We start from the raw sequence: 230,686 nt of genomic DNA, 5'->3' as shown, positions 1-230,686 counted from the left end.
TTGCGCAGGAAGCCACGCTAATGTGTGCGCTTTTCAGGCCTCAGGCGCGGATTCAAACCTTAACAAACAGGGAAATACACCTGTCAAAAGTACAAAGGGTGCCGTTTCGGGACAGGTTCCTTCAACAGGTCGCCACCGAACCAAAAAGGGCGCCCGCGTCAAGCGCAGGCGCCCTATCTTCTGTCCGGCTTTGACAGTCGATTACGACAAGATCGTCGCTTCCGTCTTTTCCGTGACCTCTTCCAGGGTCACGTCCGGTGCCAGTTCAACGACCTTCAGCCCGCCTTCGGCAACGTCGAAGACGCCGAAATTTGTGATCACCCGGTCGACGCACTGCACGCCGGTCAAAGGCAGCGAACACGCTTTCAGAAGCTTAGGATCGCCTGCCTTCGACGTGTGGTCCATGATCACCACGACGCGCTTGACGCCGGCAACGAGATCCATTGCGCCGCCCATGCCCTTGACCATCTTGCCGGGGATCATCCAGTTGGCGAGGTCGCCATTCTCGGCAACTTCCATGGCGCCAAGGATCGACAGGTCGATGTGACCGCCGCGGATCATGCCGAAACTGTCTGCAGAGGAAAAATAGCTCGTCTGCGGCAGTTCGGTGATGGTCTGTTTGCCGGCATTGATCAGGTCCGCATCAACCTCGTCATCGGTCGGGAACGGGCCCATGCCGAGCATGCCGTTTTCGGACTGCAACGTCACATGAACGCCGTCCGGAATGTAGTTGGAAACAAGCGTCGGAATACCGATGCCGAGATTGACGTAAAAACCGTCTTCAAGCTCCTGCGCTGCGCGCTTTGCCATGTCATCACGTGTCCAGGCCATGATGTTTTCTCCCTCAGGCTGCGCGCGTAGTGCGCTTTTCGATGCGTTTTTCGTGGTTGCCGACAATGATCCGGTCAACAAAGATGCCGGCCGTGTGGATGTTGTCCGCGTCCAGCTCACCGACCTCGACCAGTTCTTCCACCTCGACAACACAGACCTTGCCGGCAGTTGCCATCATCGGATTGAAGTTCCGGGCGGTTTTCCGGTAGATGAGGTTGCCTTCCTTGTCGGCCTTCCAGGCCTTGACCAGCGACAGATCGGCCACCAGACCGGTTTCCATGATGTAGGTCTCGCCGTTGAAATCCTTGTGTTCCTTGCCTTCCGCAATCAGGGTGCCGACACCGGTCTTAGTGTAGAAACCCGGAATGCCTGCGCCACCGGCACGGATGCGTTCGGCCAGGGTGCCCTGCGGATTGAACTCCAGCTCCAGCTCACCGTTCAGATACTGCTTTTCGAAAGTGGCGTTTTCGCCAACATAGGACGACACCATCTTCTTGATCTGACGGGTTTGCAGCAGCAGCCCGAGCCCGAAATCATCGACGCCCGCATTGTTGGAAATGGCGGTGATGTTCTGGGCTCCGGAATCCCGGAGCGCCACGATCAGATTTTCCGGAATGCCGCACAGGCCGAACCCTCCGGCCATGACCGTCATGCCGTCAAAGGTCAGGCCCTCGAGGGCCGCCTTCGCGTCCGGATAAATTTTGTTCATGTTTCACTCCCAGTTAAGACCGCAAGATGCGTGTGGCGCACATTCGCCGCTCGGCTCAATGCGGTCAAGTTCTCTTTGCCGCATTGCAGCGAAATACATGAGCGCTTCGTCACTTAATCGATTTATCGGTGAAAACACTGAGCTTCTACCCAGCCAAGGCGGTCGAAGTATCCGATTTCTGCCAAGTTGTTTATGGTTTGTAAATTCTTAAGGCTAAGAATCCGGAAGCAGGCACCCGGTTTTTGCAGCACGAGACCTGCAGGCCAGCCTGTCCAGGACAACATGCCGAAAGAAAACGCCTGCTGTGTACCCGTTTTTGTCGACCCTTATCAAAATTGCGGTGTTTTCTCTGCTTGTCGGGGCGGGTCTGTCCTTTGTCAATATCTCCGCGGAAGACATCCTGGGAACGGTCGGGCTCAGCCCGATCCAGCTCTGGATCTACATGATCGAGTTCCGGGACTGGGCTATTCCCAACATGATCCTCGGCGCCTTTATCGTGGTTCCGGTCTGGCTCGTCATCTATCTCTTCCAGCCACCACGCGCGGGATAAGTGGCTTTTCCTGCCAGGTGCGGATTGCCAATCAACAGGGTGCAAACTGGCGATACGGCACCCAACGCTGCGGCCGTGCAGGTCACGAAAGGCGCCTAGTTGGTTGTCACATGGAGTTGATTTCGGGTTTGGTAGTGATTTGCGCTTAAACCCAGCATTGCTGCGAGAAAGTCGGATATCGCCGCGGCCAGACCGGAAAAAATCGAGTAAACATGAATTATCGCCGCGAAATTGATGGGTTACGGGCAATCGCAGTTCTTCCGGTGGTTTTTTATCATGGCGGTGTCGAACTGTTCTCGGGCGGCTATGCCGGCGTGGACGTGTTTTTTGTCATCTCCGGTTATCTCATCACCGCAATCATCATCTCCGAGCTGAGTCAGGGCCGTTTTTCACTAGCGCGGTTCTACGAACGTCGGGCGCGAAGAATATTGCCCGCCCTGATCGCAATGGTGACCATCAGCACGGTTCTGGCTCTTATCTGGATGCCACCAAGCCAACTGATCACCTATTCCAAGACGGTCGTGTCGATTGCCCTGTTCTCTTCCAACTTCTTTTTCTGGAGGAACAGCGGCTATTTCGATCCTGAGGCAGAGTCCAATCCTCTGATCCATACCTGGAGCCTCGCGGTCGAAGAACAATTCTACATTCTTTTTCCGCTGGCATTGATGCTCTTTTGGAGGTTCGGCCGAAGCCGCGTTTTCTGGCTGATTGCCATAAGCGCCGTGGCAAGCTTGCTTCTAACGGAATATGGCTGGCGCTACCGGGCCTGGGCAAACTTCTATCTCTTGCCGACACGTGCGTGGGAATTGCTTGCCGGTTCGCTGTGCGCCCTGGTACTTCTGCAACGCGACCTCAAACCCAATTCAAGCCTTGCCTTCTCCGGATTGGGGATGATTGTGGTCAGCATCCTCCTGTTTGACAGGTCGACCCCGTTTCCTTCCCTTTGGACCTTGTTGCCGGTCGCGGGCACAGTGTTGATCATCCTGTTCGAAGACGGAGCAACACTCACCGGCAAACTATTGGGGGCCAAACCATTGGTGGCGATTGGCCTCATTAGTTACAGTCTCTATCTCTGGCATCAGCCGATGCTGGCTTTCACGCGCATTCGCTTGCTGGACGCTCCCTCGGAGCTGATGCTATTGGGTGTCGCCCTTCTATCCGTCCCAGTGGCCTATCTTAGCTGGCGGTATGTCGAACAGCCGTTCAGGAAGACCGCCACCGCCTCATTTGGCAAGACCTCAACCAAGACGATTCTGACCGTTTCTTTTGCAGCGCTCTTGCTGGTCTTTGCCACGGGTCTGTTCGGCGTTCTTTCGGAGGGCATGCGTTTCCGTTTCGCTCCCTCACTCGTCGCCATTGACGACAGCCGCCGCGACGTATCCCCCTTGCGTGCGGCGTGTTACGTCGACAACAAGGACAAGAACGTCAAAGTCGGTCGGCTGCCCCGCAACGACTGCACGTTTCCGAACGAAAGCGGTGGCATCGACGCCATTTTGCTGGGGGACAGTTATGCTGACGCTGTCTCCTGGGAATTGATCGAGGAGCTGCGGGAGAGAGATATCGGCGTCACCACTTTGGCTGTCGCAACCTGCGTGCCGTTTGAAGGATATTGGCACCACCGTGCGCGCTGTGACCAATCCAGCAGGGAAATCATAGATTTTGTCCTAAACAGCGATATCAAAACGGTCGTGATAGTTGGCCGTTATTCGCTCTATACGGATGACGGGGTCTTCGACAATACGGTCGGCGGCGTCGAGACGACGCCGATGGGGCCAAAGATCTTTACGAACAGCGTGGCGCATGGTGAAGGTATTGAAGCCAAACTTCTCAACGGGCTGAATATGCTGGGCAATGGCACAAACCGGTTTCTTGAGGCCGGTAAAAATGTTGTTCTCGTGCATCCTATCCCGGAAGCCGGCTGGAATGTCCCGGACCGCTACTTCAAGCAGCTCCTCCACAACCCGCAGGACGATGAACTCAGCATACCCTATGCCGCCTATCTAAACCGCAATGGCAAGATTGTTGAGTTTTTCGAAAAGATGTCTGATCCCAAGCTGTGGCAAGTCAGGCCCCAGGACACGCTCTGTTCTGCCGAGAGCGGGCAGTGTGTGAACGCCGTGGGCAGCGATGTCTTCTATTTTGACGACGATCATTTGTCGGGTGCCGGTGTCCGCCTGATCGCCCGAGATATCTCGGATGCCGTCGACCAATCGCTCACTGCGTCATCGCAGACACCTTCCGGCACAAAGGCAACGGAGCAAACGCTTCATTGAGGGCACCGCCTCGGTTCCCCGCAAGCAGCTTGCAACACAGTGGCGGTGATCGAACATCCAGCAGCGAAGGCCACCCGGCATCAGGCTGGAGCGCCTGCCGCCATTCCCCGGAGACTATTCGCCGTCCCTGTTTCGCCCGACAGCAATCTTCAGCACTTCATGCGCCGTGTGGTGCGCTTCCCTTGCGCGCAAAAACAGTTTGCCTCTTGCGCTCAAAGGCTTCAGCAATCGCCGTGTATCAAGTGGCTCGCCGCCAAATCTCTGTTTGTAATCCTGTTCACCGGTACCGAATGAAAACCATCGAACTCCTTCTTCCGAGGCCCATTCGATGACCTTTGCAAACAGCACCATCCCTGGCGAATAGCTATGCCATTTGTCATCGCCAATTGAGATCAAAACCGGAGTTGCCTGGGTTTCTGATTTCATCAGAACCAAGGCCGCAACAATGTGATGCCCGTGACGCAATGCAAAGGCCCTGTATGGGGAGTTGAGCGTCTCCATTTCCGCCAGGGATCGATAAAATGAGGCTCGTTCTTCGCGCTGAAGACTGTCTTCGCGGCCCAGCTTCCGAAATCGATCGCAACGCTGCCCGGCAAGCACCGAGAACAACGACAAGCGCTCTGTCGGCGTTGTAGCCTCTTCGAAGACCACACCCATTTCAGTCAGTTTGCGATACTTAGATCGCACTTTCTTGTAGATCGCTTTCCGGCGCCAGCTGCCACCCGCTTCATCGTCGAAAAGATCAAGCCTGCGGGTTTGGCTATCCAGCACACACTCGGACTGCGCAAACAGCGGATTGTTCAGCCCACACACTCGGTAGTGCAGCTTTTTCACATCGATCAGATCGATATCGTCGAGTTCTGAGAAATAGGCCTGAATTGCCTTTGGCAACAAGCCGTCCGCAGCATTCCCGGCACTTGCATCCAACACCGGAGCCGTTTGATCGGCAAGTCCGCAATCAGGGACTTCCAGCACGCGCAGTGGCCCGCGACGGTATCTGAGCAACGGCAACAGCATAACCGGTTGTTTGGCTTGATGGGCGTTGCTGAAGCTGATCACCGACAAAACCGTGTTGTGCCCACGGCAATGGGTCGCCTTTAGCGCATGAAGGAAAGCTGGGGTCTGAAATGGCGTTTGCACCGGCTGTTGCAACGTTGCCCACAATTCGTTCAGTTCCGTTAGGGTCGGATTTTCGAGTTCACGCAACAAAAACACAGACGCGGGATCACTTCGCAGAGGCAATCTTTGCTCCGACCCAAGCCACGTCATTGACTGTTTTTCCCCATGCTAATTCCGGCGATGCCACAACCAAAATATGTGCATCTTCGATATTACCATTTATGGCACGGGTTCGTTAAAAAACCGGTAGCAGCAGGTGGAATGTGTGTGATTGCAGGATCTTACCCAGGGTCATCCTTCGGCGCCGAACGCTGCCCTTTCATCCCGTTCACGCTGAACCTGCTGCCGTTTGGTGGCGATGGATGCCGCAATCACGCCAACCGTCACGAGGCCAACCAGGATGGTACAGACAGCGTTGATCTCAGGCGTCACACCCAGCCGCACCTGGGAGTAGATCTTCATGGGCAGCGTTGTCGCACCCGGACCTGTGGTGAAACTGGCAATCACCAGATCGTCGAGCGACAGGGTGAACGCCAGCATCCAGCCCGCGATCACACCCGGCAGGATAATCGGCAATGTGATCAGGAAGAAGGTTTTCACAGGCGGGCAGCCGAGATCCTCTGCCGCTTCCTCGATGGACTTGTCGAAACCGACGAGACGCGACTGCACCACGACGGCGACATAGCAGCTTGCAAAGGTCGTATGCGCCAGCATGACCGTCCAGAAGCCTCTTGCGGTATCCATGGCCACAAACAGGAGCAGCAGAGACAGCCCGAGGATCACCTCGGGCATCACCAGCGGCGCAAAGATCATTCCCGAAAACAGCGAGCGCCCGACAAACCGGCCTGAACGCACCAGGACCAGCGCCGCCATGGTGCCGATGACCGTGGCAAAGGTCGCCGAAGTGAAGGCAACCCGCAACGTCACCCAGGCCGCGTCGAGGAGCTGCTCGTTCTGCAGAAGCGACGCGTACCACTTGGTGGAAAAGCCGCCCCAGACCGTCACCAGCCGGCTCTCGTTGAACGAATAGATCACCAGAAGCACGATCGGCAGGTAAAGAAACGAAAATCCTGCAACAAGCGAGGTGATGTTGAACCATGTCGGGCCGCGCGTCATCCGTTCTTCTCCGACATTTTCTGTTGCTGGTTCTGGAAGAGCACGATCGGGATCACAAGGATCAGGAGCAGGATCACGGCGACCGCCGATGACACCGGCCAATCCCGGTTGTTGAAGAATTCGGACCACAGGGTCTTGCCGATCATCAGCGTGTCGGACCCGCCCAGGAGGTCGGGAATGACGAATTCGCCGACTGCCGGAATAAAGACCAGGAAACAGCCTGCAATCACGCCTGGCAGCGACAATGGCACGGTGATTTTCCAGAAGGCCTTCCAGGGTGGACAGCCGAGATCTTCGGCGGCTTCCAGGAGACTGCCGTCCAGCCGCTCAAGGCTCGCATAGAGCGGCAGCACCAGAAACGGCAGATAGGAATAGACGATGCCGACATAGACGGCGATGTTGGTGTTGAGGATGGTCAACGGCTCGCTTATCAACCCGAGCGACAAAAGCAGCTGGTTCAGGAGGCCTTCATTCTTCAGGATCCCGATCCAGGCATAAACGCGGATCAGGAAACTGGTCCAGAAGGGCAGGATCACCAGCATCAGCAAGGTCGGCCGCCAGGATTGCGGGCTGCGCGCCATGCCATAGGCGATCGGATAGCCGATCAGCAGCGTCAGGATTGTCGAGATGCCGGCAATGACAACCGAGGAGACATAAGACTTCCAGTAGAGAGCGTCTTCGGTCAACCAGAGATAGTTTTCAAACGAGAAGTCCGAAAAACTGTCCCAAAACGCCTGCCAACCCTCGGCCAGATCGAAAGTCGGCGTGTAGGGCGGAATGGCAATTGCGACCTGCGACAGCGAGATCTTGAAGACAATGAGGAACGGCGCAAGAAAGAAGATCAGCAGCCAGAGATAGGGCGCTGCGATCAGCAGCCAGCCGCCAAGACTGCGTTTGGGCGGAGCGACAACATGTTCCTCTGACATCTCGCTTACCCCTTCAAGATGACGCCGGCATCCCGGTCAAAGGACAGCACGACGTTGTCGTCCCAGGTGATCGGATTTTCCACCATGCGCGAGACATTGGCGAAGGTTGATCGCAAGGTGTCATGGTCCCCGTCGCCAATCTTGGTGTGAATGATCGACACGTCTCCCAGATAGGCAATGTCCCAGACGATCCCGCCGGCCTGGTTGGCAAGGCTCTTGTCGCGCTGGCCTTGTGTTATGCGCACCTTTTCCGGCCGGATGGCGTACCAGACCGTGTCGCCGACACCGGCTTCCGTTACCTGATCGCTGTCGATGGAAAAATCGCCGATGACGGCCTCAAGCTGCGTTCCGGCTTCCGATTTTCCGGTGACCGTGGCCTCGATCAGGTTCACGTCGCCAATGAAGTCGGCGACGAATTTCGAGTTGGGCGCTTCATAGATTTCTGCCGGAGTTGCGACCTGCACCAGTTCGCCCTTGTCCATCACCGCGATCCGGTCGGCGACGGTCATTGCCTCCTCCTGGTCGTGGGTAACAATCAGGAAGGTCATTTTCAGGTCTTCCTGCAGCGCCATGAGTTCGAACTGGGTTTCCTCACGCAGCTTGCGGTCCAGCGCGCCAAGAGGTTCGTCAAGAAGCAGGACCTTCGGCCGTTTGGCGAGCGAACGTGCAAGTGCCACGCGCTGGCGCTGGCCGCCGGAAAGCTGATGCGGCTTGCGCTTGGCAAACTGTTCCAGCTTGGTCAGGCGCAACATCTCCGCGACCCGATCCCTGATATCGGCTTCCGGCAGCTTGTCCTGCTTCAGGCCGAAGGCAATGTTCTTCTCCACGCTCATATGCGGGAACAGCGCATAGGACTGGAACATCATGTTGGAGGGGCGCTTGAAGGGCGGGATGCCGGCAAGATCCTGACCATCCAGAAAGATCTGTCCGGAGGTCGGCGTCTCGAAACCGGCCAGCATGCGCATCAAGGTGGTCTTGCCGCAGCCCGATCCTCCGAGCAGCGCAAAAAACTCGCGCTCGTAGATTTTCAGGGAGAGATTTCTGACCGCAACAAAGTCACCGAATTTCTTGGTGACATTGCGGAACTCGATGAAGGGAACCTGGCCGGGATCCTCCCAGGGCGTGAATTCCTTGCGCACCGGACCGATCGATTTCTTCGCCAAAACAATCCCCCACCCCTAAGAGATTTCACTGAAATCAGAAGCGCCGGGTCCATTCCGAACCCGGCGCTTCACATGACTTACTGGCCGCTCTTCACGCCGGTCCAGGTGCGTGTCACCACGCGCTGCACCTTCGGCGGATAAGGGGTGGTGGTGTAGAGATTGCTGACAGTTGCCTCGTCCGGATAGATCGCCGTATCGCCGATCACATCCTCGTTGAGATGCTCCTGAGAGGCCTTGTTGCCGTTGGCGTAGTAGACATAGTTGGAGGCCTTGGCCATGACTTCCGGTCGCATGATGTAGTTCAGGAACTCATGCGCTTCTTCCACATGTGGCGCATCGGCCGGAATAGCCATCTGGTCGAACCACATCTGGGCGCCTTCCTTCGGAATGGCATATTCGACAGTCACGCCGTTGTCGGCTTCCGCTGCGCGGTCCCGCGCCTGCAGCACATCGCCGGACCAGCCGATGGCCACACAGATGTCGCCGTTGGCGAGCGCATTGATGTATTCGGAGGAATGGAATTTCTGGATGCTCGGGCGGATCGTCGCGAGCAGTTCACCCGCTTTCTTGATCTCGGCCGGATCCTTGCTGTCCGGATCAAGACCCAGATATTTGAGCGCAGCCGGGATCATCTCTGCCGGTGCGTCCAGCATGAAAACACCGCACTCCTTCAGCTTCTCGATGTTTTCCGGCTTGAAGATCAGGTCCCAGCTGTCGACAGGCGCGTCTTCGCCAAGGACTTCCTTCACCTTGCCGACATTGTAGCCAATGCCTGTGGTGCCCCACATGTAGTTGATCGAATAGGCGTTGTCCGGGTCGTATTTCTCGACACGCGCTTCGATGTCCTTCCACATGTTGGACAGGTTGGAGAGTTTCGACTTGTCCAGCGGTGCGAAAACACCGGCCTGGATCTGGCGGGCCAGGAAGGTACCTGTCGGCACGACCACGTCATAGCCGGTGCCGCCGGCCAGCAGCTTCGTTTCCAGAACCTCGTTGCTGTCAAAGACGTCATAGACGACCTTGATGCCGGTTTCCTTGGTGAAGTCTTCCAGGATGGATTCGTCGATATAGTCGGACCAGTTATAGACATTCACAACCCGGTCCTGGGCAAGTGCAGCACCGCTCATCAGGCTGAGAACGGCGACACCGGTCAACATGGATTTCAACGTCATTTGAGAACTCCCCTCAGAGTGTGATCGGAAGGCCTTGTTTTCGGCCTAGTCCCTGATTGCTAACGGACATTCGCGCTGTTTTACGTCTTGTCTGTCCCGCAGAGTGGCGATGGCACCAGATTTTGTCCAGCATCGATTTTGGGCGCCGCCACCGTTACAAATAGGTCTGACGTTCAAGCGAAGAAATCTCCCGCCCGAACTCGTTCAGTTCCTCCCGTTTGATCTCCGTCAGAACCTTGTGCATTTCCGGTCCGACGGCCTGTTTCATCAGTTTCGAGGCTTCGAAGGCGTCGATTGCCTCGTCCATCCACGGCGTCAACCGCTTCTTGCGTTTTTCATAAGCGTTGCCCGTGACAGGAGCCGGTGGATCCTTCTTTTGCCGCAAGCCTTCCATCATGCCCGCAAGAATGCCGGTCAGGACCAGATAGGGATTGGCGTCGGCCCCGGCGATGCGGTGCTCGACGCGTGCAGCCTCGGGACTCGATGCCGGCACCCGCAGGGCCACCGACCGGTTGTCATACCCCCAGCAGATCGAGGCCGGTGCATAGGACCCCGGCTGCATTCGGCGGAAGCCGTTGAATGTGGAAATGAACAGCATCAAGGCTTCGGGCATGGTCTTCAAAAGACCGTTGATGGCATGCCCGAGCCGCTCCGGCCCCTTGTCCGGATCGGCAAATAGGTTGCCGCTCTCGTCCTCCATCGAAACATGCACATGCATGCCGTTGCCCGGCCATTCCACAAAGGGCTTGGCCATGAAAGACGCCTTGAGTTCATGCTTGCGCGCTACGCCGGCCACCAGCCGGCGCAGCAACACGACGTCGTCGGCAGCCAGCAGCGGATTGCGGCGGTGATGCAGGTTGAGCTCAAACTGCCCGGGCGCCGCTTCGGACACCGCCGCATCCGCCGGAATATCCTGGGCCTCACAGGCTTTTCTGAGATCGTCGACCACCGGCAACAGCGCTTCCAGGTCCGAGAGTGCATACATGTTCTGGCGCGCTGGCCCCAGATGCGTGGAAAAGAGCGGCTTTGGCTGCTCCGTCCAGTCACCGTCGCTTTCTTCGAACAGATAGAATTCCAGTTCAAAGGCGCAGGTGGCCGTCACGCCGAATTCGTCCTTCAGCCGGGCGACCATATTTTCAAGGACATGGCGCGGATCTGCGAGGAACGGCTCGCCGTCCCGATCATACATGGACAAGAGCACCTGAGCCGTCTTGCGATCTGTCCAGGGCACAAGTTTCAGCGTTTCAGGGATTGGCCAGCAGACCCCATCCTTGTCGCCGGTCTCCAGATGCATGCCGGTGGCCTCGACCTCCCGGCCCCAGACATCAAGCCCGAAAAGAGAATACGGAAAGGCAACGCCGCCTTCAAAGACCTTGGGCAGCGCCTTGCCGGGCAGCCACTTGCCGCGCAGGACGCCGTTGGTGTCCGGCAGGACCACTTCCAGCGTGTCCAGATCCGGATTTTCGGCCATAAAGGCATCAAAGTCGCGTTTCCAGCCGGGCTCGGCCGGATGTTCCAGGATCTGGTGGGGTAATTCGTTCATGTTTTCTTTTGTCTCGCCCCTGCCGCCAGCCGATCCGTCCTGCGCTTTATTACAAACCGGTCGTCAGCTTTCGTTTGCGTCCTTTTCAAAAATGTGATCACTTTCGGGAAACACTGTCAAGCGGGATCGCAAAATTCGCGATCCTGACGCAGAAGGAGGACATCCTTGCCGCTTCGGCGATCCGCCATGCAATCCGGTCCGGCCAAAGCCGAGGCGCCCCCCTCTTCGTCCCGGGGCGCGACCCGTGAACAGGTCGACAGCGCCGTTCGCTCAGGCCTTCTGACGGGACGCTTCATTCCCGGGAAAGCCGTGACCATCAGGGGGCTTGCGGCAGAACTCGGGGTCAGCCCCATGCCGGTGCGCGAGGTGCTGCAGCGGCTGGCTGCTGAAAACGCCCTGGAGGTCAAACCCAACGGGCGCGTCCAGGTGCCCGACATGACCCCAAGCCGGTTCGACGAAGTCCTGAAGGCACGCCAGCTTCTGGAGCCCGAGCTTGCGGAGCTGGCCCTGCCGAAGCTGTCAAAGGCTGATGCAGCAACCCTGAAGGCCATTGACGACGATATTGACGCGCGCCTGATTTCGGGGGACGCGGAAGCCTATATGCGGCTGAACCACGCCTTTCATTTTCATATCTACCGAGCCTCCCGCTCCGAGGTGCTGCTGCCGCTGATCGACAGTCTCTGGCTGCAATTCGCCCCGTTCATGCGCACCGTTTACGGCCGTGTCGGCACAGCCAGCCTTGAAGACCGGCACAAGGAAGCCATCCGCGCAATCGAACAATCCGACGCAGCCGGTCTGCGCGCGGCCATCTCGGCCGACATCAGCGACGGCATGGGCCTGCTGGGGAAGGAAATCCTCTCGGACACATGACCCGGTTGATCCGATGCACAAGAAATGTCATTTTGTGATCACAAAATAGCATGCCAAATTGACGGGGGCCATGGACACGGGTCCGGACCCCAGGCAACACACCAACACTCTGGAGCCTCTCGTGACGTCCGAAACGCCCGACAGCGAAAGCACAAATCCGGTCGACAGCCTGCGCGGCGTGCCAAGCATGGAGGCTGCACGGGACTGGCTCAGCGCCCGCAACATCCAAGACATCGAGTGCATCGTGCCAGACCTTGCAGGTGTTGCCCGCGGCAAGATGATGCCGACGGAAAAATTCTTTTCCGGCCCGGTGATGACCATGCCGGCCTCGATCTTCGCCCAGACGATTTCGGGCGACTATCCGGATGACGACGACTGGTTCCAGCACAACCCCACCGATGGCGATCTCTATTTCAAGGCCGATTACAGCACGCTGACGACGGTTCCCTGGGAGAGCGATCCGACCGCACAGCTCATCCACGATGCGCAGACCAGACAGGGCGATCCGGTCGAGACGGCACCGCGCAACGTCCTGAAGCGTATCCTGAAGCTTTACGAGGACAAGGGCTGGGAGCCGGTGATCGCGCCGGAAATCGAGTTCTACCTGGTGCGCCCCAACACCGACCCGGACTATCCGCTGGAACCGCCCCGTGGCCGGTCCGGCCGTCCGGAAGTCGGCCGGCAGTCCTATTCCATTTCGGCTCTCAACGAGTTCGACGACCTGATCGACGACATCTACGACCTGTCGGAAAAACAGGGGCTGGAGATCGACACGCTGATCCACGAGGAAGGCGCGGCGCAGATGGAAATCAATCTGCGCCACGGCAACCCGCTGGCACTCGCCGACCAGGTTTTCCTGTTCAAGCGCACCATCCGCGAGGCGGCCCTGCGCCATGACATTTACGCAACCTTCATGTCTAAGCCGATGTCGAACCAGCCGGGCTCGGCGATGCATATTCACCAGTCGGTGGTCGACAAGGAGACGGGCCTCAACATCTTTGCCAGCGAAGACGGGGAGGAAACTCCGGATTTCCTGGCCTTTATCGCCGGGCATCAGAAATACCTGCCGAAGGTGACCTCCATCATGGCGCCTTTCGTGAATTCCTACCGGCGCTTCTCCAAGACCTCGACCTCACCGGTGAACGTCCACTGGGGCTATGACAACCGGACGGTGGGACTGCGTGTCCCCTATTCCGACCCGCAGGCGCGGCGGCTGGAAAACCGGATCCCGGGCTCGGATGCCAATCCCTATCTGGCGATCGCGGCCAGCCTGGCCTGCGGTTATCTGGGCATCGTCAACGGCCTGAAGCCGGGCAAGCCGCGCGCCGACGATTGCACGGAGCTGGCAAAATCCCTGCCGCGCGGCCTGCCGGAAGCCGTCTCCCAGCTCGAAAAGTCCGAGGAAATGATCGAGCTCTTCGGCGAAAAGTTCGTCGCCACCTACCGGGCGATCAAATACGAGGAATTCGAAACCTTCATGTCCGTGATCAGCCCCTGGGAGCGGGAATATCTCCTGCTCAATGTCTGACCCGAAATCCGATTATCCTTCTGGAGCGCATGCCATGACGGCCCATTCCAACATCTATCCGACCAAGGCCCTGCAGGAGCTGGACGCCGCCCATCACTGGCACCCTTTTTCGGACATGAAGAGCCTCAATGAAGAGGGCAGCTGGGTGATCACCAGCGCAGACGGCGTCTGGCTGACGGATTCGGACGGCAAGAAAATCATGGACGGCATGGCCGGTCTGTGGTGCGTCCAGGTCGGTCATGGCCGCAAGGAAATCGCGGATGCCGTCTACAAGCAGATGAACGAATTGTCCTATTACAACACGTTCTTCAAGACGACCCATCCGCCGGCGATTGCCCTGTCGGAAAAACTCGCCCAGCTGGCTCCGGCGCACATGAACCGGGTGTTCTACTGTTCGTCCGGCTCGGAAGCCAACGACACGGTGTTCCGCATGGTGCGCACCTATTGGGACAAGGTCGGCAAGCCGGACAAGAAGGTGATCATCGGCCGCTGGAACGGTTATCACGGCTCGACGCTGGCCGGCACCAGCCTGGGCGGCATGAAGGCCATGCACAAACAGGGTGACCTGCCGGTCGCCGGCGTCCACCACATCGACCAACCCTACTGGTTCGGCGAAGGCCAGGACATGAGCCCGGAAGACTTCGGCATCGCCGCGGCGCGCAAGCTGGAACAAGCGATCGATGAAATCGGCGAAGACAAGGTTGCCGCCTTCATCGCCGAGCCGATCCAGGGCGCCGGCGGCGTCATCATCCCGCCGGAGACCTACTGGCCGGAGATCCGGCGTATCCTGGAAGAGCGCGACATCCTGTTTGTCTCCGATGAGGTCATCTGCGGCTTCGGCCGGCTGGGCGAATGGTTCGGCGCAGATTATTACGGCATGAAGCCGGACCTGATGCCGATCGCCAAGGGTCTGACCTCCGGCTATCTGCCGATGGGCGGCGTTCTGGTATCTGATCGGGTTGCCGAGGGCTTGATGCTGGCCGGCGACGATTTCAATCACGGCTACACCTATTCCGGACACCCGGCCTGCGCGGCCGCCGCGCTTGCCAATCTGGAGATCATCGAACGGGAAGGTCTGGTCGACCGGGTCAAAAACGACATCGGCCCCTACCTCAAGGAACGCTGGCTGAAACTGGGCGAACACGAGCTGGTCGGTGAAGCCCGCATGACCGGCCTTGTCGGCGCGCTGGAGCTGGTGCCGGACAAGGCAAATCCGGCAACGCCCTTCAAGGATGTCGGTGTGCCGGGCCTGCTCTGCCGCGACATCTCCTTTGAACATGGCATGGTGATGCGCGCCGTGCGCGACAGCATGATCATCTCGCCGCCGCTGGTGCTGACGCACGAAGAGGCCGACCATCTGGTGGCAACGGCGGAAAAGACGCTCAATGACACTCACCGGGTGCTGAAGCGGGATGGTTGGCTGGGATAGTCTCACGAGCTCTACGAGCGGATCCGCGTCAGGTGAAAGATGCGACCCGCTCGATCAGCCAATAGCTTGATACCCCGCCAATCGTATAGGCCAGCACGACGACCAACGTGCGGCGCGCCTTCACAGCCCGCTGCCCAAACGGCAAGAACAGGAGCGTCAGGACGATCGCTGCAATGGTGACGAAAGCCAATTGTCCCAGTTCCACACCGACATTGAAAGCCAGCAGGGCCAGCGGAATATCGGCCTGCGGCAGCCCGATCTCGCGCAAGGCCCCAGCGAAGCCGAGGCCATGCAGAAGGCCGAAGGCAAAAGTCACCAACCAGGGGGCTCGTTGCGACAGTCTGTTTTCATCTTTCTGGGCCGAGATGATTTCAATTGCCAAGAACACGATGGAAAGGGCGATCACGGCCTCCACCGGAGCTCCAGGCAACGATATCCAGCCAATTGTGGAGGCCACCAAGGTCAGGCTGTGTGCGACTGTAAAGGCCGTCACGGCTCCTACCAGACGCCAAAAATGCGGGATCAGCACAAGAAGGGCAAACAGAAACAGGAGGTGATCCCAGCCTTCCAGAATGTGCTCAAATCCTAGTCCGGAATAAACAGCAAAGACGGTCCGCCAATCCGGATCCCTCGGCAGTGTTACCGTTGTCGTATCCGCATTCAGTCGAAGAAAAATCGGTGTCCTATCCAACGCCGCAAAGCGGACCAGAACGTCCGTTTGCGTTTGTTCAAGACCCGGAATGGCAATCTGCTTGCCAGCAAGACCTCCCTCACACATTGCCACCCAGTCGGCTTCCCAGGACCCGCTTTTTGAGACGACATTGGGGCCGGTGTGTGGAAGACAGGCTTCAGGCAGAAGAAGATCAATCGCCATCGCCCGGCCAGCGACATCCGGAATGCGCCAGTAGACTTGCCAGCGTACCTTGTCGATCTGTTTGAGGGCAGCAAAACCCGGCTGCAACTCGTGAGCGTACGAGGTGCCTGACAGCAAAAGACCCAACAACACCAACAGACGACCGCAGGCATTGGACCAGGTCACTGCGACTGCCCCTCGACAATAATCCGGTATTGGGACGCAAGCGCTTCCTGCTGGTCTTTTTTGGCCTGCTCGTATCTCTGCAACAACCAGTCTTCGCTCACACGTTCCCGGGCCTCTTCAAAAGTGAGTTTTTCCGGCAACCGGTTCTCGGTAACCCGCACCAAATGAAACCCGTAGCCGGACTTGACAGGCCCCTGCCAGTTTCCGGTCTCAAACAACTGGAGTGTTTCAAACAGACCATCCCCAAACAGGCCGTCTACCTTGGCCCGCGCTGAGATGCCCAATTCCGACGGCAGCAAGGTCCGCTTGCCCAATTCATAGAAGGGAACACCTGCCTCAAGCTTTGTCAGAATTTCTGCCGTCACAGTCTCGTCCGGAATCTCACCGAGAAAGACCTGTTCGAAGGCCACGTGCCCGGGCCTGAGATAGGATGCGCGGTTGGCCTCAAAATGCGCCGTTAGATCATCCTCGGAGGGTTTTTGTGCCCTGGCTGCCGAGGCTGCGAGGTAGTCCATTTTCTGGACAAGCCGGCGGCGCAGCACCGTGTCGTCGCGATCGAGGCCCAGTCGCAAGGCTTCGCGCACCAGCACTTCCTCTCGAATGAAATTGTCGACCAGCTTCTGCTGTTCGGCAGTTGTAGGTGCGCGCTGCCAGATGGCTTGAAACTCGGTGTTCAACCGATCCAGCTGCAAGGACGTCACGGCAATTTCAGACGAAGGATCTCCGCCGGGTTCAGGATCACTCGGCACAACCGCGCCGTAATACACAAAGATAAGCGCGCCCAGGACCAGAAAATGGAGAAGCGGCTGGCGCAGGAAACGGGACAATGCAGTCAAAGTTTCTTCCGGTTCTGCTCATGTCAGGCAGGTTTCAAACCCGCCTGACACTAAAGCATGGTCAGGTGCCCGGCGTATACCAGATCGGTGAGGTATAGGCACGCTCCTGCTGGCTTGTCGGTGCACCGTCCGGCATATCGATCCCGTAGCGGAAGGCATCATAGGCGTACCAGGGCGGCGTCGGGATCTCCAGGATACGGGCATAATAGAAGGCACGCTCTGCCGGGTCGAATTCGGGATCGGACCAAACAGTTGCCAATTCCGATGCACCAATGGTGTTGGTCCAGCTGGCGCTTTTCAGATCGACCGTGTTGCCGACAGGCGGCAAATTACCGTCCGCGTCCGGTTGCCTGTCATCCGACCAGGCGACATCGAACACCTTTTCCTGCGTATTGCCGTCCGCATCGACCCAACCCTTGATGATCTGGATCCTGTCCAGATTGGCGCCGATCGGATCGCGAAGGGCATAGACAAGAAACGACGGTGCCCCTGCGGTTTCCGGCTTCGGCATCAGGTCGCCTCCCATCGGCACCCCTTTCCGGTAGCCCAGGATCGCCGGATTGCGGGTGTTGATGTCAGCATCGGTGAAATCCCAGCCACCGAACAGGCGCACGGCAATGCGTGTGCCTGTTGTCGCATAGGTCTCCTTGCGCTGCATGGCATCGAACAGTGATTCACGCGTGTTTTCGCGGGCCCAAACAGCTGTCAGGCCGGACGAAACCATCTGCCAGGCGAACAATTCTCCCTGGTCGGTTTTGACGAAGGGATGGGTCAACCGTTCCGCGGAGGGTTCGTAGCCCGTGTGCTTTCCGAAGAAATTGTCCTCTTCAAACGTCGCCAGACCGGTGTGGCTGTCGGTGGCGCCGGAAAAACCGAACTTGTAGGGATTGGTCCCGAACTTATCTTCAAGCACCATGCCGTTCTTCAGGGCCTCACGCGCATATTCCCCGGCCAGCATGTCATTGGTCTTGGCGACGGTCAGGTCGAGATTGCCCTTGTCCCAATTGTAATAGTCGGCGAACTCGTCATTCGGAGACAGGAAAGGATGCGCCTCGCCGTCACCCTTGATCTGGGTGATTTCGTAAAGCGGTTCCCACTTGCCGCGCAGCTCGACATACTCCTTGTCAATCGCCTTGCCGGTGAACTGTGCGTCGACCGGGAACATGACGCCGTTGGAGAGGTTGCCATTGTGGGCCAGCGCCAGAACTGCACCGTTGGTCTTGTCCTCGTAGGCCTGCATCCACTTGTAGAGTTCCAGCGGATCAGGGCTGCCGAAGGGCGGCGTCATCGTGAAGGGCACGACCTGACCTGCCCGATTGGCTCCATCGCGGAAAATCACATTTCGATGCAGGTTGTTGCCCTTGTCGAGCGAGGTCCATTCAAACCCGATCAGTGCCGTGAACGTTCCCGGGTCGTTGAACGCATCCGCCGTCTTGACGTTGTCCGACCAGATCGAGGCAAACCGCCGGGCACCCGGTTGATACTGTTCAAACAGTTCCGGCTCCACATTGCCCTGGCTGAATTGCGTGATCAGGTCGATTGTGGCGGCAACGGCTTCCTGCCCTCCCGCTCGATAGCCTTCCGACCATTTCCGGCCCTGCTCGTATTTCGTGACGTTCGGGGAGGCATCGAGAATGTCCGTGATGAGGCCCATGCCGTCGGAATGCTCCGTGATGACCATCCAGTCGAGCGGACGATACAGACGAACGGGCTGACCCGAAGAGGCGGTGATCTCTTCGCCACGCGCAAAACGCCATGCGTCTTCCTGAGTGAGCCGGGCCCCGAAACCGCCGGCGTCCATCGACTGTCCCGTGTGCAGGTGTGTGTCGCCCCAGAGCGGGCGCTCAGGGAAGCTGCGACCGGCATAGGGAGAATAGGCCTCACCTGGATAGACATCCTGGAGCTGGTCTTCGTTGAGATCGAATTCGGTTGCAGACGTCAGCGTCGCAGAACAGAAAATCGTGAGGACTGTCAAGGACCGAGCAAGCATCGCCATCTCCCGCATACACAACTTTTCCAAGAGTAAGGCACAGTTTCTGCCGTAGTTACAGTTGTAAAAACTATCTGACCTTGGAAAACGTGAAGGCTCCCTCCTTCACCGCCGACTGTGTGTGTGTGTGTGTCGAGGGTCAGGCGTGAAATTGCAGGTTTTTCTAACTTGTCCTGTCGGATAATCTCGCTAAGGAACGTTCCTTGTTCCGAAACCACACGTGTGCGGCAGGGAACCGGAGGACTACAATGCTTTTTTCCGTTTTGATTTACGCCAGCGAAGATTTCATCGACGCGCTTTCGCCGGAAGAACATTCCGCGCTGCTCAAGAAACACGGCGCCTTTCATGAGCATACCAAGGCAAACCGGAACTTTGCCGCTGCCACCAAGCTGATGTCGACGGGCACCTCCGTGACCGTCAGCAAGGACAGCGAGGACTTTGTCGTGACCGACGGTCCGTTTGCCGAAACCAAGGAGCAGTTCATGGGCTTTTACCTGCTCGACTGCGCCACCCTGGAAGAGGCGATAGAAGCGGTGAAGATCCTGCCGCTCGATCACGGTCGCATTGAAATCCGGCCGGTAGAATTCTTCGAGGGAGCCGACTTCAAGAATGCCGAGCGCATGGTTATCAACGCATCTTAAGGCCGCGCGTCCGCGTGTCCTGGCAGCGCTGAACCGTGTATTCGGCGACATCGATCTGGCCGAGGACGCGTTTCAGGAAGCCTCGCTGAAAGCCCTGAAATCCTGGCAGCCGGACGCAATGCCAAGCGACCCGGTCGCCTGGCTGATCGTTGCCGGACGCAATGCGGGCATCGACGTGATCCGGAAACGAAAGCGGGAGACACTGACGGCCCCAGAGGCGTTTGATCCGCTGACCGACGGCACGCATCCGGAATCCGGCCTGACGGAGGAACTCGACCGGTCCGCCTTTCGTGACGACATCCTGCGGCTCCTGTTCACCTGTTGCCATCCGGTCTTGCGGCGGGACCAGCAGATTGCCCTGTCGCTCAAGATTGTCGCGGGTCTCTCGGTTGACGAGATCGCAAGGGCCTTTCTGGTGCAGGCCAAAACGATGGAGCAGCGCATCACGCGTGCCAAAAAGCGGCTGCAGGCCGCAAAGCTCTCCTACGAGGAGCCGGATGCAGCCGGCCGGGCCGAGCGGCTGTCAGCAGTTGCCAACGCCATCTATCTCGTTTTCAACGAGGGCTATTCCGCCTCGCAGGGACCTGACCTGATCCGGGAAACCCTGTGCGAGGAAGCCATCCGGCTTGCCAGGTTGACAGTTCGCCTGTTCCCGGAGGAACCGGAACTGCGCGGTCTTCTGGCGCTGTGTCTGATCCAGCACTCCAGGCGCAAGGCGCGCCTCGACCAGAAGGGGCTGGCCGTCACGCTGGAAGACCAGGACCGGCAGCTCTGGGACCGCAGACTGATCGCCGAAGGCAACATCTTGCTGGAAGCCGCCCTGCGCCGCGCAGCTCCAGGACCTTTTCAGATCGAGGCGGCGATTGCGGCAACACATGCCCGCGCAGCCACCTATGCCGAGACCGACTGGGGAGAAATCGACCGGCTTTACAGAGCGCTGGAGCATATACGGCCCTCCCCCGTCGTTTCGCTCAACCGCGCCGTGGTGCTTGCAAGGCTGAACGGTCCGGAAGCGGCGCTGGAGCGCCTGGCACCGCTGTCGGCAGCGCTTCAGCGATATGCCGGATACCACTCCGTTGTCGCCTCCCTGCTGATGGATCTCGGACGACCGGAAGAGGCGCGCCAAGCCTATCTCCAGGCTCTGGAGCATGCCGGAACGGATGTCGAGAGGCAGCATGTCCTTCACAGGATGGCAGATCTCGCCCCCCGCTGACCGCCGCTTTTTTCAGACGCAGAAACAGCAGCCAGACAAGTTTCTCAGAAAAAGCCGGTGCGCCCTGTCGGGTCTGCTGCGTTCCATCCGTCCTTTGATTACCTGGGCCGACCCAGGCAACTGATTTTCTGGATAGGACGACATCATGAGCAACCCCATGCAAACCCACGGCGCGTTCAGCTGGATGGAACTTCACAGCGGCGACAGCGGCAAGGCGAAAACGTTTTACACCGACCTGCTGGACTGGGGCACCGAGGAAATGGAAATGCCGGGCATGACTTATTCCGTCATTGCGAATGGCGAGGACAAGATCGGAGGTTTCCCGCAAGAAGTCTCCGACACGCCGCGCTGGCTGCCTTATGTCACCGTCGATGATGTCGATGCCCGTGTCGAGAAGGCAAAAGCGCTTGGTGCGACCATTGCGATGGAACCGTTCAGTGTGCCGTCCGTCGGCCGCATGGCGACGATTGTCGATCCGGTCGGTGGCGTGATCGCCCTGATCACCTACGAGGCGCCTTCGGAGTGACCGGTCCGGGCGGTCAGCGAATGGCCGCCCGCATTGCCTTTGAAGAACGGAGATATTTCATGGACATGATCTCTTCCCTGCCGGTGACGCTGGTGTTTATCGCCATCTTCGCGTTGATACAGATCCCGATGACCATCGCCGTCGGGCTGCTCCGGTTGAAAACCGATATTCAATTCATGGATGGCGGCAACCCCGCCCTGCTGCAGCGCATGCGCGCGCATGGCAATTTCACCGAAACCGTTCCCATGAGCCTTCTAGCCATGGCGGCCGCCGAGCTGGCCGGAGCCCCTGCACTGCTGCTGTGGGCGGTCGGCGGTTCCCTCCTGCTCGGCAGGTTCCTGCACTACGGCACCCTGGTCACATCCGGTTTCGGCATAGGCCGGGCAATCGGGATGGTCCTGACCTTCGCACCGCTGCTGGTCTGCCCCGTCTATGTGCTGGTCTCACTGTTCCGGTAAAGCAAAGCGGCCGGCATTCCATGCCGGCCGGCCTTTTGCCTTCCACCGGTGCTGATCGACGCGATCAGAACCGGTACCAGAGAAATAGGCCGCCATGGCCACTGACCGCTTCGCCGCGATCCTTGACGATCGGGCTGTCTGCCATGCTGCCGAGCAGGGCCGAGGCACCGGCCATGCCGCCGACACCCCAGTTTTCGGTGATGGCGTAGCGGGAAGTCAGGTCGAGTGTGACATCGCGAAATCCGGCATCCGCGTCGTATTTCGCAAGACCGCTGGCATTCGATCCGGCCTGGGTCACCGAATAATAGGCGTCCGCATGGGAGCCATCCACGAAGGTCGTCGACAGGTCGACGCCGAAGGACAGTTGCTCCGTCGCGCTGATTTCATAACCCAGGCTGAAGGTTGCCGTCGTGCCGCTGTCGCCCATGACATCATGAGCGATTTCGATATTGGCCCCAAGCGAGTCCCGCTGCAGCAGCAATCCGGCGTAACCACCACCGACGACACCACCAACCCAGAGTTCGTGGTCGACATCCGGCAGCTTGTCGACAACCTTGTCGTTGACGTCCTTGCGTCCGAACCCGTAGCCGATCAGCGGACCGGCATAGAAACTCTCGAAGGGCAGAACATTGGCAGTGGCCGTCAGGCCGTTGAACTTGACGAAATAGGGCCCCTTTTCAATGGAGCCGATGATCCCCGGCGCAAAACCGTAATCCTTCGACCCCAGATATTCCGGGCCAAAAAACGCACCGGCACCAACCAGTACGCTCCAATCCTTTGTTTCCTGAGCAGAAACTTCCCCTGCGACAAGAACGGCGCTTGCAACGGCAGCGGCACGTACATAACACTTTGACAACATATGACCACTCTCAGCAATGCGACCCCAGCAATGTTGTCAGTGTCTACATTCGTCAGTTGTCACAGTCAATCGAAATGTTGACGGCGTCTATTTGTGGAGGGCTTCAGCCTGAGCACTGTGAAATATCATCATGGCAATCTTAAGGAGGCCCTGATTCAGGCCGGACTCGACATCCTGAACGAAGACGGGCTGGAAAGCCTGTCGCTGCGTGCCTGCGCAGCCCGGGCCGGTGTCTCGCACGGAGCTCCCAAGAACCACTTTGCCAACCTTGCCGTGCTCCAGGCAGCCATCGCCACGGAAGGATTTCGCAAGTTCGCGGCCACGATGCGCGCGCATATGGAACAAGCCCCCGGTGACGCCAGATCCCAGATCATCGCAAGCGCCAAGGGTTATGTCGCCTTTGTGGAAGACAATCCGCATCTGTTCCGGCTGATGTTTTCCATGGAGCGCAAACTCGACCTCTACCCAGACCTGTTGCCGGCCAGCCGCGAAGCCTATGCGGTTCTGCGGGAGGTGGCCTCAGGCCTGTCCCCGGACAATTGCGAGAACCCCGTGCACCAGACCACGGCGGAAACCATGCTCTGGACCTTCATCCACGGCTACGCCAACCTGAAGGCCAACCGTCAGTTCTACACGGCGAATGCCGAGACCGGCAAAGACCCCGCGCTGGAAGACATCTTTCCGAAATTCTTCTACACGGAAAAAGACTGATTGGCGTGACAACGCCAACTCTGCTTCGGAACCGACAGTTTCTTAAATTGTCACTCACGCATTCCAAGAAAGTTGCGTGGTATTACCTAATTCCTTTTGACAGTTGCAACTTTCACCAGCTTTAAAAATACAATCTTAAATCGTTAGCTTCATAATAGCATTCTGGTTTGCTTGTGCAGACTATGTACAGCCTTAACGACGCGGTAGGTGTTACATGATCAGACAGGGGATTGTCTTTCTGACCTTGATCATCGGCGCGCTCATGCAGGGTCATGCCGCAGACGGGATCGATCAAAGAATTCGTGTGTCCAATGCGGATCAGGAAGGCTCACCAAGATTTCTCACTGTTGCGGACATTGAGACCGCCGGCCTGCAGCAGCTGCAGGCGTTTCACCCTTATGAAAAACGAAGCAACGCCTATCACGGGGTCTGGATGGAGGATTTCGTCGAGCGCTTCGGCACTCCGGGCGTTTCCACTGTCATCACCCGGGCCATCGACGATTACGAGATCACTTTCACCAGGGACGAATGGCAATCGATACGCATCCTGCTCGCGACCCGGGTGAACGACCGATATGTAGATTTTGATGAAAAGGGGCCGCTCTTCGTCGTCTTTCCGGACTATGACGAAAAACAGAAAGAGTACCGAGCCAATCTGCCCAAGTGGATCTGGATGATCACTGAAATCTCCATGGAGTGAAACTTGGTATCAAGGTCTGCTGCACTTCTCACCGGCATGCTTCTCGTGGCAATGGCCTTGTCCGGAACCTATCTGTACCGGGCCTTTGAACAGGCCCCAGCCCGTCTCGAACAGTCCAGCGCCACCATGCGCATGACAGATTCGATGCGGCTGACCATGAAGGTTGCTCTCCTGTCCCAGCGCGGTTACCAGAGTTACCTTCTCGCGATCCAGCAGCAAGACACCAACCAGCTGATCCAGGCACAGAACCTCACCAAGGCGTCTCTGGGATTTGTTTTCAGCGACTATATCGACAAGGCTGCGATGGTCGAGCGCGTGTCGCCGCTCATTCGAGACAATCTCGCGCTGATGTCCATCGGCGGCACCTCGCCCTCGGACGAGGTCCTGCGCACGATCAGCGCAAATTCACGAGAAATCGGTCGGCTGTGCGAGCAGATCGAAAGAGAATTCTGGACCTCCTTCCAGTCCGATTTTCTCGAATTCGAGACAAACGAAACCAGACTGCTGCTGCAATATCAGTTGATGATTGCCGCAACTGTTGTTGTTGCCTTTGTCCTGTTTGCCTTTGTTGTTCGTCAGCGGACGCTAAACCGGGAGCTGCAGCGGACGGACGCCGGCCTCAGGGAAAGTGAACAGCTACTGCAAGAAGCCCAGTCGCTTGCAAGGCTCGGCAACTGGGACCTGGATCTGGAAACCGGACTGGCACGCTGGTCCGACGAAGAATATCGCCTGCTCGGGTATCTCCCTGGAGACGTGCCCCCCTCGGCGGAGGCCTTTCTGGCTGCCGTGCACCCGGAGGACAGGCAGAGCGTCACCGACGAAATGCAGCGCGCAATGGATCCCGGGGAGGTTGCTCCCTACCGGATCGTGCACCGGATCACGACCGACGAAGGCGACCGTTACCTGGAACAGCGGGGACAGGTTGAATTCTCGCCCGACTGCAAGCCAATGCGCATGTTCGGCACCACGACCGACATCACGGAGCGGCGGAATCGCCAACTGGAGCTGGAGCACTATCGCGACCAGCTCGAAGACCTGGTTGAGGAACGAACGCGTGACCTGGCGAAGGAAGTCAACGACCGTCGCCACGTCCAGGAGGAATTGCACAAAAGCGAAACTCGGCTGCGCCAGATCCTCGACAGTTCGTCCGCCGGGATCTCGATCTTGCGGATGAACCCGATCAGGCGGATCTACGCCAACCAGCGTTTTCTGGAATTTTTCCACGCAGGCTCCTCCGAACAACTGGACGAATTCGGCTTCGAAAACACCTTCGTTGAGACAAGGGACCGGGAAAATGCCGGCGCCTGCGTTGAACGCGGTGAAGGCTTTCAACGGTTTATCATGGAACGGCGGCGGGTCGATAACAGCACCTGGTGGGGTCTGCATGACGCCATTCCCATCGAATTCGAGGACGCGCCCGCAACAATCGTCTGGCACTACGACATTACAGACCAGAAGCTGGCGGAAAAGGAGCTCGTGCAAACCGAAAAGCTGGCGTCGCTCGGCGGGCTGGTGGCCGGGCTTGCCCACGAAGTCAACACGCCGATCGGCGTCGGTCTGACGGCGGCAACCTTTCTGGAAGAGAAGGTCTCAGACATTTCCAGTCTGGTCAGTCAGCAGAGCCTCACCCGGCGCGGTCTGGATGCGTTTATTGATCAGGCCGGGCAGTCGTCCCGGATCATCGTCGGCAATCTGCATCGCGCATCAGATCTGGTGCGCAGTTTCAAGCAGGTTGCCGTGGATCAGTCCAGCGATGAATTGCGAACCTTCAAGCTGGTTGATTATGTGGAAGAAACACTGCTCAGTCTTCTGCCGCAAACGAAGAAGACGCCACATGAAATCGTGGTCACGGGCAATCGAGACATCGTGCTGACCAGCTTTCCGGGCGCCCTGTCGCAGATCGTCACCAACCTGGTATTGAATTCCCTGACCCATGCCTTTGACGACGGCGAGACCGGTGAGATCCGGATCGACAGTTCTCTTACCGGGCAAAACGCTCACATTCACTACAGCGACAACGGCAAGGGCGTCTCGGCGGATGTGCTCAAGCGTATCTTCGATCCGTTCTTTACGACGAAACGCGGCAGCGGTGGCAGCGGCCTCGGCATGCATATCGTCTACAATCTCGTCACCAGGAAGCTGGGCGGCACGGTCGTTTGTGACAGTGTTCCCGACAAAGGAATTTCGGTCCATATTACAATCCCGTTGAAAGCGGTGCCCTCGCAGGACGTTACATGAGTGACCAGAACGAAAAGATCCTGTTCTCTGACGACCCGGAGCCAAGCCCGAACCAGGGAGCGCCCTGGAAGGTCCTGCTGGTTGACGACGAGCAGGCCATCCACGATGTCACCAGTCTGGCCCTGACCGACTTCACGTTTGACGATCGGCCGCTGGAATTCATCTCGGCCTATTCCGGCGCACAGGCAATGACTGCCATTCAGGAGCATCAAGATACGGCCCTGATCCTGCTGGACGTGGTGATGGAAAGCGAAACGGCGGGCCTGGACGTTGCCCGGTTCATTCGCGAGGATCTCGGCAATACCACCGTGCGCATTGTGCTGCGCACAGGCCAGCCCGGCCAGGCGCCGGAACGGGACGTGATCGCCAGATACGATATCAATGACTACAAGGAAAAGACCGAGCTGACCTCGCGCAAGCTCACGACCCTGCTCTATGCCTCCCTTCGTTCCTATCGCGACATCATCGAGCTGGAAAGAAACAGACGCGGTCTGGAAGCGGTGATCGAAGCTTCTGCACGGATGTTCGAGATGCATACCAAGGAGAACCTCGCCGAACTTGTCCTGCAGGAACTCGACGGGCTGGTTCAAACGCAGTGCACCCGGCCGGGCAGCAACACCAGTGCTTTCGCCGCACAGGGACAGGGACAATCCCTCCAGATCGTCGCCGCCACCGGTTGCTACGAACCTTATGCCGGCAGGGATCTCACAGACATTCAGGACCCTGCCATGATCAAGGATCTCGCAGCCGCGCTGACCTGCAGCCGCAGCGAGATGACCTCAACGGACTATACGGCCGTCATCAAGTGCCGGGATGGCCTGAAGCGGTTCCTGCATCTCAAGGGGCTTTGCAGAGAACCCGGCGAGCTAGATCGATCGCTGCTCTCCCTGTTCGAGCGCAACGTTGCGATTGCATGCGAGAACATGGATCTGGTTCACGAGATCGAACAGACGCAGATCGAGATGGTCGACATACTCGGTGAGACAATCGAGACCCGGTCTCTGGAAACCGGGCACCATGTGCAGCGCGTTGCCGAGATCAGCCAGCTTCTGGCGCTTGAATATGGCCTCGGCGAAGAGGAGGCGGAAGTGATCCGGCTTGCCTCGCCGCTTCATGACATCGGCAAGATCGGCATTCCCGATGCCATTTTGAGCAAGCCGGGCAAGCTGGATGACGCCGAATGGGAGATCATGAAAACCCACGCCCGGCTCGGTTACGATATTCTGAAAACCTCGAGCAGGCGCGTGTTGCAGGCCGGGGCAATCATCGCCCGCGACCATCATGAAAAATGGGATGGCAGTGGTTACCCGGCCGGTCTCGGTGGCGAAGACATCCACCTTTACGGTCGTCTCACCGCCGTTGCAGACGTGTTCGAGGCCCTTGGGGCCGAGCGTTGCTACAAGGACCCCTGGCCGCTCGACAAGATCATCGACTTCATGCGCGAGCAGCGCGGCCGGCATTTCGAGCCCAGGCTGATCGACATTCTTCTTCAGAACATCGACAAGATCACCGCGATCATCGAGACCAACGGCGAAACGTCTTCGGTCTGAACAACAGGTTTATTCCGCAGCGACAGCGATATCGCGCGGTGACCGGCGTGCCCACGGACGGGTCCCGACCGGGATCTCGTCAACAGTACCGACTGGCTGCAGATATTTGGTGACTTCCGGCCATTCGCCCGCCTTCAGGGCCTTCAGAACTTCCGGCTTGGCGATCTCGAAGGACGACACGCCGCAGCGGCGGGCGAGCGGGACCTGATCGAGGATGTATTTTCCGACAGCGCGAATGTCACCTTGATAACCGATCTGTTCGCGCAGGACACGCGCGGCAGAGAACCCGCGGCCATCAGCGAAGCTCGGAAAGTCGACAGCGACCAGGGCCAGGCGTCCCAGATAGAGTTCGACCGGCTCGACATCATCGCCTGCTTCGACGAGCACGGCCGTCTGACCGTCGCGGGCGAGATAGGCTTCCGCATCTCCCAGAAACAGCGAAAGCGGCACCAGCGCATCGCCCGTCACTGCCGTTGCCGTTTCCGCGTCAGCCGTTTCCCAGTTTTCCTCGACGAACTCGCCGTCCTTGTAGATCGTTGCCATCTTTGCGTCCTCAAATGTCGTCATGGACAGCGGTCAGATACCGCTGCCGTCAATTTCCTTGCCATGGGTCGGCCAGTGAATACCGCATTCCGTCTTGTCCTGGCCGCGCCAGCGGCCCGCCCGCGGATCTTCGCCCGGTGCGACCTTGTCCGTGCACGGCATGCAGCCGATCGACGGATAGCCCTGGGCGACGAGCGGATGCGGTGGCAAATCGTGGGCCTTGGCATAGTCCAGGATGTCCGCCGCGGACCAATCCGCCAACGGGTTGACCTTCACGCGCCCCTGATCGATCTCGAACACTTCCAGGTTTGCACGTGACGCGCTCTGGAACCGTTTGCGGCCCGAGATCCAGGCCTCGAAGCCTGTCAGGATGCGCTCGAGCGGCGCCACCTTGCGGATATGACAGCAGGCGTCGGTGTCACTCATCCAGAGCATGCCGGCCGGGTCGTTGGCCTCCAGGTCCTCTTTCGACGGCTTGAAGGTGCGCACATCGCTCAGGCCCAGTTTCTCGACCAGTTCATCCCGGTAGAGCAGGGTCGCCGGGAACATCTTGATCGTGTCCCCGAACAGGACCGGCGTCGACGGATCGATCTGGGCAACCATATGCAGGAGCACGGCGCTGTCCGCGCCGAAACTCGAAACCAGCGCGATATCTCCGGCAAACTGGTGCCGGATCGCCGCTCTCAGGATGTCCTGTGCGGTCGCGTCCTCGAACTGGGCATTAAGAGCGGCGACTTCCGCCTGCAGGCCCAGTTCAGGATCGACGCCCAGGCTGAAGGTTTCATGCAGCGCCATAAAGGGCCTCCTTGAAAGGCGCCTCCCCGATCCGCCGATAGGCTTCCAGGAAGGTTTCCTCTTTGCCGGACCGCAGGCCGAGATAGGTGTCGACCAGCGTTTCGATGGCATCGACCACTTCTTCGGACGAGAAGCCGCGGCCGACGATTTCGCCGATGGATGCGTTTTCGTTGGCCGATCCGCCGAGCGTCACCTGGTAGAATTCCTCGCCCTTCTTCTCCAGGCCAAGAATGCCGATGTGACCGACATGGTGGTGGCCGCAGGCGTTGATGCAGCCGGAGATCTTGATCTTCAGCTCGCCGATTTCCGCCTGACGTTCCGCCGTGCCGAAGCGCTCGGAAATGCGCTGAGCCACCGGGATGGAGCGCGCCGTCGCCAGAGCGCAATAGTCCATGCCCGGGCAGGCAATGATGTCGGTGATGAGGCCGGCATTGCCTTCGGCGATTTCCGCTGCGACCAGCCGGTCGAACAGTGCAGGCAGATCCTCCAGCTTCACATGCGGCAGGATCACGTTCTGCTCGTGGGAAATGCGCAGCTCGTCATGACCGTACTGTTCGGCGAGATCCGCGATCACGTCCATCTGGTGGTCGGACGCATCACCCGGAATGCCGCCGATCGGTTTCATCGACAGGGTCACGGAGGTGTAACCCGGCACACGGTGCGGATTGAGATTATGGGCCACAAACTGTGCGAAAGCCGCATCGCTTTCCTTGCGGGCTTCCACAGCAGTGGAAACGGCAGACCCGACTTCAAGCGGAGGCGGCGCGAAATAGGCCTCAATGCGGCGGACTTCCTCGTCCGGCAGGCGCAACACGCCGAAACGGATCTTTTCGAATTCGGCTTCGATATCCGCCTTCAGCTCTTCCAGGCCGGTTTCGTGAACCAGGATCTTGATGCGGGCCTTGTACTTGTTGTCACGGCGGCCATAGCGGTTATAGACGCGCAGGATCGCTTCCGAATAGGCCAGCAGATCCTCTTCCGGCAGGAAGTCGCGCACCTTGCGGCCGATCATCGGCGTACGGCCGAGACCGCCACCGACAAACACTTCAAAGCCGATCTCGCCAGCCTCATTGCGGGTCAGCTGCAGGCCGATGTCATGGACCTGCACCGCGGCACGGTCATTCGGCGCGCCGGTGATGGCGATCTTGAACTTGCGTGGCAGGAACGAGAATTCCGGATGCAGTGATGACCACTGACGCAGGATTTCCGCATAGGGACGCGGGTCGGCGATCTCGTCGGCGGCAGCGCCGGCGAAGTGATCGGCCGTCACGTTGCGAATGCAGTTGCCCGACGTCTGAATGGCGTGCATTTCGACTTCCGCCAGCTCTTCCAGGATGGCTGGCGTGTCTTCCAGCTTCGGCCAGTTGAACTGAATGTTCTGGCGCGTGGTGAAGTGGCCGTAGCCCTTGTCGTAGGTCCGGGCGATATGGGCCAGCTTCTTCATCTGGCGGCTGTTGAGCGTGCCATAGGGAATGGCGACCCGCAGCATGTAGGCGTGAAGCTGCAGGTAAAGACCGTTCATCAGGCGCAGCGGCTTGAACTCGTCCTCGGACAGTTCACCGGCCAGGCGGCGGCGCACCTGGTCCTTGAACTGCTCGGTGCGCTGATTGACAAAACTGGCGTCAAATTCGTCGTAACGGTACATCTTCACTCTCCTTGCCGGGCGCTGCCATGCACATTTCTGCGTTTTGGGCGCTGCCCTGACCTCTGTCGTCTGTCTTCAGGCGGAAACCGCCTGGGCCTGCTTGCCGAATTGCGGGTGGGTGGTCGGCCCGGCGGCACGGATCTTTTCGCGCAGGCGCACCGGAACAATGACGCCGTCCTCAACCGTGACATCCATCTCGTAGACGCCGACGACTTCCTGGTTCTTTTCCGCGGCAGCACCTTCGGCGAGGCCCTCGGCAACGGCGTCCTTGCCCTCGAAGGTCCTGGCCAGCGTGACCCGCTCGACCCAGGCGCCGCCTTCAGCGAGCCAGACGACGTCGCCGTTCAGGAGGCGGTTGGCGGTAATGACTTTCATGGTGTTCACTCTCACTTCGTCAGGCTGCCGCAACCCGGGCGGCCCTTTGCGGCGCCAGCGGCTCGGCGTGTTCCAGGGCGGCGTGGCCAACGGCCTCGCCAATCACGATCAGGACCGGTCCGTCGATTTCCGCGCGGTTCGACAGGATCGCGAGGTCCGACAGGGTTCCGGCAAATTGGCGTTCATCCGGATGGGCGGCGTTTTCGATCACGGCCACCGGTGTGTCCGGCTTGAGGCCGGCATTGATCATCTTGTCGGCCACGGCAGCTGCAACCGTCCGGCCCATATAGACAGCAACGGTTGCCCCCTTCAGGGCCAGCCCGGCCCAGTCCGGCAGGGTTTCGGACTTGGCGTTGTGGCCGGTCGCAAAGACAAGGTTGGAAGCCACTCCGCGAAGCGTGAGCGGGATCTGCGCCGAAGCGGCCGCGGCGAAGGCTGCTGTCACACCGGGGACGACCTCGAAACCGATCCCGCCTTCGCGGAGGGCCTCCATTTCTTCTGCCGCCCGGCCGAAGATCATCGGATCTCCCGCTTTCAGGCGGACAACCTTCAGGCCCTTGCGACCAAGCTTCACCAGCAACTCGCAGATTTCGGCCTGCGGCACGGAATGCGCGCCCTTGCGCTTGCCGACCGAAATGCGCTCCGCATCCCTGCGGCCCATGGCAATCACACCTGCCGGAACCAGAGCGTCGTGAACAATGACGTCGGCTTCCTGCAGCAGGCGCTGCGCGCGCAGCGTCAAGAGATCTTCCGCACCCGGACCGGCGCCGACCAGCCAGACAAACCCCGGCTCATCCGCCATGGAATTCAAAAGCCGCTGCGCCTCGGCGCGCGCGATATCCGCTTTGCCGGCATAAAGATTGGTGGCAACGGCCCCGGAGAAGAACCGGGCCCAGAAATTGCGGCGCAAGGCACCGTCGCGAATGACCTTCGTGGCCGCATCGCGGAAACTTTCGGCCAGGCGAGCAAGCTCACCGGTGGCACGTGGCAGCATCGCCTCGATGCGTGCACGGATATGACGGGACAGAACCGGGCCGACGCCGGTGGAGGTGATGGCAACCGCGATCGGGGCCCGGTTGACCAGGGCGCCGGTGTAGAAGTCGCACAGCTCCGGCTTGTCGACCGCGTTGACCGGCACGCCAAAAATGCGGGCGGCATCGACAACGGCCTTGTCGAGATCCCAGTCTTCCCGCGCGGAGAAGACAAGCGCCGCACCGTTCAGATGCGCCGGCCGGAATGCCTCGGCAACATGCTCTGCCTCGAAGAGATCAATGGCTTCCTGCAGATCGGCATCGACGGTTTCGCCGATGACGACGATTTCTGCATTGGTTTCGCCCAGGAGACGCACCTTGGCAGCAGCCTCGCCGCCATGACCGACAACAAGCACACGTTGACCGGCAACCTTCATGAAGGCCGGAAACACGTCGAGCCGGTTTTCCGGCCGCTTCAGTGTCTTAGGTGTCTTGTCACGGCGTACAGCCATCTCAAGGGTCTCCAGTCCCAGTTTGATGGGCTTAATGTAATGAGACGCCTTCCGGAGCGCCGGGCACCGGTTTTCAAAGCTCTGACAAGAAGCGGAATAGATTTTTCTCAAAGCCTGATTTGACCGACTCTGGTTCCCGCGCTCGCGCAAATACAGTCAATGGTCGGAACACAGGTTGAGCAGCAGGCCCCGGGACGCAGCCGAGTGGCGACGGTGTCATTGCCAGCGTGTAATCCGGACCGAAACAGGCACTTCCTTTTGCGGCCGGTTTTCTTGATGCCGCAGCGGAATTCGCTTAGCCTTTCCAATTGACTGGCGGGCCAGACATGGTGCGCCGCATAGGCATCAGGGGGGAACGATGCGTCACTTACAACTATTGGCAGCAGCCGGCGCAACCTTGTTTCTGGCTCTGGCAACAGCACAGGCCGCGGTTGTCGAGAATTTCCGTCTTGGCGGCTGGAACGGCAGTGCGTTCACCGATGACCAAAGCGGCCGGTTCTCCACCTGCGTCGCCTCGGCCACCTACAAGAGCGGCATCACGCTCTACGTCCAGGTGGACACCAGCTACAACTGGGCGATCGGCTTTTCCGCCCCGCACTGGAACATGCCGGTCGGCTCCGACATTCCCCTGCAATACCGCATCGACCGGGGCGGTTGGCAAAGCGGTGTCGCCAAGGCGACTTCCAAGGACCTTGCGCGCATGCAGATGCCCGAGGGTGGCTACATCATCACCCGTTTTCGCCGGGGCCGCACGCTCTACGTCTATGACGGTGCCTATAATTACGAATTCCGCCTGACCGGCACCTCCCGGCTGATGGCCCGACTTGCCAAATGCGTCGAACAGAACACAGCCCGCTATGGCGCTGCGCCCGGCATGGCAAATGCCGCGCCGGCACAAGGTGGTCTCGGCCAGACTGCGCCAGCCCAGTCAAACAACGCGGCCAGTACGGTGGGCGATCCGCAGCTTACCGTCGAGGCCACCCAGGCGCTGTTCAACCTGATGGGCAATGCGGGGATTTCCGGCCTGCAGCTGAAGCCGGACGGCCAGCGCGAGGAAGACCTCAAGGGCCTGCATGCGGTTGCCGCCAATGATGCCCGGACACTCGTTGCCCATATTTTTCCCGCCGGCAGCTATTCCTCGGAAGAAGAGCTGATGTCGCTGTCGGTCGCCGACAGCCAGAAGAGCTGCGCCGAAGGCAGTTTTTCCTCCAGCACGGAACGGGTCAATCAGGGTGGCCGCGACCTCTATATCAGCCACGCCAATTGCGAAGCGGGTGACTTTCAGCTGATCGAACGGGTGGCGATCCTGAAGCGGGCTGCGGGCGGCATCTTCGTCTATGGCGTTGCAGATACGTATGTCGGCGAAGGCGGCGGCGCCCCGGTCTCGCCACCGGAACTGACAGACGCGGCCTTTTACAGCGCGGTGGCGGCCGCAGCGCAATAACGCCGTCAAACGCCTCTGATTGTCATCCCCGCGAAAGCGGAGACCCGGGAAACTTCAACGGCCGCCGCAATGCCCTTTTCCACTTCCCCGGCGTCCTGGGTCCCGGATCTCGGCTGTGCTGCGTCCGGGATGACAAACAGAACGCGCCGAGCCTCAGGACGCACGAATAACGCTCGCTCAAACGTCTCTTCGTCATCCCATGGCTCGCCCATGGGATCCATGCCATGGGCGTTCCGTTCGGAGCGGCCTCGTTTGCGGCGACGGGACGGCATGGATTGCAGGGTCGAGCCCTGCAATGACGAAGGTGGAGGAAATGCGCCTCTGTCTCACGGTGTCATCCCCGCAAAAGCGGAGACCCGGGACACTTCAGCGGCCATCGCATTGCCCCCATCTATTTCCCCGGTGTCCTGGGTCCCGGATCTCCGTTGCGCTGCGTCCGGGATGACAAGGAGGAAGAACGGTTAGAAGGACACAAAAAAGCCGGCGAAGTCGCCGGCTTTTCTCAACTGATGTGACGGCACCCTACTTCATCGGCTGCAGCACGGAGACGAAGTTGGCCACGGCCGCGCCGCCCATGTTGAAGATGCCGCCAAGTTCGGCGTTCCTGACCTGGATGTCGCCGGCGGTGCCTGTGAGCTGCATGGCGGTCAGGACATGCATGGAGACACCGGTGGCACCGATCGGGTGACCTTTCGCCTTGAGACCGCCGGACGGGTTGACCGGCAGCTTGCCGCCCATCTCGGTCCAGCCTTCCAGAACGGCACGGGCGCCCTCGCCTTCCTTGGTCAGGCCCATGGCCTCATATTCGATCAGCTCGGCAATGGTGAAACAGTCATGGGTCTCGACAAAGGAGAGGTCATCAATTGCCAGGTTGGCATCACCAAGCGCTTCGCCCCAGGCCCTCGCGCAGCCCTCGAATTTCAGAATGTCGCGCCGGGACATCGGCAGGAAGTCCTGGACATGGGCCATGCCGCGGAAGGCGACCGCCTTTTTCATGCCAAGCGCCGTTGCCGGATCGGTCAGGACCAGGGCCGCAGCGCCATCGGAAACCAGCGAACAGTCGGTGCGTTTCAACGGGCCGGCGACAAACGGGTTCTTTTCGCTTTCCGCGCGGCAGAAGTCGAAGCCGAGATCCTTGCGCATCTGGGCATAGGGATTGCCGACGCCGTTCTTGTGGTTCTTGGCGGCGATCTTCGCCAGTGCGTCGGACTGGTCGCCATATTTCTGGAAATAGGCATCGGCGATCTTGCCGAAGACGCCGGCAAACCCGGCAGGCGTGTCGCCCTCTTCCTTCAGATAGGAGGCCTTCAGCAGGTTCTTGCCGATTTCCGGGCCAGGTGTGGTTGTCATCTGCTCGACGCCGACAACCAGCACGAAACGGGCCTCGCCAGAGGCCACGGCGCGCACGCCCTGATGCACGGCGGCAGAGCCGGTGGCACAGGCATTTTCAACGCGGGTCGCCGGCGTGAACCGCAGGGCCGGATCCGCCTGCAGCACCAGGGACGCTGTAAAATTCTGAAGGGAGAAACCGGCATTGAAATGACCAAGCAGGATCTCGTCGACATCTTCCGGAGCGATGCCGGCATCTTCGATGGCGTCCACCGCCACCTTGACGATCATGCTTTCAACCGTTTCTTCCGCATGTTTTCCGAAGGGCAAATGCGCCCATCCAACCATGGCTGCCGTCATGACACTTCCTCCAGATTATCCTTCACGAATTGGCGGCGCCGGACAGAACGTCCAGGGCTGATTCTCTCCAATTCCAGTCTCTTGAAGCTTTTGCTGAGCCTGACAGTCCCAGCTTCCATGCTGCTTTGCAAGAAGAAATTGACCTTAACGTCATAACTTTATTTTTTTCTCTTTATTTTCAATATTTTAACATCATAAACTCTTTCGCTATTTGGGTGACCAATGGATCGCGTTTTCGCCTTTTCCGGCTTCACAATCCGCAGATTTCACGATCGTTAAGATTTTGTTCACAAACCTGTCACGCACGCCTGTTACAAGAACGGTGTTCCGGACAAAATCGTGTTTCGAGACTTTTCATTTGCTCCACCGGTCCTGCCTCGTGCGGGGCCGGTTTTTGCTTGTGCCGCACCCGATGCACCTGCGCCACGACACCCGGCATTCACTTAACCCTATCCACCATTGTCACGACTTTTTGCAGGCAGGTCTCTTGACCTGAAGAGCCGCCGGATATAGCCATTCAAAGCGCTTTGAAAACCTCAACACCGCCAGAGAAGCGGACGGAGACCGGCAATGTTCGAAGAAGCCGAAACGGGCCTGGAGGCCGATGTGCCTGAAAACCTGATCAAAGACCCGGACTGGTGGAAAGGCGCGGTGATCTATCAGATCTATCCGCGTTCCTTCAACGACACCAACAATGACGGCATCGGCGACCTCAACGGCGTCACCGAACGGATGGATTACATTGCCTCGCTCGGTGTCGACGCCATCTGGCTGTCGCCGTTCTTCACCTCACCCATGGACGATTTCGGCTATGACGTCTCCGACTATGAGGATGTCGACCCGATGTTCGGCTCGCTGGCCGATTTCGATGCCATGCTGGCGGCCGCGCACAAGCGCGGGCTGAAGGTCATCATCGACCTGGTGATTTCCCACACGTCCGACCAGCATGCCTGGTTCACCGAAAGCCGGTCCTCCAAAGACAATGCCAAGGCCGACTGGTTCGTCTGGGCGGATGCCAAGCCGGACGGCACGGTGCCCAACAACTGGCTGTCGATCTTCGGCGGCCCCGCCTGGGAGTGGGACAGCCGCCGCTGCCAGTATTACATGCATAATTTCCTGGCCAGCCAGCCGGACCTCAACTTCCACAACGAAGACGTCCAGGACGCCGTCCTGGGCGCCGCGAAGTTCTGGCTCGACCGGGGTGTCGACGGTTTCCGTCTCGACACGGTGAATTTCTACGTCCACGATCAGGAGCTGAGGGACAACCCGCCGCTCAGCGCGGACGAGGCACCGTCCACCGTCGATCCGACCAATCCTTATGGCTACCAGGACCATGTCTATGACAAGACGCGGCCGGAAAACCTCGTTTTCCTGAAGAAGCTGCGCGGTCTGCTCGACCGGTATCCCGGCACCACGTCTGTCGGCGAGATCGGGCATGACGGGCTCGCGGTCGAGCTCACCAAGGCCTACACGGAAGCGGGTGAGCGCATCCACATGGCCTACAGCTTCGACCTTCTGACGCCGCAGCATTCGGCCGCCTATATCCGCCGGATCGTTGAGGAGATGAATGAAGGCATCGGTTCGGGCTGGGCCAGCTGGGCGCTGTCCAACCATGATGTCCAGCGGGTCGGCAGCCGCTGGGGCGAGGGCCACGACATCCGGAAATTCGCTCCGCTGGAAACAGCGCTTTGCGCTTCACTGCGCGGCACGCCCTGTCTTTATCAGGGCGAGGAACTCGGCCTGCCGCAGGCCGACGTGCCATTCGACCAGCTGCAGGACCCCTACGGCATCCGCTTCTGGCCGGAATACAAGGGCCGCGACGGTTGCCGCACCCCCATGCCATGGGCAAACAACAACAGCCATGGCGGTTTTTCCGACGCCGACCCATGGCTGCCGATGGCCGACACCCATCTGCCGCTGGCGGTGGACATGCAGGAGAAGGACGAGACATCGATCCTGAACCGCAACAGGGCGTTTTATGCGTGGAGGAAAGAGTTTGAACCGCTGAAAAAGGGCGACATGCACTTCCTCGACAGCGCGGGCGAGACACTCGTTTTCACTCGCAGCCACGGGGGCGAAACAATCCTTTGCGCCTTCAATCTGGGCACGGAGCCGGCAAGCATCGAGGTTCCGGATCTCGTCCTGGGAGACCTCAGGGCGCCGGGTTTCACCGGGCTTGTCGAAGGCTCCAAGATCACCCTGCAAGGGCTCGATGCGGCTTTCGCACGCGTGAAATCCTGATTTGACCTTCAAATCCCCGTCCGGCGCGGCTAATACCTGAACGGTATCTGCCGGGCCGGTCCCGTCCGGCGCCCTATCCGACCGGAGTGTCATGACCGAGCGCCTGCCCCTTTCCGCCTTCATCATTGCCAAAGACGAAGCCGACCGGATCCACAAGCCGATCGAAAGCGTCATCGACTGGGTGGACGAGGTGATTGTCATCGACAGCGGATCGAGCGACGACACCGTTGCCGTTGCAGAAAGACTCGGGGCGCGGGTCATCCGGAATGACTGGCCCGGATACGGCCCGCAGAAGCGGTTCGGCGAAGACCAGTGCCGAAACGACTGGCTGCTCAATCTCGATGCCGACGAAGAGGTGACGCCGGATCTCGCCGCTGAAATCCGTGCGAAATTCGCCGACGGCAGCTACAAGAGTGCGGATGGCTGGCGGATCATGATCCGGGACATGTATGCCCATGAAAGCGCACCGGCACCCTGGGCCTATGGCTATCACCAGATACGGCTCTACGACCGGCAAAAGGGCCGCTTTTCGGTTTCGATCGTTCACGACACGGTGCGCCCGGAGCCCGGTGCCAGGATCGACAATCTCTCCGGCATCATGGCGCATCGCTCGATCCGCTCACTCGATTTCCAGGTCGGCAAATACAACCGCTATTCCGGCATGCAGGTCGAGGACATGCGCGCCCGCGGACGCAAGCTGCCAAGGACCCGGCTCCTGACCGAATTCCCGGTCAGCTTCCTCAAGGCCTATTTCGTGCGCAAGTACCGCAAATATGGCTGGTGGGGCCTCATCCTGTCCATGAACTATGCCCATGCCCGCTTTCTGCGGGTGGCCAAGGCCTATGAGGCGGAGCTTCTGGAGAAAGCGGGCAAGGATTGAGACCGCGGATCGTTCAGACCATCCGGCTTGCCGGATTTCAGCCCGCATCCCCCAGCAATTCTTCGACCACCTCGTGCCGCTCGACCCGGATCGGCTGACGCACGCCGGCGGTCTGATGAAAATGCTCCAGGCGGCGGATGGTGGTCGGCGTCAGGAGGTGCCCACGCGCAAGCACCAGTTCGTGGCTGCTTTCGGTCAATGCATCGTCAACCAGAATATCGCCCGGCCGCAGCGAGCGGATGTAACACTGGGCGACATGCTTCCTGCGCGATTCCGGCAAATCGTCCATCAATATCTCCCGGGCCAGTTCAAGCAGCTTCGGGTCGTATTTGCGCCAGTTTATCGTGAGCGCTTCGAATGAGGCAGCGTCCGGTCCGCTTTCCGGGCTGGCATACCAGAGATCGGTCAGCAGCTTGAGCATTCGCGAGACCAACGGGATTTCCTGGCCAGTCGGGCCGTCCTTGGGAAAACCCGATCCGTCATAGCCGCGCCCTGACAGATAAAGATATTCGGAGACCTTCTCCAGCTGGGGAATGTTTTTCAGCAATTCCCGTGACTGCACCGGCGCCCTGTCCAGCACGTCACGCTCCTGCTCCGTCAGGCTGCGCGCAGCCCGATAGCGCGCCAGAATTTGTTTCGGCAGGAGCGCCTCGCCCAGCGGCGACAGCATGACCGCCATTTCCAGTTCCCAGGTCTTTTTCATACCGAGCGCCTTGGCGAGTTTCAGCGCCTGCTTGCGAACGGCGGCCGTGCGGCTGAAGGCTTCGGGATGAAACAGCGCCAGCATGTCGATCAGGAGTTTCACCGACCCGGCCAGTGTGCGCTCGAGAAGGGCCCTGTCCTTGGCCAGTTGCCGGTGATGGGAAAGCGCGGTCTCCATGGCCGACACCAGTTCGGTGGGTTGACACGGCTTTTCCAGGAACATGAAGGCATGACCCTCGTTCAGCGCTTTCTTGATGGCCTCGGCTGATTTTTCGCGCGTGAGCATGATCCGCGCAGCGAGCGGTACAATGGTTTCTGCAGCCCGCAGGAAGGCCGTTCCGCCGCGGCCGGGCAGATTGAAACAGGAAAAGACCACCGATGTGCCCGGATTCTGTTTCAAGAACAGCAGGGCCGGATCGGATTCCGAAAAACAGACCACGTTCTTGTGGCCGCTGAACAGTCGCTGGAACCCTTTCTTCACATTTTCATCGGGATCCGCAACAACGATGAGGTCCGTGGGTGTCTCCATACACGGTTCCTTTCTCCTGAAGAAAAGCCGCCGCGAACAATCAGCAACGCTCAACTCCTGCGAGATCATCTCATGAGACAGATAACAAATACTTGAGGAAACATCTGGGATTTAATTTCGTGCCTTCAGGGAATTCGCCAGTGGTTTTTTCGTGTTTCTGTGACTAAGAAGTCGAAATGAAAGATGTTTTGATCATCGGGGCCGGTCCGGCCGGCTTGTTTGCCGCTGAAAACCTGTCGGCAAAAGGGTTTTCCGTCAGCATCGCCGACCGGATGCCCTCCCCTGCCCGCAAGTTCCTGATGGCCGGCCGGGGTGGCCTCAACCTGACCCATGGCGAAGACCTTCAAACGTTCCTGAAGCGGTACAGGGAAGCGGAGCCTTTTCTCGCCCCCATGATCCGGGCCTTTCCTCCTGAGGCCCTCAGAGACTGGTGTCACGGTCTGGGAGAACAGACCTTTGTCGGCAGCAGTGGACGCGTATTTCCCGTTTCCATGAAGGCCTCGCCCTTGCTCAGGGCCTGGTTGCGCCGCCTTGAAGACAACAAGGTCCAGCTCCTGAGCCGGCACACCTGGAGAGGCTTAGCAGAAGATGGGTCCGCGCTTCTTGAAGATGGCGCGGGCGAGGTCGAGCCGTTTCCGGCCCGGGCTGTGCTCCTTGCCCTTGGTGGTGCCAGCTGGCCGAAACTCGGTTCTGATGCTGCCTGGGTGCCGCTGCTGGAAGCGAAAGACATTGAAGTCCATCGGTTCCAGCCGGCGAATTGCGGTTTTCAGGTTGCCTGGAGCGCCCACCTGAAAGACAGGTTTGCAGGCAAACCGCTCAAGCGCATTGTGCTGTCGCATGCCGGCCGGCGGGTCAGCGGGGAAGCCTTGCTGTCCGCACAGGGGCTTGAAGGCGGCGGCATTTATGCACTGTCAGCTGAGCTGCGCGAAACAATCAACCAGAACGGGAAGGCTGAACTCTCGATCGACCTGCGGCCATCGCTGACCATGGAAGAACTGACGAAGAAGCTGCAAAAACCGCGGAAGAAACAATCCCAGGCAACCTTCCTGAAAAAGACCCTCAAACTGAAACCGGAAGAGCTGACGCTCTTGCGCGAGGCAGGCGAACTGCCTTCAGATCCGGACGATCTTGCCCGCCGGATCAAGGCCGTTGCCATTTGTCTGACAGCCCCTTACGCCATCGGCAGGGCCATATCATCGGCAGGCGGCATCGCGGTCACCGAACTGGATGACCACCTGATGCTGAAAAAACAGCCCGGCCTGTTTGCTGCCGGCGAAATGCTGGATTGGGAAGCGCCGACCGGCGGCTACCTGCTGCAAGCCTGTTTTGCCACGGGACACTGCGCTGCGGCCGGGATTGAAACCTATCTGTCGGAGGGACAGTGACATGACCGTGCTTTACGTGGACGCGGATGCCTGTCCGGTGAAAGACGAGGCAATCCGGGTCGGAGAACGCCACAAGGTGCCGATCAAGTTCGTCTCCAACAGCTGGATGCGCCTGCCGGAAGGCGATCTGATCGAACGGGTGGTCGTGCCGGAAGGTCCGGACGAGGCCGACAACTGGATCGCGGAACGGGCCCGGACCGGCGATGTGGTGGTGACCGCGGATGTGCCGTTGGCGGCGCGCTGCGTCAAGACCGGCGCTCTTGTCATCGGCCCATCCGGCAAGCCCTTCAGCGAAGACGGCATCGGCATGCGTCTCGCCATGCGTGACCTCAAGACCCATCTGCGTGAAATCGGCGAAATCCGGGAAGGTGGCCCGTCTTTCACCAAGCAGGACCGGTCCCGCTTTCTCAATCAGCTGGAGACCACCATGCGGGCGGCAAAACGACTGGCAGGCCAGGCCTGAACAAAAAACTCCCTGCAAGGCGGGGAGGAACACCTTGCAGGGAGTGTGGCCGGATACCCTTTGGGGGTGATTGCGCCCCGGCTCTATAGCTTTGCCCAAGCCCGTCTCTGACGGCTGGACCGCATTTAGCGGCAGAATTTGTACTGGCCGGAATAGGCCAGGAAGTAACCGGTGTTCGGGTTGAAGGACCGGTATTTGCGACTGCAGTAATTGTACCAGGCCGGGCTCCACGGAGCCGGGCGATAAACGACGACCGGAGCCGGTGCCGGGTAATAGGCCGGCGGCGGCGCGACGTAGCGCGGCTGCGACAGGGCGGAGCCCAGGATCGCGCCTGCAGCAAGGCCACCGGCGATGCCGACACCCACCTGCCAGCCTTCAGCGGCGTTGGCGGATTGCGTCTGGGTGGTGAGGGCTGCACCGGCAACAAGAGCCAGTGCGACGGTGGTGGTAGCAACTTTCTTGAACATGACGGTGTCCCTTCTGGTTTGCGAGGCCTGTCCTGTTCGCCTCAGCTCATGACACCAACATAGGAAGGGAGCGCTCCGGTCGCTGTGACCGGAGTCACAGGCATGCGGTTTTGCGGAAATGCGCCCTATTCGGGTTCAAAACCCGCATTTGGCCGGCAGCTTTCAACGGACATATCGCTCCGGCAGGTCGACACCCTTGCCAGATAGGCCTTCAGATATGTGCGGTCCGCCTCATGGTCCTCGCCAAGGGCGTCGACCAGCTCCACTGCCCGCTCAAACCAGACCTGCGCCTTCTCCGGCCTGTCGGCTGCGAACAGTGCATAAGAGACAATCGCGGCGGCATACGCCTTTTGCCGCGCGCCGGCACGCGCGACCTCCCCTTCCGCCTCAGTCTCCAATGCATCCAGTCCGGCAGCGTCTTTCAAGAAAGTGTCGCTCTCATACCAGAGGGCCTGCAGCAGCAGGAAGAAACCCCGGTTGGAGCCCGTGTGATCAAGCTCGGCCGCGACGCGATAGGCCCTTTGCCACGGTGGAACGGCCTGGATGGCCTGGTAGGCATCCGTTTTCATGAAGACCTCGAGCTTTTCCAGCTCGTCTTCCGAAAAATCTACATATAGCGGCAGACCGTTGCCAGGGCAGACCGGGAGACGTGTCACGAACTCGCAGGAGGATACTCCTCGAAAAGACATCGTGCGCCCAAAGGAAGTGCAGGACAGTGTCTCCACGACCTTGAAAACCTCCCCACCTACGGGGCAAGTCATCTCGCGTTCGACCGGAATACCTGCAAATACCGGGGTGGCGAAGATCCAAAGCATCAATCCAAACAGCGACTGCCTGATCATATCAACTCTTCCCTCTTCGCCCCTGCCCACACGACATTTCTATTCAAGCATTGGGCGAAAAGTGGGAAACTGAAGGGCAATTTCCAGACCAGTCATGCCCAAAATCAGCCTTTCCCCGTTTCTGACACAAGTTTCACTTGCCGCGACTCCCAACGGCACCTACATTATCCGCCATCGGTACGCGTTGTGCCGTACGGGACTGACGAAAGACCCGGTGAGACTGACTTCGGTGGCTGCTCCATTAAGCGCTGCTCTGAATTGGCAAGCTTTCCGTTTCTTAGTGACTTCTCGTTTATCCGCGCCCTGCCGGAAACGGGACGGCGCATTCTACCTACGGAAAGGCTTCTCCATGCGCGAGAACGGCACCATCAAATTCTTCAACCACGACCGTGGCTTTGGCTTCATCACGCCGGAAAACGGCTCCAAGGATGTGTTCGTCCACATCACTGCTTTCGAGCAGGCCGGAATCGGTACGCCTGTTGAAGGCGCGAAAATCTCCTTCGTTGCCGAAGACGACCGTCGTGGCCGCGGCAAGCAGGCTGCTCAGCTCGAGCTGCTCTAAGCTTTTGCAGCCGCCGTCGTGAGACGGCAGGCGCAGACAAAATACGGAAACGGGGCCTTTCGGCCCCGTTTTTGTTTTCCAGGTGGTTGCTAGCCAATTGGTTGTCTAAAAAGGACACGCACTTACAATTGAAATGTTTGCGCATCGTTCGATGTCCACCGAGGTTTAGATGAAGCTCGAGACCCTACCGGCAGCTATCCAGATCCTTGCAATGATATTATTCGCTTCGGCTATCGTTGCATTCGTTTTTGCTTTTCTGGGGATTGCTTCGACGATTTTCAAAGCCAAATTTGGGCTCACTTCCAACAATGAAAAAAGACTTTCCCAGGGCGAAAAGTGGGGTCAGCAAAATCGGAAATTGAATCCGTTCCTTCTTTCTCCGCAATTCAAAACTCAAAGAATTTTTGTCTTTGGCGGGTTTTCCGGATTCATCATTTGCTTCGTCTCTTTGTTTGTTATCGTGCTCTCCAATGGAAAATAGTGGCGTTTGATGCCGCGGCAGCGGCAAGGGGCTGCTTAATTAAGTTCATCGTAGCGTCTCAACAACGAACCTCATCCTGAGAGTCTGGCCCGAAAGTGATGGCCGGGGCGAATGCTTCAGTCACATGTGTCATTCCCGCGAAAGCGGGAAACCAGGACTCCGTGAGGTTAGATTTAATTTATAGCGCCGATTCATGAGGTTACTGGGTCCCCGCTTTCGCGGGGAAGACAACCGAGAGGGGGCAAGTTCGTGCCAGGAACGATGAAAGCTGCGTCCTAGATCACTTTCGGGCCAGACAGTGAGGAGGACCGATAGGTCCGTCTCAAAGGATGGGCGTCTTGCTTTAGCGCAAGCAATCCATCCTTCGAGACGCCGCTCGCGCGGCTCCTCAGGATGAGGTCTGTGTTTGTTGCTCAGCGTGCCTTGCCCCTTAGAGCATGCAGTCCAGCAACTCGTTCTCGCCGATGACACCGACAATGGCGCCGTCCTTCTGAACGACGACAGGCTCCGAGCTGGACTTCTTCAGCCGGGCGACCTCGCGGATCGGCGTGTTGGCATCGCAGTTCAGAGCCGACGCCAGAGAGCCCGACAGGCTGCCTGGCGGCACCATGATGTCACGGGCCCGCAGGACGTTCAGCGGGTTCATGTGGCTGACAAAGTCCGCCACATACTCCGTTGCCGGCGTCTTGACGATCTCCTGCGGCGTACCCAGCTGGATCACCCGGCCGCCTTCCATGATGGCGATGCGCGAGCCGATCTTGGCGGCTTCATCGAGATCGTGGCTGACGAAGATGATCGTCCGGTTGAGCTCTTTTTGAAGATCGAGCAACTCATCCTGCAGCTTGTCGCGGATCAGCGGATCAAGCGCAGAAAACGGCTCATCCATCAAGAGGATCGGAGCGTCGGTGGCAAAGGCACGGGCAAGACCCACACGCTGCTGCATGCCGCCGGAAAGCTCGTGGACGTATTTCTCGCCCCAGCCGGTCAGGCCGACCAGCTTCAGCTGGGCTTCCACCTTGGCGGCGCGTTCCTTTACCGGCATGCCCGCCAGTTCAAGACCGAAACCGACATTTTCAGCCACCGTGCGCCAGGGCAAGAGGCCGAATTGCTGGAACACCATGCCGATGCGGTGCCGGCGCAGTTCCCGGAGCTCGTTTTCAGGACAGGTCTCCGGGTTGATGTAGCGGCTGCCGTCATGCACCTGAACTTCGCCGCGGATCACCGGGTTCAGCCCGTTGACCGCCCGCAGCAGGGTCGACTTGCCCGAGCCGGACAGGCCCATCAGCACGATGACCTCGCCCTCATAGATGTCGAAGCTTGCGCCTGCGACGCCCAGGATCTGGCCCGTCTCGGCCTGGATTTCCTGGCGGGTCTTACCCGCATCGATCAGCGGCAGGGCCGTTTGCGGCTTGTCGCCAAAAACGATATCGACATCCTTGAAGGAGACGATGGTTGCGGGATTAGCGTCACTCATCGCTTGCCTCCTTCCTGGGCCCGGAAGAACCGGTCAAGCACGATGGCGATCAGGACGATACAGACGCCAACCTCGAAGCCTTGTGCAATGTTCACGGTGTTCAGGGCTCTGAGCGTCGGCACGCCGAGACCATCGGCGCCAACGAGAGCCGCGATCACCACCATGGACAGCGACAGCATGATGGTCTGGGTCAGACCCGCCATGATCTGCGGCAGCGCATAAGGCAGTTCGATCTTCCAGAGCAGCTGCCGCTTGGTGGCGCCAAAGGCCTGCCCCGCTTCGATCAACGCCGTCGGTGTCGAGGAGACGCCGAGCTGCGTCAGCCGGATCGGTGCCGGAATGGCGAAGATCACGGTTGCGATCAGACCTGGCACCATGCCGAGACCGAACAGGATCAGCGCCGGAATCAGGTACACGAAGGTCGGGATCGTCTGCATCAGATCGAGCACGGGACGGATCGCGGCATAAAAACGCGGGTTGTGCGCGCCAACCACACCAACGGGCACGCCGACGGCCATGCAGACGACCGAAGCGGCAATCACCAGTGCCAGCGTTTCCGTCGTCTCTTCCCAATAGCCCTGATTGATGATCAGAAGCAGCGAGACGGCGACGAACGCGGCAAAGGCGATCGTGCGGTGGACCGCATAGCCGATGGCGACGGCCACAACCACGACGAAAAGCGGATGCGGCGTTTGCAGCAGCCACAGGATCCCGTCGATGAGGGTTTCCAGGAAATATGAAATACCGTCAAACACCCAATAGGCATTGTCGGTGAGCCAATCGACGAGGGACCTTGCCCATGGGCCGATCGGCAGCTTGTTGTCTGTCAGCCAGTCCAACCTGCCGCTCCGGAAGTTTTGTGTTGTTATAAAAAGACGGCGCCGGTGGGAGGTCCGCACCGGCGCCGCTTTGAGCGTCGCTTAGAGGCCGAGGGCGCCCTTGACGGCTGCAAAGCTGTCACCACCATCGAAGGTCTTCACGCCGACCAGCCAGTTTTCGAAGGTCGCCGGGTGCTCCTTCAACCAGGCCGCGGCCGCCTTGTTGGGGTCTTCGCCGTCGATCAGGATCGCGCCCATGATCTCGTTTTCCATCGCGAGCGAGAACTCCAGGTTCTCGAGCAGCTTGCCGACATTCGGGCATTCCGTGGTGTAGCCCGCCCGAACGTTCGTGTAGACGGTGGCACCGCCATAGTTCGGGCCAAAGATGTCGTCACCGCCGTCAAGGTACTTCATTTTGAAGTTGGCGTTCATCGGGTGCGGTTCCCAGCCGAGGAAAACGATGTCGTTCTCGCGGCGGTTGGCGCGTGCAACCTGGGCCAGCATGCCCTGCTCGGAGGATTCAACCACTTCAAAGCCTTCCAGATCGAAAAGGTTCTGGTCGATCATGCCAATGATCAGTCGGTTGCCGTCATTGCCCGGCTCGATGCCGTAGATCTTGCCGTCGAGGTCGTCCTTAAACTTGGCGATATCCTGGAAACTCTTCAGGCCCTTGTCGTAGGTGTATTCCGGAACGGCCAGCGTGTACTTGGCGCCTTCGAGGTTGGCGCGCACGGTTTCGACAGAGCCGTCTTCACGGTAGGCCTTGATGTCGCCTTCCATGGTCGGCATCCAGTTGCCGAGGAAGATGTCGATGTCCTTGTTCTTCAGGGACGCATAGGTCACCGGCACGGACAGGATCTTCACGTCCGGCTCGTAGCCGAGCGCTTCCAGGACAACCGAGGTTGCGGCGGTGGTGGCGGTGATGTCGGTCCAGCCGACGTCGGAGAAGCGGACTGACTTGCAGGCCTCGGGCTCACTGGCCAGTGCGGTGCCGGTCAGCAGAAATCCGAGCGCAATACCTCCAGCGAGTTTCGCTGCTACTTTCATGATATACCTCCTAAGGAAAGTCGAACTTTTTTGCTTTTCTGCAGGGCGGGGTTGCTTCGGTATAACGCCCTCCACATACGCTTCCCACAGCCTGCCCAATGTTGATCCAAACATCCACGGGAAAAATTTGCAAGTTTTCATTGATTGATTGATCAATTAAAAATAAGACCAAGAGACAGATGGAGGTCGAAATGCCCAAGGTCGGAATGGAAGCGGAGCGGCGCCGCAGCCTGATTGACGCAACGGTTGATGCAATTCACGAGCGCGGATACTCGGACGTGACGATGGCGCAGATCGCCAAACGTGCGGGTGTTTCCGGTGGGTTGGTGCATCATTATTTCGGCTCGAAAGATCAATTACTTGCGGCAACCATGCGGCACCTTCTGACCGAGTTGGGCCGCGCCATCCGCGATGGCCTTGCCAAGGCCGAAACACCGCGCGAGCGCATCAGCGCAATCATTGCCGGCAACTTTGCCGTTGACCAGTTTCAGCCTGCCGTCATTGCCGCCTGGCTGGCCTTCTATGTCCAGTCGCGGACCACGGACAGCAACAGCCGGCTGTTGAAAATCTATGCCGCGCGTCTCGCCTCCAACCTGACACACAACCTCAGGGCCTTCATGCCGCAGACCGAAGCCCGGCGCATCGCCGAAGGCACGGCCTCCATGATCGACGGGGTCTGGATTCGCCAGGCGCTGTCCGATGCAAAGACCGACCGGGACGCCGCCATCGCGATGGTCGAGGACTATGTCGAAACCCAGATTGCCGTGCATGCCGCGCGCGGCGCCAACGCCTGACCCGGCCGGAGACCTTCATGACCGACCAGTTCGATTTCATCATCGTCGGCGCCGGATCCGCCGGCTGCGCCCTGGCCTACCGGCTGTCGGAAGATCCGAAGAACCGCGTCCTGCTGCTTGAATTCGGCGGCACGGATGTCGGCCCGCTGATCCAGATGCCGGCTGCTCTCTCCTATCCGATGAACATGCCGCTCTATGACTGGGGCTTCCAGAGCGAACCGGAGCCGCATCTGGGCGGACGCCGCCTGGCGACCCCGCGCGGCAAGGTGATCGGCGGCTCCTCGTCCATCAACGGCATGGTCTATGTGCGCGGCCACGCCTGCGACTTCGACACCTGGGAAGACATGGGCGCGTCCGGCTGGGGCTATCGCCACGTGCTGCCCTATTACAAGCGCCTGGAACACAGCCATGGCGGCCAGAGCGGCTGGCGCGGCACCGACGGCCCGCTCCATGTCCAGCGCGGCACCAAGTGGAACCCGCTGTTTCACGCCTTCCGCGATGCCGGTGCCCAGGCCGGTTACGGCGTGACCGAAGACTATAATGGCGAACGCCAGGAAGGCTTCGGCGACATGGAAATGACGGTCCACCGGGGCCGCCGCTGGTCCGCCGCCAATGCCTATCTGAAACCCGCCCTGAAACGCGGCAATCTCACGCTGATCAAGGGCGCACTTGCCCGCAAGATCCTGATCATGGACAAACGCGCCACAGGCGTGGAATTCGAAACCGGCGGCGAGATCCGCGAAGCCCGGGCCGCGCGGGAGGTCGTCCTCGCGGCGTCCTCGATCAACTCGCCGAAAATCCTGATGAATTCCGGTATCGGTCCGGCCGCCGATCTTTCGGCCCTCGGCATCGATGTCGTGGCCGACCGGCCCGGTGTCGGCGCCAACCTCCAGGACCACCTGGAACTCTATCTGCAGCAGGCCTGCAGCCAGCCGATCACGCTCTACAAACACTGGAACCTTATTTCCAAGGCCCTGATCGGCGCGCAATGGCTGTTCTTCAAGCAGGGTCTCGGTGCATCCAACCAGTTCGAGAGCGCCGCCTTCATCCGCTCCAGGGCGGGCGTCAAATACCCCGATATCCAGTATCACTTCCTGCCCTTTGCCGTGCGCTATGACGGCCAGGCGGCTGCGGAAGGACATGGCTTCCAGGCCCATGTCGGACCAATGCGCTCCAAGTCACGCGGCCATGTCAAACTGACCTCCGCCGACCCGCGCGAAAAACCGTCCATCCTCTTCAACTACATGTCCCACGAAGACGACTGGGAAGATTTCCGCACCTGTATCCGCCTGACCCGCGAGATCTTCAGCCAGGAAGCCTTTGCGGACTATCGCGGCAAGGAAATCCAGCCGGGCGATCAGGTCCAGAGTGACGAGGACCTGAACAACTTCATTCGCGAACACGTGGAAAGCGCCTATCACCCCTGCGGCACCTGCCGGATGGGCGCCAAGGACGACCCGATGGCCGTGGTCGATCCGGAATGCCGCGTGATCGGAGTGGACGGCCTGCGTGTTGCCGACAGCTCGATCTTCCCGCAAATCACCAATGGCAATCTCAATGCCCCGTCGATTATGGTCGGGGAAAAGGCCTCGGACCACATTCTCGGCAAGGATCCGCTGCCGGCTTCCAACCAGGAGCCGTGGATCCATCCGGACTGGGAAACCAGCCAGCGCTAAATTTCACCGGTCTCAGGCCGGCACAAGAGACAATCAAGGACCAGACCCATGCGCGCCCAACCTCAAGCGTCCCACTATGTTGGCGGCTCCTATCTGGAGAGCCTGTCGGGCACTCCGTTCGATTCCCTTTATCCGGCAACCGGTGAAGTGATCGCCAGTCTCAAGTCGGCCGACGATGCCGTGATCGACGCGGCCATCGAGGCCGCAACAGCCGGCCAGAAAATCTGGGCAGCCACAGCACCCGCCGAACGCGGACGGGTGCTGCGCCGGGCTGCCGAGATCCTGCGCGAAAAGAACCACGAACTGTCGGTCCTTGAAACCCTCGACACCGGCAAACCCTTGCAGGAAACCCTGATTGCCGATGCAGCCTCGGGTGCGGACTGCCTTGAGTATTTCGGCGGCCTGGCGGCGACGCTGACCGGCGAACATATCGATCTCGGTGGCTCCTTCGCCTACACCAAACGCGAACCGCTCGGTATCTGCTTCGGCATTGGCGCCTGGAACTATCCGATCCAGATCGCCTGCTGGAAGGCAGCACCGGCCCTGGTCTGCGGCAACGCCATGATCTTCAAACCATCGGAAGTCACCCCGCTGAGCGCCCTGAAACTGGCTGAGGCCCTGACCGAAGCCGGCCTGCCGGACGGGGTCTTCAACGTGATCCAGGGTTTTGGCGATGTCGGCGCCAGGATGGTCGCACATCCGGCAATCAGCAAGATCTCGCTGACCGGCTCCGTGCCAACCGGCGCCAAGGTTGCCGCCCTTGCCGGCGAGCACCTGAAAAAGACCACGCTGGAACTTGGCGGCAAGTCGCCGCTGATCGTCTTTGACGATGCCGACATTGAAAACGCGGTCTCCGCGGCCATCAATGCCAACTTCTATTCCACCGGGCAGATCTGCTCCAACGGCACCCGTGTCTTCGTGCATACGGCGATCAAGGAAGCCTTCCTGGCGCGTCTGGCCGAACGCACCGGCAATGCCATCCTGGGCGACCCGCTGGATGAAACCACCTCCATCGGCCCGCTGGTGTCGCGCCAGCAGTTCGACAAGGTGATGCATTACATGCAGGTCGGCCAGCGCGAGGGTGCCCGGCTTGTCTGCGGCGGCGGCGCTGCGACAGTCGACAGTTTCCCGGACGGCTATTTCGTTCAGCCGACCGTCTTTGCCGATGTCACCGACGACATGACCATCGCCCGCGAGGAAATCTTCGGGCCCGTCCTGAGCGTGCTTGATTTTGACGACGAAAACGACGTCATTGCCCGTGCCAATGACACGGAATTCGGCCTTGCTGCCGGTGTCTTCACCAAGGACATCCAGCGGGCGCACCGGGTGATCGATCAGCTCCAGGCCGGCACCTGCTGGATCAACACCTACAATCTGACGCCGATTGAAATGCCGTTCGGCGGATACAAGAAATCGGGCATCGGCCGCGAAAACGGTCATGCGGCGATTGAGTATTACAGCCAGACAAAGAGCGTTTACGTGGAAATGGGCGGCGTCGAAGCGGCGTTCTAGGGTTTGGAGCGTGTGTGGCAGATCCTTCGAAACGCCGCAGTGCGGCTCCTCGGAGACTGGCCCGAAAGTGATGGCCGGGGCGAATGCTTCAGTCACATTTGTCATTCCCGCGAAAGCGGGAAACCAGGACTCCGTGAGGTTAGATTTAATTTATAGCGCCGATTCATGAGGTTACTGGGTCCCCGCTTTCGCGGGGAAGACAACCGAGAGGGGGTGAGTTCGTGCCAGGAACGATGAAAGCTGCCTCCTAGATCACTTTCGGGCCAGACACTCAGGATGGCGCTGATTGTGTGGCGAGGTTTTCCAACAGCGCCGCTTAAACAGGCGTCATCCTGAGGAGCGTGTTTGCCCGCGTTTCGCAGGATCGGCCACCTGCTTCACGGAAAGTCCTCGCCGCCTTTCTTGCCTTCCTTTCTATTTTCAGATTGAACTTTGGGGCGGCACGCCCGAGATAATAGCGCGTGACAGACATCCGGAGTCCGCATGACCAAGACCGCGCTTGATCCTTCGCCCCGCAGTTATCCCGAGCATGTGCACCTGATCAACCGCTCCAGCCGCGGGCCCGGTTGCGCGCCTACCGAACAGACGCTTGAGGACATCCACGACTGGCTTTTGCACGACGCGACACGCATCGACAACGTCATGCTGATGTTCGAGGAGTTCATGTGGCGCTGCCAGGCGACCGATCTCAGCGTCGACCGCTGCACGCTTCACATCGGCACATTGCATCCGCGCGTCATCGGCTTCTCCTGGTTCTGGACTGCCAGGGACCAGATCTGCGATGAAATCGCGGCCGATGCAGGTGCCGTCAGTGCTGACGCCTTCACGCGCAATCCGCTCTACAATGTCATCACCAACGGCCAGATGATCATTCTGGACCTGGAAACGGAAGAAGGTCGTCAGTCCGCCCCCCTGATGAAGGAACTCGCCGAGCAGGGCTACACCGCCTATGTTGCGCTGCCGCTCAGCGCTTCGGGCGAGACCCACAACGCCATGACATTCGCGACGACGCGGCCAGGCGGGTTTCCGGGCCGGCAAAAGGACCGGATCCGCGACCTGATCGATCTTCTGGCACTGCATGTCGAGCGCCACATCCTGCAGCGCATCGCGCGCAATGTCGCCGACACCTATCTCGGCCCGATCGCTGGCCAGCGTGTCCTGGACGGCGAGATCAAACGAGGGGATGGCGAGGCGATCGACGCGGTCGTCTTCATGTCGGACATGCGCGGCTTCACCCAGCTTGCCGACCGGCTCAGCGGCCCGGAAGTCACCGCCGTTCTAAATGCCTATTTCGACCGGATCTCGGAGGCTGTGCTTGGCCATGGCGGCGACATTCTGAAATTCATGGGGGACGGCATTCTGGCAGTGTTCGACCAGAAGGCGCTTGGGGAAGGTGCTGCTGCCAATGCCGCCGTAAAAGCTGCCAGGAGGGCGCTGGTCACAATCGATGAGCTCAACCAGTCTCCGCCGGAGGATCTGCCCGATCCGGCGCTGTGGCACCCGTTGAAGATCGGCATCGGACTGCACCGGGGCGAGGTGTTTTTCGGCAATGTCGGCGGCGAAGAACGTCTCGATTTCACCGTGATCGGCAGGGCGGTCAACGAAACCAGCCGCGTGGAATCGCTGTGCAAGCCGCTTGGGCAGGAGCTGCTGTTGACGGAGCCGGTGCGCGACGCACTCAGCGGAGATCTCAAGACCAACCTGAACGCCATGGGCGAGCATGCCCTGCGCGGTGTCGGCAAACCGGTCGCCATCTTCTCGGCGTAAGCCCGTGCGCTCTCAATTTGCCATCCCGGCTCGCCGCTTGGCTTCGACCGGGATGGCAATTGCACAAATCTGAATTCTCACTTGGTCAGAATCAGCTTGCCCTGTTTGGTGATGGACAGGCGATAGGTCTCGTCATTGTGGTGGATCTGAATCTGGCGCTGACCGCTGAAAAGCTCCTGCGTGTCGTAGTCCGATTTCAGCTCACGCACCTGTTTGCCTGCAAATGCCTGCCGCGCACGGCTGGCAGACCCGAGGGAAAGGCGTTGTTTCTGGCTGTTCGCTGTCAAAGTCATGGCGCGCAATCGGTCCTTGGCCTTTATCTAGCCCCGCCTTGTCCCGGGGAAATCCGGGCGCTCGCGGCGGAGCGTGATCGATGGAATTTAAAGATGAGTTTCTAACTCAACTTTATACTTGACACTCATACTCAAGTTTTCCTATCAAGGCAATGCCTGATCGAAACGGAACCGGAAATCGCGTCCTCTGGTTTTGGAAAAGACAGGACCTCCGGCAAGCCGGAGGTGTAAAATGCCAGGCCAGCCAACCGCCCTCTCCTCTCCCTCAGCGGCCAGCCAGCCCGGCCTTTTCCGGCAACAGATGCCGGCGACGATCTAACCTGGTTTTCCCAACTTTGCCTTCTGCGAAGCCATGCCCAGCCAAAGGACGGGGCTCGCTTGTCGACGCTGCTTCGGCAAGGATCGCCGGCCTCGATCCGGCAACGGCAACCGAGGTAGCCCCCCTTCAGTTTCGTCACAGAATTTGCGAAGAGCACACAAAAAAGGCGCCGACCTGTCGGTGGCGCCTCTCGCATTCCCGGATCTTGTGACGCTTACGCGTTGGCGGCGATCGGCGCCTCGGCGACATCGATCTTGAGCAGATCCCGCATGCCGAACCGGTCTTCGGACAGATCCGCAATCGACTTGGTGTCGAGCACCTCCATGAAAGCCTCAAGCGCCTCATGGAGAAGGCCGTTGAAGCCACAGGACATGATCAGCGGGCAATCCTTGCGGCCACTGTCGAAACATTCGGCCAGAAGGAAGCTTTCCTCCGCAGCGCGAACCACTTCGCCAACCGTGATCTGTTCCGCCGGGCGGGCCAGCATCACACCGCCGTTGCGGCCACGAATGGTCTTGATCAGATTGGCATCGACCAGGACCTTCATGATCTTGAACAGGTGGGTTTCGGACATGTCGAAGCTGGCCGCGATATCAGCGACTTTACTTGGCTTGTCCGGGTTGACGGCGCAATACATCAGCGCGCGCACGGCATAGTTTGTCTGTTGGGTCAAACGCATGGACTAGATATGCGTGCCACAATGCCAAACGTCAATTCAAAATTTGAGTGTTACAGGCGACTTTTACAAAAAACCGCCTGAATACCTTGCGGCACAGGCCGATTGTTACAGGTTCCGGTAGCTGAAATAGTCGAAGTCGGCGGGCAGCGCCTGACCGGAAACGTCCATCGCATGCATGCCGACAAAGGCGCCGGTGAAATTGGCATGGGCGCCACGCCCCGACTCGTCCGCCAGCAACGTGGCATCGAAGGCGGGGCCGATGCGCTGCCAGTCTTCTCCGTCCATCCGGTACCAGAACCGCAGCGCCATGTCCTCAACGGTGACCTTCATTGCCACGGGTCCGATCTCGGCGAGAGAAACGGGCGCATCCAGCGGGGCCGTCAGGAAAGCCCCCGGATAGTCACCCGGACAGGCGTGGATCGTCAGGACCCGGCCCATGCCTTCTCGCCAGGCAATCGCGAGATAGTAGAACTGATACCGGCCATAATAGGCAATCAGCCCGGCCGTCTGCTGGGCGTTCTCCGGCAGAAAGTCGACCAGGGTTTCCACTTCATAGTTGTAGGCGGTCTGTCGGCGGGCAACGAGTGACTGTTCAAAAAAGCTGCCGATGGACTCCCGGCCGTAGAGCCGAAGATGGCCTGGACGTTCCCTCAAGGAGAACAGGCGCTCGGGATAGGGCGTGCGCAGCCACTGAAAGACCAGTGGCAGCTCGGGCCCGTCAAAGTCGTGCCGGACCGGTTCTTCGGCGAAAGGATGTGACGGCAGATCGGGTCCTGTAACCTCTTCTTCGGGGGCAAGCCCGCCCGCTGCCAGGCGCAGCCAGCCGTCCTCGCCCCATACGCATTTCTGAATGGCGGTTTCCCGGCCCATCTGACACCTGTTCTGACCGAGCCGGGGCCGCCCCATCAGATGTACCAGATAGGTCTCTCCCGACTGGGTCTCGACAATGTCGCCATGCCCGGCCCGCTGAACGGGATTGTCGGGATCGAACCGTGCCGTGACAACATGTTCCTCTGGATGCACTTCATAGGGGCCCTCGATCCGCCGGGAGCGGGCGAGCGTCACTGCATGCGTATAGGCCGTGCCGCCTTCCGCGGTCAGCAGATAATACCAGCCATCGCGCTTATAAAGATGCGGCCCCTCCGTCAGGCCAAGCGGCGTTCCTTCAAAGATGTTGCGGATCGGACCGGTGAGCTTGTTGGCGACCGGATCAAACTCCTGCAGCGCGATGCCGGCAAAGGAATTGTAGCCGACCCGGTGATCCCAGATCATGTTCAGGTGCCATTTGCGGCCATCATCGTCATGATAGAGAGACGGGTCGAACCCGGACGAATTGGTGTAGACCGGGTCGGACCAGGGACCATCAATCTCCGGCGCCGTGACGATGTAGTTGTGCGTGTCCTTGAAAGACCCGTCATAGCGTTTGACATCGGTGTAGACGAGCCAGAACAAGCCGTCGGCATAGGTCAGGCAAGGTGCCCAGATACCGCAGGAATCCGGATTTCCGCGCATGTCGAGCTGTTCCGGACGGTTCAACGGACGCGTCACCAGGCGCCAGTTCTTCAGGTCCTTCGAATGGTGGATCTGCACTCCCGGATACCACTCGAACGTGGAGGTCGCGATGTAATAGTCGTCGCCGACCCGGCAAATGGATGGATCCGGGTTGAACCCCGGCAAAATGGGGTTTCGAATTTTCTGAGGTGCGTTACTCATTTATGATCTCCAAAAATCTTCTCCAAAAGGATTTGTCCGAAATCAGTTCACTTAACGGGTGGTCTGGCTATCGCTCATCTCAGCCAGGTCCGGCAGATTGTCTTTCAGGAACACATCAATGCCGATACGTTCCTGGCCTTCGATGATCGGGGCATTGTCGCACAGGGCTTTCAGAACCCGGACAGCGCTGCGGATCTCATGGCCCGGGTCCTGGGCGATCACCGCATCCAGTACACCCAACCGGAGGGCTTCATGGGTATAAGGCGTCAGCTCATGGCCGACGAAAACGATCTCCCCGGCACGACCCGACGCGCTCAGCGCAGCAATCGTGCCGCGATTGCCAGCGCCGATATTGTATAGCCCAGCCAGGTCGGGATGTTCTTCGAGAAGCTTTTTCACCAGGTCTTCGTTGCGGCTGTTGTCGTCCCGCCCTTCGCGCACCTTCAATAGGGTCAGATGCGGGAAATCAGCCTCCAGGACCTGCCGGAGACCGGTATAACGGTCCGCATGGTCGCGCAGGCCGAGTGACCCGGCGATCAGGCCGATCTTGCCGGGAGACTTCGGCAAGAACCGGCCAAGAAGCCGCCCTGCGGTGCGTCCGGCCGCAAGATTGTCGATGCCGACAAAATGCTGGCGCGACGAAGACGGATGGTCGGAAACCAGTGTCACCACGGGAACGCCCCGGTCCTGCAAACGGTCGATCGCCGCCTGGACTTCCGGGAAGGCCGGCGCAACCACCGCCACACCATCACATTGGGAGCGATCGAGAACTGCCAGGGTCCCGGCCACCCGGTGACCATCGAAGGCATCAATCGGTTCCACATGCACATGCATGCGGTCGCCGCTCAGGGTTTTCGCGTGGGACAGCGCTTCACGGGTCAGATCCTCCATGAAGGCATTCGGTCCGTTGGGAAGCAGAAAATGAAGGCGATAGAGCCGCTTCTTGGCGAGCCCCGCGGCAAAGACGTCGGGCTTGTAGTTCAGGGCCTCGACCGCCTGGTTGACCTTCTCGATCGTGATCTTGCGCACGCCCGGGCGGCCATTCAACACCCGGTCCACCGTTGCCAGGCTGACCCCGGCCGTTGCTGCCACGTCGTGAATGGTTACGCGCTTCATTCCGTTCCTCGTCCTGGCAGTGGCCGACAGGCGGTCCTTCAGCCCGCCCGTCCCAATCACCTCACCTTGAGGAGGACCGAAAGGTCCGTCTCGAAGGATGGTCCGATTTGGGTCAGTATAGCGACGGATGAGGAACGGTCATCAAAAAATGTTGCTACTGCTAAACCAAGCGCACAGAACAAGAAATTCGATCAGACAAACTGTCCGGCCGCATGCCCGGACGACCAGGCCCACTGGAAATTGAACCCGCCGAGATGGCCGGTAACATCAACCACCTCGCCGATGAAATAGAGCCCCGGCACCTTGGTGCTTTCCATGGTCTTGGAGGACAGGTCCTTCGTGTCGACACCGCCAAGCGTGACTTCTGCGGTGCGATAGCCCTCCGTACCGACCGGCACCAGCTGCCAGCGATTGAGCTGCTCCTCAGCCCGGCGCAGCACCTTGTCCGACTGATCGGCCAGACGGCCCTTCAGGGCAAAGGCTCCAGCGAGCTCATCCGCCAACCTGTTGGGCAGAAGCAGCCCAAGGGCCGTTTTGAGATCCTGTTTCGGTGTGTCCTGCCGCGCCTGGCGCAACACCTCGAACACGTCCGCCTCCGGCGTCAGATTGACCGTGATCGGCTTGCCTTCCTGCCAATAGGAGGAAATCTGCAGGATCGACGGACCGGACAGGCCGCGATGGGTGAAGAGAAGGCCTTCGCGAAAGGTCGTTTTGCCGAAGGACACTATTGCGTCCACCGACACGCCGGAAAGACGCCCGCACAGATCCTTGTTGGCATCTGAGAAGGTCAAAGGCACCAGCGCCGCACGCGGGCTGATCACCTTCAGACCGAATTGTTTCGCCAGGTCATATCCAAAACCCGTTGCCCCCATTTTGGGGATCGACGGTCCGCCGGTTGCCACCACCAGCGTTTTTGCACGCAAGGGCCCTTTGGAAGTCGCGACGGAAAAGCGCTCGTCAGGTTTGTCGACTGCCTTGATCTCCGTTTCCAGCTGCAGGCTTCCCCCGGAGGCTTCCAGCTCGTCCAGGAGCATCCTGATGATGTCCTTTGCGCTGTTGTCGCAAAAGAGTTGGCCGAGCGTCTTCTCGTGCCAGGAAATCCGGTGTTTTTCAACAAGGCCCAGGAAATCCTGCTGGGTGTATCGCTTGAGCGCCGAGACACAGAACCGCGGATTTTCAGAGAGGAAATTGGCCGGTGCGCAATGCAAGTTGGTGAAATTGCAACGACCGCCACCGGAAATACGGATCTTGTCTGCGGGACGCTTTGCATGGTCGACGACCAGCACCTTGCGACCGCGTTTTCCCGCTTCGATCGCACACATCAAACCGGCGGCCCCGCCACCAAGCACAAGAACATCCAGATCACGCATGGCGGCTGTATAGCCGGATTTTCTGGAGGGGGTAAGCCCGGAACAGCTCGATGACTGGTCGTTGATCGATCGATTCAGTGGGAATGTTTGCAGCGGCAAGGGATGACCAGGGACATGCAATGGAATAGGGTCACGCGTATGAAAATCGTGATCCTTCCGGGACTGGACGGCACCGGCCTTCTCCTTGAAAACTTTGCAAAAGCCCTTGCTGCCACACACACAACTCAAGTCGTTTCCTATCCGGTCGACCTCGTTGGCTACACAGAGCTTGGCGCCTGGCTGGAGCAGAGCCTGCCGCGTGAAGACTACGTGCTTGTCGCAGAATCCTTCTCCGGCCCCCTGGCCCTGGCGCTTGCGACACGCCCTTCCCAATACTTGAAGGCAGTGGTTTTTGTCGCCACCTTCGCCCGTGCGCCGCGCGCCCTGCCTCTGCCCCTGCTCCGCTCCCTGCAATACTTGCCGTCCGCTTCCCGATTTCTGTCCTGCGCCAGCGAACCTTTTGTCATGGGCCGGGCAGGCGACGCCCTTTTTCGGCAACATTACCGAAAGGCGCTGAAATGCGTCCCCGTCCAAACACTGGTGAAAAGATTGCAGCAGGTGCTTCAGCTCGATGTCCGCGCTCTGCTCAGTCAGGTCAACTTACCCTGCCCTATCTTCGCGCCTCCGAAGACTTGCTTGTCCCAGCCTCGGTCTCCGACGACTTCCGGTTTTGCTGCAAGGATTTCTGGACCGTCAAAGGACCCCATTTCGTGCTGCAGGCGGCCCCGGCAGATTGCGCCAACCTCGTTGCAAGGTTCGTCGACCAACGCCCCACCCGGTAAGCTTCACCTGGCTGCCTCACCAACCTTGCGACTGATTGAACATCCTGATCTGTGCTTCGAAGGTTTCCAGGTCCGTTGGCCAACGCGCGTGATTGACCCTTGAAAAATAGAGACCACACTCCGGTATCTGGAGAACGTCACAGCCGTAGCTCTTTTCAATCGGCAAACAGACCAGGTCGTCAAAACCTTGAAACTCAACCGTCAATGTGCCGGTTCCGTCCGGCCGTTTCAGGTGCCAGACCGCGGAAATGCGATAATCGTCCCCCTCTTCCCGCCGGTCCACGATCCAATGGTTTCGGGCGAACAGGGATTCCAGAATTTCGAGATGCGCAATGGTCATTGGAGAGTTTTGGAAAAGTATTCGAATATGAAGAGACACAAAGGCTGGCAAGATTCGCAGTCTGTTGCCAGCCTTTGTGTCTCCCACATCACATCTGTCATCCCCGCGCAAGCGGGGACCCAGGAAATCTCATCGACAGCGCCTTCTCGTCACAACCCGTTCTGAGGGATCCTGGGTCCCGGATCTTCGCTTCGCTGCGTCCGGGATGACAACCGTGACGGTGGCGCGCCCAAACAAGGAAAACCGGCGACCCTTTCGAGCCGCCGGTTCCTGAAAATCCCTTCTTTTCAGAAGGAGATCACTTCATTTCGGTGACAACCTCGAAACCGTCGGAGCCGACTTCCCAGAGGGCGTAGACACCTGGGACGTCGCCCTTGGCGTCGAAGTTGTGGTCGCCTGCAGCGCCCTTGTAGTCGATGGCGGTGCCGGCTGCGATCAGCTCTTTCGCCTTCTTCCACTCGCCCGGACGGATGGCTTCGCCGTCGCCGTTGGAGACTTCAACCATGGCAGCAGCCACACCGGCCTTGTCGCCGCCGGCCTTTTCGATGGCCAGGGCCAGCAGGAAGGCAGCGTCATAGGAGGTGGTCACGAAGATCGCATCCGGATCGCCGCCGACGCCCTTGAAGGCTTCGTTGAACATGTCGAGGGATTCGGACTTTTCACCCACCGGCGAAGACGATACGAAGGTGCCGAGGTTTTCAGCGCCCAGTTCGTTGATCACGGCGTCGGACTTCATTCCGTCACCGCCAACGAACTTCTCGAAGAAACCGTTTTCCAGCGCCTGGCGCAGGATGGTCAGGCCGGTGCCGTCGCCATAGTCGAAGATGACCAGCGTGTCGGCGCCGCCCTTGGCAAGCTCTGCAAGGTTGGAACGATAGGAGGCCTTGCCTTCTTCATGTGCTGCGAACTGGGTGATTTCGCCACCGAGTTCATCGACATATTCAGCCTTGAAGGCGTTGGCGAGGCCGGTGCCGTAGTCGTTGTTGAGGTAGGCAACAGCAACCTTGCCGTAGCCCTGCTCCTTGAGCGTACGCGCCAGCGCACGGCCCTGGTAGTCATCGGACGGCACGGTGCGGAACACGGTGCCATTGTCTTCCAGGTTGGAGATTTCCGGGGACGTACCGGACGGCGTGATCAGCGTGATGCCAGCCGGGATGGTCACGGAACCGGCGGCGGCCAGAACAGCGCCCGAGCAATGCGGGCCGACGACGCCGACAACGCCTTCGATGTTGACGGCCTTGGTGGCGGCGTCCGTGCCGTTCTGCGGGTTACAGGCGCTGTCGCCGACAACGCCGACCAGCTTGTCGTTGTCGCCAATGCCGCCCTGCTCGTTGACCTGCTGCACGGCCAGCTGGGCCGCGTCGATCATGGCCGGGGCCATGGCTGCGATCGGGCCGGACACACCACCGAGCAGGCCGATCTTGGTGTCAGCATGTGCCGGAGCGGATGCCAGCGCGGTTGCCGTCATCAGGCCGGCTGCGAGCGCGAGAATCTTGGTTTTCATAAAAGTACCTCCTCAATTATCCGGTCTTTGCCGGGTCTTTGGGTTTTCAGGCCCCACACGCTTGACGCGCGCTGTCACCTGAAGGAACGGGCCTAGTGGTCCGCTCCCGGTTTTGTACTCCGCTGGTCCCCTCTGAGAGGCTCCGGAAGGAGCCCTTCCGGCCGGAACCGCAGCACCAGCTGCAGCATCAGGCCGATCAAAAACAAGCGGATGTATTTTGCCTGAACCGCATATTCATGCGGAAGGCGATCAGTTGCAATCTCTGATACGGACCAAATGATCCAAACCACCGCTGCGCCCAGGATCGCGCCCCGGTTGTTGCCCGATCCGCCCAGGATCAACATGATCCAGACCAGGAAGGTCGCGACCATCGGGTCGATGGCTTCCGGTGTGATCGAGCGGTTGAAATGGGCGAACATCGCGCCGGCCAGCCCCATCAGGGCGGCCCCGAACACAAAGGCTTCCAGGCGGCGGAACTCGACGTCCTTGCCCATGGCCTTGGCGGCGTTCTCGTTGTCGCGGATGGCGCGCATCATGCGGCCCCAGGGCGCGTTGAACTGACGCTCGACCAGGAAATAGGCCAGGATCAGCACAGCCACGACGATGGCCAGATAGGCCGCCTGGGACGCCAGATAGGCCAGTTCCTGGCTCAGTGTCGGAAACTCCGTCGCCGGGCGCGGGATGCTGGAAATGCCGCGTGCGCCGTTGGTCAGGGCCGGTTCGGACTTGATCACCAGGCGGATGATTTCCGCAATGCCGATCGTGGCAATGGCCAGATAATCGGAGCGGAAACGCAGACAGATCTTGCCGATGGGCCAGGCAATCAGGGCAGCTGCCACCATCGCGCCCAGCCAGCCGAAGATGAAATGCAGATCGAAGCCGCCGATCCGGGAAGTATCCGCCGCGGTGGTCAGGATCGCCGAGGTGTAGGCGCCCACCGCGAAGAAACCGGCGATCCCGGCGTTGAAGAGACCGGCAAAGCCCCACTGGATGTTCAGCCCCAGCGCCAGCAGCGCATAGATGCCGATGAAGATCGCCATGAAGATCGCGTAATTGAGGAGACCGAGATATTCCATGTCCGCCTCCCCTTAAAGAACCTTGCCCTTGAGCAGCCCGGTCGGGCGCACAAGCAGCATGAACAACAGGATCGCAAAGGCCATCGCGGCCTTGTATTCGCTCGGGATAATCAGAACCGACATTTCCTCGGCAATGCCGACGATCAGCCCGCCGAGAACGGCGCCCTCCACGCGGCCGACACCCCCCAGGATGGCAGCGGCGAACATGGGCAGAAGCATGTGCCAGCCCATCATGGACTTCAGCTCCGTGTTGAGACCGAGGAAGAAGCCGGCCGCGGCACACAGGCCACCGGCGATCACCCAGGTCAGCATGACAACCTTCTTGTTGTCGATGCCGGACAGCAGCGCCAGGTTCGGGTTGTCGGACATGGCCCGCATGGCCTTGCCCCACTTGGACCGGGTCAGGAAGAAGTGCAGCCCGCCGACCAGAAGGATCATGGCAAAGACGGTGTAGAGTTCACGGTCACGGATGCGCAGACCGAAATAGTCTTCCGGCCGCACGATGCCGCGCGTGTAGGTCTGTGTATCGACGCCCCAGACCACCTGGATCACCGACCGCACCATCAGCGCGATGCCAAGTGAGGCCATCACGGTGACGATCTTGGGCCGTTCGCGCAGATGTTCGTAGAAGACCTTGTCGATGCCGACGGCCACACCGGCCGTTGCCAGAATGGCCACCGGCAGCGCGACCAGCGGCGACACGCCGAGGCTGGTGACAACTGCAAGGGCGATGAAGGCGCCCAGGGTCGCCAGATCACCATGGGCCAGATGGGCATAACGCAGGATGGCGAAGATCAGGGTGATACCGACCGCCCCGAGCGCATAGATGGAGCCGAGCACAATGCCCGGAATGACGTAGAAATTCAGAAGCTCAAGCAATTCCATAACCGGTCAGCCTCCCAGGAACATTTCGGCGACTTCACGGTCGGCCAGCAGCTCGGCGCCGGTACCTTCGTGACGGTTCTGACCGGCGGCCAGAACATAACCCCGGTCGGAGAACGCCAAAGCCTGTTTGGCGTGCTGCTCCACCAGGAGAATTGCGACGCCCGTGTCGCGCACGTCCCGGCAGATCTGGAAGATCTGTTCCATGTATTTCGGTGACAGGCCGGCGGTCGGCTCGTCGAGGAGAAGAAGCTTTGGATCAAGCATCAGGGCCCGGCCCATGGCGACCATCTGGCGTTGACCGCCCGACAGGCTGCCGGCCATGGTCTTGCGCCGCTCTTTAAGGTCCGGAAACAGGGTGTAGACCCGGTCATAGGCCGCGCTTAGATCACCCTTTTTCAGGAACCCGCCCATTTCCAGGTTCTCGTGGATCGACATTTCCCGGAAGATGTTGTCGACCTGCGGCACGTAGCAGATACCGCGTTGCACGATCCGGTTCGGCGACCACTTGGTGATGTCGTCACCGTCGAACAGCATCTTGCCGCCGCGGATGGTCAGCATGCCGAAAACGGATTTCATGGCCGTGGATTTGCCGGCCCCGTTCGGGCCGACAATGGCCACGATCTCATCCGGGTCGACATGCATGGAGACATCCTTGAGGATGTCGGCATCGCCATAGCCGCCGGTGATGTTTTCCATCGACAGGAGCGCACTCATGCGGCGTCTCCCGTGGTCTCGCCGAGATAGGCTTCCAGCACCTGCGGATTGGAGCGAACGGTCTGGAAATCGCCCTCGATCAGCACCCGGCCTTCAGCCATACAGACAACCGGCGCACAGAGTTTCTCGATCATTTCCATGTCGTGTTCGATCAGGATGAACGTGTAACCGCGCTCCTTGTTGAGGATCTCGATCTTGCTTTCCAGCTTGCGCAGCAAGGTCCGGTTGACGCCTGCCGCCGGCTCGTCCAGCAACACGAGCTTGGCATTGGTCATCATGGTGCGACCGAGTTCCAGGAGCTTCTTCTGACCACCGGACAGGTTGCCCGCGCGCTCATGCGCCACGTGGGTCAGCTCCAGAAAGTCCAGCGTCTCGTAGGCCTTGGCCTCAACACTCTGCTCGGACGACTTGACCTTGCCCCAGGTGAACCAGTTGGAGAACAGGTTTTCCCCCGGCTGGGACGGCGGCACCATCATCAGGTTCTCAAGAGCCGTCAGCTTGTGGAATTCATGCGGGATCTGGAACGTGCGCACCAGCCCTTTGTGAAACAGCTGATGGCTGGCCAGCGGTGTAACGTCCTCTCCCAGAAAGCGGATCCGGCCGCTTGTCGGTTGCAAGGCACCGGCGATCAGATTGAACAGCGTCGTCTTGCCGGCCCCGTTTGGACCGATCAATCCGGTAATGCTGCCCTCCTCCACACGGAACGTACAGCCATTCACCGCACGGAATCCGCCAAAATCCATTACGAGCTCATCAAGCTCCAGCATTCACGCTCCTCGCCGCCCCCACGGTCAGTCTTTTTGTCTTTGGCTGCGCCCCTCCCGTTTTCAGGATGGCTTCAGCAGGCGTCAACAGCCCGCTCCGGCGCAGCGTTCAGTCCTTCTAACTTCATTGGCAGAGCAATCAACTCATAATCTCCGGCTTCCACCGCAGAAAGGGCAAGATTTTCCCATTTAGGCAGTTTGAGGAAACGTTTGATCTCAGAATATGTCGGTTTTTTGGAAGTTTTGGATCAAGGCATATCCATCTGTTTCGACGAAAAACCATTTGAAGCGATCGGCCCGACATTTCGCGCGCGCCGGACATAACCCTCCAAATTTGCCACGTCAATTGGTCAGCAAACAAACGCAATCGATATCATCCGCATGCTTACGCAAAGGCACGGCAAGCGCTTCTTGCCGCCACACATCCGGCAGCAAACCTTGAATGAGAACGCCGATAAATTGCTCGATCAGTAGACTGACATCTCCGACACTCGCCGCCGCCCGGACAAAATGAGGCCTGCGCACATTGACATTGTCAAGACTTACCCGAGAACCATGCGAACACAGCTAGGTCTCGTTAAGTCTCCTGAGGTTTTTTGCCGATTTTGAATTGATTGAATTTTTGTGGGTCAGTACACTTCGGCCATGTACATTTCGTGTTTGCGCCACATATGCACTCAAAAGCTGGCGTTGCACGCAAAGGCAGCTTAAACTTATCGTGGAGAGCGCCGCCGATACCAATGTCAGATTTTCCAGACAGACTTCACAACCATGAAGAGAATTTTTCTTCTCTGCCACAGTCTATTGCGGACGGGCGGGTTGATCAGGAACTGGTGTTTTCCATATTCGACCGGCTTGATACCGGGGTCTGGATCTTTGACTTCGACCACAAGCGCATCTTGTGGGCCAATCGGAAAGCGCTCGAAATCACTGATTCGGCGACCCTTGAAGAGCTGCAATCGCGCGACATGGGCAAGGATATGTCCCATTCCGTGGAACAGCGGCTGCGGCAATACCAGCAGGATTTCTGCAAACACGACGTAAGTTTTGCCGAGATCTGGACGCTTTATCCGAAAGGCACGGCTCAGGTCCTGCAAGTCGTGATGAGCGGTATCCGGTTGAATGACGGTCGCATGGCACTTCTATGCGAAGGCCGCCCGCATCATGAACAGCAGCCGGAAACCCTGCGCAGCGCCGAAGCCCTGATGCACACGACGGTGATGATTTCGTTGTTTGCAGAGGACGGCACGCCGCTCTACCGAAATACCGCGGCGCGAGCCGCCTGTCCGAAGCTCGAAACCCGGTTCGAGGACCAGTTTGTCGATTCCCACGAGGCCCGGCGACTGTTGGACCAGGTCGTTGAGGATCGCACGGCCAGGCTGGTGGCCAACATCGAGACACCGGCCGGACCGCGCTGGCATGAACTGACCATCCGTGCGTGCCACGATGCCGTCTCGGGTCAGCCGGCCTATCTTGTCAGTGAAATCGACGTCACGGAGCTGCATGAAACCAAGGAACGCGCGCAGTATCTTGCCAGTCACGACACGCTGACAGGTCTCTCCAATCGCACCTATCTGAAAGAGCGCGTCACCCAGGTGCTGCAAACGGCGGCAGACAACAATCAGCGGGCAACGCTTTATCTGGTCGACCTCGACGACTTCAAGATGGTCAACGATTCACTCGGGCACGCGGCGGGGGACGCCTTGCTGCAAATTGTGGCGAGCACGCTCACGGAACAGGCCGGCCCCGACGATATCGTTGCCAGACTTGGGGGCGACGAGTTCCTGATCTGCCATCTGGAAAAGCCCGAACATCACATCCCGGACTGGTTCGGCCAGGCTATCCTGGCAAATTTCGCGACGTCCCAACTCATCGACGGCAAGCCTCGACAAATCGGTCTCAGCATAGGTTATGCGCATTTCCCGGAGGATGGAAAAACCATCGACCAGCTGATGAGGAATGCCGACCTTGCTCTCTATCAGGCCAAGACGGACCCCAAATGCAAGTGCGTGCGCTTCCGCGAACGCATGCGGCTCCTCCGGGACGAACATCATTCCATCAAGAAGGATCTGGAACGGGCTATCCGCGATAATGAATTCGTGCTGCATTTTCAGCCAATCGCCTGCACCAACACGGAACGCGTCGTCGGCGCGGAGGCCCTGATCCGCTGGCACCACCCGACAAAGGGCCTGATCCGCCCGGACGAATTCGTACCGATCGCCGAGGAAACCGGACTGATCAACGACATTGGCGCCTGGGTTGGCAACCAGGTCGGCGCCTTGCAGGCGGACCTGACAAAAACAGGACTTGCCGTCCCTCTGTCCATGAATGTTTCCCCGCGCCAGATGTCTGACACGAACTTCGTGACACGGATGCAGACCCTTGCCGATCAGACCGGTTGCCAGCCGGACATGATTTCGCTGGAAATCACCGAGAGCGTCCTTCTTGGCGACATCCCGAACGCTTTCGAGACGCTGACGGTCCTGAAGGCTGCTGGCTACCGGATCGTCATTGACGATTTTGGCACCGGCTATTCCAACCTGGCCTATCTGCACAACTACCCGATCGACGGCATCAAGATCGACCGGATGTTCATGGAAGACATCGCAACAGGCGGTGCAATCGTGAAACTGATCCTGTCCCTGGCCTCGGCCCTCGGCGCCGACGTGGTCGCAGAGGGGGTGGAAACGGCCGAGCAGCGTACCTGGCTGTCAGAAAACGGCTGCAACCGTTTCCAGGGATTTCTCTATTCCAAACCGGTGCCGGAAGACGACTTTCGCGCCATGCTGCAATCACAGGTGCGGCTGGCCGTCATGTAACCTTGGCGCGGCTCTTGAACTCCGGCCGGTTCCAGCTTTCCGTTTCCAGGATATCACGCAGGATGTCGACGGCGTCGACAACATCCTGGTGCGACAGGTAAAGCGGTGTGAAGCCGAAGCGCATGACGTCGGGTGCCCGGAAGTCGCCAATCACGCCCCGCGCGATCAACGCCTGGACGACCGCATAGCCTTCCTCGAACCGGAACGACACCTGGCTGCCGCGGCTTTCCGGATCCCGCGGGCTGGCCAGTTCCAGTTGCGGACACTTGGCTTCGACCTCTGAAATGAAAAGTTCGCTGAGAGAAACCGACTTGCGGCGGATGTCCGCCATGTCAACGTCTTCAAACACATCCAGCGCAGCATGTAGGCTGGACAGCGCCAGGATGGCCGGGGTGCCGACCGTCATGCGGTTGATCCCGGTTACCGGCCGATAGTCGAGATCGAAGGCAAAGGGGGCTTCGTGCCCCATCCAGCCGGTCAATGGTGAGGTAACCTTCTCCTGGTGCTCGGGCGCCACATAGAGGAAGGCCGGCGCACCGGGTCCTCCATTCAGATACTTGTAACCGCAGCCGACAGCGAAATCCGCCTTCGCGCCAGTGAGGTCCACCGGGATGGCGCCGGCCGAATGCGCCAGATCCCAGATCGCGAGTGCGCCAGCGTCATGGGCAACCCGGGTTAGATCCACCATGTCGTGCACCCGCCCCGTGCGGTAATCGACCTGGGTCAGCATGACCACGGCAACGGTCTCGTCGATGGCAGAGCGCACCTCCAGCGGGTCGACGATTTTCAGTTCATGCCCCTTGTCGAGCAGCTGTTTCAGGCCGGACGCCACATAAAGATCGGTCGGGAAATTGCCGTTGTCAGACAGAATGACCTTGCGCTCGGGACGCAAGGACAGCGCCGCGGACAGAACCTTGAAGACATTCACCGACGTGCTGTCACAGGCCACCACCGTGTCCTTGGGTGCCCCGATCAGCTTGCCGATCCGGTCGCCGGTGCGCCCCGGCAGATCGATCCAGCTATGCGTGTTCCAGGCCCGGATGAGACTGGTGCCCCATTCCTCGGCAACCACATCGGCAATGCGAGCCGGCACATGTTTCGGCAGGACACCAAGCGAGTTCCCGTCCAGATAGACGACCCCTTCGGGGATCTGAAAGGCGTCCTTCTTGGAGGCCAGGACATCGGTCAGGTCTGCCGGGTGCTGGGAAGTCATCGGGTACTCGTTCAGGATAGTTGCAAATGAAAGGAAGCGGCACGCTATCAAAGCGGATTGCTGCAAACAACTGTTTCTGAAGACCTCTGAGACGGGGACCTGTTCGGTTGCCGTGCACTTTGGAACCGCCATGTCGCAAATAACACAAATTTGCCCGTTTGAATGGAGGAGGCCGACACGCTATCTGTTAGCCTCAGAAGCAAGAGCCGGTGAACCGGCGTTCCAGAACCATGCGGTCCCAGAGAAATGTTCATCAGTGTCTTTGACATTTTTAAAATCGGCATAGGCCCGTCCAGCTCCCACACCGTCGGTCCGATGGTGGCCGTCCACAGATACCTTGACCGCCTGCGCGGACTTGCGGGCGCGGAGCAAAGGGCCACCCGCCTGACGGTCACCCTGCACGGATCGCTTGCCTTCACCGGCAAGGGGCACGCCACGGACAAGGCAGTCTGCCTGGGATTGCTCGGGGCCAGACCCGACACGCTTGACCCCGATCAGGTCGAGCCGATGCTGGATGCGCTTGAGCGCTCCAAACGCCTTCAGATCGCCGGTCTTCCGGACCTGCAGTTCTCGCCGGACAAGGACGTCATTTTTGACTACGGCCCGCCGCTGCCGCTGCATGCCAACGGCATGACCTTCCATCTTCTGGATGCTACCGGCGGTGTGATCGACACGTTTGTCTATTACTCCATCGGTGGCGGGTTTGTCGTCAGCGAAGCCGAACTGCGCAAGACCACGAACGAACCGGTCAACGAACTGGCGACACAGGACGTTCCCTTCCCCTTTGCCTCGGCCAAACAGATGCTGGAAATGGGACAGGAGGCGGAGCTTTCCATCGCGGAGATGAAACTCCAGAACGAATGCGCCGACCAACCTAGAGAGGACGTCGAAGCCGGGATCGACAAGCTCTGGGCCGCCATGGACAGCTGCATCAATCGTGGCATTTCCCAGTCCGGCATTCTGCCCGGCGGGCTCAAGGTCAAACGCCGCGCCGCAGAGATTTACCAGAAACTCATCCGGGAAGGCCGCAGCAACCCGCCATTCGAACATAATGTCGTCGACTGGCTCGGCGTTTATGCCATGGCGGTCAACGAGGAAAACGCGGCGGGCGGGCGCGTCGTCACCGCGCCGACAAATGGCGCCGCCGGGGTGATCCCGGCCGTCACGCGCTATTATCTCGACCATTGCCCAGGCGCCGATCAGGCCGGCATCCGCACCTTCCTGCTGACTGCGGCGGCTGTCGGCGGCATCATCAAGGCCAATGCCTCGATTTCCGGTGCCGAGGTGGGCTGTCAGGGCGAAGTCGGCTCTGCGTCGGCGATGGCTGCGGCAGGTCTTTGTGCCGCGCTTGGCGGCACCAACGAGCAGATTGAAAATGCAGCCGAAATTGCCCTGGAACACCATCTCGGCATGACCTGTGACCCGATTGCGGGCCTGGTTCAGGTACCGTGTATCGAGCGTAACGCGCTCGGCGCCGTGAAGGCCGTAACAGCGGCGTCACTAGCGCTGCGCGGCGACGGCTCCCATTTTGTCCCGCTGGACGGCTGCATCGAAACCATGCGCCAGACGGGCATGGACATGATGGAACAATACAAGGAAACCTCCAAGGGCGGCCTTGCGGTCAACATCGTCGAGTGCTGAACCAGAGCGCTTGCAGCAGCGTAGCCCCTCAGTGAATACTGGACCTGCCCGACACCCACACCGGGCAGACGGTTTCCTGGAGATCGCTCATGAGCGTCATGATAACGCCAATCTTCGCCGGCTTGCTTGCGCTGCTTTACGTGGTCCTGACCATACGGGTGATCGCTGCCAGGCGCAGTGAACGGATCGGGCTCGGTGATCAGGGCAACAAAAAGCTGATCCGCCGCATGCGCGCGCATAGCAATTGCGCCGAATACGCGCCTTTTGCGCTTCTGCTCCTGTTGATGCTGGAACTGATGAACGGCGCGCCGCTGCTGCTTTGGGGCCTTGGAACGGTGCTGGTCGCCGGCCGCATTGCCCACGCCTATGGTTTCAGCCAGGAGCCTGAACTGGGCAACCTGCGCGTGATCGGCATGATCCTGACATTTGCCGTGATCGTCATTGCCGCCCTCGCCAATCTGGTACTGGCGGTGAATGGCACGTTTCTGAGCTGACGCCAATCAGATCTGCTGCAGCCGGGTCTTGTGGGCGTGAAAAATGTGGAGGCGGGCGGCGGCTTCGGCCGTTTCGGCATCGCCCTTGGCGATGGCGTCGACAATGGCCGCGTGCTCTTCCACGGCCGTCTCACGCCGTTCGGGCGTGTCCAATGTGGTGCCGGCCATCAGGATCAGCGACAGGCGCAGGTGCTCGATCTGGTCAACGAGATAGCGGTTATGGGATGCCAGGCACAGGCGCCTGTGAAACTCGCGATTGGAGCGGACCAGACTGTCCTTGTCGGCAATGCGCTTGCGGTCCGATGCGACCAGATCCTGCAGGATCTCGATCTCCGGTTTCGAGGCATGTTTTGCGGCCAGTCCCGCAGCAGTGCCTTCCAGCACTTCACGCATGAAATAGACCTCGTTGATCTGACCGTGATCCAGCGTCGGCACGACCATGCCGCGATTGGGTTCGTGTGCCGCCAGCCCCTGGGCTTCCAGGCGTTTCAAGCCCTCGCGGATCGGCGTTCTGGACACGCCGAATTCCTCGGCAAGGTCCGCTTCGCGCAGACGGTCGCCTGGTTTCAGGACACGTTCCTCGATAAGCCCGATCAGCCGTTGGTATATTTCAGATCCGTTCATGCATTCTGGTTAGCTCCATGCAGGCCCATACGCAAGCCGGAGCATCATTGTTCATGGTCTGGCGGCTGCCCTCAGACTTCCACACCCCAGGCTCCCCGACAGATGCCCAGGCGCTGATCGCCAATTTTGACAGGCCTGGAAGGTTCACAACATTCCAAACCTCAAAAAGGGATCAAAAACGACGTCTTCGGTCTATTTCTTTCACGATCTCTAAACAAAAATCGATAGAATCCGACCACTCAGCGGAAAGAAAATCTCTCAGTTTGTTTGCATTGCAGCAAAGTCGACAAGATGTACATTCGCACTATTACTACTCTTCTCTACCTCTGCTGCACTTGTCTCTCGGCACAGGCGGCCTGCATTGCGGTGATCCCGGCCGGTGCAGAGCACATGTTCTGGATGGAAACGATCCGTGGGGCCACCACGGCAGCGCGTGAAGACGGCTATGAAACCTATGTTCGTTCGCCAAACACGGAGCGGAACGAAGAAGGGCAGGTTGTGATCGTCACCTCTGCGCTGGAGCAGGGATGCGAGGGCGTGATGGTGGCCCCGAATTCCATAGATCTGATGGAACGGCTTCCGGATGCGGTTCGGCGTGACGCGCCGATCGTCTATTTTGACCGCGTCATGGGAGGAGCGCCGCCAGCCAGCATCATCAAGACAGACAATTTCAAAGCCGGTGAGATTGCCGGTCGTGCACTCGTCAAGCGGTTGAATGGCAAGGGCCGTGTCGCCTTGCTCCGGATGCATGCAGAAGTCACTTCGACCACGGAACGCGAGACCGGTTTCCTGAACGCCCTGTCAGGAACCGGCGTCGACGTGATCAGGGACCTCTACATCGGCTCGACGGTACAGGAAGCGCGCGAAGCCTCGACCAAGTTCTTTCTTGGTCGGCCCGAAGTCGACGCGCTGTTCACGCCGAACGAGTCGACCACCATTGGCACATTGCTGACGCTCAAACATATGGGTCTAGCCGGCAAGTACCATCACATCGGATTCGATTTCGCACCCCTTTTGATGAACGCGCTGGAAGCCGGCGAAATCTCTGGCCTGGTGATCCAGGATCCCTACCAGATGGGCTATTCCGGAGCGAAGACCCTGATCCGTGTGATCAAAGGCGAACAGGTCCCCAAACTGGTCGACATTCCCGCCTATTACGTCGACCTGGAGAACCTTCGTCAGCCTGAGATCCAGGAGATTGTGGACGTCGATTACGAGTGAAGGTCATTGCCGGTTCGCCCCGGCCACCCAAGGCTGGGGGTGCCTGCCTTCCTTCTCAAGACCTGTTCGATCTCGGCCAACAGCCCCAACCCCAGGAAACCGGCGCAATCAGCCCATTCGGCAAGGGGTGTTTCAGGAATTCCTCGAACCGCTTCAGTGCAGCCGAACGCCCTGCCGTTTCAGTTCTGCCTGCAGCAGACCGATGTCCATCGCCTCAAGATCAATGCCGTGTTTTACCGAAATCGCGGCAGCAACGCCGGCCCCCTGACCGGTCACCGTGCAGCACATCATGTTGCGCGTCGCCGCATGACTGACCTTGTCCCCGCCGGTGGCCCGGCCGGCGACCAGCAGGTGTCTGACACCCCTCGGCAGCATGGTGCGATACGGCAGCTGGAAATACCGGCCCGTCGTCGGCAGGATCAGGATGCCGTAGCCGTCGATGAATTCCGGAAAGATACCGACGCTGTCGTCAAATCGTCCCTGCTCCCTGACATCCTCGCCCGTCATGTCGTAGGCGGCCAGGATCTTGCGGGTGTCGCGGATGCCGATGGTCATGCCGAAATTGCGCAGCTTTGCCGCTTCGCAGCCGGGCTGGTAGCGCTTCAGCGCCTCTACCGCCATCATGGCCTGGCGGCGACCCTCGATCTCGTTGCGGGTCATGGAGGCCGGGTCGGTGCCGTCACATTCCGGCAAATGCACGAGGTTCAGGTAGGTGAGATCGCCGCTGTCATAAACAGCGCCCCAGGTGCCGGAAATCGTCTGCAGCGCCGGCGGGATGATCCCGCTGTCCATCGCCTTTTCAAACGGCTTGCGCAGGAAGGGCGAGAACATCTTGTCTTCCTTGCCGGTGGTCTCCACCGACCATTCGCCGCTCTCCCAGTCCTTGTAGGTTTGCGGATCGGCCTTGACCGCTTCAATGAATTTCTTCTTGTCGACGCCGTTCATGGAGAACATCACGGAAGCGGCCTGCATCTCCTCCACCGGTGTCTTGTGGGTTGCCGCGCCAGCGCGGTAGGCAACATCCGCGTCGCCGGTCGCATCGATCACCTTCCTGGCAAGGATCGCTTCCCGTCCCGCCTTGCTTTCGGTGATGATCCCGCGGATTTCGTTGCCATCCATGATCGGAGCGGCAAAGGCCCGGTGCAGCATCGGGTGAATGCCGGCTTCCTCGACCAGATTGTCGGCCACCAGCTTGAAGCCTTCGGCGTCGATCGCGTCGCTGTCGGACTGGGGTTCGGGTGTTGTTGCCCCGGCTTCGCGAGCACGGTTTTCAAACTCGCGGCCGACGCCTTCCGTGTCGACGGTTTTCTCGTGCCGATACCAGGCAAAGCCTTCCACACCGACGGCGGTGATATTGCCGCCAAAACAGCCGAAGCGTTCCACCAGGGTCACCTTGACCCCGGCACGTGCTGCCCCGAGGGCGGCGGCCAGCCCGCCCGGCCCGGAGCCGACAACAAGAACATCGGTTTCGTGGATCACGTCAATTTCGCGCGCAGGTTCGGTTATCTTTTTCACGCTTCCTCACAGAAGTCTCTTGATGGGATGAGGGTCAGGTCAGACGGAGGGACGGTACAGTCTGCCGCCGGAAACCGGATGGCCGACGCCCGTGGTCTCGGGATACGTGGTCGGCAGACCTGCCAGAAGGCGCGCGCCCAGAAAGGCCATCGCCTGGGCTTCGAGGGCGTCCCCGTCGATCGTGTAGTCGTCGGCGGAGACCACGTCCCCGGAGAGCCTTTCCGACAGCAGCCGCATCAGGACGGGATTGTGGCGACCGCCACCACAGACAAGCCAGAGACGTGGCGTTGCCGGCAGCAAGGCTTCCGATTTGGCGATCGCCTCCACCGTGAAGGCAAGCAGTGTTGCCGCGCCGTCTTCCAGGCCCAGGTCTTCGGCGAAACTGCCCGAAAAACTGTATCGGTCGAGGGACTTCGGACCGGGCGCCGACAGGAAAGGATGCTCAAGAGCTCCAGCCAGCCTGTCCGCGTCCACTTTGCCACGTGCCGACAGCATCCCGCCGGCGTCATAGTCGCCAGCACCGTGGCCACGCACCCAGTCATCCAGGAGCGCGTTGCCCGGGCCGATGTCAAAGGCCAGGATGTCGTCGCCGCTGATGAAGGTCAGGTTCGAGACACCGCCGATATTGAGGAAACAGAGCGGCTCATGCTCTGCTCCGATCAGGGTTTTGGCGAGCGCACGATGATAGGCCGGAACAAGCGGCGCCCCCTCCCCGCCTTCCGCCATGTCGGCCAGGCGGACATCGCCGATGACCTGGAGACCGAGCTCATCTGCCAGCGCCTGCGGGTTGCCAAGCTGCACCGTTTCACCCGCCTTCGGGTCGTGCCAGACCGTCTGTCCGTGAAAGACAATGGCGTCCGGCTGAAGGCCATGTGTCTGCAAAAAGATCCGGATGGCGGCGGCATGATCGGCCGTCACCGCAACCGCAATCTCCGGCCAGGCCTCCCGGCCCGCCCCCTTTTGCGCAGCTGCCGCCAGCACATCCTCTTTGGTCTTGGCGCGATAGCCGGCCGTCTCGGCCGGGCCGAAGCGGGCAACGGTCCGGCCATCGGTGCCGATCTCGGCGAGATCAATACCATCCGCCGAAGTGCCGCTGATCGTGCCGACAATCGACCAGCCGGTCATAGGCTGTCCTGAACGCTTTTCAGACTGGCTTCGGCAATGTCGAACATATCATTGACCTGCGCCTCGCTGATGATCAAAGGCGGACAGAAAGCCATGGCATCCAGCATGTTGCGCGAGATCAGACCCTTGTCCAGGAAGACCGCATTGGTCTTGCCGCCCAGCGCGCCCGGCGTTGCGGCCAACGCCTCGTGGTGCAGTTCTGCCGCGCCGATCAGGCCGATGCCGCGGGTCTCGATCACCAGCGGGTTTGCGGCAAGATCTGCCAGTCGCTTCTGGAAAACCGGCGCAATCTCCCGCACATGCGCGACCAGCTCCCGCTCCTCGATGATCTTTAGATTTTCCAGCGCGACGGCAGAGGCCACCGGATGGCCGCTGCCGGTATAACCGTGCCCGAGCACACCGATCTTGTGACTCTCGTCCGCAATCGCCTGATAGACCTTGTCGTTGATCAGCAGCGCCGAGATCGGCTGGTAGGACGAGGACAATGCCTTGGACAGCGTCATGATGTCCGGCTGCAGCTTGTAGGTTTCCGTGCCGAACATGTTGCCCGTCCGGCCGAAGCCACAGATCACTTCGTCGGCCACAAAAAGGATGTCGTATTTCTTCAGAATGGGCTGGACTGCATCCCAATAGCCCTCGGGCGGCACGACCACACCGCCTGCGCCCATCACGGGTTCGGCGAAGAAGGCGGCTATGGTCTCCGGTCCCTCCGCCAGGATCAGGTCTTCCAGATCCTGCGCACAGCGTCTGGCGAAGTCGGCCTCGTTTTCCCCGTCCCTTTTCTGGGTGCGATAATGCGGACAGGTCGTGTGCAGCACCTGGGGGATCGGCAGATCGAAGGACCGGTGATTGTTCGGCAGCCCCGTCAGGCTGGCCGACGCGAGGGTGACACCATGATAGCCGCGAACGCGGGAAATGATCTTCTTGCGCTCCGGCTGGCCCAGTGCGTTGGAGCGGTACCAGATCAGCTTGATCGCGGTGTCATTGGCCTCGGAGCCCGAATTGGTGAAATAGACCTTCGACATCGGCACGGGCGCCATTTCGATCAGCTTCTCGGCCAGTTCGATCGAGGGTCCGTGGGTCTTGTAGGTGAAGGTGTGGTAGTAGGGCAGCTTCTCCATCTGGCGAGTCGCTGCCTCTACCAGACGCTTTTCACCAAAGCCGACGGCCACGCTCCAGAGGCCCGCCATGCCTTCAATGTAGCGCTTGCCGTTGATGTCCTCGACATAGATGCCTTCACCCTTGTCGATCACCAGCGCACCGGTTTCTTCCTGCTGGCGGGCATTGGCATAGGAATGAAGCTGAAAGGCCGTATCGCGGGCTTCAAGGGAGTTGGGCAAGTGTGCCATCTGGTCTCTCGTTCAAAGGCGGTGGAAACAGGCTTTGCCGCAGTAAGGACTCAGCTGCGGCAATTCCGTTGCGCACACGCTAATCCCGCCTGCGCCAAGGAGCAATTCCGTTCTGGAAATTTCCTGAGACCAATTGGCAGGCTTTGCCCGGTCTATGCAGCGGATCACTTCGGAACGCTGGTTTCGCCCACTGTTGCGTCGTCCTTAAAGGCTTCCGGGCTGAACAAAGGGCTGTTTGAGCATCTTTCCTTTCGACCAGGTCTCTCGGCTTCTCCTGGCAGGCAACAAAACTACCTTTGGGCGAAAAAAGATTGGGATCCGCCTTGTTTAAAACACTATTCCATCCTATTTGCGCTCCATCGATATTGCATGATGAACTTTGTGACTGCGCGGCTTGCCGCGCCCCGAACGATCTTCCCTATCAATCTCGACTTCTTGCACCGTTCCGCATGCCGCGTGACGGGCTACACTCATGATCGATTGAAAGGTAATCGTTATGACCATTGGCACTGTAAAGTTCTTCAATTCCACCAAAGGCTTCGGCTTCATTCAGCCGGAAGACGGTGCAGCTGACGTGTTCGTTCACATCACCGCTGTCGAGCGTGCCGGCATGCCGCCGCTCGTCGAAGGCCAGAAGGTAAGCTTTGAAGTTGTTCAGGACCGCCGCAGCGGCAAGTCCGCTGCAGACAACCTGCAGGCAGTATAAGGTCTCTTCCATGCCCCTGACCACGGATGTACTGGCAGGGACATGACAGACCAGACGAAAGGCTGGGAGAATTCCCGGCCTTTTTTATTGTCCCTTTATGTCTTAGCCAGAAGTGAGCGGCGCCTGCCGGCAAGCCATATTGACCGCCCTACTGGAAAAAGATGTTGAACCGGTCGCGGATGGCCCGGTCTATCTCCGGGTCAACAACGTTTCCGGCCGCTGCCAGGATTTCGTTCTTGCGCGCAATCGCCGTGTCGAGCAGTACCGGTTTTTCCGCTTCCGCCCATTCCTTCGGGCTCATCCGGTTGGCAACACTGGGATAGACGTATTCCGTCTGCATCAGGCCCAGCGTCTGGGCAGAACCAAGATAATGCCCCGGCCCGTCAACGCAGATGTCCTTCATGACATCGATGGACGTTGAATCCTCGGTCACGTCGATGCCCCGAACCAGGCGCATGGCCTGGCCGAGCAGATCGTCCCCCAGAACCAGACTTTCCAGACAGAAGCCGAGCAGGGACGCATGAATGCCGACGGCCTCGTAACACATGTTGAGGCCCGCGAGCCCGGCGAGCGCATTGGTCATGCCCTGCTCCCAGCCGGCCTGCATGTCGGGCAGCTTGGAATCGGAAATGCCGGATGCCGCACCACCGGGCAAGTCGTAGAAGCGGTGCATCTGCGCACAGCCGGCCGTCAGCAACGCCTGTTCCGCCGAACCGCCGGACATGGCACCGGTTCTGAGATCCGACACAAAGGGCCAGGTGCCGAAGATGGCCGGCGCGCCCTTCCTGATCGCATTCACATAGACAAGGCCTGCGAGGCACTCAGCCACCGCCTGCACAATGGCGAGCGCGACCGGCGCCGGCGCCGTCGCTCCGGCCTGTCCGGCGGACAGAAGCAACATCGGCATGCCGCGCCGGACGCAGTCTTCCAGCACCATGCAGCTTTCCGTCGCGAATTTCATCGGCGGCACGACGAAACAGTTGGAGTTGCTGACAAAGGGCCGCTCCAGCCATTTGTCCTCGCCACCGGCAACCATATAGATCAGCTCGAAACAATCCGCGACATGGGAAGGATCGCTGAAAGATGTGCCGACATGTTTACGGGTCCCTGCCAGGCAGCCATAAAGCGTGTTGAGGTCCATCTCCTTGTTGTCGAGCACATCGCGGCAGACCATGGTGCGCTGGTAGAAATGGATATTGTCCAGGTTGTCGACCAGCCGCGCGGCATCATAAAGGTCCTGCGCGGTGGACTCCCGGTAGGCGAGCGTGACCGGGTCGACCACATGCACTGCTGCGCCAGCCGTACCGTAATGCACATTGGAGCCGGTCAGGTGGAGATCGTGTTTCGGATCGCGGGCATGCAGGGTGATGTTGCGGCCGGCAACGGCCAGCATGTCCTCAACCAGGGATCGCGGGAAACGGAGCCGTCCGTCGTCGCCCTGAACCGCGCCGGCCGCCGTCATGATCTCAACGCCTGTTTCCGGAGCTTGCGACAGGCCGATGGTTTCCAGCGCTTCCAGTGCCGCCTGGTGAATGCGCGCAACACCTGCATCGGTCAGCGGTTTGTAATGCCCTCCCGGCATGCCCGGGCGGATCGGCCGGATGTCTTCCGCAAGCGGTGCCATGCGGGCGGCCCGCCGCGCCTCGCGCCCGCCTGCCCGCCGGGACCGGCGGACCTCCAGATTGATAGCTTCTTCCGACATGGCGTCTCTCCCAAGACTTAAAAAGCTGTCTTCGCTTGTGTTTTTCTCGAAGACCCGGTCCGCTTAGAGGCGGACCCGTTCCGATTTCGGGTCGTACATCGGTGCCAGCGAGGCATCGGCTTTCACGCGCTGCCCCGCGACTTCAATCTCATAGTGCGAGGCAAGCAGGCTGGACCCGTCCTCTCCCCGGGACGGCACGTAACCCATGCCGATCGCACCACCCAGGTGATGGCCATAGGCGCCCGAGCTCAGGTAACCGACGATCTTGCCATCCCGGAGGATCGGTTCGTTGTGGTAGACCATGCATTCCGGCTCGCGCAGCCTGAACTGCACCAAGCGCCGTTGCAGGCCCTGATCCTTCTTGCGCAGGACGGCGTCCCGTCCGATGAAGGCGGGTTTTGCCGTCTTCACCGCAAATCCGAGCCCCGCCTCCAGGACATGATCCTCGCAGGTGATGTCATGGCCGAAATGGCGGAAGGCCTTTTCGATGCGGCAACTGTCCATCATGTGCATGCCGCAGAGTTTCAAATCGATATCCGCTCCAGCCTCCCAGAGCGTTTCGAACACATGGGCGGCCATGTCTGTGGAGACGTAAATTTCCCAGCCGAGTTCACCCACATAGGAGACGCGGTGCACCCGGGCGAGGCCCATGCCGATCTCGATCTCCTGGGCCGTTCCAAACGGATTGACCGCATTGGAAAAATCGTTCGGACTGACCGCCTGCAACAATTTCCTGGAATTCGGCCCCATGACGGCAAGCACGCCTTCTGCTGCCGTCACATCGGTCAGAACAACCTGATGGTCGCCGACATGGCGGCGCATCCAGGCCTGGTCCTTCGGCCGGGTGACCGCCGGGGTCACCACCAGATAGGCGGTCTCCGACAGGCGGGTCACCGTCACGTCTGCCTCGATGCCGCCTGCTTCGTTCAGGAACTGGGTGTAGACGATCTTGCCGGCGGCAACGGACAAGTCTGCCCCGCAAATGTGATTTAGATAGGCTTCCGCATCCCGGCCCTCGACCCGGATCTTGCCGAAGGAAGACATGTCGTAAAGGCCGACATTGGTGCGCACCGCCCGGTGTTCGGCCGCCTGGTTGGCAAACCAGTTCTGCGGGCCCCAGCTATACCGGTATTCCCGTTCCTGGCCGTCATCGGCAAACCAGTTGGCGCGCTCCCATCCGCCGATTTCGCCAAAGACGGCGCCGCGGGCCTCCAGATGGGCATGAAACGGTGTGCGCCGGACACCTCGGGCCGTTGCCTTCTGCCGGTAGGGATAGTGATCGGCATATAGTAGGCCGAGCGTTTCCCTGGAGCGTTCGAACAGATAGTGGCTGTTGCCCTGGAAGGGTTGGTTGCGCGCGACGTCGACGTCGCCGAGATCGAATGGCTTTTCGCCGGTGTCCATCCAGGCCGCCAGCGCCATGCCGGCCCCGCCCGCAGACTGAATGCCGATGGAATTGAAACCCGCCGCCACCCAGTAATTGTCGACTTCCAGCGACAGGCCGAGATTGTAGGCATCGTCCGGTGTGAAACTCTCCGGTCCATTGAAGAAGGTATGGATGCCGGCTTCCGCGAGCAGTGGCAGACGGTTGACCGCCCGCTCCAGGATCGGTTCGAAGTGATCGATGTCCTCGGGCAGCTGATCGAAACAGAAATCTTCCGGGATCCCGTCCATGCCCCAAGGCTTGGCATTGGGTTCAAAGGCCCCGAGAAGATACTTGCCGGCATCTTCCTTGTAATAGGCGCATTCATCGGGCACCCGCAGCACCGGCATCTGTGTCAGCTCCGGGATCGGCTCGGTAACGATGTAAAAATGCTCACAGGCGTGAAGCGGGACGTTCACCCCGGCCATCCGGCCAATGTCGCGCGCCCACATGCCGCCGCAGTTGACCACATGATCCGCTTCGATCTCGCCACTCTCGGCTCCCCTCTGCCAGGAGACGGAGCGGGCCCTGCGGCCCTCCACCTTGATGCCCGTGACCTTCACACCTTCCACAACGAGACCGCCTTGCTGGCGGGCGCCCTTGGCAAGGGCGAGCGCGATGTTGGCCGGATCGCCCTGCCCGTCCGTCGGCAGCCAGACGCCGGCCTTGACGCCATCAATGTTCAGATGTGGGTAGCGGTCCTTCACCTCGGCGACGGTCATCTCCTCCACGGGAACCCCGAAAGCTCGCGCCATGGAGGCACTGCGGAAAAGCTCCTCCTTGCGCGCTTCGGTCAGGGCCACCGAAACGGATCCGACTTCCCGGAAGCCGGTGGCAAGGCCCGTTTCCCTTTCCAGGCCGCGATAAAGGTCGGCGGAATATTTGGCAAGCTTGGTCATGTTGGCGCTGGCGCGCAGCTGACCGATCAGGCCCGCCGCGTGCCAGGTCGTGCCACAGGTCAGCTGCTTGCGTTCCAGCAGAACCACATCGGTCCAGCCCAGCTTGGTCAGATGGTAGGCGACAGAGCAGCCGACAACACCGCCGCCGATGATGACAACACGTGCTTTGGTGGGAAGGTCCGACATCAGGGCAGTCTCCAACGGAAACGGGTTTCAAGGTCTCGGCACATCAGCATCATGCCCGGATCCGCTCGTTGTCCGGATCCCAGAGCGGCCTGTCTTCCTGCACCACCGCGTGGCAGCGCTCGCCATAGATCTCGACCTCGATTTCCGTGCCTGGAACCGTCAGGTCTGCGCGCAGCATGCCAAGCGCGATCGACTTGCCGACCCGGTAGCCCCATCCGCCCGAGGTCACCTCGCCGACGACCTTGCCGTCATGCCAGAGCGTCGACATGTAAGGCGCGTCGGCGTCGCCCGCCGCCACGGTCAGGGTGACGAACCGTTTGGTCACGCCGCGCTGTTTCTCCGCCTGCAGCGCCGCCTTGCCCGGAAAATCCTGCGGCTTGTCGAACTTGATGAAACGCTCGAGCCCGCCTTCCAGAAGGCTGTAGTCGGTCGAGAGATCGCCCTTCCAGGTGCGGTAGCCTTTTTCCAGGCGCAGCGAATTCAGGGCCCACATGCCGAAGGGCCTGGCGCCCGCCGCCAGAACGGCCTCGTAAACAGCAGGCATGTCCGCCACCCGGGCATGGATTTCCCAACCGAGCTCGCCGGCGAAACTAACCCGCGCCAGCAGTGCCTCCTTGCCGGCGACCGTTGCCGTCTGGATCGACAGCCAGGGCAAGGCAAGATCGGCGTCTGCAAGATCCTGGAACAACGCACGCGATTTCGGACCGCAGACGATCAGCGTGTCGTAGTCGCGCGTGCGGTCGGTCAGCTCCAGCCCGTCCGGCAGAGCGTGTTTCAGCAGCTCCCAGTCGTGCCATTGGGCCGTTGCGGCGGTGATCAGGGTGAACCGGTCTTCATCATGTCTGAGGATCGACATTTCGGTCAGGATGCGGCCGCGTTCATCCGGGAAGTAGCCGAGGTTCATGCGGCCGACCTTCGGCAGCGCTCCTGCAATCCTGCCGCGCAGCCAGTCCGCGGCACCTGCGCCGGAAAGATCGAACCGCGAGAAACCGGGCAGGTTCAGAACGCCGACACCATCGCGCACGGCTTCGCACTCTTCCCTGATCCGCTGCTCCCAGGGGCCGGACCGGTTCCAGGTATGGGTGCTTTCGTCTGACAGATCGTCTCCCGGCCGGGCGAACCAGTTGGCCCGCTCCCAGCCGTTATAGGCGCCCATCACGCCGCCTTCCGCCTTGACCCTGTCATGGACGGAGGAAAGCTTGCGGTCCGGTGCGGCGGGCCAGCGATGCCAGGGGAAATGCATGGCATATTCGTGGCCGTAGATTTCCTTGGCCTTGGCCACGCAATAGTCGTGATCGGTATAATCGGTGTAGCGGCGCGGATCGCAGGACCACATGTCCCATTCCGGCGCCCCTTCTGTAATCCACTCCGCAAGCACCTTGCCGGCCCCACCGCCCTGGGCGATGCCGAAGGTGAAGACGCAGGCCTCGAAGGCATTTGGCACGCCCGGCATTGGCCCGAGCAGGGGATTGCCGTCCGGCGCATAGGGGATCGGACCATTGATGACCTTGCTGAGACCCGTAGTGCCAAGCACCGGGACACGGGCAAGCGCATCCTCGATGTAGAATTCCAGGCGCTCCAGGTCGTCGGGATAAAGCTGGAAGCTGAAATCCTCGGGCAGCGGATCGTCCGGGCTCACCCAGTGCGCCCGGCAATGGCGCTCATAAGGCCCCAGATTGAAGCCGTTCTGTTCCTGGCGCAGGTAGTAGGACGTGTCGACATCGCGCAGGAGCGGCAGCTTGTGGCCGACTTTCTCGGACCAGTCCCTGACTTCTGCGACCTCTTCAAACAGCAGATACTGATGGCTCATGGTCGCCATCGGCACGGTGCGCCCACCAAAGGGCTTGAACCACTCGCCGACACGCTGCGCGTAATAGCCGGCGGCGTTCACGACGAATTCGCAACTGATATCGCCCTTCTCGGTATGCACGATCCAGGCGCCGTTTTCTCTCGAGACCCCCGTTGCCGGTGTGAAACGCAAGATCCTGGCACCCATCGCCCGGGCGCCCTTGGCCAGCGCCTGGGTGACCTGTGCCGGATCGATGTCGCCGTCGGCCGGATCGTAAAGCGCCCCGGCCAGGTCATGGGTTTCCAGGAAGGGGTACTTGTCCTTGATCTCGTCGACACCGAGAATTTCCAGGTTCATGCCCTGGTAGAGCCCCATGCCCTTGGCGCGCTGAAACTCCTGCATGCGTTCCCTGGAATGGGCAAGACGGATCGATCCGGTGACATGATAATTCATCGGATAGTCGACCTCCGCGCCGAGGCGCGCATAAAGCTCGGTCGAATAACGCTGCATGTTCATGATCGACCAGGACGTGGAGAAGGTCGGAACATTGCCGGCCGCATGCCAGGTCGATCCGGCCGTCAGCTCGTTTTTCTCCAGAAGCACGCAATCGGTCCAGCCGGCCTTTGCCAGGTGATAAAGCGCGGATGTGCCGACCACGCCACCTCCGATGATCACCACGCGTGCCGATGTTGGCATGCTGCTCATATCCGGTGCCTCCCTGCGTTCGAACACAAAGAGTGTTGATCCGGTTCTGCTTGTTTTCAAGTTGTCGGATGCTCCATTATTAATCGAAGAATCCGATTAGAAAGAGACCATGCCCGCATGCTGATCGATCACATCGAGACGTTTCTGGATCTGTGCGAAACGCGGAATTTCAACCGCACCGCGGACAGGCTCGGCCTGACCCAGTCCACCGTCTCGGCACGCATATCCGCGCTTGAGAAAACCCTGGAAGCCAGGCTTTTCAACCGGTCCCGCTCCGGCACGGAGCTGACGACAGAGGGGCTGCGGTTCGAGCCCCATGCCAGAGCGATGCGCCATGGCTGGGCGGAGGCCCGCAACGCCACCCGCTTTGCCGGCACCAGGGTGGTCTCGATCCGGATCGGCATTCAGCACGACCTGATCGACCGGCGTATCAGCGAGCTGATCGCAAATTTCAGGGCCGCGCTCCCCGACACGGCTTTCTTCTTCGAGGCCGATTATTCCAACCAGATGTGTTCCGATCTCATTTCAGGCGCCGCGGATCTGGCGATCCTTTTTTCACCGCGGCAGCATCCGGACCTTCACTATGAGACCATTGGAGAGATCGCCTATCACATGGTCTCGACCGAGACAGACCAGCTGGCGGAGGTGACACCGGAGAGGTACATTCTGGCCAATTTTTCCCCGGCCTTCGCCCATGCCCATGCGGCGCTCCACCCGGGCCTTGCCGAAGCACCGCTCTCCATCGGGCAGAACGCGGCGATTGCCGGCATGCTGCTGTCGCTCGGCGGCACCGCCTATGTGCTTAAACAGGCGGCCGATGAGCTGGTTGCCGAGGGGAAATGCCGGTTCGTGCCGGACGCGCCGCCGATCTCCCAGACCGTCTATGCCGCCATCAACATGCGCAACCGCCACCGCAATGCCTTCCGCCGCCTGATCCGCATCCTGCGCGACAGTTTCTTTCCGGCCCCGGGACGCCGGTGAACCGGGCTCTAGCCCGGACTGAAAAAGGCCGATTGGGGCCTTGTTGTGTTCTGCCCAGGAAATCGCCTGACAGGCGGAGCGGTTTGAAGGGTACCGACCGCATAGGTCGAACATTCCGACGGGTGGTATGGCCGTGATCATGCCGCTTCGTTTGCGGGTAAGATGATGTTATCCACCAAGCGAAAATGACGAAGGGCTTTCTGGCCACCAAGGCCAATAGGAAACGGCGCATCTGTGCGCTTGGCAGTGCCTTGTTCCTGCCGTTATGGCATCAGATCAAATATTGCCTTGAGAACCCTGTTCAGGGTTTGCGTTGAACGGTGGTCACAAGGCCGAAAGAGGCCCTTCATTTGCACCCAAACCGAACTGTCTGCCAGGTTACCTGACCAGAATGCTTCCGGATCCCTGGGGACAATGCCGATTGAGGCCTCCTCGCCCAGGTCGGTCACGATTTCAAGGCCAATTGTGTCCGTGGTGTCTCCTTCCAAACAGAACTCGGCGGAGGCCAATTGCCTCAGCAAGTCTGCAGGCACCACCTTGGCAGCAGATGGACTGTTATCTTGCCCCTCTGTCCATTTGCCAAGCTCTCTAAGCTGCGCCACGGCCCTGATATCGCGGCCAATGTGACTGCATTGTTTTTCTGAACCGCAATAGATGGCGACGTATGCTTCCGCCTCTGAATTGAGTTCAATTTTTTTGCGCTCGGTACGTTCAACAAACAAGAGAAACAGAAAAGCAACAATTGCCAGCATGACTGACACTTTCACAATGAAATTCTTTCGAACACTCATGAAAATCAAACTCTGCGAACAACAAAATACATTGAGAAATCAGACATACCTCATGGAGGACCTTTTGCCAGCACGCCCTCCGCTATCCTTTCGATGTCGGCCCTGCGATAAGATTGTCCCGCAGCATCAAGCTTCATCAGCGTCATGATCGGACCGACAGGGCTGGCATCCAGGCCTAGTTCAGAAGCCCACCCCAAGAGCCTTGCAACCGTTTTATGGAAGAGAATCTGTTGCCTGCTGAGGGGCCTTCTCAATTCTGTAGTCAGCACACTTGAATGAAAACTGGTTGGTTTCTTCGTCAGACACGCGAAACCGCGTGTCTTCGAGCCCCCAACTTGCAATATTCTCTATGTTGATCAGGCAAGCCTCAAGGCCATTCATGTCACCCACCACCAGATCGACAACCCTGTTGAACTGGACCAGGATTCCCGCTTCGGCGCCCTCACATTTGTCTTTCAAACTAATGTTGACCCTGCAGGAAGGACGGTTATCAGCTTCAAAAATCTTCTGAATTTCAAACCTTTGAATATAGTGGGTCCCAACCAGGGAGGACATATCCGCCTGGTCCAGCAACTTGTTCATCATGTCCCTCCCAAAACCTGTATGCACCGGGACCATCGGCTACATATCACCCTGTAGCACCAAGTTTACCCGTGGTCTCTTGCGACCACAAAAAGGTCCTTTCTGCCTCGTCCGGAAACATCCAGAGAGCGCCTCACGACGTTTCTCGGGACTGCCGACCAAGCATCGACCGTAGGCAAACGCCGAAGAACCTTCTTGTGCGTTGTGATTGCCGCAGAGTTTATTAACGAGACTGCGCAGCAAAAACAGTCGCTACCAAACACTGTCAAGAGTTTGGATTACAAAGCATTTTTTGGGGAAATGGCGCACCGGGGAGGATTCGAACCCCCGACCCCCAGATTCGTAGTCTGGTGCTCTATCCAGCTGAGCTACCGGTGCTTTCAGGGCGAAGACCTTGTCACCAGCCATATGGCTTTGAAGGGCGACTGTCTTGCGTCGTTCGGGGTTGTCGTGTGCCCCGGACAGGGCGCTTACCTACTGCGCCCCAGCGGGGAATGCAAGCGCCTTTTTGAACTTTTTTTCAAGGAACTGTCACACAACTCCGAAAGCGGCTGAATTCCTCAAGACTTATCCGTGCACAACCTGCCAGGAGCCGTCTTCGAAAGGCCGTGTCAAGCGGTCCTGTCCGGCACCTCAAGGCAGAAGCAGGTGCCCGGCTTGGTATCGTCCAGGTAGATGGTCCCGCCATGGGCCTTCAACAGCTCGGCGACAATCGCCAGGCCGAGACCGATACCGCCATGTTTGGAGCCGCTGTGAAAGGCCTTGAACAGGGCATTTCTGATATTGCCCGGGATGCCCGGCCCGGTGTCGCTGACCTGCAGCTTGACGCAGGTCCCGTCCCGTTCCGCCACCAGCGTGATCCGGCGCACCAGCGTTTCGTCCTTCTCCGCCTCCAGCGCCTGAAGCGCGTTGCGCACCAGATTGAGCAGCACGCGGAAAATCTGTTCCGGATCGGCGTCGATCTCGATGTCTTCCGGCACCCTGTTGTCGAACCGGACCGTCTCGTGATCGACAAGCCCGAGAACGTCGGCAACATCGTCACCCACCCGGCGCAGCGCCAGCAGACGCCTTTGCGGTGCGCGCTCCTGGGCCTTGCCGTAGGACATGACCGCCTGGGTGTACCCGACGGCGCGGTCGAGTGTGGCCAGGATCTTGGGGGCGAGTCGGCTGACCGTCGGATCCGGAACATGTTCCAGGCGCTCCAGAAACAGCTGCGCGGAGGCAAGCAGGTTGCGCAGATCGTGGTTGATCTTGGACACCGCCAGGCCGAGATCGGCAAGCCTCTGTTTCTGATGAAGGGCCCGCGACAGGGCTTCTTCCATGGCGGCAAGCCGGATCTCGGCATCACCCAATTCGTCCCGACGGCCGGACACGTTCATGATCCGGGAGGCATCTTCCGGGCTTTCGGCAAACCGTTCCATCGACCGTGTCAGCCGTCGCAGGGGGCGGATAAAGAGCGCGCGCAGCGTGATATAGACAAGACTGGCGGTGATCACGGAGATAACCAGCGACAACGCCAGAATGCGGCCTGAAAAGGCCAGCATGTCCTGCTGCAGAAGGGCAACCGGCAGTACCACATCGACCCGCTCGGTGTGCCCCATCTGCCCGGCGCCGACAACGCGCATTGCACCGTCGCCGCGATAGGTCAGGATCTCGAAACTGCTGACAATCGACGTCCAGGGCGAGCCCTCGGCCATGTTGAAGACAAAATCGACTTCCCCCGGAACGTCGCTCATGGCGATCAGGCTGCGCTGAGAGCCCTGGTCCAGCGCAATCGCGAGCGCGCCCGTGGTGCGCAGCAGCTCCTCCTGGAGCCGAGGCGCGATGGTGTTGGTTTCAGCGAGCACCGAAGCCGCCACGCCTGCCGTTGTCAGCCTGTCCATCAGCCATGTGTTGCGAAAATTGGCTATCGACGGCACGTAGATGAACACCTCCGCCAACATGACAAACAGAACGGTCATCAGCAGCAGTTTGCCAGACAGGCCGCCAAACCGGTGTCGGCCGAATCCATCAAACGACTCGGTCGTGCCATTTGCAGTTTCCTGCGGGACTGCCGATCCTTGCGGCGCGCCCTCATGCTTCATGTCGATACTTCCTAAAGTCCTGTTTCCGGCCGCTTTCCGGCGATCCGGCCCGGCAATCGATTATCCAAACTTGCGCAAGAATGCGATCACACGGCGCACCCAAACATTTTTAGGAGCTTCCGCATAGTAAGAAATTGCCGCACGCCGCACCAGCTCTCCCAGTGTCGGATAAGGCGCAATGAAACCTGCAAGGTCTTTCATGGTCATGTTTTTGCTGAGAGCCAGCGAAAGGAGATTGATGATTTCGCCGGCCTGTTCACCGGCAATTTCCGCCCCGAGCAGCCTGCCCCGCGGTCCGGCAACAAGTTTCAGGCGGCCGATTGTCCTGCCTTCCGCCTGCGCCCGGTCGTTGCCGGCATAGTCAGCTGTCAACACCTTGACCTTGTCACCAAGACGGGCGTGTGCCTGCTTTTCGGAAAGACCGACATGCCCGAGTTCCGGCGAGGTATAGGTCACCCAGGGAACGATATCGGCGGTCATCTTGATCGGCAGGCGAAACAGGATCGCTCGAATGACCAGCCCGGCCTGGTAGCCGGCAACATGGGTGAACTGGAGACCGCCGGCCACATCGCCGATGGCGTAGACCTTGCTGTTGCTGGTGCGCAGGCCCTGATCCACCGCGATGCCTTTTCGATCAAAGGCAATGCCAGCCTTTTCCAGACCGAGTCCTGCGACATTGGGTGCGCGGCCTGCGGCAACGAGAAGCTGGTCCGCTGTTATCGAGAGCGCCGAACCATCCTTGCCCTTCCCATGGATCGTGACCTTGCCATCTGCCTCGTCCACCGTTTCAACGGCGGTTTCTTCCAGTATCTCGATGCCTTCTGACCGCAACCGCTCCAGCACGATGGCGGCCATCTCCGGGTCGTCCTTGCCAAGCGCCTTCTGCGCCTCGAACACGGTGACCTTCGCACCGAGTCGGCGATGCGCCTGGGCCATTTCAAGACCGATGGGCCCGCCCCCGATGATCGCCAGATGCTCCGGCAGCCGGCGCAGATCGAACAGCGATTCGTTGGTCAGGAACGGCACCTGATCCAGTCCCGGTATCGGAGGCACCAGCGCCGAGGACCCGGTGGCAATGACAAAACGCCTTGCCCTGATCTCCGTATCGCCGGCCTTGACCGTATCGTGGCCCGTGAATTCGGCGGGGCTGCGCAGAACGGTTACGCCAAGCCCTTCGAAACGCTCCTGGGAATCATGCGGCTCGATGGTGCCGATCACATGGCGGACATGATCATTCGCCCTGGCAAAGTCGATCTCAGGCTCCGGAGCACCAACGCCAAAACCGGCCGCTTTGCGGACATTATCTGCAGCCTTGGCGGCGGCGAGCAGTGCCTTGGACGGGACGCAGCCGTAGTTCAGACAATCACCGCCCATCAGCCCCTTTTCGATCAGCACCACGTCGACACCAAAAGCCGCGGCGGCCGCTGCCACCGAAAGCCCGGCCGAACCGGCACCGATCACACAGATGTCAGGGGTCAGCAGCTTGGCCATAAGGTGCTCCGGAATTGCCTTGAGGGATGGGGTTCAACGCGCGCGCAGTTTCTTCAGCACCACCGGAATGAGACTGGCGATACCAAGCGCGAAGAAAGCGGCCAGGAGCTGCGGCGTGACCAGCGCAGAAACGTCGATCTCGCAGGTCCCGGCGGCGGCGCATCCGGGACTGGCCGCTTCCTGAGCGGTGATCACGCTGTCGAGGCCCGAGCCGATAAAGGCAAAGGCAAAGGTTCCCGGGATGATACCGACAAAAGTGGCCAGCGCATAAGACGGCAGTGGCATGCGGAAGATCGCGGGAGCGATATTGACCAGCCAGAAAGGAAAGACCGGCGTCAGGCGCAGGAACAAGAGATAGTGAAAGGCATTTGCCCTGAAGCCTTCCGCCAGCCGCGACAGGAACGGCCCGGCCCGGCCGGTCAGGACTTCACCAAAGGATGACCGCGCGACCAGAAACACCGCGCAGGCGCCGAGCGTTGCCCCGAACACGGTGCTGATACCGCCAAGCCACCAACCGAACAGGAAGCCACCGGCGATGGTCAGCAGGGACGCGCCGGGAAAGGAGAGCGCAACGGCACAGGTATAGAGCAGAAGGTAGGCTGCGATCGCGAGAAACAGGTTCTGGTCGACAAATCCGGCAAGGTCCTGCCGCTGCATGATCAGGTTGGAGAGCGTCAGCTCCTTGTGCAGTCCCTGCGAGAAAGCAATTGCCATGAAGAGCGCAAGAATCGCGAGCGGCAGCCACTTGCGGACGGCACCGAATCTGGAGCGCTGCTGCGCATCAACCGCAACCGGCTCCCTGTTCTCCGGCGATGTCATCGTATTGGCCTCTTCACGCAGCATTTCATGGTCCATCAGATCTTGATTTGGTGCAGGCAGATGCCTGTCAGTCTCCTTCTGATAGCCAGATGTACCTTAATCCTTGTAAAAAGAACCGTGCTTCACTGATAAGTGACGCCCGGCCGTTTCGCGTTCACCTGTGCGTGATGAGAAGGAAATCGCAGAATCTTGGGTGCTTAAAGTTGACTTGGCGCGGCTTGGCCCTTATAAGCGCGCCGATCGGGACATGCATTCGGACCCAGGCTTAAGGAGCCGCGCTCTTTGTAGCGCTTCGAGTGCTTCCTCCAAAGAATTTATAAGTAACAAGGGCCGCGCTCTAAGCCGCGCGGGGAAGAACAATGAAGCGTACGTATCAACCGAGCCGTCTTGTCCGCAAGCGCCGCCACGGCTTCCGCGCACGTATGGCCACCAAAAATGGCCGTCAGGTGCTTGCTCGCCGCCGCGCGAAGGGCCGCAAGAGCCTTAGCGCCTAATCGGCGACCAGCCCGCAGTGCGCCGGGTTGGCGGCGTCTGCCAACACCGTCTCGCTGTCATGGACACATTGAAAAAGCGCTCCGAATTCCTGGCGGTCGCCAAAGGTGGCCGGCTGGGCCGGCGCGCTTTCGTCGTTCAGGGTTTGAAGCGGGACACGCGCGACGCGGCGCGGGTTGGCTACACCGTTACCAAGAAAACCGGCAACTCGGTCGCACGCAGTCGCATCAAACGGCGTCTGCGAGCGGCCGTTGCTGCGCTTTCACCTGAAGAAATTCCGGCGCAGGCGGATTTTGTTCTGGTCGCGCGCGACAGTGCGCTCACTCTTCCCTTTCAAAAGCTCGTTGAAGACCTTAAGTCTGGCCTACACCAGGTGCTGGACCCGAAGACGCCACGCGGACGGGGAAAACCGCGGCGGCCGTCCCGGCAGGCTGAAACGACATCGCGCAGAAAACAGGGGTAATTCCAGTTGATTTCTGAAAACCGCAATACGATTCTCGCAATCGTTCTGTCCCTGATCATTCTGCTCGGATGGCAGTATTTCGTTGCAGGACCTCAGATCGAGCAGCAGCAGGCCGAGCTTCTGGCCCAGCAGGAAGCCGCTCGACAGGCCGCCGGCGACAACGCCAATCCGGATGCACCGCGGCCGACAACAGCACAGGGTGACGCCGTCGCCCCTGCAGCCGGTCAACAGGGCATCTTCGCCAGCCGCGAACAGGCCGTGGCCGCCTCCAAACGCGTCACCATCGACACGCCGCGGCTGGAAGGCTCCGTCAATCTGACCGGTGGCCGGCTGGATGACCTGCGCCTGAAGGACTATCACGAGACTGTCGACAAGAGCAGCCCGACCATCGCGCTGTTCTCGCCGTCCGGCAGCCCGAATCCCTATTACACCGATTATGGCTGGGTCGCGGATCCCGGTGCCGAAGTGGCCCTGCCGGGTCCGGACACTGTGTGGTCAGCCGACGCCGAAGCCCTGCTGACGCCGACAACACCGCTGACCCTGACCTGGGACAATGGTTCCGGCCTCCTGTTCAAGCGCACCTACTCGGTCGACGAGAACTATCTCTTCACCGTCGATCAGTCGGTCGAAAACACCGGCGCGGAGGCCGTCACGCTGTATCCCTACGGCCTGATCGCGCGCAAGGGCATTCCCGAAACCAGCGGCATCTGGATCCTTCATGAAGGTCTGCTCGGTGTCTTTGGCGAGGAAGGCCTGCAGGAAATCGACTATTCCGACCTCGAAGAAGAAGGCGCAGTGCGCCCCGCCAAGACCGACAATGGCTGGCTCGGCATCACCGACAAATACTGGGCTGCAACGCTGATCCCGGTGCCGGGACAGGAAATCCAGCCGAGTTTCAGCCATAGCGCCAAGAGCGGAAATTTCCAGGCGGATTTCCTCGGCAATGGTGTCACCGTCAGCGCCGGGTCGACCGGAGAAACCAGTTCCTATCTATTTGCCGGTGCGAAAGAAACCAAGCTGATTGACAGCTACGAGGAGACCCTCGGCCTGAACCGGTTCGAACTGCTCATCGACTGGGGCTGGTTCTACTTCCTGACCAAGCCGATGTTCTTCGCCATCGACTATTTCTTCCATCTTCTGGGCAATTTCGGCGTCGCCATCCTGGTCGTCACCGTCCTCGTCAAGCTGGTCTTCTTTCCGCTGGCGAACAAGTCCTACGTCTCCATGAGCAAGATGAAGCTCGTGCAGCCGCAAATGACGGAAATCCGGGAAACCTACAAGGACGACCGGCAGAAGCAGCAGCAAGCGCTGATGGAGCTCTACAAGAAAGAGAAGATCAACCCGCTGGCCGGCTGTCTGCCGATCCTGATCCAGATCCCTGTGTTCTTCGCGCTCTACAAGGTTCTGTTTGTCACCATCGAAATGCGCCATGCGCCCTTCTTCGGCTGGATTCAGGATCTGTCTGCGCCGGATCCGACGTCGCTCTTCAACCTGTTCGGCCTGATTCCCTGGGATCCGCCGCAGCTCCTGATGATCGGTGTCTGGCCGCTCTTGATGGGCATCACCATGTTCGTTCAGATGAAGATGAACCCGGCTCCGCCCGATCCGACCCAGCAGATGATCTTCACATGGATGCCGATCGTGTTCACCTTCATGCTGGCGTCTTTCCCGGCTGGTCTCGTGATCTACTGGGCATGGAACAACACCCTCTCGGTGACCCAGCAATATGTGATCATGCGCCGCCAGGGCGCCAAGGTGGAGCTCTGGGACAATCTCGGGGCGATGTTCAAACGAAAGAAGCCGGCGCCCGACGACAAGAACTAGGGCACCGGCCGGAAACAGCGATTGCCAGAAGGCCCCGTCACCGCGGCGGGGCCTTTTTTTCATGTCTGATCTTGTCTGCACGGTGACGGTCGTCACTCGGATCGAGACCTCTGACAGTCCAGATTTGACCAGGCGGCACCAACGAGCCGCCGCTGTCGGGCGCGCATCAAGCTTTGCGCCCGAGCTCAATGGAGGACCGCAAGATGACTGAGAGCTACAACGGCTTCAAACTGGAAATCGATCCGGTGATCGACATCTACCGTCAGGACAACAGTTGGGTGGGGGACTGGGATCCGTCCTGGAACGACGACGACGTCATGGAGATGTTTATCAAGTCGGCCTATCTCCTCTATCGCGTGACGTCAAAAAATGAACTGAAACTGACGGTTCTTGGCGGAACCGGCGTCCGAATGTTCAAGGAATTGCTTCTGAATTTCGGCGTTACCGGCGCCACTGGTATCCAGGATGACGAGACGGCGCTCGCGTTCAAGAAGAAGAAGCCAAGCCTCTGGAACAGGATGTTCTGCAAATCGCGCCTGCCGCAAAGGCCCAGCGCCAATCAGGTTGCAGGCGCTATCCTGAGCGAGAAGAACTGGACGCCGCTCCTCAACGATGCGCTGATCATCGGCGCCATCAGGTCAGGTCAGCAGTTTCACATCGCACTGGAACAGAACGAACGTGCTCTGTTTGCGGAATGCCGGGACGACCTCATGAAAGCCGAGCGCCGCCGGATGATCCAGGAGAACTACACGCTCGTCGAAGCGCATCGGGAACTCGGCCGTCTCAGTCTCAATCGCGACTACCAGAAAAAACTCTGGCGGATGTTCCTGAACAGGAACCATTCCATGCTGTGGGATTCGAACAAGAACAACCCGCGTGTTCTGGCGCGAGAGCTGCTTGGCTTGTCGTTCTTCGGCTACCAGCCTGTCTTCGACTACGACACCTTGAAATTCAAACCGCCGCGACATGCCGTTAATCCGGCGTTCAACGCCTATGCCTACGGATTGCGGAACCTGAAGTTTCACGACAGCAGCGCCCGCAGAAACATCATGGAAACGCTGTCGGACTTCCTGTTTCACGACAAGCGCGCCGTTGTGTATCCAGGTGACGAGCGTTTTCATGCAAGCCAGGCCGCGTGATGGGGTTGGGCCGCAAGCTTGCTTGACCGATCCGGCACGGAGATGTAGGTAGCTCTAACCGAGAGCTACTTGGGCTCGATAGAACTTCAAAGGAGTGCACGGACAGATGATCCACTAAAGCCCGACCTGATCCGCAAGGCGAAGCCGCTCACCGGCAGGTCATCCGCATGACATGCGTTTACCCCTTTCCCTTGTTTCCGGCTTTATTGGAGGTCCCATGCACGGCCCCTCTCCCGATACGCTTCATCCGTTCAATGGCGAACCGCATACGGTTTTCCTGAAAAACGTGATTACACGTCCGACCATCGAAATCGGCGACTACACCTATTACAACGACGAGCACCACGCCGCGGAGTTTGAAAACCGCAACGTGCGCTATCACTTCGACTTTGTCGGGGACCGCCTGACAATCGGCAAGTTCTGCGCGCTTGCCCAGGGCACCACGTTCATCATGAGCGGTGCCAACCACGCCATGACCGGTTTTTCGACCTACCCGTTCAACATCTACCAGAACGGCTGGGAAGAGGGTTTCGACCCCGCCACGATCTTTGATCATCTCAAGGGGGACACCCTGGTGGAAAACGATGTCTGGTTCGGAACCAACGCAACGGTGATGCCCGGGGTCACGATCTGCTCCGGTGCCATCATCGGCGCGCATTCCGTGGTCGCCTCGGATGTGCCGCCCTATGCCGTGGTGGTCGGCAATCCGGGACGGGTGGTGAAACTGCGTTTCGACGAAGCCACAATCGAACGCCTTCTGGAGCTGTCCTGGTGGAACTGGCCGATCGAACGGATCAGTCGTCATCTCGACGCCATCCGGGGCGCGGACCTGTCTGCGCTGGAAGCAGCAGCGGCAGACGACATGCCGCTCGACGTTGCGGACAAGGCGGGCTAAAAGGCGCTCATGAGCGAAGAAGACACATATACACCAGAAGACCTCGAAGCCGGGCGGCTGCTGTTCGCCCGGCCGTGGGAGTTCCTGACCAGCGTCACCGACATGGCCAACCTGCCGGGAGCCACCGATACCGAGATCGCCTTTGCCGGCCGGTCCAACGTCGGCAAGTCCAGCCTGATCAACGCGCTGACGGGGCGCAAGGGCCTGGCCCGAACCTCCTCGACGCCCGGACGCACGCAGATGCTGAACTTCTTCGTCGCACCGGACACGCCGTTGACCATCGTCGACATGCCTGGCTATGGCTATGCCCAGGCGCCGAAGGAACTCGTCGAAGCCTGGACCGAGCTGGTGTTTGCCTATCTGCGTGGTCGTCCCAACCTGCGCCGCGTAATCCTCCTGATCGACAGCCGCCACGGCATCAAGAAAAACGATCTTGAAGCCATGGATCTCCTGGACAAGGCCGCCGTCGTCTACCAGGTGGTTCTGACCAAGTCCGACAAGATCAAGCCGCCTGCCCTCACCCGCCTGATCGCCGACACCGAGGCGCTGCTTGCCAAGCGCGTTGCAGCGCACCCGATCGTCCATGCCACCTCTTCGGAAAAGAACCGCGGCGTGGATGAGCTCAAGGCGGAGCTTTGCCTTCTTGCCAACCAATAGCTGGAACCGGCAACCGATTGTGAAGGTTGACCAAACCCGCTATAGCAAGGAACTTTCCGCCGCCCTTTCGCAGCCAAATCGAGTGACACGCCGTCCATGACCACGCCTGAAACGTCCAGCCGCGCCGAAATCATCGCCCACGCCCTGCCCTACATGCAGCGCTATGACAACAAGACGGTCGTGGTGAAGTATGGCGGTCACGCCATGGGAGATCCGGAGCTTGGTCAGGCCTTTGCCCGCGACATCACGCTGTTGCGCCAGTCGGGCGTCAATCCGGTGGTCGTTCATGGCGGCGGCCCGCAGATCGGCAAGATGCTGGAGCGGCTGAACATCGTCAGCGAGTTCAAGGGCGGTCTTCGGGTCACAGACAAGGCAACCGTCGAGGTTGTCGAGATGGTTCTGGCCGGCTCGATCAACAAGGAGATCGTGCAGCTGATCAACGCAGAGGGCGGCCGCGCGGTCGGCCTGTGCGGCAAGGACGGCAATCTGATGACTGCCCGCAAGCTCAAGCGAACGGCGGTCGATCCGGACAGCAACATAGAAAGCGTTGTCGATCTTGGCTTTGTCGGCGAACCGGCCAAGGTCAGCCCCACTGTGCTCAGCCTGGTCCTGAAAGAAGACATCATACCGGTGATTGCACCGGTTGCGCCGGGCGAGGACGGCGAGACCTACAACATCAATGCGGACACCGCAGCCGGCGCCATCGCCGGAGCGCTGAACGCCACGCGCCTCCTTTTCCTGACCGATGTTCCGGGCGTTCTGGACAAGGACGGCAAGCTGATCAAACAGCTGACGGTTGCCAAGGCCCGTGACCTGATCGCCGACGGCACTATATCCGGCGGCATGATACCGAAAGTCGAAACCTGCATCGAAGCCCTGGACCGCGGCGTTGAAGGTGTTGTCATCCTCAACGGCAAGGTCTCTCACGCCGTGTTGCTGGAACTGTTCACCGATGGCGGTGCCGGGACATTGATACGCCCGTGACCGGAAAAAGTCCTTTGCCAAACGAGGGGCCGCAGGCCCACCGCAACGACCTGCGCCTGTTCAAGGGGGTTGAAGCGTGGGTGTTCGACCTCGACAACACGCTTTATCCGCACGAGGCCGATCTGTTCTCTCAGATCAACGAGCAGATCGCGCGCTACGTTCAAAAACTCCTCGACCTGTCGCGCGACGAGGCAATGGCGCACCAGAAAGAGCTCTACCACGAATACGGCACCACTCTGCGCGGCCTCATGACGACGCACAACATCGATCCGGACGACTATCTGCAGTTCGTACATGACATCGACTATTCGGTGCTTGATCCCGACCCGGCTCTCGGCGCGGCGATCGCGGCCCTGCCGGGCAAGAAGTTCATCTTCACCAATGGTGACACGCCGCATGCCGAACGCACGGCGGCCGCCCTCGGCATCTCGGAGCATTTCGAGGATATCTTCGACATCGTATCGGCGGATCTCGTGCCCAAACCGAACCGGGAGACCTATGACAAGTTTCTCGGACGCACGGGCATTGCCCCCGCGCGTGCCGCCATGTTCGAGGATCTTGCGAAGAACCTGCGCGTGCCACACGCGCTCGGCATGTGTACCACGCTGATCGTTCCGGCCGGGACCCGCCCGGTATTTGAGGAAAACTGGGACCTTGAAGGGGACCCCTATCCGCATGTCGACTTCGTCACCGACGATCTCACCGGGTTCCTGAAAGCCGTTCTCGGAGTGATCCGCTAGAACACTTCCCGGTCAGACTGGCTCAGTCTGTTTGAAGTCTGGCGAGACGATCTGCGCGGAGGGGCGCGAAGTCCATGGCGGGCTAAGGGCAATCGGCCCGACAAGACAGGGGTCCGCCAGACACAAACCCGGAGGGCCGGGCCGGTTTGGCCCAATGCCTGCGGAAGTTGCCTCGACCGTGCGCCCAGCAGGTTCTTCAAATACTGCGCGTTGCCTGCACGCGAATTGCACATTGGCGACTGCATGGAAGAGAGGGGTCCGATTCCGGATCCGGCTTTCCTCTTCTTCAGACAGGCGCAGCCATGTTTTCAATCAGTCTTTTCCAACCTGTCCGCACCCATTCCCGCGCGCGATCCAGGCCGGAAAAACTCATTCATCGATTTCTGGAACTCCTGCGCCCGGCGCTCGGCCGTGGTGGGTTCGGCATTGCGGCAACGGAATTTCTCGCCTTCGGCCTGAAACAGGCCTATGCGTGTCTCTTCGGCGGTCTGCTGCTCGGATACATTTTGCTGACCCGCTACGTTTATCCCGAAGATGCATTGCTGAGCCGCTACGATTTCCTGTTCCTGTGTGCGCTTGGAACCCAGATCATCATGATCGCCACGCGTCTGGAGACCCCGGACGAAGCCCGTATCATCCTGATCTTTCATGTTGTCGGAACCGTGATGGAGATCTTCAAGACATCCGCAGGTTCCTGGATCTATCCGGAAGACAGCCTGCTGCGCCTGGGCGGGGTGCCGCTGTTCACAGGCTTCATGTACGCGTCTGTCGGCAGTTATCTTGCCCGGGTCGCCCGGGTCTTCGACTTTGCCTATTCCGGCTATCCGCCGCTCTGGACGACCTGGCTGTTTGCGCTGGCGATCTACGTGAACTTCTTCTCCCATCACTTCATCGTCGATTTGCGGATCTGCCTGTTCGGGGTCCTGTTTTTGCTCTTTGGACGTACGCAGGTTCATTATACGGTCTTCCGCTACAGGCACAGGATGCCGCTGGTCCTCGGCTTCTTCCTGGTCGCGCTCTTCATCTGGATTGCGGAAAACATCGGCACGTTCGCCCGTGCCTGGCAGTATCCCGGTCAAAGTGACGGATGGACAATCGTGTCCTTTGCAAAACTCAATGCATGGGTGCTCCTCATGATTGTTTCCTTCGTTCTGGTGACGCTCGTGAACCAGCCGAAGAAGGAAGGCGCTGCCGCCTTGCAGTGACCGGCGCTCGACATGCTCTCCGGACTTCATTATTGAAGATAATTCAACTGTCAGGAGATCACCCATGGCGTCCCTGCGCGCGCTTCATGCCTTTTCCCTGCTTGCCCGTCACGGCCGGGCCGCTCTCGCGGCGGAAAAACTGGGCGTGTCGCCCTCGGCCCTGTCTCACCTGATGCGCAAGCTGGAAAGTGAACTCGGAGCAACCCTCGTCAACAGGGACGGCCGTGGACTGACACTGACGGAAGAGGGCCAGCGCCTTGCGCTCAGCCTTGGCGATGCCTTCGACCGGATCGAGGAAGCTGTCGACAGTTTCAGGCGGCGCGGTCGCACGGAACTTCGGATCAGCACCGTGTCGACCTTTGCCACACGGTGGCTGATCCCGCGTCTGCCGGCCTTTCAGGCCGAACAGCCCGATGTCGAACTGCTTCTATCGGCCTCCACGCGCATGGTTGATCTTGACCGGGAAAATTACGACTGCGCCATCCGGCTCGGCACCGGCAACTGGCCGAGCGTTGAAAGCCATTTGCTCTGGAAGGAGCATCTGGTCGTTGCCATGGCACCTGCCCTGTTGCAGGGAAAAGACCCCGATGCCCCCGAGATCCTGAAGGACCTGCGCCTCCTGCACAGCGCGTCGCGCCGCAACGACTGGATCCAATGGCTGGAGGCCGCCGGTCTTCAGCATCCCGACACCAATTCCGGCACGGTGCTGCAAAGCCGCGACCTTGCCATTCAGGCGGCAATCGCCGGCATGGGAGCGATTGTCATTGACAGGCGTTTTGTCTCCCAGGAACTGGACGCCGGACACCTGATCACCCCGGACTGGGCCGTCGTGGAACTCGACACCGGCTACTGGTTCGTTCGCTCTCCGGCGCGCACGTTGACGCGACCGGTCTCCGCTTTCCGGGACTGGCTGCAAACCGCTGCCTAGACGAAGGCCTCATATGACTTCCCTTGCGTTGCCACTGCAATTGACGTCATACTTGAAGCGACTTGGTTTTACGGTCCGCCACCGGGCGAACCAGAAGCCATATTTCTTCTGGGGGGAAGTTTTATGCGTAAGGGGCTTATCGGCGCCATCCTTCTTGTTTTTTCCGTGGTTTATTTCGGCACGGCCACACAATCGGCCGAAGCCGGATCACTGCTGTGGCAGTTCGAGAGCAAGCATCCCAATGTGGTGAATGTCGAGCTTTATTCCGACACCCGCCGCGGCCATGTCTGGCCAGGTAACAACAGGGTCTATGTGCTGGACGACTACTCGGTCAAAACCATCAACATATCCTGCCGGAGCGGCGAGAAGATCTGTTACGGCGCATGGGTCAAGAACCGCTCCAACCTCTATTGGGGCGTCGGCTACAAGAACCGCAACCGCTGTTCCAGCTGCTGCTGGACCTGTAACGGCGGGCAGACCAAGGTGATCGTGCTTAATCCGTGATCGCAAGAGCCTGACCGCCAATCCGGACGCTCCGGTCGATATTCTGGCAGGGGCAGCGATGCTCCTGCCTCTGGCGACCGGATTCTGACAGGCAGGATTCGCTTTGAACCCGCCACGCAGATTTCAGTCGCCTGCCATGGTGCGCTCGAACAGATCCTTGAACTCCTCACGCCGGTCAACCGAAGAAAGATGAACGAGCACGACGTCCTGCAACACAGCGACTGAATGCTCCGCTGCAAACCTGGCGAACCACATGACCTCGGACAGGGGCTCGTTTTCATGCCAGGTTGTCACGACGCCGGCACCCACCGGAATATCACCAAAGTCGTGTCGGTCTCGTATCGTCTCGTCGACGCAATCGTAAAAGATCTCGCAGCCAGCTCCCCAGGCCATCATGTAAAGACAGCCTGAGGCGACGAGCCAATCGCAAACAGCATCCCGTGCTTTTGGGTCGAGCTCTTCCTCAATGGCTACAATCGCCTTGAACCTTGCGGGCACGCTTGCGTCACGCAACTGATCGCCAGTGCCTGGGCGCAGGTAATGAAAACGCACATGAAGCTCCTGGGTCGGCTTTGCGAAGCTGAAGGGGCGCTGATCAAATCAGCGCCCCTCTTCAATTGCCCCGATTGAGCGGGACTTGCCAACCCGTTTTGCCGTGGGCTGCAAGTTTAATGCCACGGATGAACCACCTCACACAACACAGTGCCCCCTTCGCGGTCGACCAGTGCTTGAGCCGCGTCAAACCGGAGCATCCACCGGGCGTAAAGGCTGTTGCGGTTTGATCCGCCTTGCCCCGGTGATCACACGCAGCATCGGGGCGAGTTGCCGGTGGCGGAATTCAAAGCCGGCCTTGAGCAGCTTGTCAGGCACGACCCGCTGGCCACCGAGCATGGTCTCCCGGCCCATGTCGCCGAGGAGAGCCGACAGCAGCCAGGCTGGCGCCTTAAGGAAAACGGGGCGATGAAGCGCCCGTGCCAAAGCATGTGTGAACTCGGCATTGCGGACCGGCTCGGGTGCCGTGGCATTGACCGCTCCTTGCAGGCGGTCATCGGCGATCGTTCGCGCAATCACACGGACAAGATCGTCCCGCTCGATCCACGACATCCATTGCTGGCCGCTGCCCAGCCGGCACCCACCACCGAATTCAAACGGGGTCAGCAACCGGGCCAGCATGCCGCCTTCAACGCCCATGACCAGGCCGATGCGCAAACAGACAACCCGCACGCCCTCGGCCGCACTCTTTTCAGCTGCGTCTTCCCAGCGTGCACAGACGTCATGCACGAATGCAGGACCGGTCGCAGCATCTTCCGTCAGCGTCTCGTCACCGCGCAAGCCGTACCAGCCAATGGCTGATCCATTTATGAGGGAGGCCGGCTTGTGGGCAAGCCGTCTGATCAGCGCGTTGACAGCTTCCGTCGTGGCCGCCCGGCTGTCGATGATGCGCGCCCGTTTTCTGGCCGTCCACAAACCGTTTGCAACCGGATCGCCCGCCAGGTTCACGATCGTGTCGAAATGCTCCGTGTCGTGGATCTGATCCAGGCTGGAAATCACACGAACCGGATGGGTCAGCATGTCGGCCTTGCGTGGGTCACGGGTCAGAACCGTCACAAAGTGACCGCCCCGGACAAGCGCTTCCACCAGCCTCTGGCCGATGAAACCGGTGCCGCCGGTGACGAGTACAGTCTGACGCGGGCGGAGTTCGCTGACGAGATCTGCCGGTTCCGCCCCGCCCAGACGCTCGCTGCGCGCAGCCGCCAGGAGGTCTCTTGCACTGAACAGCCCGACACCAAGAGCTGCGACCGTCGCCAGCACGCTCCACCAGCCATAGCTGACCGGATGCAGCGCCGTCGGCTGCTGGCACCATTGCCAGAGGTAAGGCCCAAAGAGCGCCAGGATTGCTCCGTAGTTGAGCGCGAGCAGCGTATGGTTGATGCGCTCGGTCCAGGGCAATTTGCGGGTCAGGTCCTCCTCGACGAAATCCCACAGGGTGATCAGCACTTCGGCGACAAGGATTGCGGTCAGCACCATTGCAAAGACGCCATGGGGCTCCAGCCAGCCGAAACACAGGAAGATCACCGCATAGAAGAAGTTCCGCACGCCATGCAGCCGAAGCTCCGTCTTCTGCGAGGCGCGCCAGGCCAGGCGCTCGGTGCCTTCGTGATGCACCAGCGTGTCGAAGGCTCCCATGAAGACCTGTATGGCGATCAACACCCAAAGCCAGTCATTGTCCATGATCAATCTCCTTGGTCGTGAAACAGCGCGTCCTGGCAAACAAGCTTGTCGAAGAGACCGCTTTTGAGAGAAAGCGAAAACAGGAAACGGGAGGCGCCCAGGTCCTTGTGGCTGATCGTCAGCCTTCCGGGCTGGAGCCAGGCAGGCAGACGCAGGCGCCGGCCCGCAACCTGAATAAAATAGTGATCGCTCCTGAAGGTCAGGCCATTGCCATCCGCGCTGACCTTCAGCGCAATACCGATACCAAAGCCGATATATTCCTCGATCCCCGTCGGTCCGGCGAAGCGCTTGGAACTATGGATCACCTGCGGAAAGCCGTTGGCCCGGCCATACTGGCGCAGCCAGAACTGGCCGTCCCCGGCGCAATCTTCGGTCACAGACACAACAGCCGGCTGGTTCAGGGATGACAGGTCGTGTGGCAGAGGCGCACCGACAAGGCGTGCCATCTGCGCCAGGAGACGCCCTGCCAGGTTCATGTGCATGGCAACCACCTGGCCCTGATAGACAACACTTGCGCCGCCTCTTAGGCGCTTGCCGAAACGACGCTGCACGGCCGCCGGCAATGCGGACCAGGCCTCTTCGCCGAGGAGCTTGCGAAATCTGCCGTCTGTCAAATCGGGAGGCCGTAGCAGCGTGTTTTCACTATGCATTCCACCCTCTCCTGTCGCATCAGTTATTTCTGTAGAAAGAGAAATAATTTTCCAAAATTTTTTGGAGATCCACCAGTCGGGATCAACCGACCGGCTTCACCCCTTTTTCTTGCCGCCGATCTTGAGCAGACCCAGCACCTTGTCGCCCATGCTGATAAGCGTTGCGAGCTTGGATTTCGGAATGCCCAGCATCTGGTCCCACCAGCGGTCGGCTGTTGCCAGGAAGTCGTGCATCTCCTGCATGCGCGCCAGCGTGACCGGATGCAGTTGCGGCTCCTGTTTCGCCTGTCCGACACAGACATCGATGGCACGGATTGCCGGATCGATTTCCCTCTCCTTGCGGCCCTTGGCAATCAGCAACGCCATTTCCCAGACATCGGTCTCGGCGACAAAATGCTCGCGCCGGTCACCGGCCACCGGGACCCTCTGGATCAGGCGCCAGCCCACCAGTTCCTTCAGCGAGTTGGACACATTGGAGCGGGCGATACCGAGTTCCTCGGAAATCTGCTCCGCATTAAGCGGGTCCGGGCTCAGATAAAGCAGCGCATGGATCTGAGCCACGGAGCGGTTGACACCCCACTGGCCACCCATGTCGCCCCAATACAGGATGAACTGAGCCTTGGCAGATGGATCATTCTTGTCAGGAATTTCTGTCATGACAGAAATATCGGATCAAAACGAAAGAGAGTCAAGGCCCATTCGACCGAAGGGTCTCAGGAGGCTTTCCGCCAGCGCTCCTCGCGCACGAATTCGATCAGTTTGTCGGACGGCATGGGCGGCGCGAAGGCATAGCCCTGCAGGGCATCGCAGCCTAGATCCCGCAAGATCCGGGCGTGTTCCATGGTCTCGACCCCTTCCGCCACGACCTTGATACCGAGCGACTGACCGATCTCGATGATCGAGGCAACAAGCCGCCGCTGTCCTTCGGACTGGAGGATCGGCAGAATCAGCTGCCGGTCGATCTTCAACCGCGAGGGCCTCAGATGGATCAGGCTGACAATCGACGCATAGCCGGTACCGAAATCGTCGATCTCGATATCGATGCCCTTTTCTCTCAAATGTTCGAAGTTGGTGGCAATACGGTCATTGCCGTCATCGAGAAAGATCGATTCAAGCAGTTCGAACGAGAGTGTTCCCGGTTCGAAGGAAAGCCCGTCCAGGCTTTCCATGAGGCGTGCGTCATTGAGCCGGCCCGCTGACACATTGACCGACACTTTCGGGATGGTGAGACCGGCGGCCTTCCAGCGGGTCGACTGCCAGAGCGCCTGTTCCAGAATGGTGCGGTCGATCAGGGGAACGACATTGAGTTCATCCGCCGTTTTCATGAAGACATCCGGCGTCAGGATGCCTTCCTTTGGATGATCCCAGCGGGCAAGGGCTTCGACACCGGTAATCTTGAGATCCTGCGCGCAGAACTGCGGCTGGAAGAAGGGCAGAAACTGCTGATGCTCCAGGCCGGTGAGAATATCGTCGGCAACCTGCTTGTTGCGGATGATTTCAAGCTTCAGCGTGTCGGAGAAGAATTCGAACCGGTTGCGGCCGTTGCTCTTGGCCCGGTAGAGAGCAATATCTGCATCGACCAGCAGATGCCTGCCGAAATCCTTCAGTGACGTATCCGCCATGGCAATGCCGATGCTGACGCCGATCCGGCACTGATGGTTCTCATAAGGGATGGGTTGGCGCATCTGCTCGATGATGCGCTCTGCCTGTGCGGCAAGTTCGAGTTCATCCGTGGGTTCGGTGATGGCAATGACAAACTCGTCGCCGCCGACCCGCGCCACAAAGTCTGTCTTACCCGCCTCCTCCTTCAGGACACCCGCTGCATGGATCAACATGCTGTCACCGGCTGCATGGCCGAGCGTATCGTTGATGTGCTTGAAGCGGTCGAGATCGATATGCAGCAGTGCCGTCGGCTTGCGAGGTGCCTCCGGATCGAGCAGATGCTGATCCAGATAGCGCCGGTTCGGCAGCCCGGTGAGACTGTCATGCAGCGAATGATGCTCCATGAGCGCCCGTGCGTCTTCCAGGTCCCGGTTGCGGTCCTCGGCATTCTGCTTGGCCTTTTCCAGCCGGGTCTTGAGCCGGATGTCGCTGGAAACATCCCAATTGACGCCGAGAATGTAGCTCTGCCCGCGTGCATTGGTGTGCACGGCCCCGATTGCCCGGATCCACCGTGTGGAGCCATCCTGCAGGATCACGCGGAAATCGGAATGATACATGCCGCCGGCCGCGATCGCGTCCCAGTACTCTTTCTCGGCACGCCTGAGATCATCCGGGTGCAGGCTCTCCGACCAGACATCATACCTGGTCGCGTCACGCCCTTCAGGAACGTCATAAAGTTCGAGCATGCGCGCGTCCCAGGACAACTCGCCGGTATCGAGATTGAGTTCCCAGATGCCGATCTTGGATGTGTCCAGCGCGAGTTTCAGCCGCTGCGACAAATGCTCCATCTGATGCTGGCGGTGTTTCAGTTCGCGAATGTGAACGCGGCGCTGATCATAGAGCTGCCCTGCCACGAAGATCGGCAACAGGATCAGCAGTGCCCCGGCAATCATCAGAAGCCGGATCTGCCAGGCGTTTTCCGGCATGTCCGACCAGCCACCGCGCGGGATCGCCGCGAGTTGCCACCGTCCCGATGGCAAAACCACTTCGGACAGAATGGCGTTTTCAGAAAGAATGTCCTCGGACCCGAAAAAGACCTTGCCTGTCGAGCCGGTCGCATCCGCGCCCGCAATCGCAATCTCGATCGGCAGATCGGGATCAGTCAACCCGCTGTCTGCGTAGAGCCGTTCGGCGTCGACGACAGCCGAGACAAGCCCCCAGAGGTCCCGGGTTCCGTCCTCCTTGTCGATAAAGACAGGAAACCGGCCAATGAACCCGATCCCGCCCTGCAGCAGATTGACAGGTCCGGCAAGAAGCATTTGGCCGGACTCAACTGCGCGCATGGCCGCATCGCGTTGCTGTTCGTTGGTTCTGTAGTTGAGGCCAATGGCCTTTTCGTTGCCGGCCATCGGATACATCAGGCTGACGACAAGATCAGGCGCACCGGCAATGTTGCGCAGCTGGGAATGCTCACCGACAAGGTAGCGCGAAATACGGCCAAACTGCTCCTGATCGATGTCGGGCTGCGTGGCGATAAGGGCGACCAGGCCGCGAACCAGCTGGAGATTGCTGTTAATGTTGCCTTCCAGACGTGCGCGCACCAGACCCAGCTGCTCCCCCACATCTGCGCGGGCGCTTTGGCGATGCACCGAGCGGTTCTGTATTTCCGCAAAGACACCAGCTGCGATCGTCACGGCCAGCGCAAGCCCGACAGCAATCATGCTGATCCAGCTCGGCCGTGACAAGATCTGACTGGTGTCAAATCTGGAAAAAAGGAATTTCGCCATTGAACCTTTCAATACCGGGAGCGTGCACCTTCCCACTCACTATGGGAGCCAGATCTTGGAATTAAATTCAGACTATCGTTAAAAACGAAACAATTGGCTAAAGTTCGCTTTACCCAATTCGAATTTCCCCATCGGCAGATCAGTGCAGCGCGATTTGTGAACCCACCTCAAATCAACTCCAGTGTCCTGCTCCTTCTGCCGATGGTCTTGACTTTTTCACTTCGGCTTGCCCGATTTGCTGCTCCAGGACTCATACCGGACCGGGGAACCACTCTTGAGAGTAACTGCGCTTTGGCACTACCCGATAAAGTCGACCCTTGGCGAGGCGGTTCCAAGGCTCGATCTTGATGAGCGTGGCGCGGTCGGTGACCGGCTCTATGCCATAGCGGATGCTGCCGGCAAGCTTGGCAGCGGCAAGACAACCGAGCGCTTCACGCGCATCGACAATCTGCTCGCCTTGAGTGCAAAGATAAAAACCGGGACCGTTCAGGTCGTTTTCCCCGATGGCCGTGAAATCAACATCGGTTCAGACGACCTGGGTGACGAGCTGTCCGGCTTTCTGGGACAGCCTGTTACCCTAAAGCGCGAACAGGCAATTCCGCACCACGACGACAGCGCCGTTCACCTGCTGCTCTCCTCAGAGCTTGACGGGCTGCAAACGCTGCTGCCCGATGCAGTAATCGACCCGCGCCGGTTCCGGGCAAACATGCTCCTGCAGACCCCGGCCGGCATGACCGGCGGCGACCTTGTCGACACAGTGCTGGCCCTCGGTTCCGTTCGGCTTCAGGTAACCCACAAAACGGAACGGTGCCGGATGGTGACCCTGGCGCAGGAGGACTTCGGATACGATCCACGCGTCCTCAGGACCATCGTCCAGGAATTTGACGTCGACTTCGGCATTTACGCAAAGGTGTTGAAGCCGGGCTCCGTTCAGGTTGGTGACGCCGTCGACATGGCGCCCGGCCCCAGAACCGATTTTCGGGGGAACGCGCTCGGCATCTGACTTTCTCCGCTGCCCGACATACAGTTTGGGTTTCTTCGAAAGGTCCCTCGCCGCTTCGGTCCTGACCCGTTTCAGATTGCAGATCACAGAAGCTGCCCAATCGCGTTGCGCGTCTCCAGAAGCAGGCCAGCAAGTTTTTCCTTCAGGTTGCCGAACCGGTGAGACGGGATCGGCACGGAGACGGCGTAGATCTGTCCCATCGGGTCCTTGAAGGCAATCCCGGCCGCAGAGATCCCGTCCGTATGCTCGTCGAGATCCCAGCCAATTCCGGTTTTTCGGATGTCCTCGATTTCTTTCAGGAATTCTGATAGCGGCCGCCCGGTTTCTTCGCCGGATTTCAGCTCCGGTGCCGCGATCGTTACAAGGATATCGTCTTCCATCAGCGCGAGCGCCGCCTTGCCATTGGCCGTATCGGTCATGGGAAAAACTTCGCCAACGGCCGATACGGTGCGCAGGCGGTGCGAGCCGACAACCTGATCCACAAAGACCATGTGATCGTCGCGGAAAACCGCCAGATCGACCGTCTCCTTGGTCTCCTTTGAGAGCTCCGTCAGGATCGGGCGAACCAGTTCGGCAATGTTGATCCGCCCGGCTGCCGCCAGGGACTGGATTTCCGAGCCGAGCCGCAGGCCGCCCTCAGCGGCACTGGCCATGACGAGGCGTTCCGCGATCAGTGCATTGACGATCCGCTGTACCGTAGAGCGGGGCAGATGTACGCGCTCGGCGATCTGACCGAGACTGAGCCCGGAATTGTCGTTCTTCAGAATTCGCAGAATTTCGGCGGCCCGGGAAATGACCTGAATGCCCTGATTGGACTGAGTTTTTCTTTCAGTATCCATGATATCCGCCGCTTTCCCCAACTCACTTCGCCGTTTTCAAGCTCACTCCCGCTTGGCGCTGATCAAGCCATATAGGCAATGATAAGCGATCTGTCGAGAAATCACTTGACCGCATTATGATACAATCGTACCGTAAAGCAATACAGCAATGCACTGACCCTTGGGAGGAACACATATGTCGGTGACCATTCGCGGGATCGATTTTCAGGGAAACCTGGACAACGACATGGGCGTGGAGTTCTACAATCTCTCGCACCGCTACGGCTTTCAGTGCCCCAACTGGCCATATTTCCAGGACGTCCAGATCGACCGGAAGCACTACATGGCAAAGTCCGGGGTCCTGTCGCAGACCATCACCACCACCATGCATGTGACGACGCATATCGATGCGCCCGCCCATGTGGTGCCGGGCACACCGTTTATCGACGAGGTGCCGCTGCCGCATTTCTTCGGCTCCGGCCTGGTCGTGTCGATCCCGAAGAAGAAGTGGGAACAGATCACGGGCGACGATCTCGAGAAAGCCTGCGGTCATGCGATCCGGAAAAACGATGTCCTGATCATCAACACGGGCTGGCACAAGCAGTATGAGGACGGCGACTATTTCGCCTATTGCCCGGGCCTCGTCCCCTCCGCCGCCGACTGGATGGTGGAAAAGGGCGTCAAGGTGGTCGGCCATGACACGCAGGCGAACGATCACCCGCTGGCAACCGCCATCGGCCCTCAGCGCAATGGACCGATCCTGCCTCACCTTGAGGCCGAATATAAGGAATGGTCAGGCGGCCGGGGCTGGGAAGAAGACTTCCCGGAATGGGAACCGGTCCACAACAAGCTGTTTTCCAACGGCATTCTGGGGATCGAAAATGTCGGCGGCGACCTGGATGCCGTCACCGGCAAGCGCTGCACCTTTGCCTTCTTCCCCTGGAACTGGGACCGCGGCGACGGCTGCATCATCCGCCTGGTGGCGATGATCGACAAGGGCCAGCAATACCGCATCGAGGCTGGCGAGAGCTTCTGACACCCGAAGGGCGCCGCCCGGGCGGCCCCACACGGAAATGCATGGGAGGAAACCAATGCATGTGAAACGGTTTGAAGAGGCCGCCCCTTACGAGGCGCCGAACCATCGCGGCGTGGTCGGCTTGAGGCTGCAGGGCTTCGAACCTGGAGGACCGAGCAACCAGTGGGTCGGGCTCAGCCAGTTTCTGCCGGGTGGTGGCGCCGGACCGGACTCCACGCCGTTCGAAAAGGTCTACGTGGTCCTTGACGGCGAAATGACGGTGATCCTCGACGGCACGGAGACCGTGCTTCGGCGCTATGACAGCTGCACCATCCAGCCGAATGAAATCCGTACGCTCGAGAACCGCTCCAATCACACCTGCACCATGCTGGTGGTCATCCCCTATCCGCCGGAGGCCCTCTGATGACCGATAGTTGGACCAATCCGACGAGCCTGTTTGACGTTGCCGGCAAGGTTGCCCTGATCACCGGCGCCTCGGGCGCGTTCGGGGCCGTCGCCGCCCGCGCCCTCGCCGGAGCCGGCTGCAAGCTCGTGCTGGCCGCCGGCAATGCCGAGGCACTTGCAGAAACCGTGGCCGACTGCGAGGCCCATGGGGCGGACGTTGTCTCCATGAGCATTCGCCCGTCGGACGAAACCGCATGCGACAAGCTGGTGGAACTGGCTGTCAGCCGCTTTGGCACGCTGGACATTCTGGTGGTGGCATCCGGCATGAACAAGGTCGCCAAGATCGATGAACTGACACCTGAACATTTCGCCAATGTCATGGACGCCAACGTCACCCAGTCCTGGCTTCTGGCGCGCGCTGCTGTTGTCCAGATGAAGCGCCAGGGGACAGGCGGCAAGGTCGTCCTGGTCTCCTCGGCGAGAGGGCTTCTCGGACATCCGGCGGGCTACACGGCCTATTGCGCCTCCAAGGCCGCCGTGGACGGCATGACAAAAGCGCTTGGCTGCGAGCTCGGCGAGGACCACATTACCGTCAACGCCATCGCGCCGACGGTTTTCCGCTCGCCGCTGACGGCGTGGATGTTCGAGGAAGACGAGAAAGCCACCGGGTTTCGGGAAGGCTTCCTGGCCCGTGTGCCAAAGGGCCGTCTCGGAGAACCGGAAGACCTGATCGGTCCGCTTCTGTTTCTCGCTTCGAAGGCCTCTGATTTCTACACCGGGCATATCCTTTATGCCGACGGCGGCTATACGGCGGGATAGAGGATGGCTGAGACCTATTCCATTGCCGTTCTCGGTGCCGGCCTGATGGGACATGGCATTGCCCTGACCTTCGCCAGAGCCGGACATGAGGTCCGTGTCCATGACCCGTTCCCGGCGAGCCTTGACGCTTTGCACAAATGCGTGCGGGCAAGCCTTGAGGCCATGGCCGTGCCGGATCCCGAAATCGCGGAAACACTGGAGCGCATCTCGCCGCAATCCGACCTGCCCGGCGCGGTCGCGCAGGCCGACTTCGTCTTCGAGGCCGCCCCGGAAAAGCCGGACCTGAAGCGATCCCTGTTCCGGAGCGTGGAGGACCATGCGCCGGCAACGGCGATCCTTGCTTCCAACACGTCCGTCATTCCGATCACCACCATCATGTCGGACCTCACGGACAGATCCCGCGCGCTCGGGACCCATTGGTGGAACCCGCCGCACATGATCCCGCTGGTGGAGGTCATCCGCACAGAGTGGACTGCCGAAGCAGCACTCGAAAAAACCGTGGCTTTGCTGGCGAGCGTCGGCAAGACACCGGTGCGGGTGGAAAAGGACGTTGCAGGTTTCATCGGCAACCGCCTGCAGCATGCCATGTGGCGGGAAGCGATCTTTCTGGTCGAGAGCGGGGTCTGCACGGCAGAAGCCGTCGACCAGGTGGTCAACGCAAGTTTCGGCCGCCGCCTGTCGGTGCTGGGTCCGCTGGCCAATGCCGATCTCGTCGGCACCGATCTCACACTCGACATCCATGAGAATGTTCTGGCCGATCTCGACAGCCGGCCGGCCCCTTCCCCCTATCTGCGTGCACTTGTTGAAGACGGCAAGCTCGGCATGAAGAGCGGGCAAGGGTTCAGGACCTGGACGCCGGAGGACATGGAGGATGTCCGCCAGCGTGTCGCGACACATCTGCGGAGGCTTGAAACGATCCTGGAAGACTAGACAGCCGCCGTATCAAGCGCATCTGGGAGGAGAAAAGATGACGCATCTTCGGAAGACAAACGGGATTTCCCGCCGCATGTTTCTGGCAGGCGCTTCAGCCGGCCTGGCCGCCCCGGCCATATTGACCCGGACGCGCGCCTATGCTGCCGACCCGGTGATCAAGATCGGCCATGTCAGCCCACGCACCGGACCGCTGGCGGGTTTTGCCGAGGCCGACGACTACGTCCTGGCAGGCATCCAGAAAGCGCTCGCCGGCGGCGTTGAGAACAACGGCAAGACCTTTCAGGTCGAAATCATTTCCAAGGACAGCCAGTCGAACCCGAACCGGGCCGCAGAAGTGGCGTCGGAGTTGCTGCTTGGCGACGAGGTCGACATCATCGTCGCCGCTTCCACACCGGACACCACCAACCCGGTGTCGGATCAGGCCGAACTCAACGAAGTCCCCTGCATCACCACCGACTGCCCGTGGCAGCCCTATTTCTTCGGCCGCAACGGTGATCCGGCCTCCGGCTTCGACTATACCTTCCACTTCTTCTGGGGGCTTGAAGACGTCATCAATGCCTTCCTGGATCTCTGGCAGCAAAGCGGTGTGGCCAAACAGGTCGGTGGCCTCTTTCCAAATGACGCGGATGGCAATGCGTGGGGCGACGAGATCCACGGCTTCCCGCCCGCTCTTGCCGGGCAGGGCTTTCAGTTGACAGACCCCGGTCGTTACCAGCCGCTCACGGATGATTTCTCGTCCCAGATTTCAGCTTTCAAGGAAGCCGGATGCGAGATCATCACGGGCAACATGATCCCGCCGGATTTTGCCACCTTCTGGTCGCAGTCCGCACAACAGGGTTTCGCCCCCAAAGTGGTGACAATCGGCAAGGCCCTTCTGTTCCCGTCGGTGATTGAATCTCTCGGGGACCGCGGTGACGGCCTGACCTCGGAGATCTGGTGGTCGCCGAGCCATCCGTTCTCCTCTTCGCTGACGGGTGTCTCCGCAAGGGAACTGGCGGAAGGCTACATGGCTGCCTCGGGCCGTCCCTGGACCCAGCCGATTGGCTTCAAGCACGCCCTTTTTGAAGTTACCACCGACGTGATCCGGCGCACCGCCGATCTCGATGACCCGAATGCAATCCTGGACGCCATCAAGGCGACCAAGCTGTCGACGGTTGTCGGTCCGGTCGACTGGAGCAACGGTCCTGTCCGCAACGTGACCAAGACCCCGCTTGTTGCAGGTCAGTGGCAAAAGGGCCCCAACGGGTTCGATCTGGTGATCACGGCCAATCGCAGCGCGCCTTTCATCGCCACCACCGGTGAACTGAAACTTCTGTCCTGATCCGGCACCGGCACGGGCCGACCGGCCGCGTGCCGCCAACAGACGTGAAGGTTTTCATGACTGCTGTTCTCGAACTATCCGGCGTTTCCAAGGCCTATGGCGCGATCACTGTTGCCGACCAGCTGAGCTACCGGCTTGGCGAGGGAGAGGCGCTCGGCGTGATCGGACCAAACGGAGCCGGCAAGACATCGATGTTCAACCTGATCACCGGTACGATCCGCGCGGACAGCGGCGAGATCCGGCTAAAAGGCGACACCATCACGCGCTGGTCCGCGGCAAGACGATGCCGGGGCGGCATCGCGCGTTCCTTCCAGATCCCGCAGCCTTTTGCCGGCATGAGTGTCTTTGAAAACACGCTGGTTGCCGCCACGCATGGCGCGACGGGATCGCTGGCGGATGCCAATGATCATTGTCTTGAAATGCTCGAACTCACGGGCCTCATCGACAAGGCCAACGAAACGGCCGGCAAACTGACCCTGCTCGGCCGCAAGCGGCTGGAACTGGCACGCGCGCTCTGCGCCCGGCCCAGGGTCCTGCTTCTCGACGAGATTGCCGGCGGCCTGACCGAACGCGAATGTCATGAGCTGGTCGCCACCATCAACACCATTCGCAAGACCGGCCTGTCGATCATCTGGATCGAACACATCGTGCATGCCCTCCTGTCGGTTGTCGACCGGCTGATCGTGATCGATTTCGGCCGCAAGATCGCCGACGGCGACCCGAAGGAAACAATGGCCAGTCAGGCGGTGCAGGAAATCTATATGGGGGTGGACGCCGATGCCTGAGCCCTTGCTTGCCACCCGCGGACTGGAGGCCCATTACGGAGACTTCCAGGCGCTGTTCGGGGTCTCCATCGACATTTTCCCGGAAGAGGTCGTCGCGATCATCGGCGCCAACGGCGCCGGGAAAACCACCCTGATGCGTTCCATCACCGGCCTGATCCGCAACAGGCCCGACATGGTGATCTGGAAAGACCAGAGCATCGGCGCGCTGAGAGCCGACCAGGTGGCCCGTCTCGGCATCGCCATGGTACCGGAAGGGCGGCAGCTGTTCCAGTCCCTGTCGGTAGAGGAAAACCTTCTGATCGGCGGTCAGATGGGGCGGAAAGGCCCCTGGTCGATGAAAGCGGTCTGCGAGCTCTTTCCGATCCTCAAGGAGCGCCGACACCATCCGGCCACGGCCCTGTCCGGCGGTCAGCAGCAGATGGTCGCCATCGGCCGCGCGCTGATGTCCAACCCGGACATTCTGCTGTTCGACGAAATCAGCCTCGGCCTCGCACCGATTGTCATCAAGTCCATCTACGAGGCCCTGCCCGCCATCATCGGCGAAGGCATGAGCGCGATCATCGTGGAACAGGACATTGCCAAGGCGGTGAGTGTCTCGGATCGGGTCTACTGCCTGCAGGAAGGCCGTATTTCGCTTCAAGGTCGCCCCGACGAACTCACCCGCGACGCTATCAGCGCAGCCTATTTTGGAGTTTAAGATGGACTGGATCAATGCCATCCTTCAGGGCGTTCTGCTCGGTGGGCTTTATGCGCTCTTCGCCGCCGGACTGTCGCTTATTTTCGGGGTCATGCGCCTGGTCAACATTGCCCATGGCGACTTCATCGTGCTGGCCGCCTTTCTCGGTCTGACAATCACGACCTCCCTCGGTCTTTCCCCGCTGCTTGCCCTTGCTGTCGTCGTGCCCATCATGGCAGGGATCGGCTATGTGCTTCAGCGCGGCATCCTGAACCAGACCCTTGGCGACGACATCCTGCCGCCGCTGCTGGTGACCTTCGGCCTCTCCGTCATCATCCAGAACGGTCTGCTGGAGATCTACAGCGCCGACCCTCAAAAGATGAGTGCCGGTGCATTGGAAACCGCAAGCCTTGCAATCCCGGGCGGCCTCAATGTCGGCGTGCTGCCGCTTCTGATGTTCGTGGTAGCGGTCGCCGTGATCGCCGGGCTGCAATGGATCTTTTATCGCTCGGCTCTCGGGCGGGCCTTCCGGGCCGTCTCCGACAAGCAGGACATCGCGCAGCTGATGGGGCTGAACAAAGCCCATGTGTTCGGCCTCGCCATGGCCCTGTCGCTGGCAGTGGTTGGCCTTGCGGGTGTTTTCCTCGGCATCCGGACCAGTTTCGATCCTTCCATCGGCCCGGGCCGCCTGATCTTCGGGTTCGAAGCCGTGATCATCGGCGGGCTCGGCAATCTCTGGGGAACGCTGATCGGCGGCATCATTCTGGGTGTCAGCCAGAACATCGGTGCCCAGATCAATCCGGGATGGCAGCTCCTGGCCGGTCACATTGCCTTCCTCATCGTGCTCGCTGTCCGCCCGCGCGGCCTGTTTCCCAGGATCGACTGATGACCATCTCCCAGAAAACCTATTCCATCTCCCGCACCTCTAATGCCAGCCGGACAGCCGCGCTTGTCGGAGCTCTTGTCCTGGTCGGCCTGATCGCGGCGCCCTGGTGGGCGGGCCGGGCCGACATGCGCCTGCTGAGCGAAATGTTCCTCTACCTGTCGCTGGCCTGTCTCTGGAACCTCCTGGCAGGCTACGCAGGACTGGTCTCCGTCGGTCAGCAGGCCTTTGTCGGCTTCGGCGGGTACATGCTGTTCGCGCTTGCCATCTTTGCCGGCGTGTCTCCGCTGGTCGCCATACCGCTTGCCGGCGTTCTCGGTGTTGTCGTCGCGGTGCCGGTCGCACTGCTCATTTTCCGTTTGCGTGGGGCCTATTTTGCCATTGGCACCTGGGTCATTGCCGAGGTCTTCCGCCTGTCCTTTGCACAAGTCTCGTCGCTTGGTGGCGGTTCCGGCACCAGCCTGCCGGTGACGATCGTGAAGGAGATGGCCTCCAGCCGGTCCATGCGTGAAGCGACCACCTACTGGCTCGCCCTGGGCATGGCAGTCCTGGTCTTGTGCGTGATCTACGCGCTGCTGCGCTCCCGCAACGGTCTCGCCCTGACGGCCATCCGCGACAGCGAACTGGCTTCGCAAAGTTTCGGCATCGACATCTGGCGGACCAAATTTGTGGTCTATGTCATCACCGCCGGACTGACCGCGATGACCGGCGCCCTCATCTTCCTGCAAAAGCTGCGGATCTCACCGGATGCCGCCTTCAGCGTCAACGACTGGACGGCCTTCGTCATCTTCATCGTCGTGATCGGCGGCATCGGCACCCTGGAAGGTCCGATCATCGGCGTGATCCTCTTTTTCCTCTTGCGCGAGACGCTCTCCGACCTCGGCACGACCTACCTGCTGATCCTGGGCGTTGTCGCCATTGCCGTCATGCTGAAAGCGCCAAAAGGGCTTTGGGGCACCTTCCGGGAGCGCTCAGGACTGGAACTGTTCCCGCTGGCTCGGCGGGTCATCAAAAACAAGACTTGAAAATCGGGAGGCGGCCATGGCCCGCACACGCAACAAGACCATCATCACCTGCGCGGTCACCGGGGCCATTCACACCCCGACCATGTCAGATGCCTTGCCCTATACCTATGACGACATTGCCAGCCAGGCGATCGAAGCTGCCGAGGCCGGCGCTTCGATCCTGCACCTGCATGCCCGCAACCACGAGACCGGCGCGCCCTCGGTCGACCCGAACGATTTCGCCCCCTTCCTGCCGCGGATCAAACAGGCAAGTGACGCAGTCATCAACATCTCGACCGGCGGCTCTCTGACCCTGTCGATCCAGGACCGCATCCGTCCGGCCGCCACGTTCAGCGCGGAAATGTGCTCGATGAACATGGGCAGCATGAACTTCTCGTTTCACCCGCTGGCAAAACGCTATGACGACTGGAAGTTCGACTGGGAAAAGGACTATGTCGCCAATTCCGATGGCAACATCTTCCGCAACACGTTCAGGGACATTCGTGAAGCTGCCGAAACCCTCGCGCCGCACGACATCAAGTTCGAGCACGAGTGCTATGATGTCGGTCATCTCTACAATCTGAAATTCTGCATGGACACGGGCCTTTTCAAGGCGCCGGTCTTCATCCAGTTCGTCCTGGGGATCCTGGGCGGAATCGGGGCGGATATCGACAACCTGGTTTTCATGAAAAAAACCGCAGACAAGCTTTTTGGCGATGCCTATCGCTGGTCGGTGCTCGCAGCCGGCAACGCCCAGATCCCTCTGGCAACGACTGCCAGCCAGATGGGTGGCAACGCCCGCGTCGGGCTGGAAGACAGCCTTTTCATCAGCCGGGGGCAGCTTGCCGATTCCAACGCCCAGCAGGTCGCCAAGATCCGCCGGATCGTCGAAGAGCTCGGCAGCGAGGTGGCAACACCAGACGAGGCCAGGGAAATCCTCGACCTGAAAGGCGGCGACCGGGTCGCCTTCTAGAACCGGCCTTGCAACGTCAGCTGAGCAGGATCACCCCGATCACCGCAGTTACGATCAGCACACAGCCGAAGATTTCGGAGCGCACGATCACTTCCTTGAACACCAGCCAGGAGGCCAGGAAGGTGAAGACCAGTTCGATCTGGGCGAGTGCGCGCACATAGGCGACGTTTTGCAGGGTCATGGCAGTGAACCAGCCGATCGACCCGGCCACACCCGCGGCCCCGACCCAAATGGCAGCCCGCCAGGCCCTGAGGCTGGCGCGCAGCTGATCCGGTTCACGGGCTGCCATCCAGCCGGACATGACGATTGTCTGGAACAGCGTCGCATAGACCAGCGCATAGGCCGCCTGCATCGGCACACCAGTCCCTTCCAGGGACAGCGTGGCCGTGCGATAGGCAACCGCCGACGCCCCGAAGGCGGCCGCCGAAGCCAGGCCGATCAGCGCCGGGCGGCCCATCAGCGACGATCTGATGGCCGATGCGCTGAGCGGGACCCGCGCCAGCGAGATCACAACGACGCCGGTGATCCCGATCAGGATAAACAGGCCGGCAGCCAGCGTGATCTGCTCACCCAGAACCACAAAGCCGAACAGTGCCGCCTGGATCGGCTCGGTTTTCGAATAGGCCGTGCCGACCGCAAAATTGCGGAAGGAGAAGAGATGGATCAGCAGGAACGTGCCGAGGATCTGCATCAGGCCGCCAACGGCTCCGGCAGCCACCATCCGCACATTCGGCTCCGGCAGCGCATAACCGAAGACCAGATGCAGCACCGCGGCATAGAGAAAGGCGAAGGGTACGCCATAGCCGAAACGGACAAAGGTCGCCCCTGTCGTTCCCAGCTGGCCCTTGAGATGTTTCTGCAAGGCCGAGCGCAGGTTCTGGCAAAAGGCTGCCGCAATGGTGATCGGGATCCACAGCTCCACCGGGACCACTCCTGTTTCATTGATCTGACTTCTTGTTTTCAGAAAACCACCCTTCAGAACACTGCTTAAACTGCATCAGACTGTTTATTTTTTCTCATCAGACAGAGACTGAAAGCCATACCCCTCTCGCAAGCGCTCCCTTGCGCGGTGACGGCTATGCGACAGCTGCCGGTCCTTGTGCGCTTGACAGGGCCGCGTCCGGCGGCTTAGGTCCGCGCCAGACAAGTTAACGCCTGGAGACCCTCTGTCAGATGACCCAAGATCTCGCTGCCCTGTCCAAGACCATCGATGCGGCTTTTGAAGACCGTGCCGCCATCGACACCAGCACCACCGGCGATGTCCGGGATGCGGTGGAAACAACGTTGAACCTCCTGGACCGGGGTGAGCTGCGCGTTGCCGAGAAAAAGGATGGCGACTGGGTTGTCAACCAATGGGCCAAGAAGGCCGTGCTTTTGTCCTTCCGTCTCAACCCGATGGACGTGATCAAGGGCGGACCCGGCGATGCCGTCTGGTGGGACAAGGTTCCATCCAAGTTTGACGGCTGGGGCGGCATCAATTTCGAGGAAGCCGGCTTCCGCGCCGTGCCGAACTGCACCGTGCGCCGCTCCGCCTTTATCGGCAAGGGCGTTGTGCTGATGCCGTCCTTCGTCAATCTCGGCGCCTATGTCGATGAAGGCTCCATGGTCGACACATGGGCCACTGTCGGCTCCTGCGCACAGATCGGCAAGAACGTGCACCTGAGCGGCGGCGTCGGCATCGGCGGCGTTCTGGAACCGCTTCAGGCCGGCCCGGTCATCATCGAGGACAATTGCTTCATCGGCGCCCGCTCCGAAGTGGTTGAAGGCTGTATCGTGCGCGAGGGCTCCGTGCTCGGCATGGGTGTTTTCATCGGCCAGTCGACCCGGATCGTGAACCGGATGACCGGCGAAATCACCTATGGCGAAGTTCCGCCTTACTCGGTGGTTGTGGCCGGTTCCATGCCGACCGCCTCCAAGATGGGCAACGGCGAACCGGCACCAAACCTCTACTGCGCCGTGATCGTGAAAACGGTTGACGAGAAGACCCGTTCCAAGACCGGCATCAACGAATTGCTGCGCGACTGAGGCACCACGTCAGTTCGAATTAAAAAACCCGCCCAATCGGGCGGGGTTTTTGCTGTCTGGTGCGGCGTGCGTTTCACACTGCAGCGTTGACAGTTTTCCATCAGGTACCCCACATCTGACCGACGATCTGGGCGATCACCAGGGTCAGAAGCACATCGAGCACAACGACGCCGACCGTGACACTCACGGTGGACTGCAGCGCGATGCGTGCCACCTGGTAGCGGTACCAGACCACAACGACGAGGCAGGTCAGCGACAGCAGAATGGTTATGCCCGGGCTGATCACGCCAAGCAGGAACAGAAGATAGGTGATCAGATAGGGTATGGAGGCCAGGAGGCTGGTCCAGTTGCGGGCAACGATGAAGGGCACGTACCGGTTCGACACGCCGATCGGCACCGCCACGATGGCCAGAAGCACCGGGAGTGCCAGCCAGTCGATCCCGAGACCCACCGTTTGCGCAAACCAGAAACTGTCATTCGGAAAGGCGTCCGGATGAAAGAGATTCTCGCTGAAATAGAGTTTTTTCTCGGCCTGGCCACCGGCCAGAAAGACCGGCAGCAGCAGGAAGACCACCGCAAAGGATCGCCAGAAGCCCTGGATCGACTGATCGAAAAAGGCCATGCCCTCCGGTCGGTTGCGAAGTAGCAGCCAGGACCCGTCAAGCGCTGCGCGGATTTCGCCCAAACTGATCAAATGCCGTTCGCTCCAGAAAAATAGCTGTCCAGGAACCGTCTGTAGATTGCCTTGAGTCGGTCCAGATCGGCAACCGCGACACATTCGTCTACCTTGTGCATGGTCTGACCGACCAGGCCGAACTCCACGACAGGGCAATAATTCTTGATGAAGCGCGCATCGGAGGTACCGCCACCGGTCGAGAGTTCCGGCACGCGGCCTGTCTCCTCGGCAACGGCGGCCGACAGCGCCCTGATCAGCGTCTCGTCCTTGGTAAGGAAGGATTCGCTGGCATCGCGCTTGAACTCCAGACCAAGCGTGAGCGCGCCCAGATCAACCGCCTTCAGCGTCTCTGTAACCTTGTTCTTCAGGCTGTCCAGCGTCCACTCGTCATTGTAGCGGATGTTGAACCGGGCTTCGCAGCGCGCGGGAATGACATTGAAGGCCGGATTGCCGACATCAACGGAAACCACTTCCAGGTTGGAGGGCTGGAACCGCTCGTTGCCGTCATCCAGCTTCAGCGCGTCCAGCGCCGCCAGCAGGCGCACCAGCCCCGGGATCGGATTGTCGGCCAGATGCGGATAGGCCGCATGGCCCTGGACGCCTTCGACCGTAACCGTTCCCGAAAGCGAGCCTCTGCGGCCGACCTTGATCGCATCGCCCAGTGCGTCCGGGTTGGTCGGTTCGCCGACGATACAGGCATCAAAGGTGTGACCCTGCTTCTCGGCCCAGTCCAGCAGCTTGACCGTGCCGTTGACGGCCGGGCCTTCCTCGTCACCGGTGATCAGGAAGGAAATGGTGCCGCCAAAGCCGGTGCCCTTGTCACTGACGAAGTCAAGCGCCGCCGCGGCGAAGGCGGCAACACCGCCCTTCATGTCGACCGCGCCCCGGCCGTAGAGCATGCCGTCCTCGATTTCGGCCTGGAACGGTCCGTGTCGCCAGTCGGCTTCGGCACCGGCCGGAACCACATCGGTGTGTCCGGCGAAGACAAAATGCGGCGCTCCGGAACCAATGGAGGCGAACAGGTTTTCAACGTCCGGCGTATCGGTGTCCTGGAAGGTCACCCGCGACACGTCAAAGCCTGCCTTGCCCAGCAGCGTCTCAAGCGTTTGAAGCGCGCCGCCTTCTGCCGGCGTCACCGACGGGCAGCGGATCAGGTCCTGGGTAATCGAAACGGCGGAAGCGGTCATGGAGGATCTCTTGTCTTGTTCCTGGGCGGGAGCCGATGAAATGCGTTAACGCCAGAAGCTGTTTGGCAACGGACCGTGGCGGTTCGGCTGGGCCTGGCTCGGAGCGAACCCCAGGAATATCAGCATGATGAAGCCCAGGACGGGCACGAAAATCAGCAGCGCGAAAAAGCCGCTGTGACCGATGTCGTGCAACCGCTTGATCAGCATTCCGAGCGGCAGCAGTTCCAGTACAAAAAACGTAATGGCAAACATCGGATTGGACTGCAGCTGTTCCGCATTCATCGCGATTTCCAGACGCAGGGCTTCCGGGTCAAGCGTGTCGGGCGCCACCGCCTGGGAGCCCAGGGAAGCCGAGAAGGCATCCAGCATCGGCGAGAACCAGTAATTGATCACAATGCCCGTCAACACCAGGATGAAGGCGAAACACAGCCAATAGGGTTCGCGGCCCATGCGGCCGAGTGGGCTCAACAGGGCCCAGACCGGACCCGGGGCAATATTCGCATCTCTTGGAGGGGTACTCATACATCCCGCTCTTGATAGTGGTTCGGTCATGGAGGTAGACGCATAAGCGGGCCGGATCAAGCTTTGTCATGCACTTGTCATCACGACGGGCTCCTGTTGCGGGACAAACAAGGTGTTCAATTGCAACCCGGCGATTTCATAACGCTGGGTAATTTTTATGGATTTTGCATCAGAGGCAGGTCTATCCTGCGCACAACAGTTCACCACCATCGAGGGGCTCGCAGATGACCGGTGCCTGGAAGACCAGACTAATTCCCTGTGCATACACTCTTTTTCTAAGCATCTTGCTGATTATCCCCCTGACCGCTCTGGCTCAGGACTCCACCACCCAGCTGCCGCCGGAATTGCAACCGGAAGCTATGGAACAGCTGGTCTCCGATCTCGATCCGGAGCAGGTCAAGGCCCTGACGGACCTGATGACGCTGCTGCAACAAGGGGCTGCGGCAAAGGGTGAAAACGGCATTGCCGTTGTCGAAGGACCGGGATTTCTGGAACAGGCACAGGAGGCCGCCAGCAGATTTGGCGCCATGGTCGGCGGCCATTTTCTCAATTTGCCTGCGCTCTTCACCGGATTGTTTGCCAGCATCGGCGCTCTTTTTTCCGGCAGTGTGGCCGGCCCCGTCCATATCCTGATCGGGTCCATCGCGCTGATCCTGGCCGCCGGTTTTGCCGCCGAATTTGCCGTCAACCGGTTCTTCGCGGCAAAGCGGGACAGAATTCAGTCCAGGCAGCCGGAAAGCCTGTTTGAGACCGTCAAACTGGTCTCCACACGCGCCGGACTGGACCTCGGCGGCCTGGTCGTGTTTGCCATTGTGGCGGTCATTGTCGGCCGTCTGGCCGTCTTCGATCCGGTGACAAGGTCCTTCGCGCTGCAGGCTGTTTTCTGGATCGTGTTCCTGCCGCGGCTGGTGGCTGCCCTGCTGCGCTTTGCCCTGGCTCCGCATCGGCGTGAATTGCGGCTTGTCACCGCGGACGATGCCACGGCGAAATCCCTCTACCGGAGTTTCACAACGCTCTTTGCCGTTGTCGGTGTTGCCTTTTTCCTGCGCAACGTGATGCAAAGCGCCGGCACGGATGCCGGCGGCACGTTCCGCTTCTTCATCGGCTTTGCCGTCAATGCCTGGATCATCGCCGTGATCTGGAAGGCCCGTCACGGCCTGACCAACATCATCCTGGGTGATGACGAAGACCCGACCTCAGGCCTTGAACGCATGGCGCAGTTCTGGCCCTATTTCTCGATGATCTTCATCGCCTTCAACTGGCTGCTCGTGCAGGTGACCGCCAGCATGGGCATCGAGGCCCTGACGGCCGGACGGTCGCTGGGTGTCATTGCGCTGGTGGTGTTCGCACCGTTTCTGGACACGATGGTGCGCGGCATTGTTTCCCACATCGTGCCGCCCATGCAGGGCGAAGGGCCCGTTGCCGAAGCCGCTCACATGCAGACCCGGCACAGCTATGTCCGTATCGCCCGCGTTGCCCTGCTCGCTTTCCTGGTGTTGATGGTCGGCCGCATCTACGGCCTCAACCTTCTGGCCATCGGCGGCGATGACGGCTCGGCGGTTGCCCGCAACACCGTCGTGTTCCTGCTGATCCTGGCTGCTGGCTACCTCGCCTGGGAAGTCACCAACCTGTGGGTGTCGCACCAGCTTGCCAAGGATTCACCGCCAACGGAATCCCAGGATGATGATGCGGAAATGGGCGGCGCCGGCAAGTCGCGCCTTGCCACCATCCTGCCGCTGATCCGGGTAGTCCTGCAGATCACCATTCTTGTCCTGACCGCACTGCTGGCGCTCAGCCAGCTCGGCGTCAACATCACGCCGCTTCTGGCCGGTGCCGGCGTTGTCGGCCTTGCTGTCGGCTTCGGCGCCCAGACGCTGGTGCGCGATGTTGTCTCCGGCGTCTTCTTCCTGATGGACGATGCCTTCCGGCTCGGCGAGTTCATCGACACGGGCGGAACACAGGGCACGATCGAAAAGATCTCGATCCGTTCACTGCAGCTGCGCGGCACCAAGGGCGCGGTGCATATCGTGCCCTATGGCGAGATCCCCAAGCTCACCAACCTGTCCCGTGACTGGGTGATCATGAAGCTGCAGTTCACCGTTCCCTTCGACACCGATGTCGAGAAGGTGCGCAAGCTCTTCAAGAAGATCGGTCAGGAGATCATGGAGATGGAGGAGTTCCAGGACGACATTCTTGCGCCGTTCAAGGGTCAGGGCGTAACGGGCGTCGACGATGTCGGCATCCTGGTGCGCGGCAAGTTCACCACCAAGCCCGGCAAGCAGTTCGGCGTGCGCAAGGAGATCTACAAGCGCGTGCAGAAGGCCTTTGAGGAAAACGGCATCCAGTTTGCCCGCAAGGAGGTGCGCGTCAACATTCCGGACAACGTCACTCTCGACGACAAGCAGAAGGAAGCGGTCGCCGGTGCCGCCGCCGCGGCCGTGTCGGAGCCCAAACCGGCCGGAGCGTAAGGTTTTTCTCTCGACCACGTGGTTGCCGGGCTTCACCCGGCAATCACGCCGAGACCCGACCTGCCGCATGTCCTTTTGCGTTTAATCGCAACGAGTTGGCTCCCATGGTCGCACCGTGGGATGACGGCATGAATGGGACGCCCGCTCCGTTTCATGTAAGTCCTTCTCCCGATTGAGTCCGCCCCCCTTCCATGCCTAAGATTGTCTGTCTGCGGGAGGCAGACGGGCAATCTGGCTTTTGGGAGGAAGCTGCCTGATGAGTGACGAAACGTCCGCTCCGGAAACCACCGGAACACCGGCCAATGGCGGGCTGAAGCCCATGCCCAAGGTCAACAAGATCACGGCCAACGATGTCATTGATGCGCTGGCGGCCGGCCTTGCCGATTTCCGCAGGGCACCGGTCTATGGTCTCGTCATCGGCGGGCTGTTCGCCGCAGGCGGCCTGTTCGTGATCCTGAGCGCCGCCGCCCTGAAGATGAGCTACCTGTCCTATCCGGCAGCCGCAGGTTTCGTTCTGATCGGCCCCTTTGCAGCTGTTGGCCTCTATGAGGTCAGCCGGCGCCTTGCCAGCGGAGAAGAGCTTAACTGGTCGACCATCCTTGGCACCATGTGGGCCCAGAAAGGCCGGGAGCTTTCCTGGATGGCCTTTGTGGTGCTCTTCATCCAGATCATGTGGATGTATCAGGTGCGCCTGCTGCTGGCGCTGTTTCTGGGCTTCCGCTCCTTCGCCTCCTTCGACGAATTCCTGACCGAGGTCGTCTCGACCCCGGAGGGACTGATGTTCCTGGCCGTCGGCCACGTGGTCGGCGCCATCCTGTCCCTGATCCTGTTTTCGCTGACCGTGATCTCCTTCCCTCTGCTGCTGGAAGAGGACCGGGACTTCATCACCGCCATGATCACCAGCGTGCGCGCGGTCGTCACCTCGCCCGTGCCGATGATCGGCTGGGCGATTGTCGTCACCGCGTTGCTGATCGTGTCCATGGCCCCGGCCTTTCTCGGCCTGATCGTCACCCTGCCGATCCTCGGCCACACGACCTGGCATCTTTATAAAAAATGCGTGGTGATCCCGGAGGAAGAAACGGCCAATTAAGGCAACCTGCCCTAGAGCTGTGAGTAGCAGACGTCCTGTTTCCGGAGCTTCCGGCCAAGCGGCGCTGCCCATCGGAATCCAGGCGTTGCCCGGGACGATCAGACAGGCTTCCACGGGCAGTTCTTGGAGTGCCAGGGGCTGTTGAACTGCGTGACCTTTGTCTTCGCGCCCGGCGACGCGCCGCGCTTGTATTGAGTTTCTCAACATTCGCCGCCAAAACTTTGATCTCTGTCGATCAAACGAGTTGCGCAGTTCATGAGACTAGTCTAGCTGATAACGGCCCAAATCTGCATTGCCACGATGTGGGCTGCCAAGAGCCTTGCCGCGGACCGGATCCCCATCAACATCGCCGCCATCGACTGGTGTCCACAGATCTGCCCTCAGGCCAGGGATCCCGGCTATATCATAGACATCGTCGAAGAGGTCTTCAGGTCAAGCCCTTACGAACCGGTGGTCCGCATCTATCCCTGGTCCCGCGCCATCCAGTATGTCCGGAACGGACGGGCGCATGCCCTGTTGTCGCCCGCCAAGGCCGAGGCGCCAGATCTTGTCTATCCGGAACAGGAAATCGGCATTCAGAGCATGTGTTTCTTCGTTCTGAAAGACAGCCCGTGGACGTATGAAGGTAACCTCTCGCTGGAAGGGCACTTGACGGGTCTGGCCTCCGACACGTCTATCGAAGAGCTGAACAGCCTGATCGAGGACAGGTCCGACCTTTTCTTCGTTCAGCCCTATAGCGACGAGTATATCCAAAACAGTGTCAACATGCTGCGCGCCGGGCGCGTCAACAGTTTCCTGTTCACCTACAACACCACGTTGCACATCCTTCGGACCATGGGCGCCGAAAAGGACATCCGGTCCGCCGGGTGCGTCTCGAACGCCAAGGTCTATATGGCGTTTTCGCCTGCACCCGGCCTGTCCGCTGACGTCGACGATATGGTGACCTACTTCGACAGAAAGATGAGGAAATTCAAGGCGGAGGGCGGTGTCAAAGAGGTCATGACCCGTTACGGCCTGGCGGACTGGAACACTGACAAACGGGGCGACGTGCATCTCACGGATTAAGCGGGCATGGCAGGCTGAACCACCTCATTTGAAATCACGTCCAGGACACGCCTCATAGGCGAAGATGAGGCTATAAGGGATGAACCGGTTATCGTCCCCGCAGGTCAGCGCGCCAGGTCAGGCCTCAATTTCGCGCCACACCCTGTGTTTGGCGGAATACGCACGCAAACGGTCAGACCGGTTCCTGTCTGCAGAGGTCGAAAATGCGCCTTGGCTTTTTCGCAAAAGTGCGTGGTAAATCCGGCGGAAGACACGGATCAACCAGCTGCGCTTATAAGTCAATTTGAACCATCTGACCGGAAATCCGCCCTTCCCCAGCCAACAGCAATTCCGCGGCCCCTGGGGCTGGCACCTTGACATTTTCCCGAATGAGCATGAAAGACGTCTCCGTGTTCAGTATCGGACAGGCGTGCCACCACAGTGCGGTCTGAGGCTGAGGATCCTCACCACAGTGATCCGTTCAAGTGCAGGAAAGCCATGACCCAAGCGAAGCGAAAAAAGAACAAAGGCAAAAAGCGGAGGCGACTGGCCCAGGAGCTCCTGTTCAAAATCGACAACAGAGCGCTTTTTGTAAAACTGCTGACGCTCTACACCAAAGTGAACAAAAGCTGGAAGATCGCTGTTTCGGAGGGGGGACGGTTCTTCCGGATTTCGGATCACCAGGGAAACCAGATCGAGATCATACACAAGAACCGGGTCCCCCTTTACAAGACCGGTGTCAGGCCCAGGGTCATGAGCCTGCTGCTCGACTACATGATCGACCTCGACGAGCTTCAACCGAACGACGTTGTTCTGGACTGTGGCGCCAATATCGGCGAGATCGGGGTCGGCCTGCGTCTGGCCGGCAAGCCGGTGCGCTATTATGCCTTTGAACCCGGTGCGGAAGAACACGCAGCCTGCTCGCTCAACAATCCGGATGCAACTTGTGAAAAACGCGCTCTCTGGAACGAAACGACCGTCCTGAAATTCTACGAAAAATCCGACAGCGCGGATTCCTCCCTCATTGAGTTCGGAGGACACGAGAATGTCACCGAAGTTCCGGCGACCACCGTCGACGAATACTGTGCGGAGAAGGGCATTGAGCGGATAAAATACCTGAAAATAGAAGCAGAAGGTGCGGAACCGGAAGCGCTGGAAGGGGCTGCAAACAGTCTTTCAATGACGCATTTCGTGACGGTCGATTGCGGCTACGAACGGGGCTTCGACAAGGAAAGCACTCTGCCCAGGGTCTGCAATCAGCTTATTGGAAACGGTTTCGAACTGATCAAGGTGCGTAAGGGCCGGCTAATCGCCCTGTTTGAAAACACAAGGTTCAGGTAGGCAACTTTATGCGTTCCGGCACGGTCTGATTTCGGCAGCGATGCCGGGCTTTGCTCAAGCTTCCCCGGCCTCTTCCGCCGGCATCGCCGCCTTGCGGGTCTGCCAGTCCTTCAGAAGTTCTATGTCCAATTCCGCAGGCCGGTAATCCACCCGTGTCAGATAAAGCCCGTCGGCCGGGGCGACCGGGCCGCAGGCCTTGCGGTCACGTGCCTGCAGTGCCTTCGTGATGTCGCCCGGGCCCCACTTGCCCTCGCCCACAAGGCGCAGCGTGCCGACCATGGAACGAACCTGGTTGTGCAGAAAGGAGCGGGAGGAACATTCGGCAATGACGAACTCGCCGTTGCGGTAGACCCGGAAGTCTTCCAGCGTCTTTTCCGGGCTTTTCGCCTGGCAGCGGGAATGGCGGAATGTCGTGAAGTCGTGATGGCCGACAAATTCCTGCGCGGCCGCATGCATGGCCTCCGCGTCAAGGTCCGTCTTCACGTGCCAGGCAAGGCCAAGCTGGTGGGTCAGCGGCGGCAGACGGTTGTGAATGCGGTAGCGGTAGGATCGGCGAATGGCTGAAAAGCGAGCATCGAAGCCTTCATGCATTTCCTCTGCGTCCAGGATCACCACCGGGTCGGGCTGGCAATGAAAATTCATCGCCCCCATGACAGTTCTGGCCGGCCAGGGTTTCGACAGGTCGATGTGACAGACCTGACCGGTAGCGTGCACACCCGTATCCGTACGGCCGGCCCCACCGATCGTGACTTCCTCGCCGGAGAAGGACTTGATGGCGCGCTCGATCACCGCCTGGACAGACGGGCCGTTGGCCTGGCGCTGCCAGCCGCAGAATGGCCGGCCGTCATATTCCACCGTCAGCTTGTAGCGGGGCATTATTCGAAATCTTCAAACGGGGTGGCAAAGGCCACTTCGATGGGCAGATCGCGCAGGCAATCCTCCGAAAGGGCCAGCGCCATGAAGGCTCCTCCGGCATAGGGGCCCTGGATCTTCTTCGCCAGTTCGGCGTCAAAGCCAAACCGCGGGAAATAGGCAGGTGGCCCCAGTACAAGAACCAGCTCCTCGCCGCATTCCTTCAGCTTTTCCAGGGAGTTGCGGGTGAGTGTCGTGCCGACCCCCTTGTGCTGCAACTCCGGCCAGACGGACACCGGTGCCAGGCAGGCAATCTGCATGGCCTGCCCGCGGCCGATCGCGGCCGGGGTCACCCGGCTATAAGCCACATGACCGACAATCCGCCCGCTCTCGTCGACCGCGACCTGCTCCAAGACCAGCGCGCCGCAATGGCGCAGCGTGTGCACCAGGCGAGCTTCCCGGTCAGAGGGAAAGGCTGCCGTGATCAGCTGCCTGACGGCATCTTCGTCTGCAGGTGCAAAATCGCGAACGGTCAGGTTCGGAACGGCGGTCACAGTCATTCTTGGTTGTCTCCTGCAGCCAGACTAGTCGAGAACCGTGCCGTCCGAAAGCGACGCGCCGCGCAGGAAGTCCGCGCCGCTCATCGGTTTCTTGCCTGCCCGCTGCACCTCAACGAGACGAACGGCACCGCCACCACAGGCGATCACCGGCACGTCCCCGGTCTCCAGCACGGTACCGGGAGCGCCCTCGCCGTCTGCCAACGCGCTGCGCAGGATCTTCACCCGTTCCCCCTTGCCGCCAAGCGGCATCTCGCACCAGGCGCCCGGAAACGGCGACAGACCGCGAATGTGATTGTGAACCTCTCCGGCCGGTTTCGACCAGTCGATGCGGGTTTCCTGCTTGGAGAGCTTCGCGGCATAGGTCACGCCCTCTTCGGCCTGGGGCTGCTCGCCGAGCGCGCCGCGCGAGAGGGCCGCCAGCGCGCGCACCATCAGGTCTCCACCCAGAGGCGCCAGGCGGTCATGCAGCTCACCGGCGGTCATGTTCTCGCTGATGGCGAGCGTTTCGGACATGCAGACAGGACCGGTGTCGAGCCCCTCTTCCATGCGCATCACCTGGACCGCCGTCTCCGTGTCACCGGCCATGATCGCCCGGTTGATCGGGGCTGCTCCGCGCCAGCGCGGCAGCATGGAGGCATGCAGGTTGAGACAGCCAAATGCGGGGGCGTCCAGAACCGGCTTCGGCAACAACAGCCCATAGGCGACCACCACGGCGACATCCGCCTCCAGGGCGGCGAAGGCAGCCTGTTCCTCTTCACCCTTCAGGCTCTTGGGCGTGAAGACCGGAATGCCGAAGGATTCAGCGGCTTCATGGACAGGCGACTTCTTCAGGTCCATGCCGCGGCCCGCCGGTCGTGGCGGCTGCGAATAACAGGCCACCACGTCATGGCCCTGGCCAACGATTTCCATCAGGGTCGGCACCGAGAAATCCGGGGTGCCCATGAAGATAACGCGTAGAGACATGTGGTTCCTGAAGGGTTCTGGAGATTTGACTCCTTATTGCGTCTCGGGCCGCCGCTTGCAAGAGAATGATGCGGTTGATTAACGAAGACGGCTCAACAAACACAAATGTCATCCTGAGTGTCTGGCCCGAAGGTGATCCAGGGCGCAGCATAGATCGTTCCTGGCACGAACTCGCCCCCTCTCGGTTGTCATCCCCGCGAAAGCGGGGACCAAGTCACCTTATGAATCCGCGCTACAAATTAGATCTGACCTCACGGGATCCTGGTTTCCCGCTTTCGCGGGAATGACAAATGTGACTGAAGCATTCGCCCTGGCCATCACTTTCGGGCCAGACTCCGAGGAGGACCTCCAGGTCCGTTTCTACGGATGGGTTTCAGATTTCAGAACACGTGGCCCATCCTTGAAGACAGCGCTCGCGCGCTTTTTCAGGATGACGGAGTGGCGTGTAAACGGCGCTGATCAGATCAGGCCAGACCGGGCAGCAGGACCTTGAGACTGCTGGTCATCATTTCCATCGCGATGGCGGCCAGGATCATGCCCATCAGGCGGCTCATCACGCTGTTGGCGGTCTCGCCGATGAAGCGCGACAGGAACGGTGCCGCAAAGAAAGTCCCGACAAGAAGCGCGATCGAGGCGGAGACACCGGCAACGTAGGCGACTTCCTGCTCAACGTTGCTGACCTGCCCGCGGAAAATGATCATGGTCGAGATCGACCCCGGCCCCAGCAGGATCGGCACCGTCAGGGGATAGATCGCAGGATTATCCTGCGATTTCATGTTTTCCTTTTCCTTTGACGAGCCATGATGGGCCTGGGCTTTCTGGCCCCGGATCAGGTCCAGCGCGATCAGAAGGATCAGGAAGCCGCCGGCCAGTCGAAAGGCATCCAGCGAGATGCCGAACACTTTCAGGATGATGTTTCCGGACAGGCCGACGATCACCGCGCCCACACTGAGACTGATCATCAGCGTGAACGCCACCTTGCGCTCAAAGGCAGGGCCCCGGTCGGCCGTCAGTGACAGGAACACCGGCAGGTTGGCAATCGGGCTCATGATGGCAAAAAGCGCGGCGAAGATCTTCAGGAACAAGGCCTGATCCATGTCGTCCGCCCTTTTGTTGTCGCCGGGTCAGAGTTTGCCGGCGAGCTTTGCCTGTTTGGTGAATTTCTTGACCACCCGGTCGCGTTTCAGTTTCGACAGGTAGTCAATGAACAGCGTACCGTTCAGATGGTCAAGTTCATGCTGCACACAGGTTGCCAGCAGGCCGTCGGCCTTGATTTCCTGTTCCGCGCCGTCCCGGTTGAGAAACTTGACGGCGACTTCCGCCGGACGCTCGACATCCTCGAAATAGTCCGGGATCGACAGGCAGCCTTCCTGGTAGACGGACAGATCCTCGCTCGACCAGACGATCTCGGGGTTGATGAACACCATCGGTTCCTTGGGCGCGTCTTCCTTGGCGACATCCAGCACGAAGATACGTTTCAGGATGCCGATCTGGCTGGCGGCCAGACCGATGCCCGGTGCGTCATACATGGTTTCCAGCATGTCGTCGGCCAGGGCGCGGATGTCGTCATTGACGGTTTCGATCGGCGCGCAGGTCTCGCGCAGCACGGGATCGGGAATGGTGATGATCGAGCGTTTTGTCATGGGCCTGACATAGATAATCACGCGGCGCCGGTCAACGCGGAAATCGGCTGCCCGGCAGGCGTTTTCAACCGGCTGTCACTTGCGCGCGGATGGGCGCCCGCCCCGAATCGTTCTATGTTTGTTTCATGAACGAGATCCTGTTTGAGTTTGGCGGCCGCCCCGTCACGGTTCTGGAGACCGCGATCGCCGGCGGTCTGTTGCTGCTGGCGCTGATTGTCTGGCTTGTGCTGAAGACCATGCGCGAGATCCGCCTGCGGGCGGAAGCCGACACGGCGTCGGCAGAACGCATTCACGAACTGGAAAGCCACCTGTCGCAGCTCCTCAAAAGCCAGGGCGAGATGACCGGCCGCATGCAGACCATGGCTGAAGTGTTCGGCTCGCGTCAGTCGGACATGATGCGCGCTGTCAACGAGCGCCTCGACGGCATGGGCCACAAGCTCAACCTTTCCATGGCCGATACCAGCAAACGCACCCAGGACGGCTTGCGTCATCTGCATGAACGGCTGGCGGTGATCGACCGGGCGCAGCGCACCATCACGGATCTGTCCGGACAGGTCGGCCAATTGCAGGAGATCCTTTCCAACAAGCAGACCCGCGGTGCCTTCGGCCAGGGCCGGATGGAGGCGATCATTCAGGACCAGATGGCGCCGAGCACCTATTCCTTCCAGGCGACCCTTTCCAACAACAGCCGCCCGGACTGTCTGATCCACATGCCGAACGGCGCCCCGTCGCTGGCCATTGATGCCAAGTTTCCGCTCGAGGCCTACAACCTGTTGCGCAATGCGGAGAGCGACGAGCAGCTGAAATATGCCCAGGCGCAGTTCCGCCGGGACTTCACCAAACACATCCAGGATATCGGTGAGAAATACCTGCTGCCCGGAGAGACGCAGGACACCGCCTTCCTGTTCGTGCCGTCGGAAAGCATCTTTGCCGAACTCAACGAAAACTTCGAAGATCTGGTGCAGAAGGCGCACCGGGCCCGGGTCGTGATCGTGTCTCCGTCGCTCTTGATGCTGTCGATCCAGGTGATCCAGTCCGTGCTGCGTGATGCGAAGATGCGCGAACAGGCGCACCTGATCCAGGCCGAGGTCGGCCATCTGATCACCGATGTCGGCCGCCTGAACGACCGGGTCGGCAAGCTGCAATCGCATTTTGCCCAGGCCAACAAGGATATCGACCAGATCCTGATTTCCACCGACAAGATCACCAAGCGCAGCCGCAAGATCGAGGACCTGGAACTCGGTGAAGTTCAGGGTTCGGTCGAAGACGGCAGCCGCGAGCCGCAACTGGCGCTGACGCCGAAGGGGTGAGGCGTTTTCGCGCTCAATCAGCCGCCTTGGCTATTCAATACTGCTTGGCAAGCTGATGAAATCGACACGCTTCATGTCAATCGTCTTGCCCTGGTGACCGCGCCCCATTCCGTCGCCGCGATGCGCTCAAGCGCCTGGTCGAGCGGTTCATAGGCAACCGTCATGGTAAAGCCATTTGCGTGCAGGAGCGTGTTCGGGCCGGTAATGACGCCGACATGCCCTTTCCAGAAGACGAGATCGCCGCGCTCCCAGGCTGACGGATCGTCATGCGGGATCTCATCGCCGGCTTCGGCTTCCTGCATGTCGCTGTCGCGCGGCACATCAATGCCCCCCGCCTGCGCCGCCAGCTGGATCAGGGCCGAACAGTCGAGCCCGAGGCTGGAGCGACCGCCCCAGAGATAAGGTGTGCCGAGGAACTCTTCGGCGACTGCCACCCAGTCACCTACGCGATCCTCGAGCGGCACCAGGTGTTTGGCGACAACGGCCGAGCCATCGCTCAGAAGCGCATATGTCAGCCCACGCGTTTCCGTCTCTCCGGTGACCGTGACCTGCGCGCCCATGGTCAGCATGCCGAGTGGCGGAAACTTGAGGTCCGCGCCGGGATAGCGGTAGGTGCGCAGGGCACGGACACGATGCGTGGCCGGCGTCACGGGGCCCAGGCCATCGGAAGACAACCAGCCGACATACCCGTCCGTATCCAGCTGGCCCCATGCCCAGCCTTCGGGCGTCTGCTCGTAGACCGTGAACCACTCACCGCGCAGCACTTCCGTGTCGATCGAGCGGTCCGGCCGCGGCTCGGGGCGCAGCGCCAGACGGTCGGCGATCACCTGCAACACCTCGCCTTCGACGAAGCGGTCCGCTTCAGCGCGTCCTTCATATTCGAGTGCAGCCAGGTCGTGACGAACAGGATGGCGGCGGCGGTCAAAGGACTGGGACATCAAAGAAGCATTCCGGAAGTGAGTGAAATCAGCGCGGCAGTTCCCTGGCCTTTTCGACCACGAGGTCTCCAAGCTGCTCCAAATAGAGCGCGCCGTCCACCGTGCGCGTGATGATCACGTTGCGCTTGTCGGCTTCGTCGCGTTTGCGCGACAGGAGCCGCATGCCACCGAGCGTGTCGAGCGCCCTTGTGATCGCCGGTTTGGTGACGTTGAGCTTGGCCGCAAGCCCCCGCACCGTATGGGGGGGCGGCTCCAGATAAACGGTGAGCAGGATGGTCAACTGACGCGCGGACAGGTCCTGTTCGCTGTCGCGAACCAGCGCCAGGTTGACTTCATGCATCAGTTTCAGCGCCTGGGAGGCGCGCAGTTCGACGGCCATTTATGATCGGGTTCCCATCCTCATCGATGGCCATCGAACCACAAAAACGTTTCGGAGCCGTTATTGTGTGCCCACGAAACGCTCCGAGATCAGGTCGAACAGGCAGCGAATGCCCTGGGCCTCACCGCCGACCGGTTTCCCGGGCTTTTCCATCGGCGTCCAGCCGAAAATGTCGAAATGAACCCAGCTCTCGGCGTTTTCGACAAAGCGGGACAGGAACAGGGCGGCCGTGACAGATCCGGCAAAACCACCGCCAACCGTGTTGATGTGGTTGATGTCGGCGATCTTGCTGTCGAGATATTTCATGTAGGGCTGCCAGAGCGGCAGGCGCCAGAGCGGGTCAGCGGCGGCTTCCGCCATGACCTCAATGTCCTCGGCCAGGGCTTCGTCATCGGTGAAGAAGGGCGGCAGGTCCGGGCCGAGCGCGACCCGCGCGGCACCGGTGAGCGTTGCCATGTCGATCACCAGCGCCGGGCTTTCCTCGTCCGCCAGGGCGAGCGCGTCGGCCAGCACCAGCCGGCCCTCGGCGTCGGTGTTGCCGATTTCGACCGTCAGGCCCTTGCGGCTCGGCAGGATGTCGCCGGGACGGAAGGCATTGCCGGCGACCGCGTTTTCAACACAGGGGATCAGCACACGCAGCCGCACCGGCAGCTTTGCCGCCATGATCATGGAGGCCAGCCCCAGGACGTTGGCTGCCCCGCCCATGTCCTTTTTCATCAGGGCCATGGAGGAACCCGGCTTCAGGTTCAGGCCGCCTGTGTCGAAGATGACGCCCTTGCCGACCAGGGTGACCTTCGGCGCGTCGTCCGCGCCCCAGTTGAAATCGGCCAGCCGTGGTGCCCGCGAACTGGCCCGGCCGACGGCATGGACCATCGGAAAGTTCTCTTCCAGCAGATCCTCGCCGATCACGATCCGGCCCGTGCCACCATGGGTCTTGAAAAGATTTGCCACCGCCTGCGAGAGCTCTTCCGGCCCCATGTCGTTTGCCGGCGTGTTGATGAGATCACGCGCCAGCCCGACGCCGTCGAGAATGATGGCGAGCCGGTTCAGATCGACATCGTCGGTCAGAGCCAGACGCCGCGTCTTGCCAGTGTTTTTCCGATAGCGGTCAAACACATAGGCGGAGAGCGCAAAACCGAGCGCCGCCTGTTCCCTGTCCGGAAACCCTTCGGCCAGATGATAGTCGCCGGCCGGCAGCTGGTTGACGATCCCGCCAAGTGCCAGCGGATGTGACAGACCACCGACTTCCACGCCAAACAACACGGCAGCTTCGGTGCCGTCCGCGCCTGGCACGACCTGAACGGTTGCCGCCTTGCCCGTGAAATCGTTGCGCGCGCTCCACGCCTGTGCGGCACTTCCCAGTCCTGCCAGAACATCTGGCAGCGTCGCTTCGGTCACGGCGATGATGGGTGTCGAAGAGGAAACATCGCTTTTGCGGACAAGACATTCGCGCACGGGGCAACTCCGTTGGAAGAGGAAACTGGAGCCCTAGACCTATGCTGCCACGCCCGGCAGCGCAATATGCCTTGCGGGCGAACACGCATTCGCAAATCGCAAGCCGGCTTAACCATCCATTAGGGTTAATTATCTATTTCTATTGGGAGAAAGCAGAGCGAGTCCTGCAGGCAGAACGCCCTCGCCCTGACCGGCTGCGGACAACAAGGATGTTGAAAATGCAAGCGCCCAGAGACCGAACCGTTTCCCGTCGCGCCAGATTCGTCTCGACTGTGATGGCCATGACGGCGATGGCCCTTGTTGCAGGCTGCGCCTCGAACAAATCGAATACCGGCACCCATTCGCCGGCGAGCGGCTACACCACGCCGGGATCGTCGCAGGCGCTCGCCCAGGTGTCCAGATGGTCCAAGGCCTATGAACGGGATCGCAAGGACAAGACCGCGATCCTGTCCTATTCCGAGGCCCTGACCCTGAACGGCCAGATGCCGCAGGCGATGGCCGTGTTGCGCGCCGGCGTGATCACCCATCCGAAAGACCGGGACATCTCTTCCGCCTATGGCAAGGTGCTGGCCATGAATGGCCGTTTTGAAGAAGCGCTCAACGTGCTTCAGCGCGTGCAGCGGCCTGACACGCCGGACTGGCGGCTGATGTCCGCGGAGGCTGCCATCTATGACCAGACCGGCAATCACGCCAAGGCGCGAAGCCTTTACAAGCAGGCTCTGAAAATCGCGCCTGACGATCCGAGCCTGTTGAACAATCTGGGCCTGTCCTATCTGCTCTCCAACGATCTGCCAGATGCCGAATATACCCTGCGCAGGGCCGCAGGCCTGCCGGGTGCCGACAGCCGCGTCCGCCAGAACCTTGCCCTGGTGCTCGGCATCCAGGGAAAATATGACGAAGCGATCCAGGTCGCCCAGGCTGAAATCGATCCGCAGCAGGCCAAGGCCAACATCGATTACCTGCGCACGATGATGGAGAAGCGGCGCGGATAAGTCGCCGCTCACTGGACCCCGTGTTTTCAAACGGAATGTCTTGGCTTCCATTTGATGCATGGGTTTGGGCTCGGCACAGAATATCCGGCTTCAGGCTTCATATCTTCAGTTTGTAGAACTGACGGGCCGTCTCTGAGAAAAGCATCCGCTTCTCATTATCGGAGAGATCTGCTGCTAGCGTTTGAGCTGTCTTGAACCAGGAGACATAATCCCCTGCCAGATCCAGCACAGGCCAGTCGCTTCCCCACATGACCCGCTCGGCACCGAAGACCGAGACAACGTGATCAAAGACCGGACGCAGCTGGTCGGCCGACCAGCCGGGTCCGTGTTCGTTGGCAAGGCCTGACAGTTTGCAGAAGACCTGCGGACAGGACGCAAGCCGGGCCATTTCCCGGCGCCAGGTGTCTCCCGGGTCCGCCCCGTTGAAAACCGGCTTGGCGCAGTGATCGATAACGATCCTGAGACCGGGGGCGGTTTCTGCAACTCGGGCAATTGCAGGAAAATGCCGCGGTGTGATCAAGGCGTCGAGGGTCAGGCCCATCTCGGCGGCGATTGCCAGGTTGGACAGAACGGCAGGTTTCAGGATCCAGTCGGTGTTCGCGATGTCCTGAAGCATAGGCCGGACGCCCTTGAAATGCGGATCGGCTGAAAGCCTGCGCAGATCGTCAACAGCCTTTTCCGCTTCCAGATCCACCCAGCCAACAACACCGGCGATCAGGGGATTGCCACTGGCCAGCTGCAGCAGGAACTCCGTCTCGGCGACCGTCGGGGCCGCCTGCACCGCAATGGTTGCGCGAACGTCACAGGCCCTGGCCAGCGGGACAAGATCCGAAGGCAGAATGTCGTGGCGGATCGCGGCAACGCTGTCATCCATCCAGCCATAGTCCCCCCGGTCGATTTTCCAGAAATGCTGATGCGCATCGACAATCATTCCGGTCTTTCCTCCCCGCACCGGCACAAACCGGTTGACGTAAAAATGTTTGTAATTATAAAAAACAAATTATTGAGTGGGAGGCACCATGTCAACAACACCGATCGTTCAGTTTGGAACCAGCCGTTTTCTTCAGGCCCATGCGGACCTTTTTGTCTCCGACGCGCTGGAACGCGGACAAGCGGCCGGGCCGATTGCCGTGGTTCAAAGCAGCGGACATTCGGCCCGCGCGCATCGGCTGCAGGCCCTCGCTGATCCAAACGGTTTTCCGGTCCGGCTCAGAGGTATCAAGGATGGCAGCCTTGTCGACACGACCCGAAACGTTCGCAGTATTGCCAGCGGTTTTTCTCTGCCGGGCGATCATGACGCGGTACGGCGGTTGATCGAGCAAGACGCAGAAATCATTGTCTCCAACACCGCGGATGCCGGCTATGCCCCCCGGGAGGCGGACAGCACGACAGAGTTTTCTGTCGCCATGTCCTACCCGGCGAAGCTGACCTGGTATCTCCACAAGCGCTTCGAAGCGGGCGGCGCGCCAATCCAGATCATGCCGTGTGAGCTCATTCCAAAGAATGGAGAGGTCCTTCGCGATCTGGTGCTAACGCTCGCGGATCGCTACCCGGCCCCGTTTCGTGACTGGCTGGGCGCGCAGGTCCTGTGGGTGAATTCCCTGGTCGACCGCATCGTGTCGGAACCGCTGGAACCCGCCGGCGCCGTCGCCGAACCCTACGCCCTCTGGGCGATCGAGAACCAGCCCGGCCTCAGGCTTCCCTGCAGCCATCCCGCCATTCAGGTCGTTGAGGACCTGGAAGCGGTTGAAACGCTCAAGCTGTTCATCCTCAATCTCGGGCACACCTATCTCGTGGCGCGCTGGCTGACGAAGCTAAAGACCATGCGCGACCGCAAACAATTCGTGCGCGACGTCATGGCGGATCCCGAGGATCTTGCCGACCTGAAGGATCTTTACCAGCGCGAAGTCGTGCCCGGGTTTGCCGCACATGGACGCCGGTCGGAGGCGGAAACCTATGTGTCGACAACGCTGGACCGGTTCAAAAATCCGTTCCTGGATCACAGGCTGGCCGATATCGCCCAAAACCACGCTGAAAAGGTCCGCAGGCGCATTTCAGCCTTCCTGAGCTGGGCCCGGAAAGCTGACGCTGCGCTGGTCATGCCGCGCCTGGACGCCTTGGCAGAGGCACACGCAACAGGAGAACGGTGTGAAGCGTAACAGGATCGGCCGGACCGATGTCGAGGTCACAGACATTTCCTTCGGCACCTCCGGCATCGGCAATCTCGGCCGGGAGGTCACCGATGCGGAGGCAATGGAAGTTCTCCACCATGCCTGGCAAGGCGGCATTCGATACTTCGACAGCGCGCCGCACTATGGCCGGGGCCTTGCCGAACAGCGGCTCGGAACATTTCTGAAGCCCCTCGCCCGCGAACAGTTCGTCGTTTCCACCAAGGTCGGACGTGTGCTCACACCGGGAAAGGACCTCGTCGAGGCCGATGGTTTCGTCCACCCGCTGCCGAACGCCGTGCATTACGACTATTCCGGCGATGGTATCGAGGCTGCGCTGGAAGGCAGTCTGGAGCGGCTGCAGACCCGGCACATCGACATCGTCTTTGTGCACGACATCGGCTGCTACACCCATGACGGCGACAACGAGGGGCACCGGACGGCCCTGCTCGATTCGGGATTGGACAGGCTGCAGAAGCTCAAGGACAAGGGCACGATCCGTGCCTATGGGCTGGGCGTCAACGAAACCGGGATCTGCCTGGACCTCCTGAGGGAAACGGAGATGGATGTCATTCTCCTGGCCGGGCGGCTGACACTGCTTGATCGGAGTGCGGAGGACCAGCTTGTTAGCGAATGCCGGGAGCGGTCCGTGAGCCTGATCCTTGGCGGGATCTTCAATTCCGGCATCCTGGCAACAGGTCCCGTTGACGGTGCCTGGTTCGACTATGCACCTGCCTCCAGCGACATCCTGCAAAAGGTGCGCGCTCTCAAGGCGCAGACAGACGCCGCCGGTGTTCCGCTGGCGTCGGCCGCGCTTCATTTTGCACGCAGCCACCCTGCAGCTGCTTCCATCCTTCTTGGAACCGCCCGCCGGTCGTCCCTTCAACGAAATCTGGAGGCGCTGGCAACACCGCTGCCGCCCGAATGCCAGACGCTGGTTCAAGCCAGCCAGGCCACTCTCAGACGTGCCGGTGAACCTTGAGCGAGGATTGAAGGGTTTCCTTTGAACGACGCAGATGCCGCTGTGCCGCGGCAATCGAGCGTTCCGGATCCCGGGCCAGCATCGCGTCGATCCACTCCAGGTGTTCGCTGATCGCCGCGGTGTTGCGTTCCTGCTCGTCCCGCTTGTCCCACATGTAGTGGTAGTGAAAAATCAGCGTGATGACCTTCTGCGCTTCCAGGACAAACCGGTTTTTGACCACACTGTTGATGGTAGTGTGGAACCGCTCGTCCAGCATGGAAAAATCGTGGAAACGGCTATCGATGTCATCCCGCAAGGCGACATGCTCCTGCCGCAGGTCTTTCAGCGTCTGCCAGATGTCATGATCGTCCGGCAATTTCAGCAACTGGCGAACCGCATTGAGCTCAAGCAGCATTCTGAAATCGGACAGCTCAACGGCAAAGTCCTGGGTGAAGCCAAGGAGCGTCCAGCCTCCCTTCTGCCGGCGCTCAACCAGGCCAAACCGGCTCAGCCCGGACAGGAACTCCTGAAGGCTGTGTGCCGGCACCCCGAATTGCCGCGACAGCTGGGCCACATTGAGCGTGGTGCCCGCAGGCACGTCAAATCTCAGGATCCATTCCAGAAACCTCTGTTCAAGTTCCTCGGTCGACACATATGTGTCGGCTGACTCCAGCCGGTGACTGTCTTCCGGGATCTGAATGAGCGTTTTGCTGCGCCCTTCCCAGCGGACGATTTTCTCGTCGTCCAACCGTTGCAACGCATTTCTGACAATCGTCCGGCTGACCTCCATTCGATCGGCCAGAGCCGTCTCAGGCGGCAGCTGGTCGCCGGGCTGCATGGCGCTGCAAAGGTCCAGCAACTTGTTATACGCGCTTCTGAATCGGTCGTCGGTTCTTGCCATGAATGCAGTTTAACCCGTCAGAATCAAAGAGCAATTTCTGTATTTTGTATAATTTAATAAAAAACAATTGACGTCAACAGCCTTCGTAATCATGATTGTTTTTAATAATTTAATTCAAAATTCTGTCACGGGAGGTGACATGACAGATCTTGACCGGAGCGGTGTGCCGGCTCACGGAGCCCTGAAAATCTCGCCTGTTTCGTTTCACAAACTGTCGGCTGTTCTGACGCTGACCGCGCTTGTTTTCGCCTTCTCCTTTGGCAATGACGCTTTCCTGACCGTCAACAATGGCCTGACCGTCCTGCTTCAGACATCCGTCATCGGCCTTCTGGGCATCGGCATGACCCTGGTCATCATAACCGGCGGCATCGACCTGAGTGTCGGATCCGTCCTGGCCCTGTCGGGTGTCGTCACGGGTCTGTCGATCAAGGCGGGCGTTCCTGTCGGACCTGCGATGGCCCTTGGTGTTTGCGCAGGCGCTGCCTGTGGAGCCTTCAACGGCTTTGTCATCACGAAGATGCGGATCACCCCCTTCGTGGCAACGCTCGGCATGATGCTGATCGCGCGTGGCCTTGCCTTGCAGCTGACCGGAGCCGCACCGATCTCCCGGCTCGGCGAGGCCTTTGGCGCCCTTGGCAACGGTTCTCTGTTTCGCATTGTCGAAGACACCGGCGGCATCTTTCCCAAGGTGGTCTTTCCCGGCATTCCCTACCCGGTGATCCTGCTGGCGCTTGTCGCACTGGCGGCCGCCTATCTTCTCAATCGGCGGCAGACAGGCCGCCACATCTACGCCACCGGCTCCAACGAAGAGGCCGCCAGGCTGTCAGGTGTCCTGGTCGACCGTACCAAGATCTTCGCCTACACGCTCTCCGGCGCCCTGGCCGGTCTGGCAGGCAATGTGCTGATGTCGCGCCTTGTCACCGTACAGCCGAACGAAGGCGTCATGTACGAACTCGACGCGATCGCCGCGGCCGTGATCGGCGGCGCGTCCCTGATGGGCGGTGTCGGCAACATCTCCGGCACCATGATCGGCGCGTTCATTATCGGTGTTCTGCGCAATGGCCTGAACATGGCCGGTGTTTCCGCCTTCATCCAGCAAATCGTGATCGGCTTCATCGTCATTCTCGCGGTCTTCGTCGATCAGATCCGAAACCGGCGCTGACGCGCCTTGTCATCCACCAGCGCATCTTCAAACGGAGGAGAAAACATGAAGAAGCTGATTACGACCGCAATTATGGTAAGCGCGCTTGCGCTGTCCGGTGTGGCGGCTCAGGCAGGTGAAATTGCCGTCATCGTGAAGACGACCAACTCGAACTTCTGGCAGAACGTCAACAAGGGCGCGTCAGCTGCAATCGAGGGCGCTGACGGCCATACCATGACCTTTAACGGCCCGGCTTCTGAATCCGCCGTCGCCGATCAGGTCAGTCTCGTTGAAAACGCGGTCAACCGCGGCGTCAAGGGAATCGTGCTTGCCCCATCCGACCCGGAAGCCCTGGTTCCAGCCGTCAAGAAGGCCTATGAGGCCCAGATCCCCGTCGTCATCATCGACAGCGGTCTGGCTGAAAACGGCAAGGACTACTTCCAGGCCTTCCTCTCGACCGACAATTGTGCCGCCGGCGAACTGGTCGCCGACAAGATGATTTCGGAAGTCGGCACCAAAGGCAAAGTCGCCGTCATGTCCTATGTCGCCGGGGTCGGTTCGGAAATCGGTCGCGTCGGCTGTTTCGTCAAGCGCATCAACGACAAGTCCAGCATCGAGATCGTTGGCCCCTACTACTCCCAGTCTCAGATGGCGACGGCCCTGAACCAGACGACCGACGTCCTTGCTGCAAATGATGATCTTGTCGGCATTTTCGGTGCAAATGAGCCCACAGCCATCGGCATGGCGCGCGCCATCGTGCAGGCGGGCAAGGCCGGCAGCGTTACGGCGCTCGGCTTTGACGGCAACAAGGATCTTCAGGATTTCGTCAGCGACGGAACGCTTGCCGGGACTGCCGTTCAAGGCTCGTTCCAGATGGGCGAACTTGGGGTCCAGGCAATCCTGCAGCTCTTGAACGGCGAGGAAGTTCCGAGCTTCATCGACACGGGTGTCGTCCTGGCCACCAAGGACAATATCGACGATCCGGCCGTTCAAAACGTTCTCTACTGAGCCAACAAGGCCGGAAACCTTCCAACCTCGGGTTTCCGGCTCCCTTTCAGATTTCGATCAGGACCGTTTCATGACACCGCATACGCAGTCTGCTCTCTTTCCCCTTGTGCAGATGACAGGTATCGAAAAACACTTTGGTGGCATCCGCGCCGTCAACAATGTCTCACTGGACCTGTTTCCAGGCGAAGTCGTCGGCGTGCTTGGTCACAATGGTGCGGGCAAGTCCTGCCTGATGCGGATATTGTCCGGTGCGATGGCGCCTAACCAGGGCACCATCAAGGTCAACGGACAGGCAGCGGAGATCCGGTCTCCCCAGATTGCCAGAGAATTCGGCATCGAGACCATTTACCAGACGCTGGCCCTGGCGGATCATCTCAATACACCGGCAAATCTCTTCCTCGGGCGGGAACTCAAGACCCGGTTCGGCAATCTGGACGATGCACGCATGATGTCGGAAGCCGCTCGTGTGCTGAGACGGCTGAACCCGAATTTCAAGAATTTTTCCGATCCGGTCAGCAGTCTCTCCGGCGGTCAGCGCCAGGTCATTGCCATTGCCCGCGCGATCTATTTCGAGGCGAAGATCCTGATCATGGACGAACCGACCGCCGCGCTTGGGCCATCTGAAACGGCCCTGGTCGGCGAATTGATCCAGCAGCTGCGGGCGGAGGGAATTGGCATTCTCCTGGTGAGCCACGACATGCACGATGTCTTTGAGTTGTGCGACCGCGTCGTCGTGATGAACAAGGGCCGTGTCGTCGGCGCGCACGCCATTGACGAGGTCACGAAAGACGACGTGCTCAGTCTCATCATCAAGGAAGAGCTGCCCGCCGACTGGTCCGCCAGGAACCTGGAGGCCATGGCATGATGGACGCAAGAACGGATGTCATGAATTGCCTGGTCTGTGTCGAACCCGGAAATATGGCCCTGGAACTCCGCCCGCGGCCCGTTCAAGCCCCGGAAGGCTGGGTTCTGGTCGACATTGCGGCGATCGGACTATGTGGCACGGACTATCACATTTTCGAGGGCAAACATCCCTTTCTGGACTATCCGCGCGTGATTGGTCACGAGCTGTCCGGCCACATTGCGGAAGGTCCGGACGCCGGCAAACTGGTGGTCATCAATCCCTATGTCTCGTGTGGCAGCTGCAGGGCCTGCCGGCGCGGCAAACCCAATTGCTGCAGCCGGATCCAGGTGCTCGGCGTTCATCGGGACGGCGGCATGTGTTCACGTCTGGCTGTCCCGGCCGAAAACCTCTATCCCGCGGACGGCCTGACGGCGGAGCAGGCTGCCATGGTCGAATTCCTGGCCATTGGCGCGCATGCCGTTGCCCGCTCCGGCGTGGGCAGGGACGACCTCGTGCTTGTCACCGGCGCAGGGCCGATCGGTCTCGGCACGGCTCTTTTTGCCCGGCTGGCGGGCGCCGAGGTGCATCTGCTGGATGTCAGCCAGTCCCGCCTCGAGCTGGCACGAGAGCTTTTCGGCTTCGACCTCGGGCACCGTCCGGGCGAGGATCTGCTTCAGGGCCACCTGAGGGAAGGGTTCGATGCGGTTTTCGATGCGACGGGAAACGCAAAGGCAATCGAAGCCGGCTTTCCGTATCTGGCTCATGGCGGCAGCGCCGTTCTTGTGAGTGTCGTCAAGGATGACATCACCTTCAACGATTCAGAGTTTCACAAGAGAGAGGCGCGGATCATCGGATCGCGCAATGCGCTGAAAGCGGATTTTTACCGAGTGATGGAAGCCATGCGTTCAGGTCAGATCCTGACCGGTGCAATTGCCTCGAAAAAACTGAGCCTTGCCGAGTTGCCGGACCGCTTTCCTGACCTTGCCAGGGATCGCGGGCACCTTGTGAAGGTGCTCGTGGCACCCTGATCGGTACCACTATGGGCAATGTTGGCTTTTGCGCCCGGTCATAGGATGCAACAGACATGGCGCTGCACTTTCCCCGGTTCATGCAAAAAACGCCGGGCATGGCACCCGGCGTTCTTGCATTTGTCTGGCGAAGAACAGGCGCTAACTGCCAAATTGTTCAAAGACCTGCATGACGGCCGGGCTCATGATGATGAAGAACAGAACCGGCAGGAAAAACAGGATCATCGGCACGGTCAGCTTTGGCGGCAGGGAAGCCGCCTTCTGTTCGGCAAGCTGCATGCGCATCTCGCGCGTATCGTCGGCCATGGTGCGGATGGCGGTCCCGACGGGGGTACCGTAGCGCTCGGCCTGGATGAGCGCCATCATCACGTTCTTCACGCCGTCCACGCCCGTCCGCTTGGCCAGGTTCTCATAGGCCACGCGTCTTTCGCTCAGATAGGAGAGCTCCGCCGTCGTCAACGACAGTTCTTCGGCCAGTTCGACGGACTGAACCCCGATTTCCTCGGCAACGCGCTGGAACGCGCCCTCGATCGACATGCCCGATTCCACACAGATCAGCATCAGGTCGAGGGCGTCCGGCCAGGCCCGCTGGATCGTTATCTTGCGCTTGTCGATCTTGTTCTTCAGATAGATATTCGGCAGAAACGCGCCAACACCCGCAATGGCAAGACAGAAGCAGACCTTTGACAGCGCCGGGATCGTCGCCGGCAGGATCAGGAACGCATAGGCGATCGCAAAAACGAAGATGACACCCGGCAGGGCAATTCTGGCCGTGAGGAAATAGTAAAGCGGAGCCGACCCTCGATAGCCGGCCATGCGCAGGCGCTCGACAGTCGTTTCATCCGAGAGCATTTCCTTCAGGTTGAGCCTGTCGACGAAGCTTTTCATCTTCGCCTTGGGCTGGTTGCGCACCGAGGCACGTGCATCGGCCTGGCCAGCCTGAAGGCGCGCCCGCTCCTTGGCCCGCAGCTTGTCCCGCTCAAGAGCCACGGTCTTCATCCGCGATTTCAACGTATCGCGGGACAAGAGCGGCAACACCAGCGAGAAAATGGTGCCTGTGACCGCCACCATGGCCAGAACGGCCGCCAGGAACTGGCTCGATACGATGGTCTCGAGATCCATGACGTGAGCCTCCCTAGAAATCGAAGTTGATCATCTGGCGCATCACCATGACACCCACGAACATCCACAGCAGACAGCCTGCAATGATGATGTTGCCGGTGGTCGTGACAAACAGCGTCATGATGTAATCCGGCGCAATCAGGAACATGATACCGCCAACTGCAAAGGGCATGGCACCGATGATCCCGGCGGAGGATTTTGCCTCCGCGCTGAGCGCCTTGATCTTCCGCTTCATGGCCTTGCGCCCGCGCAGAACCTTCGACAGGTTACCGAGCGCCTCCGCGAGACCACCACCGGCCTTTTGCTGAATGGACACCACAATTGCAAAGAAATTGGCCTCTGGCACCGGTACGCGATCAGGCAGGCGCGCAACGGCTTCGGCCAGGGAGATGCCCATCACCTGGGTCTCGGTGATCTTGCGGAACTCCGTTGCGACCGGCTCGCGCGCTTCACGGGCAACAACCTTGATACAGTCGCCCAGCGGCAGACCGGCTTTCACACCACGCACGATGATGTCAACGCCGTTCGGCAGCTCGTCAAGAAAGGCGTTGAAGCGGCGCTTGCGTTTGCTGGCGACATACCAGCGCGGAAAACCCACGCTGCCGGCAAAGGCCAGGGCAAGGGCAATCAGCAAGTTTCCGCTGCCGAGGATGAAGCCGATCACCAGAAAGATCAGGCCGCAAATGACACTGAAGATGATGAAGTGCTTCATCTCCCATTCCAGGCCGGCCTGTTCCATCTTGGTCTTGAGCGAAATTTTCTGCTGCTTGTCATGCTTGGCCCGCTGACGCTCCTCGAAGTCCTTCAGCTGGTCCTGGATCGACTTCTTGCGTCTGTCGACATCCCGAAGCGCCTTGCGCTGTTTCTCAGATTGCGGGCGCGCGGCAACCGCCTCCATGCGCTGATCCCGGCGCTTGGTTCCCGACAGGGTCGGCGCAAAGATGCTGAAAATGACGCCGCCAACGGCCAGCATGACCAGAAGGGCCACGGCAATACCGGTTATTTCGGGTGTCAGAAACTCTTCCAATCCGGACATGAGACTCAATCCGTTCCTTAATCGGGCACTTCGGCGGCATCGAGCGCCTGCGCCAGGCGCGATTCCTCGCCGAAATACCGTGCACGTTCCCAGAATTTCGGACGTCCGATGCCGGTGGACCGGTGACGACCGATGATGTTGCCATTCGGGTCCTCGCCGACGATGTCGTAGAGGAAAATGTCCTGTGTGGTGATGATGTCGCCTTCCATGCCCATCACTTCCGTAATATGCGTGATGCGGCGAGACCCGTCGCGCAGACGGGCGGCCTGCACCACGACATCGATGGAGGAGACGATCATCTCGCGCAGCGTGCGCGATGGCAGCGAGAAGCCGCCCATCGTGATCATCGATTCAAGGCGGGACAGGGCCTCGCGCGGCGAGTTGGCGTGCAGCGTGCCCATGGAGCCATCGTGACCGGTGTTCATGGCCTGCAGCAGATCGAACGCTTCGGGTCCGCGCACCTCGCCCACGATAATGCGTTCCGGGCGCATACGCAGACAGTTCTTGACCAGGTCGCGCATGGTGATTTCACCCTCGCCTTCCAGGTTGGGTGGCCGGGTTTCAAGCCGCACCACGTGAGGCTGCTGCAGCTGGAGTTCGGCACTGTCTTCGCAGGTGATGATGCGTTCGGTGTTTTCGATATAGGCCGTCAGACAGTTCAGGAGCGTCGTCTTGCCGGAACCGGTACCGCCGGAAATCAGGACGTTACAGCGAGAGCGGCCGATGATCTGCAGGATCGTCGCACCGTCCGGCGTAATGGAGTTGAATTTCGTCAGCTGATCGAGGGTCAGCTTGTCGCGTTTGAACTTACGAATGGTGAGGGCCGGCCCATCGATCGCCAATGGCGGCGCGATCACGTTGACACGAGACCCATCCGGAAGGCGGGCGTCACAGATCGGGCTTGAATCGTCGACCCGCCGGCCAACCTGACTCACGATGCGCTGACAGATATTCATCAGCTGCGCATTGTCCCGGAAGGTAACGCCGGTCTGCTCAACCTTGCCCGAGGTCTCGATATAGACCGTGTGGGCACCGTTCACCATGATGTCCGCGATGTCATCCCGCGCCAGCAGCGGCTCCAGCGGACCATAGCCCAGCACGTCGTTGCAGATGTCTTCCAGCAGGTCTTCCTGCTCGGAAATCGACATGACAACGTTTTTCAGGGCGATGATGTCATTCACGACATCGCGGATTTCGTCCCTGGCATCTTCGGCATCAAGACGTGCAAGCTGCGACAGGTCGATTGCCTCGACCAGCGCATTGAAGATCTGAGCCTTGGTCTCGTAATAATCACTGCCCTTCTTGCGCGGCGACGAGGCGCCGGGTGCCGGCTCAGGTGCCGGAGGCGGTGATGTCGCGGGTTGCGCGGGCTCGGTCTGGATCGGTTGTGGAGCAGGCGGCTCGGGCGCCGGGGCCGGCGCCGACGGCGCAGGCATGTCCTTCAGCCCGGGAACGCCTCCCGGCCGGATGGTCTGGGGACCAGACGATGAACTGCCACGTCTTCCAAACATAACGACTTATCTGCTCCGCTGTAGGACCGGTCAGCCGGTCTTCCGCTTAAATTTCGAGAACAATCCGCCAAGACCGGGCCGCGCCGACCTGGTCGGCTGGGCTTTTCCGGACACGGACTGCGCCAGATCTTCGAACATGCGCGCAATGGCGTGCTTGTTGTCGACCTCACCGATCATCTGACCGTTGTTGGCAGCCGTCCCAAACAGCTGCGGCTCAAAGGGAATGGCTGCCTGAACGGTCAGGCCAAGGGCGCTGGCAAACTCGTCGGGTTTGATTTCCGGCCGCTTCGGCACGTTCACCTTGTTCATCACCAGGTGAGGCGGCCGATCGTTCGGGCGCAACTGCTTGAGCATATCGACCGTGTTCTTCGCGTTGCGCAAATTGGCCAGGTCCGGCTCGGCAACCATCACGATCTCGTCCACGCTCAGGAGCGTCTGCTTGACCCAGGCGTTCCAGGCATGCGGCACGTCAAGGACCACTTGCGGAACACTGGCGCGCATCGTTTCGATCAGCTGCTCAAACGACTTCTCACCCTGGTCATAGGTCCGCTCCAGGGTCGCCGGGGCCGCCAGGAGACTGAGGTGTTCGTTGCATTTGGACAGGATCCGGTCGAGATAGGTCTCGTCCAGGCGTTCAGGCGCAGAAATGGCCTCAAAAACACCCTGCAGGGGGTCCTGGTTGTAGTCCAGTCCTGCCGTGCCAAAAGCAAGGTCCATATCGGCGACGACAACTTCGGCCTGGAAACTCCGCGCAAGGGACCAGGCGCCGTTATGGGCGACTGTCGACGCACCGCAACCGCCCTTGACCCCGAAGAATGCGATCGTGCGACCGAGCGGCTCGGCGTCCGGATCAGCATAGAGCTCACCGATCGCGCCGATCAGCTGGAACACGCTGACGGGTGTGACCAGGTATTCGCTGACCCCGCGCGATATCAGGTCGCGGTAGAGGGTCACGTCGTTCACGTCGCCAATAACGATCACCTTTGTGCCGGCATCGCAGTATTCGGCGAGATGATCGAGGCTGGAGACAAGATCCTCGCGATTTCCGGAGGTCTCCACCACGATCAGGTTCGGGGTTGGCGCCTGTTCGAAGGTCTCGATCGCGGACGGTATGCCGCCCATGTCGAGCTTCAGGTGCGCCTTGGCCATACGCCGGTCTTCCATGGCAGCTTCCGCCGTGCGCATGGTGCCGTCCGTCTGGCAGAAAGCATGTATGGTGATGCGCGGAACGGCTCCAATATGCATGCCTTCGTCGCTGCCGCCATAAGACTGATGGGACAGCTCGGATATGGGGTCCATGTAACCGGACATATTTTTCAAGTCTGGATTGGCACTCATATTATCACCTAGTCTTCTGCGATCTCGGCTCCGACACCTTCATTGTAGTCGGAGGCTGTCACGTCGCCCTTCCGGTAGTTCTCCAGAACCACGGCACGGCGTCCCTGGTCGGCAGGCGTCGACGCCCGCGGTGTCAGCAGGTCGGACGGATTGACGACCATGGCAGCCAGGTTCGCCTGAGTGGCGCAGCCGTAGTTTTCGTAGTCCTCATTCCGGTTGAAATGCCCACCGATGTTCTGTGGCCAGGCACCGCACTCGCCGGCGGTTGCCTTCATCTTCGGATAGGACAGCCTTATAGGTGCATCTGCCGATGCATCCTGAACCGCGTAGGTGCGCGTGCTGATCCGTGACCTGGAAACACCGCCCTGCTGCAGGGCCTTGCGGATCTGTGGCGTCACCGCGTGCACCGCAGCTTCGTTGGCTCCACCCGACGGCACCAGGATCTCGACTGCCCCATTTCCATGCTGCCGGCTGTCGACACCAAAGGAGCTGATGGTTCCGACGATCGGTCCGCTGAGCCGTCGCGTATTCCGACCAAGCGGCAGATCCAGTGTCTCCGGCGCTTCGGTCACCACGATCGGATGCCTTAGCTGATAGTCATTGGAAGCAAGCAGTGCTGCGGGCTGCTGGGTCTGACTTTGGCACCCCATCACAGCAAGGCATCCGGTGAGGACAAGTGCGGTTCTGGGAGCGATCGCGATCCGGATCATTTTTTTCGTCTTCATCCGTCCGTCCTCACTTGTAAATGAATCCGACCTGGCCGTGATACGTGCCTTCGGCGGTCCCGCTGGGGCTAAAGATCTTGTTCAACCGGTTCAGGAAGACTGTCTCGGCATCCGTTGGAATGACGAAGTTCTTGTCCGGGCGCTGAAGCTTGCTCGCCGCGACCGGCTGCACCACGTAGGGCGTCACAAAAACCACCAGTTCGGATTGCTGCCGGAGGAAGTCCCGGCTTTTGAACAAGCTGCCGAGAATCGGCACTTGCATCAGGCCGGGAACACCATCCACAGCCTGCTGGTAACGTTCTTTCAGCAGCCCGGCCATCACGAGCGTACCGCCGGAAGGCAATTCCATGGTCGATTCAGCGCGCCGTACCTTGAGAGCGGAAATCGTGATGTTGGAGAAGGTAACCGCCCCCTCGTTGCTGAGCTCACTGACTTCCGTCTTGACGCGCAGGCTGATCCGCCCGCCAGAAAGAACCACTGGCGTAAAGTCCAGGCCAACACCGAATTTCTTGAACTCAACGGTGACTTCGTTGTTGTCCTGGGAGATCGGGATCGGGAATTCGCCGCCGGCGAGAAAGCTCGCATTTTCGCCCGAAATGGCTGTCAGCGTCGGTTCCGCGAGCGTCCGGATAACGCCGTCGCGCTGCAGCGCGTCGATCTGTGCGGTGATGGAGGTTGCCCCTCTGGCGAATTGCATGCCCCCGACCGCCTGGTTGACGATGTTCGGGTTCACGGTGAAATTCGGCAGATTCTGGAAGAAAGGCGTGAAGTTGCCTGTTCCGACGGTGCCGGAGAACTGAACCCCGAGCTGCTTGATAATCGACCGCTCGACTTCGGCAACCGTCACTTTCAGATGCACCTGATCCTTGCCTTCGACGGCAATCAGATTGACGACTTCCGAGCCGCTTTTTGCGCCTTCGAACTTGGCGGCAATGTCCGCGGCCTGCTGTGCTTCAAGCGTGCTTTTCGCGCTCCCGCTCAGAATCACACTTCCATTGACCGATTCGGCATGGATTCGCGTGCCGGGGATGAGTTTGCGAATGATACGGGTCAGATCGGAAGTGTCCTTCTCGACCCGGACGTCAAAGCTGGCCAGTTCCCGGCCACTGCGGCTGAATAGCACCAGGCGCGACTGGCCGGCGGTGTTGCCGATGACAAAGATCCGACGAGGGGTCCTGAGGACCGCATCCGCGATTTCGGGGTTCGACACCAGCACATCGGCGGCGTCTTCCGCGAGATTGATCACCACCGAGCGGCCAACCCCCACATTCAGAATGCGTCCGATGGCTCGTTCACCGGCAGCAACATGAACCTGGCTGGGAAAATTGCCTTCGGCTACCGCCGCAGGCACCGATCCTGCAAGGAGCGTTCCAGCGAGCATAGCCGTGGCTGCAATCTGTTTCAGAAAGTGTTTCATCGCGCCCCTCACGCTGGACGTTCTCTTGTAAATCTGGGTCATTGCGAACCTGCCTGGCTGGTCACGCCAAATTTCACGTAACTGACGCCGCGCCGACGGGTGTCTTCCGCGACAGCATCGTCGGCGGAATCCTGCGCGCTACGCAGGGCCAGATCGATCGTGCCGACTTTCTGCGCCTGGGCCACGACCTCCGACTGTGACAGTGTCAGCTCCAGTGTCGCGGTTTTCTTCGGGTTCAGACTTTTCTTGTCCTGCTCGCCGGCGGTTGTCGTGTCGATCGCCAGAACCCGCACATTTTCAAGAATGGTTTCGCTGATCGCTCCGGTGTCGGATTTGCGCGTGAGAATAAGATCGACCTTGTCTCCCGGCAGGATGAAACCGCCTGCGGTCGTTTCCGCATCCACGCTCACCGCGATCGCCCGTTTGCCTTTGGGCAAGATGGCAGCCATGAAACCCTTGTCGGTGTTGATCAGACGTTCGGGACGGATCGGCTCACCGGCGAAAATCGGAGCCTTGGCGATTCGGCCCAGATAGTCTTCCTCAGCTCCCGGGTTGACAGCCTTGCTGACCACGCCAAGAGGAATGGCATCTTCAGGCCAATCCGCCCAGGTCATGTCTTCGGCTGCGAGTTTTCCGCCAAGCTGAATGTCTTTCTTGGCGACCAGAACCAGTGCTTTTTTCTGTTCCGGTGCCTCGGTAACGACAACCTGTTCAGGCTTGCCTCCCGACAGCATCACCATTCTAAAGGCGATGATGCCAGCGGCAACGGCGATTGCCAGAACGAAAATTCGAGCGATTTTCATGACCTAAACCCAATATTCCTGTGCAGACTCGCACTGTTCATTTCTTAGAATGAGGGGTAATTGGTCAAAACATGGTTAATCAGATGTAGATGTTTTCAGTTAATATCCGTTAACTTTACTGAAAACTTTCTTAATTTTTTTTCAATTTGCGAAAAACTGATCGATCTTCGCCTTCTAACTCTGCGGACGAAACCCGTTTGATGGCACACCCGTCAAGTCGACACCAGTTCCCACCCGTCAACAAGAGCATTCAGCGCCGACTGTGTCCGGATCGGCTCGCAGATCGGTAGAAGAGGACCCGGCGGTCACAAAAAACCCGCCAGACGGCGGGTATCACACGGCGGGTATCACTTGGTGACCACGACCGGAAGGTCGGTGGGACCGCTTCTCTAACTAGCCGACATACGCGAACCAGATGGTCGACGGATAGACCTGCAGACCGGCGACCGCAATCGCAATGCCGTAGGGAATGCCGCTCTTGGCGTCATGCAGACGCGCAAACCAGTCCTGCCTGGCCAGGGCATTGGGCACCAGGACCACACGGCGCATGAGAAGAAGGCCGATCGTCAACATCGCACCATAGAGTGCGACCAGCAAAGTGAATTCCGCCAATTGGGGGGTGAAGCCGATCCACAGAGCGATGGCACTGATGAACTTCACATCACCACCGCCCATCCAGCCTGCCGCGAAGAAGCCGAAGCAAACCAGGAAGACCGGCAACAGTCCGAGCAGATGCAGGCCCCAGCCGGTCAGGGGAAGCCCGGTGACAAGCGCAACCACGGCAAAACCGGCCACCAGCAGCAGGGCAACCCTGTTCTGGATGGTCATGGTCAGGAGATCCGATGCGCCACCAAAGGCAACAAGCATCGGGAAGATCACCAGGATCGCAGCTTCGCTCATTGGTCTTTCACTCGGCTGTTGGTCGATGACCGCAATCGTATCGGGAGACAGTTAACGTTTCGCAGCCATGGGGCCGTGAAACGCAAAAACGGGCAGAAATCTGCCCGTTTCGCGTCGTCTTGCGCTTGCGCGCCAAACGTAGACTTATTCGCCGCCGATCGATGCAGAGTCGAGCGAGTCCTGAATAGCGGTGAAGACGCCTTCCAGAGACGTACCGGTGAGCTGCAGAGCGCCGATGATGACGATGGACAGCAGGCCGGCAATCAGGCCGTATTCAATTGCAGTTGCGCCGGATTCGTCTTTTACGAAACGGTTGATAAGGTTTTTCATGTGTTTGCTCCAAGTACCACTGAGTTGACAGCTTCAAAGTCCGACGGATCTTTTTTTGTCCGTTCGAACATGAACTCACCCTAGGACAGAGAGCTTTCCAACCAGTTAAATTTACCATCCATCTTTGAAAAAACGCTGACAAATATGACTATAGTTAACAACAGGTATAGATAAAATTGAGTTAAAGCAATTTAAAAACTTTGAAATAAAAGCCGACATTCAAGTATTACTCCTTTTTTCGATCTCTGCATACTCAAATTCGATGTGAGTCCGGAGATTTTTCATTCAGCTTTTATTAATAATTGCATCAACAGGAAATATTTCTACTCGAATGAGTGTGTTAGAATTTCGCTCAAGTCGCATGAGCCGCCTTCCTGCTCGATTGAATACAGAATCCAGGTTGCGCTCATCGGCAAGCGTCGCACAGCGTCGGTTTACACTTCTTGAGCCGCGTCGTTAGCAGATCGTTCACCACGTTTGCTGCATGCTGTCGCAGGAACGAATTCATATGGAGTACCCATAAGCATGTTTACGAACATACTGAAATGGACAGGCGTGCTTGTGTTAGCGCTTCAGGCTGGAGCGGTGGCAGCGCAGGATGGTCCCGTCATGGTCACGGTGGATCGTGCGAAGATTTTCCGCATTGATGACGGCGCTTCCGCGGTTATTGTCGGCAATCCCTTCATCGCGGACGTTGCCATGTTCGATCAGAACACCGTGGTGATTACCGGCAAAAGTTATGGAACCACCAATCTCGTCATTCTCGACGCGAACAACACCCCCATCGTCGACGAAGTCATAACTGTAAGGGCTTCTGAAGAGGATGTGGTTCAGGTCTACCGCAAAACCGCCCGTGCGACCATGTCATGTAATCCGGTTTGCGAACCAACCCTTCGCCTTGGCGACTCCGATGGCGCGTTCGAGGCGGCTGCCAATCAGGCCACCAACCGCAATTCGTTGGCCATTGAAGCAGCGGGCGGGAAAAACTAGTCCTGAGGTCGAATTCGGAGCTCGTATCGCATGTACCGCAAAATTCGGCTTTTCCTGTCTGGAACAGGACGAAAAGGAAAGGATCTGGCCAAAGACCGCGACGGCGTAACCGCCGTTGAGTTCGCCCTGGTTGCCTTGCCGTTTTTCACGCTGGCGTTCGGCATCATCGAAATTGGCCTTGCTCATTTCGCCAACCGCCTTGTCGACAATGCCGTTGTGGAGGCGTCCCGTTTGATCCGCACGGGACAGGCCCATAGCGGGGGCCTGTCGGCCGCAGGCTTCAAGACCGCCGTGTGCGATTCCATGCCCGGTTTCATGTGCGACGAGGACCGGATCGTCGTCGAGATCAACTCAATCGACGATTTCTCCGACGCATCATCTCTCGACGATCTCTACGACGACGAGGGCAATCTGAGGGAAGACACGGCTTACGAGATCGGCGACTCCACTTCGATCGTTGTAGTGAACGTCATCTACAAATGGCCCATGGCGACGGCCATCCTGAAATTCGACAGCACAGACAACGGCTATGAGCGCCACCTGACATCAACCATGGTGTTTCGCAATGAACCCTTCAACTGATTTCGATCTCAAAGGTCACTGCCGCGTCATTTGCTCTTGTGTCGCGAAACGCAAGCTGTGGAAAGACACGCGTGCGGTCGCGGCTACGGAGTTTGCGCTCATCCTGCCGGTCATGTTCCTTCTTCTCATCGGAATGGCAGAAGTTACCGGGGCGATGAACCAGGATCGCAAGGTGGCCCGCATCTCAAATGCGGTGACCGACCTGGTGGCACAGGCGGAAACCGTCACTGAAGCCGAGCTCCTGGCTGTGATGGATCTTGGCGAGCAGGTTCTTGCGCCCTATCCTGCCGACGAACTCGAAATCATCATCGCAAGTGTTACCTTTAACGAAGATGGTGACGCTGAAGTTGATTGGAGCTTCGATTCCGGCAGCAGCAATCCTTGGGCCGAGGGGTCGGAACCGCCAATTACCTTGCCGGACACCATTGTCTCTCCCAATTCGTCCATCGTCGTCGGGGTCACGACCTTGAACTATTCTCCGCCCTTTGCCGGCATCTTCACCGACTACTTCACGCGGAAGGACGCATTGGAGCTGTCTCACACCTACTATCTGCGCCCGCGGTTGACCGGCACCGTCCAGTGCTCGAATTGTTAGAAATCCGCCCATTCTGACGCCGTGACGAGAGCCTTTTCTCAGCTCGTTTCGGCCCTACATGTTCTCCCGTATTTCTACCGTCGCATTCTGAGGGTACTCTCCCGAAAATTGCTGCGCTGCAAAATGCATTTCAGGACGGGATTACGGGAAAATGGCGACCAACAGGACATATGACCAGATCAAGATAGGCGACAGCGCAGAAATCGTGCGCGAGTGCTCCTCCAACGATCTGCTGGTCTTTGCGCATGCGTCGGGCAATCGCAACCCCATTCATCTCCCGGACACGGACTGGACCGGCGACGGTGTCGTCGACAAGCCGACTGCGCCTGCCATGTGGGTAGGTGGCCTTGCCTCGGCCGTGCTCGGCAACATTCTTCCCGGACCCGGAACGGTTTACAAGGCCCAGTCCTTCCGGTTTCTCGGCCGTGCAGCCGTCGGCGACAAACTCACGGTCAAGGTCGTTGCCACCGAGAAGAAGGACGACAACACCGTTCTGTTCGAATTGAGCGTGACCCGGGGTGACGGCGTCCGTCTTGTCGAGGGTGTCGCCGAGGTCACCGCCCCGACGGAAACCATCGAATTCGATTCCAGTGAGATCCCGGCCCTGCTGGTACAGCGGCACCGGCACTTCAACCGGATGATCGAGCTGGCAAAAACCCTGCCGGCCCTGCCAACCGCCGTCGCGGCACCCGATGACCCGAATTCGCTCGAAGGCGCGCTCATGGCGGCCCGCGAGGGACTGATCAACCCTATCCTGATCGGCGCGAAAGACAGGATAGATGCCGCCGCCAAGGAACTTGGCGAGGATATCAGCGGCTACGAACTGATCGACATCGAAGATGAAATGGAAGCTGCGGGGCGCGCTGTCGCCATGGTGCATGAGGGCCGCGTCAAGGCGGTCATGAAAGGGCATCTGCACACGGACCACCTGCTGCATCACGTCGTGAAACGCGACGGTGGCCTGCGTACCAAGCGGCGCATCAGTCATGTGTTCGTCATGGACATTCCCGGCCGCAAGACGCCGGTTCTGATTTCCGATGCTGCCATCAATATTTCACCTGATCTCAACACCAAGGTCGACATCACCCAGAATGCGATCGACGCCGCCCGCGCGCTCGGCCTCGAGATGCCGCGCGTCGGCGTTTTGTCGGCGATCGAGACCGTCAATCCCGCCATTCCCTCCAGCCTGGATGCGGCGGTGTTGTCGAAGATGGCGGAACGCGGTCAGATCACCGGTGCCGTGGTCGATGGCCCCCTGGCCATGGACAATGCCATCGATGTCCAGGCCGCCCGCACAAAGGGCATCACGTCGCTGGTGGCCGGACATGCCGAAGTGCTGATCGTACCCAATCTGGAATCCGGCAACATGCTGGCCAAGGAGCTGACCTTCATTGCCCATGCGGAGGCCGCCGGCCTTGTCATCGGAGCAAAGGTACCCGTCATGCTGACAAGCCGAGCCGATGACGGCCGGGCACGCCTTGCGTCCTGCGCACTCGCGCTGCTTTACACGCATTGGCAGGCAAATGGCGTGCCGGCCGGGATTCTGGACCGCGAGGAAGACTGATCATGGAACAGGTCATCCTGGTTCTGAATTCCGGATCTTCCTCCATCAAATTCACGCTTTACACCGCACAGCAGGAAATGCTGTCCGGGCAGATTTCGGGTCTCGGGGCAACGCCGCATATCAAACTTGCATCCGAAGTGACCGAAACCAGGATCGACCGTCCGCTCCGTGCCGAGGAAGGCAGAAACCATTCGTCGGCCATGGGCACCCTGTTGCCTCTGCTGGAAGACGAGCTTGACGGACGTAGCGTCGACGCGGTCGGACACCGGGTTGTTCATGGCGGTGTTGTTCACTCAGACCCACTGCGGATCACACCCGAGGTACTGAGCGACCTTCGCGCTCTGGAACCGCTTGCCCCGTTGCACCAGCCTCATAATCTTGCCGGTATCGAAGCGGCCACAGAGGCCTTTCCGGACGCCTTGCAGACGGCCTGTTTCGATACGGCGTTTCACCGCAAGCACCCCTGGGTCAACGATACCTTCGCCCTGCCCCGAGCGTATTACGAGGAAGGCGTGCGGCGTTACGGCTTTCATGGCCTGTCTTACGAATTTATCTGCAGTTACCTGCGGTCGACGCGCCCTGACGCTTTCGCCGGCCGGGCGATCGTCGCCCATCTGGGCAACGGTGCCTCCATGTGCGCAATCCGCGATGGCCAGAGCATCGGCTCCACCATGGGCTTTACCGCGCTGGACGGGCTGCCCATGGGCACCCGCTGCGGCCAGCTGGATCCGGGCGTCGTGCTGTATCTGCTGACCACAAAGGGCATGTCGCCGGAGGAAGTGTCGGATCTTCTTTACAAGGACTCCGGTCTGAAAGGGCTGTCCGGTATCAGCCAGGACATGCGCACGCTCACTGAGAGCGACGATCCGAAAGCCGCCGAAGCCATCGACTATTTCGTGTTCCGCATCCGCCGGGAACTTGGCGCGATGGCCGCTGTTCTGGGAGGTCTGGACACGATCGTCTTTACCGGCGGTATCGGCGAAAACGCGGCACTGATCCGGGAAAAAGTCTGCGCTGGCCAGGAGTGGCTCGGCCTTGCCATAGACAAGGCCAGAAACGACGCCTGCGATGAGGACATTTCCGCATCCGGCTCCAGCATCAAGGTGCTGGTCATCCCCACCAACGAAGAGGAAATGATCCGCCGGCATACGGAGAAGCTGCTCAACGAAAAGACGGTCGCGACCTAGCGTCCTTGCGGGTTCAAGAGGGTCGCATATTCCTCTTCAAAGGTGCGCAGGACAGGCCGGAAATCGCCGTGCACCACCGGCTCGAAACCGCCCGGCAGATCCGGTTCAATCGCCAGATAGGCATCCGGCGCCTCGCGGCGGAGATCCATCAGACCGGCCCTGATGCGCCGTTTCAATTCATCCGGCAGGTCCTTGCGCAGGCTGTGGGCGGAATAGGGGATCGGCGGTGATCGCCAGACAATCTCGAGGTCGTTGAAACCGCGGCCGCCGGAGACATAGAAATCATTGAGCGTGCCGGCGGTGTAGCCGTTCTTGGCTTCGCCTGCCAGGGTCGACCAGGCAAGGCTCGCCTGCACGCGGCCATCCAGGATCGCACGCAAACCTTCAACGGGGTCCTGAACCTCCACCAGCGCACTGAAATGAACCCGCGCATTGATACCGTCGGCGGCCAGGTTGGTGAGAGGAACCCGGTATCCGGTCACCGCATGGGCGCCACCAACGGCCAATCGGGTGCCCTTCAGATCAGCCAGTGTGTTTTTGTCGCCGTTTCGTTTGGCGACAAGGATGGCATAAAACCGTGCCGGAAAATCGTCGGGGGCGGCCGTCACCAGAGGCTCGATACAGGCGCAGAGCTGGTGCACGGCGGCATATCCGGACGGTGACAGCCTGGCATAGTCGATGCGGCCGGCGGCAAGCGCCTCGATGGCATCGGCCATCGTGTCCATGAGGAACAGGTCGACCGGCATGTCCGCGACATCCTCCAGCGCCAGGCGGAAAGGCTCGACACGCTCGCGTGCCGTTTCATCCGCCGCGACGATCACGCCAAGGCGCAACCGGTCCGGCATACCGGTTTCCTCCTGCGCCTGCGTCAAAGTGGCCAGACAGGCCAGCAACAATGACAGGCCCGCGAGAACCAGGATCTTGGCAGACATCACATTCCGGACATAAGGTTCTGATGAAACGTACAAAATATCGCCCCGCCCAGACATACACCATTCTCACTTGCTTCGGACCGGCCCGCATGAGCGACCCTATCACGACCGTCGTCTTCGATATAGGAAATGTCCTGATCGAATGGAATCCCGAACACCTCTATTCCAGGCTCATTCCCGATGAAAAAGAGCGTGCACACTTTCTGGAATCGGTCTGTTCGATGGACTGGAACCTGGCACAGGATCTCGGCCGGTCCTGGGAGGAGGCTGTCGACGCCCTGTCGCAGCAACACCCGGACAAGGCCGATCTGATTGCGGCCTATTCCACCCATTGGCATGAGATGGTTCCAGGAGAAGTCCCGGGCACACCTTCCCTGCTTGAAACCCTGAAGGCCTCGGGCACGCCGCTTTACGCCATCACCAATTTTTCAAACGAGAAATTCGCCGAGTGTCAGTCCCGGTTCCCGTTTTTGAAGTCAAGCTTCCTGGACATTGTCATTTCCGCTGAAGAACGGTTGATCAAACCCGATCCGGCAATCTACCGGCGCCTGTTTGATCGCAATGGTCTTGATCCGAAGGCCTGCCTCTTCATCGATGACAGCGACAAGAATATTGCCACTGCGCGCCAGCTGGGCATGAGGGGTCATCATTTCACCGGGGCCGAGGGCCTCAAAGGTGATCTGCTTGATCTTGGATTGCTGCCTGCCTGACGAGGCTATCCTTCAAATCCCTCAAGGACATTGACACAGTTGGTGCCAAGCGCATCGACCGCGTAACCGCCTTCCATGACGAAGATGGTCGGGACACCGACCTTCTTGAGCCGTTGGCCGAGACGCAGAAAATCTTCGCTGGTGAATTTGAAGCCGGAGATCGGGTCGTGCTCATAGCAGTCCATGCCAAGCGATACGATCAGCGCTTCCGGTTTGTATACAAGCAGCCAGCGGCAGGCTTCTTCCAATGCCGGGGTGTATCCGTCCCAGTCGGTGCCGAGCGGCAAGGGCCAGTTGCGCGTGAAGCCGGTCCCGGCATGTTCGCCGGTCTCGTCCGCAAAGCCCAGAAAATAGGGATATTCCTCTTTTGGATCGGCATGGATCGACAGGAACAGTATATCGGGCCTGTCATAGAAGAGGGCCTGCGTGCCGTTGCCGTGATGGTAATCGACATCCAGGATCGCGATCCGGTGAAGGCCGTAATCCCGCAGATACTGCGCCGCCACGGCGGCGTTGTTGAAAAAGCAGTAGCCACCGAAGAAATCGAACCCGGCATGATGGCCGGGCGGCCGACAGAGGGCGAACGCCGACTGTTCGCCGTCCAGGATCATCTTGGCCGCCGTCAGCGCAGTGTCGACCGACGCACGGGCAGCCTTGTAAGTGTGTTCGCCGACGGGCGTGCCGGCATCCATGGAGTACCGGCCCAGCAGACCATCGATATGTGTAACGGACACATCCTGCCTGAGGCTGCGGATGGGCCAGACAAACGGAAATGCTTCCTTGGTGCGGCCCGCGGCCGTCCATTGTTCCCAGAACCCTTCCAGAAAGGAAACATAGTCGGGTGAATGAACCCGCTGCAGTGGCCGGATTGGAAACTCTTCCGGTGCAAGGATGTCACCGACATTCCTGTCACGGACGGTTTTGAGCACTATTTCTGCGCGACTTGGAATCTCAACGGCCGGTTTCAACTCGCCGTCGGAAATCTCTTGAGCCGGCGCATGCGCAAGCTGGGTGTCTGAAAAAACCGTCTTCACAAGCTGCCCCCGGTTCCCTTGCCATGACCATAGCCGATGCAGGTAATGTAACCCAAATCAGGAAAAACGGAATTCCGTAACGTGACTATAAGTCTCTGAGGGCCGTAACAAAACACTGGTGAACCCGTCCCGGTTGACACTGTCCGGCCAGCGCTGTGCCTCCAGGCAGAGACCGGCATGCGGACCGTAGCGTTTTCCCTCCAGTCCCGGCGCCTGTACGTCGATCCCACCGGCATCAAAAAGCTGCAGGCCAGGCTCCGTCGTCCAGACTTCCATGCGCCGGTCTCCCGCCGCATCCTCCAGCGCCGCGGCAAATTCGACGCTCTCTCGCGGCGCGTCGGAGAGGCAGAAATTGTGATCGAAGACAACGGTCTCCTCGCCGGCCCGCCGCCGCAGCTTGCGTCCATCCTGAAAGTCGTAAGGCGTCCAGGCCACCTTGCGCACTTCACCGGTCGGGATCAGGTCCTCATCGACAGGCAGGTAGCTGTCTGCAGCAATTTCAAGGGTGTGATCAAGGATCGTGGCGCTGCCATCCAGATTGAAATAGCTGTGCTGGGTCAGGTTGACGGGCGTGGTCCTGTCGGCGGTCGCCGTGATCTTCATGCGCAGGGCACCGGTGCCGGTCAGCGTATAGCGCAACAGCACCTCGACACGTCCAGGATAGCCCATGTCGCCGTCTTCAGAGACAAGTTTGAGCAGCACGCTGGCCTTGTCGCTCTGCTCCAGTTGCCAGACACGCCGTGAAAAGCCACGCGCGCCGCCATGCAACTGGTGGCGCCCCCTTTCATTGACATCGAGCTGATGCTCCTGACCGTCAATCGTCATCCGGGCGCCGGCAATGCGATTGGCACAGCGACCGGCAACGGCTCCGAAATAGGGTGAATGATCCAGGTAGCTTTGCAGGTCTTCAAAGCCAAGGACAACGGTTTGTCCGTCGACCTTGAGATCACGGATGATTGCCCCCAAGGTCAGGACCGAGGCTTGAAGTGTGCCTTTTCTGAGTGAAATCTCGTGAACGACCTCGCCGTCGGGCAAGACACCAAATTCCCTGATCATCATTCACTCCGGCAGCAGGTCGTCAGAATAAGCTGACCAAGAAGGACGGCCGCTGACAATTGCGACCGTCCGTCCATCGGTCAAATGGTCTGGTTGTATTCACCAACTTCCGGGTTCTCGCGCAGGACACCGTCAACAGCCTTGAACATGGCATGCAGACGCTCTTCGGAGACCGGGCTTTCCACCACAACGACCAGCTCCGGCTTGTTGGATGAGGCGCGAACCAGTCCCCATGTGCCATCCTCGCTGACAACGCGGACACCGTTGACGGTAATCAGATCGGTGATCGCCTGTCCGGCAACCGTCTCGCCCTTCGCCTTCATGTCCTGGAACCGCGCCACGACCCGGTCGACGACGTCATACTTGATCTCGTCGGCGCATTTCGGCGACATGGTCGGCGAGCCCCAGGTCTTGGGCAGGTCCCGGCGAAGATCCGCCATGGTCTTGTTCGGGTTGCGGTCCAGCATGTCCAGGATCGCGATAGCGGAGACGAGGCCATCGTCATAACCACGGCCAATCGGCTTGTTGAAGAAATAGTGGCCGGATTTTTCAAAGCCGACGACTGCATTCAGTTCGGTCACCCGGCGCTTGATATAGGAATGACCGGTCTTGAAATAATCCGCCTTGGCGCCGTTGGCCTGCAGCACCGGATCGGTGTTGAACAGCCCGGTCGACTTGACGTCGACGACGAACTGGCTGTTCGGGTGCAACGCTGAAATGTCCCTGGCCAGCATGACACCGACCTTGTCGGCGAAGATCTCCTCGCCTTCATTGTCGACCACGCCACACCGGTCGCCGTCGCCGTCGAAGCCGAGACCGACCTCCGCACCGACTTCCAGGACCTTGTCCCGGAGCGCGTGCAACATCTTCATGTCTTCCGGATTGGGATTGTATCGCGGAAAGGTGTGGTCAAGATCCGCGTCGAGCGGAATGACCTCTGCGCCAATCGCCTCCAGGATCTTCGGGGCGAACGCACCGGCCGTGCCGTTGCCACAGGCCGCAACCACCTTGATCGGACGCTTCAGCTTGGCCCGTTCCGTCAGGTCCTTGAAATAGACGTCCGGAAAGCCGTCCACGAAACGATAGCTGCCGCCACCCTTCAGGTCGAATGCGGCTTCCAATACGATTTCCTTCAAGCGCCCCATCTCGTCCGGACCGAACGTCAACGGCCGGTCGATGCCCATCTTCACGCCCGTCCAGCCATTGTCGTTGTGAGACGCCGTGATCATCGCAACGGCGGGCACGTCCAGCGCAAATTGCGCGAAATAGGCCATTGGCGACAGGGCCAGGCCAATGTCATGAACATTGATGCCGGCTGCCATCAGACCATTCACGACCGCCATCTTGATGGTCGAGGAATAGCCGCGGAAATCATGACCGACGACAATGTCCGGCCGGACACCCCGCTCGTGGATGAGCGTGCCGATCCCCATGCCGAGCGCCTGCATGCCCATCAGGTTGATTTCTTTTTCGAACAGCCAGCGGGCATCGTATTCGCGAAAGCCGGTCGGCTTCACCATGGGAAGAGATTCATACTCAAGCGTGTTGGGCGTCAAACTCGGAAGGGGTTTCGGAAACATCAATGCCTCACAATGCCGAAGAATAGAAACGGACGTATCATGCCGCACGAGCGGCAGGGCAGATCACTGCACCAGTACTAGCGTGCCGCCCGACATGTCAAACCGTTCCAGTCGGTTAAGGACAGACATGCCCAGCAGGGGCTGCCCCAGACTGACATCTTTCAGGACAAGGGCGTCAATGTCGTCCAGGCGAATGTCGCCGAGGCGCAGGCCGTCGATGACTGTGCGAGCGCCCCGGGCCGTGCCGTTTGCCGTTCGGATCGGGATGGTGAAATCGGATTCGCTCAGGAAGATGCCGATGTCCTCTGCAACGGATTCCGGAAGTACGGTCACGGTCGCTCCCGTATCGACCAGCATATCGACAAAGGTGCCGTTAAGACGCGCCTCGGCCACAAAGTGTCCGGCTCCGTTTCTCGAGATGCGGTAGATCCGCTCGCCAGTGTCCGCCGTGTCATCGACTTTCAAGCCGCTGTCCACCCTGGGCGTGTCCTGCGATCCCAGCCTCTTTTCAACGAGGATCGGGACCAGGGGCGCGAGGGCGAGAAAAACCAGTAAGATGACGGCAAACCGTATCATGCCAAACCTAGCAGTTCAGGGTTGCCTCTCCCTATCACGGTTTCCTTAGCAGGCTGTAAAACCGGGATGCTGCACCGTCAGACAATCTGATCGGCCAGGCGCGCTATGTCCGTCTGGTGAGGCGCGCTGGATTGCGCACCTGTCACGGTGCAGGCGAGTGCACCTGCGGCAATGCCCTCCTTGAGGGCACGGTCGAAAGGAACATCCCGATCCAGTGCCGAGGCAACAGCGCCGCAAAACGCATCGCCGGCGCCGGTCGTGTCCACGGCCGCGACTTGCGGCGACGTGTAGCGGTAGCGCGTCTTTTCGGTGCGTGCCAGAACGCCGTCAGCCCCGAGCGTGACGATGATCGAGCGCTCGGACGTCGCCAGCCGTTCCGCAAAGGATTCTGGATCTCCCGGAATACCCAGGCGATCCGCGATCGCGACCGCTTCGCTCGTGTTGACCACAACGGTCCTGGCCATATCGAAACAGGCGCGCAGATCCCCTTCCGGTACGGGCGCCGGGTTCCAGAACACCGAGGCACCAGCCTCCCTGGCCAGCAAACTGGCCCTGGCGGCCTGCGCGAACGGCACCTCTCCCTGGATCAGCAAAATGTCCCTGGAAGAGAACCCACCCTCGAGCCAGCCCGCATCGACACGGGCGTTCGTGCCGCTGGCGACGATAATCTGGTTCTCGCCTGATGGGTCGATGCCGATAAAGGCCAGACCGGTCGATCCGGCAAGCGTCCGGATACCGGACAGATCAACACCGGAGGCGCGCAGGTTTTCCAGCGCCAGTTCGGCAAAACTGTCCTGTCCGACAGCGCCCACCATGCGAACCTGCGCCCCTGCGCGCTGCGCCGCCAGCGCCTGGTTGGCGCCCTTGCCGCCCGGAAAGGTCTGGTGGTCGCGGCCGCTCACCGTTTCACCGGCCGTCGGCAGGCGGGGCACAGCGACAACCAGGTCCAGATTGATGGAGCCGAATACCGTGATCATGCTGCCTCCCCTTTTGTCGAGAGGTTAGACTGAAAACATCTGCAAGTCGCCACGGGATTTCTGGCGATACCCTGCCAGACCCTCTTCCTGAGCAACCGTGAATGACAATGCAGGGCGAATAACAGGCTCAAACAAAAAGCCCGCCGGATGGCGGGCTTCAGCTCTGTTTTGTTACTTGGTGCCGTACATGCGGTCGCCGGCATCGCCGAGGCCCGGGACGATATAGCCTTTCTCATTGAGCTTCTCGTCGATGGAGGCCGTGAAGATCGGCACGTCCGGGTGCATCTCGTTGAACTTGGCGACGCCTTCGGGCGCGGCCAGCAGGCACAGGAATCGGATGTTGTTGGCGCCGCGCTCCTTCAGCTTCTGCACCGCGGCAATCGCGGAATTGGCGGTTGCCAGCATCGGATCGACCACGATGACCAGGCGCTCGTTCAGGTCTTCCGGCGCCTTGAAATAGTATTCCACCGGCTGCAGCGTTTCGGGATCGCGGTAAAGGCCGACATGGGCCACGCGCGCGGACGGCACCAGATCCAGCATGCCTTCCAAGAGCCCGTTACCGGCCCGCAACACGGAGGCAAACACCAGCTTCTTGCCGGCCAGTGTCGGCGCCTGCATTTCGGCAAGCGGCGTCTCGATGGTCTGGCGGACGAGCGGCAGGTCTCTCGTAACCTCGTAGCACAGCAGGGTCGAAATCTCGCGCAGCAGACGCCGGAACCCCTGTGTGGAGGTTCCCTTGTCGCGCATGATGCTCAGTTTGTGCTGGACCAGCGGGTGGCTGATGACATTGGCTCCGGACATATCTGCCTCTCTTGCGTTTTGAACCCACAGGTGGCGGGCTCATTTCATTTCGTCATTGTTCAGGAGCTATGCCCCGAACGGCAACCAAAAAACAGCCCCCGGATTGAGGATTTTACCCAGATCGCGCAGGTTTTCCGGAGCTTGTTCAAGAATACGGTTCCCTGCGCGGTCCGTGCCACCTTCCAGGATGCAGGTAAAAGGCACCTGGTCGAGGTTCATGCCGAGGCCGCCGGCCAGCCGTTCGGCCAGCTTGTCGGTGAGCGCGATGGTGAGCGCACGGATTTCGATCATGCGATCACGGATGGCTTCCGGGGTGAGCGTGCCGTTGCTGTCCTTCAGTGTCAGAACACCGGATTTCACGAACAATGCCGCATGGGTCAGATCGGCCGGCGCGGTCAGCTTCTCCAGACCCGCGACCTCAAACCCGGCCCAGGCGAACGGTTCGACCAGCGAGTAGACCATCTGCTGGGCGGCCAGATGAAACGGCATGATCGCGTGCACGTCATTGCCCGGCAAGGCCGAATGTACAAAGGCATCGCCCAGCCAGATATCCCCCGACGTGGCCCCGCCTTCCCAGACCGGGGCCAGGGCCTCCAGGATCCGGTCGAGAACGTCGCCCGCATCGATGGCACCATTGCAGTCCTTCGCCAATTGCACTGCCAGGAGCCCCGGCCGGGTGTCCTCACCTTTGCCAAACAGGTCCGGTCGCAGCGCCAAGGCTTCCCCCAAGCGCTTCAGGTGCCTCTGCATGGCCTTGAGGTGGTCCGCATCATCACGGTCGTCCCATTGCAGCCCGGCGGCAAGTTCGATCAGATCCATGGAAACCAGCGCGCTGGCGTCGACCCGGTAGGGGTCGGTCATTTCAGAAGAGAACGACCCGGAGGCAAACATGTGAAAGGCCGCGAGCGCTGACGCCTGAGCACCACCGACCGTCGTTTCGGTCATGCGGTCTTCATACTGCCAGCCCGACGGATGCAGCGTTGTCATGGCTATGCCGAGAAGGGCCAGGTCAGCGGCAGCTGCCAGCATCTCCTCTGCGGTCTCGAACCCGCGCGCACTGGCCATGGCCTGCCAGCGGTCGATGCCACCTGCCTCGAAACCCCGCCAGATGCCATAGGGCGGGATCTGAAAATCGGGATAGTTCTCCTTTGTGGTTTCCAGCACCGTTGCCACGGCGGCGTCGAGACGGTCCAAATCAACACCGACATGGGCAAGACCGCCTTCGGCCGCCAGATCGAGCAGCAAATGCGCCTTGCGGCGGACTTCTTCGGGTTGGAACAGCGTCAGCGCCGGATTGGTGTCGTTCATTTGAAAAATCTGCCTTATTGGAAAACCTGAACTCGCCTATCTGCCTACCCTAACCTTGTCAAACCGGTTCGGGTATCTAATTCATCCCTTGCTCTTCGGCCATTTTGGACAAGTACGGCAATGGTGTCCGGCGGCAGTCCCAAGGCGCAGATCACCACTCCGAAACCTGTCACGCCCCACCTTCGCCAGGAAGTGGACGAGACCGGCCAGCATATTTGAGTGAGACATTCCAATACGGCCGTAGCCAGTCACTCAGGAGTCGCTTTAGCGGTTCCTCAGGATGGTTCTTGTTGCCTCGATAGTCGGTGCTCTGCCGCGCCTATGCCTGCTTCGCGCTGTCCAGTCTCACAAGCAACCGGTTGCGGGTCGCGTCGTCGCAGAAGGCGGCTTCGATGGCTGTGCGCGTGACCGCCATCTGGTCGTCGAAACTCCAGCCGAAGGTCTCGGAGACCGACGCATATTCCTTGCCGAGCGTCGTGCCGAAGAAAGGCGGGTCGTCGGAATTGAGCGTGATCTTGACCCCCTCGTTGCGCAGCCGGTTGACCGGGTGAAAACGCAGATGGGAATAGACACCAAGAGCCGTGTTGGACCCCGGACAGACCTCGAGAACGATGTCCTCATCGGCAAGCCGCTTGACCAGATCCGGATCTTCAATCGCACGCACGCCATGACCGAGGCGCTTGACCCTCAGGAATTCGAGCGCGGCGACCACGCTTTCCGGTCCGCCGAACTCGCCGGCATGGGCCGTTGTGCCGAGGCCTTCATCCGCGGCCATGCGAAACGCCTTGGAAAAATTCGCCGGATGGCCGGCGCGTTCATCGCCGGCCAGGCCGAAACCGGTGACCAGCGGATGTGGATTGCCGATGACTTCCTTGACCACCCGCTCCACCGAGGCGGACCCGAAATGGCGCACACCGATGGCGATCATGCGGCCTTCGATGGCGGTATCGGTCTTGGCACGCTCGATCCCGGTCGCCAGCCCTTCCACATAGGACGCATAGGACAGGCCTGCCGCCTGGGCATGGTCCGGTGAAATGAAGATCTCGCCATAGATCGCCCCCTCCGCTGCCAGCATGCGGAAATAGGTTTCCGCCAAAAGGGCATAGTCGGCCGGCGTCTTGAACACCGCGCTGGCAACGTCATAGGCCTTCAGAAACGTGGTGAAGTCCGACCAGACATATTTGCCGTTTCCATCCAGAGCACTTGAAACATCCATGCCGTGATTGTCGGCCAGTCGGGCCACCAGGGTCGGTGGTGCCGCGCCTTCGATATGGCAATGGAGCTCAGCCTTCGGGACCTGAATGGCATCGGGCATCTTTGGCGGATCCTCGGTTCTCGTTTCGCTTCAGAGACAGCAGATTACAGGAAACTGCTGCCATTGGGGCCAATTGCAATGCCCAGGTGGTCGGCAACGCTTTCGCCAATATCCGCATAGGTCTTGCGGCCGCCGACGCTGCGCCCGGCCATGCCGGGGCCAGTGGCGATCACCGGCACGTGCTCTCGGGTGTGATCGGTTCCCTTCCAGGTCGGGTCACAGCCGTGATCCGCGGTCAGGATCAACAGGTCGCCGTCCCGCATCCTGGCAATCATTTCCGGCAGGCGGCGGTCGAAATGCTCAAGCGCTGCCGCATAGCCCGGCACGTCGCGGCGGTGACCGTAGAGACTGTCGAAATCGATGAAATTGGCAAAGATCATGTCGCCGTCTTCTGCAAGATCCATCGCCTCGAGCGTCTTGTCGAAGAGCTGGTCGTTGCCGGCGCCCTTCAGCACCTTGGCCACGCCCTGATGAGCGAAGATGTCCGAGATCTTGCCGATGCCATAGACCGTACGGCCGTCGGCGGTCAGCCGGTCAAGCAGCGTCGGTTCCGGCGGCAGCACCGAATAGTCGCGCCTGTTGGCGGTGCGCTCGAAGGTCTCTGACGTCTCGCCGACAAAGGGCCGCGCGATGACACGGCCGATATTGTAGGGATCGGCCAGCTCGCGGGTGATCTCGCAAAGCTCATAGAGCTTGTCGAGACCGTAGTGCTCCTCATGGGCGGCGATCTGGATGACGGAATCCGCAGACGTATAGAAGATCGGTTTTCCGGTCTTCACGTGCTCTTCGCCGAGCTCGGCAATGATGACGGTGCCGGAGGCATGCTTGTTGCCCAGAATGCCGTCCAGCCCCGCCTTCTCACTGATCTTTGCGATCAGCTCATCCGGAAAGGTCGGAATGGTTTCCGGGAAATAGCCCCAGTCGAAACGCACCGGCACACCCGCAATTTCCCAGTGGCCCGATGGCGTATCCTTGCCGTTGGAGACCTCGGCGGCATAACCCCAGAGCCCTTCCGGTTCGCCGGCAAAATCGAGACCTGGAACGTCCTTGCCAGTCGACAATTTGCCCGCGGCCCCAAGGCCGAGCCGGTCCATGTTGGGAACGGTCAGCGGTCCGCTGCGCAGGCCTTCCCTGTCGCCTTTGCCTTCGGCGCAATACGCCGCGATGTGACCCAGGGTGTCGGACCCGGCATCGCCGAAGTCGGCCGCATCTGCGGCACCGCCGATGCCAAAACTGTCCAGAACGCACAGAATTGCACGAGGCATGGGCATCTCCTCATTTGTCATTGCCGGTTCCACCCGAACCGGAGGGACGCCGGAAGGATGTGCTCCCGGCGATATCAGATCTTACGGCGCGATCCGGTCGACCACGCTCGGCCGGTCCTGAACGTCGGCAGCTGCTCCGACCGTATAGGCCTTGCGCAGCGCAATCGCGGCTTCTTCCGCCTCGGCCTCGGTTTTTGCATGCACGATGGCAAGTGGTGCATCCGCGTCGACCGTGTTGCCGACACCTGCCAGATCGGTGAGGCCGACCGAGGGGTCGATCACATCCGCCGCAGCACGGCGACCGCCCCCAAGGGCCACAACCGCGACACCGACAGCTCTTGCATCGACGCCCGTCACGACACCATCCTGCTCGGCATAGACAGGTGCCTGCACAGGTGCTTTTGCTAGGTAGAGCTCGCATTTCTCCATGAAGTCGGCCGGGCCGCCGAGGGCATGGACCATCTGGGCGAACTTTTCTGCTGCCTTGCCGCTCTGGAAGGCTTCGCGCATCATGTCCATACCGGCGTCCGCGGTTGCCGCGATACCGCCGGAGGCAAGCAGTTCACCGCCTTGCGCGACAGTGACATCCCAGAGCCGGTTGTCAATGGCCGTGCCCTTCAGGAAATCGACCGCATTCTGCATCTCAACAGCATTGCCGGCGGCCGACGCCAGCGGCTCGTTCATGTCGGTGAGCAGCGCCGTGGTTTTCAGGCCCGCGCCATTTGCGACCAGCACCAGACTCTCCGCAAGCGCCCGTGCCTCATCGAGAGACCCCATGAAGGCGCCCGTGCCCCATTTGACATCGAGCACCAGCCCCTGAAGGCCGGCAGCCAGTTTCTTGGACAGGATCGAGGCGGTGATGAGATCGATGCTTTCAACGGTCCCGGTCACATCCCGGATGGCATAAAAACGCTTGTCGGCAGGGGCCAGGTTGCCGGTCTGGCCGATGACGGCGCAGCCGATTTCCTTGACCACCTTCTTGAACAGAAGATTGTCTGGCTGGGTCTGGTAACCCGGAATGCTGTCGAACTTGTCCAGCGTGCCGCCGGTATGGCCAAGGCCGCGCCCGGAAATCATCGGCACCGCTGCGCCGCAGGCTGCCAGCGCCGGGGCCAGCATCAGCGAGACGTTGTCACCGACACCACCGGTGGAGTGTTTGTCGAGAATCGGTGCGTCGATGCCGGACCAGTCCATGACATCGCCGCTGTCGCGCATGGCCAGCGTCAAGGCGACCCGTTCGTCAACGGTCAAGCCCTTGAAGAAGACCGCCATGGCAAGCGCTGAGACCTGGCCTTCCGTAACAGACCCGTCTGCCAGACCTTTCACGAAGAAAGCGATTTCCTCCGCGTCGAGTGTGCCCCCGTCGCGTTTTTTTCTGATGATTTCCTGCGGCAGCATTTCTTATGTCCTTCTTGAAGCTGTCTCAGTAGCCGTGATGGGAATGGTCGACGATTTCCTGGCCCTCGATGGTGGAAATCAGGGAATCCAGCAGGCCGCTTGCACCAAAACGGAACGTGTGGGCGGAGACCCAGTTGTGGCCCATGATCCTGTCGGCGAGCGCCAGATAGGCCGCCGCATCTTCCGCGGTCTTGATGCCGCCGGCCGGCTTGAACCCGATCACGCGCTCCCCATCGTCGCGGCGCGCTTCCTCGATGGCGGTCAGCATGATTTCGGCCGCCTCCAGGGTGGCGTTGACCGCGACCTTGCCGGTGGAGGTCTTGATGAAGTCCGCACCTGCCCCGATTGCCACATTCGAGGCGGCATGGATCAGGAGTGGATCCTTGATCTCGCCGGTCTCCAGAATGACTTTCAGGATCGCCGGCGCCGGAATGGCTGCCTTGACACGAATGATCTGCTCCTCGGCAAACCCTTTGCGGCCCTCGCAAAAAGCCTTGTAGGGCATGACCAGGTCGATCTCGTCGGCGCCGTCTTCAAGTGCCTTCCTGGTTTCGGCAATCACCGCGTCGGTGTCTTCACCGCCGGCCGGGAAATTGACCACGGTGGCGACTTTCACACCCGTGCCCGTCAGTTCCTTGGCCGCCTGGGCGACAAAACGCGGCCAGACGCACACTGCGGCGACGGACCCGTGATCGGTCACGGTGCGGCCCGTGAGCCTGGTGATGTCCGCTGCCGTACAATCATCGTTGAGATTGGTCAGATCCACGAGCCCGAGGGCGCGTATTGCAATTTCGATCATGTCGCTCATTCGCCGATCTCCTTCACAAATGCCCGCACCAGTTCTTTCATGCGTTCCATGCCCTGAAGGGCAACCGCTTTTGTTTCGTCGTGACTGAGCGCATGGGTCTGCATGCCCGCGCCGTAATTGGTGATGATGGACATGGCCGCCACCCGCATTCCCAGGAACCGTGCCATGATCACTTCCGGCACGGTGGACATGCCGACGGCGTCCGCGCCCAGCCTCTTCGCCATGCGGATTTCGGCCGGCGTCTCGAAGGACGGGCCGGAGAACCACATGTAGACGCCCTCCGCGATCGCATCGCCTGTTTCCGCGGCGACCTTTTTCATGGCGTCGCGCAGGTCCGGATCATAGGCCGTGCTCATGTCGAGAAAACGCTTTTCGTCTTCCTCTCCGATCAGCGGGTTCTTGCCGGACCAGTTGATGTGATCGGAAATGAGCATCGGCGAACCGGGCGCCACCTCTTCGCGTAGGGACCCTGCCGCATTGGTCGCCAGCAAGATCTCGCAGCCAAGCTCCTTCAGCGTTTCGACCGGCGTGCGCATGACGGATGGATCACCGCCTTCGTAGTAATGCGCGCGGCCGGACAGGATCACCACAGGCACACCGGCCAGCGCTCCGGCGACCAGTTCACTGGAATGGGAGGTCACAGTAGAGACCGGAAACCCCGCCAGGCGCGAATAGGGAATGCGCACCGCGTCTTCGATTTCCTCGGCAAGCGCCCCGAGGCCGGAGCCCAGGATCATGCCAATCTTGTAGGAGCCCGTACGGGCAGCGCGGACGATGTCCGCGCATTCACGGCCGTAACCACTCATTGAGGGTCAGTCCTTCTTGTCTTCGAGTTCAAAGGCGGCGGGCAGCAGTTCATCCATGGTGAAACTGCGCCGGATGCCATCCAAGTTCGCGACATGGACGACCAGGTCGTCCGTGCCGAATTCCTTCAGTCGCTGGCGGCACATGCCGCAAGGTGTGCAGAGCGCCGCATCCCCGATCACGACCACTTCCGCAATCTCGCGATGGCCGGCGGCGATCATGGCGCCGACGGCCCCGCCCTCGGCACAAACGCTCACCGGATAGGAAGCGTTTTCGACGTTGCAGCCGGTAAAGACAGTGCCATCGGGCGTGCGCAGGGCAGCACCCACCAGGAAGTTCGAGTAAGGCGCATAGGCCTTTTCCCGAACCGCCCTGGCCGCTTCAAAGAGATCGTCCAGCGCGCTCATGAGCGTTCCTTCAGATAGGGAATGCCGGCCGCCTTGGGCGGAATGGCCTTGCCGATGAAGCCTGCCAGCAGGATCACGGTGAGGACATAAGGCAATGCCTGGAAGACCTGCAGCGGCAGCTCACCGATGACCGGGAACTCCACGCCCTGCATCCTTGTGCCGGCAGCATCGAGGAAACCGAACAGAAGGCAGGCAAACATGGCGTTGACCGGCTTCCACTTGGCGAAGATCAGCGCCGCAAGGGCCATGAAGCCCTGTCCGGCCGTCATGTTGACACCGAAGCCGGAGCCGGCGGCAACCGACAGATAGGAGCCTGCAAAGCCGCAGAGGATGCCACAGGCAATCACTGCCCGGTAACGCAGCCAGGTGACCGAGATGCCGGCCGTGTCGACGGCCGCCGGGTTTTCCCCGACTGCACGCAGACGCAGGCCGAAGCGGCTGCGGAACAGCACCCACCAGGTCAGCGGCACCGCCAGAAACGCAGCGTAGACCAGAATATTGTGTCCCGACAGAAGTTCACTGTAGATCGGGCCGATCACCGGCACACCGCGGATTTCTTCGGCAAACGGCCAGACAATCTCGCGGAACCGACCGCCATCGGGCAGTGACGGGGTCCGTCCGCCCTGGCGGAACCAGGTCTGGCCGAGCAGGGCCGTCAGACCGGCCGCCAGGAAGTTGATGGCGACACCGGAGACGATCTGGTTGCCGCGATTGGAAATCGAGGCAAAGCCGTGCAGCAGGCCGAGCGCAACAGAAACAGCGATCCCGGCCAGGAGGCCAAGCCAGGCATTGGCCGTCAGATAGGCAACGGCACCCGCCCCGAAAGCCGCCCCGAGCATCTTGCCTTCCAGGCCGATGTCGACAATGCCGGACCGTTCGGAATAGAGCCCGGCCAGGCAGGCGAGCAGCAGCGGCGTGGACACGCGCAAAGTGGAATCGAACGTGAGGATGATGAGTTCAAACATGATCACGCCTCCTTCGCGGCAAGGGCCCGGGAGGGCGTGAAGATCCGGACGATTGTCGGCCGGAACATGTGTTCCAGCGCCCCGGCAAACAGGATCACCAGACCCTGGATGACGATGATCATGTCACGGGTGATGTTCGGCATCTCAAACGAAAGTTCCGCGCCGCCCTGATAGAGCATGCCGAACAGGATCGCCGCCAGCACGATGCCGACCGGGTGCGCGCGGCCCATCAGGGCCACAGCGATCCCGACGAAACCGTATCCGGTCACGAAGTCGACCAGCAGCCGATGCTGCGATCCCATGATTTCGTTGATCGCCATCATGCCGGCGAGTCCGCCGGAAATCAGCATGGTGATGATGATGGTGCGCACCGGCGAGATCCCGGCATAAACCGCCGCCGTCGCATTGGCGCCGAAGGAGCGGATTTCGAACCCGAGCCTCGTGCGGAAGACCAGGAGCCAGACAAGCACACAGGCCGCCAGCGCGATGAACAGCGACAGGTTCACCGGCGAATAGCCGAAACCGAGCGACGGGAACAGGTCATTCAACATCGGCAACCTGCCGCCCTCTTCGAAGGTGCGGGTCTCGGTCTGCATCGATCCCTTTTCCTTCAGCACGTTGACGAGGAGGTAGACCATCAGGGAATAGGAGATGTAGTTGAACATGATCGTCGTGATCACGACGTGACTGCCGCGCTTGGCCTGCAGCCAGGCCGGGATAAAGGCCCAGGCCGCGCCTGTCGCCGCCGAGCAGATGATGGCAAAGGGCAGCGTGACGTACCACGGCACATACTGGTCCAGGGCCAGACAGGCGATGGCAACACCAAGCCCGCCGAGATAGGCCTGGCCCTCGCCGCCGATGTTGAAAAGCCCGGCGTGGAAGGCGACGGCCACCGCGAGGCCTGTGAAGATGAAGTTGGTGGCATAAAACAGCGTGAAGCCGATGCCCTCGGCATAACCCATGGAACCCCAGAGCAGGACCTGGACCGCCTTCAGCGGGTTTTCCCCGATCAGGATCACCACCAGGCCGGAGACGAGAAACGCCGCGGCAAGGTTCAGGAACGGGATCAGGCCGTAATCGACCCAACGTGGAAGCTGACCGGCACTCATTGGGCCCCTCCCTCAGCGGCAGTCTTGTTGCTGTCTTCGACACCGGCCATCAGCAGGCCCAGTTCGCCTTCTTCGGCATTGGCACCGCGTTCGCCGACGATGCGGCCGTCAAACATGACCAGGACCCGGTCGGAAAGCGCCCGGATCTCGTCGAGTTCGACCGAGACAAGCACAATGCCCTTGCCCTGGTCGCGCAGTTCGACGATGCGGCGATGGATGAATTCGATCGCGCCAATATCGACGCCGCGAGTCGGCTGACCGATCAGGAGAACTTCCGGATCGCGCTCGATCTCGCGGGCCAGCACGATCTTCTGCTGGTTGCCGCCGGAGAAATTCGCGGTTTTCAGCATCGGGCTTGGCGGGCGGATATCGTATTTCTCGATCTCGGCAACCGCGTTTTTCTTGATGGCTGCCAGGTCCAAGAGCCAGCCCTTGGAATAGGCCGGGTCGCGGTGATAGCCGAGAATGGAGTTCTCGTATTCGGCGAAACTGTTGATCAGACCCATGCGGTGCCGGTCTTCCGGCACGTGGCCCATGTTCTTGTCGCGCATGTCGGCGGCGTCGAGCGCGCTGGTGCCGAGATCGATGGTTTCCCCATTGATCTTGAGCGTGCCGCGCGTCGCCCGGCGAATACCGGACAGGGTTTCGAGCAGTTCCGACTGGCCATTGCCGGAGACACCGGCAATCCCGACGATCTCGCCGGCCCGGACCTCGAAAGACACGTCCTTGACCACCTGGACACCCCGGCTGTCGGTGACGGTCAGGTTCTCGACCTCCATCACCGGGGCCTTGGGTTCGGCCGGTTTCTTGTCGACCCGCAGGAGAACGCTGCGGCCGACCATCAATTCGGCGAGTTCTTCCATGGAGGTGTTCTTTGTTTCGCGCGTCGCCACCATCTCGCCGCGGCGCATGACGGAAACCGCGTCGGTCGCCTTCATGATCTCGCGCAGCTTGTGGGTGATCAGCAGAACCGTCTTGCCCTCGTTTTTCAGGACATCGAGGATCTTGAACAGGTGATCGGCCTCTGCCGGCGTCAGGACGCCGGTCGGTTCGTCCAGGATCAGGACCTCGGCGCTGCGATAGAGCGCCTTGAGGATTTCCACCCGCTGCTGCAATCCGACCGGCAGATCCTGGATCAGCGCATCCGGATCGACGCGCAGCTCATATTCTTCTTCCAGGCGCTTCAGTTCGGTGCGTGCACGGGACAATCCGCCTGCCAGCATCTGGCTGTCTTCGGCGCCAAGGACCACATTCTCCAGAACGGAGAAATTGTCGACCAGCATGAAATGCTGGTGCACCATGCCGACGCCAAGGCCGATCGCCGCCTTGGAATCGGGGATCGACACCTTGTTTCCATTGACGAGAATGTCGCCGTCATCCGCCTGGTAAAAGCCGTAGAGGATCGACATCAGCGTGGACTTGCCGGCGCCGTTTTCTCCGATGATCCCGTGAATGGACCCTTTCTTCACCACAAGGTCGATATCCTTGTTGGCGTGAACGGGTCCAAAGCGCTTGTTGATCTTGCGCAGTTCAATTGCCGGCGTGTCGCTCATGCGCTCCCCCAGGCCAGACTGATTTTCGTTGTCATTATTATTGCCCCTTCACCGATGTTGTCCCTGAAGACCGCCCCTTAAAAAGGGCACGCGCCTTCGGTGACGACATCATGAACCTTGATGGTTCCCGCGGAGATCCCTTGCACCGCAGCGTCTGCCGCAGCCTGCATCTCCGCCGTGATCAGTTCGCGGTTGTTGTCATCCAGAACCCAGTCCATGCCCCCCTCGGCAAGACCAAGCACCTGAATGCCGGGTTCGAACGTGCCATTGGCCGCAGACTGGAAACTGTCGAAGACCGCATTGTCGACACGCTTGCGAATGGAGGTCAGCACCCTGCCCGGGTGCAGGCCGTTCTGGTTGCTGTCGGTCCCCATGCCGAGCACGCCTGCGTCGGCCGCTGCCTGCAGCACGCCGAGCCCGGTTCCGCCGGCTGCCTGGATGATGACATCGGCGCCGCGCTTGATCTGGCCGGTCGCCAGTTCACCGCCGCGCACGGGATTGGCAAAGGCGGCCGGTGTGTCGCCGGTCATGTTGAACACGACCTGCACATCCGGGTCGGCCGCGAGCGCCCCCTGCTTGTAGCCGCACAGGAAGCGCTGAATGATCGGAATGTCCATGCCGCCAACAAAGCCGACCGTGCCGCTTTTGGATGCCATCGCCGCCAGGAGGCCGCCAATATAGGCGCCTTCGTGCTCCTTGAAGACATAGGAGCGCACATTCGGCTGATCGACCACCATGTCGACAATCGCAAAATCCGTCTCGGGAAAGTCGGGTGCCACCTGCGACAGGGCGTTCGCCTGGTTGAAGCCGATGGCGACAACCGGGGCATTGCCACGGCTGGCAAAATTGCGCAGCGCCTGCAGGCTCTGGGAATCGCGTTCAAGTGCAAACTCGCGGACAGCGCTGCCGGTTTCCTCCTGAAACCGGGTCACGCCGCCAAAGGCGCTCTCATTGAACGAACCGTCGAACTTGCCACCGACCGAATAGACGATGGCAGGCTCAGCCTGGGCCGCTGCAGCACCGAACGCTGCGGCAACCAGGGCAGCCGAAAACAGGAATTTGAAGCGGATCATGACAGGCCCCGCAAGGTGACTGGCGGAAAACTTCGGGAAAGTGACCTCCGCGCGAGGCGCGGAGGTCGGTATTGCGACTTAACCCGGGCAGGATTCGTCGCTCATGTAGTCATGAACAACGATTTCGCCGGAGATGATCTTTTGGGTCGCTTCTTCGACCTTGGCTCTCATCTCTTCATTGACCAGCTCGGCATTGTTGTCGTCGAGGGCCCAGTCGACACCACCTTCCTTCAGGCCGAGAACCTCGAAGCCGGAAGACCAGGCGTCGTTTTCAGCGTCTTCGAATGCCTGGTAGACGGCAATGTCGACGCGCTTCAGCATGGAGGTGAGAACGGAACCAGGATGCAGGGCGTTCTGGTTGCTGTCCACACCGATGCCGAGCTTGCCGGCGTCGGCAGCTGCCTGCAGAACACCAATGCCGGTGCCGCCTGCTGCGTGATAGACGACGTCCGCGCCGCGGTCGAACTGAGACTTGGCCAGCTCACCGCCCTTGACAGGGTCGTTCCAGGCTGCGCCGGTGGTGCCGGTCATGTTTTCGAAAACTTCCGCGTCGCCATTGGTGGCCATGACGCCCTGCTTGTAGCCGCAGGCAAACTTGCGGATCAGCGGGATGTCCATGCCGCCGACAAAACCGACCTTGCCGGTTTCGGACGCCATCGCGGCAAGCATGCCGACGATGTAGGAACCTTCATGCTCCTTGAACAGGATGGAGCGCACGTTCGGCAGATCGACAACCATGTCGACGATGGCGAACTGCGTGTCCGGGAATTCCTTGGCGACTTTCTCAACAGCGTTGGCCTGGGAGAAGCCGATGGCAACGATCGGGTTCATGCCGCGCTTGGCGAAGTTGCGCAGGGCCTGTTCACGCTGGCTGTCGTTCTGGATTTCGAAGTCGCGGTATTCGATGCCGTAGTCTTCTTTGAATTTTTCGGCACCGGTATAGGCGGCTTCGTTGAACGACTTGTCGAAACGGCCGCCCAGATCATAAAGAACGGCGGGTTTGGTGTCCGCTGCGGCTACTGCGGCCGAGAAGGCCAAACCGGCAAGTGCCGTACCGATGGTTAGAAACTTTTTCACGTAGATGTCCTCCGACATAATGCGGGGGCTTGCCTTAGCGGCCTGCCCGTTTCCCCTCGTGACCCAGCCGCGTCATGCGGTCTGCGCCAACTGCAACCCGGCCCGTGCACTCAGAGCCCTCGCAAGGGTCTCATCCGTCACCAGGTCGGTAATGACACCGGTGCGCAGAGCAGCCAGGGTGGCTTCCACCTTGCTCTCTCCGCCCACCAGCGCAATCACGCGGCGCCCGCGCACTTCATCAAAGTGCAATCCGACGGCGCAATCGCCGAGCGGATCGGGTGCCAGACTTCCTTCCAGCGTCAGGAACCGGCCCATCAAATCACAGACCGCGCCGCCCGACAGCAATTCTTCCTGTTCTTTCTTCGAAATCATGCCGCGTTGTACGAGATGGCCTTCGTTTTCGACCGAGCCGATGCCGATCAGGAACGCATCGGACTGCCGCGCGCGGTCCATCAGATCCTGAACGCTGCGCTGGGTCAGGAACATCGCCTTCTCGTCCTGGTTCTCGGCAAAATAGGGCACGGGCAGGTAGTAGCCGATGCCACCGGTCCGCTCCTGCATTTTCTGGACGATGTCATAGGGGTTGGCGGCGAGTGTTCTGGTCAGGGAGCCGCAGATCGACATGATTTCAAGATCGGTCCGCGCAAACTTCGGCAGCGCCTCGACCGCTGCTGTCAGCGTCCGCCCCATGCCAACGCCCAGCCGGGTAACGCTTGCCCCACTCAAAAGCCCGCCGAGAAACTGGGCTGCAGAAACTGCAACCGCCCGGAGCGCCGTATCGTCGTCGCCGCCACCGAGATCCGGCGCAATGATGCAATTGGTGAGACCGAAATGCTGGGTCAGTTCCTTTTCCAGTTCCAGGCATTCCATCGGACGGCCGTCGATCTGGAATTTTACAAAGCCGGATTTCTGGGCATGGGCGATCAGGCGGTGCACCTTGGCCGGCGACACACCCAGCTGGGACGCAATCTCTCCCTGCGTGCGGCCGCCCACAAAGGACAGCCATGCCGCACGGATGGCCATATAGGATGTCCAGTCGTCGTCGCGCGCCTGCATGCTGCGTGGCACCTTCCCCTCTTCCGAAGCACCGTATTTTCCGGCACGATCGGCAATACCTCAGCCCTCTTGCGGGGCCTCCAGATTTCGGCTCCTCCCGGGAGATCCGAAAAATTCTTCACCAAGTGAGAATTTCTTCAGATCATGACGAGCCTTGCCGTCGCCGTCAACTAAAAAAACTGCCGACTTTCTGGCCGGTTGCTGCATTTCTAGGCAGCAACATTGTGCACTCACCACTTCTACGCGGCGGCAAATTCTGCCTGAATTCCCTCCGGAATCGCGCCCAAGCGGCAAAAACTGCCTAGCCCACCGGCAAAAACGACCGGGCTGCTTGCATCCTGCATGCCCGCCAGGCACTGCACTGAGTGCGCATTTGAGGCATTCCTTTTTGAAATATTGATCTCGCCAGACGGCTCGCGTCCGATGCCCAGGCACTTCTCCTCAAGCCGCGCAGCTTTGTTTCAACAAATGTTGAAATGCCCCTTGAGGCCGATTTTGGGCGCAAAAACACACCCTTACGCAGACGTAAGGATTCGTTAACCCGCCGCGCCAGACGAAACCTCTGGCATTTACCCAAGGGAAACACCATCTGTGGATATAATACGCACTCCGTGCACTTTCCTTTTGCCGTGCAAGAGGATCTGAGCTACTTTTGGCATGTAGCTTGCTAAGTAAATTCGCAAGCTGAAGCAAGGCATTCGCCAGTGCCTAGGTAGGAATCACGAGAAACGAAAAGATAAGGAATTCAACAACAAAATAAAACGGGGAGACGTGGCAACGCAGCCGAATGGCTCGCATAAGGAGAAACCCATGCGTCTCGACATAACAAAGAACTACTGTGCACCGACAGTTACAACGATACTGTCTCTCTTCTGTGCGGCTCTCCTTTTCGCCGCACCAGCTTCAAGCCGGGACTTCCGGCCGATGACATTCGCCTCGGCGCAATACAGCTACGATCCGGCCAACGAGGTCGATGTCGAGCTTGTCCTGGCGGTCGACATTTCCCAGTCCATGGATACCGAAGAGCAGGAAGTCCAGCGCGCCGGCTATGTGGCCGCCCTGACCTCCCGCGAGTTCCTTGATGCCATCCAGGTCGGCCCGATCGGCCGGGTCGCCGTCACCTATATGGAATGGGGCGGTGTCGATGAACACTTCATCGTTGCCGACTGGACCGTAATCCAGGACGAAGCCTCCGCCGCTCACTTCGCTTCGAAAATCGCCGAAGCTCCGCTGCGCCAGGTCCAGCGAACCTCCATCGCCTCGGCCCTCCAGAAATCCGTGCAGCTGGTACAGAACAACCAGTTCATGGGTCTGCGCCGCGTAATCGACATTTCCGGTGACGGACCGAACAACCAGGGTGGTTCTGTCACCGAGATGCGGGACCGGATGGTTGCTGCCGGTGTGACCATCAACGGCCTTCCGCTGATGATGAAATCCAACAAGAACACCTGGCAGGCCATGCTCAATCTCGACCACTATTACGAGGATTGCGTGATCGGCGGCCCGGGCTCCTTCGCAATTCCGGTGCGCAGCCAGGAAGGCTTTGCCGATGCGATCCGCATGAAACTGGTCATGGAGATCGCCGGCCTGCACCTGCCGGAGCCGGACGCCTATTTCCAGCGTGCTTCCGGGCGTGAACCGATCCGCTGCAATCTGTTCGACTGACGCCACGTTTCCTTATGCGATGACTGAGCCGCGCCTTGCAAAAGAGCGCGGCTTTTTCTTTTCCGACCTGACCGGCCTGCCTTATGGACAGGTTCTGCAATCCGCTTTTGCATCTCCCTTTGCCTAAAGCGCTTTGAGCGGCTAAACACATGCGGCTCACAGTTGCCGCCGCCAAAGAGGATAGTTGATGACAGCCACGCCCACCCTTGCGCTTGTCGCTCATGACGCCAAGAAGGATGTCATGGTGGAGTTTGCCCTGCGACATCGGGAGAAGCTGGCCGATTTCAATCTTGTCGGCACCGGAACGACCGGCGGCCGGATCCTGGAAGCCTGCCCGGAGCTGAAACTGACCCGGCTGAAAAGCGGCCCGCTCGGCGGTGACCAGCAGATCGGCGCGATGATCGCGGAAGGCGAGCTGCAGGGTCTGATCTTCTTTGTCGATCCCCTGTCGCCCATGCCGCACGATGTCGACGTCAAGGCTTTGATGCGGCTTGCGCTTGTCTATGACATGCCGATGGCCCTCAACCCGTCGACCGCTGATATCCTGCTGCGTTCCGCGCGCCTGCAGGGTCTCAGAACCACTTCAGAGACACCCGAAGTCGGCGCCGTTTCCTCATGAGTTTTTCGACCCGCTCCAAAGCCTTTGCCTATCCGGTCCTTGTTGCCGACATCGGCGGCACCAACGCCCGTTTCGCCCTTGTGGATGACGCAAGCGCGCCCACGCGCATGTGCGGCAAGACCGCGACCGCCGGTCATCCCGACATTTCCTCCGCCATCCGCGAAGTGGTGATGAACGGGACCGGCCCGACGCCGCGCACGGCCATCATCGCCGTGGCCGGCCCGGTCACAGGCGACCGGATCCCGCTGACCAATGCGGCCTGGGTCATCGAACCTCTGAAGATGATCGCAGATCTCGGTCTGGAAGAAGTCATCGTGCTCAACGATTTCGAGGCCCAGGCTCTCGCCTTGCCGGGGTATCGCGGTGAAGACATCGAACAGGTTGGCTCCGGCGCCGTCCGGAAGGAAAGCGCCAAATTCGTCCTGGGTCCGGGAACCGGCCTCGGGGCCGCGGCCATGATCTATGCGTCCAACACCTGGATTCCGGTACCGGGCGAAGGTGGGCACGTGGAGCTCGGGCCCGTCACGGCCGAAGACATGGACCTCTGGCCGCATATCGAACGGGTCGGGGAACGCCTGGGCGCCGAACAGATCCTGAGCGGCACCGGCCTGCCGCGCCTGGCGCGCGGCGTTGCGGCCCACCTGAAGGCCGAACGCAGTTTTGCCACCGCCGCCGCCATTACCGCGGCTGCGGAAGACAACGATCCGGTCGCCGTCAAAACCCTTGAGGTGTTTGCCCGCGCGCTTGGCCGCGTTGCCGGCGACTTCGCGCTGACCGTGCTTGCCCGCGGCGGCGTCTACCTGACCGGCGGCGTCACGCCACGGATCACCCGCTTCCTGACAGATGGCGGCTTCCGGGAAGCGTTCGAAGCCAAGGCGCCGCACGAGGCGCTGATGGCCAAGATCCCGACCTTCATCGTGCGCCATCCGGATCCCGCGCTTGAGGGCCTTGCATCCTTTGCCCGCACGCCGGACGCCTTTGCCGTCGACATGCAGGGCCGGCAGTGGATGAACGGGGCCGCCTGACGACATCATGACCCTTGTCCCGACCTTCGGGGCACCGCTGCCGATTGACGGTGTCCTGCCGGAACTGCTGGAGGCGCTGGACGCCGGCAACAATGCCGTGCTCGTCGCCGAGCCTGGTGCGGGCAAGACCACGCGCGTTCCCCTGGCCCTCCTGACGGCCGGCTGGCGCGGCGACGGCAAGATCCTGGTCCTGGAACCGCGCCGCCTGGCGGCACGCGCTGCTGCCCGGCGCATGGCCGGCGAACTTGGCGAAAAACCGGGCGAAACGGTCGGCTACCGGGTCCGTATGGAAACCAGGGTCAGTGCCAGGACCCGGATCGAGGTGATCACCGAAGGGGTTTTCACCCGCCTCATCCTGGACGATCCGGAACTCACCGGCGTCGCCGCGATCCTGTTCGACGAATTCCACGAACGGTCTCTCGACGGTGACCTGGGCCTGGCGCTCGCATTGGACGTGCAATCCGCGCTTCGTGACGACCTCCGCCTTCTTCCCATGTCCGCGACGCTGGATGCTGCCGGCATTTCAAGGCTCCTGGGCGATGCACCGGTCATTGAAAGCAAGGGCCGCAGCTTCCCGGTCGAAACACGCTATCTCGGCAAGTCACCGAACGAACGCATCGAACCCCAGGTCGTCCGGGCCATCCGTCAGGCCATCACCGAGGAAACCGGCTCGGTGCTTGTCTTCCTGCCGGGACAGGGTGAAATCCGGCGAACCGCCGACATGCTGGACGGCAAGCTCCCGGCCCATTGCCAGGTGGCACCGCTCTATGGCGGCCTCGACGCCAGGTCACAGGACGCAGCCATCCGGCCGGCCGCCGACGGCCATCGCAAGATCGTGCTCGCGAGCGCGATTGCCCAGACCTCGCTGACGATTGAAGGCGTGCGGGTCGTGATCGACAGTGGTCTCGCACGGGTGCCGAAATACGAACCGCAGACCGGATTGACACGTCTGGAGACCGTGCGGGTGTCGCGCGCCTCGGCAGACCAGCGCCGCGGCCGCGCCGGGCGAACGGAGCCCGGCGTCTGTTACCGGCTCTGGGACGAAGCCCAGACTGCCGCCCTGCCCCGGGCCGAAGCACCGGAAATCCTGGAGGCGGACCTCACCGGTCTGGTTCTGGATCTGGCTGCCTGGGGCACGTTCGATCCGGCCGACCTCACCTTTGCCGATCCACCACCGCAAGCCGCCTGGCAGGAGGCAAGAACCCTGCTCCAGGACCTTCACGCCCTGGATGCCGGCGGGCGGCTGACCGGCGACGGCAAGGCGCTTGCCAATCTGCCGCTGCATCCGCGTCTCGCGCACATGGTGATCGAGGGATCGGCGCGTGGTCTTGGCCGCACCGCTGCCCTGATCGCGCTGATCCTTTCCGAGCCCGGCCTTGGAGGCCGTGATCCGGATCTGCGCGCGCGCCTGCAAAACCTGAAAAACGACAGGAGCCCGAGAGCGAAAGATGGCCGGCTGCTGGCCGAACGCTGGTTGAAACAGGCAGGCGGCAGCGGCAATGACTTCGACACGGAAAGCGCCGGATTGCTGCTGGCGCTCGCCTATCCGGACCGGGTTGCCCAGCAACGCGGTCAGACAGGCCGGTTCCGGCTTGCCAATGGAAGAGGCGCTGAACTGGAGCCTGAGCATGGTCTTGCGCGCCAGCCGTTCCTGACCGTCGCCGACATCCAGGGCAAGGCGGCCAGCGGCCGCATCCAGCTCTGCGCACCGATTGCAGAGGACGAGATCGAGGATCTGTTTGCCGCCGAGATTGTCGAAGAGGACGAGGTGCAGCTGACCGGTGACGGGGCGCTGAAAGCAAGACGGGTCAAGCGCTACAAGGCGGTCGAGCTGAAATCCGTGCAGATCCGGTCGGCGGACCCGGACGCCGTCGAGCGTGCCCTGATTGCCGAAACCCGGCGGCGCGGTGTGACGCGGCTGGCCTGGAGCAAGGACCAGCAAAGGCTGAAGAAACGCGTGACCTATGCGCGGGAGAACGGCGCGGAGGACCTGCCGGATCTCTCCGACAGCGCGTTGACGGACAGTCTTGAGACCTGGCTGCAGCCGTTCCTGGCAGGCTGCACCAGCCTTGCCGCCATCGATGCTGCGCTTTTAGGAAACGCGCTGACGGCGCTCCTGCCCTATGACGCGGCCAACCGGCTGGACGCGCTTGCCCCGTCCCATTTCACGGCACCGACGGGCAGCAAGGTCCCGATCGACTATGGTGCAGCGGCCGGGCCGACCCTGTCGATCCGGGTGCAGGAACTGTTCGGCTTGAAAGACCATCCAAGCGTCTGCGACGGCAGGCTCCCGCTGATCCTGGAACTGCTCTCGCCGGCGCAGCGGCCCATCCAGATCACGAAGGACCTGCCCGGCTTCTGGGCCGGTTCCTGGGCCGACGTGAAGGCCGACATGAAGGGCCGCTATCCCAAACACCCCTGGCCGGACGATCCGACCTCGGCGGAGGCGACCAGGCGGGCGAAGCCGCGGGGGACGTAGTGCCTCCAAACAGGATTCGCTACCGTTATCCCGGACGCTGCGAAGCGAAAGTCCGGGACCGGGGCGCCGATAACCCTGAAGTACTTCAAGGCTTTGCGGCTCTCCGGTCCCGGCCTGTGCTGCGCTTGACCGGGATGACGAAAGCGAGTTTTTTCAGACCAATGGCTGTCCCATTCAGTCGTCCGACGCGGCGACCAGGCTGGCATTGCCGCCGGCCGCCGCCGTGTTGATCGAGACGACCTGTTCCAGCGCGAACCTTGTCAGGTAGGACGGGCCGCCGGCCTTCGGACCGGTGCCGGAAAGTCCGGAACCGCCAAAAGGCTGCGTGCCGACCACCGCGCCGATGGTGTTGCGGTTGACATAGACATTGCCGACGGAAAGCCGGTCGACAACCTTCTTCACCGTCGCATCGATGCGGCTGTGCACGCCGAGCGTCAGGCCGTAGCCGGTGCCGGCGATCTGGTCGAGCACTTCGTCAAGATCCCTGGCCTTGTAGCGCACAACATGCAGAACCGGGCCGAAGACTTCGCGCGTCAGCGCTTCGGCCTTGTCGAGCTCGATGATGTGCGGCGCCACCCAGGAGCCGTTGGCGAGTTTGCCCTGTGGCGTCTGACCGGCGAAGCGGAGCTTCTGGCTTTCCTTCATGTCATCGACATGCGCCCGGATGTTGTCGCGGGCCTCGTCATCAATCACGGGGCCGATGTCAGTTGACGGCAGGCGCGGATCGCCGAGGGAGAGCTCCTTCGCCGCGCCTTCCAGCATGGCCAGCAGGCTGTCGGCGACATCTTCCTGAACATAGAGCAGGCGCAAAGCCGAGCAGCGCTGGCCGGCGGAGCGGAAGGCCGACATCATGACATCGTCGCAGACCTGCTCGGGCAGGGCCGTTGCGTCAACAATCATGGCGTTGATCCCGCCGGTTTCGGCAATCAGCGGCACGATCGGACCGCGTTTGGTTGCCAACGTGCCATTGATTGCCCAGGCGGTTTCGGTGGAGCCGGTAAAGGCCACGCCAGCCACCGCCGGATGGGAGGTCAGGGCGGCGCCGACATCGCCTTCACCGGGCAGCAGGTAGAACGCATCTTCCGGAACGCCGGCCTGGTACATCAGCTTGGCGGTTTCATAGGCAATCAGCGGCGTTTGTTCCGCCGGTTTGGCAACAACGGCATTGCCGGCCAGCAGCGCGGCGCTGATCTGGCCCAAAAAGATCGCCAGCGGGAAATTCCAGGGCGAAATGCAGACGAAGACCCCGCGGCCGCGGTGGCGGTAGCGGTTTTCCTCGCCGGTCGGACCAGGCATCAGCCGGCCTTCGCCAAATTGCGCACGCGCCTCGGCCGCATAATAACGGCAGAAATCGACCGCCTCGCGGATCTCGGCAATGCCGTCCGTCAGGCATTTCCCGGCTTCCATGGAGAGGATCATCATCAGCCGGTCGCGATGTTCTTCCAGGAGATCGCCGACCTTGTCGAGCGCAGCCGCCCGCTCTTCAACCGGACGCCTGGACCAGGCCTCGAACCCCTTTTGCGCGTTCACGATGGCCTTGTACGCTGTGTCTTTGTCGGCAAAGCGGACCGTGCCGACCCTGGTGCTGCCATCCATCGGCGCAAAGACCGGATGGACCTCCCCAGCCGCCTTCAGCCCGGCACCGAGCGGGCCCGCTTCGGTGAAGGGGGCCGTGGTTTTGGCCATGCCGCTGGTCAGAAGGTTGCGCTCAGCGGCCCAGCCGAACTCGATGCCATCGGAATTGTCACGGCTGGCGCCATAGAGCTCCTTTGGCAGCGGGATCGAACGATTGACCGCGTGGTGGCCATGGTCAAGCAGCTGCTCGGGCCGTTTCAGAAGATCTTCGGTCGGCACATTGGCGTCGCCGACAATGGTGACGAAGGAGGAATTGGCGCCGTTTTCCAGAAGCCGGCGCACCAGATAGGCCAGGAGATCCTTGTGACCGCCGACCGGGGCGTAGATCCGGCAGGGAAAACCGTCGCGCTCAACAACCGACTTGTAGAGGCTCTCACCCATGCCGTGGAGACGCTGGAACTCGTAGCCTTCGGCCTTGCCGCCGGCCAGTTCGATGATCTGGGCGACGGTCAAGGCATTGTGCGTGGCAAATTGCGGGTAAAGCACGTCACGAGCGGCCAGCATGCGTTTGGCACAGCACAGATAGGAGAGATCGGTCGCCGCCTTGCGGGTGAAGACCGGGTAGCCCTCGGCGCCGCCTTCCTGGGCGTGCTTGATTTCCGTATCCCAGTAGGCGCCCTTGACGAGCCGTACCATCAGCTTGCGATTGGTCTTGCGCGCGGCCCTGACCAGCCAGTCGATCACCTCAACACCGCGTTTCTGATAGGCCTGCACCGCCAGACCAAAGCCGTCCCAGCCTTCGGTAACCGGGTCGTTCAGCAGCATGGCGATGACGTCTAGGGAAATCTCCAGCCGGTCGGCCTCTTCGGCATCGACGGTGAAGTTGAGATTGCGGTCCTTGGCCATCTGGACCAGTTCGCGCAGTTTCGGCAGGAGTTCATCGCGCACACGTTCGCCATTGACGGCCTCGTAACGCGGATGCAGCGCCGACAGTTTCACCGAAATGCCCGGCCGCTCCGGCAGATCCTTGTCGCCGGCGGACTTGCCAATGGCTTCAATGGCATTGGCATAGGACTGGAAGTAGCGCTCGGCATCCTTTGCGGTGCGGGCACCTTCCCCCAGCATATCGTAGGAATAGCGGTAACCCTTGGCTTCCTGCGCCTTGGCCCGTTCCAGTGCCTTCTGGATGGTTTCACCAAGCACGAACTGGTGCCCGAGCAGCTGCATGGCCTTGCGGGTCGCCACTCGCACGGTCGGCATGCCCATGCGTTTCACCAGGCTGGACAGGATCGATTGCGGCGTGTCGCCCGGGTGCAGCAGGCGTGAGGTGACGCCCAGCGCCCAGGAGGAAGCCGACACCAGCCAGGTGTCGGATTTCGGACCCGAGGGGTCGTCGAATTTGGCAGCCGCCAGCTTGTCCTCGATCAGCTTGTCGGCGGTCTGGGCATCCGGCACACGCAGCAACGCCTCCGCCAGCACCATCATGGCGAGGCCCTCGCGCGTCGTCAGGCCGAATTCGCGCATGAAGTCCTCGACCCCACCAAGGCCGACCTGGACGGAGCGCATGTCCTCAATGTAGCCGCGGGCACGCTGGTCGATCAGTTTTTCGACCACCGGATCGCCCTTGGCCTCTTTCAAGAGGGTTTCGACAAGCGGCTTGTCGTCCGGGGCATAGGCCGCGCGGAACGGTTCGATATCAGTGTTTTCAAAAGTCGTCATGGCTGCAGACTGTGCGGTCATGAGTGCCTCCCAAAGGGCCCCTCCAGGGCCAGGTCATTAGATTTCCCTAAAATACCTGATCTCAATGGCCGGTTTTCTCTGTTTTTCAGCCTACTTTCCGTGTAATTTTTGGTCAAATTGAAATTTATGGAGAATTTCACTATGCTCGACGCGATAGACCGGCGTATTCTGAAGGTTCTTCAGGAAGATGCCCGCATAACCAACACGGATCTGTCCGAGCGGATCAGCCTGTCGGCCACCGCAACAGCCGAGCGCATGAAACGGCTGGTGCGGGACGGTTACATCGAACGGTTCTCCGCCAGTCTCGATCCGAAGAAGATCGATCGCGGCCTGCTGGTCTTTGTCGAGATCCGGCTGGAGCGCACCTCGCCGGAAATTTTCGACGCGTTCAAGACTGCCGTCGAGCGCGCTCCCGACATCCTGGAGTGTCACATGGTGGCCGGCGGCTTCGACTACCTGATGAAGAGCCGCGTCAAGGACATGGAAGCCTATCGGGCCTTCCTGTCGGACGTGGTGCTGACCCTTCCCGGTGTGCGCGAGACCCACACCTATGCGGTCATGGAGGAAATCAAGGACACGCACATCCTGCCGGTCTGAAACGCTCTCAAGATGTTCACAAAGCCTTGTCTTGACCGTGCCATACCGGTTGCGCGAGGGATCGGCGAAGAGATGCCCTGCGCGGAACGAATCTTGAGGACTATCTGATGAAACGACTGTTTGCCGCAACGCTTGGTTTTCTGGGCACGCTGCTGGTGTCCCAGACATCGCTCGCTCAGGACGCCGACCCTGCACAGTCTCCAGAATGGCAGGCCGTTCTGGAGGAAGCCAGAGGGCAGACCGTCTACTTCCACGCCTGGGGCGGTGAACCACGCATCAATGCCTATATCGGCTGGGCCGCCCGCGAAGTCGCTCGCCTTTATGATCTCCGCGTTCTTCATGTGAAGGTCAGCGATACGGCGACGGTCGTTTCCCAGGTGCTTGCCGAAAAATCTGTCGGCAAGAGCTCCGGGGGGGCGGTCGATCTTATCTGGATCAACGGTGAGAATTTCGCTGCCATGAAGGACCAGGGCCTGCTTGCCGACAAGGGCTGGGCCGAGACGCTGCCCAACTGGCGCTACGTCGATGTGAAGAACAAGCCGACCGTGACGATTGATTTCACGGTGCCGACCGACGGTCAGGAAAGCCCTTGGGGCATGGCCAAGCTGGTGTTCATGTATGACAGCGCCCGTCTTAGAACGCCTCCCGCTTCACTTGAGGAACTCCTGAGTTTTGCAAAGGCCAATCCGGGCCGTTTCGCCTACCCGCAACCACCGAATTTCTATGGCACGACGTTTCTGAAACAGGTGCTTGTCGACACCGCGCCCGACAGGGGCGCCCTCGGCAGACCCGTCGACCCGGCCCGGTTCGATGACATGACGGCACCGTTGTTTGCCTATCTCGACGCGCTGCATGGCGCGCTCTGGCGGCAGGGGCAGGCCTTCCCGAAAAATGCTGCCCATATGCGCCAGCTGCTGGCGGACGGTGAACTGGACATCGCCTTTTCGTTCAACCCGGGCGACGCCTCCGGTGCGATCGCCAATGGCGAATTGCCGCCCAGCGTGCGGACCTTCGTGCTGGAGGGTGGCACGATCGGCAACACCCATTTTGTCGCCATTCCCTTCAACAGCTCCGCCAAGGCCGGTGCCAAGGTATTTGCCGACTTCCTGCTGACGCCAATGGCCCAGACCCGCAAGCAGGATCCGGACATCTGGGGCGATCCGACGGTCCTCAATGTCAGTGCCTTGCCAGCCAATGAAAAAGCGCTGTTCGATACGATGGATCTGGGCCCGGCGACCCTCTCGCCGGAGGAACTCGGTCCTGTGCTGCCCGAACCGCATCCCAGCTGGGTCGCGGCGCTCGAGGAAGCCTGGGTGAAACGCTACGGCGCGGAATGAACGGACAGGTGTCTTGAGTGACAGGCGGCAGGCACGAACAGACTTCTCGACCGTCCTGATTGTCATCCTGCTGGCCGGTCCGGTTCTTGCCGGGCTGGCCGGCACGCTTCTGCCGGCCTTCGGTTATCTGCCTGTCCTTGGATTTGACAGCTTCTCGCTGGAACCGTTCCGTCACCTGCTTGACATGCCGGGACTGCTTCGATCCGCAGTGCTCAGCTTGGCAACGGGGCTTGCCGCCTCGTTGCTCTCGCTCGGCATCGTTCTTGTCTTTGCCGCCGGCTGGTCCGGGACTGCAACCTTCCAACGGCTGTCGCGGTTCCTGTCACCCCTGCTGTCGGTGCCGCATGCGGCGGCGGCAATCGGCCTGGCCTTCCTGATCGCGCCTTCCGGGTTTCTGGTTCGCGCGCTTTCACCATGGGCGACCGGCTGGACCCGGCCGCCAGACCTCCTCATCCTGAATGACCCGCTCGGACTCAGCCTCACCGCCGGCCTTGTCGCCAAGGAAGTTCCGTTCCTGTTTCTGATGACGCTGGCCGCGCTGAACCGGCCGCATATTCGGGACTATTTCCGAGCCGGCAGCAGCCTTGGTTACGGCCGAATGGCGACCTTCTTCAAGCTCGTGTTGCCGCAGATCTACCCCCTGATCCGCCTGCCCATGCTGGCTGTTATTGCCTATGCGACCTCGGTCGTCGACGTCGCCGTGATCCTCGGGCCGACAACACCACCCCCCTTGCTCCCCGGCTGGTGACCTGGATGAACGATCCGGACCTGTCGCTTCGGCTGATTGCGTCCGCCGGAGCCGTGCTGCAACTCGCCGTGACCGCTTTGGCTCTTGCGACATACCTGATGCTGGAACGGGTGTTGACGTCTTTGCTGCGCGGCCGGCTGGTGAGCGGGCGCCGTCACAGGCGAGACCACCTGCCCCGAATTGGTGGGCTCCTGCCGATGCTAGCCGTGATCGGAGCGATGGCTGCCTCCCTGTTTGTTCTGGTGCTCTGGTCCTTTGCCCGGTCCTGGTGGTTTCCGTCGCTTTTGCCGCAGAGATGGGACCTGATGCGGATCACGGACGCGCTTGCCATGGGCGCACCGGTACTGACGGCTACCCTTGCCCTGGCCGTTGCTGCGGCAATGCTTGCCACGGCGCTGACCTTGTGGTTGCTCGAGGCACGCAGTGCGCATCGCATGCCATTGGGAACCAGGTTGAAAGTCCTGGTGTTTCTACCGCTTCTGCTGCCGCAGATCAGTTTCCTCTTTGGCCTGCAGCTGCTGTTTCTGGTGGTTGATTTCAGCGGCAGTTTTTTCTCCGTGTTGCTGGCGCACCTGGTGTTCGTCTTTCCCTATGCCGTACTGGCCTTGAGCGATCCCTGGGCCCAGCTGGACCCGCGCTTTGAAAAAGCCGCAGCGTCCATCGGCGCGTCACGCGGACGCATTTTCTGGCAGATCCGCCTGCCGCTGTTGCTGCGACCGGTTCTTGTCACCTTCGCCGTTGCGGCAGCGGTCTCCGTCGGCCAATACCTGCCAACGCTTTTGATCGGTGCCGGGCGCATCGTGACGGTGACGACGGAAAGCGTCGCTCTTGCGAGCGGCGGCAACCGGCCCGCTGCTGCGCTTTACGCCCTGCTGCAGCTGCTGATCCCGCTCGCCGGGTTCGTGCTGGCGGCCTTGATCCCCGCAGCCTTGCACCGCAATCGTCGGGCCATGCATCTGCAAGAAGGATGATCCCATTGAGTGTTGCCGACACATTGCCCGGTCTTGTCCTTGAAAGTGTGAGCCTTCGGCTGAACGACCGTCTTCTCCTGTCGATCGACTGCCGGATCGCACCTGGCGAGGTTCTGACCATCATGGGGGAAAGTGGTAGCGGCAAATCCAGTCTGCTGGATTTCATCGCGGGTTTCCTGCGGCCGGACTTTTCGGCAACCGGACGCGTGTTGCTGAATGACCGGGACCTGACCGGCTTGCCCGCTCAGGATCGTCACATCGGTCTGATGTTCCAGTCGCCGCTGATGTTCCCGCATATGTCGGTGCTGCAAAACCTGATGTTCGCCATCCCCGCTGCCATCCGGCGGCGTGCGATGCGCCGCGACATGGCGGAACAGGCCCTTGCCGACGTTGGCCTGGCAGGGTTCGCCCATCGCGATCCGGCAACCCTTTCCGGCGGGCAGCAGACCCGGGTCGCGCTCATGCGGACGCTCCTTGCCAACCCGAAGGCGCTGCTGCTGGATGAACCGTTTTCCAGTCTGGACACCGCGCGGCGCGCCGACATCCGCGCGCAGGTCTTCGATCTGGCCAGGGAGAAATCCCTGCCCGTTCTGCTGGTCAGCCACGATGAAGAAGACCTAAAGGCGGCCGGTGGCAAGGTTGTGCGCCTGGGCCACCTCTGAGAGCTGCGTGGTTCTCTGGTCTGCGCCAAAAAAGTGAACCGGCCCGGGGAAACCCGGGACCAATCGGAAGCTGTTATTCCGCCTGATCTGCGGAATTTGCCTGCAGCATGGCGTAGTTGTCGATGCCGATCTGCTCGATCAAGCCAAGCTGGGTTTCCAGGAAGTCGATGTGACCTTCCTCATCACCGAGCAGACGCTCGAACATGGCCATCGTGACATAGTCGCCAAGTTCACGGCAAACTTCACGTGCTTCCTTGTAGAGCGCGCGCGCAACATATTCGGCTGCCAGGTCGCCTTCCAGGCATTCCTTCAGGGACTGGCCGATGCGCAGCGGGTCAAGGGTCTGCAGGTTCGGCAGGCCTTCCAGGAAGATGATGCGGTCCATCAGTTCCTGGGCGTGCTGGCGCTCTTCGTCGGCCTCGACCAGTTCCTTGGCCGCAAGCTTGCTGTAGCCCCAGTCTTCCAGCAGACGCGCATGGACCCAGAACTGGTTGACCACGGTCAGTTCGTGACGCAGGGACTTGTTCAGATATTCGATTACGCGCGCGTCGCCCTTCATCGGCCCTCTCCTGATTTACCGGCTGGCGGCACGTTTTTCGCGCAGGCGAACCGGTTTGGATTCCTCACCCTCTTCAGAGCTTTTTTCATGAATAATGTCAATCACCGCGGGAAAACATCCACCACAGCGCGGACGACAGCCAAGATGCCGAAACACTGCGCCTGGCGTCGGCACCTTGCCGTTCGGGTCCGCCCGCATTTCCTCCGCGGCTTCGCGAAGCTGCTTGTCAGACAGGACATTACAGGAGCATATGATCATTGCAGGATCCGGCGTGCGTCCTCATATGCGGACAGGTTGGTCTTTGCGGACAGTTGACGACATATTGTCATTGACGAATTCCAGCGCAATATCGAAACTCGACCCTGAGAGTCAACTTTTTCCGGACCCTCGATACGCTAACAAGGGAATGACATGAACGGCAAGCCCATGCAGGATGACCGGCCAACTCTCGTCCTGACCGGCGCAAGCCGGGGGATCGGCCATGCAACCGTCAAGCGGTTCTCCGCGGAAGGCTGGCGGGTGATCACCTGTTCACGGCAGGCGTTTTCGGACAAATGCCCCTGGCCGATGGGCCCGGAAGACCACATCCAGGTCGATCTGTCGGATCCTGAAAATCTGGGCTTTGCGGTTCAGGAGATCCGCAAGCGGCTTGAGACGAATGGCTCCCGCCTCAGCGCGCTTGTCAACAATGCCGGCATCAGCCCGAAAGGTGCGGAAGGCGAGCGACTCGATTCTCTGACGACGGCAATGCACGAGTGGCGCACCGTGTTTCAGGTGAATTTCTTTGCCCCGATCCTGCTCGGGCGCGGACTGTTTCAGGAACTGAAGAACGCTGCCGGGTCCGTCGTCAACGTGACGTCCATTGCCGGAATGCGCGTTCACCCGTTTGCCGGCACGGCCTATGCAACCTCAAAGGCGGCTCTTGCCTCCCTGACCCGGGAAATGGCAGCGGACTTCGGTCCGCATGGCATCCGGGTCAATGCCATTGCCCCTGGAGAAATCGACACAGCCATTCTGTCCCCCGGTACGGAAAAGATGATCGATGACATTCCACTGCGGCGCCTCGGACTGCCGGCTGAGGTCGCGGATACAATCTATTACCTGTGTTCCAACAAGTCCTCTTATGTCAGCGGCGCTGAAATTCACATCAACGGTGGCCAGCACGTGTAACAAGGAAATACAACCATAAATTTATTGTTTGAGTTTATTTATCTACTCTCCAAAGGTTAAACCCCGTTAACATGTAATAAGAAATAAAATTACGTAGTACCTGAAGAGAATTTTCATTATTTACCTAATCTTCATCGGCCTCCGCAATAATAACAGCGAAATGCCTTGATTCCGGCTGTGCGGGGACGAAATGAAGAGACTATTGAAGGTTCTGACCGACTTGAAATTCGGGTTCAAAGTCGGTGGCGGTTTTTTAGCCGTGTTGCTGCTGACAGCAGTGGTTGGCGGCGTCGGCTTCCTGGCCATTCACAGCCTCGCCTCGCGTTTCGATGTTGCCGACCAGGCTGCAAAGGTTGCCGCGCAAGTGTCCGCAACCTCGCTGCAGCGGGAAGACTATCTCAACAATCCGAGCGCAGATCTCAGCACCGCCGTAGGCGACGAGATTGCCAAGCTCAAGAACGAATTGGCGAACCTCGCGACCGGTGTTGCCGGCGATGAAACGTCGGAAGCACAGGTTTCCGGTGCCAGTGAGGCCGTGAGCGAGTTTGAGCAGACGTTCGCGGAAGTGGTCTCACAGACAGAACAGCAGGCCGAGCGGCTTGCCACCCTGCAGCAAAGCACGGCTGATCTGGAAGCACTGGCCGCCAGCATCAGCGATGCCGTCGCAGCGGAAGAAAAGAAAATCAGCTCGGAGGCGTTCTCAGCCAACAGCCGTCTGGACGATGCCAATCAGCTGCAATTCAGCGTCTTTCAGCTGAAGGATGAAGTCGTTCGGGTGAACATGCTCTATCTCGAAGGCAGCGGCAATATCGACGGTGACAACCTGACCGTCGCCATCGACATCGCTCGCGACCTTGTCAGCACGACCAAGCAGATGGGCTACAAGCAGATTGACGGCATCAAGAAGAAATCCCTCGGGCAGCTGAAGAAACAGGCCGGATTGCTTAACAAGGCCCTGGAGAAACTCACCACGGACCTCGGCTTCTCAGAAGCCTACGAGGCGCGCCTTGCAGTCGGCACAGCGATTGAAGGTGTCGATACCTATACCAAGGAAATTCTCGGCCAGGTCAACCCGGTTGTCTCCAAGGCAAAGACAGATGCGTTGACAGCGTCTACACGGCTGGCAACCGTTCGGTCCATTGCGGCAAAGGCGACGAAGCTCAACGAGCTGGCCCTGGCAGCCCGCGCGGAGACCCTTTTCCTGTTCGGTGCGTTTGGTTCTTCTGACATCACCAAGGTCGAAGAAAGCATTGCCGCCCTGGCAAACCTTGAAAAAGACATGGTGAAATATGCCATGATCCTGCCGTCTGCAGGCGATGCGATCAAGGCGATCCCGGTCTCCGTTGCGTCGCTCGACCGCTCCTTCAAGGAAATGGTTACCACCAAGAAGGACCTGACGGACAAGCGGGCCCAGCTCGACGACCTGACCCGCAGGGTCAACGCCGATATCGCAGCGATTTCCGACGCCCAGTCGAAAGCGGCCAACGCAGCTTCGAGCTCAGCCGAGCTGCAAATCGCAACGACTATCCTGCTGGCCATTCTTGGCGGCATCGGCCTGGCATTCGTGCTCAACCTGGCCATCACCCGCCCGATCCGAACCATCACCAACGTGATGGACCGCCTGGCCAACGGCGACAATGAAGTCGACATTCCGGGCCGCGACCGCGGCGACGAAATCGGCGACATGAGCCGGACGGTCCAGGTGTTCCGCGACAACGCGATTGAGCGTGCGCAACTCCAGGAGCAAAACGCCCAGGAAGAAGCCGCCCGTCAGCAGCGCCAGGAACGCATCGATGCGATGATCCTGTCCTTCCGCTCAACCGCGGAAGAAGCCCTCGGCTCTGTGGAGTCCACTGCCGGCAGCCTGGACTCCACCGCTCAGGCCCTGACCGAGATTGCCCGCGACAGCGCCGGCTATGCCAGCGAAACGCAGGCCTCCTCGAACGAGACCACCAACAACGTTCAGACCGTGGCAAGTGCCGCAGAAGAGCTGGCGGCCTCCATCGGCGAGATTTCGCGGCAGGTTGCCCAGACCACCGAAATCGTCGATCGTGCCAACACGGGCACCCGGATCACCAACGAGAAGGTCGAGGGGCTAGCAGAAGCGGCCACCAAGATCGGCGAAGTGGTCACGCTCATCCAGGCCATTGCCGAACAGACCAACCTCCTGGCCCTGAACGCCACCATCGAGGCGGCGCGTGCTGGTGAAGCCGGCAAGGGCTTTGCGGTTGTTGCCGCGGAGGTGAAGGAGCTTGCAACCCAGACTTCCAAGGCAACCGAAGAGATCTCCTCGCAGATCACCGAGATCCAGAACGCCACCAAGGAATCCGTGGTTGCGATCGGCGAAATCGCCGAGACCATGACAGAGGTGAACTCCTACACCACCGCCATCGCCTCGGCTGTCGAGCAGCAGGGCGCCGCCACTGCGGAAATCTCTCAGAACGTCCAGCGGGCCGCGGAAGGCACGGGAGCCGTCTCCTCGTCCATGACGCAGCTCTCCCAGGCCGTCGACCAGACCTCGTCCTCTGCGGACATGGTCCTGTCCGCCTCCGGCGAACTGACCCAGAAGACCGACGAACTGAAACGGGAAGTCGAGCAGTTCCTCTCCGAGGTGGCAGCCGCCTGATCTGAGGTCCTTGCAAAAATCGGGCGGGAGAGCTTCGGCTCCCCGCCCTTTTCTTTGCCTTTTCGAGCGCAAAACGTTGACCTCAAGGCGCATGCCGACTAGAGCGGAACCAATTTCCTAAACTCAGACAAACGAGAGACACACGTGGCGGACCAGACCAGCGCCTCCTCCTTTGCTCCTTCCGGCAAGCCGCCCGTTCAGTCGTGGCCGGTGATCCTGGAGACAAAGGGCTGGAAAGACTATCGGCTGCTTGACATGGGCGAAGGTCAGAAGCTGGAGCGCTATGGCCGGTTTACCATCGTGCGCCCGGAACCCCAGGCGATGGGGGCAAGACGTCAGAAGGAAAGCGTCTGGAACCGGGCCGACGCTGTCTTCTCGGGCGATACGGAAGAGGAAGGTCCCGGCCGCTGGAAGTTTTCCGGCAACGTGCCGGAAACCTGGCCGATGTCCTACGGTCCTGCTCGCTATAATGGCCGCTTCATGTCCTTCCGCCATGTCGGCGTCTTTCCCGAGCAGGCCGCCCACTGGGACTGGGTCAACGGCAAGATCCGTTCCGAACGCGAACGCAATCCGGACAAGTCGCTGAAGATCCTGAACCTCTTCGGCTATACCGGTCTTGCCTCGCTGCTACCGGCGACCGAGGGTGCCCAGGTCACCCATGTCGATGCCTCCAAGAAAGCCATCGGTTATGCCCGGGAAAACCAGGCAATGTCGGGGCTTGAGGATCTGCCGATCCGCTGGATCTGTGAAGACGCCTCCAAGTTTGTCGCCAGGGAGGTCCGCCGCGGCAACACCTATGACGGCATTATCCTGGATCCGCCGAAATACGGCCGCGGTCCAAAGGGCGAAGTCTGGGACATCTATACCAGCCTGCCCGGCATGCTGGCCGACCTGCAGAAGCTCCTGGCAAAGGACGCGCTGTTCATGATCCTGACTGCCTACGCCATCCGCTCCAGCTTCGTCTCCATTCACGAGCTAATGGCCGAAACGCTGCATCAACAGGGCGGGTTGCTGGAATCCGGTGAGCTGGTCATTCGCGAGGAGAACAGCACCAGGGCCTTGTCCACCTCGCTGTTTTCCCGCTGGAGCAGCCGGTAGGGTTTCGACCCTCCTATTCTGAATGACGCCCTCTTCTTCGGACCTCTTCCTGAAGAACGCTTTGCTCCAGCCTTGAGGTCGCCGGATCTTCCCCGATCTGCTTCATCCCATGGCTCGACCATGGGATCCATGCCAAGGCGTCTCAAGCTACAAAGTTCATGTAGAAGCTGAAGCCATGGCATGGATTGCCGGATCAGGTCCGGCAATGACGGCGAAAAAGGGAGGCCGAAAACTCAGACCTCACTCTGCTGCCACTGCCGTTTCCAGATTGTCGTTGCTCCACCTCTCTTGCCTTTCAGGCTCCTGGACAATGTCCTCTATGGTCTTCATCCGCCGCGCATAGACAAGCGCGAACATGGGCGGGGCGAAATAGAACGAGATCACCGTGGACAGCAGCACACCGCCCGCGATCGACATCGCAAAGGGCGGCCAGAAGCCGCCGCCGCCCAGGATCAGCGGCAGGAAGCCGCCGAAGGTTGTCAGCGTGGTGGAGATGATGTGACGGCTGGAGCGCATCACCACGTCCACCATGGCGTTTCGATCTCCGGCAGCTGCTGCCGTGTCCGCCTGCATCCCCGTCAGGATGATGATGGCGGCGTTGATCGAGACGCCAATCGACCCGATCACGCCGATAATGGCGTTGATGCCAAAGGGATACTGGAACACGGCAAGTGCCAGGATGCTCAGGCCTGCGGACAGCAGTGCGACGACAAAGGTCACGGCCGAGAGCCGGAAGGAGTTGAAGGTCAGGACAACCGCGGCAATTGACAAGGGCACGATCAGGCCGAGGGAACCGATCAGGTTCTTGAGCGTGTCGCCCCTTGCATCGGAATCTCCACCGGTTTCGATGCGGTATCCCTCGGGCAGCACAAAGCCGGTCTCCTCGATCCGGTGCTGAAGTTTCTTCAAGGCTTCCTCGGGCAGGACACCATATTGAACGAATGCCTGCACGGTGTTGGTGCGCTCGCCGTTGCGCCGGTTGATCTCACCTTTCGAGGGCTCCAGCCGGATATCGGCAATGGCCGACAGGGGCACGCCCTCATAGGTCGCGCGATCCCGGCCTTCGGACGGCGGAAGCAGCGGCAGGCTGGCAATTGCGGACAGGTCACCACGGATCGCCTCCCCGACGCGCACACGGACCGGCAATTCCTCGGTGCCCTCGACAAGGCTGCCCCCCGTTGCCCCTTCCAGCGTTGCTTCCAGTTGGCGCGCCACATCTTCAAGACTCAGTCCGACCAGCCGCGCCTTGTCCTCATTAACGGCAAGTCGCAGCTTCGGCGCCCCCCCATCAAGGGTGGTGCGCGCGACCGTCACTTCCTCAATGCCGCTGGCGATCTGGCGCAACGCGTCACCACGCTCGCGCAAGACGTCCAGGGACGGCCCGACCAGCCGCAACTCCACCGGCGCATCGACCGGTGGCCCCTGCACCAGGTCCCGGACCAGGATCCGTGCCTCCGGGAACTGCCGGGCAAGATCCGACTGCAGCTCCGGGACGAGCAAGGCGGTTGCCTCCGGCGAAGCCGTTGTCACCAGGGCCTGGGCAAAGGCCGGTGCCCGGTCGCGGCTGCCGACGATGTTGTAATAGAAGGCCGGCGCGCTTTTGCCGACCACCCAGGCGACCTGCTCCACCCCGTCCTGCGCAGCAAGGTAGCGATCAATGGCCAGGGCCGTTTCAGAAGTCTCCGAGATTGCGGTGCCATCCGCCAGCTCCACCTCGATGTGAAACTGATCCCGGTCGACCCCCGGAAAGAATTGTGCCGTCAGCGTCGGCATGCTCAAAAAACCGATCACCGGCAGAACAAGGGCATAGGCAACGGCGCTCGCCGGATTGCGCATGGCCAGTTTCAGCGACAGGCGGAAGGGCACGGAAACGAGAGACTGCAAACGCCTCCCGGTGCGTTTGTCATGTACCTTCCTGGCCGGCAACAGCCAGCCGGCAACGGCCGCCGTCAGGGTAATGGCCACCACGAAGGACCAGAGCAGCATCACGATCACGGCGATGGCGATCGCCCCCACGAAATCACCAGGCGGTCCCGGCAGCAGGACCATCGGCATGAAGGACAGAGCCGTTGTGACCGTGGACGCCAGGAGGGGCGCAAACAGGCGCCGCACCGCCTTGCCGACCGCTTCCCTGCGGCTCAAGCCGCTTCCAAGCGCCTGGCCGATTTCATCGGTCATCACGATGCCGGCATCGACAAGCAGACCGAGCGCGACGATCATGCCGGTCAGCGACATCTGGTGCAGGGGCAACCCGATCAGGCTCATCGTCGCAAAGGACGCCAAAGTCACCACGGGCAAGACCATGGCAACGATCAGCGCCGAGCGCAGCCCCATGGTCACCAGCAGCACGATCACCACCAGCCCCATGCCGATGGCAATGTTGAGACCGACATTCGACAGCCGGTCGATCGTGTAGGTGCTCTGGTCGAAGACCAGCCGATGTTCGATGGAATGAGGCAGTTCGGTTTCAAAGGTTGCGATGCGCGCTTCAACCCGGTCCATCCAGGCATCGACCTGCAGACCGTCGGCGATCTTTGCCGCAACCAGAATGGCCGTGCGTCCGTCCGCGAACGCCAGTTCCTCCGCCGGCTGCCGGACCCCTTTGGTGACGGTCGCAACATCTCCGACGCGGGTCACAAGACCGGTTTCGGCCGTCGTCAGAGGGATTTGCCGGATGCGGTCCAGCGCCTCGATCTCTCCATCGACCTCGACCAGCAGCTCCCGATTCGGGTTGCGCAGCCGCCCGGCCTGCACCTTGGCATCGGCTCTCCGGATCGCACCTGACACCTGGTCCGCCGTCAGCGACAGCGACGTCAGCACGACCGGATCGATCCGGACCAGGATCTCTTCGTCCAGGCCACCGAAAATCTCGACCTGTTTCGTGCCGGGCACATTGCGCAAGGTGTCGGAAAGCGCTTCGGCGTAACGAAGCAGAACGGCATCGGACACGCTTTCATGCTTCGGCACGAGCGCGCTGATCGATGCAAAGGCACCTGCCCCTTCGGTGTCGAACTCCGGCTCCCCTGCCCCTGGCGGAAACGCGCGGGCAGCATCGGAGAGCTTGTCCCGGATCTCCGACCAGGCCTGTTCGATGACATCTTCCCCAAGCGTATCGAGAAGCTCGATCTGAACGATGGAGATGGAAGAGGCGGAGGTGGATTCAATCGTATCGATTTCCTCCACCTCGCGCAGCTGTTCCTCGATCTTTTCCGTGACCAGCGCCTCTACCCGTGCCGGGTCGGCACCAGGATAAACGGTCGTCACGCTGGCGAAGATATTTGTGATCGTCGGGTCTTCCTGGCGCCCGATCCCGATCAGGGCCGAGAACCCGGCAGCCAGAATGACCAGCACCATCAGCGCCGCGAGCCGCGGCTGGCGGAAAAACAGGGTCGCCATCGATCAGCTCCCGGTCTCGGCCAGTTGCACATGTTGGCCGGCAACGACCCGATGAACGCCGCCGGCGACAATGCGGGTCCCGGCCGTGATCGTGCCGCGGACAAACGCACGGGCCTCGTCGGTCTGGAGCACTTCCACCGCTTCCCGCACGATCACCAGACCGGAGCCTTGCGAAGGCGCGGTTTCCGTTTCTGCGTCAGCAATCGCAAGTACGGTCCAGAGCCCGCGCGGCCCTTCTTTCAGCGCTGCCATCGGCACCCAGTAGCCGTCGGCCTCGATCCATTCCTCCAGGGTCAGCTCGGCAAGATCGCCGAAACCCGGCAGCCTGGTATCGTCCTGAACCTGGAACAGGGCTTCAATGGTGCGTGTGCGTGTCTGAAGGTCGGGGCGCAGTCCAAGAAACACGGCCTGCAAGCTTCTTGAGCCTAGGCGGATATCGAAGGTCCGGTTTCGTTCAAGCCGGGCGGCCACCCGTGGCGGCAGACCGATGCGAACCTGCGGCCGTGCACTCTCAAGAAGCGTGAGGGCGGGCTGTCCGGGGGAAACGGTTGCTCCTTCATCGAGTACACGCGCGCCGATCCGTCCCGCAAAGGGAGCCCGCAAGACCGACTTGTCGAGGCTGATCTCGATTGTTTCGATCGCCGCGTCGATCTGCGACAGTGTCGCATCGAGGCGGTTCAGCGCCAGACGCGCCCGGTCCAGTGTCTCTGTGCTGGCATGGCCGGCTTCTTGCAGCTTCTGCCGCCTGTTGAGCGTCAGCTCCGCCAGTTCCCGGTCGCTTTCCACTGCCAGCCGGTTCGCCAGTTGACGGCGGCGTTCCGCCTCCAGCGACCTTGTGTCCAGCCGGGCGATGACGTCGCCCCGGGCGACCGGATCGCCTTCATCGACCGCGATCTCGAGCACGGTGCCGGACAGTTCAAAGGCAAGATCCGTCTGGCGGGCGGGTTCGATCCGTCCGGCGAAGGTCCTTTGAACCGCATATCCGCCTTGGCGGTCCGGCATGAAGACCTGAACTTCAGCAAGTGGCGAGGTATCGACCTGCGGCTTCTCTTCGGCCCGCATCTGGATGGTGGTCACCCCGACAATCACGGCAGCCGCTGCCAGCCCGACATTGACGGAAAAACTGGTCAGGCTGACCAGACCTCTGCCGAGACGTTTCAGTCGGGGACTCCGGCTCGTCCCGGTTTCGTGATCGGTCTTGTTGTCCTGCATTGCCGTGCCCTCACGCCTGGTCTGGCTGCCATAGCCGATGAGCCCGGACCGATGCCCGATGTAAACGGCTCTAACTATGTTACTGTTGCTAACATATGTTAGAAGAATTAACTTTCGCAAGAGACTCACATCAAAAAAGTCGGATCAACCGATGACCAAACCCAAAGTTCAGAAGAAGAGCGGCTATCACCACGGCAACCTGCGCGGCCAGCTGACCGCAGCCGCGCGCCAGTTGATCGAGGAACAGGGACCGGATGGTTTTTCCATGTCCGACGCCTGCCGTCTGGCTGGTGTCAGCACCGCCGCCCCCTACCGCCACTTCAAGTCGAAAGAGGATCTCCTGACCGAGGTCGCGATGGACGGGCTTGCCCGGCTTGGCGCAGACATGGAAAAAAACGCTTCCGGCTATCCGCGCGGCACAGTCGAATCCATTGCCGCCATCGGGCGGGCCTATGTGCAATTCGCCATCCGCGAACAGCACACGTTTCGCCTGATGTTCAGCACCAAGTCCCATGCAGGCCGGATCGAGGAACTGAAGAGTGTCGGGCGCAACTCCTATGGCGTGCTGTTGCAGGAAGTGGCGCGCTATCTCGGTGAGGACGGTATCACCGAAGAGGTGATGCGGGCGTCCTTCCCGCTCTGGACCCAGGTCCACGGCCTGTCGTTCCTCGCCATTGACGGCAAGCTGGACGTTACCGACTTTCCGGTCGATATCGACCAGTCGATCCTGCTGGCGTCCGAACGGCTGCTGCCGCCACGTCCTGCACCGCAAGGCTCTTGACCCCGCCCTGTCCAGCGCCTAAGCCAGCAAAACACGTATGACCCCTTATCCCGGCTCCCGTGAGAGCGCCCGGAGCATCCAATGCCGCAACAGCGCACCGGCGCGGTGAAGCAGATCACCAGCCACTCCAATCCGATCGTCAAGGAAATCAAGGGGCTGGTCGCGCAGCGCAAGCACCGCAGCCAGTCAGGACTGTTCGTCGCAGAAGGCCTGAAACTGGCGACCGATGCACTGGACGCCGGCTGGGGTGTGCGTTACCTCGCCCTTGGTCCGGAGGCGCGAGACAATCCGGTTGCCCAGAAGGCGGCCGCCACGGCAAAGGCGCGCGGCGCGCTGATCCTGGAAGTCTCGACCGCAGTCATGTCGGCCATGACCCGCAAGGACAATCCGCAGATGGTTGTCGGCGTCTACGAGCAGCAGATCCTCGAAGCCAGGGATATCCAGCCCGCAGGCACGACGCTCTGGGTGGCGCTCGACCGGGTGCGTGATCCGGGCAATCTCGGCACCATCATCCGCACCGTCGATGCCGTTGGCGGCACCGGCGTCATGCTGGTCGGCGATTGCACCGATCCGTTTGCCGTTGAGGCCGTGCGTGCCACCATGGGGTCGCTGTTTCATGTGCCGCTGGCAAAACTCAGCAAGGACGAGTTCAAGACGCTGGCCGGCAAATGGCCGGGCACGGTCGCTGCAACCCATCTGAAGGGATCCGTCGACTACCGCACACCGGACTATACCGATCCGGTTCTTCTGGTCATGGGCAACGAACAAAAGGGCCTGGAGGACGACATGGCGGCGGCCTGCGGCACGCTGATCCGCATTCCCCAGGTCGGCCAGGCAGACAGCCTCAATCTGGCGGTCGCCACCGGCATCGCGCTATACGAAATCCGCCGCAAGCATCTGGAGCTTTGAGCCTTGAAACTGTTTGTGTTTGGTGCCGGTTTTTCCTCCAGGGCCTTTATCGAAGAAGTCAGAGAGCAGTTCGACTGGGTCGGCGGAACGACACGATCCGCGGAGAAGGCCGAGGCCCTGAAAGACATGGGTGTCGAGCCGTTCCTGTTTGATGGCACCACCAAGGGGGCCGGCATTGCCGAGGCGCTTGAAGCCGCGACCCATATCCTGGTCTCGATTGCCCCGAACGAGGCCGGTGATCCGGTTCTGCTTCATCACGGCGACGATCTGGCGGCCGCCAAGCCACAATGGATCGGTTACCTGTCCACCGTCGGCGTCTATGGCAATCATGATGGCGCCTGGGTTGACGAGGACACGGACTGCAGGCCGGTCTCCAAGCGGTCCGTTCAGCGGGTTGCGGCGGAAACGGCCTGGCTGGACTTTGCGGCTTCGACAGATATTCCAGTGCAGATCTTCCGCCTGTCGGGCATTTACGGTCCGGGCCGCAATGCCTTTGAGAACTTCAAGAAGGGCAAGGCCCGCCGGCTGGTGAAACCCGGCCAGGTGTTCAACCGCATTCATGTTTCCGATATCGCCGGAGCGGTGAGCGCTGCCATGTCCAGCCCGACCACCCGCATCTTCAATGTTACCGACGATGAGCCCGCACCACCTCAGGACGTGGTCGCCTTTGCAGCGGACCTCCTTGGCGTCGAGCCGCCGCCCGAAATCCCGTTCGAGACAGCCGACCTGACGCCGATGGCCCGCTCCTTTTACGGCGAGAACAAGCGCGTTTCGAACAGGCGCGTCAAGGACGAGCTCGGTTACACCTTCCGCTTTCCGAATTACCGGGTCGCGCTGCAGGATCTGCTCTCCTATATTTAGGTAGTTTTGTCAGCACCCCCGGCTCGAGGAAGACGGTCTCATGCGCATCGCCTGGAAGATTTTCGGGATTTCCCTGATCGTCTTTTTTGTCATGGCAGCAGCCGCCGCCTTCTCGATCTTCAAGATTTTCGAGATCAACAAGGAACTGCACCTGATCTCGAACGTCTATTCACCGCTCCGGCATGAGGTTACCCAGGTCGAGGTGATCGCGCTTGAAGAGGAACTCGACCTGGAGCGCGCGGAAAAATACCTGGCTGAGCTGCGTGCAGACCGGCTTGAAGTGCTCAGCTACGACAAGAGCCCGGAAGAAATCGACGCGCTGCTTCAGGACCATCCGGCGCTTCAGGCCCGGATAAAGCGCCTGGAGGAACGTCTGGAGCAGGATCTTCTGGCGTTTGAAGAACATGCGCGCAAAGTGTCAGAACTGCTGAAATCAGCCGAAGAGCGGGTAGCTGCCGCGCAAGATGCCGCCACCTCGGTACACGACCGGCTAGAACTTGCGGCTCTGTACCCGACCCTGGTCGCGATCGAGACCCAGCACGACAATTTCCATGCCCATGCGCTGCATCTCGTGCAGTCGGTGGATATTCCGGCGGCGACAAGGGAACGGCTGGAGACGCAGCTGGAGGAAGAGGAAACCAAGCTGTCCGCCCGCCTTGACCAGCTGCGCGAACATGTCACCCGCTTCACGGACCAATCGATCGAAACGGCCGCCCTGCACGAACAGCAGGCGCTTTATGCCAGCATCGCGGCGACCGCCGCCAGCGGCGCTCTGGCACTGCTTTTGTCGTCACTGGTCATCGCCGGCATTCTGCGCCCCATGAAAGCTCTGACCAGCGGAGCAAGGCGCGTGGAAGAAGGTGATTTTGCCGTTCAGCTGCAGCCGCGCTCAAGCGATGAGATCGGCACCCTGACCCGGAGCTTCAACACGATGGTGGAAGGGTTGCGTTCCACGCAGAAGATCAAGGACACGTTTGGCCAATATCTCGACCCTCGTGTCGTCTCCGGCCTGATTGCCGACCATGCGGATGCGACAGCCGGCGAGAAGAAGGTGGTCACCGCCTATTTTTCCGACCTGGCCGATTTCACCACGATTTCAGAGCAGTTCACGCCGGCCGGGCTGGTGCGTGTGCTGAACCGCTACCTGGACCTGATGTCGTCCGAGATCACGGATCGCCAGGGCGTGATCGACAAATATATCGGCGATGCGATCATGGCGTTCTGGGCGCAGCCCTTTTGCGACGATGGCGGCCAGGCCACCCTGGCGGTCGAAAGCGCCCTGCGCAATATCGAGCACATGCGCGAATTCCAGCACGAATTGCCGGACCTCACGGGACTGCAGAAAAACCTGCCCCAGCTCAAACAGAGGATCGGCATTGCCACCGGCGACGCCGTCATCGGGTCGATCGGGTCGGAGAAAACCAAGAATTACACGATCATGGGTGACACCGTGAACCTTGGCGCGCGGCTTGAAGGGGCCAACAAGGTCTACGGCACCCAGCTGCTGGTGTGCCAGCGCACGCGTGATACGGCCTCCGGGATCGAATTCCGGGCCGTCGACAAGATCCAGGTGAAGGGCAAGACCGAACCGACCAGCGTCTATACGGCGCTGGCCCGCGAAAAAGACATGACCGAAGAACTGGCCGCTTTGCAGGCCGGTTCGGAAGAGGCGCTGCACGCCTTTGCCGAGGCCAGGTGGACCGACGCCCGCACCCTGTTCGAGACCATCCTCCGGCAACATCCCGACGATCAGATTGCGCGCGTTTTCCTGAACCGCCTGCAGCTGATCGAAGCTCAGGGCGCTCCGGAAAACTGGGACGGGGTCTGGCACCTGACGTCAAAATAAAGGGACCTGTCGTGCGAGGTCTCACCCGGCCAAGACCTGATTTATCGATAAATATCAGGCAACAACGCCCCTGATGGTCTTGACGGGACGCAACTTCCTCCCCAGCTTCGAACCAGGTTTCAGTGCCAAAGGTCACTGACTTCAAGAGCATAATCGGGAGGAACACATGGACACCTGGCGCGTATATTTATCCGGCGAAATTCATACCGACTGGCGCGAACGGATCATGGACGGATCGAAAGCCCTCGGCCTGCCGGTTGCCTTTTCGGCCCCGGTCACCGATCACGACGCCAGTGACGATTGCGGCGCGGCCATCCTGGGCGGTGAAGACCAGAAGTTCTGGTATGACCACAAGGGCGCCAAGATGAACGCGATCCGCACCCGCAGCCTGATCGAAAAGGCCGACATCGTCGTGGTGCGTTTCGGCGACAAGTACAAGCAGTGGAACGCCGCTTTCGACGCAGGCTATGCCTCCGCACTCGGCAAATCGGTGATCGTCTTGCACGATCCTTCCCTGACCCACCCCTTGAAGGAAGTTGACGCAGCTGCACTCGCGGTCGCCGAGACCTCGGAACAAGTGGTAGATATCCTCAAATATGTGATTACCGGCCAGCTCGACAGAGGGCCCGGGTCTTGAAATTAACAAATTCATTACCATACTAGGGAATACTGTGTTAAAGTTCTGGCCTGTTCGCCAGGCAACAGATCTCAGCTTTACAGGAACTGCACTTCGAAGTGTCGCAGTCCGCTTAGACTGCGCGCGAGGGCGTTTATTCCCGGCCGAGATCCGGCAAGTACTTTAGTATTATCATCAACACTGTCATCAAGGCGTTGAAAAATTCCGCTATCTGTAGCGGTCATATGCCTTGAGGCGAAAAATTGGAAAGAAGACTCCATGCTGCATGGAAACGTAAAATGGTTTGATCAGGGCCGAGGTATCGGCACGATCGAACCGCAGGACGGCGAGGATATTCCCGTCGACATCACGGCCCTGCGCCGGTCCGGCATCGACACCTTGAGAGAAGGCCAGCTTGTGGCGTTCGATCTGGAGTGGCGCCGCGGTCAGAAGGTGGCTGAAGACCTGAAAGTGCTGTAACGTAACAGCGTCTTTCCGGCGACAAGGGCGGTTCGACCGCCCTTTTTTATTGGGAGATGCGCTATGGAGGTCGATGCCAGGCTGCAGGAAGGGATCAACGCCCATCGCAGCGGCAATCTGGAAGCTGCGCTTGCCGCTTACAAGGACGTGCTCACGAACGATCCGGACCACGCCGACGGATTGCACTTTCTGGGGCTGCTGCATTTCGATGCGGGAAAGCCCGACAACGCCGTGACCCTGATCCGCAAGTCCCTGGACCAGAACAGCCGCAATGCCGCGGCCTACAACAATCTCGGCAATATCCTGAAACTGTCGGAGAAGCAGGACGAGGCGCTTGAAGCCTATGTCCGGGCCGTGGAGATCGAGCCGCGCCATGAGGAAGCCTGGAACAACATCAACCTGATGCTGGAAGGCGCCACCAACAACGACGACCTGCTGCCGATCCTGAGGGAAATTGTCCGGCTTGATCCCGACAATCCCAATGCCTGGCACAATTACGGCATGTCGCTGATGCTGTCCGGCCACCGGGACGAGGCCGCCGACGCACTGGAACGCTGCCTGGAATTCGGCGCCGACGTCTGGTCGGACCCGATCTGGCATGCCCGGGTGCTCTGTGCCCTGGGCCGCCGCGACCGGGCGATTGAGCATCTGGAAAGCCTGCTCAGGGCCGATCCGGACAATACCATCGTGCGGTATCAGCTGGCCGCCGTGCGCGGCGACGATCTGGACCAGGCGCCGGAAGATTATGTCAAAACCCATTTCGACAGTTTTTCCGACAGTTTCGACGAGGTGCTGAAAAACCTCGGCTACAGGGCTCCCGAACTTGTCGCCGAAGAAGTCGTCCGCCTTGCCGAGACCCGGCCGGGCCCGTTTCCGGACGTTGTCGATCTCGGCTGCGGCACCGGCCTATGCGGCCCTCTGATCCGCGCCCGGTGCGGCAAACTCACCGGCATCGACCTGTCACCGGGCATGCTACGCAAGGCCGCTGCGCTGGAAGTTTATGACTTCCTTCTGGAAGTCGAGCTGGTCGGCTTTCTGAATTCGGATCTGCCAACACAATTCGACCTGGCGGTCTGCGTCGATACGCTGTGTTACATCGGCGATCTCACCCCCTTCATGGAAGCGCTCTGCCGCGCCCTGAAACCTGGCGGACTGCTGGTGGCCAGCGTCGAACATCTGGATGAAGCAGACGGCCCGGACTACCGGGTCGACGCCACCGGGCGGTATTTGCACAATCCGGCCTATCTCAAGCGGAGCGCCGAAGCGGCGGGGCTTTCTTATGAAGCGGAGAAATTCGTTGCCCTGCGACAGGAGCTTGGCAAGGACGTTCAGGGCCTGGTTTTTCGCCTCAGCAAGCCTGACACCCCGCCCACGTGACAATATGCCAGCCGTCACGTCTGCCTCTATTTCTGCCACGCCATTTTAAGCGGTTGTGCCTGCGGCCAAAGTTGATACGGTGTCGCCACTGGGGGCGAGCGTCCGTCTGGAGGGACCGTGCATGTCGCAATGCAATGTTTTGTTGGTGTATCCGCGTTTTAATTCCGGCTCTTTCTGGAATTACGGCGCCACCTGCGAACTGGTTGGAGCGAAGTACCCGGCACCGCCCCTTGGGCTGATCACGGTTGCCGCCATGCTGCCGGACGACTGGTCCGTCCGGCTGGTCGATCGCAACACCGGCTCGCTTACCAGCGACGACCTTGCCTGGGCAGACATGATCATGACCGGCGGTATGCTGCCTCAGCAGGCCGACTGCCTGGCCGTCATTCGGCGCGCGCAGGACAAGGGCATTCCGGTCGTCGTCGGAGGTCCCGACGCAACGTCTTCACCCGAAGTTTATGAAGCAGCGGATTTCCTGGTCCTGGGCGAAGCCGAAGGCATTCTGGAAGCCTTCGTCTCGGCCTGGAACGAGGGCGCGCGCAACGGTCGCTTCACCGCGGAAAAGTTCAAGGCCGACGTAAGCTCCAGCCCGATCCCGCGTTTCGACCTGCTGAAATTCGACGATTATGTCCAGATCGGGGTGCAGTATTCTCGCGGTTGTCCGTTCACCTGCGAGTTCTGCGACATTATCGAACTCTATGGCCGGGTTCCGCGCACCAAGACCAACGCGCAGATGCTTGCCGAACTCGACCGTCTCTATGAACTCGGTTATCGCGGCCATGTCGATTTTGTCGACGACAACCTGATCGGCAACAAGAAGGCCGTGAAGATGTTCCTGCCGGAGCTGGCCGCCTGGCAGAAGGACAAGAACTATCCGTTCGAAATGTCCACCGAAGCGTCGCTGAACCTGGCGGACGACGAAGCCCTGCTGAAAATGATGCAGGACGCGGGCTACTTCTCGGTTTTCATAGGCATTGAAAGCCCGGATCCGGACGTCCTGGTCGCAACGCGCAAGAAACAGAACACACGGCGCAACATCGCCGAGAGTGTTCACAAGATCTACGACGCAGGCATTTTTGTGCTGGCCGGTTTCATCGTCGGCTTCGACGAGGAAAGCGACAAGGTTGCCGACGAAATCTCGGCGCTGATCGAGGAAGCGGCAATCCCGGTTGCCATGACCGGTCTGCTCTACGCTCTGCCGAATACCCAGCTGACCCGGCGCCTTGCCAAGGAAGGCAGGCTGCACGCGGATTTCGGAACCGATGACCCGGACACCGAACATGGTGATCAGTGCACAGCCGGCCTCAATTTCACGACCGTGCGGCCGCGCGACCAAATTCTCAACGATTTCAAGAAGGTGATCGACCGGGTCTACAGTCCGGAGGCCTATTTCGGCCGGGTTCGGAAGGTGGCGTCCATGCTCAAGATGAACGGGGCCAACGGTGCCGTTTTCGGGGCAGGTTTCGCGCATGACATCAAACAGGTCAGCCAGCTGCTCTGGGGAATCACGTTCAAGGACACCACGTATCGCTGGCAGATCTGGAAGACCATTCTCAGAACCGCTTTCACAAACTTCCGTGCGCTCAAGCCGGTGCTGATGATGCTGGCGCTTTATGTGCATCTCGGACCGTTCTCGCGTTTCGTGGTCGCCCAGATCGACAAACAGATCGTCGAGATCGAAAAAGGCCAATGGGAACAGCCGGCTCTGGTGGCAGCGGAGTAGGTGCGCTAAGAGACTGACGACAGGGCGCGCCTTCGCGCCCGCTCGGTTTCGCACGCAACTCGGGAAATCTGCTTGCCAACAGGTCCGTCCAAACGCGCCGCCCTCGGCTTCATCCTGGTCACGCTGACCCTGAACTCCATGGGCATCGGCCTGATGATGCCGGTGATGCCGTCGCTCCTGACGGACCTGACTTCCCTGCCGGTCAGCGACGCCGCGCGCTGGGGCGGGGCCCTGGCCGTGGTCTATGCCCTGATGCAGTTCCTGTTCGGCCCGACGCTCGGCAATCTCTCCGACCGCTTCGGACGACGGCCGGTGCTGCTGGTGTCCATGTTCGCCATGGCCATCGACTATCTGATCATGGCCTTGTCCTGGAACCTGGCGATCCTGTTCGTGGGCCGCACGCTGGCCGGTGTGTCCGGGGCGACCTTCTCCGCCGCCTCGGCCTATATTGCCGATGTGTCGTCAAAAGAGGACCGGGCCAAGAATTTCGGTCTCGTCGGCGCCGGGTTCGGGATCGGGTTTGTGCTCGGTCCGATGATCGGCGGTTTTCTGGGCGAATATGGCCCGCGTGCCCCCTTCTACGCCGCCGCGGCGCTGTCCTTCGTCAATTTCCTGTTTGGCTGTTTTGTCCTGCCGGAAACCCTAAAGACTGAAAACCGGCGCCGTTTCGACTGGCGGCGCGCCAACCCGCTGGGGGCCCTGAAACAACTGGCGGCCTACCCGGCCGTCAGAACATTGCTTCTGGCGGTGTTCCTGTTCGACATCGCCCACTACGTCTATCCCGCGGTCTGGAGCTACTACTCGGAAGAGGTGTTCGGCTGGACCCCGCGTGACATCGGCTTGTCGCTCGCCTTTGTCGGGATCGGTTTCGCCTTCGTCCAGGGCTACCTGATCCGGGTGCTGGAACCCAAGCTCGGGCCGGGCCGGACGCTGCTCGCGGGCCTTGTCGCCAACCTGATCGCCTTTGCAGGGCTCGCCGTCGCCGACAGCGGTGCAATGGCCTATGCGCTGATCTGCTTTGCCGCACTCGGCGCGCTGGCGACACCGGCCTTTACCGGCCTCATGGCCAACCGCGTCCCGGACAATGCACAAGGCGAGCTGCAGGGCATGATTGCCAGCGCGGCGGGACTGTCCATGGTGGTCAGCCCTTTCGTCATGACCCAGATCTTTGCCGCATTTTCCGGTCCGGTGGCCGTTGTCTTGTTCCCCGGCGCGCCCTTTGCGCTTGCCGGTGTGCTGATCCTGGCGTCTCTTCTGATTGCCCTGCCCTTCATCCGTCAGGAAGCGGGGCAGCGCCCTCCAGGCTCAGGACAGTCCCAATCGGCGGCAGAATGATATGATGCAAAGACCTACACCCCCGCCGCTTGACGGTCCCCGCCTTGCACCGGCCTCCGGCAATGCGCCGCGCCAGCTCATCGTGATCCTGCACGGGTATGGTGCGGACGGCGCGGACCTGATCGATCTCGGCCGCGCCTGGCAGGGTCAGCTCCCCGATGCCGCGTTCATCGCACCCGACGCTCCCGAACCGCTGCCCTTCGAAGCTCTTGGCGGACGGCAATGGTTTCCCCTGGAAGATCGCTCCCCGCAGGAATACCGGATCGGAGCGGAGGCGGCACAGGCGACCCTGGACCGGTTTCTCGATCGGGAACTGGCCGCCCTCGGCCTGGATGATCGCGCGCTTGCCCTGGTCGGGTTCAGCCAGGGCGCCATGATGACCTTTCAGTCCGGCCTGCGCCGCAAGATGCCGCCTGCGGCCCTTCTCGGCTTTTCCGGGTTGTTGCCGGGAACCGACCGGCTGACCGGCATCCAAACCGGCAGCCCGGTTCTGATCGTTCACGGGGAAGAGGACGACGTGGTCCCCGTCTATCACGGTGACGCCGCACAGGCCGCCTTGAGCAACGCCGGAGTTGCCACCACGCTTCATCGGCTCTCCGGGCTCGGCCACTCCATCGACGAACGGGGCATGGTACTGGGCGGGCGGTTCCTGGAAAAGGCATTCGCGCCCAGCTAAACGGGCGTCCGAGTCCGGTATTTGGTTAATGGCCTGTTAAGTCTTTTGACGGATGCTTGAGGACTGTGCCGGACCAGGAAGGGCCGGTCGAAGCGGGACTTTAGGCCATGCAGATTTCCATCGAGACAACCACCCAGAGCACGAGCCTCTTTTCGGCGACGTTTTCAAGTGGCGGCTCTGAGGGTCACAAATCTGCCCCCAAGGGCAATGCCTATGGCCATGAGATCGGCCAGCGCAACGGCCACGACAAGGCACCGGCCGTCAGCGTTCTGGAAGCCGCCAGCAAGAAGGCCGAAGAAGACGCCGTGGTGATCGCCGCCCTGCGTGACGCAGTGGAAAAGGGCAAGGGCTCGGACGAGGAAGACGACAAGGACGGCGCACTTGCCACCGTCGAGGATTATCAGAAGACGGCAGGCCAGCTGAAGGCCGCGCTCGGCGAGGAAGATACCGATCCATCCGCCAGCATTGCCTATGAGAGCGCCACGATTTCAACCACAACGATCGAGGCGGAGATTGGCGGCGAGACGATTTCAGCGCAATTCGTTTCTTTCGAACGCGTCTCCTATGACAGCGAAACGGGCTTCTCCGCCCGCAGCGCCAGCGCCTCGACCATCGAGGGTGACTTCAACTACGGCTCGTTCAGCCATCAAAGCGCATCGGTCAGCGAGCTCTACGCCGGCACCGGCGAGCAGGTCTCGAACCTGCTTGGATTGGTTGCCTGAGCCTCCTGATATCCACTTCCATTCACTCCGTCATTGCAAGGCTTGACCTTGCAATCCATGCCGTGAATCGATCAAACGGTAACATCCGCCTTTTTGGAAGCGAAACGGCATGGATGCCATGGTCAAGCCATGGCATGACGAAGTTGGGGACACATTTGGCAGGGCGACTGTCCGCCCCGCCCACAACAGCCTCAGGCCTTTTTCAGATACGCCACCAGAATGTCCAGCGCGGCCTGAAGGTCGGTCTTGTGGATCATCTCCGTGACCGTGTGGATGTAGCGCGTGCCGACGACGATGCCGACAGCCTTGGCACCGGCCGCGGCCTGCTGGGCGGCGGCGCCGTCCTGGCCACCGGCGGCCAGCATGGTGCGCTGGAACGGGATCTTTTCCTTTTCGGCAATCGCCTCGATTTCCTTCACCAGCTCCCGGTCGGCAATGAAGCTTGAATCCTTGACATGAAGACCGAAGCCCTCGCCCTGCACCGTGGTGCGGTCCTGTTCCGGAACGCCCGGCGTGTCGCAGGCAAGCGTGGTGTCCACACCAAGGCCGATATCCGGCTTGATGGCAAAGGACGCCGTGCGCGCGCCGCGCAGACCGACTTCCTCCTGACAGGTGAAAGCGACGTGGATCTCGCAGCCATGCTTGGCCTTTCCGAGACCCTTGATGGCCTCGATGCCGAGCCAGCAGGCGATGCGGTTGTCGAGCGCCTTGGAGACGACCTTGTCGCCGATCTCGATCAGCGGCTCGTCCATGGTGACCATGTCGCCGACGTTGACGATCTCCTTGGTCTTTTCGCCAAGACCCAGATCAATGACAAATTCCTTCGGCTCCGGAACCTTCTTGCGCTCTTCGGGCGAGGAGATGTGGATCGGCTTGCCGCCCGGGTTCATCACACCCTTGAAGTCGCCGTCGTCGGTCGACACCAGAACGCGGCGTGAGAACAGGTTGCGCGCATCAAAGCCGCCGACCGGCTGCACATGGGCAAACCCCTTGTCGGTCACATGCGACACAAGAAAGCCGATCTCGTCCATGTGACAGAGCAGCATGACCTTTTTCGGCGTGCCCTTCTTGGTGGTCTTGCGGGCATCCCGGCGGCACAGAAGCGAGCCCATCGGGTCGACGGTGACCTCGTCGAAAAGACCCTCGATTTCCGCCTGGATCAACTCACGGACACGGTGTTCGTGACCCGGCACTCCGGGGGTTTCGCAAAGGCGGCGCAGCAGATCGATATTCATGGAATGTCCTGTTGGGGAATTTGAAAACGCCGCGATCCTAGAGCGTTTCCCGGATAAATTGAACCGTCTGATCGTTCCGATCTTTCACGGACGCCTTAACCACTTGCTCGCCATTTTCAAAAAAGCAGCCGCGATTTGACGCTTTGCCATTGCAGTGTCGCAATTGATGACAACATTCTGAAGGAAATAAAAAGCGTCTCTCGCCTGAAACGGGAAGGCGCTGCCCCTTCCTTTCGACCATTCCGGGGACGCATCATGGCCCAGACAAAGCGATTCATTCTTTCCATTGACGGCGGCGGTGTGCGCGGCCTCATTCCCGTGCGCATTCTGGAGACGCTGGAAAGCCGGCTCAGCCAGCGCGGCGTTGCCGCTCCGTTTCACCAGATCTTCGACCTGATGGCCGGAACCTCGACCGGTGGTCTGATTGCAGCCGGCCTCAGCGCTCCGCGCCCCGGCGGCACAGCCGGCGAAGCAGCAACCACCATCGCCGAGCTGCGCAGCTTCTACGAACGGGAAAGCCGGGACATCTTCCAGTCCTCGATCTCGGGCCGCCTGGCGCGTGCCGTCAGCAATCCGCTCGGCCTCTTCGACGAGAGCTACGACGCCCGCCCGCTGGAAAAACTCCTGAAGGAACGGTTCGGCTGGACGTCGATGGCCAGCGGCCTGACAAGACTGGTGCTGACCGCCTACGACATTGAAAAGCGCAAGGCCGTCTTCATGACCAACGGCCTTGAGGAAAATGGCGGCCGCCCGGACGACTACTATTTCTGGCAGGCCGTGCGCGCGACCACCGCTGCTCCCTCTTATTTCGAACCGGCACGGGTGGAAAATCTCACCCGCCGCGGGGAAGAGGCGCTGATTGATGGCGGCGTCTTCATGAACGATCCGACCATGGCAGCCTATCTGGAAGCCCGCAAACTCGGCTGGGAAGCGGACGAGATCGTCATCCTGTCGCTCGGCACCGGCCGGGCGCCGGAGCGGTCGTTTGCCTATCAGGATGCCATCGGCTGGGGCGCTCTCGGATGGATGCAGCCTTCCAAGGGCGTGCCGATCCTGTCGATCTTCGCAGACGGGCAGACGCAGACGGCCGCCTATCAGGCCGAGCGCCTCTTTGCAGAGCTTTCAGGCGTCAGCTATTTCCGTCTGGAAGCGGAGCTGCCACCAGAGGCCGAAGACTTCGACAATGCCCGTCCGGGCAACATCATTGCTCTCAATGGTGCCGCCGACCGGGTGATCCGGGACAACACCGTCTTCCTCGACGAGTTCGCTGACATGTTGACATCCCATGTAAACGCTGCGGAAACGGATGCGGCCGAAGCCGATTTGGTGCATGCTGCCTGAAGAGACGCACGGCCTCGGGTTCGCCGGACGCAACATGGATGAACTCTGAAGCCGGCAAACCGACTGGCGCATGAGGGGTCATCGTGAGCAAGGCAATCGTCCCGGCTGAACAACCGACACGCTTCAGATGGCAATCGCCGCTGGCCGGACTGGCCGGCGCGGCGGTTGCCCTCGGACTGGCAACGGCAGCTCCTGCCGCCGTTCCCGTCCCTGCGCCCAAACCCGGCGGTGCCGCGGTCGCCGATTATACGCCGAGCGTCCGGATCGTTGCCGGAACGCCGATCCCGATCAAGAAGCGCTCGGTTCCCGACGGCTATGTCGCCAGCAAACCCAAACTCGTCCTCTATTCCGATTTTCCGGCCAAGGACTATTTCGGCACGACGGATGGCCCTGCCCCCCTGAAAGCCCGCGCGATTGGCTCCTATGCCAAGGGATGTCTGGCGGGCGGCGCCTCGCTGGAGCCGGATGGCCCCACCTGGCAGGCCATGCGGCTCTCGCGAAACCGCAACTGGGGGCATCCGGAGCTGATCGATTACCTGAAGGATCTTGCCGCCGATGCGCCCAAGGTGGGCTGGAACGGTCTCCTGGTCGGGGATCTGGCACAGCCGCGCGGCGGGCCGATGCTCTCCGGTCATGCCAGCCACCAGATCGGACTGGACGCCGACATCTGGCTGACGGAAATGCCCAACAGGCGCCTGAGCCGGGAAGAACGGGAAAACATCTCGGCCATCTCGATGCTGATCGGCCCGCTCGACGTCAAGGGAGCCGACCGGCGCGTCGATCCGAAGAAATGGACAGATACCCATGCCAGGCTGATCCGGCGGGCAGCCTCCGACAGGCGTGTTGCGCGGATCTTCGTCAACCCGACCATCAAGAAGGCGCTGTGCGACTTTGAGAAGAGCAAGGACCGCGCCTGGCTGCGCAAGGTCCGGCCGTGGTGGGGACACCACTATCACTTCCATGTCCGGCTTTCCTGCCCGGCGGGCAGTGCCGGCTGCAAGAACCAGAACCCGCCGCCTCCCGGCGACGGCTGCGGCTCGCACCTGACCTATTGGCTGTCGGATGAACCGTGGGTACCGAAAAACCCGCCCAAGCCGGGCGAAAAGCCGAAGGTGGTCAAGAAACGGCCGATGGCGCTCGCCGCCCTGCCGAATGCCTGCCGCACGGTGCTGACAGCGCAGTAAGGCGGGACAGTTCCCCTATTTGTCTTTCCGGACGGAGATCCGGGATCCAGGACTGCCGGGCGATCGATTTTTTGAGAAGGCGCACATTATGAGGTGTCCTGGGTCCCCGCTTTCGCGGGGATGACACCAGGACGTTCCGCCCACGGGCCTTACCCCATCGGCGCGTCGATCTCTTTCAGAACTTTCGTCAAGAACACAAGATCCAGCCAGCTTCCGAATTTGGTGCCGGTTTGCGGCAGGCGGCCGCCGACTTCGAAACCAAGCGACTCGTGCAGGGCGATGGACGCGCCATTGTTGCCGTCAACCCCACCCACCAGCACATGAATGCCATTCGCCTCGGCAAGCTCCATCAGGCGCTTCAGCAGCGTACGGCCGATCCCCTGCCGATGCCGGTCCGGATCGACATAGACGGTGTGCTCGGCGGTGAACCGGTAGCCTTCCTTTGCCCGGAAGGCCCCGTAACTGGCAAAGCCGGCAACGTCATCGGCCGCATCCACCGCGACGATCACGGGCAGTCCCTGGCTCTTGCGCCCCTCGAACCAGGTCAGCCGGTCGTCCAGCGTCTCTTCCTGGCCGGTCCAGGCTGCCGTGGTCTCGCGGACCGCGTGATTGTAGAGCGCCAGGATGGCGGGAACGTCTTTTGCTTCGGCATTGCGGATCAGCATGGATTGTCTTTCGTGCGGCATTCGATACGCAGTTTTTACAGGTTAAATCTCAGTTTGAGGTTGATATGCCATGACTCAAATCATCTTCATCATGTGTCATTTGCCTGAGGAAGCGCGGGCTTGCCCGCTCCAGCAGGAATTGACCGGCCACTTTGCCTTCAAAAAACCACCGGATTTCAGCCCTCTGGCGCGTCATTCCTCTGGTCGAAACCGAAATGCGATGGTAAAGGGGCGGCCATGACGACGCAGAAGCTTTCCAACATCCGCAACTTTTCCATCGTGGCGCATATCGATCACGGCAAGTCGACGCTGGCCGACCGCCTGATCCAGATGACCGGCACGCTGACCGACCGTGAGATGACCGAGCAGGTGCTCGACTCGATGGACATCGAGCGCGAGCGCGGCATCACGATCAAGGCCCAGACCGTGCGCCTGATCTACAATGCCAAGGACGGCGAACAGTATACGCTGAACCTGATCGACACGCCGGGCCATGTCGACTTTGCCTATGAGGTGTCCCGTTCGCTGGCAGCCTGCGAAGGCTCGCTGCTGGTGGTCGATGCCTCGCAGGGGGTGGAAGCGCAAACGCTTGCCAATGTCTATCAGGCGATTGAAAACGACCACGAGATCGTCACGGTCCTCAACAAGATCGACCTGCCGGCCGCCGAACCGGACCGGATCAAGGAACAGATCGAGGATGTGATCGGCATCGACGCGTCCGAGGCCTGCATGATCTCGGCGAAGACCGGCATGGGCGTCGATGACGTGCTGGAGGCGATCGTCAAGCACCTGCCGGCACCGGAAGGCGATCCGGACGACACGCTGAAGGCCATGCTGGTCGACAGCTGGTACGACACTTATCTCGGCGTGATGGTGCTGGTGCGCGTGATCAACGGCTCGCTCAAGAAGGGTCAGAAGATCAAGATGATGGGCACGGGCGCGTCCTACGACATCGACCGTGTCGGCGTCATGACCCCGAAATTCATCCAGGTGGACGAGCTGCGCACCGGCGAGATCGGCGTTATCACCGGCTCGATCAAGGAAGTGGCCGATACGCGTGTCGGCGACACGATCACGCTCGACAAGAAACCCTGCGCCGAACCGCTGCCGGGCTTCAAACCGGCCCAGCCTGTTGTCTTCTGCGGCCTCTTCCCGGTTGATGCCAACGACTTTGAAGACCTGCGCTCGGCCATGGGCAAACTGCGCCTGAACGATGCCAGCTTCTCCTACGAGATGGAAACCTCCGCAGCGCTCGGCTTCGGTTTCCGCTGCGGCTTCCTCGGCCTTCTGCATCTGGAAATCATCCAGGAGCGCCTGTCGCGCGAGTTCGATCTCGACCTGATCGCCACCGCACCGTCCGTTGTCTATCAGATGACCCTGACCGACGGATCGGAAGTCGACCTGCACAACCCGGCCGACATGCCGGATGTGGTCAAGATCTCCGAGATCCGCGAACCGTGGATCCGGGCGACGATCATGACGCCGGACGACTATCTCGGCGGCATCCTGAAGCTCTGCCAGGAACGGCGCGGCATCCAGGTGGATCTCAGCTATGTCGGCACGCGCGCCATGGTCTCCTACGACCTGCCGCTCAACGAAGTCGTCTTTGACTTCTACGACCGGCTGAAGTCGATCTCCAAGGGCTACGCCTCCTTCGACTACCAGATCTCCGACTACCGGGCCGGCGACCTCGTCAAGATGTCCATCCTGGTGAACGAAGAGCCGGTGGATGCGCTTTCGGTTCTGGTGCACCGCAGCCAGGCGGAACGCCGTGGCCGCGCCATGTGCGAGAAGCTGAAGGACCTGATCCCGCGGCACATGTTCAAGATCCCGATCCAGGCGGCCATCGGCGGCCGGGTGATCGCCCGCGAGACCATCGCCGCCCTGCGCAAGGACGTGACCGCCAAGTGTTACGGCGGCGACGCCACGCGCAAGCGCAAGCTTCTGGAAAAGCAGAAGGCGGGTAAAAAGAAGATGCGCCAGTTCGGCAAGGTCGAAATCCCCCAGGATGCCTTCATCCAGGCCCTGAAGATGGATGAGTGAGCTTCGCTCACACGGAGTGTGATTGATCGATCCAGTGGATCGATCAAAGAAGCGAACGCCTGTGAGGGTAAGGCCCGAAGGGCCGTCGAACAGGCATCAGCCGGTCAGGCTTCGCCTGACGTGAAGGCCCGGTGGGCCTTCACGAGTTTCGAACGCACGCGAGGGTAAGGTGCGCAGCACCGTCGAGCGGGCCAGCCCGAAAGGCACGCACCTGGCCCTCCTTTTCGGTGTCATCCCGGGCAAGCGATGCGCGACCCGGGACCCACTCGTTTCCAGAGCACCTTCTATTTGCAGCACCCTTGCCGGGAAATCCGACCGCCTGTGCAGGCGGTCCAGCGAGTAGGCCCCGGCTCTTCGCTACGCTCGGCCGGGGTGACACGGAAATTGAGTCACACAACCTGGCGAAACGCCTGCACAATTGCGGCTATCACCGGCGCTTCTTCCCGGCTGAACAGCGTCATTTTCGTTTTCGGCAGATCCGGCAATCTATAAGCCTCGCCAACATCCCGGCAGTCTTCCGGCATGTTGCGCCTGTCGAGACAGGCAATGCCGAGACCGGCGGCGGTGGCCGCCTGGACCGCACTGACGCCGGTGCCCGTGAAGATATCCTCAAAGGCGATGGCGGCCTCCTTCAACGTGGCCGTTGCCAGCTTCCTCAGCGCACAGCTGCCGCTGAGCGCGACCAGAGGCAGTGGTTGTTCGGCCTGCCAGCTGAAATCCCGCGCCGCGGTCCAGACCAGCTCTTCCTCGAACACGATCCGCCCATGCGCCTCGACATCCTCGGAGCGGATCAGCGCGGCACCCAAGAGCCCCGCCTTGTAGTCCCGGAAAAGATCGTCGGAGAGGCCGACCGTGACATGCCAACGACATTGCGGCAGGTCGCGGCTGAGGGCCGCGATGATCTTCGGCAGCCTCTGCCCGGCGGCATGGTCGCTGATGCCGAGCCGAACCTGTCTCGGGGCTTCGCTGCCGCTGATCCGCGCCGTGATGCGGTCGTGCATCGCGATCAGGTCGCGGGCATCGCCCAGGAACCTTGCGCCGAACGGGGTCAGCTGCACCGAGCGCGGCGACCGGGCCAGCAAGGCATCGCCAAGCCGGTCTTCCAGCTTCCTGATCTTCACGCTGACGGCCGACTGACTGGCGCCAAGCTGCTGTCCGGCGCGGGTGAAACTGCCGGTTTCAGCAACACGCGCAAAGGCGCGCAGAAGGTCCATGTCGAGATCGGTCATGCATTCATTCTAAAATCGAATTTTTGAAATATCAAAGATTTGTTTCTATAATTTATGAACTCCATTTAGCGTCTCCATATCGCATTCAGACAAGGAGACCGACATGCCATTCACCCAGATATCCATTCGCAAGGGTTCAAAAACCGAAGCCCAGAAGACAACGCTGTTCAACGAGATCTACCAGGCCATGCGCGAGACCTTCGACGTGCCGGAAGACGACAGGTTCATGACCTTGAGCGAACACCGGGCCGAGGATTTTGTCTTTGGCCGGCATTATATGGACATCGCCCGTTCCGATGACCTGATCCTGATCCAGCTGACCGTCAGCGACACGCGGACCACGGAGCAAAAAAAGACCCTGTTCCGGCGCATTGCGCAGGGACTGGTCAAGGAACTGGGCATCCGGCCGGAGGACATCTTCATCAACCTGGTGGAGACAAAAATGGAAAACTGGTCTTTCGGCCACGGCATCGCACAACACGCAAAGAGGGCACCGGTTCTGGCCTGAATCTGGTTTTCACTGCCTCCGACACCGACGCCAAGGCAACGGGTCGCGATACGGATTGCAGCCAGCGCTGAAGCAAAGGGCCAGAACGACGCCTGGCAATCGGCGTCAATCAGTCAAAAAACAGAAACGGCGCCGGGCCGAAGCCCAGGCGCCGTTTTCTGGTCCTGGTTCTGTCCAATCGGCCAGCCATTCGGGGGCCGATCAGAATTTTTAAAGGACCGGCGGTTTTGCCGATCGCAGATCCCACATTGCGACCTTAGCGCCGGTTGAGCGGCAGGTCGGCCAGTTCGCGCTGGCTCATGCGGGTGATGGCCGGATGGGAGAGCGGGTCGGTCCGGTCGTAAGCGGAAGCCGGGGTTGCTCTGAACTGGCGGCGCATAAACAATTTCATCATGAGTTTTAATCTCTTTATTGTTGTTGTTTTCATCGCCAAATTCCTTTTCTTGAATTTAGCTATGCTGACTATATACGCGTTCCCTTCGTCTAAAAAAATCGACTTCTTCTGCATTTCGATTTAGAATTCCTAAAATGAAATACCTGAACCGCATTCACCTTTCGGGCCTTCGGGCCGTTGAAGCCGTCGGCCGGCTCGGCTCAGTCAAGGCCGCTGCGGCGGAGCTCGGCGTGACAGTGGGCGCCGTCAGCCAGCAGGTGCAGAAGACCGAGGCCCAGCTCGGGGTGCAGCTGTTTGAACGTCAGAACCGGGCGCTGCTGCCCACCGCTCACGTGCTTGCCATGCTGCCGCATCTGACCAGCGCCATGTCGTCGCTGTCGACGGCCGTGGCCACGACGGAGCGAGGGCGCGAGGACGCGCTGACCATTTCGGTCGCCCCTGTCTTTGCCGGCAAGTGGCTGGTCTGGCACCTGAAGGAGTTCAACAAGGCACATCCGGGCATCCGGGTGCGGGTCGAGGCAACGGTCGATCTGGTCGATCCGGACACCAGCGACGTCGATCTGTGTATCCGTGTCGGCCACGGTCCCTATCCGGGGCTCAACGCGGAGAAGCTCCTGAACCAGAGGGTTTTCCCAGTGTGCAGTCCCCGGCTGGCACAGGACATCAGGGAGCCGAAGGACATCGGCAAACTGCCGATCATCCATGACCCCGGCCAGATGTTCACCTGGAAGACCTGGCTCGATCTCTTCGGTCTCGATGAAAGCATCCTCCAGGACGGCCCGACCTTTTCCGACGGGTCGCTCTGCCTTGACGCGGCGATTGCCGGGCAAGGTGTCTTTCTCGCCTGGGAAACGCTCGCCGTTTATGCGGTCAAGTCCGGCCAGGTGATTGCCCCCTTCCCGGAACGGCCGGCCACCGGGCTCGGCTACTGGCTGATCAGCGGCAAGACGGCACCACGCACCCGTGCCAAACAGGCCTTCGGCGACTGGCTGAAAGAGGAACTGCAGACATCGATCGGACGGCCCAAGGGAGCGGATGCGGTGGTGGCTTGAGCTGCGGAACGCTCTGCCGAGCCAACCTGCGCCTCACGCCGCTGCCTCATCCTGAGGAGGACCGCCAGGTCCGTCTCGAAGGATCCGCCGCAGGGTTGGGAACAAGCGGCCAAGCTGAAGTGTAGAGGGAGTTCGATGGCGGTCAGACGCCTTTATCCGGGAGGCCAGAGGCCCTTGTCCGATATGACGGTCACAAGAGTTGCCATTTAGAAGCAAACCCCTTTTCCGCTTGCCATCCCTCCGGCTTTCAGTAGAGTGGCGCCCATGAGCAAGCGCAGCACAGATCTCCGTCGCAAGGGCGACATGGCAGGCCTCTCCGGCCTGACAACCACTGCTGCACGCTTCATCGAGCTGCAGGGCCCCGCCTGCGGTCGATTTATGCGCTAACGCGCTTTTTTTCCGGCGCTTTTTTCTTCACTTGGGTGTCACGCAATAATGCGCTCGGAGCCGTGGCCTTCTGCGCCATTATTCGCTAAAAGACCCCGACTTTCTGTTTCGACTTCAAGCGCGCGCCGCGCGCGAACCGGTACCTGAGCACGCATGTCCAATCTCGATACACTTGAATCCGATCTCCTGACCGCCATTTCCGGCGCGGAAACGGAAACCGCCCTGGAAGAGGTCCGGGTCCAGGCCCTGGGCAAGAAGGGCAAGATTTCCGAGCAGATGAAAACGCTCGGCAAGATGACCCCGGAAGAGCGCCAGGTCATGGGTCCGGCGCTGAACGGCCTGAAAGCCAAGATCAACGACGCCATTACCGCCCGCAAGGACGTTCTGGCCGAGGCGGCCCTGGAAGCCCGCCTTGCCAGCGAGACCGTCGATGTCACGCTGCCGCTGCGCCCCTCGCCTGCCGAAACCGGCCGCATTCACCCGGTCAGCCAGGTGATCGACGAACTGACTGCCATCTTCGCCGACATGGGCTTTTCCATTGCCGAAGGGCCGGATATTGAAACCGACGAACTGAACTTCACCGCGCTGAACTTCCCCGAAGGCCATCCGGCGCGGGAAATGCACGACACGTTCTTCTTCAACGAGAAGGAAGACGGCGATCGCCTGCTGCTGCGCACGCATACGTCCCCGGTTCAGATCCGCACCATGCGCAATCAGGAACCGCCGATCCGCGTGATCATTCCGGGCCGGACCTATCGCTGCGACAGCGACCAGACCCACACGCCGATGTTCCACCAGGTGGAAGGCCTTGTCATCGATAAGGAAAGCCATTTCGGCCACCTGAAATGGGTCCTTCTGGAATTCTGCAAGTCCTTCTTCGAGGTCGACGACATCAAGATGCGGTTCCGGCCGAGCTATTTCCCGTTCACCGAACCGTCCATGGAAGTCGACATCCAGTGTGATCGTTCCGGTGGCGAAGTGAAGATCGGCCAGGGCGAAGACTGGCTTGAAATTCTCGGCTGCGGCATGGTGCACCCGAATGTCATCCGCAATTGCGGCCTCGACCCGGATGTCTACCAGGGTTTTGCCTGGGGCATGGGCATCGATCGCATTGCCATGCTGAAATACGGCATGCCGGATCTGCGCGCCTTCTTCGATGCGGATGTGCGCTGGATCCAGCATTACGGCTTCCGCCCGCTCGACCTGCCGACCCTGTTCGGCGGTTTGTCCAGTTAACGTCCAGAGGGGGCGAGATCATGTCACTGTTGACCCGCTTGTTTGTTGTTGTCGTTCTGAGCCTTGCCACGGTCCTTCCGGCGGCAGCCCAGACGGCCGACCAGGATGTCCGTGTGCCGACGCCGACCTCCTTCCTGGAGGCCTGCGCCGAAAAAAGTGAAGCGCGCGGACGCCTGCGCTTTTGCGGCGAATACTTCCAGGACAAGCTTGGCGCCGAAGCCGATGCGCTGCTTTACCTGCGCGACCGCCTGACCCGGCTGCGCGCATCGCATGAAGCCAGCTCTTCGGAAAAGTACCAGAGCTTCCTGCAGGCGATCTATATCGTGGCCTTTCTGACCATCGCATCGATCGTCCTGATCGCCAGCGACCGCCGCATCGGCGGAACCGCCAAATGGGCGGGGCTGACCTCGACGGCAGCGCTTCTGGTGATGGTGGTCATCGTCGCCATGGGCTGGCTCGGCAAGTACCGGGCGGAATATGCGGCCCAGGTCGAGATCGGCATCCTGCGCGACCGGATCGAAACGGAAGCGGCCCAGGCGATTGCCACCGGACAGCAGATCACTCCGGAGATGGTGAGCCGCTGGACTGCCGACTTCTCCGATATCGGACGCCGGTTTGCGGAGAATTACGGCGCAGCAACCATCCTTCCGGAGGTGGACCGGCTCGGCAACTGAGACGTCCCCAGCCTTTTGCGCGGGCAACCGCTGCACGACACTTGAAGAGATTGAAAAATGAAATTCACCCTTTCCTGGCTCAAGGACTATCTTGAGACCGACGCCAGCCTGGACGAGATCGTCGAGCGCCTCACCATGATCGGCCTCGAGGTCGAGGAGGTCACCAACAAGGCCGACCGTCTGAAGCCGTTCCACATTGCCAAGGTGCTTGAAGCGGAACAGCACCCGAATGCGGACCGGTTGCGGGTTCTGAAAGTCGACACCGGCTCCGGCGAACCGATCCAGATCGTTTGCGGAGCCCCCAATGCACGCGCCGGCCTGGTCGGCGTCCTTGGCAAACCGGGCGACTACATTCCCGGCCTCGACGTGACGCTGTCCGTCGGCAAGATCCGCGACGTGGAAAGCTTCGGCATGATGTGTTCGGAGCGCGAGCTGGAGCTTTCGGACGAGCATGACGGCATCATCGACCTACCGGCTGACGCCCCCGTCGGTGCCAGCTATGCCGAATGGGCCGGCCTTGACGAGCCGGTCATCGAGATCGGCCTGACACCGAACCGCCCGGACTGTACCGGCGTTTACGGCATTGCCCGGGATCTGGCCGCCGCCGGCCTCGGCAAACTCAAGGAACGCAGTCACGAGCAGATCCGCGGCGACTACCCCTGCCCGGTTTCCGTCACGCTCGATTTCGGCGACACCAAACCGATGTGCAAGGCCTTCGGCCTGCGCATGGTCAAGGGGGTGAAGAACGGCCCGTCACCGAAATGGCTTCAGGACCGCCTGACGGCGATCGGCCTCAGGCCCATCAACATCCTGGTGGACATCACCAACTACATGACGTTCGACCAGGGCCGTCCGCTGCACGTCTTCGACGCCGACAAGGTCCACGGCAACCTGGTGGTTCGCCGCGGCAGGGACGGCGAAAAGATCGACGGTCTCAACGGCAAGTCCTACGACATCGACGACACGGTCTGCGTGATTTCCGATGACAACGGTGTGGAAAGCCTCGGTGGCATTCTGGGCGGCGAACCGTCCGGCTGTACCGAGGACACCGTCAACGTGCTGATTGAATCAGCGCTTTGGGACGAAGACGGAATTGCCGCGACCGGCCGCAAGCTGGGCGTCAACACGGATGCCCGGTACCGGTTCGAGCGCGGCGTCGATCCGAATTACATGATGCCGGGCCTGGAAGCGGCCACGCGCATGGTGCTGGACCTGTGCGGCGGTGAGCCGTCAGAGGTCGTTCAGGCCGGCGACGTGCCGGACACGAGCAACATCATCGCGTTTCCCTATTCCGAGATCCAGCGCCTTTCCGGTGTCGAGGTTCTGCCGGCGGAAGCCAATGTGACCTTGAAATCGCTCGGGTTCTGGGTGTCCGGGTCCGGTGAAACCGTCAAGGTGGCCGCGCCGAGCTGGCGCCCGGACATCGAAGGCAAGGCGGATCTGGTGGAAGAGGTGGTGCGCATCATCGGTCTCGACCGGGTGCCCTTCACACCGCTTCCCCCCACCGGCACCGTTGGCCAGAAAGTGCTGACGACCGGCCAGATCCGGCGCAGCAAGGCGCGCCGGGCCCTGGCCGCACGCGGCTTCAACGAGGCCGTCACCTGGTCGTTCATTGCAAGCGATCAGGCAGAACTGTTCGGCGGCGGCAACGCGGCGCTTGCGCTGGCCAACCCGATCTCCAGCGAAATGTCCGACATGCGCCCTAGCCTGTTGCCGGGCCTGCTGGCGGCCGCCCAGCGCAACGCGGACCGCGGTTATGGCGATGTCGCCCTGTTCGAGGTCGGCCAGGTGTTTGCCGATGATACGCCGGAAGGCCAGAAGATGGTTGCTGCCGGTGTCCGTCGCGGAACCGCCAAGATGACTGGCGCCGGACGCCACTGGTCTGGTACCGCCGGCAACGTGGATGTGTTCGACGCCAAGGCAGATGCCGAAGCCGCGCTTGCCGCCATCGGGGCACCGGTGGAAAAACTGCAGATCTACAAGGACGCTCCGGCGACCTTCCATCCGGGCCGTTCAGGCTGCCTGAAACTTGGTCCGAAAAACACCCTGTCCGTGTTCGGTGAAGTGCATCCCAGGACCTTGCAGAAGCTGGACATCGAAGGACCGCTGGTGGCGTTCGAGATCTATCTTGATGCCCTGCCGCAGCCGAAAGGCAAGGGGGGCCGCTCCAAAGGTGCGCTCAATGCCAGCGACCTGATGCCGGTGCGCCGCGACTTCGCCTTCCTGGTGAACAAGGATGTGAGCGCAGAGGCGCTGCTCAAGGCCGCCCGTGGTGCGGACAAGAACCTGATCCAGGACGTGACCCTGTTCGATATCTATGTCGGTCAGGGCGTTCCGGACGGCCAGATGTCCGTCGCGATTGATGTCCTGCTCCAGCCGCGCCAGAAGACCCTGACGGACGAAGAGATCGACGCTGTTGCGAAAAAGATCATCGCCAAT

Annotated in this window: 209 protein-coding genes and 1 tRNA gene (1 of these 210 cut by a window edge); 103 read left to right on the top strand and 107 right to left on the bottom strand. The window is 60.3% G+C overall.

Features of this window, described 5'->3' with window-relative positions; translation table 11 throughout:
- Nucleotides 1–201 precede the first annotated feature (201 nt).
- Nucleotides 202–831, bottom strand: a complete 630-nt coding sequence (locus CHH27_RS24940) for a CoA transferase subunit B (RefSeq protein WP_094074007.1) — start codon at nt 829–831, stop codon at nt 202–204.
- A gap of 13 nt (nt 832–844) precedes the next feature.
- A complete protein-coding gene (locus CHH27_RS24935) occupies nt 845–1,540 on the bottom strand; it encodes a CoA transferase subunit A (protein ID WP_094074006.1) in 696 nt (231 codons plus the stop codon).
- A 340-nt stretch (nt 1,541–1,880) separates the two neighbouring features.
- On the opposite strand from CHH27_RS24935, the gene CHH27_RS24930 reads away from it, so the two are divergent.
- A complete protein-coding gene (locus CHH27_RS24930; RefSeq protein ID WP_094074989.1) occupies nt 1,881–2,090 on the top strand; it encodes a DUF6460 domain-containing protein in 210 nt (69 codons plus the stop codon).
- A 212-nt stretch (nt 2,091–2,302) separates the two neighbouring features.
- Nucleotides 2,303–4,363 carry an acyltransferase family protein gene (locus CHH27_RS24925; RefSeq protein ID WP_094074005.1) on the top strand — a complete coding sequence of 687 codons (2,061 nt, stop codon included), beginning with the start codon at nt 2,303–2,305 and terminating at the stop codon, nt 4,361–4,363.
- 114 nt (nt 4,364–4,477) lie between these two features.
- Here CHH27_RS24925 and CHH27_RS24920 read toward each other — a convergent pair whose 3' ends face one another.
- The 6 genes from CHH27_RS24920 to CHH27_RS24895 form a co-directional block, all read right to left on the bottom strand.
- Nucleotides 4,478–5,569: a GNAT family N-acetyltransferase gene (locus CHH27_RS24920; protein ID WP_157739099.1), complete on the bottom strand. Its 1,092-nt coding sequence runs from the start codon at nt 5,567–5,569 to the stop codon at nt 4,478–4,480.
- A gap of 204 nt (nt 5,570–5,773) precedes the next feature.
- Nucleotides 5,774–6,598: an ABC transporter permease gene (locus tag CHH27_RS24915; protein WP_094074003.1), complete on the bottom strand. Its 825-nt coding sequence runs from the start codon at nt 6,596–6,598 to the stop codon at nt 5,774–5,776.
- Nucleotides 6,595–7,524, bottom strand: coding sequence for an ABC transporter permease subunit (locus tag CHH27_RS24910; protein WP_094074002.1), 930 nt, complete (start codon nt 7,522–7,524; stop codon nt 6,595–6,597). Before CHH27_RS24910 ends, CHH27_RS24915 begins: the two co-directional genes overlap by 4 nt.
- 5 nt (nt 7,525–7,529) lie before the next feature.
- The gene (locus tag CHH27_RS24905) at nt 7,530–8,687 is read right to left on the bottom strand and encodes an ABC transporter ATP-binding protein (protein WP_094074001.1); all 1,158 of its coding nucleotides are present in this window, start codon (nt 8,685–8,687) and stop codon (nt 7,530–7,532) included.
- Between the two features lie 77 nt (nt 8,688–8,764).
- Nucleotides 8,765–9,859 (bottom strand): polyamine ABC transporter substrate-binding protein, encoded by a 1,095-nt coding sequence (locus tag CHH27_RS24900; protein ID WP_198338293.1) that lies wholly within the window; start codon nt 9,857–9,859, stop codon nt 8,765–8,767.
- A gap of 154 nt (nt 9,860–10,013) precedes the next feature.
- On the bottom strand, nt 10,014–11,402 hold the full coding sequence (locus tag CHH27_RS24895; RefSeq protein ID WP_094074000.1) for a glutamine synthetase family protein: 1,389 nt from the start codon (nt 11,400–11,402) through the stop codon (nt 10,014–10,016).
- Between the two features lie 186 nt (nt 11,403–11,588).
- Here CHH27_RS24895 and CHH27_RS24890 point away from each other — a divergent pair, with 186 nt between their 5' ends.
- The 3 genes from CHH27_RS24890 to CHH27_RS24880 all read left to right on the top strand — a co-directional run bounded on the left by CHH27_RS24890 (nt 11,589) and on the right by CHH27_RS24880 (nt 15,229).
- Nucleotides 11,589–12,272, top strand: coding sequence for a GntR family transcriptional regulator (locus CHH27_RS24890; RefSeq protein ID WP_094073999.1), 684 nt, complete (start codon nt 11,589–11,591; stop codon nt 12,270–12,272).
- 70 nt (nt 12,273–12,342) lie between these two features.
- Nucleotides 12,343–13,800 carry a glutamine synthetase family protein gene (locus CHH27_RS24885; protein WP_094073998.1) on the top strand — a complete coding sequence of 486 codons (1,458 nt, stop codon included), beginning with the start codon at nt 12,343–12,345 and terminating at the stop codon, nt 13,798–13,800.
- A gap of 34 nt (nt 13,801–13,834) precedes the next feature.
- On the top strand, nt 13,835–15,229 hold the full coding sequence (locus CHH27_RS24880; RefSeq protein ID WP_094073997.1) for an aspartate aminotransferase family protein: 1,395 nt from the start codon (nt 13,835–13,837) through the stop codon (nt 15,227–15,229).
- 28 nt (nt 15,230–15,257) lie between these two features.
- Here CHH27_RS24880 and CHH27_RS24875 read toward each other — a convergent pair whose 3' ends face one another.
- From CHH27_RS24875 to CHH27_RS24865, 3 genes are all read right to left on the bottom strand, one after another.
- Nucleotides 15,258–16,268: a HupE/UreJ family protein gene (locus tag CHH27_RS24875; protein WP_094073996.1), complete on the bottom strand. Its 1,011-nt coding sequence runs from the start codon at nt 16,266–16,268 to the stop codon at nt 15,258–15,260.
- Nucleotides 16,265–17,104, bottom strand: coding sequence for a peptidyl-prolyl cis-trans isomerase (locus tag CHH27_RS24870; protein ID WP_157739098.1), 840 nt, complete (start codon nt 17,102–17,104; stop codon nt 16,265–16,267). The genes CHH27_RS24875 and CHH27_RS24870 overlap by 4 nt, the downstream gene beginning before the upstream one ends.
- A 61-nt stretch (nt 17,105–17,165) precedes the next feature.
- Entirely contained in the window at nt 17,166–19,100 is a 1,935-nt protein-coding gene (locus tag CHH27_RS24865; protein ID WP_371681865.1) for a DUF3604 domain-containing protein, read from the bottom strand.
- A gap of 242 nt (nt 19,101–19,342) precedes the next feature.
- Between CHH27_RS24865 and CHH27_RS24860 the strand changes: the two genes are divergently transcribed.
- From CHH27_RS24860 to CHH27_RS24845, 4 genes are all read left to right on the top strand, one after another.
- A complete protein-coding gene (locus CHH27_RS24860) occupies nt 19,343–19,735 on the top strand; it encodes a YciI family protein (RefSeq protein ID WP_094073993.1) in 393 nt (130 codons plus the stop codon).
- Complete coding sequence (locus CHH27_RS24855; RefSeq protein WP_094073992.1) at nt 19,704–20,948, top strand: RNA polymerase sigma factor; 1,245 nt, start codon at nt 19,704–19,706, stop codon at nt 20,946–20,948. Before CHH27_RS24860 ends, CHH27_RS24855 begins: the two co-directional genes overlap by 32 nt.
- A gap of 145 nt (nt 20,949–21,093) precedes the next feature.
- On the top strand, nt 21,094–21,474 hold the full coding sequence (locus CHH27_RS24850) for a VOC family protein (protein ID WP_157739097.1): 381 nt from the start codon (nt 21,094–21,096) through the stop codon (nt 21,472–21,474).
- Nucleotides 21,475–21,533: 59 nt separating this feature from the next.
- Nucleotides 21,534–21,932, top strand: a complete 399-nt coding sequence (locus CHH27_RS24845) for an MAPEG family protein (RefSeq protein WP_094074987.1) — start codon at nt 21,534–21,536, stop codon at nt 21,930–21,932.
- Between the two features lie 64 nt (nt 21,933–21,996).
- Here CHH27_RS24845 and CHH27_RS24840 read toward each other — a convergent pair whose 3' ends face one another.
- The gene (locus CHH27_RS24840; protein WP_094073990.1) at nt 21,997–22,791 is read right to left on the bottom strand and encodes a MipA/OmpV family protein; all 795 of its coding nucleotides are present in this window, start codon (nt 22,789–22,791) and stop codon (nt 21,997–21,999) included.
- 117 nt (nt 22,792–22,908) lie between these two features.
- On the opposite strand from CHH27_RS24840, the gene CHH27_RS24835 reads away from it, so the two are divergent.
- From CHH27_RS24835 to CHH27_RS24820, 4 genes are all read left to right on the top strand, one after another.
- A complete protein-coding gene (locus CHH27_RS24835; protein ID WP_157739096.1) occupies nt 22,909–23,502 on the top strand; it encodes a TetR/AcrR family transcriptional regulator in 594 nt (197 codons plus the stop codon).
- A 214-nt stretch (nt 23,503–23,716) separates the two neighbouring features.
- Entirely contained in the window at nt 23,717–24,202 is a 486-nt protein-coding gene (locus CHH27_RS24830; protein WP_094073988.1) for a hypothetical protein, read from the top strand.
- Nucleotides 24,203–24,205: 3 nt separating this feature from the next.
- A complete protein-coding gene (locus tag CHH27_RS24825) occupies nt 24,206–26,440 on the top strand; it encodes an ATP-binding protein (RefSeq protein ID WP_157739095.1) in 2,235 nt (744 codons plus the stop codon).
- Complete coding sequence (locus tag CHH27_RS24820) at nt 26,437–27,990, top strand: DUF3369 domain-containing protein (protein WP_094073986.1); 1,554 nt, start codon at nt 26,437–26,439, stop codon at nt 27,988–27,990. The genes CHH27_RS24825 and CHH27_RS24820 overlap by 4 nt, the downstream gene beginning before the upstream one ends.
- A gap of 9 nt (nt 27,991–27,999) precedes the next feature.
- On the opposite strand, the gene CHH27_RS24815 is transcribed toward CHH27_RS24820, so the two are convergent.
- The 5 genes from CHH27_RS24815 to cysG form a co-directional block, all read right to left on the bottom strand.
- Nucleotides 28,000–28,533, bottom strand: a complete 534-nt coding sequence (locus CHH27_RS24815) for a DUF934 domain-containing protein (protein WP_094074986.1) — start codon at nt 28,531–28,533, stop codon at nt 28,000–28,002.
- 33 nt (nt 28,534–28,566) lie between these two features.
- Nucleotides 28,567–29,328, bottom strand: a complete 762-nt coding sequence (locus CHH27_RS24810; protein WP_094073985.1) for a phosphoadenylyl-sulfate reductase — start codon at nt 29,326–29,328, stop codon at nt 28,567–28,569.
- Complete coding sequence (locus tag CHH27_RS24805; protein WP_094073984.1) at nt 29,315–30,973, bottom strand: nitrite/sulfite reductase; 1,659 nt, start codon at nt 30,971–30,973, stop codon at nt 29,315–29,317. The genes CHH27_RS24810 and CHH27_RS24805 overlap by 14 nt, the downstream gene beginning before the upstream one ends.
- A gap of 75 nt (nt 30,974–31,048) precedes the next feature.
- Nucleotides 31,049–31,348 (bottom strand): DUF2849 domain-containing protein, encoded by a 300-nt coding sequence (locus CHH27_RS24800; protein ID WP_094073983.1) that lies wholly within the window; start codon nt 31,346–31,348, stop codon nt 31,049–31,051.
- A 19-nt stretch (nt 31,349–31,367) separates the two neighbouring features.
- Nucleotides 31,368–32,831 carry a siroheme synthase CysG gene (cysG, locus tag CHH27_RS24795; protein WP_094073982.1) on the bottom strand — a complete coding sequence of 488 codons (1,464 nt, stop codon included), beginning with the start codon at nt 32,829–32,831 and terminating at the stop codon, nt 31,368–31,370.
- A 358-nt stretch (nt 32,832–33,189) separates the two neighbouring features.
- On the opposite strand from cysG, the gene CHH27_RS24790 reads away from it, so the two are divergent.
- A complete protein-coding gene (locus CHH27_RS24790) occupies nt 33,190–34,275 on the top strand; it encodes a hypothetical protein (RefSeq protein ID WP_157739094.1) in 1,086 nt (361 codons plus the stop codon).
- A 522-nt stretch (nt 34,276–34,797) separates the two neighbouring features.
- Here the strand turns inward: CHH27_RS24790 and CHH27_RS24780 are convergent.
- The gene (locus CHH27_RS24780) at nt 34,798–35,964 is read right to left on the bottom strand and encodes an acetyl-CoA acetyltransferase (protein ID WP_094073979.1); all 1,167 of its coding nucleotides are present in this window, start codon (nt 35,962–35,964) and stop codon (nt 34,798–34,800) included.
- Nucleotides 35,965–36,534: 570 nt separating this feature from the next.
- On the opposite strand from CHH27_RS24780, the gene CHH27_RS24775 reads away from it, so the two are divergent.
- Together CHH27_RS24775 and CHH27_RS24770 are read left to right on the top strand one after the other, a co-directional pair.
- Nucleotides 36,535–38,205, top strand: coding sequence for an alpha-glucosidase family protein (locus tag CHH27_RS24775; RefSeq protein WP_094073978.1), 1,671 nt, complete (start codon nt 36,535–36,537; stop codon nt 38,203–38,205).
- Between the two features lie 91 nt (nt 38,206–38,296).
- Nucleotides 38,297–39,085 carry a glycosyltransferase family 2 protein gene (locus CHH27_RS24770; RefSeq protein WP_094073977.1) on the top strand — a complete coding sequence of 263 codons (789 nt, stop codon included), beginning with the start codon at nt 38,297–38,299 and terminating at the stop codon, nt 39,083–39,085.
- A gap of 37 nt (nt 39,086–39,122) precedes the next feature.
- On the opposite strand, the gene CHH27_RS24765 is transcribed toward CHH27_RS24770, so the two are convergent.
- Nucleotides 39,123–40,316 carry an HD domain-containing phosphohydrolase gene (locus CHH27_RS24765; protein ID WP_094073976.1) on the bottom strand — a complete coding sequence of 398 codons (1,194 nt, stop codon included), beginning with the start codon at nt 40,314–40,316 and terminating at the stop codon, nt 39,123–39,125.
- A 176-nt stretch (nt 40,317–40,492) separates the two neighbouring features.
- Between CHH27_RS24765 and CHH27_RS24760 the strand changes: the two genes are divergently transcribed.
- A complete protein-coding gene (locus CHH27_RS24760) occupies nt 40,493–41,701 on the top strand; it encodes a TIGR03862 family flavoprotein (protein ID WP_094073975.1) in 1,209 nt (402 codons plus the stop codon).
- Between the two features lies 1 nt (nt 41,702).
- A complete protein-coding gene (locus tag CHH27_RS24755; RefSeq protein ID WP_094073974.1) occupies nt 41,703–42,164 on the top strand; it encodes a YaiI/YqxD family protein in 462 nt (153 codons plus the stop codon).
- Nucleotides 42,165–42,289: 125 nt separating this feature from the next.
- Here CHH27_RS24755 and CHH27_RS28695 read toward each other — a convergent pair whose 3' ends face one another.
- Nucleotides 42,290–42,676, bottom strand: a complete 387-nt coding sequence (locus tag CHH27_RS28695) for a BA14K family protein (protein ID WP_371681864.1) — start codon at nt 42,674–42,676, stop codon at nt 42,290–42,292.
- A gap of 80 nt (nt 42,677–42,756) precedes the next feature.
- Complete coding sequence (locus tag CHH27_RS24745) at nt 42,757–43,287, bottom strand: hypothetical protein (protein WP_157739093.1); 531 nt, start codon at nt 43,285–43,287, stop codon at nt 42,757–42,759.
- Between the two features lie 535 nt (nt 43,288–43,822).
- On the opposite strand from CHH27_RS24745, the gene CHH27_RS24740 reads away from it, so the two are divergent.
- Nucleotides 43,823–44,035 carry a cold-shock protein gene (locus tag CHH27_RS24740; protein ID WP_006934329.1) on the top strand — a complete coding sequence of 71 codons (213 nt, stop codon included), beginning with the start codon at nt 43,823–43,825 and terminating at the stop codon, nt 44,033–44,035.
- 169 nt (nt 44,036–44,204) lie between these two features.
- A complete protein-coding gene (locus CHH27_RS24735) occupies nt 44,205–44,516 on the top strand; it encodes a hypothetical protein (RefSeq protein WP_094073971.1) in 312 nt (103 codons plus the stop codon).
- A gap of 430 nt (nt 44,517–44,946) precedes the next feature.
- On the opposite strand, the gene choV is transcribed toward CHH27_RS24735, so the two are convergent.
- From choV to CHH27_RS24720, 3 genes are all read right to left on the bottom strand, one after another.
- Complete coding sequence (choV, locus tag CHH27_RS24730) at nt 44,947–45,990, bottom strand: choline ABC transporter ATP-binding protein (protein ID WP_094073970.1); 1,044 nt, start codon at nt 45,988–45,990, stop codon at nt 44,947–44,949.
- Nucleotides 45,987–46,829 (bottom strand): choline ABC transporter permease subunit, encoded by an 843-nt coding sequence (choW, locus tag CHH27_RS24725; protein ID WP_094073969.1) that lies wholly within the window; start codon nt 46,827–46,829, stop codon nt 45,987–45,989. Before choW ends, choV begins: the two co-directional genes overlap by 4 nt.
- An 81-nt stretch (nt 46,830–46,910) precedes the next feature.
- The gene (locus tag CHH27_RS24720; protein ID WP_094073968.1) at nt 46,911–47,855 is read right to left on the bottom strand and encodes a choline ABC transporter substrate-binding protein; all 945 of its coding nucleotides are present in this window, start codon (nt 47,853–47,855) and stop codon (nt 46,911–46,913) included.
- A gap of 191 nt (nt 47,856–48,046) precedes the next feature.
- Between CHH27_RS24720 and betI the strand changes: the two genes are divergently transcribed.
- The 4 genes from betI to CHH27_RS24700 all read left to right on the top strand — a co-directional run bounded on the left by betI (nt 48,047) and on the right by CHH27_RS24700 (nt 53,604).
- Nucleotides 48,047–48,649, top strand: coding sequence for a transcriptional regulator BetI (gene betI / locus CHH27_RS24715; RefSeq protein ID WP_094074985.1), 603 nt, complete (start codon nt 48,047–48,049; stop codon nt 48,647–48,649).
- Nucleotides 48,650–48,666: 17 nt separating this feature from the next.
- The gene (betA, locus tag CHH27_RS24710; RefSeq protein WP_094073967.1) at nt 48,667–50,325 is read left to right on the top strand and encodes a choline dehydrogenase; all 1,659 of its coding nucleotides are present in this window, start codon (nt 48,667–48,669) and stop codon (nt 50,323–50,325) included.
- Nucleotides 50,326–50,373: 48 nt separating this feature from the next.
- Nucleotides 50,374–51,837, top strand: coding sequence for a betaine-aldehyde dehydrogenase (gene betB / locus CHH27_RS24705; protein WP_094073966.1), 1,464 nt, complete (start codon nt 50,374–50,376; stop codon nt 51,835–51,837).
- Between the two features lie 483 nt (nt 51,838–52,320).
- On the top strand, nt 52,321–53,604 hold the full coding sequence (locus tag CHH27_RS24700; RefSeq protein WP_094073965.1) for an adenylate/guanylate cyclase domain-containing protein: 1,284 nt from the start codon (nt 52,321–52,323) through the stop codon (nt 53,602–53,604).
- Between the two features lie 77 nt (nt 53,605–53,681).
- Here CHH27_RS24700 and hemP read toward each other — a convergent pair whose 3' ends face one another.
- The 11 genes from hemP to CHH27_RS24640 form a co-directional block, all read right to left on the bottom strand.
- A complete protein-coding gene (gene hemP, locus CHH27_RS24695; protein WP_094073964.1) occupies nt 53,682–53,897 on the bottom strand; it encodes a hemin uptake protein HemP in 216 nt (71 codons plus the stop codon).
- A gap of 533 nt (nt 53,898–54,430) precedes the next feature.
- Entirely contained in the window at nt 54,431–54,895 is a 465-nt protein-coding gene (gene rirA, locus CHH27_RS24690; protein WP_094073963.1) for an iron-responsive transcriptional regulator RirA, read from the bottom strand.
- A gap of 105 nt (nt 54,896–55,000) precedes the next feature.
- Nucleotides 55,001–56,608, bottom strand: a complete 1,608-nt coding sequence (locus tag CHH27_RS24685) for a glycoside hydrolase family 43 protein (protein WP_094073962.1) — start codon at nt 56,606–56,608, stop codon at nt 55,001–55,003.
- 51 nt (nt 56,609–56,659) lie between these two features.
- Nucleotides 56,660–57,724: a LacI family DNA-binding transcriptional regulator gene (locus CHH27_RS24680; protein ID WP_094073961.1), complete on the bottom strand. Its 1,065-nt coding sequence runs from the start codon at nt 57,722–57,724 to the stop codon at nt 56,660–56,662.
- 191 nt (nt 57,725–57,915) lie between these two features.
- Nucleotides 57,916–59,094, bottom strand: coding sequence for an NAD(P)/FAD-dependent oxidoreductase (locus tag CHH27_RS24675; protein WP_094073960.1), 1,179 nt, complete (start codon nt 59,092–59,094; stop codon nt 57,916–57,918).
- Between the two features lie 837 nt (nt 59,095–59,931).
- Entirely contained in the window at nt 59,932–60,255 is a 324-nt protein-coding gene (locus CHH27_RS24665; protein ID WP_094073958.1) for a hypothetical protein, read from the bottom strand.
- A 298-nt stretch (nt 60,256–60,553) separates the two neighbouring features.
- The gene (locus CHH27_RS24660; RefSeq protein ID WP_094073957.1) at nt 60,554–61,759 is read right to left on the bottom strand and encodes an ABC transporter substrate-binding protein; all 1,206 of its coding nucleotides are present in this window, start codon (nt 61,757–61,759) and stop codon (nt 60,554–60,556) included.
- A gap of 92 nt (nt 61,760–61,851) precedes the next feature.
- Entirely contained in the window at nt 61,852–62,835 is a 984-nt protein-coding gene (locus CHH27_RS24655; RefSeq protein ID WP_094073956.1) for a branched-chain amino acid ABC transporter permease, read from the bottom strand.
- A 12-nt stretch (nt 62,836–62,847) separates the two neighbouring features.
- The gene (locus CHH27_RS24650) at nt 62,848–63,720 is read right to left on the bottom strand and encodes a branched-chain amino acid ABC transporter permease (protein WP_094073955.1); all 873 of its coding nucleotides are present in this window, start codon (nt 63,718–63,720) and stop codon (nt 62,848–62,850) included.
- 6 nt (nt 63,721–63,726) lie between these two features.
- Nucleotides 63,727–64,434: an ABC transporter ATP-binding protein gene (locus CHH27_RS24645; RefSeq protein WP_094073954.1), complete on the bottom strand. Its 708-nt coding sequence runs from the start codon at nt 64,432–64,434 to the stop codon at nt 63,727–63,729.
- Nucleotides 64,431–65,201: an ABC transporter ATP-binding protein gene (locus CHH27_RS24640; protein WP_094073953.1), complete on the bottom strand. Its 771-nt coding sequence runs from the start codon at nt 65,199–65,201 to the stop codon at nt 64,431–64,433. Before CHH27_RS24640 ends, CHH27_RS24645 begins: the two co-directional genes overlap by 4 nt.
- An 830-nt stretch (nt 65,202–66,031) precedes the next feature.
- Here CHH27_RS24640 and CHH27_RS24635 point away from each other — a divergent pair.
- Nucleotides 66,032–68,017, top strand: a complete 1,986-nt coding sequence (locus CHH27_RS24635; protein ID WP_208988363.1) for a bifunctional diguanylate cyclase/phosphodiesterase — start codon at nt 66,032–66,034, stop codon at nt 68,015–68,017.
- On the opposite strand, the gene kynU is transcribed toward CHH27_RS24635, so the two are convergent.
- Complete coding sequence (gene kynU, locus CHH27_RS24630) at nt 68,010–69,230, bottom strand: kynureninase (protein WP_094073951.1); 1,221 nt, start codon at nt 69,228–69,230, stop codon at nt 68,010–68,012. The two genes, CHH27_RS24635 and kynU, sit on opposite strands and share 8 nt — an antisense overlap.
- Nucleotides 69,231–69,476: 246 nt before the next feature.
- On the opposite strand from kynU, the gene CHH27_RS24625 reads away from it, so the two are divergent.
- Together CHH27_RS24625 and CHH27_RS24620 are read left to right on the top strand one after the other, a co-directional pair.
- On the top strand, nt 69,477–70,871 hold the full coding sequence (locus tag CHH27_RS24625) for an L-serine ammonia-lyase (RefSeq protein ID WP_094073950.1): 1,395 nt from the start codon (nt 69,477–69,479) through the stop codon (nt 70,869–70,871).
- A gap of 89 nt (nt 70,872–70,960) precedes the next feature.
- Nucleotides 70,961–71,365 (top strand): MAPEG family protein, encoded by a 405-nt coding sequence (locus CHH27_RS24620; protein ID WP_094073949.1) that lies wholly within the window; start codon nt 70,961–70,963, stop codon nt 71,363–71,365.
- A gap of 6 nt (nt 71,366–71,371) precedes the next feature.
- Here CHH27_RS24620 and CHH27_RS24615 read toward each other — a convergent pair whose 3' ends face one another.
- Nucleotides 71,372–71,989, bottom strand: coding sequence for a GntR family transcriptional regulator (locus CHH27_RS24615; RefSeq protein WP_094073948.1), 618 nt, complete (start codon nt 71,987–71,989; stop codon nt 71,372–71,374).
- A 291-nt stretch (nt 71,990–72,280) separates the two neighbouring features.
- Between CHH27_RS24615 and CHH27_RS24610 the strand changes: the two genes are divergently transcribed.
- Nucleotides 72,281–73,210, top strand: a complete 930-nt coding sequence (locus CHH27_RS24610) for a substrate-binding domain-containing protein (protein ID WP_094073947.1) — start codon at nt 72,281–72,283, stop codon at nt 73,208–73,210.
- 153 nt (nt 73,211–73,363) lie between these two features.
- Here CHH27_RS24610 and CHH27_RS24605 read toward each other — a convergent pair whose 3' ends face one another.
- From CHH27_RS24605 to CHH27_RS24595, 3 genes are read right to left on the bottom strand one after another with little or no spacing between them, the layout of a single operon-like run.
- A complete protein-coding gene (locus CHH27_RS24605; protein ID WP_094073946.1) occupies nt 73,364–74,725 on the bottom strand; it encodes an FAD-dependent oxidoreductase in 1,362 nt (453 codons plus the stop codon).
- Between the two features lie 39 nt (nt 74,726–74,764).
- Nucleotides 74,765–75,850 carry an anhydro-N-acetylmuramic acid kinase gene (locus tag CHH27_RS24600; protein ID WP_094073945.1) on the bottom strand — a complete coding sequence of 362 codons (1,086 nt, stop codon included), beginning with the start codon at nt 75,848–75,850 and terminating at the stop codon, nt 74,765–74,767.
- Nucleotides 75,847–77,199, bottom strand: coding sequence for an aspartate aminotransferase family protein (locus tag CHH27_RS24595; protein WP_094073944.1), 1,353 nt, complete (start codon nt 77,197–77,199; stop codon nt 75,847–75,849). Before CHH27_RS24595 ends, CHH27_RS24600 begins: the two co-directional genes overlap by 4 nt.
- 496 nt (nt 77,200–77,695) lie before the next feature.
- Here CHH27_RS24595 and CHH27_RS24590 point away from each other — a divergent pair, with 496 nt between their 5' ends.
- Nucleotides 77,696–77,905, top strand: a complete 210-nt coding sequence (locus tag CHH27_RS24590) for a cold-shock protein (RefSeq protein ID WP_094073943.1) — start codon at nt 77,696–77,698, stop codon at nt 77,903–77,905.
- Nucleotides 77,906–78,053: 148 nt separating this feature from the next.
- On the opposite strand, the gene CHH27_RS24585 is transcribed toward CHH27_RS24590, so the two are convergent.
- The 3 genes from CHH27_RS24585 to CHH27_RS24575 form a co-directional block, all read right to left on the bottom strand.
- On the bottom strand, nt 78,054–79,607 hold the full coding sequence (locus CHH27_RS24585; RefSeq protein WP_094073942.1) for a trimethylamine methyltransferase family protein: 1,554 nt from the start codon (nt 79,605–79,607) through the stop codon (nt 78,054–78,056).
- Nucleotides 79,608–79,670: 63 nt separating this feature from the next.
- A complete protein-coding gene (locus CHH27_RS24580; RefSeq protein WP_094073941.1) occupies nt 79,671–82,115 on the bottom strand; it encodes an FAD-dependent oxidoreductase in 2,445 nt (814 codons plus the stop codon).
- Nucleotides 82,116–82,164: 49 nt separating this feature from the next.
- Nucleotides 82,165–84,609, bottom strand: a complete 2,445-nt coding sequence (locus tag CHH27_RS24575; RefSeq protein WP_094074984.1) for an FAD-dependent oxidoreductase — start codon at nt 84,607–84,609, stop codon at nt 82,165–82,167.
- 117 nt (nt 84,610–84,726) lie between these two features.
- Between CHH27_RS24575 and CHH27_RS24570 the strand changes: the two genes are divergently transcribed.
- Nucleotides 84,727–85,590, top strand: coding sequence for a LysR family transcriptional regulator (locus tag CHH27_RS24570; RefSeq protein WP_094073940.1), 864 nt, complete (start codon nt 84,727–84,729; stop codon nt 85,588–85,590).
- Between the two features lie 263 nt (nt 85,591–85,853).
- Here the strand turns inward: CHH27_RS24570 and CHH27_RS24565 are convergent, their stop codons facing one another.
- The 6 genes from CHH27_RS24565 to CHH27_RS24540 all read right to left on the bottom strand — a co-directional run bounded on the left by CHH27_RS24565 (nt 85,854) and on the right by CHH27_RS24540 (nt 91,381).
- Complete coding sequence (locus tag CHH27_RS24565) at nt 85,854–86,381, bottom strand: hypothetical protein (protein WP_094073939.1); 528 nt, start codon at nt 86,379–86,381, stop codon at nt 85,854–85,856.
- A 213-nt stretch (nt 86,382–86,594) separates the two neighbouring features.
- Entirely contained in the window at nt 86,595–86,963 is a 369-nt protein-coding gene (locus CHH27_RS24560) for a hypothetical protein (protein ID WP_157739091.1), read from the bottom strand.
- Between the two features lie 301 nt (nt 86,964–87,264).
- Nucleotides 87,265–87,341: transfer RNA gene (locus CHH27_RS24555), tRNA-Arg, on the bottom strand.
- Between the two features lie 233 nt (nt 87,342–87,574).
- A complete protein-coding gene (locus tag CHH27_RS24550; RefSeq protein ID WP_094073937.1) occupies nt 87,575–89,047 on the bottom strand; it encodes a sensor histidine kinase in 1,473 nt (490 codons plus the stop codon).
- A 60-nt stretch (nt 89,048–89,107) separates the two neighbouring features.
- Nucleotides 89,108–90,538, bottom strand: coding sequence for an NAD(P)/FAD-dependent oxidoreductase (locus CHH27_RS24545; protein ID WP_094073936.1), 1,431 nt, complete (start codon nt 90,536–90,538; stop codon nt 89,108–89,110).
- 33 nt (nt 90,539–90,571) lie between these two features.
- The gene (locus tag CHH27_RS24540; RefSeq protein WP_247646158.1) at nt 90,572–91,381 is read right to left on the bottom strand and encodes a TVP38/TMEM64 family protein; all 810 of its coding nucleotides are present in this window, start codon (nt 91,379–91,381) and stop codon (nt 90,572–90,574) included.
- A gap of 335 nt (nt 91,382–91,716) precedes the next feature.
- Here CHH27_RS24540 and rpmH point away from each other — a divergent pair, with 335 nt between their 5' ends.
- From rpmH to CHH27_RS24485, 11 genes are all read left to right on the top strand, one after another.
- Nucleotides 91,717–91,851 (top strand): 50S ribosomal protein L34, encoded by a 135-nt coding sequence (gene rpmH, locus CHH27_RS24535; protein ID WP_006934271.1) that lies wholly within the window; start codon nt 91,717–91,719, stop codon nt 91,849–91,851.
- Between the two features lie 59 nt (nt 91,852–91,910).
- Entirely contained in the window at nt 91,911–92,312 is a 402-nt protein-coding gene (rnpA, locus tag CHH27_RS24530; protein ID WP_094073934.1) for a ribonuclease P protein component, read from the top strand.
- Between the two features lie 6 nt (nt 92,313–92,318).
- On the top strand, nt 92,319–94,136 hold the full coding sequence (gene yidC, locus CHH27_RS24525) for a membrane protein insertase YidC (RefSeq protein ID WP_198338291.1): 1,818 nt from the start codon (nt 92,319–92,321) through the stop codon (nt 94,134–94,136).
- Nucleotides 94,137–94,339: 203 nt separating this feature from the next.
- Nucleotides 94,340–95,275 carry a hypothetical protein gene (locus CHH27_RS24520; RefSeq protein ID WP_157739090.1) on the top strand — a complete coding sequence of 312 codons (936 nt, stop codon included), beginning with the start codon at nt 94,340–94,342 and terminating at the stop codon, nt 95,273–95,275.
- 217 nt (nt 95,276–95,492) lie between these two features.
- On the top strand, nt 95,493–96,170 hold the full coding sequence (locus CHH27_RS24515; protein WP_094073932.1) for a CatB-related O-acetyltransferase: 678 nt from the start codon (nt 95,493–95,495) through the stop codon (nt 96,168–96,170).
- 9 nt (nt 96,171–96,179) lie between these two features.
- Nucleotides 96,180–96,827, top strand: coding sequence for a ribosome biogenesis GTP-binding protein YihA/YsxC (gene yihA / locus CHH27_RS24510; RefSeq protein WP_094073931.1), 648 nt, complete (start codon nt 96,180–96,182; stop codon nt 96,825–96,827).
- 96 nt (nt 96,828–96,923) lie between these two features.
- Nucleotides 96,924–97,811, top strand: a complete 888-nt coding sequence (argB, locus tag CHH27_RS24505; protein WP_094073930.1) for an acetylglutamate kinase — start codon at nt 96,924–96,926, stop codon at nt 97,809–97,811.
- Nucleotides 97,808–98,551 carry a pyrimidine 5'-nucleotidase gene (locus CHH27_RS24500; protein WP_094073929.1) on the top strand — a complete coding sequence of 248 codons (744 nt, stop codon included), beginning with the start codon at nt 97,808–97,810 and terminating at the stop codon, nt 98,549–98,551. The genes argB and CHH27_RS24500 overlap by 4 nt, the downstream gene beginning before the upstream one ends.
- Nucleotides 98,552–98,853: 302 nt before the next feature.
- The gene (locus CHH27_RS24495) at nt 98,854–99,756 is read left to right on the top strand and encodes a DUF817 domain-containing protein (RefSeq protein ID WP_094073928.1); all 903 of its coding nucleotides are present in this window, start codon (nt 98,854–98,856) and stop codon (nt 99,754–99,756) included.
- Between the two features lie 64 nt (nt 99,757–99,820).
- Entirely contained in the window at nt 99,821–100,684 is an 864-nt protein-coding gene (locus CHH27_RS24490; protein WP_094073927.1) for a LysR substrate-binding domain-containing protein, read from the top strand.
- Between the two features lie 123 nt (nt 100,685–100,807).
- On the top strand, nt 100,808–101,188 hold the full coding sequence (locus CHH27_RS24485; protein ID WP_094073926.1) for a hypothetical protein: 381 nt from the start codon (nt 100,808–100,810) through the stop codon (nt 101,186–101,188).
- 123 nt (nt 101,189–101,311) lie between these two features.
- Here the strand turns inward: CHH27_RS24485 and CHH27_RS24480 are convergent, their stop codons facing one another.
- From CHH27_RS24480 to CHH27_RS24460, 5 genes are all read right to left on the bottom strand, one after another.
- Nucleotides 101,312–101,740, bottom strand: a complete 429-nt coding sequence (locus CHH27_RS24480; RefSeq protein ID WP_157739089.1) for a hypothetical protein — start codon at nt 101,738–101,740, stop codon at nt 101,312–101,314.
- A 186-nt stretch (nt 101,741–101,926) separates the two neighbouring features.
- Nucleotides 101,927–103,420, bottom strand: coding sequence for a TIGR01777 family oxidoreductase (locus tag CHH27_RS24475; protein ID WP_208988362.1), 1,494 nt, complete (start codon nt 103,418–103,420; stop codon nt 101,927–101,929).
- 2 nt (nt 103,421–103,422) lie between these two features.
- Nucleotides 103,423–104,070 (bottom strand): DUF4166 domain-containing protein, encoded by a 648-nt coding sequence (locus CHH27_RS24470; protein ID WP_094073923.1) that lies wholly within the window; start codon nt 104,068–104,070, stop codon nt 103,423–103,425.
- A 96-nt stretch (nt 104,071–104,166) separates the two neighbouring features.
- On the bottom strand, nt 104,167–104,727 hold the full coding sequence (locus tag CHH27_RS24465; RefSeq protein ID WP_094073922.1) for a GbsR/MarR family transcriptional regulator: 561 nt from the start codon (nt 104,725–104,727) through the stop codon (nt 104,167–104,169).
- Between the two features lie 56 nt (nt 104,728–104,783).
- Nucleotides 104,784–107,459 carry an EAL domain-containing protein gene (locus CHH27_RS24460; RefSeq protein ID WP_094073921.1) on the bottom strand — a complete coding sequence of 892 codons (2,676 nt, stop codon included), beginning with the start codon at nt 107,457–107,459 and terminating at the stop codon, nt 104,784–104,786.
- 274 nt (nt 107,460–107,733) lie between these two features.
- On the opposite strand from CHH27_RS24460, the gene CHH27_RS24455 reads away from it, so the two are divergent.
- Entirely contained in the window at nt 107,734–108,462 is a 729-nt protein-coding gene (locus CHH27_RS24455; RefSeq protein ID WP_198338290.1) for an MOSC domain-containing protein, read from the top strand.
- 83 nt (nt 108,463–108,545) lie between these two features.
- Here CHH27_RS24455 and CHH27_RS24450 read toward each other — a convergent pair whose 3' ends face one another.
- Complete coding sequence (locus CHH27_RS24450; RefSeq protein WP_094074982.1) at nt 108,546–109,301, bottom strand: IclR family transcriptional regulator; 756 nt, start codon at nt 109,299–109,301, stop codon at nt 108,546–108,548.
- Nucleotides 109,302–109,476: 175 nt separating this feature from the next.
- Here CHH27_RS24450 and CHH27_RS24445 point away from each other — a divergent pair, with 175 nt between their 5' ends.
- Genes CHH27_RS24445 through CHH27_RS24400 form a run of 10 tightly spaced genes read left to right on the top strand, consistent with a single transcriptional unit; the run spans nt 109,477 to nt 118,094 of the window.
- Nucleotides 109,477–110,316: a cyclase family protein gene (locus CHH27_RS24445; RefSeq protein WP_094073919.1), complete on the top strand. Its 840-nt coding sequence runs from the start codon at nt 109,477–109,479 to the stop codon at nt 110,314–110,316.
- A gap of 55 nt (nt 110,317–110,371) precedes the next feature.
- Nucleotides 110,372–110,719 (top strand): cupin domain-containing protein, encoded by a 348-nt coding sequence (locus CHH27_RS24440; RefSeq protein ID WP_094073918.1) that lies wholly within the window; start codon nt 110,372–110,374, stop codon nt 110,717–110,719.
- Nucleotides 110,719–111,519 carry an SDR family NAD(P)-dependent oxidoreductase gene (locus CHH27_RS24435; RefSeq protein ID WP_094073917.1) on the top strand — a complete coding sequence of 267 codons (801 nt, stop codon included), beginning with the start codon at nt 110,719–110,721 and terminating at the stop codon, nt 111,517–111,519. The genes CHH27_RS24440 and CHH27_RS24435 overlap by 1 nt, the downstream gene beginning before the upstream one ends.
- Nucleotides 111,520–111,522: 3 nt before the next feature.
- The gene (locus tag CHH27_RS24430) at nt 111,523–112,449 is read left to right on the top strand and encodes a 3-hydroxyacyl-CoA dehydrogenase family protein (protein WP_094073916.1); all 927 of its coding nucleotides are present in this window, start codon (nt 111,523–111,525) and stop codon (nt 112,447–112,449) included.
- Between the two features lie 37 nt (nt 112,450–112,486).
- Nucleotides 112,487–113,773 carry an ABC transporter substrate-binding protein gene (locus CHH27_RS24425; RefSeq protein ID WP_094073915.1) on the top strand — a complete coding sequence of 429 codons (1,287 nt, stop codon included), beginning with the start codon at nt 112,487–112,489 and terminating at the stop codon, nt 113,771–113,773.
- 56 nt (nt 113,774–113,829) lie between these two features.
- Nucleotides 113,830–114,558: an ABC transporter ATP-binding protein gene (locus tag CHH27_RS24420; protein ID WP_094074981.1), complete on the top strand. Its 729-nt coding sequence runs from the start codon at nt 113,830–113,832 to the stop codon at nt 114,556–114,558.
- The gene (locus CHH27_RS24415) at nt 114,551–115,255 is read left to right on the top strand and encodes an ABC transporter ATP-binding protein (RefSeq protein ID WP_094073914.1); all 705 of its coding nucleotides are present in this window, start codon (nt 114,551–114,553) and stop codon (nt 115,253–115,255) included. Before CHH27_RS24420 ends, CHH27_RS24415 begins: the two co-directional genes overlap by 8 nt.
- Nucleotide 115,256: 1 nt before the next feature.
- Nucleotides 115,257–116,120: a branched-chain amino acid ABC transporter permease gene (locus CHH27_RS24410; RefSeq protein WP_094073913.1), complete on the top strand. Its 864-nt coding sequence runs from the start codon at nt 115,257–115,259 to the stop codon at nt 116,118–116,120.
- Nucleotides 116,120–117,142 (top strand): branched-chain amino acid ABC transporter permease, encoded by a 1,023-nt coding sequence (locus CHH27_RS24405; RefSeq protein WP_094073912.1) that lies wholly within the window; start codon nt 116,120–116,122, stop codon nt 117,140–117,142. The genes CHH27_RS24410 and CHH27_RS24405 overlap by 1 nt, the downstream gene beginning before the upstream one ends.
- A gap of 16 nt (nt 117,143–117,158) precedes the next feature.
- On the top strand, nt 117,159–118,094 hold the full coding sequence (locus CHH27_RS24400) for a 3-keto-5-aminohexanoate cleavage protein (protein WP_094073911.1): 936 nt from the start codon (nt 117,159–117,161) through the stop codon (nt 118,092–118,094).
- 16 nt (nt 118,095–118,110) lie between these two features.
- Here CHH27_RS24400 and CHH27_RS24395 read toward each other — a convergent pair whose 3' ends face one another.
- Nucleotides 118,111–119,016 (bottom strand): EamA family transporter, encoded by a 906-nt coding sequence (locus CHH27_RS24395; RefSeq protein WP_094074980.1) that lies wholly within the window; start codon nt 119,014–119,016, stop codon nt 118,111–118,113.
- 251 nt (nt 119,017–119,267) lie between these two features.
- On the opposite strand from CHH27_RS24395, the gene dapD reads away from it, so the two are divergent.
- Nucleotides 119,268–120,119 (top strand): 2,3,4,5-tetrahydropyridine-2,6-dicarboxylate N-succinyltransferase, encoded by an 852-nt coding sequence (gene dapD / locus CHH27_RS24390; protein WP_094073910.1) that lies wholly within the window; start codon nt 119,268–119,270, stop codon nt 120,117–120,119.
- Between the two features lie 100 nt (nt 120,120–120,219).
- On the opposite strand, the gene CHH27_RS24385 is transcribed toward dapD, so the two are convergent.
- The 3 genes from CHH27_RS24385 to CHH27_RS24375 are packed head-to-tail and all read right to left on the bottom strand — an operon-like array spanning nt 120,220 to nt 122,504.
- Nucleotides 120,220–120,813 carry a hypothetical protein gene (locus tag CHH27_RS24385; RefSeq protein ID WP_094073909.1) on the bottom strand — a complete coding sequence of 198 codons (594 nt, stop codon included), beginning with the start codon at nt 120,811–120,813 and terminating at the stop codon, nt 120,220–120,222.
- Nucleotides 120,810–121,982, bottom strand: coding sequence for a succinyl-diaminopimelate desuccinylase (dapE, locus tag CHH27_RS24380; protein ID WP_094073908.1), 1,173 nt, complete (start codon nt 121,980–121,982; stop codon nt 120,810–120,812). The genes CHH27_RS24385 and dapE overlap by 4 nt, the downstream gene beginning before the upstream one ends.
- A 45-nt stretch (nt 121,983–122,027) precedes the next feature.
- Nucleotides 122,028–122,504: a DUF805 domain-containing protein gene (locus tag CHH27_RS24375; protein ID WP_157739088.1), complete on the bottom strand. Its 477-nt coding sequence runs from the start codon at nt 122,502–122,504 to the stop codon at nt 122,028–122,030.
- A gap of 284 nt (nt 122,505–122,788) precedes the next feature.
- On the opposite strand from CHH27_RS24375, the gene CHH27_RS24370 reads away from it, so the two are divergent.
- From CHH27_RS24370 to CHH27_RS24355, 4 genes are all read left to right on the top strand, one after another.
- Nucleotides 122,789–124,972, top strand: a complete 2,184-nt coding sequence (locus tag CHH27_RS24370) for a mechanosensitive ion channel family protein (protein ID WP_208988361.1) — start codon at nt 122,789–122,791, stop codon at nt 124,970–124,972.
- A gap of 256 nt (nt 124,973–125,228) precedes the next feature.
- Nucleotides 125,229–126,062 (top strand): DUF2189 domain-containing protein, encoded by an 834-nt coding sequence (locus CHH27_RS24365; protein WP_094073905.1) that lies wholly within the window; start codon nt 125,229–125,231, stop codon nt 126,060–126,062.
- Nucleotides 126,063–126,362: 300 nt separating this feature from the next.
- Nucleotides 126,363–127,127: an ABC transporter substrate-binding protein gene (locus CHH27_RS24360; protein ID WP_094073904.1), complete on the top strand. Its 765-nt coding sequence runs from the start codon at nt 126,363–126,365 to the stop codon at nt 127,125–127,127.
- A gap of 477 nt (nt 127,128–127,604) precedes the next feature.
- Nucleotides 127,605–128,447 (top strand): FkbM family methyltransferase, encoded by an 843-nt coding sequence (locus CHH27_RS24355; RefSeq protein ID WP_094073903.1) that lies wholly within the window; start codon nt 127,605–127,607, stop codon nt 128,445–128,447.
- Between the two features lie 54 nt (nt 128,448–128,501).
- On the opposite strand, the gene truA is transcribed toward CHH27_RS24355, so the two are convergent.
- The 5 genes from truA to def all read right to left on the bottom strand — a co-directional run bounded on the left by truA (nt 128,502) and on the right by def (nt 132,465).
- Nucleotides 128,502–129,323 (bottom strand): tRNA pseudouridine(38-40) synthase TruA, encoded by an 822-nt coding sequence (truA, locus tag CHH27_RS24350; protein ID WP_094073902.1) that lies wholly within the window; start codon nt 129,321–129,323, stop codon nt 128,502–128,504.
- A complete protein-coding gene (locus tag CHH27_RS24345) occupies nt 129,323–129,859 on the bottom strand; it encodes a GNAT family N-acetyltransferase (RefSeq protein WP_094073901.1) in 537 nt (178 codons plus the stop codon). Before CHH27_RS24345 ends, truA begins: the two co-directional genes overlap by 1 nt.
- A 24-nt stretch (nt 129,860–129,883) precedes the next feature.
- The gene (gene fmt, locus CHH27_RS24340; RefSeq protein ID WP_094073900.1) at nt 129,884–130,822 is read right to left on the bottom strand and encodes a methionyl-tRNA formyltransferase; all 939 of its coding nucleotides are present in this window, start codon (nt 130,820–130,822) and stop codon (nt 129,884–129,886) included.
- Nucleotides 130,823–131,286: 464 nt separating this feature from the next.
- Nucleotides 131,287–131,919, bottom strand: coding sequence for a MarC family protein (locus CHH27_RS24335; protein ID WP_094073899.1), 633 nt, complete (start codon nt 131,917–131,919; stop codon nt 131,287–131,289).
- A gap of 27 nt (nt 131,920–131,946) precedes the next feature.
- A complete protein-coding gene (def, locus tag CHH27_RS24330; protein WP_094074979.1) occupies nt 131,947–132,465 on the bottom strand; it encodes a peptide deformylase in 519 nt (172 codons plus the stop codon).
- A gap of 125 nt (nt 132,466–132,590) precedes the next feature.
- Between def and CHH27_RS24325 the strand changes: the two genes are divergently transcribed.
- Nucleotides 132,591–133,775 (top strand): DNA recombination protein RmuC, encoded by a 1,185-nt coding sequence (locus CHH27_RS24325; protein ID WP_094074978.1) that lies wholly within the window; start codon nt 132,591–132,593, stop codon nt 133,773–133,775.
- 71 nt (nt 133,776–133,846) lie between these two features.
- Here the strand turns inward: CHH27_RS24325 and CHH27_RS24320 are convergent, their stop codons facing one another.
- The 3 genes from CHH27_RS24320 to CHH27_RS24310 are packed head-to-tail and all read right to left on the bottom strand — an operon-like array spanning nt 133,847 to nt 136,547.
- Nucleotides 133,847–134,713, bottom strand: coding sequence for an NlpC/P60 family protein (locus CHH27_RS24320; RefSeq protein ID WP_094073898.1), 867 nt, complete (start codon nt 134,711–134,713; stop codon nt 133,847–133,849).
- A gap of 28 nt (nt 134,714–134,741) precedes the next feature.
- Nucleotides 134,742–135,092, bottom strand: a complete 351-nt coding sequence (locus CHH27_RS24315) for a MarR family transcriptional regulator (RefSeq protein WP_094073897.1) — start codon at nt 135,090–135,092, stop codon at nt 134,742–134,744.
- Nucleotides 135,093–135,152: 60 nt separating this feature from the next.
- Nucleotides 135,153–136,547: a M17 family metallopeptidase gene (locus tag CHH27_RS24310; protein WP_094073896.1), complete on the bottom strand. Its 1,395-nt coding sequence runs from the start codon at nt 136,545–136,547 to the stop codon at nt 135,153–135,155.
- Between the two features lie 218 nt (nt 136,548–136,765).
- Between CHH27_RS24310 and CHH27_RS24305 the strand changes: the two genes are divergently transcribed.
- The gene (locus CHH27_RS24305) at nt 136,766–137,539 is read left to right on the top strand and encodes a tetratricopeptide repeat protein (protein ID WP_208988359.1); all 774 of its coding nucleotides are present in this window, start codon (nt 136,766–136,768) and stop codon (nt 137,537–137,539) included.
- A 97-nt stretch (nt 137,540–137,636) separates the two neighbouring features.
- On the opposite strand, the gene CHH27_RS24300 is transcribed toward CHH27_RS24305, so the two are convergent.
- The gene (locus CHH27_RS24300) at nt 137,637–138,470 is read right to left on the bottom strand and encodes an amidohydrolase (RefSeq protein ID WP_094073894.1); all 834 of its coding nucleotides are present in this window, start codon (nt 138,468–138,470) and stop codon (nt 137,637–137,639) included.
- Between the two features lie 88 nt (nt 138,471–138,558).
- Here CHH27_RS24300 and CHH27_RS24295 point away from each other — a divergent pair, with 88 nt between their 5' ends.
- Both CHH27_RS24295 and CHH27_RS24290 read left to right on the top strand, forming a co-directional pair.
- Nucleotides 138,559–139,698, top strand: coding sequence for a D-mannonate oxidoreductase (locus CHH27_RS24295; RefSeq protein WP_094073893.1), 1,140 nt, complete (start codon nt 138,559–138,561; stop codon nt 139,696–139,698).
- Nucleotides 139,688–140,689 carry an aldo/keto reductase gene (locus CHH27_RS24290; protein WP_094073892.1) on the top strand — a complete coding sequence of 334 codons (1,002 nt, stop codon included), beginning with the start codon at nt 139,688–139,690 and terminating at the stop codon, nt 140,687–140,689. Before CHH27_RS24295 ends, CHH27_RS24290 begins: the two co-directional genes overlap by 11 nt.
- Here the strand turns inward: CHH27_RS24290 and CHH27_RS24285 are convergent.
- Nucleotides 140,667–141,569 (bottom strand): GntR family transcriptional regulator, encoded by a 903-nt coding sequence (locus CHH27_RS24285; RefSeq protein ID WP_208988358.1) that lies wholly within the window; start codon nt 141,567–141,569, stop codon nt 140,667–140,669. The genes CHH27_RS24290 and CHH27_RS24285 overlap by 23 nt on opposite strands.
- Nucleotides 141,570–141,708: 139 nt before the next feature.
- Between CHH27_RS24285 and CHH27_RS24280 the strand changes: the two genes are divergently transcribed.
- From CHH27_RS24280 to CHH27_RS24265, 4 genes are all read left to right on the top strand, one after another.
- Nucleotides 141,709–142,731, top strand: coding sequence for an ABC transporter permease (locus tag CHH27_RS24280; protein WP_094073890.1), 1,023 nt, complete (start codon nt 141,709–141,711; stop codon nt 142,729–142,731).
- Between the two features lie 45 nt (nt 142,732–142,776).
- Nucleotides 142,777–143,718 carry an ABC transporter substrate-binding protein gene (locus tag CHH27_RS24275; RefSeq protein WP_094073889.1) on the top strand — a complete coding sequence of 314 codons (942 nt, stop codon included), beginning with the start codon at nt 142,777–142,779 and terminating at the stop codon, nt 143,716–143,718.
- A 70-nt stretch (nt 143,719–143,788) separates the two neighbouring features.
- Nucleotides 143,789–144,583, top strand: a complete 795-nt coding sequence (locus tag CHH27_RS24270; RefSeq protein ID WP_094073888.1) for an ATP-binding cassette domain-containing protein — start codon at nt 143,789–143,791, stop codon at nt 144,581–144,583.
- A 20-nt stretch (nt 144,584–144,603) separates the two neighbouring features.
- A complete protein-coding gene (locus tag CHH27_RS24265; protein ID WP_094074977.1) occupies nt 144,604–145,590 on the top strand; it encodes a zinc-binding alcohol dehydrogenase family protein in 987 nt (328 codons plus the stop codon).
- A gap of 141 nt (nt 145,591–145,731) precedes the next feature.
- Here the strand turns inward: CHH27_RS24265 and CHH27_RS24260 are convergent, their stop codons facing one another.
- The 9 genes from CHH27_RS24260 to CHH27_RS24220 form a co-directional block, all read right to left on the bottom strand.
- Nucleotides 145,732–146,712, bottom strand: coding sequence for a type II secretion system F family protein (locus tag CHH27_RS24260; protein WP_094073887.1), 981 nt, complete (start codon nt 146,710–146,712; stop codon nt 145,732–145,734).
- A gap of 13 nt (nt 146,713–146,725) precedes the next feature.
- Complete coding sequence (locus CHH27_RS24255; protein WP_094073886.1) at nt 146,726–147,748, bottom strand: type II secretion system F family protein; 1,023 nt, start codon at nt 147,746–147,748, stop codon at nt 146,726–146,728.
- 17 nt (nt 147,749–147,765) lie between these two features.
- Nucleotides 147,766–149,259 (bottom strand): CpaF family protein, encoded by a 1,494-nt coding sequence (locus CHH27_RS24250; protein ID WP_094073885.1) that lies wholly within the window; start codon nt 149,257–149,259, stop codon nt 147,766–147,768.
- A gap of 30 nt (nt 149,260–149,289) precedes the next feature.
- Nucleotides 149,290–150,597, bottom strand: coding sequence for a CpaE family protein (locus tag CHH27_RS24245; protein WP_094073884.1), 1,308 nt, complete (start codon nt 150,595–150,597; stop codon nt 149,290–149,292).
- 8 nt (nt 150,598–150,605) lie between these two features.
- Nucleotides 150,606–151,322: a CpaD family pilus assembly protein gene (locus CHH27_RS24240; protein ID WP_094073883.1), complete on the bottom strand. Its 717-nt coding sequence runs from the start codon at nt 151,320–151,322 to the stop codon at nt 150,606–150,608.
- A 10-nt stretch (nt 151,323–151,332) separates the two neighbouring features.
- A complete protein-coding gene (locus CHH27_RS24235) occupies nt 151,333–152,781 on the bottom strand; it encodes a type II and III secretion system protein family protein (RefSeq protein ID WP_198338288.1) in 1,449 nt (482 codons plus the stop codon).
- Entirely contained in the window at nt 152,778–153,542 is a 765-nt protein-coding gene (gene cpaB / locus CHH27_RS24230; protein ID WP_094073882.1) for a Flp pilus assembly protein CpaB, read from the bottom strand. Before cpaB ends, CHH27_RS24235 begins: the two co-directional genes overlap by 4 nt.
- 393 nt (nt 153,543–153,935) lie before the next feature.
- Nucleotides 153,936–154,442 carry a prepilin peptidase gene (locus tag CHH27_RS24225; protein WP_094073881.1) on the bottom strand — a complete coding sequence of 169 codons (507 nt, stop codon included), beginning with the start codon at nt 154,440–154,442 and terminating at the stop codon, nt 153,936–153,938.
- 144 nt (nt 154,443–154,586) lie between these two features.
- Nucleotides 154,587–154,772: a Flp family type IVb pilin gene (locus tag CHH27_RS24220; protein WP_094073880.1), complete on the bottom strand. Its 186-nt coding sequence runs from the start codon at nt 154,770–154,772 to the stop codon at nt 154,587–154,589.
- 525 nt (nt 154,773–155,297) lie between these two features.
- Between CHH27_RS24220 and CHH27_RS24215 the strand changes: the two genes are divergently transcribed.
- The 5 genes from CHH27_RS24215 to CHH27_RS24195 all read left to right on the top strand — a co-directional run bounded on the left by CHH27_RS24215 (nt 155,298) and on the right by CHH27_RS24195 (nt 159,690).
- Nucleotides 155,298–155,762 (top strand): pilus assembly protein N-terminal domain-containing protein, encoded by a 465-nt coding sequence (locus CHH27_RS24215; RefSeq protein WP_094073879.1) that lies wholly within the window; start codon nt 155,298–155,300, stop codon nt 155,760–155,762.
- 30 nt (nt 155,763–155,792) lie between these two features.
- Complete coding sequence (locus CHH27_RS24210; protein ID WP_094073878.1) at nt 155,793–156,344, top strand: TadE/TadG family type IV pilus assembly protein; 552 nt, start codon at nt 155,793–155,795, stop codon at nt 156,342–156,344.
- Nucleotides 156,328–156,939, top strand: a complete 612-nt coding sequence (locus CHH27_RS24205) for a TadE/TadG family type IV pilus assembly protein (RefSeq protein ID WP_094073877.1) — start codon at nt 156,328–156,330, stop codon at nt 156,937–156,939. The genes CHH27_RS24210 and CHH27_RS24205 overlap by 17 nt, the downstream gene beginning before the upstream one ends.
- Nucleotides 156,940–157,090: 151 nt before the next feature.
- Nucleotides 157,091–158,503, top strand: a complete 1,413-nt coding sequence (locus tag CHH27_RS24200) for a bifunctional enoyl-CoA hydratase/phosphate acetyltransferase (RefSeq protein ID WP_094073876.1) — start codon at nt 157,091–157,093, stop codon at nt 158,501–158,503.
- A 2-nt stretch (nt 158,504–158,505) separates the two neighbouring features.
- Nucleotides 158,506–159,690 carry an acetate/propionate family kinase gene (locus CHH27_RS24195; protein ID WP_094073875.1) on the top strand — a complete coding sequence of 395 codons (1,185 nt, stop codon included), beginning with the start codon at nt 158,506–158,508 and terminating at the stop codon, nt 159,688–159,690.
- Here the strand turns inward: CHH27_RS24195 and phnD are convergent.
- Nucleotides 159,687–160,622, bottom strand: a complete 936-nt coding sequence (phnD, locus tag CHH27_RS24190; RefSeq protein ID WP_208988357.1) for a phosphate/phosphite/phosphonate ABC transporter substrate-binding protein — start codon at nt 160,620–160,622, stop codon at nt 159,687–159,689. The two genes, CHH27_RS24195 and phnD, sit on opposite strands and share 4 nt — an antisense overlap.
- An 89-nt stretch (nt 160,623–160,711) precedes the next feature.
- On the opposite strand from phnD, the gene CHH27_RS24185 reads away from it, so the two are divergent.
- Nucleotides 160,712–161,332, top strand: coding sequence for an HAD family phosphatase (locus CHH27_RS24185; RefSeq protein WP_094073873.1), 621 nt, complete (start codon nt 160,712–160,714; stop codon nt 161,330–161,332).
- 5 nt (nt 161,333–161,337) lie between these two features.
- On the opposite strand, the gene CHH27_RS24180 is transcribed toward CHH27_RS24185, so the two are convergent.
- The 19 genes from CHH27_RS24180 to CHH27_RS24090 all read right to left on the bottom strand — a co-directional run bounded on the left by CHH27_RS24180 (nt 161,338) and on the right by CHH27_RS24090 (nt 181,506).
- On the bottom strand, nt 161,338–162,366 hold the full coding sequence (locus CHH27_RS24180) for a histone deacetylase family protein (RefSeq protein WP_094073872.1): 1,029 nt from the start codon (nt 162,364–162,366) through the stop codon (nt 161,338–161,340).
- Nucleotides 162,367–162,423: 57 nt separating this feature from the next.
- Complete coding sequence (locus CHH27_RS24175) at nt 162,424–163,422, bottom strand: aldose epimerase family protein (protein ID WP_094074975.1); 999 nt, start codon at nt 163,420–163,422, stop codon at nt 162,424–162,426.
- Nucleotides 163,423–163,502: 80 nt separating this feature from the next.
- Nucleotides 163,503–165,002, bottom strand: coding sequence for a phosphomannomutase/phosphoglucomutase (locus CHH27_RS24170; protein ID WP_094073871.1), 1,500 nt, complete (start codon nt 165,000–165,002; stop codon nt 163,503–163,505).
- A 63-nt stretch (nt 165,003–165,065) separates the two neighbouring features.
- The gene (locus CHH27_RS24165; protein ID WP_094073870.1) at nt 165,066–165,578 is read right to left on the bottom strand and encodes a TIGR02281 family clan AA aspartic protease; all 513 of its coding nucleotides are present in this window, start codon (nt 165,576–165,578) and stop codon (nt 165,066–165,068) included.
- A gap of 77 nt (nt 165,579–165,655) precedes the next feature.
- Nucleotides 165,656–166,555, bottom strand: coding sequence for a ribokinase (locus CHH27_RS24160; RefSeq protein WP_094073869.1), 900 nt, complete (start codon nt 166,553–166,555; stop codon nt 165,656–165,658).
- A gap of 171 nt (nt 166,556–166,726) precedes the next feature.
- A complete protein-coding gene (gene upp, locus CHH27_RS24155; RefSeq protein ID WP_094073868.1) occupies nt 166,727–167,356 on the bottom strand; it encodes a uracil phosphoribosyltransferase in 630 nt (209 codons plus the stop codon).
- 66 nt (nt 167,357–167,422) lie between these two features.
- Entirely contained in the window at nt 167,423–168,664 is a 1,242-nt protein-coding gene (locus tag CHH27_RS24150) for a DUF1688 family protein (protein ID WP_094073867.1), read from the bottom strand.
- 319 nt (nt 168,665–168,983) lie between these two features.
- Nucleotides 168,984–169,979: an adenosine deaminase gene (locus tag CHH27_RS24145; RefSeq protein ID WP_094073866.1), complete on the bottom strand. Its 996-nt coding sequence runs from the start codon at nt 169,977–169,979 to the stop codon at nt 168,984–168,986.
- Between the two features lie 44 nt (nt 169,980–170,023).
- The gene (locus CHH27_RS24140) at nt 170,024–171,244 is read right to left on the bottom strand and encodes a phosphopentomutase (RefSeq protein ID WP_094074974.1); all 1,221 of its coding nucleotides are present in this window, start codon (nt 171,242–171,244) and stop codon (nt 170,024–170,026) included.
- Between the two features lie 81 nt (nt 171,245–171,325).
- Nucleotides 171,326–172,642 (bottom strand): thymidine phosphorylase, encoded by a 1,317-nt coding sequence (gene deoA, locus CHH27_RS24135; protein ID WP_094073865.1) that lies wholly within the window; start codon nt 172,640–172,642, stop codon nt 171,326–171,328.
- Nucleotides 172,643–172,667: 25 nt separating this feature from the next.
- A complete protein-coding gene (gene deoC, locus CHH27_RS24130) occupies nt 172,668–173,450 on the bottom strand; it encodes a deoxyribose-phosphate aldolase (RefSeq protein ID WP_094073864.1) in 783 nt (260 codons plus the stop codon).
- On the bottom strand, nt 173,447–174,256 hold the full coding sequence (locus CHH27_RS24125; RefSeq protein WP_094073863.1) for a purine-nucleoside phosphorylase: 810 nt from the start codon (nt 174,254–174,256) through the stop codon (nt 173,447–173,449). Before CHH27_RS24125 ends, deoC begins: the two co-directional genes overlap by 4 nt.
- A gap of 6 nt (nt 174,257–174,262) precedes the next feature.
- Entirely contained in the window at nt 174,263–174,661 is a 399-nt protein-coding gene (cdd, locus tag CHH27_RS24120; protein ID WP_094073862.1) for a cytidine deaminase, read from the bottom strand.
- Nucleotides 174,658–175,626, bottom strand: a complete 969-nt coding sequence (locus tag CHH27_RS24115; RefSeq protein ID WP_094073861.1) for an ABC transporter permease — start codon at nt 175,624–175,626, stop codon at nt 174,658–174,660. Before CHH27_RS24115 ends, cdd begins: the two co-directional genes overlap by 4 nt.
- A 2-nt stretch (nt 175,627–175,628) precedes the next feature.
- Nucleotides 175,629–176,735, bottom strand: a complete 1,107-nt coding sequence (locus CHH27_RS24110; protein WP_094073860.1) for an ABC transporter permease — start codon at nt 176,733–176,735, stop codon at nt 175,629–175,631.
- The gene (locus CHH27_RS24105; protein ID WP_094073859.1) at nt 176,732–178,288 is read right to left on the bottom strand and encodes an ABC transporter ATP-binding protein; all 1,557 of its coding nucleotides are present in this window, start codon (nt 178,286–178,288) and stop codon (nt 176,732–176,734) included. The genes CHH27_RS24110 and CHH27_RS24105 overlap by 4 nt, the downstream gene beginning before the upstream one ends.
- Before the next feature lie 77 nt (nt 178,289–178,365).
- On the bottom strand, nt 178,366–179,361 hold the full coding sequence (locus tag CHH27_RS24100) for a BMP family protein (RefSeq protein WP_094073858.1): 996 nt from the start codon (nt 179,359–179,361) through the stop codon (nt 178,366–178,368).
- Between the two features lie 78 nt (nt 179,362–179,439).
- Complete coding sequence (locus CHH27_RS24095) at nt 179,440–180,438, bottom strand: BMP family protein (protein ID WP_094074973.1); 999 nt, start codon at nt 180,436–180,438, stop codon at nt 179,440–179,442.
- Nucleotides 180,439–180,510: 72 nt separating this feature from the next.
- Entirely contained in the window at nt 180,511–181,506 is a 996-nt protein-coding gene (locus CHH27_RS24090) for a sugar-binding transcriptional regulator (protein ID WP_208988353.1), read from the bottom strand.
- A gap of 912 nt (nt 181,507–182,418) precedes the next feature.
- Between CHH27_RS24090 and CHH27_RS24085 the strand changes: the two genes are divergently transcribed.
- The 4 genes from CHH27_RS24085 (at nt 182,419) to hrpB (ending at nt 187,282) form a co-directional block, all read left to right on the top strand.
- Nucleotides 182,419–183,159 (top strand): DUF1194 domain-containing protein, encoded by a 741-nt coding sequence (locus tag CHH27_RS24085; protein WP_094073857.1) that lies wholly within the window; start codon nt 182,419–182,421, stop codon nt 183,157–183,159.
- A 187-nt stretch (nt 183,160–183,346) separates the two neighbouring features.
- The gene (locus CHH27_RS24080) at nt 183,347–183,778 is read left to right on the top strand and encodes a methylglyoxal synthase (RefSeq protein WP_094073856.1); all 432 of its coding nucleotides are present in this window, start codon (nt 183,347–183,349) and stop codon (nt 183,776–183,778) included.
- On the top strand, nt 183,775–184,803 hold the full coding sequence (locus tag CHH27_RS24075) for an ROK family protein (protein WP_094073855.1): 1,029 nt from the start codon (nt 183,775–183,777) through the stop codon (nt 184,801–184,803). The genes CHH27_RS24080 and CHH27_RS24075 overlap by 4 nt, the downstream gene beginning before the upstream one ends.
- A gap of 7 nt (nt 184,804–184,810) precedes the next feature.
- On the top strand, nt 184,811–187,282 hold the full coding sequence (hrpB, locus tag CHH27_RS24070; RefSeq protein ID WP_094073854.1) for an ATP-dependent helicase HrpB: 2,472 nt from the start codon (nt 184,811–184,813) through the stop codon (nt 187,280–187,282).
- A gap of 174 nt (nt 187,283–187,456) precedes the next feature.
- Here hrpB and putA read toward each other — a convergent pair whose 3' ends face one another.
- Nucleotides 187,457–190,597, bottom strand: a complete 3,141-nt coding sequence (putA, locus tag CHH27_RS24065; RefSeq protein WP_094073853.1) for a bifunctional proline dehydrogenase/L-glutamate gamma-semialdehyde dehydrogenase PutA — start codon at nt 190,595–190,597, stop codon at nt 187,457–187,459.
- A 141-nt stretch (nt 190,598–190,738) separates the two neighbouring features.
- Between putA and CHH27_RS24060 the strand changes: the two genes are divergently transcribed.
- The 5 genes from CHH27_RS24060 to CHH27_RS24045 all read left to right on the top strand — a co-directional run bounded on the left by CHH27_RS24060 (nt 190,739) and on the right by CHH27_RS24045 (nt 194,912).
- Nucleotides 190,739–191,194, top strand: coding sequence for an Lrp/AsnC ligand binding domain-containing protein (locus CHH27_RS24060; RefSeq protein WP_198338287.1), 456 nt, complete (start codon nt 190,739–190,741; stop codon nt 191,192–191,194).
- A gap of 107 nt (nt 191,195–191,301) precedes the next feature.
- Nucleotides 191,302–192,531, top strand: coding sequence for an ABC transporter substrate-binding protein (locus CHH27_RS24055; protein WP_094073851.1), 1,230 nt, complete (start codon nt 191,302–191,304; stop codon nt 192,529–192,531).
- A gap of 13 nt (nt 192,532–192,544) precedes the next feature.
- Entirely contained in the window at nt 192,545–193,279 is a 735-nt protein-coding gene (locus CHH27_RS28690) for a hypothetical protein (RefSeq protein ID WP_371681785.1), read from the top strand.
- 5 nt (nt 193,280–193,284) lie between these two features.
- Complete coding sequence (locus tag CHH27_RS28685) at nt 193,285–194,250, top strand: ABC transporter permease subunit (RefSeq protein WP_371681784.1); 966 nt, start codon at nt 193,285–193,287, stop codon at nt 194,248–194,250.
- Between the two features lie 5 nt (nt 194,251–194,255).
- Entirely contained in the window at nt 194,256–194,912 is a 657-nt protein-coding gene (locus CHH27_RS24045; RefSeq protein ID WP_247646157.1) for an ATP-binding cassette domain-containing protein, read from the top strand.
- 73 nt (nt 194,913–194,985) lie between these two features.
- On the opposite strand, the gene bfr is transcribed toward CHH27_RS24045, so the two are convergent.
- Both bfr and CHH27_RS24035 read right to left on the bottom strand, forming a co-directional pair.
- Nucleotides 194,986–195,471: a bacterioferritin gene (gene bfr / locus CHH27_RS24040; RefSeq protein WP_094073849.1), complete on the bottom strand. Its 486-nt coding sequence runs from the start codon at nt 195,469–195,471 to the stop codon at nt 194,986–194,988.
- A gap of 15 nt (nt 195,472–195,486) precedes the next feature.
- Nucleotides 195,487–195,729: a bacterioferritin-associated ferredoxin gene (locus CHH27_RS24035; RefSeq protein WP_094073848.1), complete on the bottom strand. Its 243-nt coding sequence runs from the start codon at nt 195,727–195,729 to the stop codon at nt 195,487–195,489.
- A gap of 153 nt (nt 195,730–195,882) precedes the next feature.
- On the opposite strand from CHH27_RS24035, the gene CHH27_RS24030 reads away from it, so the two are divergent.
- From CHH27_RS24030 to CHH27_RS24020, 3 genes are all read left to right on the top strand, one after another.
- A complete protein-coding gene (locus CHH27_RS24030) occupies nt 195,883–196,641 on the top strand; it encodes an SDR family NAD(P)-dependent oxidoreductase (RefSeq protein WP_094073847.1) in 759 nt (252 codons plus the stop codon).
- A gap of 190 nt (nt 196,642–196,831) precedes the next feature.
- A complete protein-coding gene (locus CHH27_RS24025) occupies nt 196,832–199,267 on the top strand; it encodes a methyl-accepting chemotaxis protein (RefSeq protein WP_094073846.1) in 2,436 nt (811 codons plus the stop codon).
- Nucleotides 199,268–199,411: 144 nt separating this feature from the next.
- The gene (locus CHH27_RS24020) at nt 199,412–200,365 is read left to right on the top strand and encodes a class I SAM-dependent methyltransferase (protein ID WP_094073845.1); all 954 of its coding nucleotides are present in this window, start codon (nt 199,412–199,414) and stop codon (nt 200,363–200,365) included.
- 240 nt (nt 200,366–200,605) lie between these two features.
- On the opposite strand, the gene CHH27_RS24015 is transcribed toward CHH27_RS24020, so the two are convergent.
- Both CHH27_RS24015 and CHH27_RS24010 read right to left on the bottom strand, forming a co-directional pair.
- Nucleotides 200,606–203,761: an efflux RND transporter permease subunit gene (locus tag CHH27_RS24015; RefSeq protein ID WP_094073844.1), complete on the bottom strand. Its 3,156-nt coding sequence runs from the start codon at nt 203,759–203,761 to the stop codon at nt 200,606–200,608.
- Between the two features lie 3 nt (nt 203,762–203,764).
- Nucleotides 203,765–204,973: an efflux RND transporter periplasmic adaptor subunit gene (locus CHH27_RS24010; protein ID WP_094073843.1), complete on the bottom strand. Its 1,209-nt coding sequence runs from the start codon at nt 204,971–204,973 to the stop codon at nt 203,765–203,767.
- A gap of 151 nt (nt 204,974–205,124) precedes the next feature.
- On the opposite strand from CHH27_RS24010, the gene CHH27_RS24005 reads away from it, so the two are divergent.
- The 11 genes from CHH27_RS24005 (at nt 205,125) to CHH27_RS23955 (ending at nt 216,299) form a co-directional block, all read left to right on the top strand.
- Nucleotides 205,125–205,754, top strand: coding sequence for a TetR/AcrR family transcriptional regulator (locus tag CHH27_RS24005; RefSeq protein ID WP_198338286.1), 630 nt, complete (start codon nt 205,125–205,127; stop codon nt 205,752–205,754).
- Between the two features lie 81 nt (nt 205,755–205,835).
- Nucleotides 205,836–206,663 carry an RNA methyltransferase gene (locus CHH27_RS24000; RefSeq protein ID WP_094073841.1) on the top strand — a complete coding sequence of 276 codons (828 nt, stop codon included), beginning with the start codon at nt 205,836–205,838 and terminating at the stop codon, nt 206,661–206,663.
- Nucleotides 206,664–206,666: 3 nt separating this feature from the next.
- Nucleotides 206,667–207,524 carry an SDR family oxidoreductase gene (locus CHH27_RS23995; RefSeq protein ID WP_094073840.1) on the top strand — a complete coding sequence of 286 codons (858 nt, stop codon included), beginning with the start codon at nt 206,667–206,669 and terminating at the stop codon, nt 207,522–207,524.
- 40 nt (nt 207,525–207,564) lie between these two features.
- A complete protein-coding gene (locus CHH27_RS23990) occupies nt 207,565–209,370 on the top strand; it encodes an adenylate/guanylate cyclase domain-containing protein (protein ID WP_094073839.1) in 1,806 nt (601 codons plus the stop codon).
- 166 nt (nt 209,371–209,536) lie between these two features.
- Nucleotides 209,537–210,007, top strand: a complete 471-nt coding sequence (locus CHH27_RS23985; RefSeq protein WP_094073838.1) for a YtoQ family protein — start codon at nt 209,537–209,539, stop codon at nt 210,005–210,007.
- A gap of 258 nt (nt 210,008–210,265) precedes the next feature.
- Complete coding sequence (locus tag CHH27_RS23980; protein ID WP_094073837.1) at nt 210,266–210,466, top strand: cold-shock protein; 201 nt, start codon at nt 210,266–210,268, stop codon at nt 210,464–210,466.
- Between the two features lie 63 nt (nt 210,467–210,529).
- Nucleotides 210,530–211,843 (top strand): tetratricopeptide repeat protein, encoded by a 1,314-nt coding sequence (locus tag CHH27_RS23975; RefSeq protein ID WP_094073836.1) that lies wholly within the window; start codon nt 210,530–210,532, stop codon nt 211,841–211,843.
- Between the two features lie 145 nt (nt 211,844–211,988).
- A complete protein-coding gene (locus CHH27_RS23970) occupies nt 211,989–213,566 on the top strand; it encodes a B12-binding domain-containing radical SAM protein (RefSeq protein ID WP_371681782.1) in 1,578 nt (525 codons plus the stop codon).
- A gap of 72 nt (nt 213,567–213,638) precedes the next feature.
- Nucleotides 213,639–214,901, top strand: a complete 1,263-nt coding sequence (locus CHH27_RS23965) for a TCR/Tet family MFS transporter (protein ID WP_094073834.1) — start codon at nt 213,639–213,641, stop codon at nt 214,899–214,901.
- 1 nt (nt 214,902) lies between these two features.
- Nucleotides 214,903–215,577: an alpha/beta hydrolase gene (locus CHH27_RS23960; RefSeq protein ID WP_247646156.1), complete on the top strand. Its 675-nt coding sequence runs from the start codon at nt 214,903–214,905 to the stop codon at nt 215,575–215,577.
- Nucleotides 215,578–215,684: 107 nt separating this feature from the next.
- Entirely contained in the window at nt 215,685–216,299 is a 615-nt protein-coding gene (locus tag CHH27_RS23955) for a hypothetical protein (RefSeq protein WP_094073833.1), read from the top strand.
- A 191-nt stretch (nt 216,300–216,490) separates the two neighbouring features.
- Here CHH27_RS23955 and CHH27_RS23950 read toward each other — a convergent pair whose 3' ends face one another.
- Nucleotides 216,491–217,534, bottom strand: a complete 1,044-nt coding sequence (locus CHH27_RS23950; protein WP_094073832.1) for a M42 family metallopeptidase — start codon at nt 217,532–217,534, stop codon at nt 216,491–216,493.
- Nucleotides 217,535–217,789: 255 nt separating this feature from the next.
- On the opposite strand from CHH27_RS23950, the gene CHH27_RS23945 reads away from it, so the two are divergent.
- The gene (locus tag CHH27_RS23945; protein ID WP_094073831.1) at nt 217,790–218,875 is read left to right on the top strand and encodes a patatin-like phospholipase family protein; all 1,086 of its coding nucleotides are present in this window, start codon (nt 217,790–217,792) and stop codon (nt 218,873–218,875) included.
- Nucleotides 218,876–219,015: 140 nt separating this feature from the next.
- A complete protein-coding gene (gene mepA, locus CHH27_RS23940) occupies nt 219,016–220,059 on the top strand; it encodes a penicillin-insensitive murein endopeptidase (RefSeq protein ID WP_198338498.1) in 1,044 nt (347 codons plus the stop codon).
- A gap of 149 nt (nt 220,060–220,208) precedes the next feature.
- Here mepA and CHH27_RS23935 read toward each other — a convergent pair whose 3' ends face one another.
- The gene (locus tag CHH27_RS23935; protein ID WP_094074969.1) at nt 220,209–220,724 is read right to left on the bottom strand and encodes a GNAT family N-acetyltransferase; all 516 of its coding nucleotides are present in this window, start codon (nt 220,722–220,724) and stop codon (nt 220,209–220,211) included.
- Between the two features lie 237 nt (nt 220,725–220,961).
- Between CHH27_RS23935 and lepA the strand changes: the two genes are divergently transcribed.
- Nucleotides 220,962–222,767: a translation elongation factor 4 gene (gene lepA, locus CHH27_RS23930; RefSeq protein WP_094073830.1), complete on the top strand. Its 1,806-nt coding sequence runs from the start codon at nt 220,962–220,964 to the stop codon at nt 222,765–222,767.
- Between the two features lie 389 nt (nt 222,768–223,156).
- On the opposite strand, the gene CHH27_RS23925 is transcribed toward lepA, so the two are convergent.
- On the bottom strand, nt 223,157–223,996 hold the full coding sequence (locus tag CHH27_RS23925) for a LysR family transcriptional regulator (protein WP_094073829.1): 840 nt from the start codon (nt 223,994–223,996) through the stop codon (nt 223,157–223,159).
- A 103-nt stretch (nt 223,997–224,099) separates the two neighbouring features.
- Between CHH27_RS23925 and CHH27_RS23920 the strand changes: the two genes are divergently transcribed.
- On the top strand, nt 224,100–224,504 hold the full coding sequence (locus CHH27_RS23920) for a tautomerase family protein (protein ID WP_094073828.1): 405 nt from the start codon (nt 224,100–224,102) through the stop codon (nt 224,502–224,504).
- A gap of 256 nt (nt 224,505–224,760) precedes the next feature.
- Here CHH27_RS23920 and CHH27_RS28000 read toward each other — a convergent pair whose 3' ends face one another.
- On the bottom strand, nt 224,761–224,898 hold the full coding sequence (locus CHH27_RS28000) for a hypothetical protein (protein WP_198338285.1): 138 nt from the start codon (nt 224,896–224,898) through the stop codon (nt 224,761–224,763).
- 134 nt (nt 224,899–225,032) lie between these two features.
- Between CHH27_RS28000 and CHH27_RS23910 the strand changes: the two genes are divergently transcribed.
- The 5 genes from CHH27_RS23910 to pheT form a co-directional block, all read left to right on the top strand.
- Nucleotides 225,033–225,950, top strand: a complete 918-nt coding sequence (locus tag CHH27_RS23910; RefSeq protein WP_094073826.1) for a LysR substrate-binding domain-containing protein — start codon at nt 225,033–225,035, stop codon at nt 225,948–225,950.
- A gap of 264 nt (nt 225,951–226,214) precedes the next feature.
- Complete coding sequence (locus tag CHH27_RS28555) at nt 226,215–226,337, top strand: hypothetical protein (RefSeq protein ID WP_256386401.1); 123 nt, start codon at nt 226,215–226,217, stop codon at nt 226,335–226,337.
- A 153-nt stretch (nt 226,338–226,490) separates the two neighbouring features.
- On the top strand, nt 226,491–227,573 hold the full coding sequence (pheS, locus tag CHH27_RS23905; protein WP_094073825.1) for a phenylalanine--tRNA ligase subunit alpha: 1,083 nt from the start codon (nt 226,491–226,493) through the stop codon (nt 227,571–227,573).
- Nucleotides 227,574–227,593: 20 nt separating this feature from the next.
- Nucleotides 227,594–228,247, top strand: coding sequence for a phenylalanyl-tRNA synthetase subunit alpha (locus CHH27_RS23900; protein WP_094073824.1), 654 nt, complete (start codon nt 227,594–227,596; stop codon nt 228,245–228,247).
- 57 nt (nt 228,248–228,304) lie between these two features.
- On the top strand, nt 228,305–230,686 hold the 5' portion of the coding sequence (pheT, locus tag CHH27_RS23895; protein ID WP_094073823.1) for a phenylalanine--tRNA ligase subunit beta. It continues 36 nt past the right edge of the window; 2,382 of the gene's 2,418 nt are visible here — the first part of the coding sequence; its start codon is at nt 228,305–228,307; the stop codon falls past the right edge of the window.

The sequence above is a fragment of the Labrenzia sp. VG12 genome, assembly GCF_002237595.1.
Lineage (GTDB): Bacteria > Pseudomonadota > Alphaproteobacteria > Rhizobiales > Stappiaceae > Roseibium.
Note: the sequence above shows the minus strand (reverse complement) of the source record. Positions and strands in the feature narration are given on the sequence as shown.

Excerpts from the sequence above, each read along its gene's own strand:
- CHH27_RS24940 (WP_094074007.1), bottom strand. The coding sequence starts at position 831 with ATGGCCTGGACACGTGATGACATGGCAAAGCGCGCAGCGCAGGAGCTT.
- CHH27_RS24935 (WP_094074006.1), bottom strand. The coding sequence starts at position 1,540 with ATGAACAAAATTTATCCGGACGCGAAGGCGGCCCTCGAGGGCCTGACC.
- CHH27_RS24925 (WP_094074005.1), top strand. The coding sequence starts at position 2,303 with ATGAATTATCGCCGCGAAATTGATGGGTTACGGGCAATCGCAGTTCTT.
- CHH27_RS24915 (WP_094074003.1), bottom strand. The coding sequence starts at position 6,598 with ATGACGCGCGGCCCGACATGGTTCAACATCACCTCGCTTGTTGCAGGA.
- CHH27_RS24910 (WP_094074002.1), bottom strand. The coding sequence starts at position 7,524 with ATGTCAGAGGAACATGTTGTCGCTCCGCCCAAACGCAGTCTTGGCGGC.
- CHH27_RS24900 (WP_198338293.1), bottom strand. The coding sequence starts at position 9,859 with ATGACGTTGAAATCCATGTTGACCGGTGTCGCCGTTCTCAGCCTGATG.
- CHH27_RS24895 (WP_094074000.1), bottom strand. The coding sequence starts at position 11,402 with ATGAACGAATTACCCCACCAGATCCTGGAACATCCGGCCGAGCCCGGC.
- CHH27_RS24890 (WP_094073999.1), top strand. The coding sequence starts at position 11,589 with ATGCAATCCGGTCCGGCCAAAGCCGAGGCGCCCCCCTCTTCGTCCCGG.
- CHH27_RS24885 (WP_094073998.1), top strand. The coding sequence starts at position 12,343 with ATGGACACGGGTCCGGACCCCAGGCAACACACCAACACTCTGGAGCCT.
- CHH27_RS24880 (WP_094073997.1), top strand. The coding sequence starts at position 13,835 with ATGACGGCCCATTCCAACATCTATCCGACCAAGGCCCTGCAGGAGCTG.
- CHH27_RS24865 (WP_371681865.1), bottom strand. The coding sequence starts at position 19,100 with ATGGCGATGCTTGCTCGGTCCTTGACAGTCCTCACGATTTTCTGTTCT.
- CHH27_RS24860 (WP_094073993.1), top strand. The coding sequence starts at position 19,343 with ATGCTTTTTTCCGTTTTGATTTACGCCAGCGAAGATTTCATCGACGCG.
- CHH27_RS24855 (WP_094073992.1), top strand. The coding sequence starts at position 19,704 with ATGCCGAGCGCATGGTTATCAACGCATCTTAAGGCCGCGCGTCCGCGT.
- CHH27_RS24850 (WP_157739097.1), top strand. The coding sequence starts at position 21,094 with ATGAGCAACCCCATGCAAACCCACGGCGCGTTCAGCTGGATGGAACTT.
- CHH27_RS24845 (WP_094074987.1), top strand. The coding sequence starts at position 21,534 with ATGGACATGATCTCTTCCCTGCCGGTGACGCTGGTGTTTATCGCCATC.
- CHH27_RS24840 (WP_094073990.1), bottom strand. The coding sequence starts at position 22,791 with ATGTTGTCAAAGTGTTATGTACGTGCCGCTGCCGTTGCAAGCGCCGTT.
- CHH27_RS24830 (WP_094073988.1), top strand. The coding sequence starts at position 23,717 with ATGATCAGACAGGGGATTGTCTTTCTGACCTTGATCATCGGCGCGCTC.
- CHH27_RS24820 (WP_094073986.1), top strand. The coding sequence starts at position 26,437 with ATGAGTGACCAGAACGAAAAGATCCTGTTCTCTGACGACCCGGAGCCA.
- CHH27_RS24815 (WP_094074986.1), bottom strand. The coding sequence starts at position 28,533 with ATGGCAACGATCTACAAGGACGGCGAGTTCGTCGAGGAAAACTGGGAA.
- CHH27_RS24810 (WP_094073985.1), bottom strand. The coding sequence starts at position 29,328 with ATGGCGCTGCATGAAACCTTCAGCCTGGGCGTCGATCCTGAACTGGGC.
- CHH27_RS24805 (WP_094073984.1), bottom strand. The coding sequence starts at position 30,973 with ATGTACCGTTACGACGAATTTGACGCCAGTTTTGTCAATCAGCGCACC.
- CHH27_RS24800 (WP_094073983.1), bottom strand. The coding sequence starts at position 31,348 with ATGAAAGTCATTACCGCCAACCGCCTCCTGAACGGCGACGTCGTCTGG.
- cysG (WP_094073982.1), bottom strand. The coding sequence starts at position 32,831 with ATGGCTGTACGCCGTGACAAGACACCTAAGACACTGAAGCGGCCGGAA.
- CHH27_RS24790 (WP_157739094.1), top strand. The coding sequence starts at position 33,190 with ATGCGTCACTTACAACTATTGGCAGCAGCCGGCGCAACCTTGTTTCTG.
- CHH27_RS24780 (WP_094073979.1), bottom strand. The coding sequence starts at position 35,964 with ATGACGGCAGCCATGGTTGGATGGGCGCATTTGCCCTTCGGAAAACAT.
- CHH27_RS24775 (WP_094073978.1), top strand. The coding sequence starts at position 36,535 with ATGTTCGAAGAAGCCGAAACGGGCCTGGAGGCCGATGTGCCTGAAAAC.
- CHH27_RS24770 (WP_094073977.1), top strand. The coding sequence starts at position 38,297 with ATGACCGAGCGCCTGCCCCTTTCCGCCTTCATCATTGCCAAAGACGAA.
- CHH27_RS24765 (WP_094073976.1), bottom strand. The coding sequence starts at position 40,316 with ATGGAGACACCCACGGACCTCATCGTTGTTGCGGATCCCGATGAAAAT.
- CHH27_RS24760 (WP_094073975.1), top strand. The coding sequence starts at position 40,493 with ATGAAAGATGTTTTGATCATCGGGGCCGGTCCGGCCGGCTTGTTTGCC.
- CHH27_RS24755 (WP_094073974.1), top strand. The coding sequence starts at position 41,703 with ATGACCGTGCTTTACGTGGACGCGGATGCCTGTCCGGTGAAAGACGAG.
- CHH27_RS24740 (WP_006934329.1), top strand. The coding sequence starts at position 43,823 with ATGCGCGAGAACGGCACCATCAAATTCTTCAACCACGACCGTGGCTTT.
- CHH27_RS24735 (WP_094073971.1), top strand. The coding sequence starts at position 44,205 with ATGAAGCTCGAGACCCTACCGGCAGCTATCCAGATCCTTGCAATGATA.
- choV (WP_094073970.1), bottom strand. The coding sequence starts at position 45,990 with ATGAGTGACGCTAATCCCGCAACCATCGTCTCCTTCAAGGATGTCGAT.
- CHH27_RS24720 (WP_094073968.1), bottom strand. The coding sequence starts at position 47,855 with ATGAAAGTAGCAGCGAAACTCGCTGGAGGTATTGCGCTCGGATTTCTG.
- betI (WP_094074985.1), top strand. The coding sequence starts at position 48,047 with ATGCCCAAGGTCGGAATGGAAGCGGAGCGGCGCCGCAGCCTGATTGAC.
- betA (WP_094073967.1), top strand. The coding sequence starts at position 48,667 with ATGACCGACCAGTTCGATTTCATCATCGTCGGCGCCGGATCCGCCGGC.
- betB (WP_094073966.1), top strand. The coding sequence starts at position 50,374 with ATGCGCGCCCAACCTCAAGCGTCCCACTATGTTGGCGGCTCCTATCTG.
- CHH27_RS24700 (WP_094073965.1), top strand. The coding sequence starts at position 52,321 with ATGACCAAGACCGCGCTTGATCCTTCGCCCCGCAGTTATCCCGAGCAT.
- hemP (WP_094073964.1), bottom strand. The coding sequence starts at position 53,897 with ATGACTTTGACAGCGAACAGCCAGAAACAACGCCTTTCCCTCGGGTCT.
- rirA (WP_094073963.1), bottom strand. The coding sequence starts at position 54,895 with ATGCGTTTGACCCAACAGACAAACTATGCCGTGCGCGCGCTGATGTAT.
- CHH27_RS24685 (WP_094073962.1), bottom strand. The coding sequence starts at position 56,608 with ATGAGTAACGCACCTCAGAAAATTCGAAACCCCATTTTGCCGGGGTTC.
- CHH27_RS24680 (WP_094073961.1), bottom strand. The coding sequence starts at position 57,724 with ATGAAGCGCGTAACCATTCACGACGTGGCAGCAACGGCCGGGGTCAGC.
- CHH27_RS24675 (WP_094073960.1), bottom strand. The coding sequence starts at position 59,094 with ATGCGTGATCTGGATGTTCTTGTGCTTGGTGGCGGGGCCGCCGGTTTG.
- CHH27_RS24665 (WP_094073958.1), bottom strand. The coding sequence starts at position 60,255 with ATGACCATTGCGCATCTCGAAATTCTGGAATCCCTGTTCGCCCGAAAC.
- CHH27_RS24660 (WP_094073957.1), bottom strand. The coding sequence starts at position 61,759 with ATGAAAACCAAGATTCTCGCGCTCGCAGCCGGCCTGATGACGGCAACC.
- CHH27_RS24655 (WP_094073956.1), bottom strand. The coding sequence starts at position 62,835 with ATGGAATATCTCGGTCTCCTCAATTACGCGATCTTCATGGCGATCTTC.
- CHH27_RS24650 (WP_094073955.1), bottom strand. The coding sequence starts at position 63,720 with ATGGAATTGCTTGAGCTTCTGAATTTCTACGTCATTCCGGGCATTGTG.
- CHH27_RS24645 (WP_094073954.1), bottom strand. The coding sequence starts at position 64,434 with ATGAGTGCGCTCCTGTCGATGGAAAACATCACCGGCGGCTATGGCGAT.
- CHH27_RS24640 (WP_094073953.1), bottom strand. The coding sequence starts at position 65,201 with ATGCTGGAGCTTGATGAGCTCGTAATGGATTTTGGCGGATTCCGTGCG.
- kynU (WP_094073951.1), bottom strand. The coding sequence starts at position 69,230 with ATGACTTCCCAGCACCCGGCAGACCTGACCGATGTCCTGGCCTCCAAG.
- CHH27_RS24625 (WP_094073950.1), top strand. The coding sequence starts at position 69,477 with ATGTTCATCAGTGTCTTTGACATTTTTAAAATCGGCATAGGCCCGTCC.
- CHH27_RS24620 (WP_094073949.1), top strand. The coding sequence starts at position 70,961 with ATGAGCGTCATGATAACGCCAATCTTCGCCGGCTTGCTTGCGCTGCTT.
- CHH27_RS24615 (WP_094073948.1), bottom strand. The coding sequence starts at position 71,989 with ATGAACGGATCTGAAATATACCAACGGCTGATCGGGCTTATCGAGGAA.
- CHH27_RS24610 (WP_094073947.1), top strand. The coding sequence starts at position 72,281 with ATGTACATTCGCACTATTACTACTCTTCTCTACCTCTGCTGCACTTGT.
- CHH27_RS24600 (WP_094073945.1), bottom strand. The coding sequence starts at position 75,850 with ATGACCGGCTGGTCGATTGTCGGCACGATCAGCGGCACTTCGGCGGAT.
- CHH27_RS24595 (WP_094073944.1), bottom strand. The coding sequence starts at position 77,199 with ATGGCACACTTGCCCAACTCCCTTGAAGCCCGCGATACGGCCTTTCAG.
- CHH27_RS24590 (WP_094073943.1), top strand. The coding sequence starts at position 77,696 with ATGACCATTGGCACTGTAAAGTTCTTCAATTCCACCAAAGGCTTCGGC.
- CHH27_RS24585 (WP_094073942.1), bottom strand. The coding sequence starts at position 79,607 with ATGTCGGAAGAAGCTATCAATCTGGAGGTCCGCCGGTCCCGGCGGGCA.
- CHH27_RS24580 (WP_094073941.1), bottom strand. The coding sequence starts at position 82,115 with ATGTCGGACCTTCCCACCAAAGCACGTGTTGTCATCATCGGCGGCGGT.
- CHH27_RS24575 (WP_094074984.1), bottom strand. The coding sequence starts at position 84,609 with ATGAGCAGCATGCCAACATCGGCACGCGTGGTGATCATCGGAGGTGGC.
- CHH27_RS24570 (WP_094073940.1), top strand. The coding sequence starts at position 84,727 with ATGCTGATCGATCACATCGAGACGTTTCTGGATCTGTGCGAAACGCGG.
- CHH27_RS24565 (WP_094073939.1), bottom strand. The coding sequence starts at position 86,381 with ATGAGTGTTCGAAAGAATTTCATTGTGAAAGTGTCAGTCATGCTGGCA.
- CHH27_RS24560 (WP_157739091.1), bottom strand. The coding sequence starts at position 86,963 with ATGAACAAGTTGCTGGACCAGGCGGATATGTCCTCCCTGGTTGGGACC.
- CHH27_RS24550 (WP_094073937.1), bottom strand. The coding sequence starts at position 89,047 with ATGAAGCATGAGGGCGCGCCGCAAGGATCGGCAGTCCCGCAGGAAACT.
- CHH27_RS24545 (WP_094073936.1), bottom strand. The coding sequence starts at position 90,538 with ATGGCCAAGCTGCTGACCCCTGACATCTGTGTGATCGGTGCCGGTTCG.
- CHH27_RS24540 (WP_247646158.1), bottom strand. The coding sequence starts at position 91,381 with ATGCTGCGTGAAGAGGCCAATACGATGACATCGCCGGAGAACAGGGAG.
- rpmH (WP_006934271.1), top strand. The coding sequence starts at position 91,717 with ATGAAGCGTACGTATCAACCGAGCCGTCTTGTCCGCAAGCGCCGCCAC.
- rnpA (WP_094073934.1), top strand. The coding sequence starts at position 91,911 with ATGGACACATTGAAAAAGCGCTCCGAATTCCTGGCGGTCGCCAAAGGT.
- CHH27_RS24520 (WP_157739090.1), top strand. The coding sequence starts at position 94,340 with ATGACTGAGAGCTACAACGGCTTCAAACTGGAAATCGATCCGGTGATC.
- CHH27_RS24515 (WP_094073932.1), top strand. The coding sequence starts at position 95,493 with ATGCACGGCCCCTCTCCCGATACGCTTCATCCGTTCAATGGCGAACCG.
- yihA (WP_094073931.1), top strand. The coding sequence starts at position 96,180 with ATGAGCGAAGAAGACACATATACACCAGAAGACCTCGAAGCCGGGCGG.
- argB (WP_094073930.1), top strand. The coding sequence starts at position 96,924 with ATGACCACGCCTGAAACGTCCAGCCGCGCCGAAATCATCGCCCACGCC.
- CHH27_RS24495 (WP_094073928.1), top strand. The coding sequence starts at position 98,854 with ATGTTTTCAATCAGTCTTTTCCAACCTGTCCGCACCCATTCCCGCGCG.
- CHH27_RS24490 (WP_094073927.1), top strand. The coding sequence starts at position 99,821 with ATGGCGTCCCTGCGCGCGCTTCATGCCTTTTCCCTGCTTGCCCGTCAC.
- CHH27_RS24485 (WP_094073926.1), top strand. The coding sequence starts at position 100,808 with ATGCGTAAGGGGCTTATCGGCGCCATCCTTCTTGTTTTTTCCGTGGTT.
- CHH27_RS24475 (WP_208988362.1), bottom strand. The coding sequence starts at position 103,420 with ATGGACAATGACTGGCTTTGGGTGTTGATCGCCATACAGGTCTTCATG.
- CHH27_RS24470 (WP_094073923.1), bottom strand. The coding sequence starts at position 104,070 with ATGCATAGTGAAAACACGCTGCTACGGCCTCCCGATTTGACAGACGGC.
- CHH27_RS24465 (WP_094073922.1), bottom strand. The coding sequence starts at position 104,727 with ATGACAGAAATTCCTGACAAGAATGATCCATCTGCCAAGGCTCAGTTC.
- CHH27_RS24460 (WP_094073921.1), bottom strand. The coding sequence starts at position 107,459 with ATGGCGAAATTCCTTTTTTCCAGATTTGACACCAGTCAGATCTTGTCA.
- CHH27_RS24450 (WP_094074982.1), bottom strand. The coding sequence starts at position 109,301 with ATGGATACTGAAAGAAAAACTCAGTCCAATCAGGGCATTCAGGTCATT.
- CHH27_RS24445 (WP_094073919.1), top strand. The coding sequence starts at position 109,477 with ATGTCGGTGACCATTCGCGGGATCGATTTTCAGGGAAACCTGGACAAC.
- CHH27_RS24440 (WP_094073918.1), top strand. The coding sequence starts at position 110,372 with ATGCATGTGAAACGGTTTGAAGAGGCCGCCCCTTACGAGGCGCCGAAC.
- CHH27_RS24435 (WP_094073917.1), top strand. The coding sequence starts at position 110,719 with ATGACCGATAGTTGGACCAATCCGACGAGCCTGTTTGACGTTGCCGGC.
- CHH27_RS24430 (WP_094073916.1), top strand. The coding sequence starts at position 111,523 with ATGGCTGAGACCTATTCCATTGCCGTTCTCGGTGCCGGCCTGATGGGA.
- CHH27_RS24425 (WP_094073915.1), top strand. The coding sequence starts at position 112,487 with ATGACGCATCTTCGGAAGACAAACGGGATTTCCCGCCGCATGTTTCTG.
- CHH27_RS24420 (WP_094074981.1), top strand. The coding sequence starts at position 113,830 with ATGACTGCTGTTCTCGAACTATCCGGCGTTTCCAAGGCCTATGGCGCG.
- CHH27_RS24415 (WP_094073914.1), top strand. The coding sequence starts at position 114,551 with ATGCCTGAGCCCTTGCTTGCCACCCGCGGACTGGAGGCCCATTACGGA.
- CHH27_RS24410 (WP_094073913.1), top strand. The coding sequence starts at position 115,257 with ATGGACTGGATCAATGCCATCCTTCAGGGCGTTCTGCTCGGTGGGCTT.
- CHH27_RS24405 (WP_094073912.1), top strand. The coding sequence starts at position 116,120 with ATGACCATCTCCCAGAAAACCTATTCCATCTCCCGCACCTCTAATGCC.
- CHH27_RS24400 (WP_094073911.1), top strand. The coding sequence starts at position 117,159 with ATGGCCCGCACACGCAACAAGACCATCATCACCTGCGCGGTCACCGGG.
- dapD (WP_094073910.1), top strand. The coding sequence starts at position 119,268 with ATGACCCAAGATCTCGCTGCCCTGTCCAAGACCATCGATGCGGCTTTT.
- dapE (WP_094073908.1), bottom strand. The coding sequence starts at position 121,982 with ATGACCGCTTCCGCCGTTTCGATTACCCAGGACCTGATCCGCTGCCCG.
- CHH27_RS24375 (WP_157739088.1), bottom strand. The coding sequence starts at position 122,504 with ATGAGTACCCCTCCAAGAGATGCGAATATTGCCCCGGGTCCGGTCTGG.
- CHH27_RS24365 (WP_094073905.1), top strand. The coding sequence starts at position 125,229 with ATGAGTGACGAAACGTCCGCTCCGGAAACCACCGGAACACCGGCCAAT.
- CHH27_RS24360 (WP_094073904.1), top strand. The coding sequence starts at position 126,363 with ATGTGGGCTGCCAAGAGCCTTGCCGCGGACCGGATCCCCATCAACATC.
- CHH27_RS24355 (WP_094073903.1), top strand. The coding sequence starts at position 127,605 with ATGACCCAAGCGAAGCGAAAAAAGAACAAAGGCAAAAAGCGGAGGCGA.
- truA (WP_094073902.1), bottom strand. The coding sequence starts at position 129,323 with ATGCCCCGCTACAAGCTGACGGTGGAATATGACGGCCGGCCATTCTGC.
- CHH27_RS24345 (WP_094073901.1), bottom strand. The coding sequence starts at position 129,859 with ATGACTGTGACCGCCGTTCCGAACCTGACCGTTCGCGATTTTGCACCT.
- fmt (WP_094073900.1), bottom strand. The coding sequence starts at position 130,822 with ATGTCTCTACGCGTTATCTTCATGGGCACCCCGGATTTCTCGGTGCCG.
- CHH27_RS24335 (WP_094073899.1), bottom strand. The coding sequence starts at position 131,919 with ATGGATCAGGCCTTGTTCCTGAAGATCTTCGCCGCGCTTTTTGCCATC.
- def (WP_094074979.1), bottom strand. The coding sequence starts at position 132,465 with ATGACAAAACGCTCGATCATCACCATTCCCGATCCCGTGCTGCGCGAG.
- CHH27_RS24325 (WP_094074978.1), top strand. The coding sequence starts at position 132,591 with ATGAACGAGATCCTGTTTGAGTTTGGCGGCCGCCCCGTCACGGTTCTG.
- CHH27_RS24320 (WP_094073898.1), bottom strand. The coding sequence starts at position 134,713 with ATGTCCCAGTCCTTTGACCGCCGCCGCCATCCTGTTCGTCACGACCTG.
- CHH27_RS24315 (WP_094073897.1), bottom strand. The coding sequence starts at position 135,092 with ATGGCCGTCGAACTGCGCGCCTCCCAGGCGCTGAAACTGATGCATGAA.
- CHH27_RS24305 (WP_208988359.1), top strand. The coding sequence starts at position 136,766 with ATGCAAGCGCCCAGAGACCGAACCGTTTCCCGTCGCGCCAGATTCGTC.
- CHH27_RS24300 (WP_094073894.1), bottom strand. The coding sequence starts at position 138,470 with ATGATTGTCGATGCGCATCAGCATTTCTGGAAAATCGACCGGGGGGAC.
- CHH27_RS24295 (WP_094073893.1), top strand. The coding sequence starts at position 138,559 with ATGTCAACAACACCGATCGTTCAGTTTGGAACCAGCCGTTTTCTTCAG.
- CHH27_RS24285 (WP_208988358.1), bottom strand. The coding sequence starts at position 141,569 with ATGGCAAGAACCGACGACCGATTCAGAAGCGCGTATAACAAGTTGCTG.
- CHH27_RS24280 (WP_094073890.1), top strand. The coding sequence starts at position 141,709 with ATGACAGATCTTGACCGGAGCGGTGTGCCGGCTCACGGAGCCCTGAAA.
- CHH27_RS24275 (WP_094073889.1), top strand. The coding sequence starts at position 142,777 with ATGAAGAAGCTGATTACGACCGCAATTATGGTAAGCGCGCTTGCGCTG.
- CHH27_RS24270 (WP_094073888.1), top strand. The coding sequence starts at position 143,789 with ATGACACCGCATACGCAGTCTGCTCTCTTTCCCCTTGTGCAGATGACA.
- CHH27_RS24265 (WP_094074977.1), top strand. The coding sequence starts at position 144,604 with ATGAATTGCCTGGTCTGTGTCGAACCCGGAAATATGGCCCTGGAACTC.
- CHH27_RS24260 (WP_094073887.1), bottom strand. The coding sequence starts at position 146,712 with ATGGATCTCGAGACCATCGTATCGAGCCAGTTCCTGGCGGCCGTTCTG.
- CHH27_RS24255 (WP_094073886.1), bottom strand. The coding sequence starts at position 147,748 with ATGTCCGGATTGGAAGAGTTTCTGACACCCGAAATAACCGGTATTGCC.
- CHH27_RS24250 (WP_094073885.1), bottom strand. The coding sequence starts at position 149,259 with ATGTTTGGAAGACGTGGCAGTTCATCGTCTGGTCCCCAGACCATCCGG.
- CHH27_RS24245 (WP_094073884.1), bottom strand. The coding sequence starts at position 150,597 with ATGAGTGCCAATCCAGACTTGAAAAATATGTCCGGTTACATGGACCCC.
- CHH27_RS24240 (WP_094073883.1), bottom strand. The coding sequence starts at position 151,322 with ATGAAGACGAAAAAAATGATCCGGATCGCGATCGCTCCCAGAACCGCA.
- CHH27_RS24235 (WP_198338288.1), bottom strand. The coding sequence starts at position 152,781 with ATGACCCAGATTTACAAGAGAACGTCCAGCGTGAGGGGCGCGATGAAA.
- cpaB (WP_094073882.1), bottom strand. The coding sequence starts at position 153,542 with ATGAAAATCGCTCGAATTTTCGTTCTGGCAATCGCCGTTGCCGCTGGC.
- CHH27_RS24225 (WP_094073881.1), bottom strand. The coding sequence starts at position 154,442 with ATGAGCGAAGCTGCGATCCTGGTGATCTTCCCGATGCTTGTTGCCTTT.
- CHH27_RS24220 (WP_094073880.1), bottom strand. The coding sequence starts at position 154,772 with ATGAAAAACCTTATCAACCGTTTCGTAAAAGACGAATCCGGCGCAACT.
- CHH27_RS24215 (WP_094073879.1), top strand. The coding sequence starts at position 155,298 with ATGTTTACGAACATACTGAAATGGACAGGCGTGCTTGTGTTAGCGCTT.
- CHH27_RS24210 (WP_094073878.1), top strand. The coding sequence starts at position 155,793 with ATGTACCGCAAAATTCGGCTTTTCCTGTCTGGAACAGGACGAAAAGGA.
- CHH27_RS24205 (WP_094073877.1), top strand. The coding sequence starts at position 156,328 with ATGAACCCTTCAACTGATTTCGATCTCAAAGGTCACTGCCGCGTCATT.
- CHH27_RS24200 (WP_094073876.1), top strand. The coding sequence starts at position 157,091 with ATGGCGACCAACAGGACATATGACCAGATCAAGATAGGCGACAGCGCA.
- CHH27_RS24195 (WP_094073875.1), top strand. The coding sequence starts at position 158,506 with ATGGAACAGGTCATCCTGGTTCTGAATTCCGGATCTTCCTCCATCAAA.
- phnD (WP_208988357.1), bottom strand. The coding sequence starts at position 160,622 with ATGTCTGCCAAGATCCTGGTTCTCGCGGGCCTGTCATTGTTGCTGGCC.
- CHH27_RS24185 (WP_094073873.1), top strand. The coding sequence starts at position 160,712 with ATGAGCGACCCTATCACGACCGTCGTCTTCGATATAGGAAATGTCCTG.
- CHH27_RS24175 (WP_094074975.1), bottom strand. The coding sequence starts at position 163,422 with ATGATCAGGGAATTTGGTGTCTTGCCCGACGGCGAGGTCGTTCACGAG.
- CHH27_RS24170 (WP_094073871.1), bottom strand. The coding sequence starts at position 165,002 with ATGTTTCCGAAACCCCTTCCGAGTTTGACGCCCAACACGCTTGAGTAT.
- CHH27_RS24165 (WP_094073870.1), bottom strand. The coding sequence starts at position 165,578 with ATGATACGGTTTGCCGTCATCTTACTGGTTTTTCTCGCCCTCGCGCCC.
- CHH27_RS24160 (WP_094073869.1), bottom strand. The coding sequence starts at position 166,555 with ATGATCACGGTATTCGGCTCCATCAATCTGGACCTGGTTGTCGCTGTG.
- upp (WP_094073868.1), bottom strand. The coding sequence starts at position 167,356 with ATGTCCGGAGCCAATGTCATCAGCCACCCGCTGGTCCAGCACAAACTG.
- CHH27_RS24150 (WP_094073867.1), bottom strand. The coding sequence starts at position 168,664 with ATGAACGACACCAATCCGGCGCTGACGCTGTTCCAACCCGAAGAAGTC.
- CHH27_RS24145 (WP_094073866.1), bottom strand. The coding sequence starts at position 169,979 with ATGCCCGATGCCATTCAGGTCCCGAAGGCTGAGCTCCATTGCCATATC.
- CHH27_RS24140 (WP_094074974.1), bottom strand. The coding sequence starts at position 171,244 with ATGCCTCGTGCAATTCTGTGCGTTCTGGACAGTTTTGGCATCGGCGGT.
- deoA (WP_094073865.1), bottom strand. The coding sequence starts at position 172,642 with ATGCTGCCGCAGGAAATCATCAGAAAAAAACGCGACGGGGGCACACTC.
- deoC (WP_094073864.1), bottom strand. The coding sequence starts at position 173,450 with ATGAGCGACATGATCGAAATTGCAATACGCGCCCTCGGGCTCGTGGAT.
- CHH27_RS24125 (WP_094073863.1), bottom strand. The coding sequence starts at position 174,256 with ATGAGTGGTTACGGCCGTGAATGCGCGGACATCGTCCGCGCTGCCCGT.
- cdd (WP_094073862.1), bottom strand. The coding sequence starts at position 174,661 with ATGAGCGCGCTGGACGATCTCTTTGAAGCGGCCAGGGCGGTTCGGGAA.
- CHH27_RS24115 (WP_094073861.1), bottom strand. The coding sequence starts at position 175,626 with ATGTTTGAACTCATCATCCTCACGTTCGATTCCACTTTGCGCGTGTCC.
- CHH27_RS24110 (WP_094073860.1), bottom strand. The coding sequence starts at position 176,735 with ATGAGTGCCGGTCAGCTTCCACGTTGGGTCGATTACGGCCTGATCCCG.
- CHH27_RS24105 (WP_094073859.1), bottom strand. The coding sequence starts at position 178,288 with ATGAGCGACACGCCGGCAATTGAACTGCGCAAGATCAACAAGCGCTTT.
- CHH27_RS24100 (WP_094073858.1), bottom strand. The coding sequence starts at position 179,361 with ATGATCCGCTTCAAATTCCTGTTTTCGGCTGCCCTGGTTGCCGCAGCG.
- CHH27_RS24085 (WP_094073857.1), top strand. The coding sequence starts at position 182,419 with ATGACATTCGCCTCGGCGCAATACAGCTACGATCCGGCCAACGAGGTC.
- CHH27_RS24080 (WP_094073856.1), top strand. The coding sequence starts at position 183,347 with ATGACAGCCACGCCCACCCTTGCGCTTGTCGCTCATGACGCCAAGAAG.
- CHH27_RS24075 (WP_094073855.1), top strand. The coding sequence starts at position 183,775 with ATGAGTTTTTCGACCCGCTCCAAAGCCTTTGCCTATCCGGTCCTTGTT.
- hrpB (WP_094073854.1), top strand. The coding sequence starts at position 184,811 with ATGACCCTTGTCCCGACCTTCGGGGCACCGCTGCCGATTGACGGTGTC.
- putA (WP_094073853.1), bottom strand. The coding sequence starts at position 190,597 with ATGACCGCACAGTCTGCAGCCATGACGACTTTTGAAAACACTGATATC.
- CHH27_RS24060 (WP_198338287.1), top strand. The coding sequence starts at position 190,739 with ATGCTCGACGCGATAGACCGGCGTATTCTGAAGGTTCTTCAGGAAGAT.
- CHH27_RS24055 (WP_094073851.1), top strand. The coding sequence starts at position 191,302 with ATGAAACGACTGTTTGCCGCAACGCTTGGTTTTCTGGGCACGCTGCTG.
- CHH27_RS28685 (WP_371681784.1), top strand. The coding sequence starts at position 193,285 with ATGAACGATCCGGACCTGTCGCTTCGGCTGATTGCGTCCGCCGGAGCC.
- bfr (WP_094073849.1), bottom strand. The coding sequence starts at position 195,471 with ATGAAGGGCGACGCGCGCGTAATCGAATATCTGAACAAGTCCCTGCGT.
- CHH27_RS24035 (WP_094073848.1), bottom strand. The coding sequence starts at position 195,729 with ATGATCATATGCTCCTGTAATGTCCTGTCTGACAAGCAGCTTCGCGAA.
- CHH27_RS24030 (WP_094073847.1), top strand. The coding sequence starts at position 195,883 with ATGAACGGCAAGCCCATGCAGGATGACCGGCCAACTCTCGTCCTGACC.
- CHH27_RS24025 (WP_094073846.1), top strand. The coding sequence starts at position 196,832 with ATGAAGAGACTATTGAAGGTTCTGACCGACTTGAAATTCGGGTTCAAA.
- CHH27_RS24015 (WP_094073844.1), bottom strand. The coding sequence starts at position 203,761 with ATGGCGACCCTGTTTTTCCGCCAGCCGCGGCTCGCGGCGCTGATGGTG.
- CHH27_RS24010 (WP_094073843.1), bottom strand. The coding sequence starts at position 204,973 with ATGCAGGACAACAAGACCGATCACGAAACCGGGACGAGCCGGAGTCCC.
- CHH27_RS24005 (WP_198338286.1), top strand. The coding sequence starts at position 205,125 with ATGACCAAACCCAAAGTTCAGAAGAAGAGCGGCTATCACCACGGCAAC.
- CHH27_RS24000 (WP_094073841.1), top strand. The coding sequence starts at position 205,836 with ATGCCGCAACAGCGCACCGGCGCGGTGAAGCAGATCACCAGCCACTCC.
- CHH27_RS23990 (WP_094073839.1), top strand. The coding sequence starts at position 207,565 with ATGCGCATCGCCTGGAAGATTTTCGGGATTTCCCTGATCGTCTTTTTT.
- CHH27_RS23985 (WP_094073838.1), top strand. The coding sequence starts at position 209,537 with ATGGACACCTGGCGCGTATATTTATCCGGCGAAATTCATACCGACTGG.
- CHH27_RS23980 (WP_094073837.1), top strand. The coding sequence starts at position 210,266 with ATGCTGCATGGAAACGTAAAATGGTTTGATCAGGGCCGAGGTATCGGC.
- CHH27_RS23975 (WP_094073836.1), top strand. The coding sequence starts at position 210,530 with ATGGAGGTCGATGCCAGGCTGCAGGAAGGGATCAACGCCCATCGCAGC.
- CHH27_RS23960 (WP_247646156.1), top strand. The coding sequence starts at position 214,903 with ATGATGCAAAGACCTACACCCCCGCCGCTTGACGGTCCCCGCCTTGCA.
- CHH27_RS23955 (WP_094073833.1), top strand. The coding sequence starts at position 215,685 with ATGCAGATTTCCATCGAGACAACCACCCAGAGCACGAGCCTCTTTTCG.
- CHH27_RS23950 (WP_094073832.1), bottom strand. The coding sequence starts at position 217,534 with ATGAATATCGATCTGCTGCGCCGCCTTTGCGAAACCCCCGGAGTGCCG.
- CHH27_RS23945 (WP_094073831.1), top strand. The coding sequence starts at position 217,790 with ATGGCCCAGACAAAGCGATTCATTCTTTCCATTGACGGCGGCGGTGTG.
- CHH27_RS23935 (WP_094074969.1), bottom strand. The coding sequence starts at position 220,724 with ATGCTGATCCGCAATGCCGAAGCAAAAGACGTTCCCGCCATCCTGGCG.
- lepA (WP_094073830.1), top strand. The coding sequence starts at position 220,962 with ATGACGACGCAGAAGCTTTCCAACATCCGCAACTTTTCCATCGTGGCG.
- CHH27_RS23925 (WP_094073829.1), bottom strand. The coding sequence starts at position 223,996 with ATGACCGATCTCGACATGGACCTTCTGCGCGCCTTTGCGCGTGTTGCT.
- CHH27_RS23920 (WP_094073828.1), top strand. The coding sequence starts at position 224,100 with ATGCCATTCACCCAGATATCCATTCGCAAGGGTTCAAAAACCGAAGCC.
- CHH27_RS28000 (WP_198338285.1), bottom strand. The coding sequence starts at position 224,898 with ATGATGAAATTGTTTATGCGCCGCCAGTTCAGAGCAACCCCGGCTTCC.
- CHH27_RS23910 (WP_094073826.1), top strand. The coding sequence starts at position 225,033 with ATGAAATACCTGAACCGCATTCACCTTTCGGGCCTTCGGGCCGTTGAA.
- CHH27_RS28555 (WP_256386401.1), top strand. The coding sequence starts at position 226,215 with ATGAGCAAGCGCAGCACAGATCTCCGTCGCAAGGGCGACATGGCAGGC.
- pheS (WP_094073825.1), top strand. The coding sequence starts at position 226,491 with ATGTCCAATCTCGATACACTTGAATCCGATCTCCTGACCGCCATTTCC.
- CHH27_RS23900 (WP_094073824.1), top strand. The coding sequence starts at position 227,594 with ATGTCACTGTTGACCCGCTTGTTTGTTGTTGTCGTTCTGAGCCTTGCC.